Origin of the sequence: Thioclava arctica, assembly GCF_040892615.1 — a bacterium.
In the GTDB taxonomy this organism is placed as follows: domain Bacteria; phylum Pseudomonadota; class Alphaproteobacteria; order Rhodobacterales; family Rhodobacteraceae; genus Thioclava; species Thioclava arctica.
Window position 1 is genome coordinate 108,022 of record NZ_JBFRYC010000001.1, and the last position, 221,858, is coordinate 329,879.

Annotated in this window: 224 protein-coding genes, 2 tRNA genes and 1 riboswitch (2 of these 227 only partly in view); of the genes, 114 read left to right on the forward strand and 112 right to left on the reverse strand. The window is 61.8% G+C overall.

The features are described from left to right. The 9 genes from AB4874_RS00630 to AB4874_RS00670 all read right to left on the reverse strand — a co-directional run. A protein-coding gene (locus AB4874_RS00630; RefSeq protein ID WP_227511976.1) for a Shedu immune nuclease family protein crosses the window boundary here: on the reverse strand, positions 1-102 show its start. The gene continues 1,116 nt to the left of window position 1, outside the view; only the first 102 of its 1,218 coding nucleotides appear in the window; its start codon is at positions 100-102; the stop codon falls past the left edge of the window. 116 nt (positions 103-218) lie between these two features. Next, positions 219-1,961, reverse strand: coding sequence for a UvrD-helicase domain-containing protein (locus AB4874_RS00635; protein WP_065322575.1), 1,743 nt, complete (start codon positions 1,959-1,961; stop codon positions 219-221). After that, positions 1,958-4,006: an ATP-dependent nuclease gene (locus AB4874_RS00640; RefSeq protein ID WP_368390558.1), complete on the reverse strand. Its 2,049-nt coding sequence runs from the start codon at positions 4,004-4,006 to the stop codon at positions 1,958-1,960. Before AB4874_RS00640 ends, AB4874_RS00635 begins: the two co-directional genes overlap by 4 nt. A gap of 300 nt (positions 4,007-4,306) precedes the next feature. After that, entirely contained in the window at positions 4,307-5,461 is a 1,155-nt protein-coding gene (locus tag AB4874_RS00645) for a hypothetical protein (protein ID WP_368390559.1), read from the reverse strand. Between the two features lie 186 nt (positions 5,462-5,647). Then, complete coding sequence (locus tag AB4874_RS00650; RefSeq protein ID WP_368390560.1) at positions 5,648-5,869, reverse strand: hypothetical protein; 222 nt, start codon at positions 5,867-5,869, stop codon at positions 5,648-5,650. A 133-nt stretch (positions 5,870-6,002) separates the two neighbouring features. Continuing rightward, positions 6,003-6,245, reverse strand: coding sequence for a helix-turn-helix domain-containing protein (locus tag AB4874_RS00655; protein WP_438273427.1), 243 nt, complete (start codon positions 6,243-6,245; stop codon positions 6,003-6,005). A 122-nt stretch (positions 6,246-6,367) separates the two neighbouring features. Further along, positions 6,368-7,060: a hypothetical protein gene (locus tag AB4874_RS00660; RefSeq protein ID WP_368390561.1), complete on the reverse strand. Its 693-nt coding sequence runs from the start codon at positions 7,058-7,060 to the stop codon at positions 6,368-6,370. 247 nt (positions 7,061-7,307) lie between these two features. Continuing rightward, positions 7,308-8,495, reverse strand: a complete 1,188-nt coding sequence (locus tag AB4874_RS00665) for a site-specific integrase (protein ID WP_368390562.1) — start codon at positions 8,493-8,495, stop codon at positions 7,308-7,310. Positions 8,496-8,851: 356 nt separating this feature from the next. Continuing rightward, positions 8,852-9,853, reverse strand: coding sequence for a polyprenyl synthetase family protein (locus AB4874_RS00670; protein WP_368390563.1), 1,002 nt, complete (start codon positions 9,851-9,853; stop codon positions 8,852-8,854). A 61-nt stretch (positions 9,854-9,914) separates the two neighbouring features. Here AB4874_RS00670 and AB4874_RS00675 point away from each other — a divergent pair, with 61 nt between their 5' ends. The 3 genes from AB4874_RS00675 (at position 9,915) to AB4874_RS00685 (ending at position 11,174) form a co-directional block, all read left to right on the forward strand. Next, the gene (locus AB4874_RS00675; protein ID WP_295534860.1) at positions 9,915-10,127 is read left to right on the forward strand and encodes a putative signal transducing protein; all 213 of its coding nucleotides are present in this window, start codon (positions 9,915-9,917) and stop codon (positions 10,125-10,127) included. After that, the gene (locus AB4874_RS00680) at positions 10,127-10,888 is read left to right on the forward strand and encodes a tRNA1(Val) (adenine(37)-N6)-methyltransferase (RefSeq protein ID WP_295534858.1); all 762 of its coding nucleotides are present in this window, start codon (positions 10,127-10,129) and stop codon (positions 10,886-10,888) included. The genes AB4874_RS00675 and AB4874_RS00680 overlap by 1 nt, the downstream gene beginning before the upstream one ends. Before the next feature lie 118 nt (positions 10,889-11,006). Then, positions 11,007-11,174, forward strand: a complete 168-nt coding sequence (locus AB4874_RS00685) for a YdcH family protein (protein ID WP_295534855.1) — start codon at positions 11,007-11,009, stop codon at positions 11,172-11,174. A 10-nt stretch (positions 11,175-11,184) separates the two neighbouring features. Here the strand turns inward: AB4874_RS00685 and yddG are convergent, their stop codons facing one another. The 4 genes from yddG to AB4874_RS00705 form a co-directional block, all read right to left on the reverse strand. Next, positions 11,185-12,102 (reverse strand): aromatic amino acid exporter YddG, encoded by a 918-nt coding sequence (gene yddG, locus AB4874_RS00690; protein WP_368390564.1) that lies wholly within the window; start codon positions 12,100-12,102, stop codon positions 11,185-11,187. Positions 12,103-12,165: 63 nt separating this feature from the next. Next, positions 12,166-12,888, reverse strand: a complete 723-nt coding sequence (phbB, locus tag AB4874_RS00695; RefSeq protein WP_295534849.1) for an acetoacetyl-CoA reductase — start codon at positions 12,886-12,888, stop codon at positions 12,166-12,168. Between the two features lie 106 nt (positions 12,889-12,994). Continuing rightward, positions 12,995-14,170, reverse strand: a complete 1,176-nt coding sequence (locus tag AB4874_RS00700; protein ID WP_295534846.1) for an acetyl-CoA C-acetyltransferase — start codon at positions 14,168-14,170, stop codon at positions 12,995-12,997. Between the two features lie 177 nt (positions 14,171-14,347). Beyond that, positions 14,348-15,193: an EAL domain-containing protein gene (locus AB4874_RS00705; protein ID WP_368390565.1), complete on the reverse strand. Its 846-nt coding sequence runs from the start codon at positions 15,191-15,193 to the stop codon at positions 14,348-14,350. Between the two features lie 172 nt (positions 15,194-15,365). Between AB4874_RS00705 and AB4874_RS00710 the strand changes: the two genes are divergently transcribed. After that, positions 15,366-16,604 (forward strand): PAS domain-containing protein, encoded by a 1,239-nt coding sequence (locus tag AB4874_RS00710; protein WP_368390566.1) that lies wholly within the window; start codon positions 15,366-15,368, stop codon positions 16,602-16,604. Positions 16,605-16,776: 172 nt separating this feature from the next. On the opposite strand, the gene AB4874_RS00715 is transcribed toward AB4874_RS00710, so the two are convergent. Then, the gene (locus tag AB4874_RS00715; RefSeq protein WP_295534838.1) at positions 16,777-17,322 is read right to left on the reverse strand and encodes a TlpA family protein disulfide reductase; all 546 of its coding nucleotides are present in this window, start codon (positions 17,320-17,322) and stop codon (positions 16,777-16,779) included. Between the two features lie 26 nt (positions 17,323-17,348). On the opposite strand from AB4874_RS00715, the gene argH reads away from it, so the two are divergent. The 3 genes from argH (at position 17,349) to AB4874_RS00730 (ending at position 22,935) form a co-directional block, all read left to right on the forward strand. Beyond that, positions 17,349-18,755 (forward strand): argininosuccinate lyase, encoded by a 1,407-nt coding sequence (gene argH / locus AB4874_RS00720; RefSeq protein ID WP_368390567.1) that lies wholly within the window; start codon positions 17,349-17,351, stop codon positions 18,753-18,755. A gap of 107 nt (positions 18,756-18,862) precedes the next feature. Beyond that, complete coding sequence (gene lysA / locus AB4874_RS00725; protein ID WP_368390568.1) at positions 18,863-20,128, forward strand: diaminopimelate decarboxylase; 1,266 nt, start codon at positions 18,863-18,865, stop codon at positions 20,126-20,128. Between the two features lie 38 nt (positions 20,129-20,166). Next, entirely contained in the window at positions 20,167-22,935 is a 2,769-nt protein-coding gene (locus AB4874_RS00730) for a DUF4175 domain-containing protein (protein ID WP_368390569.1), read from the forward strand. 73 nt (positions 22,936-23,008) lie between these two features. Here the strand turns inward: AB4874_RS00730 and AB4874_RS00735 are convergent, their stop codons facing one another. Continuing rightward, the gene (locus AB4874_RS00735; protein WP_438273428.1) at positions 23,009-24,268 is read right to left on the reverse strand and encodes a zinc-ribbon domain-containing protein; all 1,260 of its coding nucleotides are present in this window, start codon (positions 24,266-24,268) and stop codon (positions 23,009-23,011) included. A 139-nt stretch (positions 24,269-24,407) separates the two neighbouring features. Between AB4874_RS00735 and AB4874_RS00745 the strand changes: the two genes are divergently transcribed. Genes AB4874_RS00745 through AB4874_RS00755 form a run of 3 tightly spaced genes read left to right on the forward strand, consistent with a single transcriptional unit; the run spans position 24,408 to position 26,751 of the window. Next, entirely contained in the window at positions 24,408-25,079 is a 672-nt protein-coding gene (locus tag AB4874_RS00745; protein ID WP_295534821.1) for a cell division ATP-binding protein FtsE, read from the forward strand. Next, positions 25,079-25,975 carry a cell division protein FtsX gene (locus AB4874_RS00750; protein ID WP_368390570.1) on the forward strand — a complete coding sequence of 299 codons (897 nt, stop codon included), beginning with the start codon at positions 25,079-25,081 and terminating at the stop codon, positions 25,973-25,975. Before AB4874_RS00745 ends, AB4874_RS00750 begins: the two co-directional genes overlap by 1 nt. Next, a complete protein-coding gene (locus AB4874_RS00755; RefSeq protein WP_368390571.1) occupies positions 25,975-26,751 on the forward strand; it encodes a lysophospholipid acyltransferase family protein in 777 nt (258 codons plus the stop codon). The genes AB4874_RS00750 and AB4874_RS00755 overlap by 1 nt, the downstream gene beginning before the upstream one ends. Before the next feature lie 44 nt (positions 26,752-26,795). Here the strand turns inward: AB4874_RS00755 and AB4874_RS00760 are convergent, their stop codons facing one another. Next, positions 26,796-27,755, reverse strand: coding sequence for an acetyl-CoA carboxylase carboxyltransferase subunit alpha (locus AB4874_RS00760; RefSeq protein ID WP_368390572.1), 960 nt, complete (start codon positions 27,753-27,755; stop codon positions 26,796-26,798). 155 nt (positions 27,756-27,910) lie between these two features. On the opposite strand from AB4874_RS00760, the gene AB4874_RS00765 reads away from it, so the two are divergent. Next, positions 27,911-28,378: an AraC family transcriptional regulator gene (locus tag AB4874_RS00765; protein ID WP_368390573.1), complete on the forward strand. Its 468-nt coding sequence runs from the start codon at positions 27,911-27,913 to the stop codon at positions 28,376-28,378. A 162-nt stretch (positions 28,379-28,540) separates the two neighbouring features. Here AB4874_RS00765 and AB4874_RS00770 read toward each other — a convergent pair whose 3' ends face one another. Then, complete coding sequence (locus tag AB4874_RS00770) at positions 28,541-29,497, reverse strand: L-malyl-CoA/beta-methylmalyl-CoA lyase (RefSeq protein ID WP_368390574.1); 957 nt, start codon at positions 29,495-29,497, stop codon at positions 28,541-28,543. A 266-nt stretch (positions 29,498-29,763) separates the two neighbouring features. Between AB4874_RS00770 and dgcN the strand changes: the two genes are divergently transcribed. The 3 genes from dgcN (at position 29,764) to AB4874_RS00785 (ending at position 32,676) form a co-directional block, all read left to right on the forward strand. Then, positions 29,764-30,765, forward strand: a complete 1,002-nt coding sequence (gene dgcN, locus AB4874_RS00775) for an N-acetyltransferase DgcN (protein ID WP_295534890.1) — start codon at positions 29,764-29,766, stop codon at positions 30,763-30,765. A gap of 72 nt (positions 30,766-30,837) precedes the next feature. Next, the gene (gene dgcA, locus AB4874_RS00780; protein WP_368390575.1) at positions 30,838-31,800 is read left to right on the forward strand and encodes an N-acetyl-D-Glu racemase DgcA; all 963 of its coding nucleotides are present in this window, start codon (positions 30,838-30,840) and stop codon (positions 31,798-31,800) included. Positions 31,801-31,815: 15 nt separating this feature from the next. Beyond that, positions 31,816-32,676: a D-amino-acid transaminase gene (locus AB4874_RS00785; RefSeq protein WP_295534800.1), complete on the forward strand. Its 861-nt coding sequence runs from the start codon at positions 31,816-31,818 to the stop codon at positions 32,674-32,676. Between the two features lie 75 nt (positions 32,677-32,751). Here the strand turns inward: AB4874_RS00785 and AB4874_RS00790 are convergent, their stop codons facing one another. From AB4874_RS00790 to AB4874_RS00800, 3 genes are all read right to left on the reverse strand, one after another. Next, the gene (locus AB4874_RS00790; protein WP_368390576.1) at positions 32,752-33,408 is read right to left on the reverse strand and encodes a hypothetical protein; all 657 of its coding nucleotides are present in this window, start codon (positions 33,406-33,408) and stop codon (positions 32,752-32,754) included. A 238-nt stretch (positions 33,409-33,646) separates the two neighbouring features. Next, positions 33,647-34,780: a calcium-binding protein gene (locus tag AB4874_RS00795; RefSeq protein WP_368390577.1), complete on the reverse strand. Its 1,134-nt coding sequence runs from the start codon at positions 34,778-34,780 to the stop codon at positions 33,647-33,649. 248 nt (positions 34,781-35,028) lie between these two features. Continuing rightward, positions 35,029-35,775, reverse strand: coding sequence for an N-formylglutamate amidohydrolase (locus AB4874_RS00800; RefSeq protein WP_368390578.1), 747 nt, complete (start codon positions 35,773-35,775; stop codon positions 35,029-35,031). A gap of 138 nt (positions 35,776-35,913) precedes the next feature. Between AB4874_RS00800 and pyk the strand changes: the two genes are divergently transcribed. From pyk to AB4874_RS00825, 5 genes are all read left to right on the forward strand, one after another. Further along, on the forward strand, positions 35,914-37,359 hold the full coding sequence (pyk, locus tag AB4874_RS00805) for a pyruvate kinase (RefSeq protein WP_368390579.1): 1,446 nt from the start codon (positions 35,914-35,916) through the stop codon (positions 37,357-37,359). 37 nt (positions 37,360-37,396) lie between these two features. After that, positions 37,397-37,636, forward strand: coding sequence for a hypothetical protein (locus AB4874_RS00810; RefSeq protein ID WP_295534784.1), 240 nt, complete (start codon positions 37,397-37,399; stop codon positions 37,634-37,636). A gap of 146 nt (positions 37,637-37,782) precedes the next feature. Continuing rightward, positions 37,783-37,983, forward strand: a complete 201-nt coding sequence (rpmI, locus tag AB4874_RS00815) for a 50S ribosomal protein L35 (protein WP_295534781.1) — start codon at positions 37,783-37,785, stop codon at positions 37,981-37,983. Between the two features lie 16 nt (positions 37,984-37,999). After that, positions 38,000-38,377 carry a 50S ribosomal protein L20 gene (gene rplT, locus AB4874_RS00820; protein WP_295534778.1) on the forward strand — a complete coding sequence of 126 codons (378 nt, stop codon included), beginning with the start codon at positions 38,000-38,002 and terminating at the stop codon, positions 38,375-38,377. Positions 38,378-38,626: 249 nt separating this feature from the next. Continuing rightward, a complete protein-coding gene (locus AB4874_RS00825) occupies positions 38,627-39,673 on the forward strand; it encodes an NAD(P)-dependent alcohol dehydrogenase (protein WP_368390580.1) in 1,047 nt (348 codons plus the stop codon). A gap of 120 nt (positions 39,674-39,793) precedes the next feature. Here the strand turns inward: AB4874_RS00825 and AB4874_RS00830 are convergent, their stop codons facing one another. Both AB4874_RS00830 and AB4874_RS00835 read right to left on the reverse strand, forming a co-directional pair. Next, positions 39,794-40,258 carry a cytochrome c-type biogenesis protein gene (locus AB4874_RS00830; protein WP_295534773.1) on the reverse strand — a complete coding sequence of 155 codons (465 nt, stop codon included), beginning with the start codon at positions 40,256-40,258 and terminating at the stop codon, positions 39,794-39,796. A gap of 3 nt (positions 40,259-40,261) precedes the next feature. Beyond that, positions 40,262-42,229, reverse strand: a complete 1,968-nt coding sequence (locus AB4874_RS00835; protein WP_295534770.1) for a heme lyase CcmF/NrfE family subunit — start codon at positions 42,227-42,229, stop codon at positions 40,262-40,264. A 217-nt stretch (positions 42,230-42,446) separates the two neighbouring features. On the opposite strand from AB4874_RS00835, the gene AB4874_RS00840 reads away from it, so the two are divergent. From AB4874_RS00840 to AB4874_RS00850, 3 genes are all read left to right on the forward strand, one after another. Then, positions 42,447-42,854: an META domain-containing protein gene (locus AB4874_RS00840; RefSeq protein WP_368390581.1), complete on the forward strand. Its 408-nt coding sequence runs from the start codon at positions 42,447-42,449 to the stop codon at positions 42,852-42,854. A 72-nt stretch (positions 42,855-42,926) separates the two neighbouring features. Next, positions 42,927-43,655: a rhomboid family intramembrane serine protease gene (locus AB4874_RS00845; RefSeq protein ID WP_368390582.1), complete on the forward strand. Its 729-nt coding sequence runs from the start codon at positions 42,927-42,929 to the stop codon at positions 43,653-43,655. Further along, positions 43,655-44,041 (forward strand): GFA family protein, encoded by a 387-nt coding sequence (locus AB4874_RS00850; protein WP_368390583.1) that lies wholly within the window; start codon positions 43,655-43,657, stop codon positions 44,039-44,041. Before AB4874_RS00845 ends, AB4874_RS00850 begins: the two co-directional genes overlap by 1 nt. On the opposite strand, the gene AB4874_RS00855 is transcribed toward AB4874_RS00850, so the two are convergent. From AB4874_RS00855 to pheS, 4 genes are all read right to left on the reverse strand, one after another. Beyond that, positions 44,013-45,626: a GMC family oxidoreductase gene (locus AB4874_RS00855; RefSeq protein WP_368390584.1), complete on the reverse strand. Its 1,614-nt coding sequence runs from the start codon at positions 45,624-45,626 to the stop codon at positions 44,013-44,015. The two genes, AB4874_RS00850 and AB4874_RS00855, sit on opposite strands and share 29 nt — an antisense overlap. A gap of 68 nt (positions 45,627-45,694) precedes the next feature. After that, complete coding sequence (gene pheT / locus AB4874_RS00860) at positions 45,695-48,103, reverse strand: phenylalanine--tRNA ligase subunit beta (protein ID WP_368390585.1); 2,409 nt, start codon at positions 48,101-48,103, stop codon at positions 45,695-45,697. Between the two features lie 15 nt (positions 48,104-48,118). Next, positions 48,119-48,406: a YrhK family protein gene (locus AB4874_RS00865; protein WP_368390586.1), complete on the reverse strand. Its 288-nt coding sequence runs from the start codon at positions 48,404-48,406 to the stop codon at positions 48,119-48,121. Between the two features lie 571 nt (positions 48,407-48,977). Continuing rightward, positions 48,978-50,051 carry a phenylalanine--tRNA ligase subunit alpha gene (pheS, locus tag AB4874_RS00870; RefSeq protein WP_368390587.1) on the reverse strand — a complete coding sequence of 358 codons (1,074 nt, stop codon included), beginning with the start codon at positions 50,049-50,051 and terminating at the stop codon, positions 48,978-48,980. A 285-nt stretch (positions 50,052-50,336) separates the two neighbouring features. Here pheS and AB4874_RS00875 point away from each other — a divergent pair, with 285 nt between their 5' ends. The 8 genes from AB4874_RS00875 (at position 50,337) to AB4874_RS00910 (ending at position 58,491) form a co-directional block, all read left to right on the forward strand. Further along, the gene (locus tag AB4874_RS00875; RefSeq protein ID WP_295537339.1) at positions 50,337-51,113 is read left to right on the forward strand and encodes an enoyl-CoA hydratase-related protein; all 777 of its coding nucleotides are present in this window, start codon (positions 50,337-50,339) and stop codon (positions 51,111-51,113) included. A gap of 40 nt (positions 51,114-51,153) precedes the next feature. Next, a tRNA-Leu gene (locus AB4874_RS00880) sits at positions 51,154-51,239 on the forward strand. Between the two features lie 143 nt (positions 51,240-51,382). Next, positions 51,383-53,164 (forward strand): ABC transporter transmembrane domain-containing protein, encoded by a 1,782-nt coding sequence (locus AB4874_RS00885; RefSeq protein ID WP_368390588.1) that lies wholly within the window; start codon positions 51,383-51,385, stop codon positions 53,162-53,164. Between the two features lie 116 nt (positions 53,165-53,280). Continuing rightward, complete coding sequence (gene lysM / locus AB4874_RS00890; protein ID WP_368390589.1) at positions 53,281-53,718, forward strand: peptidoglycan-binding protein LysM; 438 nt, start codon at positions 53,281-53,283, stop codon at positions 53,716-53,718. A 199-nt stretch (positions 53,719-53,917) separates the two neighbouring features. Continuing rightward, on the forward strand, positions 53,918-55,810 hold the full coding sequence (locus AB4874_RS00895) for an acyl-CoA synthetase (protein WP_368390590.1): 1,893 nt from the start codon (positions 53,918-53,920) through the stop codon (positions 55,808-55,810). A 221-nt stretch (positions 55,811-56,031) separates the two neighbouring features. Then, positions 56,032-56,766 (forward strand): PEP-CTERM sorting domain-containing protein, encoded by a 735-nt coding sequence (locus AB4874_RS00900; RefSeq protein ID WP_368390591.1) that lies wholly within the window; start codon positions 56,032-56,034, stop codon positions 56,764-56,766. Between the two features lie 222 nt (positions 56,767-56,988). Then, complete coding sequence (locus AB4874_RS00905; RefSeq protein ID WP_368390592.1) at positions 56,989-57,696, forward strand: PEP-CTERM sorting domain-containing protein; 708 nt, start codon at positions 56,989-56,991, stop codon at positions 57,694-57,696. A 108-nt stretch (positions 57,697-57,804) separates the two neighbouring features. Continuing rightward, the gene (locus tag AB4874_RS00910) at positions 57,805-58,491 is read left to right on the forward strand and encodes a hypothetical protein (protein WP_368390593.1); all 687 of its coding nucleotides are present in this window, start codon (positions 57,805-57,807) and stop codon (positions 58,489-58,491) included. A 315-nt stretch (positions 58,492-58,806) separates the two neighbouring features. Here the strand turns inward: AB4874_RS00910 and AB4874_RS00915 are convergent, their stop codons facing one another. Together AB4874_RS00915 and ettA are read right to left on the reverse strand one after the other, a co-directional pair. Continuing rightward, a complete protein-coding gene (locus AB4874_RS00915; protein ID WP_368390594.1) occupies positions 58,807-59,556 on the reverse strand; it encodes a DUF4145 domain-containing protein in 750 nt (249 codons plus the stop codon). A 103-nt stretch (positions 59,557-59,659) separates the two neighbouring features. Then, positions 59,660-61,315 carry an energy-dependent translational throttle protein EttA gene (ettA, locus tag AB4874_RS00920; RefSeq protein ID WP_295535508.1) on the reverse strand — a complete coding sequence of 552 codons (1,656 nt, stop codon included), beginning with the start codon at positions 61,313-61,315 and terminating at the stop codon, positions 59,660-59,662. Between the two features lie 205 nt (positions 61,316-61,520). Between ettA and AB4874_RS00925 the strand changes: the two genes are divergently transcribed. Beyond that, on the forward strand, positions 61,521-62,282 hold the full coding sequence (locus tag AB4874_RS00925; protein ID WP_368390595.1) for a potassium channel family protein: 762 nt from the start codon (positions 61,521-61,523) through the stop codon (positions 62,280-62,282). On the opposite strand, the gene AB4874_RS00930 is transcribed toward AB4874_RS00925, so the two are convergent. Then, the gene (locus AB4874_RS00930; protein ID WP_368390596.1) at positions 62,283-62,750 is read right to left on the reverse strand and encodes a CAP domain-containing protein; all 468 of its coding nucleotides are present in this window, start codon (positions 62,748-62,750) and stop codon (positions 62,283-62,285) included. Next, complete coding sequence (gene rimO, locus AB4874_RS00935; protein ID WP_368390597.1) at positions 62,747-64,132, reverse strand: 30S ribosomal protein S12 methylthiotransferase RimO; 1,386 nt, start codon at positions 64,130-64,132, stop codon at positions 62,747-62,749. The genes AB4874_RS00930 and rimO overlap by 4 nt, the downstream gene beginning before the upstream one ends. A gap of 195 nt (positions 64,133-64,327) precedes the next feature. Between rimO and AB4874_RS00940 the strand changes: the two genes are divergently transcribed. After that, the gene (locus AB4874_RS00940) at positions 64,328-65,602 is read left to right on the forward strand and encodes an OmpP1/FadL family transporter (RefSeq protein ID WP_368390598.1); all 1,275 of its coding nucleotides are present in this window, start codon (positions 64,328-64,330) and stop codon (positions 65,600-65,602) included. A 100-nt stretch (positions 65,603-65,702) separates the two neighbouring features. Here AB4874_RS00940 and AB4874_RS00945 read toward each other — a convergent pair whose 3' ends face one another. Next, entirely contained in the window at positions 65,703-66,311 is a 609-nt protein-coding gene (locus AB4874_RS00945; RefSeq protein WP_368390599.1) for a GcrA family cell cycle regulator, read from the reverse strand. 198 nt (positions 66,312-66,509) lie between these two features. Here AB4874_RS00945 and AB4874_RS00950 point away from each other — a divergent pair, with 198 nt between their 5' ends. The 4 genes from AB4874_RS00950 to AB4874_RS00965 all read left to right on the forward strand — a co-directional run bounded on the left by AB4874_RS00950 (position 66,510) and on the right by AB4874_RS00965 (position 70,333). Beyond that, positions 66,510-67,304 (forward strand): ABC transporter permease, encoded by a 795-nt coding sequence (locus tag AB4874_RS00950; protein ID WP_295535489.1) that lies wholly within the window; start codon positions 66,510-66,512, stop codon positions 67,302-67,304. A gap of 241 nt (positions 67,305-67,545) precedes the next feature. Continuing rightward, the gene (locus tag AB4874_RS00955; protein ID WP_368390600.1) at positions 67,546-68,718 is read left to right on the forward strand and encodes an aspartate aminotransferase family protein; all 1,173 of its coding nucleotides are present in this window, start codon (positions 67,546-67,548) and stop codon (positions 68,716-68,718) included. 112 nt (positions 68,719-68,830) lie between these two features. Further along, positions 68,831-69,757 (forward strand): ornithine carbamoyltransferase, encoded by a 927-nt coding sequence (gene argF / locus AB4874_RS00960; protein ID WP_368390601.1) that lies wholly within the window; start codon positions 68,831-68,833, stop codon positions 69,755-69,757. A gap of 387 nt (positions 69,758-70,144) precedes the next feature. Further along, the gene (locus AB4874_RS00965; protein ID WP_295535481.1) at positions 70,145-70,333 is read left to right on the forward strand and encodes a hypothetical protein; all 189 of its coding nucleotides are present in this window, start codon (positions 70,145-70,147) and stop codon (positions 70,331-70,333) included. A gap of 166 nt (positions 70,334-70,499) precedes the next feature. Here AB4874_RS00965 and AB4874_RS00970 read toward each other — a convergent pair whose 3' ends face one another. Together AB4874_RS00970 and AB4874_RS00975 are read right to left on the reverse strand one after the other, a co-directional pair. Then, positions 70,500-71,177: a YjbF family lipoprotein gene (locus tag AB4874_RS00970; RefSeq protein WP_368390602.1), complete on the reverse strand. Its 678-nt coding sequence runs from the start codon at positions 71,175-71,177 to the stop codon at positions 70,500-70,502. Further along, the gene (locus AB4874_RS00975; RefSeq protein WP_368390603.1) at positions 71,174-73,267 is read right to left on the reverse strand and encodes a YjbH domain-containing protein; all 2,094 of its coding nucleotides are present in this window, start codon (positions 73,265-73,267) and stop codon (positions 71,174-71,176) included. The genes AB4874_RS00970 and AB4874_RS00975 overlap by 4 nt, the downstream gene beginning before the upstream one ends. A 210-nt stretch (positions 73,268-73,477) precedes the next feature. Between AB4874_RS00975 and AB4874_RS00980 the strand changes: the two genes are divergently transcribed. Next, positions 73,478-73,720, forward strand: a complete 243-nt coding sequence (locus AB4874_RS00980; RefSeq protein ID WP_368390604.1) for a hypothetical protein — start codon at positions 73,478-73,480, stop codon at positions 73,718-73,720. A 50-nt stretch (positions 73,721-73,770) separates the two neighbouring features. Here the strand turns inward: AB4874_RS00980 and AB4874_RS00985 are convergent, their stop codons facing one another. The 7 genes from AB4874_RS00985 to AB4874_RS01015 all read right to left on the reverse strand — a co-directional run bounded on the left by AB4874_RS00985 (position 73,771) and on the right by AB4874_RS01015 (position 81,521). Next, positions 73,771-74,925: an iron-containing alcohol dehydrogenase gene (locus AB4874_RS00985; RefSeq protein WP_368390605.1), complete on the reverse strand. Its 1,155-nt coding sequence runs from the start codon at positions 74,923-74,925 to the stop codon at positions 73,771-73,773. Further along, entirely contained in the window at positions 74,922-76,310 is a 1,389-nt protein-coding gene (locus AB4874_RS00990) for an aldehyde dehydrogenase family protein (protein WP_368390606.1), read from the reverse strand. The genes AB4874_RS00985 and AB4874_RS00990 overlap by 4 nt, the downstream gene beginning before the upstream one ends. 43 nt (positions 76,311-76,353) lie before the next feature. Continuing rightward, entirely contained in the window at positions 76,354-77,715 is a 1,362-nt protein-coding gene (locus tag AB4874_RS00995) for a glutamine synthetase family protein (protein WP_295535465.1), read from the reverse strand. A 124-nt stretch (positions 77,716-77,839) separates the two neighbouring features. Continuing rightward, on the reverse strand, positions 77,840-78,877 hold the full coding sequence (locus AB4874_RS01000) for a TRAP transporter substrate-binding protein (protein WP_295535463.1): 1,038 nt from the start codon (positions 78,875-78,877) through the stop codon (positions 77,840-77,842). Between the two features lie 48 nt (positions 78,878-78,925). Beyond that, entirely contained in the window at positions 78,926-80,251 is a 1,326-nt protein-coding gene (locus AB4874_RS01005) for a TRAP transporter large permease (protein ID WP_295535460.1), read from the reverse strand. Then, positions 80,251-80,757 (reverse strand): TRAP transporter small permease subunit, encoded by a 507-nt coding sequence (locus AB4874_RS01010; RefSeq protein WP_295535458.1) that lies wholly within the window; start codon positions 80,755-80,757, stop codon positions 80,251-80,253. Before AB4874_RS01010 ends, AB4874_RS01005 begins: the two co-directional genes overlap by 1 nt. Further along, positions 80,757-81,521: an N-formylglutamate amidohydrolase gene (locus AB4874_RS01015; protein WP_368390860.1), complete on the reverse strand. Its 765-nt coding sequence runs from the start codon at positions 81,519-81,521 to the stop codon at positions 80,757-80,759. Before AB4874_RS01015 ends, AB4874_RS01010 begins: the two co-directional genes overlap by 1 nt. A gap of 139 nt (positions 81,522-81,660) precedes the next feature. Between AB4874_RS01015 and AB4874_RS01020 the strand changes: the two genes are divergently transcribed. From AB4874_RS01020 to dtd, 3 genes are all read left to right on the forward strand, one after another. Beyond that, positions 81,661-82,533 (forward strand): MurR/RpiR family transcriptional regulator, encoded by an 873-nt coding sequence (locus AB4874_RS01020; protein WP_368390607.1) that lies wholly within the window; start codon positions 81,661-81,663, stop codon positions 82,531-82,533. A 127-nt stretch (positions 82,534-82,660) separates the two neighbouring features. Further along, positions 82,661-83,584, forward strand: coding sequence for a carbohydrate kinase family protein (locus tag AB4874_RS01025; protein ID WP_368390608.1), 924 nt, complete (start codon positions 82,661-82,663; stop codon positions 83,582-83,584). Next, the gene (gene dtd, locus AB4874_RS01030; RefSeq protein ID WP_368390609.1) at positions 83,581-84,030 is read left to right on the forward strand and encodes a D-aminoacyl-tRNA deacylase; all 450 of its coding nucleotides are present in this window, start codon (positions 83,581-83,583) and stop codon (positions 84,028-84,030) included. The genes AB4874_RS01025 and dtd overlap by 4 nt, the downstream gene beginning before the upstream one ends. On the opposite strand, the gene AB4874_RS01035 is transcribed toward dtd, so the two are convergent. Next, positions 84,027-84,488 (reverse strand): hypothetical protein, encoded by a 462-nt coding sequence (locus AB4874_RS01035; RefSeq protein WP_368390610.1) that lies wholly within the window; start codon positions 84,486-84,488, stop codon positions 84,027-84,029. The genes dtd and AB4874_RS01035 overlap by 4 nt on opposite strands. Positions 84,489-84,709: 221 nt before the next feature. Here AB4874_RS01035 and AB4874_RS01040 point away from each other — a divergent pair, with 221 nt between their 5' ends. Next, a complete protein-coding gene (locus AB4874_RS01040; protein WP_295535443.1) occupies positions 84,710-85,294 on the forward strand; it encodes a thymidine kinase in 585 nt (194 codons plus the stop codon). Here the strand turns inward: AB4874_RS01040 and AB4874_RS01045 are convergent. The 5 genes from AB4874_RS01045 to AB4874_RS01065 are packed head-to-tail and all read right to left on the reverse strand — an operon-like array spanning position 85,291 to position 89,076. Further along, positions 85,291-86,409, reverse strand: a complete 1,119-nt coding sequence (locus AB4874_RS01045) for a beta-ketoacyl-ACP synthase III (protein ID WP_368390611.1) — start codon at positions 86,407-86,409, stop codon at positions 85,291-85,293. The two genes, AB4874_RS01040 and AB4874_RS01045, sit on opposite strands and share 4 nt — an antisense overlap. A 42-nt stretch (positions 86,410-86,451) precedes the next feature. Beyond that, positions 86,452-87,402 (reverse strand): 2-hydroxyacid dehydrogenase, encoded by a 951-nt coding sequence (locus AB4874_RS01050; RefSeq protein WP_368390612.1) that lies wholly within the window; start codon positions 87,400-87,402, stop codon positions 86,452-86,454. Further along, positions 87,402-87,737 (reverse strand): tRNA-binding protein, encoded by a 336-nt coding sequence (locus tag AB4874_RS01055; protein ID WP_295535434.1) that lies wholly within the window; start codon positions 87,735-87,737, stop codon positions 87,402-87,404. Before AB4874_RS01055 ends, AB4874_RS01050 begins: the two co-directional genes overlap by 1 nt. Continuing rightward, positions 87,734-88,546: a pyrroline-5-carboxylate reductase gene (gene proC, locus AB4874_RS01060; protein ID WP_368390613.1), complete on the reverse strand. Its 813-nt coding sequence runs from the start codon at positions 88,544-88,546 to the stop codon at positions 87,734-87,736. Before proC ends, AB4874_RS01055 begins: the two co-directional genes overlap by 4 nt. A 26-nt stretch (positions 88,547-88,572) precedes the next feature. Next, the gene (locus AB4874_RS01065) at positions 88,573-89,076 is read right to left on the reverse strand and encodes a type III secretion system chaperone family protein (protein ID WP_368390614.1); all 504 of its coding nucleotides are present in this window, start codon (positions 89,074-89,076) and stop codon (positions 88,573-88,575) included. Positions 89,077-89,475: 399 nt separating this feature from the next. Between AB4874_RS01065 and AB4874_RS01070 the strand changes: the two genes are divergently transcribed. The 3 genes from AB4874_RS01070 to AB4874_RS01080 are packed head-to-tail and all read left to right on the forward strand — an operon-like array spanning position 89,476 to position 92,418. After that, a complete protein-coding gene (locus AB4874_RS01070) occupies positions 89,476-90,519 on the forward strand; it encodes a pyridoxal-phosphate dependent enzyme (RefSeq protein WP_368390615.1) in 1,044 nt (347 codons plus the stop codon). Beyond that, a complete protein-coding gene (locus AB4874_RS01075; RefSeq protein ID WP_368390616.1) occupies positions 90,512-91,678 on the forward strand; it encodes a M24 family metallopeptidase in 1,167 nt (388 codons plus the stop codon). The genes AB4874_RS01070 and AB4874_RS01075 overlap by 8 nt, the downstream gene beginning before the upstream one ends. Beyond that, positions 91,675-92,418 carry a maleate cis-trans isomerase family protein gene (locus tag AB4874_RS01080; RefSeq protein ID WP_368390617.1) on the forward strand — a complete coding sequence of 248 codons (744 nt, stop codon included), beginning with the start codon at positions 91,675-91,677 and terminating at the stop codon, positions 92,416-92,418. The genes AB4874_RS01075 and AB4874_RS01080 overlap by 4 nt, the downstream gene beginning before the upstream one ends. A 65-nt stretch (positions 92,419-92,483) precedes the next feature. Here the strand turns inward: AB4874_RS01080 and AB4874_RS01085 are convergent. The 8 genes from AB4874_RS01085 to AB4874_RS01120 all read right to left on the reverse strand — a co-directional run bounded on the left by AB4874_RS01085 (position 92,484) and on the right by AB4874_RS01120 (position 100,465). Further along, a tRNA-Ala gene (locus AB4874_RS01085) sits at positions 92,484-92,559 on the reverse strand. 72 nt (positions 92,560-92,631) lie between these two features. Further along, the gene (gene trxC / locus AB4874_RS01090; protein ID WP_368390618.1) at positions 92,632-93,075 is read right to left on the reverse strand and encodes a thioredoxin TrxC; all 444 of its coding nucleotides are present in this window, start codon (positions 93,073-93,075) and stop codon (positions 92,632-92,634) included. A 95-nt stretch (positions 93,076-93,170) separates the two neighbouring features. Continuing rightward, complete coding sequence (locus AB4874_RS01095) at positions 93,171-94,301, reverse strand: TFIIB-type zinc ribbon-containing protein (RefSeq protein ID WP_438273429.1); 1,131 nt, start codon at positions 94,299-94,301, stop codon at positions 93,171-93,173. Between the two features lie 4 nt (positions 94,302-94,305). Next, a complete protein-coding gene (locus AB4874_RS01100) occupies positions 94,306-95,427 on the reverse strand; it encodes an SPFH domain-containing protein (protein ID WP_368390619.1) in 1,122 nt (373 codons plus the stop codon). A gap of 15 nt (positions 95,428-95,442) precedes the next feature. Further along, positions 95,443-96,408 (reverse strand): DUF2927 domain-containing protein, encoded by a 966-nt coding sequence (locus AB4874_RS01105; RefSeq protein ID WP_368390620.1) that lies wholly within the window; start codon positions 96,406-96,408, stop codon positions 95,443-95,445. Next, positions 96,408-97,583 carry a toxic anion resistance protein gene (locus AB4874_RS01110; protein ID WP_368390621.1) on the reverse strand — a complete coding sequence of 392 codons (1,176 nt, stop codon included), beginning with the start codon at positions 97,581-97,583 and terminating at the stop codon, positions 96,408-96,410. Before AB4874_RS01110 ends, AB4874_RS01105 begins: the two co-directional genes overlap by 1 nt. Positions 97,584-97,637: 54 nt before the next feature. After that, on the reverse strand, positions 97,638-98,537 hold the full coding sequence (locus tag AB4874_RS01115) for a 5-bromo-4-chloroindolyl phosphate hydrolysis family protein (protein WP_295535407.1): 900 nt from the start codon (positions 98,535-98,537) through the stop codon (positions 97,638-97,640). 233 nt (positions 98,538-98,770) lie between these two features. Further along, entirely contained in the window at positions 98,771-100,465 is a 1,695-nt protein-coding gene (locus tag AB4874_RS01120) for a pseudouridine synthase (RefSeq protein WP_368390622.1), read from the reverse strand. A gap of 124 nt (positions 100,466-100,589) precedes the next feature. Between AB4874_RS01120 and AB4874_RS01125 the strand changes: the two genes are divergently transcribed. The 5 genes from AB4874_RS01125 to AB4874_RS01145 all read left to right on the forward strand — a co-directional run bounded on the left by AB4874_RS01125 (position 100,590) and on the right by AB4874_RS01145 (position 103,739). Beyond that, positions 100,590-101,039, forward strand: a complete 450-nt coding sequence (locus AB4874_RS01125) for a nucleoside deaminase (RefSeq protein ID WP_368390623.1) — start codon at positions 100,590-100,592, stop codon at positions 101,037-101,039. Between the two features lie 104 nt (positions 101,040-101,143). Beyond that, positions 101,144-101,419 (forward strand): peptidase, encoded by a 276-nt coding sequence (locus tag AB4874_RS01130; RefSeq protein ID WP_295535402.1) that lies wholly within the window; start codon positions 101,144-101,146, stop codon positions 101,417-101,419. A gap of 67 nt (positions 101,420-101,486) precedes the next feature. After that, positions 101,487-101,930 carry a PaaI family thioesterase gene (locus tag AB4874_RS01135; protein ID WP_295535399.1) on the forward strand — a complete coding sequence of 148 codons (444 nt, stop codon included), beginning with the start codon at positions 101,487-101,489 and terminating at the stop codon, positions 101,928-101,930. Continuing rightward, complete coding sequence (locus tag AB4874_RS01140) at positions 101,927-102,442, forward strand: PaaI family thioesterase (RefSeq protein ID WP_295535397.1); 516 nt, start codon at positions 101,927-101,929, stop codon at positions 102,440-102,442. The genes AB4874_RS01135 and AB4874_RS01140 overlap by 4 nt, the downstream gene beginning before the upstream one ends. Then, on the forward strand, positions 102,435-103,739 hold the full coding sequence (locus AB4874_RS01145) for an MATE family efflux transporter (RefSeq protein WP_295535392.1): 1,305 nt from the start codon (positions 102,435-102,437) through the stop codon (positions 103,737-103,739). Before AB4874_RS01140 ends, AB4874_RS01145 begins: the two co-directional genes overlap by 8 nt. Positions 103,740-103,763: 24 nt before the next feature. On the opposite strand, the gene trpS is transcribed toward AB4874_RS01145, so the two are convergent. Continuing rightward, positions 103,764-104,804, reverse strand: a complete 1,041-nt coding sequence (trpS, locus tag AB4874_RS01150; RefSeq protein WP_368390624.1) for a tryptophan--tRNA ligase — start codon at positions 104,802-104,804, stop codon at positions 103,764-103,766. Between the two features lie 122 nt (positions 104,805-104,926). Between trpS and AB4874_RS01155 the strand changes: the two genes are divergently transcribed. Beyond that, positions 104,927-105,613, forward strand: coding sequence for a rhomboid family intramembrane serine protease (locus AB4874_RS01155; protein ID WP_295535874.1), 687 nt, complete (start codon positions 104,927-104,929; stop codon positions 105,611-105,613). Here AB4874_RS01155 and murJ read toward each other — a convergent pair. Genes murJ through AB4874_RS01170 form a run of 3 tightly spaced genes read right to left on the reverse strand, consistent with a single transcriptional unit; the run spans position 105,610 to position 111,178 of the window. Continuing rightward, positions 105,610-107,163: a murein biosynthesis integral membrane protein MurJ gene (gene murJ / locus AB4874_RS01160; RefSeq protein ID WP_368390625.1), complete on the reverse strand. Its 1,554-nt coding sequence runs from the start codon at positions 107,161-107,163 to the stop codon at positions 105,610-105,612. The two genes, AB4874_RS01155 and murJ, sit on opposite strands and share 4 nt — an antisense overlap. 1 nt (position 107,164) lies before the next feature. Further along, positions 107,165-109,948, reverse strand: a complete 2,784-nt coding sequence (locus AB4874_RS01165) for a [protein-PII] uridylyltransferase (RefSeq protein ID WP_497029036.1) — start codon at positions 109,946-109,948, stop codon at positions 107,165-107,167. Between the two features lie 48 nt (positions 109,949-109,996). Next, positions 109,997-111,178 (reverse strand): penicillin-binding protein activator, encoded by a 1,182-nt coding sequence (locus AB4874_RS01170; RefSeq protein ID WP_368390626.1) that lies wholly within the window; start codon positions 111,176-111,178, stop codon positions 109,997-109,999. Positions 111,179-111,275: 97 nt separating this feature from the next. Between AB4874_RS01170 and rsmI the strand changes: the two genes are divergently transcribed. The 4 genes from rsmI to AB4874_RS01190 are packed head-to-tail and all read left to right on the forward strand — an operon-like array spanning position 111,276 to position 114,464. Then, positions 111,276-112,190, forward strand: a complete 915-nt coding sequence (gene rsmI / locus AB4874_RS01175) for a 16S rRNA (cytidine(1402)-2'-O)-methyltransferase (RefSeq protein ID WP_295535883.1) — start codon at positions 111,276-111,278, stop codon at positions 112,188-112,190. After that, positions 112,187-112,552: a YraN family protein gene (locus tag AB4874_RS01180; RefSeq protein WP_368390627.1), complete on the forward strand. Its 366-nt coding sequence runs from the start codon at positions 112,187-112,189 to the stop codon at positions 112,550-112,552. Before rsmI ends, AB4874_RS01180 begins: the two co-directional genes overlap by 4 nt. Positions 112,553-112,612: 60 nt before the next feature. After that, entirely contained in the window at positions 112,613-113,554 is a 942-nt protein-coding gene (gshB, locus tag AB4874_RS01185) for a glutathione synthase (RefSeq protein ID WP_368390628.1), read from the forward strand. Between the two features lies 1 nt (position 113,555). Then, positions 113,556-114,464 (forward strand): alpha/beta hydrolase, encoded by a 909-nt coding sequence (locus tag AB4874_RS01190; RefSeq protein WP_368390629.1) that lies wholly within the window; start codon positions 113,556-113,558, stop codon positions 114,462-114,464. Here AB4874_RS01190 and AB4874_RS01195 read toward each other — a convergent pair. Further along, positions 114,445-115,956: a YifB family Mg chelatase-like AAA ATPase gene (locus tag AB4874_RS01195; RefSeq protein ID WP_368390630.1), complete on the reverse strand. Its 1,512-nt coding sequence runs from the start codon at positions 115,954-115,956 to the stop codon at positions 114,445-114,447. The two genes, AB4874_RS01190 and AB4874_RS01195, sit on opposite strands and share 20 nt — an antisense overlap. Before the next feature lie 434 nt (positions 115,957-116,390). On the opposite strand from AB4874_RS01195, the gene AB4874_RS01200 reads away from it, so the two are divergent. The 8 genes from AB4874_RS01200 (at position 116,391) to AB4874_RS01235 (ending at position 124,691) form a co-directional block, all read left to right on the forward strand. Next, positions 116,391-117,269 carry an RNA polymerase factor sigma-32 gene (locus AB4874_RS01200; RefSeq protein WP_295535897.1) on the forward strand — a complete coding sequence of 293 codons (879 nt, stop codon included), beginning with the start codon at positions 116,391-116,393 and terminating at the stop codon, positions 117,267-117,269. Further along, positions 117,266-118,081, forward strand: a complete 816-nt coding sequence (locus AB4874_RS01205; RefSeq protein WP_368390631.1) for a ChaN family lipoprotein — start codon at positions 117,266-117,268, stop codon at positions 118,079-118,081. Before AB4874_RS01200 ends, AB4874_RS01205 begins: the two co-directional genes overlap by 4 nt. Positions 118,082-118,140: 59 nt before the next feature. Beyond that, positions 118,141-119,349, forward strand: a complete 1,209-nt coding sequence (gene coaBC / locus AB4874_RS01210; RefSeq protein WP_368390632.1) for a bifunctional phosphopantothenoylcysteine decarboxylase/phosphopantothenate--cysteine ligase CoaBC — start codon at positions 118,141-118,143, stop codon at positions 119,347-119,349. Between the two features lie 125 nt (positions 119,350-119,474). After that, positions 119,475-119,945, forward strand: a complete 471-nt coding sequence (dut, locus tag AB4874_RS01215; protein WP_368390633.1) for a dUTP diphosphatase — start codon at positions 119,475-119,477, stop codon at positions 119,943-119,945. A 3-nt stretch (positions 119,946-119,948) separates the two neighbouring features. Continuing rightward, entirely contained in the window at positions 119,949-121,004 is a 1,056-nt protein-coding gene (locus AB4874_RS01220) for a HesA/MoeB/ThiF family protein (RefSeq protein ID WP_368390634.1), read from the forward strand. A 33-nt stretch (positions 121,005-121,037) separates the two neighbouring features. After that, positions 121,038-121,820, forward strand: a complete 783-nt coding sequence (locus AB4874_RS01225) for a transporter substrate-binding domain-containing protein (RefSeq protein WP_368390635.1) — start codon at positions 121,038-121,040, stop codon at positions 121,818-121,820. Beyond that, positions 121,762-122,616 carry an amino acid ABC transporter permease gene (locus AB4874_RS01230; RefSeq protein WP_368390636.1) on the forward strand — a complete coding sequence of 285 codons (855 nt, stop codon included), beginning with the start codon at positions 121,762-121,764 and terminating at the stop codon, positions 122,614-122,616. Before AB4874_RS01225 ends, AB4874_RS01230 begins: the two co-directional genes overlap by 59 nt. 53 nt (positions 122,617-122,669) lie before the next feature. Then, positions 122,670-124,691 carry a M3 family metallopeptidase gene (locus AB4874_RS01235; RefSeq protein ID WP_368390637.1) on the forward strand — a complete coding sequence of 674 codons (2,022 nt, stop codon included), beginning with the start codon at positions 122,670-122,672 and terminating at the stop codon, positions 124,689-124,691. Between the two features lie 110 nt (positions 124,692-124,801). On the opposite strand, the gene AB4874_RS01240 is transcribed toward AB4874_RS01235, so the two are convergent. After that, positions 124,802-125,686, reverse strand: coding sequence for a cation diffusion facilitator family transporter (locus AB4874_RS01240; RefSeq protein ID WP_295535918.1), 885 nt, complete (start codon positions 125,684-125,686; stop codon positions 124,802-124,804). A 44-nt stretch (positions 125,687-125,730) separates the two neighbouring features. Beyond that, on the reverse strand, positions 125,731-126,414 hold the full coding sequence (locus AB4874_RS01245) for an SH3 domain-containing protein (RefSeq protein WP_368390638.1): 684 nt from the start codon (positions 126,412-126,414) through the stop codon (positions 125,731-125,733). A gap of 183 nt (positions 126,415-126,597) precedes the next feature. Here AB4874_RS01245 and AB4874_RS01250 point away from each other — a divergent pair, with 183 nt between their 5' ends. Next, positions 126,598-127,584: a 2-hydroxyacid dehydrogenase gene (locus AB4874_RS01250; RefSeq protein ID WP_368390639.1), complete on the forward strand. Its 987-nt coding sequence runs from the start codon at positions 126,598-126,600 to the stop codon at positions 127,582-127,584. A gap of 81 nt (positions 127,585-127,665) precedes the next feature. Here AB4874_RS01250 and AB4874_RS01255 read toward each other — a convergent pair whose 3' ends face one another. Beyond that, on the reverse strand, positions 127,666-128,739 hold the full coding sequence (locus AB4874_RS01255; RefSeq protein WP_368390640.1) for a PRC-barrel domain-containing protein: 1,074 nt from the start codon (positions 128,737-128,739) through the stop codon (positions 127,666-127,668). Between the two features lie 290 nt (positions 128,740-129,029). Here AB4874_RS01255 and AB4874_RS01260 point away from each other — a divergent pair, with 290 nt between their 5' ends. Further along, complete coding sequence (locus tag AB4874_RS01260) at positions 129,030-131,531, forward strand: GcvT family protein (protein ID WP_368390641.1); 2,502 nt, start codon at positions 129,030-129,032, stop codon at positions 131,529-131,531. Between the two features lie 12 nt (positions 131,532-131,543). On the opposite strand, the gene AB4874_RS01265 is transcribed toward AB4874_RS01260, so the two are convergent. Continuing rightward, the gene (locus tag AB4874_RS01265) at positions 131,544-132,689 is read right to left on the reverse strand and encodes an alpha-D-ribose 1-methylphosphonate 5-triphosphate diphosphatase (RefSeq protein ID WP_368390642.1); all 1,146 of its coding nucleotides are present in this window, start codon (positions 132,687-132,689) and stop codon (positions 131,544-131,546) included. Between the two features lie 86 nt (positions 132,690-132,775). Between AB4874_RS01265 and AB4874_RS01270 the strand changes: the two genes are divergently transcribed. Further along, entirely contained in the window at positions 132,776-133,465 is a 690-nt protein-coding gene (locus tag AB4874_RS01270; RefSeq protein WP_368390643.1) for a DUF1045 domain-containing protein, read from the forward strand. On the opposite strand, the gene phnN is transcribed toward AB4874_RS01270, so the two are convergent. Genes phnN through phnG form a run of 7 tightly spaced genes read right to left on the reverse strand, consistent with a single transcriptional unit; the run spans position 133,447 to position 138,424 of the window. Then, complete coding sequence (gene phnN, locus AB4874_RS01275; RefSeq protein WP_368390644.1) at positions 133,447-134,001, reverse strand: phosphonate metabolism protein/1,5-bisphosphokinase (PRPP-forming) PhnN; 555 nt, start codon at positions 133,999-134,001, stop codon at positions 133,447-133,449. The genes AB4874_RS01270 and phnN overlap by 19 nt on opposite strands. Continuing rightward, on the reverse strand, positions 133,998-134,690 hold the full coding sequence (gene phnL, locus AB4874_RS01280; protein WP_368390645.1) for a phosphonate C-P lyase system protein PhnL: 693 nt from the start codon (positions 134,688-134,690) through the stop codon (positions 133,998-134,000). The genes phnN and phnL overlap by 4 nt, the downstream gene beginning before the upstream one ends. Before the next feature lie 5 nt (positions 134,691-134,695). Next, positions 134,696-135,466 carry a phosphonate C-P lyase system protein PhnK gene (gene phnK, locus AB4874_RS01285; protein WP_295535941.1) on the reverse strand — a complete coding sequence of 257 codons (771 nt, stop codon included), beginning with the start codon at positions 135,464-135,466 and terminating at the stop codon, positions 134,696-134,698. Further along, positions 135,463-136,332: an alpha-D-ribose 1-methylphosphonate 5-phosphate C-P-lyase PhnJ gene (locus AB4874_RS01290; RefSeq protein ID WP_295535944.1), complete on the reverse strand. Its 870-nt coding sequence runs from the start codon at positions 136,330-136,332 to the stop codon at positions 135,463-135,465. The genes phnK and AB4874_RS01290 overlap by 4 nt, the downstream gene beginning before the upstream one ends. Continuing rightward, on the reverse strand, positions 136,329-137,417 hold the full coding sequence (locus tag AB4874_RS01295) for a carbon-phosphorus lyase complex subunit (protein ID WP_368390646.1): 1,089 nt from the start codon (positions 137,415-137,417) through the stop codon (positions 136,329-136,331). The genes AB4874_RS01290 and AB4874_RS01295 overlap by 4 nt, the downstream gene beginning before the upstream one ends. Then, positions 137,418-137,984: a phosphonate C-P lyase system protein PhnH gene (phnH, locus tag AB4874_RS01300; protein ID WP_368390647.1), complete on the reverse strand. Its 567-nt coding sequence runs from the start codon at positions 137,982-137,984 to the stop codon at positions 137,418-137,420. Continuing rightward, the gene (gene phnG / locus AB4874_RS01305; protein ID WP_295535954.1) at positions 137,984-138,424 is read right to left on the reverse strand and encodes a phosphonate C-P lyase system protein PhnG; all 441 of its coding nucleotides are present in this window, start codon (positions 138,422-138,424) and stop codon (positions 137,984-137,986) included. Before phnG ends, phnH begins: the two co-directional genes overlap by 1 nt. A 77-nt stretch (positions 138,425-138,501) precedes the next feature. Between phnG and phnF the strand changes: the two genes are divergently transcribed. Next, entirely contained in the window at positions 138,502-139,233 is a 732-nt protein-coding gene (gene phnF, locus AB4874_RS01310; protein ID WP_368390648.1) for a phosphonate metabolism transcriptional regulator PhnF, read from the forward strand. Here the strand turns inward: phnF and AB4874_RS01315 are convergent. Further along, positions 139,230-140,189, reverse strand: a complete 960-nt coding sequence (locus AB4874_RS01315; RefSeq protein WP_368390649.1) for an L-threonylcarbamoyladenylate synthase — start codon at positions 140,187-140,189, stop codon at positions 139,230-139,232. The genes phnF and AB4874_RS01315 overlap by 4 nt on opposite strands. Before the next feature lie 121 nt (positions 140,190-140,310). On the opposite strand from AB4874_RS01315, the gene AB4874_RS01320 reads away from it, so the two are divergent. From AB4874_RS01320 to AB4874_RS01335, 4 genes are all read left to right on the forward strand, one after another. Next, a complete protein-coding gene (locus AB4874_RS01320) occupies positions 140,311-142,002 on the forward strand; it encodes an acyl-CoA dehydrogenase (protein WP_295535968.1) in 1,692 nt (563 codons plus the stop codon). Then, the gene (locus AB4874_RS01325; protein WP_368390650.1) at positions 141,999-143,048 is read left to right on the forward strand and encodes an MBL fold metallo-hydrolase; all 1,050 of its coding nucleotides are present in this window, start codon (positions 141,999-142,001) and stop codon (positions 143,046-143,048) included. Before AB4874_RS01320 ends, AB4874_RS01325 begins: the two co-directional genes overlap by 4 nt. Before the next feature lie 61 nt (positions 143,049-143,109). Beyond that, positions 143,110-143,244 (forward strand): aa3-type cytochrome c oxidase subunit IV, encoded by a 135-nt coding sequence (locus AB4874_RS01330; RefSeq protein WP_295535974.1) that lies wholly within the window; start codon positions 143,110-143,112, stop codon positions 143,242-143,244. A gap of 55 nt (positions 143,245-143,299) precedes the next feature. Continuing rightward, a complete protein-coding gene (locus AB4874_RS01335; RefSeq protein WP_368390651.1) occupies positions 143,300-143,932 on the forward strand; it encodes a hypothetical protein in 633 nt (210 codons plus the stop codon). Between the two features lie 137 nt (positions 143,933-144,069). Here AB4874_RS01335 and AB4874_RS01340 read toward each other — a convergent pair whose 3' ends face one another. The 3 genes from AB4874_RS01340 to AB4874_RS01350 all read right to left on the reverse strand — a co-directional run bounded on the left by AB4874_RS01340 (position 144,070) and on the right by AB4874_RS01350 (position 145,809). After that, positions 144,070-144,579, reverse strand: a complete 510-nt coding sequence (locus tag AB4874_RS01340) for a GNAT family N-acetyltransferase (RefSeq protein ID WP_368390652.1) — start codon at positions 144,577-144,579, stop codon at positions 144,070-144,072. Positions 144,580-144,757: 178 nt separating this feature from the next. Beyond that, positions 144,758-145,090 (reverse strand): AzlD domain-containing protein, encoded by a 333-nt coding sequence (locus AB4874_RS01345; RefSeq protein ID WP_295534896.1) that lies wholly within the window; start codon positions 145,088-145,090, stop codon positions 144,758-144,760. After that, a complete protein-coding gene (locus AB4874_RS01350) occupies positions 145,087-145,809 on the reverse strand; it encodes an AzlC family ABC transporter permease (RefSeq protein ID WP_368390653.1) in 723 nt (240 codons plus the stop codon). Before AB4874_RS01350 ends, AB4874_RS01345 begins: the two co-directional genes overlap by 4 nt. Before the next feature lie 52 nt (positions 145,810-145,861). Here AB4874_RS01350 and mobA point away from each other — a divergent pair, with 52 nt between their 5' ends. Together mobA and AB4874_RS01360 are read left to right on the forward strand one after the other, a co-directional pair. Next, positions 145,862-146,479 carry a molybdenum cofactor guanylyltransferase MobA gene (mobA, locus tag AB4874_RS01355; RefSeq protein ID WP_368390654.1) on the forward strand — a complete coding sequence of 206 codons (618 nt, stop codon included), beginning with the start codon at positions 145,862-145,864 and terminating at the stop codon, positions 146,477-146,479. After that, complete coding sequence (locus tag AB4874_RS01360) at positions 146,476-147,063, forward strand: GNAT family N-acetyltransferase (RefSeq protein ID WP_368390655.1); 588 nt, start codon at positions 146,476-146,478, stop codon at positions 147,061-147,063. The genes mobA and AB4874_RS01360 overlap by 4 nt, the downstream gene beginning before the upstream one ends. Here the strand turns inward: AB4874_RS01360 and AB4874_RS01365 are convergent. Continuing rightward, positions 147,060-148,112, reverse strand: a complete 1,053-nt coding sequence (locus AB4874_RS01365; protein WP_295534907.1) for a hypothetical protein — start codon at positions 148,110-148,112, stop codon at positions 147,060-147,062. The genes AB4874_RS01360 and AB4874_RS01365 overlap by 4 nt on opposite strands. A 25-nt stretch (positions 148,113-148,137) precedes the next feature. Then, on the reverse strand, positions 148,138-148,608 hold the full coding sequence (greA, locus tag AB4874_RS01370) for a transcription elongation factor GreA (protein ID WP_295534909.1): 471 nt from the start codon (positions 148,606-148,608) through the stop codon (positions 148,138-148,140). Between the two features lie 417 nt (positions 148,609-149,025). Here greA and AB4874_RS01375 point away from each other — a divergent pair, with 417 nt between their 5' ends. Next, the gene (locus tag AB4874_RS01375) at positions 149,026-150,672 is read left to right on the forward strand and encodes an electron transfer flavoprotein-ubiquinone oxidoreductase (protein ID WP_295534912.1); all 1,647 of its coding nucleotides are present in this window, start codon (positions 149,026-149,028) and stop codon (positions 150,670-150,672) included. Between the two features lie 105 nt (positions 150,673-150,777). On the opposite strand, the gene AB4874_RS01380 is transcribed toward AB4874_RS01375, so the two are convergent. Further along, positions 150,778-150,927 carry a hypothetical protein gene (locus tag AB4874_RS01380; RefSeq protein ID WP_368390656.1) on the reverse strand — a complete coding sequence of 50 codons (150 nt, stop codon included), beginning with the start codon at positions 150,925-150,927 and terminating at the stop codon, positions 150,778-150,780. A 496-nt stretch (positions 150,928-151,423) separates the two neighbouring features. Between AB4874_RS01380 and AB4874_RS01385 the strand changes: the two genes are divergently transcribed. The 5 genes from AB4874_RS01385 to AB4874_RS01405 all read left to right on the forward strand — a co-directional run bounded on the left by AB4874_RS01385 (position 151,424) and on the right by AB4874_RS01405 (position 155,901). Beyond that, positions 151,424-153,271 carry a tetratricopeptide repeat protein gene (locus AB4874_RS01385; RefSeq protein ID WP_368390657.1) on the forward strand — a complete coding sequence of 616 codons (1,848 nt, stop codon included), beginning with the start codon at positions 151,424-151,426 and terminating at the stop codon, positions 153,269-153,271. Further along, on the forward strand, positions 153,258-154,112 hold the full coding sequence (locus tag AB4874_RS01390) for a 4-(cytidine 5'-diphospho)-2-C-methyl-D-erythritol kinase (RefSeq protein ID WP_368390658.1): 855 nt from the start codon (positions 153,258-153,260) through the stop codon (positions 154,110-154,112). Before AB4874_RS01385 ends, AB4874_RS01390 begins: the two co-directional genes overlap by 14 nt. A 257-nt stretch (positions 154,113-154,369) precedes the next feature. Then, the gene (locus tag AB4874_RS01395) at positions 154,370-154,576 is read left to right on the forward strand and encodes a cold-shock protein (RefSeq protein ID WP_295534922.1); all 207 of its coding nucleotides are present in this window, start codon (positions 154,370-154,372) and stop codon (positions 154,574-154,576) included. A gap of 69 nt (positions 154,577-154,645) precedes the next feature. Beyond that, on the forward strand, positions 154,646-154,843 hold the full coding sequence (locus AB4874_RS01400; RefSeq protein ID WP_368390659.1) for a hypothetical protein: 198 nt from the start codon (positions 154,646-154,648) through the stop codon (positions 154,841-154,843). An 83-nt stretch (positions 154,844-154,926) separates the two neighbouring features. After that, on the forward strand, positions 154,927-155,901 hold the full coding sequence (locus tag AB4874_RS01405) for a type I glyceraldehyde-3-phosphate dehydrogenase (protein WP_368390660.1): 975 nt from the start codon (positions 154,927-154,929) through the stop codon (positions 155,899-155,901). A 52-nt stretch (positions 155,902-155,953) separates the two neighbouring features. On the opposite strand, the gene AB4874_RS01410 is transcribed toward AB4874_RS01405, so the two are convergent. Both AB4874_RS01410 and AB4874_RS01415 read right to left on the reverse strand, forming a co-directional pair. Further along, positions 155,954-156,733, reverse strand: coding sequence for a Bax inhibitor-1/YccA family protein (locus tag AB4874_RS01410; RefSeq protein ID WP_295534931.1), 780 nt, complete (start codon positions 156,731-156,733; stop codon positions 155,954-155,956). 167 nt (positions 156,734-156,900) lie between these two features. Next, positions 156,901-157,875: an NADPH:quinone oxidoreductase family protein gene (locus tag AB4874_RS01415; protein ID WP_368390661.1), complete on the reverse strand. Its 975-nt coding sequence runs from the start codon at positions 157,873-157,875 to the stop codon at positions 156,901-156,903. A gap of 356 nt (positions 157,876-158,231) precedes the next feature. Between AB4874_RS01415 and AB4874_RS01420 the strand changes: the two genes are divergently transcribed. Further along, positions 158,232-158,594 carry a helix-turn-helix domain-containing protein gene (locus AB4874_RS01420; RefSeq protein WP_295534938.1) on the forward strand — a complete coding sequence of 121 codons (363 nt, stop codon included), beginning with the start codon at positions 158,232-158,234 and terminating at the stop codon, positions 158,592-158,594. Between the two features lie 112 nt (positions 158,595-158,706). Then, the gene (locus AB4874_RS01425; RefSeq protein WP_368390662.1) at positions 158,707-159,528 is read left to right on the forward strand and encodes an inositol monophosphatase family protein; all 822 of its coding nucleotides are present in this window, start codon (positions 158,707-158,709) and stop codon (positions 159,526-159,528) included. Here the strand turns inward: AB4874_RS01425 and AB4874_RS01430 are convergent. Then, the gene (locus AB4874_RS01430) at positions 159,525-160,058 is read right to left on the reverse strand and encodes a 5-formyltetrahydrofolate cyclo-ligase (protein WP_368390663.1); all 534 of its coding nucleotides are present in this window, start codon (positions 160,056-160,058) and stop codon (positions 159,525-159,527) included. The genes AB4874_RS01425 and AB4874_RS01430 overlap by 4 nt on opposite strands. Further along, positions 160,055-161,440 (reverse strand): magnesium transporter, encoded by a 1,386-nt coding sequence (gene mgtE / locus AB4874_RS01435; protein ID WP_295534946.1) that lies wholly within the window; start codon positions 161,438-161,440, stop codon positions 160,055-160,057. Before mgtE ends, AB4874_RS01430 begins: the two co-directional genes overlap by 4 nt. Positions 161,441-161,611: 171 nt before the next feature. On the opposite strand from mgtE, the gene guaD reads away from it, so the two are divergent. Then, positions 161,612-162,895 (forward strand): guanine deaminase, encoded by a 1,284-nt coding sequence (gene guaD / locus AB4874_RS01440; protein WP_368390664.1) that lies wholly within the window; start codon positions 161,612-161,614, stop codon positions 162,893-162,895. Here the strand turns inward: guaD and AB4874_RS01445 are convergent. From AB4874_RS01445 to AB4874_RS01470, 6 genes are all read right to left on the reverse strand, one after another. After that, positions 162,892-164,229, reverse strand: a complete 1,338-nt coding sequence (locus tag AB4874_RS01445; protein ID WP_368390665.1) for an 8-oxoguanine deaminase — start codon at positions 164,227-164,229, stop codon at positions 162,892-162,894. The two genes, guaD and AB4874_RS01445, sit on opposite strands and share 4 nt — an antisense overlap. A 226-nt stretch (positions 164,230-164,455) precedes the next feature. After that, on the reverse strand, positions 164,456-165,196 hold the full coding sequence (locus AB4874_RS01450; RefSeq protein ID WP_368390666.1) for a YebC/PmpR family DNA-binding transcriptional regulator: 741 nt from the start codon (positions 165,194-165,196) through the stop codon (positions 164,456-164,458). A gap of 91 nt (positions 165,197-165,287) precedes the next feature. Beyond that, positions 165,288-165,647 (reverse strand): hypothetical protein, encoded by a 360-nt coding sequence (locus tag AB4874_RS01455; RefSeq protein WP_368390667.1) that lies wholly within the window; start codon positions 165,645-165,647, stop codon positions 165,288-165,290. Between the two features lie 11 nt (positions 165,648-165,658). Next, a complete protein-coding gene (locus AB4874_RS01460) occupies positions 165,659-167,437 on the reverse strand; it encodes an SLC13 family permease (protein WP_295534958.1) in 1,779 nt (592 codons plus the stop codon). A 136-nt stretch (positions 167,438-167,573) separates the two neighbouring features. Continuing rightward, a complete protein-coding gene (locus AB4874_RS01465) occupies positions 167,574-168,395 on the reverse strand; it encodes a TIGR00282 family metallophosphoesterase (protein WP_295534960.1) in 822 nt (273 codons plus the stop codon). A 57-nt stretch (positions 168,396-168,452) separates the two neighbouring features. Beyond that, positions 168,453-169,307 carry a LysR family transcriptional regulator ArgP gene (locus AB4874_RS01470; protein WP_368390668.1) on the reverse strand — a complete coding sequence of 285 codons (855 nt, stop codon included), beginning with the start codon at positions 169,305-169,307 and terminating at the stop codon, positions 168,453-168,455. An 88-nt stretch (positions 169,308-169,395) separates the two neighbouring features. Between AB4874_RS01470 and AB4874_RS01475 the strand changes: the two genes are divergently transcribed. Both AB4874_RS01475 and AB4874_RS01480 read left to right on the forward strand, forming a co-directional pair. After that, complete coding sequence (locus AB4874_RS01475) at positions 169,396-169,998, forward strand: LysE/ArgO family amino acid transporter (RefSeq protein ID WP_368390669.1); 603 nt, start codon at positions 169,396-169,398, stop codon at positions 169,996-169,998. Positions 169,999-170,051: 53 nt separating this feature from the next. Beyond that, positions 170,052-170,960, forward strand: coding sequence for a DMT family transporter (locus tag AB4874_RS01480; RefSeq protein WP_295534968.1), 909 nt, complete (start codon positions 170,052-170,054; stop codon positions 170,958-170,960). 109 nt (positions 170,961-171,069) lie between these two features. On the opposite strand, the gene choV is transcribed toward AB4874_RS01480, so the two are convergent. Genes choV through choX form a run of 4 tightly spaced genes read right to left on the reverse strand, consistent with a single transcriptional unit; the run spans position 171,070 to position 174,579 of the window. Further along, positions 171,070-172,131, reverse strand: a complete 1,062-nt coding sequence (gene choV, locus AB4874_RS01485; RefSeq protein WP_368390670.1) for a choline ABC transporter ATP-binding protein — start codon at positions 172,129-172,131, stop codon at positions 171,070-171,072. Further along, on the reverse strand, positions 172,128-172,964 hold the full coding sequence (gene choW / locus AB4874_RS01490) for a choline ABC transporter permease subunit (protein WP_295534974.1): 837 nt from the start codon (positions 172,962-172,964) through the stop codon (positions 172,128-172,130). The genes choV and choW overlap by 4 nt, the downstream gene beginning before the upstream one ends. Then, positions 172,961-173,638, reverse strand: a complete 678-nt coding sequence (locus tag AB4874_RS01495; protein WP_368390671.1) for a hypothetical protein — start codon at positions 173,636-173,638, stop codon at positions 172,961-172,963. Before AB4874_RS01495 ends, choW begins: the two co-directional genes overlap by 4 nt. Continuing rightward, complete coding sequence (choX, locus tag AB4874_RS01500; protein ID WP_368390672.1) at positions 173,635-174,579, reverse strand: choline ABC transporter substrate-binding protein; 945 nt, start codon at positions 174,577-174,579, stop codon at positions 173,635-173,637. Before choX ends, AB4874_RS01495 begins: the two co-directional genes overlap by 4 nt. 113 nt (positions 174,580-174,692) lie before the next feature. Here choX and betI point away from each other — a divergent pair, with 113 nt between their 5' ends. The 5 genes from betI to AB4874_RS01525 all read left to right on the forward strand — a co-directional run bounded on the left by betI (position 174,693) and on the right by AB4874_RS01525 (position 179,477). Then, a complete protein-coding gene (gene betI / locus AB4874_RS01505; RefSeq protein WP_295534983.1) occupies positions 174,693-175,274 on the forward strand; it encodes a transcriptional regulator BetI in 582 nt (193 codons plus the stop codon). Then, positions 175,271-176,722, forward strand: a complete 1,452-nt coding sequence (betB, locus tag AB4874_RS01510) for a betaine-aldehyde dehydrogenase (protein ID WP_368390673.1) — start codon at positions 175,271-175,273, stop codon at positions 176,720-176,722. Before betI ends, betB begins: the two co-directional genes overlap by 4 nt. 73 nt (positions 176,723-176,795) lie before the next feature. Further along, on the forward strand, positions 176,796-178,448 hold the full coding sequence (gene betA, locus AB4874_RS01515) for a choline dehydrogenase (protein WP_368390674.1): 1,653 nt from the start codon (positions 176,796-176,798) through the stop codon (positions 178,446-178,448). A gap of 96 nt (positions 178,449-178,544) precedes the next feature. Continuing rightward, on the forward strand, positions 178,545-179,159 hold the full coding sequence (locus AB4874_RS01520; protein WP_368390863.1) for a thermonuclease family protein: 615 nt from the start codon (positions 178,545-178,547) through the stop codon (positions 179,157-179,159). A 72-nt stretch (positions 179,160-179,231) separates the two neighbouring features. Next, positions 179,232-179,477: an HP1242/YdcH family protein gene (locus AB4874_RS01525; RefSeq protein ID WP_368390675.1), complete on the forward strand. Its 246-nt coding sequence runs from the start codon at positions 179,232-179,234 to the stop codon at positions 179,475-179,477. A 59-nt stretch (positions 179,478-179,536) separates the two neighbouring features. Here AB4874_RS01525 and AB4874_RS01530 read toward each other — a convergent pair whose 3' ends face one another. Then, positions 179,537-180,931 carry a helix-turn-helix domain-containing protein gene (locus AB4874_RS01530; protein WP_368390676.1) on the reverse strand — a complete coding sequence of 465 codons (1,395 nt, stop codon included), beginning with the start codon at positions 180,929-180,931 and terminating at the stop codon, positions 179,537-179,539. A 222-nt stretch (positions 180,932-181,153) separates the two neighbouring features. On the opposite strand from AB4874_RS01530, the gene AB4874_RS01535 reads away from it, so the two are divergent. The 6 genes from AB4874_RS01535 to AB4874_RS01560 all read left to right on the forward strand — a co-directional run bounded on the left by AB4874_RS01535 (position 181,154) and on the right by AB4874_RS01560 (position 186,898). After that, positions 181,154-182,686 carry an acyl-CoA carboxylase subunit beta gene (locus tag AB4874_RS01535; protein WP_368390677.1) on the forward strand — a complete coding sequence of 511 codons (1,533 nt, stop codon included), beginning with the start codon at positions 181,154-181,156 and terminating at the stop codon, positions 182,684-182,686. Positions 182,687-182,695: 9 nt separating this feature from the next. Continuing rightward, complete coding sequence (locus AB4874_RS01540; protein ID WP_368390678.1) at positions 182,696-183,208, forward strand: DUF6497 family protein; 513 nt, start codon at positions 182,696-182,698, stop codon at positions 183,206-183,208. A gap of 364 nt (positions 183,209-183,572) precedes the next feature. Beyond that, positions 183,573-183,968: a hypothetical protein gene (locus AB4874_RS01545; protein WP_295535002.1), complete on the forward strand. Its 396-nt coding sequence runs from the start codon at positions 183,573-183,575 to the stop codon at positions 183,966-183,968. 337 nt (positions 183,969-184,305) lie between these two features. Further along, complete coding sequence (locus tag AB4874_RS01550; RefSeq protein WP_295535005.1) at positions 184,306-184,512, forward strand: YMGG-like glycine zipper-containing protein; 207 nt, start codon at positions 184,306-184,308, stop codon at positions 184,510-184,512. Between the two features lie 156 nt (positions 184,513-184,668). Then, positions 184,669-186,672: an acetyl-CoA carboxylase biotin carboxylase subunit gene (locus AB4874_RS01555; RefSeq protein ID WP_368390679.1), complete on the forward strand. Its 2,004-nt coding sequence runs from the start codon at positions 184,669-184,671 to the stop codon at positions 186,670-186,672. A gap of 1 nt (position 186,673) precedes the next feature. Next, positions 186,674-186,898, forward strand: coding sequence for a hypothetical protein (locus tag AB4874_RS01560; RefSeq protein WP_368390680.1), 225 nt, complete (start codon positions 186,674-186,676; stop codon positions 186,896-186,898). 80 nt (positions 186,899-186,978) lie between these two features. Here the strand turns inward: AB4874_RS01560 and AB4874_RS01565 are convergent, their stop codons facing one another. Then, positions 186,979-187,482 carry a DUF4174 domain-containing protein gene (locus tag AB4874_RS01565; protein WP_368390681.1) on the reverse strand — a complete coding sequence of 168 codons (504 nt, stop codon included), beginning with the start codon at positions 187,480-187,482 and terminating at the stop codon, positions 186,979-186,981. Between the two features lie 136 nt (positions 187,483-187,618). On the opposite strand from AB4874_RS01565, the gene AB4874_RS01570 reads away from it, so the two are divergent. Together AB4874_RS01570 and scpA are read left to right on the forward strand one after the other, a co-directional pair. Next, on the forward strand, positions 187,619-187,966 hold the full coding sequence (locus tag AB4874_RS01570; RefSeq protein WP_368390682.1) for a hypothetical protein: 348 nt from the start codon (positions 187,619-187,621) through the stop codon (positions 187,964-187,966). Next, on the forward strand, positions 187,938-190,067 hold the full coding sequence (gene scpA, locus AB4874_RS01575) for a methylmalonyl-CoA mutase (protein WP_368390683.1): 2,130 nt from the start codon (positions 187,938-187,940) through the stop codon (positions 190,065-190,067). Before AB4874_RS01570 ends, scpA begins: the two co-directional genes overlap by 29 nt. A 52-nt stretch (positions 190,068-190,119) precedes the next feature. On the opposite strand, the gene AB4874_RS01580 is transcribed toward scpA, so the two are convergent. The 3 genes from AB4874_RS01580 to AB4874_RS01590 all read right to left on the reverse strand — a co-directional run bounded on the left by AB4874_RS01580 (position 190,120) and on the right by AB4874_RS01590 (position 191,962). After that, positions 190,120-191,184, reverse strand: a complete 1,065-nt coding sequence (locus AB4874_RS01580; protein ID WP_368390684.1) for a 5-(carboxyamino)imidazole ribonucleotide synthase — start codon at positions 191,182-191,184, stop codon at positions 190,120-190,122. Continuing rightward, complete coding sequence (purE, locus tag AB4874_RS01585; RefSeq protein ID WP_295535020.1) at positions 191,177-191,662, reverse strand: 5-(carboxyamino)imidazole ribonucleotide mutase; 486 nt, start codon at positions 191,660-191,662, stop codon at positions 191,177-191,179. Before purE ends, AB4874_RS01580 begins: the two co-directional genes overlap by 8 nt. Before the next feature lie 81 nt (positions 191,663-191,743). Beyond that, a complete protein-coding gene (locus AB4874_RS01590) occupies positions 191,744-191,962 on the reverse strand; it encodes a YdcH family protein (protein ID WP_295535023.1) in 219 nt (72 codons plus the stop codon). A 218-nt stretch (positions 191,963-192,180) separates the two neighbouring features. Between AB4874_RS01590 and AB4874_RS01595 the strand changes: the two genes are divergently transcribed. Then, positions 192,181-192,594: an Hsp20 family protein gene (locus AB4874_RS01595; RefSeq protein WP_295535025.1), complete on the forward strand. Its 414-nt coding sequence runs from the start codon at positions 192,181-192,183 to the stop codon at positions 192,592-192,594. A 17-nt stretch (positions 192,595-192,611) separates the two neighbouring features. Further along, positions 192,612-192,839, forward strand: coding sequence for a DUF1150 family protein (locus AB4874_RS01600; protein ID WP_295535027.1), 228 nt, complete (start codon positions 192,612-192,614; stop codon positions 192,837-192,839). Here AB4874_RS01600 and AB4874_RS01605 read toward each other — a convergent pair whose 3' ends face one another. After that, positions 192,840-193,286 carry a paraquat-inducible protein A gene (locus AB4874_RS01605; protein WP_368390685.1) on the reverse strand — a complete coding sequence of 149 codons (447 nt, stop codon included), beginning with the start codon at positions 193,284-193,286 and terminating at the stop codon, positions 192,840-192,842. Between the two features lie 244 nt (positions 193,287-193,530). Here AB4874_RS01605 and AB4874_RS01610 point away from each other — a divergent pair, with 244 nt between their 5' ends. Further along, positions 193,531-193,701, forward strand: a complete 171-nt coding sequence (locus tag AB4874_RS01610; protein ID WP_368390686.1) for a hypothetical protein — start codon at positions 193,531-193,533, stop codon at positions 193,699-193,701. Here the strand turns inward: AB4874_RS01610 and AB4874_RS01615 are convergent. From AB4874_RS01615 to AB4874_RS01635, 5 genes are read right to left on the reverse strand one after another with little or no spacing between them, the layout of a single operon-like run. Continuing rightward, positions 193,698-194,444, reverse strand: coding sequence for an ABC transporter ATP-binding protein (locus tag AB4874_RS01615; RefSeq protein WP_368390687.1), 747 nt, complete (start codon positions 194,442-194,444; stop codon positions 193,698-193,700). The genes AB4874_RS01610 and AB4874_RS01615 overlap by 4 nt on opposite strands. Then, positions 194,441-195,232, reverse strand: a complete 792-nt coding sequence (locus AB4874_RS01620; protein WP_368390688.1) for an MlaE family ABC transporter permease — start codon at positions 195,230-195,232, stop codon at positions 194,441-194,443. The genes AB4874_RS01615 and AB4874_RS01620 overlap by 4 nt, the downstream gene beginning before the upstream one ends. Continuing rightward, entirely contained in the window at positions 195,229-196,278 is a 1,050-nt protein-coding gene (gene alr / locus AB4874_RS01625) for an alanine racemase (protein ID WP_368390689.1), read from the reverse strand. Before alr ends, AB4874_RS01620 begins: the two co-directional genes overlap by 4 nt. A gap of 44 nt (positions 196,279-196,322) precedes the next feature. Continuing rightward, the gene (locus AB4874_RS01630; RefSeq protein WP_368390690.1) at positions 196,323-197,024 is read right to left on the reverse strand and encodes a hypothetical protein; all 702 of its coding nucleotides are present in this window, start codon (positions 197,022-197,024) and stop codon (positions 196,323-196,325) included. Positions 197,025-197,075: 51 nt separating this feature from the next. Next, positions 197,076-197,837, reverse strand: a complete 762-nt coding sequence (locus tag AB4874_RS01635; protein ID WP_368390691.1) for an RNA methyltransferase — start codon at positions 197,835-197,837, stop codon at positions 197,076-197,078. Positions 197,838-197,938: 101 nt separating this feature from the next. On the opposite strand from AB4874_RS01635, the gene AB4874_RS01640 reads away from it, so the two are divergent. Then, positions 197,939-198,556: a thiamine phosphate synthase gene (locus tag AB4874_RS01640; protein WP_295534189.1), complete on the forward strand. Its 618-nt coding sequence runs from the start codon at positions 197,939-197,941 to the stop codon at positions 198,554-198,556. A 10-nt stretch (positions 198,557-198,566) separates the two neighbouring features. Further along, complete coding sequence (locus AB4874_RS01645; RefSeq protein ID WP_368390692.1) at positions 198,567-199,241, forward strand: nucleoside/nucleotide kinase family protein; 675 nt, start codon at positions 198,567-198,569, stop codon at positions 199,239-199,241. Between the two features lie 62 nt (positions 199,242-199,303). On the opposite strand, the gene AB4874_RS01650 is transcribed toward AB4874_RS01645, so the two are convergent. After that, the gene (locus tag AB4874_RS01650) at positions 199,304-200,527 is read right to left on the reverse strand and encodes an MFS transporter (protein WP_368390693.1); all 1,224 of its coding nucleotides are present in this window, start codon (positions 200,525-200,527) and stop codon (positions 199,304-199,306) included. Between the two features lie 79 nt (positions 200,528-200,606). Between AB4874_RS01650 and AB4874_RS01655 the strand changes: the two genes are divergently transcribed. The 4 genes from AB4874_RS01655 to AB4874_RS01670 all read left to right on the forward strand — a co-directional run bounded on the left by AB4874_RS01655 (position 200,607) and on the right by AB4874_RS01670 (position 203,849). Continuing rightward, a complete protein-coding gene (locus AB4874_RS01655; RefSeq protein WP_368390694.1) occupies positions 200,607-201,239 on the forward strand; it encodes a DNA-3-methyladenine glycosylase family protein in 633 nt (210 codons plus the stop codon). Next, positions 201,236-201,898 carry an alpha/beta hydrolase gene (locus tag AB4874_RS01660; protein ID WP_368390695.1) on the forward strand — a complete coding sequence of 221 codons (663 nt, stop codon included), beginning with the start codon at positions 201,236-201,238 and terminating at the stop codon, positions 201,896-201,898. The genes AB4874_RS01655 and AB4874_RS01660 overlap by 4 nt, the downstream gene beginning before the upstream one ends. Before the next feature lie 175 nt (positions 201,899-202,073). After that, a complete protein-coding gene (locus AB4874_RS01665) occupies positions 202,074-202,673 on the forward strand; it encodes an HNH endonuclease (protein ID WP_295534199.1) in 600 nt (199 codons plus the stop codon). Positions 202,674-202,829: 156 nt separating this feature from the next. After that, the gene (locus AB4874_RS01670) at positions 202,830-203,849 is read left to right on the forward strand and encodes an aldo/keto reductase (RefSeq protein ID WP_368390696.1); all 1,020 of its coding nucleotides are present in this window, start codon (positions 202,830-202,832) and stop codon (positions 203,847-203,849) included. A gap of 40 nt (positions 203,850-203,889) precedes the next feature. Here AB4874_RS01670 and kdsA read toward each other — a convergent pair whose 3' ends face one another. From kdsA to AB4874_RS01685, 3 genes are read right to left on the reverse strand one after another with little or no spacing between them, the layout of a single operon-like run. Further along, the gene (gene kdsA, locus AB4874_RS01675; RefSeq protein WP_295534203.1) at positions 203,890-204,723 is read right to left on the reverse strand and encodes a 3-deoxy-8-phosphooctulonate synthase; all 834 of its coding nucleotides are present in this window, start codon (positions 204,721-204,723) and stop codon (positions 203,890-203,892) included. Positions 204,724-204,750: 27 nt separating this feature from the next. Then, positions 204,751-206,469 carry a KpsE/RkpR family capsule polysaccharide export protein gene (locus AB4874_RS01680; RefSeq protein WP_368390697.1) on the reverse strand — a complete coding sequence of 573 codons (1,719 nt, stop codon included), beginning with the start codon at positions 206,467-206,469 and terminating at the stop codon, positions 204,751-204,753. Next, entirely contained in the window at positions 206,453-207,106 is a 654-nt protein-coding gene (locus AB4874_RS01685) for an ABC transporter ATP-binding protein (RefSeq protein WP_295534207.1), read from the reverse strand. The genes AB4874_RS01680 and AB4874_RS01685 overlap by 17 nt, the downstream gene beginning before the upstream one ends. Before the next feature lie 148 nt (positions 207,107-207,254). Between AB4874_RS01685 and AB4874_RS01690 the strand changes: the two genes are divergently transcribed. Further along, a complete protein-coding gene (locus AB4874_RS01690; RefSeq protein ID WP_368390698.1) occupies positions 207,255-207,836 on the forward strand; it encodes a uracil-DNA glycosylase family protein in 582 nt (193 codons plus the stop codon). Next, positions 207,833-208,633 (forward strand): SseB family protein, encoded by an 801-nt coding sequence (locus tag AB4874_RS01695; protein WP_368390699.1) that lies wholly within the window; start codon positions 207,833-207,835, stop codon positions 208,631-208,633. The genes AB4874_RS01690 and AB4874_RS01695 overlap by 4 nt, the downstream gene beginning before the upstream one ends. A 3-nt stretch (positions 208,634-208,636) precedes the next feature. Here AB4874_RS01695 and AB4874_RS01700 read toward each other — a convergent pair whose 3' ends face one another. The 5 genes from AB4874_RS01700 to AB4874_RS01720 form a co-directional block, all read right to left on the reverse strand. Next, complete coding sequence (locus tag AB4874_RS01700) at positions 208,637-209,497, reverse strand: formate/nitrite transporter family protein (RefSeq protein ID WP_368390700.1); 861 nt, start codon at positions 209,495-209,497, stop codon at positions 208,637-208,639. Positions 209,498-209,560: 63 nt separating this feature from the next. Then, positions 209,561-210,535 carry a Gfo/Idh/MocA family protein gene (locus tag AB4874_RS01705; protein ID WP_368390701.1) on the reverse strand — a complete coding sequence of 325 codons (975 nt, stop codon included), beginning with the start codon at positions 210,533-210,535 and terminating at the stop codon, positions 209,561-209,563. Between the two features lie 159 nt (positions 210,536-210,694). Next, positions 210,695-211,594, reverse strand: coding sequence for an RNA polymerase sigma factor RpoH (gene rpoH, locus AB4874_RS01710; protein WP_295534220.1), 900 nt, complete (start codon positions 211,592-211,594; stop codon positions 210,695-210,697). A 188-nt stretch (positions 211,595-211,782) separates the two neighbouring features. Beyond that, positions 211,783-213,237: a cardiolipin synthase gene (cls, locus tag AB4874_RS01715; protein WP_368390702.1), complete on the reverse strand. Its 1,455-nt coding sequence runs from the start codon at positions 213,235-213,237 to the stop codon at positions 211,783-211,785. Then, positions 213,237-214,262, reverse strand: a complete 1,026-nt coding sequence (locus AB4874_RS01720) for an RluA family pseudouridine synthase (protein ID WP_368390703.1) — start codon at positions 214,260-214,262, stop codon at positions 213,237-213,239. Before AB4874_RS01720 ends, cls begins: the two co-directional genes overlap by 1 nt. Between AB4874_RS01720 and AB4874_RS01725 the strand changes: the two genes are divergently transcribed. The 7 genes from AB4874_RS01725 to trmB all read left to right on the forward strand — a co-directional run bounded on the left by AB4874_RS01725 (position 214,261) and on the right by trmB (position 220,248). Then, positions 214,261-214,587 carry a DUF6476 family protein gene (locus AB4874_RS01725; RefSeq protein ID WP_368390704.1) on the forward strand — a complete coding sequence of 109 codons (327 nt, stop codon included), beginning with the start codon at positions 214,261-214,263 and terminating at the stop codon, positions 214,585-214,587. The two genes, AB4874_RS01720 and AB4874_RS01725, sit on opposite strands and share 2 nt — an antisense overlap. Beyond that, positions 214,577-215,080 (forward strand): rRNA maturation RNase YbeY, encoded by a 504-nt coding sequence (gene ybeY, locus AB4874_RS01730; RefSeq protein WP_368390705.1) that lies wholly within the window; start codon positions 214,577-214,579, stop codon positions 215,078-215,080. The genes AB4874_RS01725 and ybeY overlap by 11 nt, the downstream gene beginning before the upstream one ends. Positions 215,081-215,112: 32 nt before the next feature. After that, positions 215,113-216,018, forward strand: a complete 906-nt coding sequence (locus AB4874_RS01735) for a hemolysin family protein (protein WP_368390706.1) — start codon at positions 215,113-215,115, stop codon at positions 216,016-216,018. Then, the gene (gene lnt, locus AB4874_RS01740) at positions 216,015-217,580 is read left to right on the forward strand and encodes an apolipoprotein N-acyltransferase (protein ID WP_368390707.1); all 1,566 of its coding nucleotides are present in this window, start codon (positions 216,015-216,017) and stop codon (positions 217,578-217,580) included. Before AB4874_RS01735 ends, lnt begins: the two co-directional genes overlap by 4 nt. A gap of 9 nt (positions 217,581-217,589) precedes the next feature. Further along, a riboswitch (SAM-SAH riboswitch) is annotated at positions 217,590-217,639 on the forward strand. Positions 217,640-217,645: 6 nt separating this feature from the next. Further along, the gene (metK, locus tag AB4874_RS01745; RefSeq protein ID WP_295534239.1) at positions 217,646-218,812 is read left to right on the forward strand and encodes a methionine adenosyltransferase; all 1,167 of its coding nucleotides are present in this window, start codon (positions 217,646-217,648) and stop codon (positions 218,810-218,812) included. A gap of 174 nt (positions 218,813-218,986) precedes the next feature. Further along, the gene (locus AB4874_RS01750; RefSeq protein ID WP_295534241.1) at positions 218,987-219,433 is read left to right on the forward strand and encodes a DMT family transporter; all 447 of its coding nucleotides are present in this window, start codon (positions 218,987-218,989) and stop codon (positions 219,431-219,433) included. A 32-nt stretch (positions 219,434-219,465) separates the two neighbouring features. Further along, positions 219,466-220,248, forward strand: coding sequence for a tRNA (guanine(46)-N(7))-methyltransferase TrmB (gene trmB, locus AB4874_RS01755; protein WP_368390708.1), 783 nt, complete (start codon positions 219,466-219,468; stop codon positions 220,246-220,248). A 31-nt stretch (positions 220,249-220,279) separates the two neighbouring features. Here trmB and AB4874_RS01760 read toward each other — a convergent pair whose 3' ends face one another. Beyond that, positions 220,280-221,858, reverse strand: the 3' portion of a protein-coding gene (locus AB4874_RS01760) for a molybdopterin dinucleotide binding domain-containing protein (protein ID WP_368390709.1). 1,499 nt of this gene lie beyond the right edge of the window; 1,579 of the gene's 3,078 nt are visible here — the last part of the coding sequence; its start codon lies off the right edge, out of view; its stop codon occupies positions 220,280-220,282.

Genomic DNA, 221,858 nt, shown 5'->3' on the forward strand with positions numbered 1-221,858 from the left:
TTCGAAGTGAAAGACCTTGGCGATCCTGACCCGTCCCTCAGTCCGCAGCTTGTTCCGAACCCATCGGGCGTCCCAGCTCTCGGGCTCGTATTCGAGGACCACGCCCCGGCCCCTACGGTCCTTGAACCTTAGTGCCATATCGTCAAAGTTTCGTCAGCATTACATCGCTCATCTGCGTTTTGGATCATCTATCTGCTCTCTTGAGTTCGCTTTTTGCTTCACCCTTGGGGCACTGGTAGCGATAGGACATTATCAGCCCCGAATAGGTGGACCGCGGCCGCAAGCGCCTGTGGTCCGAGCGTCTGAGTTGCCAGAACGGCAAGGCGTTTCTTTGGTCGCGAAATGGCGACATAGAAGAGGTTCCGCCACCGCGCGAAGCTCGCCTCGTCCTTAGCGGGGATGTCCCCCGTCTGAAGGCTTTCAAGAAATTTCGGCCAATTGTAGTGGTTCCACCCGGCGCTCAGGATGACGAGCACGTTTTCGAACTCTGCGCCCTTCACGCTGTGCTGCGTGGCGAACGGTGTGAAGCCGTTGATGAATTCCACGAGCGCGACCAGCTCGCGGTACGCCACATTTCTGAGTTTGCGATGACGCTTGAGGGATTTGGATTCGTCCGGCGTTTCATCGGAGCCAAGCCCCGCGATCTCGGCTTCGCGCTTGGCTACCTGATCCGTGAGGCGCGGTCGTAGGGTGTTTTTTAGAAAATCGATCATTTCGCCGATGGTGCCATTCGCACGAAGCGCAATGAGCTGATCCATCTGCGCTCGCCAGACCGCTTTATCAGTGGATTTGCGGATCGTGGGGAGGCCGCCCATAGATCGGAACATGTCGCCATAATTGCCGCAGATATAAGCTAGGCAAATCGGCTCAACCGTGTCGGCAAGGAAGGAGATGGTCGCGTCTTCCTTCTTGGAGAAGGCTTCCTTGTGTTCGAAAATTTTGGCTAGGTTCGGATAGCCGCGCTCAGCCGCGATGGCGTTATGCGTGAGCATCAGGATTTTGGTTTTTTCCGGAGCCAAGTCCCACCCCTCGGCTTCCAACTGCGCCTTGAGACTGTTGATGAAGCTCACGGATAGCTCAGCGGGCAGGTCTGCCTTTCCGTTTCGTGAGTCCACCCGCTCGCCCGTGTATGCATTACAATGAAAGAACCGCGCCTCGCCCTGCGCGGTTTCGTCATCTACGTGTTGCTCCAGCTCCGGGCGGAGCTTGTTGAGCACGTCCACGATGACAGGGACGGAACGGAAATTGGAACCCTTGTCGATCGGCTCGATGTTAGGGAATTGCGCGAGCTGATAGTCCTTGCGATATATCGTCTGCCAGTGATCTCCGAAGAGGCCAATGATAGGCCCCGTGCCGGTCGCAAAAAACTGGTCCGAGAGCGCGCTCATGACAAGCGGGTCGGTGTCCTGATACTCGTCGATAAACAGCACAGGGTGCAGGCTGCTGAAAATTCTTTGAAACTTCGGATTTGCGAGCAGCGCGGCGAGGTATTTCGGGATATCGTCGTGATGGAGCGTGATCCGCGTATCATCGATGCCGAAAAAGCCGAGATTGTATTCGACCGTTTGGTTGTGAATTCCCCCGGCGGCCTCGATTGCTTCCTGACGGTTCTCCTGAGCGGCGACGAGATCGCGAAGCTGCTTCTGAAACGGTGAGATGAAGGACCAGCCGAACCCATGGATGGTGTTCACGAGAATGGCGGGATGCTGCTCAATCTCTTGTGCGATCTCGTTGCGAGCCACCTCGGTATAGGTAATGCACGCTACTCTCTGCCCTGCATTCATCAAAGCGGTGCCCCGCTCGGCGATTAGCTTCCGGAGTGCCGCGACCAGCGAATAGGTTTTACCCGCGCCTGCGCCAGCTTCCAGACGGAAGTTCTCTCCTGCCTCCAGGCATGCCTCAAGTTTTTCTTGTGCCTGCTTGGCCGCAATTACCGCAGGCGATGGAGGTTGGACCGTCATACTGCTGGCTCCCCAGGCTCGCCATCGTGAACTATGGGCGGCGGGGCGTCAGGCGGTGGCGTCGGTTCGGACAGCCAGATCAGCCCCTCGCGGATATACCGGGGCACGTTCCAATTCTCTTCGCGGACGGCGAATTTGATCGCCTCCTCGGACTTCTTGAAATCCTGTGCGGTTTCCCACGCATTCTTGGCTGCCTCCGCATCATCGGCAATCTCGAAGTCTGCCAGATTGGCGAGAATAAGCGCGTCCTCATAGCTTCTCGCGCAATGCGCTGATCCATCTTCCGGCATCTGAAAGGCGATGCGGCAAAAGCCCTTGGTCTTGTCAGCGGTGGTCTTCGCCATCAGGTCATGGACGGAGATGTGAGGCTCGTCGAACCATGCCCTGAGCGCCGAGTTCGACGTGCGCTCACCTTCTGCGCAAGGGCACTTTCGCCATTTAGAATCCAGGAGCCGCACAGCGTCGAGATCGGATATGACAAGCGTCTTCAGCTCCAGAAATTCAAGAAGCGGATAGAAAACCTGCGCATGCGCGCCTCCAGCCTCAATGGTGGTGATATACTGACGGCTGAGCTTGCTGTCTGCGGGGAGATCAGCGTCCAAAATCTTAGAGATGCGCGGCATCAGAATCCGTTCGGTGGCTCCTTCCACAAGTATGGCCTTGTCCGCGAAATACAGGTCGCACTTCGTGAGCGTCATATACTGTTGAAGAAAGCGACGGTCCTCGGGGCTGATTGCTTCGGCCCCGCGACGGAAATCCTTGACCTTGGTGCGGCGGACGCCGGCATGCGCCGTGGGCTCATTCAGAAAATAGCGGATTGCGTCGAACTGAGCCGCATTGGCGAGGTGTGAGGAATGGGTAGAGACGATAAACTGCACCTGCCAGACCGGTTCGACTGGATATTTCTGTGAAAGAGTGGCGACGGCCGCGTTGAGTTGGCTGATAAAGACCTCCTGCATCTGGGGGTGCAGATGCGCCTCAGGTTCCTCGATAAAAACGAGATGGGTCGCGGGCCGCATCGCGGAGCTACGATAGGCTTTATGCAGAGCTTCCAGCTGGAGGAGGATATAGATAAGATTGCGTGTGCCGAGCCCGTTGTACCCCTCGGGCAGGTGAACGCCGTCTGCCCCAGTATAAAGGATGCGGGTGTTGTCGGTGAGAAGGCTCTCGACATCGATCGTCGTATGCGGTCGCAACTCTGTATCGTTGATGCTGGGGAACCCGAAGGTGTTGAGCGCGGGCAGCAAGTCTTTTAGCCGCTCGTCGAAATCTCCCTGCATCGCCTGTTCGAGATCGGCCACGGATGCCTTTAGCCCTTGGGCGATTTCCTGATCACTGATTGATGCGGTCACGGTGTTGGCAGTCTTGAATAACTTGTTCAGGAGTTTGCCGATCACGTCAGTGTCACCACGCTTGCCGAGATCGAGCGTCCGCTGAGCCTTGACGAAGCCGGTACTGATCAATGCCGAAAGCTCCGTGGTTTTATCAAACGCGCGCCGGTTGGAGTAGTCGGTGGGGTCGATCGCAAAGCAGCGGATGGCGTAGGCTTTGGGGATAGCATCGCGTAGATGTTGGAGAAGGCTCTCGTTCGGATTCGCTTCCTCTTCCAGTTCGGGCAGATCGAGCAACATCGGGACGGTGTTGAGTACGGGCGAATACTCGATCCGGGCGATGGCCGTGACGCAATCAGGATCGAGATCGATGACAAACGGCGACAGCGCACCGAGATCGTCGGCGGTCGGATTGTAGGTAAAGGTCAGCGTAAGCGCGATGACCGGCAACTCCGCCAGCACGGCTTCTGGGGCGGCTGCCCCGCCGTCTCTCAGCCCCTTCGCCGACAGGAATTTAGGCCTGACAACGGCAGCAAAATCTTCAAGGCGGAACTTACCGGCTTGCTCGCCAAGGAACCGATCGAACACTTCTGTGAGCGAGGTCTTGCCGCTGTTGTTGCGGCCGACAACAACCGTCGCGCCAGCTTCCACGGCGATCTCTATATTGTCCAGAAGACGGAAACCCTCAACGCACACATTTGTAAGTCTGATCATGCCGCCCCCTAGGTAGCCATCATTCTACCAGAGGGTTTGCTCTCTCCCAAGTGCCAGTTTGCCTGATCTAAAAATTGATTGCCGCGAAAGGTATTGTCGCACGTTACTAAACGAGTGGGTGGTTTCCCGGCCGTGATGGGCAGAAGGGAGCGACTTGCGCTGCGTGGTGTATGAATGACCGCTATCCCAAGTTCGCTGCGGTTGCCACGTTGCACCGCCGTAAGTCCGCTTCCCGCCCGATCTCACCAAATGCCAATGACGCCAGCTATCGCCAGCGCCATTGCACAGGGATCAACCCTTTCACTCTACAAATCGATACCTATCCCGCGCCTGATCCAGCTTGTTCGCAGCGCGCGCAGGATCGGCCTTGATGGCATCGCGCAGGCGTCCACCCATTCCGGCCATATGATCGGCCAGTTTAGCCTCTGAGGTGCCTTCCAGCGCCGCAAGGGTGATCGCGTTGCCAGCGAGTTGGGCCATGATCAGGCGAATATGTTCGGTGCGGTGGACGTGTTTGATTTGGCTTGGCGGCAAGTGGCTGCGCATTTCCGTCAGATCGCCCTCAGTTTCGGCGCTGACTAAATCCCATAGCGGATGATTGGGCCAGCGGGCGCGGTTGGTGTCTTGCGGATCGGCGGTGCAATAGCGAATTCTTTGCAAGGCTTCGGCCACCACGTCGCCAAATTGCGCATCGAACTCGGCCCAACGCCGGATTTGCCAGCGATCCTTGAGCAGGTCTTTCCCAGCGCGGATTTCAACGCGCCAGACGCGGCTTGCCGTTCGGTCTGTCGGATCGAGCGGGGGCATCCCCTCGGCTGCAAGGTTGGCGTTCCAGATGTCCCACCAGATCGGCTTGTGACGGTCGATCACTTCGCGCCGTTTGTCATAGATGATCACTTGCCGCCCCGGCATCTTGCCAACCGTTACCGAGGTGAACCGCCCCGATTTGCCATTGCTTCGTGTGTCCTCTTCCTCAGAGGTTAAGTGATCGGCGCGGTTGGCGTGGCTGTGGATCACAAAACTTTCAGGCATCAGCTCAAATTCGGGGGCCAGCACATCAACGCAAAAATCGGCGCGGGCAATGCTGACCTGATTGGCGGTGTAGCGAATTCCCAGCCGCGTCAGGGTCTTGTCGATGTAGGCGCGGGCATAGCCCAAGCCTTGCGTTGCAAGCAGTGTCGAGCCGATAGAGAGGCGCACGCCCCACGGGTCGCGGACATTGGGTTTCTTGAAGAACCACGTCACCTCAAGCGGTCCACCTTTGAGAATGAACCGATAGCCGTTGCCACCATGCGGCAAAAGGTCGAATTCTGCCCCGCCATAGCTGACGGGTACTGGGGCGCGGACCTCTTCGGCTCTCTCGCGCTCGGCGTCGAGGTATTCAAAAAGGTCGCGCGGAATGTTGGCTTCAATTGACAAGGTGATGGTGTCAAAGCCTCTGTGAACAACATGCATTTGTGGTCTGTCTCCTGTGGCGGGCGGTATTTCCAGAGGGGGGTGCTACAATCACCCCCCTCTTGCGGCGACGCCGCGCTGTGTGGCTGAGGTGTGAAGAAAGGGCGGGCGCTAACGCGCCGTCAAAGGTGCCTCCGGCGGGGCAGCTTTTGTTTTGGGGCCGGGCGCGGGCGCCCGGCGCTCCAATCAGGTCGTCATTGCGGTCTTGCGGGAAATCCAGTTCTCCGCACGCTCCGAACATTTGGCGACGTTCAACAGATCATTGTGACCAAACGAGGTGGTGGATTTCCACTCGCCCTCGTTGGTCTTGTACGAGCGCGACATTTCGACGGAATAGAAACTGTCATTCTCCCAAATCGTCGCGGTGATCAGACCAATCCTGAACTTGTAGGCGGGTTGGTTGGACATGGGTTTTCCTTTCGTTGCCCTGAACGGCAGACATAGAGAGGGCGCGAAGCGGAAAGCCCCGCGCTCCTTTTGAGCCATCCGGCCCCAAAATCCCGCGCGGTGCTGCCAACCCCAACGCGGGCAAAACTGGTGATTAGGCGGCGTCCTGACTGGTGCTGGAGCGACGGCGCGCCTCTGCCCAGTCGCGCAGATCGCGGCGACGGTAGCGGACCGAACGGCCCGGTTTGTAAAAGGACGGGCCGAAGCCAGTTACGCGCCACTTCTGGAGCGTGCGCACGCTTTGGCACAGGTAGTCGGCGGCTTCGATCTCGGCGATGAAGCCATCCCAGTAATCGGTGGCTTCCATCGGTGGGCTGGTCTTGTGAAAATGCGTCATTTGCTGCGTCCCAGTGCTAATGTCTTCGATGAAGCCAACATGGCGGCGCCAAAGCTCCAAGGCGAGCGAAACCACTGGTAAGAAATTGCTTCAAAAGTGCGGGCTATTTCTTACAAGTAAGGTCAGCGCCGCCCTGCGATATGCTCTTTCATGACTGTCAGAATTCGGGACTGCGGCGCACGGGGTGCGAGGGCTTTGAACGTATCTACGCAGAAGCGGGCAGCTTCCGTGATTGGCTCCCCAGCATCCGTTACGTCGCGGGTGAAGGGACGGCCAAGCAGCTCGGTCCAAATCTCCGCAATGTTCTTCACCCAAATCCGAGTGGCATGATCGCGGCGGCGTCCCGCAGGACGCGAGGATAGCCCTTCTGCGGTGTCCGACACCAAGCTCCCAAAACCGTCGATCAGTTCGCGAAGATCATCCAGTGAGAGAAGGACATTCCCGAAACTGCCATCTGGCGCAGGATAGCCTATAAAGGGATATTTGACCTGATCGCGAAGCTCGTCGAGTATGGCAGGATGCACTGCGTTACTTTCTGCGCGCTGGATTGCTTGTCGGGCGCTTGGCGAGAGGTTCGATAATGCGCTCTGAAGGCGACACATCTGCTTGTGAACATCTTGGAGCTCCTTACGGATTTGGCTTGGTGCCGCGATTGGCGTCGTCATCCTTGTATTGCGATGCCAGATCCAAGCCTCCTCGTTGAGCCGCTTTTTAAGTTCAGCACGCGATCCTTCGGTGAAACCGTACCGATCTGCCAACGCGACAATCGCATCATCTGAATAGGTCGGCGGTCGAGAATCGAAGGCGGAGGACATGCGCGGCGTCTCCTATGTAATGTAAGATAAGGGCTCATTCGGCCCCTTATGTAAGGCGACCAAGGAGACTTCTATTATATTAATATAAAGGCAGGACCATCGGTCAGCTCACCACCCGTAACGTAAAGCGCCGCTCATCGGGTGCCCCGACGAACGTACTCAGCAGAGCAGCGTTATCTTCTGCGGCTTAGGCCTCGGTTTGCTGAGAGCCGTATTCGATGCGCATAAGTGCTGCGATGCTGAGTGCTCACCCGACAATCCGAAACGGCCCCCGCGCTGGCTGAGGCCTTTGAACGCAACCCGCCAGCCGCGCCGCCACTGATCCCGCTGCGCGTTGCACGGCATCGTCGGCAAGGTGCGCATAGCGCAGGGTGGTTTGCAGGTTTCTGTGGCCCATGATCTCTTTAAGCGTGAACGGGTCGATCCCGTCTTTCATTGCTACCGACGCATAGGTGTGACGCAGATCGTGAATGCGCACGTCGTTCAATCCGGCCCGCTCACGGATACGCCGCCAAGGTCGTTCGAGGTCAGTCACGTGGCTTTCGCCGTTGAGGCCTGCGATAACATAGGGGTTCCCATCATAGCGGGGCAAAGCGGTCAAAATGTCATACGCTTCGCGCGGCAGAGGAATGCGCCGCCGCCCGGTTTTGCTGTCGGGCAGGTCGAGGTGGGTGTAATGAATATACTCCCATTTCAGCGTTTGGATTTCTCCGCGACGGCATCCGGTCAAAAGCAAAGCCAGAAAAGCCGATACAACATGAATAGTCTCGGTCCCATCGGCCAAAGCGGCTTGCAGGGCTTGTCCCAACCGCAACTGTTCCTCGTCTGTGAGATAACGTTTCTTTTCCACCTCACGGTTCTTCTTGATCCGACGCACCGGGTTTGAACCTTCGGCGCGCAGCCCCCAATCCTCGGCCACGTTAAACATCTTAGAGAGCATCGCGATGGCGCGGTTCGCCTGATAGGGCGTCTCACGCATTCCATAGTGAAGGGCGATCACGTCTTTTCGGACAACTTCGCCCACACGCATCAGCCCCAACTTCGGGCGGATATGATTGCGGATCAGCGTTGCATAGGCGCGCGCGGTCGTGGGCTTGCAGTGCTCCGCCACATATTCCTGCAAAAAGCGGTCGCACAGCCCCGCAATCGTCGGCGCACGCCTCAAAGTTTGTTTCTCGGTGGATGGGTCCGCGCCGCGCGCAACGTCGCCCAAAAGGCGCTTGGCTTGGTTGCGGGCCTCGTCTGCGGTGAGCGCGCCATGTTGGCCGATGGTGATCCGGCGTGTTCGACGCCCAACCCGATACTGAACGAGGTAGGTCTTTTTGCCCGATGGATAGACGCGCACGCCAAATCCGCGCAGATCGCGATCCCAAACCAGATAGTCTTTCACCTCGGTGCATAGCGCTTCGACACTGCGCTTGGTCAACTTGGACATAGCAAGAACACTCCTTTTCCTTCTATCGCTGCCGGAAGCTATACGGAAGCAACTTGCAGCAAATTCAGGCGTTCTTGATGCGACGCGAGCGCAAAGCGCGTCAACGTAATTCATTGTTTACAATGCATTTTTAGCAATAAGGCGAAGTTCGGAGCAGGCCAGAGAAACGCCCTGATCTTTTCTTCTAATCAGCAGGTTGAGGGTTCGAGTCCTTCAGGGATCGCCAGATTTCAGGTTCTTTGCCTAGTAGCGGGTTCAAACGCCTATCCAAGCCTGCCATGATACAGCGCAATCGGGACCGCACAAACGACGCCTTGGGCAGCGCAGCCCCGGATCGGCGCCGCGCCCCAAGCCGTTTAGCGTAGCCGGGCCACAACGTAATCCGCCAGATCGTCCAGCATGTCGCGCAAATCCCCAGCTGGCAGAATCGCAAGCCGCGCGCGACCTCGATCGGCCCAGCCGATGGCAGCCTGACGGGTTTCTTCCAAGCTGCCATGCGCCTTCATCAGCTCTAACGCATGTTCCAGATCGCCCTCATGCTGATCGCCTTTGTCGATCACACGCACCCAAAAGGCGCGCTCCTCGGGCGTGGCCTTCGCCACGGCCTTGATCACCGGCAGCGTCAGTTTGCGCTCGCGGAAATCGTCGCCGACATTCTTGCCCATCGTCTTGGCATCGCTGAGATAATCCAGCAGATCATCGACCACTTGAAACGCAATCCCGAGGCTTTCGCCATAGTCATGCAGCGCCGAGATTTGCTCTTCGGGGGCTCCTGCCAGCACCGCACCGGCCTCTGCCGAGGCCGAGAATAGCGCCGCGGTCTTGCCGCGCACGACCTTGTAATAGGTGTCCTCGGTGGTCGCGAGGTCTTCGGCGGCGCTGAGTTGCAGCACCTCGCCCTCGGTAATCACGGCGCTCGCATTGGACAGGATCGACAGCACCCGCAAGTTCTGCGTGTCCGTCATCAACTGAAACGAACGCGCGAACAGATAATCGCCCACCAGCACGCTGGATTTATTGTCCCATAGCAGGTTCGCCGTGGGCCGCCCGCGGCGCTGCTTGCTTTCATCGACCACGTCGTCATGCAGCAGAGTTGCGGTGTGAATGAACTCGACCGCCGCCGCCAGATTGTGATGCAGGCTGCCCTGATAGCCGCATAGCCGCGCCGCTGCGATTGTCAGCATCGGGCGCAACCGCTTGCCGCCAGCGCCCACAAGATGCGCGGTCACTTCGGGAATGCGCGGGGCGTTTTCAGACGCCATACGTTGCAAGATCAGCGCATCGGTTGCGCTCAGATCCGCTTCCAGTGCTTTTGCCAGCCGGTCATGCGGTTTTTCGGTCTTGTCATCGAGGCTCATTGTCATCCTTCCGCTCTAGCCCCATCTCGACAGCCCTCGCAAGGGGCCGTATGGGAGGGACATGAAAGAGCTATTGCGTAGCACCGACCCTGTCAAACTCGCTTTTGCGGCATCGCTGCTGAGAGGCGAGGGTATAGAAGCCTTCCAGATGGACGTCCATATGAGCGTTCTCGAAGGGTCCCTGGGCATTTTGCCGCGCCGCCTGATGGTGCGCGATGGCGAGCTGTTCATGGCTCAGGTCGTCTTGCGCGACAATGAGATCGGGCCGGATTGATGTTTGCGCCTGCGGATCTGACCGAGGACGGGTTCTTGGGCGGTCGGTTGCGCATTGCGCAGCCCAAAAGCGGTTACCGCTCGGCAATGGATGCAGTGTTTCTTGCGGCGGCCTGCGATGCGCATGCGGGTCAGTCGGTTCTGGAACTGGGCTGTGGTGCGGGTGTTGCCAGCCTCTGTCTGGGCGCGCGGGTGGCCGGGCTGGTGCAAGCCGGGCTTGAGGTGCAGCCGCGCTATGCAGCCCTTGCGCGCGCCAATGCGCAGGCCAACACGCAAGTGCTTGAGGTGTTTGAGGGCGATCTGGCGCAGATGCCGGCTGATTTGCGCGCGCGCAGCTTTGATCATGTCATCGCCAACCCGCCCTATTTCATCGCCCAAAGCGGCACGCCCGCCAATGATCGCGAACGCGAATATGCGCTGCGAGAGGCGACGCCGCTTGCGCATTGGTTGGATGCCGGGTTGCGGCGACTGCGCCCCGAGGGGGTGATGACGCTGATCCAGCAGGCAGACCGATTGGCCGATATTCTTGAAGGGCTGAAGGGGCGGGCGGGCGCGATCACTGTCTTGCCGATAGCCCCGCGAGTCGGACGCCCCGCACGCCGCGTCATCGTACAGGCCCGCAAGGGCGCGCGCGCACCGTTGGTGCTTCTTGCGCCGCTGATTGTGCATGGCGCGACGCATCATACACAAGATGCGGAAGATTTGTCAGATGTTGCGCGCGAAATTCTGCGCGACGGTCAAAAATTGCTCATATCGCGTTAACGTTTTCGCAAGATTTGGCGAGAAAACTGGGGGTGCACCGACTTTTTGCGACAAACTCGTGACACGACTCAAAACCTGTGGTGCAATCAATAGGCTGACAACCAAAGAGGAGATTGCCATGTCGCTAGGTTCGCACATCACCGAACTTCGCAAGAAACATGAAGCTTTGGCGTCGGAGGTAGAGCGCGCTGCTCGAAGCCCGGGTGCCAACGACCTTGAGATTGCTCGCATGAAGAAGCAAAAGCTCCAACTGAAAGAACAAATTCACCGCCTTGAACAGGCCTGAAGGTCCCCTCTCACGAATTCCGGGTCGCCGCCTGCGGCGGCTCGGTTACAGGCACGGGGGCTGGGCCAATTTTGCGCCGCGCCCCGATCGCCGCAAGCAAAGCCCCGCCCGCAATCAATACCGCTGATATCAGCAATACCGGGCTTGCCGGTGCGATCCCCACCGCCACCAAAACCAAAGTCGAGATCAGTGGGGCTGCGTAGGATGCTGTGCCCAGAAGCTGTATATCGCCGCGCTTAACACCCAAATCCCACGTGTAAAACGCCAATCCAACCGGACCAAGCCCCAGCCCCAGCACTGCGGCCCAACCCAGCGTGTTCTGCGGCCAGATCGTGGGCTCCAACGCCAGATGCGCCGCCCCCGACAATGCCGATGTCGCCAGACAATAGATCGCAACAGCCGCCGTTGGGACATGCCCGAACCGGCGCGAGAGAAGGGAATAGCTTGACCAGGTCAGGGCGCATAATCCAGCAAGCGCATATCCGGGCACGGCACTGCGATCAGCCGCAATCCCTCCGCCCAAAATCAGCGCAGCACCCATAAAGGCGATCAGCGCGCCCGCGATATGCCAAAAGGTCAGCCGCTCCCCCGGCAGCAGCCCGGAAAACAGCACGATCAACAGTGGCCAAAGATAGGCGATCAGCCCGGCCTGCGCAGGGGGCGCCAGACGTAGCGCCGAGAAATACAACAGATGATAGCCAAACAGCCCCGCGGTGCCCGCCACATAGACCGGCCACGCAACCGCGCGCAGTTGATGCAAGCTGCCGGTCGCTATCAGCCAGATCACTCCGATCGCACCACCAATCGCAAAGCACATTGCGTTAAGCTGTAACGGCGGCACCGGGGCCGATCCAACGGTGAACAGCGCCAGCAGCGACCACAACAGCACCGCCGTAAATCCGATGAAACTTGCTTTGCGACGCGTCATGCATCCCCCAATGATAGAGGCCCGCACGCTGCGGGCCTCGGGTTGTCTCGACCAGAGACGAAATTAGACGAAATATTGCCCGCCATTCGCCGTGATCGTGGAGCCGGTGATAAAGCCCGCATCATCGGAGGCCAAGAACACCACGGCGCGCGCGATCTCGGACGGCTCGCCCAGACGACCGACGGGGATCTGACCGATGATAGATTCGCGCACCTTTTCGGGCACGGCCATCACCATTTCGGTCGCGATATAGCCGGGGCAGATCGCATTCACGGTGATATTGGCGCGCGCGCCTTCTTGCGCCAACGCCTTGGTAAAGCCCAGATCGCCCGCCTTCGCCGCCGAGTAATTGGCCTGCGCGAATTGCCCCTTCTGGCCGTTGATCGACGAGATATTAACAATACGACCGAACTTGCGATCGCGCATCCGCGTCCATAGCGGGTGGGTCATGTTGAACACGCCGCTCAGATTGGTGTCGATCACCTCATTCCACTGCTCACGCGTCATTTTGTGAAAGGGTGCATCGCGAGTGATGCCTGCATTGTTGACCAGCACGTCGATCGGGCCGATCTCCTCCTCGATCTTCGCGATCCCGGCCGCGCAGCCGTCGTAATCCGCGACGGACCATTTATAGGCCTTGATTCCAGTTTCTTCGGTGAACTTCGCCGCCGCATCGTCATTGCCGGCATAGTTGGCCACAACAGTGTAGCCTGCCTCGCTTAACGCGGCCGAAATCGCCGCTCCGATACCACGTGTGCCGCCGGTGACCAGTGCAACTCTGGACATGATGGTGCCTCCTCAAATTAACTCCCGTTGAAACGGTGTTACCGAAAAGAATTAAGGCGCGCAACAAAGTTGCGCGCCTCGGGTCGATTTAGGGGGAAGATTTCGCTCACAGGCCTTCGATGCACATCGCAACGCCCATGCCTCCGCCGATGCACAGCGTGGCCAGCCCTTTTTTCGCGCCCGAGCGTTTCATCTCGAACAGGAGCGTATTGAGGATGCGCGCGCCCGAAGCACCAATCGGGTGACCGATGGCGATCGCGCCGCCATTGACGTTCACCTTCGACGTATCCCAGCCCAAATCCTTGTTCACCGCACAGGCCTGCGCAGCAAAGGCCTCGTTGGCCTCGATCAGGTCCAGATCGCCCGGCTTCCAACCCGCTTTTTCCAGCGCCTTGCGCGAGGAGGGGATTGGCCCACAGCCCATGATCGAGGGATCCAGACCGGCCGTCGCATATGACGCGATGCGCGCCAGTGGCGTCAGCCCGCGCTTGGCGGCCTCTTCCTCGGTCATCAGCAGCACCATCGCCGCCCCGTCATTCAACCCCGAAGCGTTACCCGCCGTGACCGAACCGTCCTTGGTAAAGGCCGGGCGCAGCTTTTGCATGCTTTCAAGCGTGGCGCCGTAACGGATATATTCGTCCTGATCCACGACCGTCTCGCCCTTACGGGTCTTGACGGTGAAGGGCGTGATCTCGTCGACGAACTTGCCTGCCTTTTGCGCAGCCTCTGCCTTGTTCTGGCTCGCGAGGGCGAATTCATCCTGCTGCTCGCGCGAGATTTGCCACTGATTTGCGACATTCTCGGCGGTTTGACCCATGTGATAGCCGTTGAACGCATCCCAAAGACCATCTTTGATCATCGAGTCGATCATCTTCATGTCGCCCATTTTCTGGCCCGCGCGCAGATGCGCGACATGGGGGCTCAGCGACATGCTTTCCTGACCGCCTGCGACCACAATCTGCGCATCGCCCAGCATGATATGCTGTGCGCCAAGCGCCACCGTGCGCAACCCAGACCCACAAACCTGGTTGATCGACCAAGCGGCGGATTCGATGGGCAGCCCTGCATTGATATGGGCTTGGCGGGCCGGGTTTTGCCCTTGACCGGCTGTCAGCACCTGCCCCAGGATGGTTTCAGATACCTCAGCTTTGTCAATGCCAGCCCGCGCGATCACGGCTTCGATGGCCGTCGCGCCAAGGTCATGGGCGGGAATATTTGCGAACGAACCGTTAAACGAACCGACGGCTGTGCGCGCGGCCGAGACGATGACGACATTGGTCATGGGATCCTCCTCATCACGAAGTTGGCGGCGTGCAATTGCGCCCGCCTGCTGGCGCGCAGCATGGCGGATGCGCGGGTCAGGTCAAGTCGAAACGCTCGCAGACAACTTGGGTCGCGCAATTTTGTTGCGCGACGAATATCCCTTGGATGGGAGGCCTTTTGGCCCAAACCCGGTCGGTCAGGCCGTCTTGCGCGCAGATGGCACTGCCGTGCTCCAGGGCGGGCGCACCGTGGGGACGCCGAAGTAAAAGCCCTGCAGACAATCGACGCCGATCTGGGCGAGATACTCTGCATCTTGTGAATTCTCGACAGATTCCGCGACCGTGAACATTTCGAAATGACGCGCAATATCGATAAGCGATTTCGTCAGCGCCTGATTATCGGGATCGCGTGCGATACCACGAATGAACTGCCCGTCGATCTTGAGAATGTCGAAATAGAACTCGCGCAGATGGCGAAACGAGGTGTAGCCCGCCCCAAAGTCATCCAAGGCAAAACTGACGCCGCGCGCCTGCAAATCCTCCATGAAGACACTCACCAGTTCAGGCATGAGCATCGCCGAACTTTCGGTGATCTCCAAAATCAGGCGATCGGCGATGGTTTCGTCAATCGCCAGCCCGCGATTGAGGGCCTTCATCCAGGCCGGGTAGCCGATAGATCGCGCTGACATATTGATCGCAAGGCGCAGGCTGTCATTCTCCAAAAGCGCGCCAAGCCCCATCTCGATCGCCAGACAGTCCAGCTTGCGGCCCAATTCCGTTATCTCGACGCTTTCGATGAAATCCTTGGCGGGGATGATGCGACCGGATTCATCAAGCACGCGGATCAGCCCTTCATAAAACGCGGGGCGGTCGGGACGCGTGGTTTGCACGACGGGTTGATAGGCCAGCAAGACGTCGCCGCGCGCAATCGCGTCGCGCACCAAGGCGATGGTCTGGCGGTCTCGTTCTGCCACGGCATAAGCAAGCGGGCTTCTCAGCTCTGCACTTATCGGCTCTTGATCTGGCTTTTCGCGATTCGTCATGTTCCACTCCATCACCAACACCGCCCAATTTGGAATAGAGGCGCTAATAAGCAGTAAAAGAGCCTGCCTCTTTCCCGACGTGGTTAATGGGCGCAACAAATCCGCTTTGGCGTAAATGCTTCGGTAAGTTTCGCGCGCTACCTTCAGGCGAGTCGCAGCAGCCGAGGGTCAGATGAGCCATCAAGTCGAAACCGCAGAACGCCACGCCGGGGAAATGCCCTTCCAGCTTGAAGAGCTATTTTATTCGCGTACCGATACGCGCGGTGTAATTCTTTCGGGCAACGAAGTGTTCCGCCGGGTCTCAGGGTTTGAATGGGGCGATCTTTTGGGGGCGCCACATAAAATCGTACGTCACCCAGATACGCCGCGGGCCGTGTTTCGGATCCTGTGGGATGCGATCCAAAAAGGCTACCCGATGGGCGCCTATGTCAAAAATAGATCAAAATCAGGTGGTTGGTACTGGGTTTTCGCAATAGTCCTGCCGATTGACGGCGGTTTTTTATCGGTGCGGCTAAAGCCGGTCAGTGATCTTTCTGACAAGATGAGACGATCCTACGCGACGTTTTCCGAACGCGAACGCGTTGAGAAAATCGATCCCGAGGAAAGTGCCGGAATGCTGCGTCGGGGCGCTGAGGCGGACGGGTTTTCAAGCTATACCAATTTCATGGCCCATGCCTTGGGCCATGAATTGGCCGCGCGGGACCGCCAATTGCGCCGCACGGTCGATCCGCGCACCCAAGTTTTGGCCGAGATGAACACTGCGATGGTGCGCGCCACAAAGGAACAAGTCGGCTTGCTGCGCAGTTTTGAGGCGCTGCAATCCGTACCCAATAATATGCGCATTGTCGCTTCGCGGCTAGAGCCCTCTGGGGGGCCGGTCTCGGCGATTTCCGAGAATTACAAAGCGTCGTCTGTGGTGATTTCCGATCGTTTGCGCAGCTTCGTTGCCGGAGAAGGCAATATTTGCGATCAAATGTCGCGCGAGGTGGCGCGGGCATTGTTCTTGCTGGGTAGCAGCCGCGTGCTGTCCGAGATGAATGCCAAACTCGAGCAGGTGGTGCCGGTTGAGGGCATTGATTGGGTAAAAGAGCGTGAGTTGTTGAATGAGCTAGAGCAAAAGGCCTCAAATGATGCGCGCGCAGTCATGGGAAAGGCTGCAGCGATTGCCGCTCAACTGACCCAGCAAAGCCGCGAGATTCGGCGCCAGATGCTTGGGCTCGATACGATCCGGGTACTTGGACGGGTCGAGTGTGGCCGGATGCGCGATAATTCTGGCGGGTTGAGCGCGACAATCGATCAACTCGACGGGTTTCATGACGACATCAAAGGGCGCTTGGAATCGATCATGCGCTTGTCCGAAGAGATTGAGCAGGCAATGACCCGATATCTGCGCCAATCCAAGGCTGCCTAGGCGCGTTTCTTGGTCAAAGCACACTGGCACACTTGAATTGCTGAACGGTGTTTGAACTCCACGTCTGCCCGTGCGTGCCAATGAAATCAGGGGCGGCGCGCGGGCGCTTTGAGATTGAGGATCGCTCCGGGGCAGACGCGCCTTGATTGCGCGCTGCCCGTTTACTGACCTCTCAGTCTGTGATCATCGCCTTGATCAGCGCCTTGGCCTCGGGCGAATCCCATTGCGCCCCACCAATCATCCGCCCAACCTCGTGCCCGTCCTTGTCGATCAGCACCGAGACCGGCAGCCCCAAAACCCCCATCGCGCGTGAGGCAAATGCAGCGGGATCGTAAAAGCGCGGGATAGCGTCGAGCTTTTCATCGTCAAAGAAAGCCCCCACTTTCGCTGGCGAGTTTGACCCGCCCGTCGCGATGGCCACCACAGCGAAATCATCCCCGCCCAACTCTTTTTCGAGCGCATTGAGATAGGGCATTTCCTCGCGGCAGGGCGGACACCAGGTTGCCCAGAAATTCACCAACACCACCTTGCCTTTATACTCTGCCAAAGAGTGTTCTTCCCCCGCGTCATCAACGAAAGAAAACGGCGGCACCGGCAAAGGTTTGGAATAGGTGACCAGCGATTCCATCTGCCCTTGCTTGAGAGCATTGAGATCGGCAGCTTGCGCAACATTTGCACCCAGTGCCAGCGCCGTATAAAGGACAAGAAACCGTAACATATCGCCTCCGTAAAAGGGCTCGAACCATGACCTATAGCACCAAAGACAGTCAAGCCTCCAACGCGATGTGGGGCGGGCGTTTCGCCGCTGGGCCAGATGCGATCATGGAGGCGATCAACGCATCCATCGGCTACGACCAGCGGCTCTATGCCCAAGATATCCGTGGCAGCCGGGCCCATGCTGCGATGCTCGCCGCACAAGGCATCATTAGTGATAAGGACGCGCAGGCCATCGGGGAAGGGCTGATCACGGTTTTGTCAGAAATCGAGGCGGGGGATTTCCCGTTTTCGACCGCCCTTGAAGACATTCACATGAATGTCGAGGCGCGGCTCAAGGATCTGATTGGCGAGCCGGCGGGGCGTCTGCATACCGCGCGTTCGCGCAACGATCAGGTCGCGACCGATTTCCGGCTGTGGGTGCGCGAGCAATGCGACGCCGCAATCACCTCGCTCGACGCGCTGATCCGCGTCGCCGTGACGCGCGCCGAGGCGGGCGCCGATTGGGTGATGCCCGGTTTTACCCATTTGCAAACCGCCCAGCCCGTGACCTTTGGTCATCACATGATGGCCTATGTCGAGATGTTCGCGCGCGACAAATCCCGCTTTGAGGATGCACGCAAGCGGATGAACGAATGCCCCTTGGGCGCGGCAGCGCTGGCGGGCACAGGGTTCAATATTGACCGCCATGCGACGGCGCAGGCCTTGGGCTTTGACCGCCCGATGGCCAACAGTCTTGATGCGGTGTCGGATCGTGATTTCGCGCTGGAATTCCTGTCGGCTTCGACGATCTGCGCTGTGCATCTGAGCCGCCTTGCCGAAGAGCTCGTGATCTGGTCCTCGGCGCAGTTCCGCTTTGTGTCGATGTCGGACAAATGGTCGACGGGCTCCTCGATCATGCCGCAAAAGCGCAACCCTGACGCCGCCGAGTTGATCCGCGCCAAGATCGGGCGCATCCTTGGGGCTTCGGTCGCGCTGTTTACCGTGATGAAAGGCCTGCCTCTGGCCTATTCCAAGGACATGCAGGAAGACAAGGAACAGGTCTTTGATGCTGCCGACAACCTGATGCTGGCGCTGGCCGCGATGGCCGGGATGATCGGCGATCTGTCGGTGCATCAGGCCAATCTCGAGGCCGCTGCTTCGGGCGGGTTTTCCACCGCGACCGACTTGGCCGACTGGCTGGTGCGCGAGGCGGGCTTGCCCTTCCGCGACGCCCACCATGTCACCGGCTCGCTGGTCGCGATGGCGGAAAACGCGGGCTGCGATCTGCCCGATCTGACGCTGGAGCAGATGCAATCGGTCCACCCCGCGATCACCGAGGCGGTGTTTGGCGTGCTGGGCGTGCATAATTCCGTGGCCTCGCGCCAATCTTACGGCGGCACCGCGCCCGATCAGGTGCGCGTGCAAGTGGCCCGCTGGAAGGAGATTTTGGGATGAAACTCACGGCCCTTCTGATTGTCTCTCTTTTTGCCCTGACCGCCTGTGGGGTCGACGGTGCGCCTACGCCACCCGATCAGGTCACCACCCAGTAACCGGAAGATATCATGGATCATTTTCTGTATCGCGACGGCGTTCTGCATGCCGAAGATGTGCCTCTGCCCGAAATCGCGGCCAGTGTCGGCACGCCGTTCTACGTTTATTCTGCAGCGACTTTGACGCGCCATTTCAAGCTATTCCAAGAGGCGCTCAACTGGACAGACCACCTGATCTGTTTCGCGATCAAGTCCAATTCCAACCTCGCCGTGCTGAAATTGCTGGGCGATCTCGGGGCAGGGATGGATGTGGTCTCGGGCGGCGAATATCGCCGCGCGCGCGCCGCTGGCGTTCCGGGTGACCGGGTCGTTTTCTCGGGCGTCGGCAAGACCCGCGAAGAAATCACCTATGTGCTGGAAAACGGCATCCGCCAGTTCAATGTCGAAAGCGAACCCGAACTCGAGGCGATCTCGCAAATTGCCTCAAAGATGGGCGTCACTGCCCCGATTGCGCTGCGCGTTAACCCCGATGTGGACGCCAAGACGCATGAGAAAATTGCCACCGGAAAATCGGAAAACAAGTTCGGTATCCCGATTGCCAAGGCCCGCGCGGTCTATGCGCTGGCGGCGAAATTGCCGGGGATCGACGTGGTCGGCGTCGATGTGCATATCGGCAGCCAACTAACGGATCTGGAGCCGTTCGAGGCCGCATTTAACAAGGTGCGCGACCTCACGCTGGCCCTGCGCGAGGATGGCCATAATATCCGTCGTCTCGATCTGGGCGGCGGGCTTGGTATTCCTTACGAGCGGTCGAACTCCGCGCCGCCTCTGCCGATCGAATACGGGCAAGTGATCGAGCGCGCGCTGGGCGATCTGGGCTGCGAGATCGAGATCGAACCGGGCCGGCTGATCGCGGGCAATGCCGGGCTTTTGGTAACCTCGGTGATCTATCTCAAAGAGGGCGAGGGGCGCGATTTCCTGATCCTCGATGCGGCGATGAACGATCTCGTGCGTCCGTCGATGTATGGTGCCCATCACGATATCGTCCCGGTGATCGAACCCAGCCCCGGCACGCCGTCGGCGCCCTATGACATTGTCGGTCCGGTCTGTGAAACCGGCGATACCTTCGCCAAAGCGCGCGACATGACGCCGCTGGCGCCGGGCGATCTGGTCGCGTTTCGCTCGGCCGGGGCCTATGGCGCGGTGATGTCGTCGGAATATAACTCGCGCCCGCTGATCCCCGAAGTTCTGGTGCAGGGCAGCGAATTTGCTCTCATTCGGGCAAGACCGACCTTTGCGGAAATGCTGGCGCGCGATAGCATACCCGAGTGGCTCTGACCCGGTGGGCGGGAATCAGCGGCCCGTGAAAGGGAGACATGCCGGTTAAACGCTGGTTTGCCAAAGCATTGTCGCGCGCACAGCGCGTAGATCGGAGCGAGCAGAGCGCCTTGGCGCGACTGGCCCGCCCGATTGCGCTGACCCATGCCGGGATGGTGTTGGAGCGTGGCTTGCGTGCCTTCTGGCCACTTTTGTCGCTGCTGGCGCTGATTATCACGGCAGTGGCGTTTGCGCTGCCGCTGGAATTGGGGGCGGCGGCGCGCTGGTTCTGGCTTGTCGCGCTGCTCGCAGGGCTGGCAACCCTTGGCTGGGGCGTTTGGGCCATGCGCTGGCCACGCCGCGCCGAAGCGATTGCCCGCCTTGATGCCACGCTGCCCGGCCGCCCGATCTCGGCGTTGACCGATGAGATGGCTTTGGGCGGGGATGACCCGGCGGCGCGCGCGCTTTGGGCCGCGCATTTGCAGCGCATGGCACAGACTGCCGCCGCTGCCCGCGCCCCCCGCCCCGATCCTGATCTGGCGCGCCGCGACCCTTATGCGCTGCGCCTGACTGCGCTGAGTGCGCTGGTGGTAGCGGTGATTTTCGGCGTTCCTCAACGCATTTGGCACCCGAGCGAAGGGATGACCGGCACCCCCGGCACAGCCGAGGCCGCGATGGGCCCAAGCTGGGAGGGCTGGGCCTCGCCGCCGCGCTATACCGGCAAGCCGGGGCTCTATCTCAACAAGGTTGAGGGCGACACGATCAGTGTGCCCGAAGGCACCCGGTTCTCGATCCGTCTTTACGGCGCGACGGGGGCGATCGGGTTTTCGCAAAGCGTGTCCAACCCTGCGGCACTGCCCCAACAGGGGGCGGCACAGGCGGGCGCGGGCATCGAAACCCATGAATTCGAGGCCGAGCGCAACGGCGTGATCTCCCTTAAAGGGCCCGCGGGGCGCGTATTTCATGTCGTCGTCGCGGGCGATAGCGCGCCCACGGTCACGCTGGAAAAGATTGCCGAGCGACGCGCCGATGGCAAACTGTCCCAGCCGTTCCGGGCACAAGACGATTACGCGGTGACCACCGGGCGCGCGGTGATCCAGCTTGATCTGGCCAAGGTGGATCGCCGCTATGGCTTGGCTGTGGCTCCCGAACAACGCCCCGATCTGGTCTATGATCTGCCGATGCCGATCACCGGATCGCGCGCCGATTTCACCGAAAATCTGGTCGAGGATGCGGCCAAACATCCTTGGGCGAACCTGCCCGTCAAGCTCACGCTTGAGGTCGAGGATGGTCGCGGCCAGACTGGCACCACCGGCACGCAGGAAATGGTTCTGCCGGGCAAACGGTTCTTTGATCCGCTGGCGGCGGCGTTGATCGAGGTGCGCCGTGATTTGCTGTGGTCGCGTGCCAATGCGGGCTATGACGCCGATCTGCTGCGCGCGCTGACCAACCGCCATGAAGGCTTCATCAAGCGCGAAGAGGTTTATCTGATGATGCGCCTCGTGATCGGGCGGCTTCAGGACGCCAACCTGACCCCCGAGGTGCGCGACGAGCTTGCCGAGGCGCTGTGGCAAATGGCCGAACTGGTCGAGGATGGCGGTCTGGCCGATGCGCTGGCCGCGATGCAAAAGGCGCAGGAAAAGCTGTCCGAGGCGATCCGCAACGGCGCCAGCCAAGACGAGATCGCCAAGCTCATGCAAGAGCTGAAAGAGGCGACCGACAATTACATCAAGATGCTGGCCGAGCGCGCGCAAGAGAAGGAAGACGGCCCGCAATTTGGCGATCAGAACCAACCCAGCCAGCAGATCACCGGCGACCAGATTCAACAGATGATGGACCAGATCCAGAAGCTGATGGAAGAGGGCCGGATGGCCGAGGCGCAAGAACTGCTCGATCAGCTTGCCCGGATGATGGAGAACCTCAAGGTCACCCAAGGCCAAGGCGGGCAGGGCGATACGCCCGGCGGCAAGGCGATGCGCGACCTGCAAGACACGCTGAAAAAGCAGCAAGACCTGTCGGATCAGGCCTTCCGCGACCTGCAGGACCAGTTCATCAGCCCCGAGGAACGCCAGCGCCAAGCCGAGAACGGTCAGCAGGGAGAGCAGGGCCAAGGCCAGCAGGGCCAGCAAGAAGGACAGGGTCAGCAAGGGCAAGATCAGCAGGGCCAGCAAGGGCAGGGCGACCAACCGGGCTCACAACAGGGCACCGGCCCGGGCGGCCAAGATCAGGCGCAGCGCGATGGGCAAGGCCAAGGCGACCAACCGGGGCTCGAGGGCGGGCAGGGGGGCACGCAGGGTCAAAGCCTTGCGCAACGTCAACGCGATCTGCGCCGCGAGCTGGACCGCCAGAAAGGCCTGTTGCCGGGCTATGGTGGCGAGGCGGGCCAAGAGGCCGAGAAACGCTTGGGCGATGCCGGGCGCGCTATGGATCAGGCCGAACAGGCGTTGCGCGAGGGCGATAACAGCACCGCCATCGACCGTCAGGCCGATGCAATCGAGGCGCTGCGCGACGGCATGCGCGCATTGGGTCAGGCCATGCGCGGCGATCAGGCGCGCCAACAAGGCCAGCCGGGCGAAAGCGGTCAGCAACAGGCGGGCCAGGCCGGTCAGAATGGCAGCCGCGAGATGCCGCGCGATCCGTTGGGCCGCGCGCAGGGCGACGGCTCGCAAGTCGGCACGGATCGCGAGATGCTGCAAGGCGAGGATGTCTATCGCCGCGCGCAAAACCTGCTGGATGAAATCCGCCGGCGCTCAGCTGATCGGTTGCGCCCCGAAGAGGAACTCGACTACCTCAAGCGGTTGCTCGATCAATTCGGCAATGCTGGCTAGGGCACTCAGGAACGGCGAAACCGAAGGGTGATGACGCGCGAAAAACCGTCAGGCCTGATCGGCACGGACGGGATTATTGCGCGCCCGCGCGATCGCCTTGCAGCTTATCGGTGATCGCGCTCATCTGCGCATTCAGCCAAACTCGGCCCTCATCGACCGTCGCGACATAGCGTGCCAAGGGGGCCTCGGTCGCAGGCACGCGCGCGCTGATCTGGGGGGCGAAAATATAGGCCAGCGCCAGAACCGCTGCGATCGCGATCACCAGCGTGAACCCGCGCGAAAACCCGGACCGCCGCCGCGCCGCCATCTCTGGCGAGCTTTCGGCAATCGACTCGCCGGCGCGGTCACTGGTTGCGGTCAACGTGTCATTGATCTCGTCAATATCGGGCAGCCGCCCGCGCCCGCGCGTATACTGCGGATCATCGGGCTCACTGCCATAAAGATCGGCCACGCGATCCTCATCCTCGACATCGACGTCGTTGAGATCGGAGAAATCGGGCACCGCGCGGCGCTGTGCGGCCAACCGGGCGGCGGGTGCAATTGGGGTCTCGTCGACCTCTTGCGCGCCATCAAGCGCCATCTCGTCTTGCACCTGCATCTCGCTCACGCCCTCGGCGCGGCGTTGTGCAGCTTCCCGTGCGGCCTCTTCGCGCAGCACCGAAAGCAGGCTGTCATCAAGCGGCTTGCGCGGGGTCGAACCGGCTTTGGGCGCGGCGCGCATCGCGGCGCTTTCGGCGCTTGCCGCCACAAGTGCGGCGATGGCGGCATCGGTCAGATCGTCGTCTTTTGCGGCGGGCTCGGGATCTGGCGAGTCGCTACTTGCTACGTCGTCTTGGTCGAGATCAGCGTCTAGATCGGTGAGCGCGGGGGCGCTGGACTCCGGGGCAGGCGCTTGGGCGCCCTCGGTGTCCTCCGCCTCATCGGCGTCGAAATCCCAATCGATGGGATCTTCGCCATCCTCAAGGGCGTCTTCCAATTCGGGGGTGTCTTGCGCGACCTCTTCTTGCGCCATGTCAGGCTCGGATGCGAGGTCTTGCTCAGGCTCAGGCTCAGGCTCAGGCTTGGGCGCAGCGTCCAGCGTCCCCTGTGGGGAAGCCGGCGAAGCGATGGGTGACGCTTTAGGCGCGTCAACCGCGCTTTCCCATTCCTCGGCGTCCCAATCTTCTGGCACGGGATCGGGGCTGACCGGATCGGCATCCGCATCAAGCATCGCTTTACTCGGCTGAAACCAGCCATGCGCGCAATTCGAACATTGCACATCGCGACCGTTCGGTGGGATGACCGCATCGTCTACTTCGTACTGAGCGCCGCAATTGGGGCAAACCAAGCGCATCTTATATCCCGTCCCTGCCCATGTTGGCGTTTTGCTGTTCTGGCCAACTGCTTCTTTATGTTGTAGCAAGCGCAAGGCGAAAGTCCAAGCATTTTGGTCACACAGGGCCTTTGAGGCGCACAAAATAGAGGGCTTGGCAGTGATCGAACTGCAACATGTGGCGATGAGCTATGGCGGGGGAGAGCTGTTAAGCGACATGTCGCTTAGCTTGGCGCCCGGATCGTTTCATTTTTTGACGGGCCCGTCGGGGGCAGGCAAGACGACGTTTCTCAAGTTATGCTACGCGGAATTGCTGCCCTCTGCGGGGCAAATGACGCTGTTTGGCAAGGACGCGTTGGCGATGACGCGCGATGATATTGCGGGCATTCGCCAGCGTATTGGCGTGGTGCATCAGGATTGTCAGTTCCTCGAACATCTCTCGGTTGAGGAAAACGTCGCCCTGCCGTTGACGGTCTCGCGCCGTCCGGTGAATGCGCCGGAACTGCGGGAATTGTTGGGCTGGGTCGGGCTGAAACATCGCCGCGAGGCCCGCCCGGCGCAGCTTTCGGGCGGCGAGCGTCAACGCGCCGCACTGGCGCGGGCGATCATCATGTCACCCGATGTGATCTTGGCCGATGAGCCGACGGGAAACCTCGATTGGGAAATGTCGCTGCGCCTTCTGTCGCTTTTGGTGGAACTCAACCGGATGGGCAAAACGGTGGTGATCGCGACCCATGACCTGAACCTGATCCGTCAGGCCAAGGCACAGGTCTCGGCACGGGTTCTGCGGATCGCGAACCGGCGGTTGCAACATGCGGGGGCGGATCTGTGATGCGCGCGCCGCTGTCCTTGCTGAAATCAGAACGTCCCAGCGCAGATCGCGTGGTGCCGCCCACCGGCTTTACCGCGCGCTTGACGCTGCTCACCGCCGCCGCGATGGCGTTTCTGGCGGTCTTCGCGCTGGCCCTGTCGCTGGCCACGGGGCGGCTGGCCAATCGCTGGGCCGATAGTCTGGCGCGTTCGGCCACGATCCGCATTTCCGCCCCGCCCGATCAGATGGAGGCGCAGGTCGCTGCCGTGCTGGCGGTCCTTAAAACGACGCCAGGCGTGGCCAGTGACCGGGTGCTGGGCAATGATGAGATGAAGGCGCTGCTCAAGCCGTGGTTCGGCCCCGATCTGCCCGTTGACGCGCTGCCGCTGCCCAAGCTGATCGCGGTCACCGAGACCAGTGAAGGCGTTGACTCCGAAGGGTTGCGCCTGCGCCTGCAGGGCGAAGCGCCCGGCGCGGTGTTTGATGATCACACCCGCTGGCGTCGCCCGTTGGTGGCGGCGGCGGAACGCATCCGCTTGCTGGGGCTGATGTCGCTGGTGCTGATTTTCGGGGCGATGGCGGGGATGATCACGCTGGCCGCGCAAGCTGCCTTGGCCGCCAATGGGCAGGTGATCGCCACGCTGCGGCTGGTGGGCGCGCGCGATATGTTCATTGCGCGCGCTTTTGTGCGTCGCTTTACGCTGCGCGGGCTCGCAGGGGCTGGGCTGGGTGTGCTATTGGGAATGGTGGCGGTGGCCGCACTCCCCTCGACCAATGAGGCTGGTGGCTTTCTGACCGGCTTGGGCTTTAGCGGTTGGGGCTGGCTCTGGCCGCTGATTATTCCGCCAGTGGCTGCGATTGTCGCCTATGGTGCGACCCGTTTTGCCGCCACACGAATGCTTCGGAGAATTCGCTGATGACAGAGCCTACGACCCCCTATCACCCCGGCAAGATCACGTGGTTCAGCTATGTGCGCGCGGCGGTGTTTTATGTTCATATCTCTTTGGCGACGCTGTTTTTCGGCATCTGGGGGCTGATATTCCAGCTACCCCGAGGTCGCATCGGGGCACATCGGGTGGCCTCGGTCTGGTCGGGACACCTGCTGGCGGCGGCGCGGTTCTATCTGGGTCTGCGCTATGAATTGCGCGGCGAGATGCCCACCGGCGATTGTCTGGTTGGGGCCAAGCATCAAAGTTTCTTTGATATTCTGATCCTCGCCCATCACATGCCGCAGCGCTCTTTCATCATGAAAAAGCAGATCATGAACGTGCCAATCATGGGCTGGTTCGCGTTGCAGGCGGGCTGTATCCCGATTGACCGCTCGCGCGGGTCAGAGGCGATGAAGGTGATGCTTGAGGGCGTGAAAGAGGCGCAAAAGAATGGTTTGGGCCAGTTGATCATCTACCCCGAAGGCACGCGCACCTATCCCGGTGAAAAGCGCCGCTACAAGCAGGGGATCGGGGTGATTTCGAATGCGACGGGCCTGCCGGTCTATCCGATTGCAACCAATGTCGGCGTGTTCTGGAGCAAGCGCGGCTGGCCGATCCATTCCGGAGTGGGCGTGGTCGAATTCATGCCCCCGATTGCGCCCGGCCTGCCTGCGGCCGAGCTGCTGGCCGAGTTGCAACGCCGGGTCGAGGCGGAGTCAGATAAACTGATGGCCGAAGCCGGGTTCATCGCGCCCAAGGGCTAAGCTGGCTGTCTTTATCTAACGGGGTATCGGGGGCCGGGCGCGCGTTACGCCGCCAGCCCCTTCGTGCCGATATCGAGGAATTTCTTGCGCCGCGCCGCGATCAACTCGGCGGGGGCCATCCCGTCCAACTCGGCCAGCATCAGTTCAATCTCAGAGCCGACCGAGGCAATGGCCGCACGCGCATCGCGTTGCGCCCCGCCCATCGGTTCTTTGATGATCCGGTCGATGACACCCACCTTTTTCAGATCTTGCGCGGTCAGGCGCAGCGCCTCGGCGGCTTCGCGCATCTTCTCGGAATCCTTCCACAGGATCGAGGCGCAGCCCTCGGGCGAGATCACCGAATAGACTGAATGTTCCAGCATCGCGACGCGATCCCCGGTGGCAAACGCCACAGCTCCGCCCGAGCCACCTTCACCGATAATCACCGAAATCAGCGGCACGCCGATCTGCAGACATTTCTCGGTCGAACGCGCGATGGCCTCGGATTGGCCGCGCTCTTCGGCGCCCTTGCCGGGATAGGCGCCGGGCGTGTCGATCAGCGCCACCACGGGCAGCCCGAACCGATCTGCCAGATCCATCAAACGGACCGCCTTGCGGTAACCTTCCGGGCGCGCCATGCCGAAATTGCGCTCAATCCGGCTGGTGGTGTCATGCCCTTTTTCATGGCCAATCACCATCACCGGACGGTCATTGAGACGCGCGATCCCGCCCATCACGGCATGGTCATCGGCAAAATTGCGATCGCCTGCGAGGGGGGTGAACTCGGTGAAAAGTTGGTCGATATAAGCACGGCAATGAGGCCGTTCGGGATGGCGCGCGACCTGGCATTTCCGCCAGGCGCTGAGATCTTTATACAGATCGCGCAGCATCGTATCGGCTTTCTTGTCGAGGGCCTTGGCCTCTTTTTCGACATCCATCTGCTCGTTTTTGCGAGCCAGCGCACGCAGCTCTTCGGCTTTGCCTTCGATTTCGGCGAGCGGTTTTTCAAATTCGAGATAGGTCATGGATCACCCCGGTGTCGCAAACTGATCCTTTCTATGAAGCGCGCGTGCTGGAAATGCAACCGGGCGCGCGGGACTATGCCGCAGTTGCGAAGTCGCGTCTGGCTGCTAGGCTTTCTGTGCAAGGACAGACGTGAATCAGCAAGATGGGGGGCGCCATGGCGTTTGAAGTCGAATTGAAGCATCTACCTTCGGTGCGCTTGGCCGGGTTGGCACATCGCGGACCCTATCCCACAATCGGGCCGATCTTTCGAGAATTGGCCGGGCTGATCCCCGAACCCTCATGGGTCGAGGTCGAAGGCGGCGCGATGATCGGGCATGACAATCCGCGCGTCGTGGCGCCCGAAGATCTGCGCTCGCATGCGTGTTTTGTCGTCAGCGAGGGCTTTGCGCTGGTGCCGCCGCTGGAAGAAATCCGTTATCCTTCAGGGCGTAACGCGATTTTGCATGTGCAAGGGCCCTACACCTTATTGCCCGAGGCCTATCGTTGGCTGGTTGAGGAGTGGTTCCCAAATTCGGGCGAACGGCACCGCGATTTGGCCATGTATGAGGTTTATCTCAACGATCCCAGCAATACCGCGCCCGAGGATCTGGTGACGGAAATCCGTTTTCCGCTGAAAGGCTGAGCCGCGTCACACCCTTGTCACATCCGTATGGGACTGGCGGGCGCGAGATACGGAGACGCCCCAGCTTTGGGCCGGGGCGTTCCTATTCCCTCATGCGACCGGGCCTCCCCTCCCTGTCGCTCCGGGATTCCATCACTATACCGCGATTCGTTTTTACGTGGCTTAGTTTTTAATCATTTCAGCCTGTCTGACAATCACTTCTGCCTGTTTTATCGAGGCGATGTCGACAAGGCGCCCTTTGTAAACAGTTGCGCCCTCGCCGCGCGCGGTGGCGTCCTGCATTGCGGCCAAAATTTCGCGCGCTTCGTTCACTGCGGCGTCCGAGGGCGTGAAGACCTCATTGGCCAGCGCGATCTGCTTGGGGTGGATCGCCCATTTGCCGACCATGCCCAAAGTGGCCGAGCGCAAGGCCTGCGCGCGGAAGCCCTCATCATCAGAGAAATCGCCAAACGGCCCATCGACCGGCAGGATGCCATGGGTGCGACAGGCCGCGACGATGGCGGTTTGCGCCCAGTGCCACGGGTCTGACCAGTATTTCGCCCCCTCGCGCAGCATGTAGTAGTTTTCCTGCGTGCCTCCGATCCCGGTGGTTTGCATCCCCATCGAGGCCGCGAAATCCGCAGCCCCCAGGCTCATCGCCTGCAAGCGGGGCGAGGAGGCCGCGATTTCCTCGACATGGGCGATGCCCGCGGCACTTTCGATGATCACCTCAAAGCTGATCTTTTTCTTGCGCCCCTTGGCGGTCTCGATCGCGGTGACCAGCGCGTCCACGGCGTAAACATCCGCCGCACATCCCACTTTCGGGATCATGATCTGGTCGATGCGTTCGCTGCCCTCTTCCAGCAATTCAACCACATCACGATACCAATAAGGCGTATCCAGCCCGTTAATGCGCACCGACAGATATTTGCTGTTCCAGTCGATCTCGTGGCTGGCCGCGATGATATTGCGCCGCGCCTGCGCCTTGTCGTTGGGCGCAACCGAATCCTCAAGATCGAGGTTGATGACATCGGCTGCCGAGGCTGCCATCTTGGGGAAAAGCTTGGTATTGGAGCCAGGGCCAAAGAGCTGGCAGCGGTTCGGACGGGCCGGGGAAGCGGGTTGGACGCGGAAGCTCATGGGAAGGCCTTTCGCAAGTAAGTTACGTTTCTCGTTGCGGTTTGGGTATATTGTTGCGCGCGCCCTTGCAAGGCGATTTTGCGCGTGCAGAATCGTCAGCCGCAATGCAGCATGACCCTTGGGCTGCGTGGGCATTTCGGCGGCAATTTGGGGTGTTGGGCGAAGAATCTCCCGCTAGACCCGCCATGATGCGCACAAATCCCCAAGAAATTTCCCAATCGCGCCCTATCATCACTCTGAATTCGCAACAGGAGACCCAAATGGCACTGATCGACACCCCTTATCTGCTGTTTCTGGGCGATGCGCCCGACCCGCTGGCTGCGAAAGTGGCGCAAGGGATCAAAGATTGGCGCCCCGAATTTGCTATTGGTCAGTTCCGGATGGAGGGCTGTGAGGCCGATATGGGCATTCCCGACATGGACCTTGCGCAAGCCATCGCGGCGGGCTGCAAAACGCTGGTGATCGGGGTTGCCAACCGGGGCGGCGTGATCAGTCAGGCGTGGAAAAAGGTGCTGGTGCAGGCGCTGGAAGAGGGGCTCGACATTGCCTCGGGGCTGCACAACCTGCTGCGCGACGAACCCGAATTGGTTGCCGTGGCCGAAGCTTGCGGGCGGCAGCTGCATGACGTGCGCATTCCGTCGGTGAAATACCCGATCGCCAATGGCGAGAAACGCACCGGCAAGCGCTGTCTGGCGGTGGGCACGGATTGCTCGGTCGGCAAAATGTATACCGCGCTGTGTCTGGAACGCGAGATGCTGGATCGCGGTATGAAAGCCAGCTTCCGCGCGACCGGCCAGACCGGTATTCTGATCACCGGTGACGGCGTGCCGCTGGATGCGGTGATTGCCGATTTCATGGCCGGCTCGATCGAATATCTTACGCCCGATAACGACCCCGATCATTGGGATCTGATCGAGGGGCAGGGCAGCCTGTTCCACATCAGCTATTCGGGTGTGACGATGGCGCTGATCCATGGTGGCGCGCCCGATGCGCTGATCTTGTCGCATGAGCCCACGCGCGCGCATATGCGCGGCTTGCCCGGCTACACTTTGCCCTCGCTTGAGGCGCTGCGCGATATGGCGCTCAGCCTTGCGCATGTGGTCAATCCTGACTGTCAGGTCGTGGGCATTTCGGTGAACACGCAAAAGATGCCCGAGGATGAAGCGCGCGCCTATCTGGCCAAACTCGAGGCCGATATGGGCTTGCCCGCCACCGACCCGTTCCGTTTTGGCGCAGGCAAGCTGGTGGACGCGCTCGCTGCAATCTGATCGGATGCGCAGGTGGCCGGGGGCAGGAGCCTCCGGCGGGAGTATTTTGAGCTAGATGAAAGAGAGGCGCTTATGATCCGCGTTCAGCATGACACCTTCAAATTGGCGCAGGTGTTCACCATCGCGCGCGGGTCTAAAAGCGCGGCCGAGGTATTGACCGCCACGGTGGAACGCGACGGCGTAAAGGGCTGGGGCGAATGTGTGCCCTATGCGCGCTATGGCGAAAGCCTGGACAGTGTCACCGCCCAGATCGAAAGTTTGCCTGCGGGCATCACGCGCGCCGAGTTGCAAGAGGCCTTGCCCGCAGGGGCGGCGCGCAACGCGGTCGATTGCGCCTTGTGGGACTGGGAGGCCAAGCGCGCGGGCAAATCGGTTTGGGAGCTGGCCGGTCTGGCGCGCCCTGAACCGCTGATCACCGCCTACACGCTGTCGCTTGATACGCCCGAGGCGATGCGCGCCTCGGCTGCCGCGCAGGCCCATCGCCCGTTGCTGAAAATCAAGCTGGGCACGCCTGATGATCTGCCGCGTTTGCGCGCGGTGCGTGAGGGGGCCCCCGAGGCCCGCATCATCATCGATGCCAATGAGGGATGGGAGCTGGAGACCTTCCTTGATCTGCAAGCAGAGCTGCACCGTCTTGGCGTTGTGCTGGTCGAGCAGCCCTTGCCGGCGGCGGCGGACGAGGCGCTGTCGGGGGTCGAGCGATTGGTGCCGATCTGCGCCGATGAAAGCTGCCATGACCGCGCCAGTCTGATTGACCTACGCGGCAAATATGATGTCATCAATATCAAGCTCGACAAGACCGGCGGGCTGACCGAGGCGCTGGCCCTGCGTGCGCTGGCGCATTCGGAAGGGTTTGGTGTGATGGTGGGCTGCATGGTTGGCTCGAGCCTCGCGATGGCGCCGGCGGTGCTGGTCGCGCAGGGCGCCGATTTCGTGGACCTTGACGGCCCGTTGCTTCTGGCCGAAGACCGCAGCGTGCCGTTGCATTACAAGGGCAGCAAAATGGACCCGCCCGAGCCAGAGCTTTGGGGCTGAGTGAAGGAGATCGAAATGAGCCGGACTGTCTATCTGAACGGGGCGTATCTGCCCGAGGAAGAGGCCACGGTCTCGATCTTTGACCGGGGCTTCGTGATGGGCGACGCGGTTTATGAGGTCACCTCGATTTTGGGCGGCAAGATCCTCGAATTCGAAGGTCACATGAACCGTCTGGCCCGCTCGCTCAGCGAGTTGGAGATGACCTGCGATCTGAGCCGCGAGCAATGGATCGAGATCCACCGCGAGCTGATCGCGCGCAACAATATTGACGAGGGGCTGGTGTATTTGCAGGTCTCGCGCGGCAATGCGGGGGATCGCGATTTCCATTACCCGCCCGCAGGCACGCCGCCCACCGTTGTGCTGTATACCCAAGCCAAGACGAACCTCGCCAATGATCCCAAAGCAAAGATCGGCATCAAGGTGATCTCGCTGCCCGATCTGCGTTGGCATCGCCGCGACATCAAGACCGTGCAACTGCTCTATCCCTCGATGGCCAAGATGGCCGCCGAAGCGCAGGGCAAGAATGATGCGTGGTTCGTTGAGGACGGGTTTGTCACCGAGGGCAGCTCGAACAACACCTATATCGTCAAGGGCAACAAGATCATCACGCGGCATCTGTCGCATGATATCCTGCACGGGATCACCCGCGTCTCACTGCTGAAATACGCCGCCGAAGCGCAGATGGAGATCGAGGAACGCCCTTATACCATCGCCGAAGCGCAGGCCGCCGATGAGGCGTTTTTCACCTCGGCCTCGGCGTTCGTGATGCCGGTGGTCGAGGTCGATGGCGCGACGATCGGGTCAGGTAAACCCGGCCCCGTGGCGGCGCGTCTGCGTGAAATCTACCTAGAGGAAAGCCTCAAGGCCGCGATCTGATCTGCGTCAAAACGTGCGACATGAAAAAGCCCCGGCCAGCCCAGCCGGGGCTTTTTGCCCATGCGGTGCCTGAGGTCAGGCAACAGCCTGGGCGCGGAAAGACACAACCTCGGGTGTCAACTGCGCAGCCTCGATGTTTTCGATCAGCAAAATCGGCTCATCCGCGATCAGGGCAATCGTGTGCGGTCCCGATTGGGCGGGCGAAAAGCGGATTTCATTGCGATGCGGGGCAGGGCCGTCCATTTCAAGTACGATCTGGTCACCCAGCGTGAACCCCGTGATGCGCGGCAAGTCGGCCTCATCTTCGGCAAGATCGCTTTCTGCTTCGGCGCTGTCCAGCATCGCCGCGATTCGGGCCATGACGGCGGCATCAGCATCGCCCGGCACAGCTGCTGCCCCGCGATCCGGGCGCGTGCGCGCAACATCACTTTTCGCGTCTTCCAGCGCTGTCTCGCGCAATTCACTGAGCGGCACGATCGGAGCTGTCAAATGGCTAAGCGTCTCGTCGCTTTGGCCTTTGGCCGCCCGCTTGAGGACGCGCAGTTTGAACTCGGGTAGTTGAAATCGGGGCAGTTCGTACTTGGTGCGTTTCTTGCGCATGCGTGGGGCGGGCACCGCGTCGCTTGCTGGGGTCTGCGCGCGCGTGTTTTTCACCCCAGCCGGGCGGGGCGAAAGTTCGGCCCAGCCCAGCAGGGCCAGCGCGATTGTCACGGCAAGAAGCAAAGCGAACATAGTTGAAAACTCCCGAATGTGACGGGTAGCATGCGGGCCGCTCGCACAGCGGGCAAGGCGTTTGTGGGGGCGATCGGGTGGGATTGTTCACGTCTGCTTTGCCAATCTCAACCTCTCGGTAGGATTACCCAAAACGCGTGCATCAAAGCCAAAAACGGGGTGACGAAACCAAGATTAAAGCGGGCAAAACCAGTGCTGATTTCACCCGCCAAAGACCGCCGATTCGGGCCTGAACGTGTCAGATTCTGCGTGGCAGATGGAGCTCGGGCGATGCGGTGTTCAGCGTCGAGTCGATCCCCAACACGACCGAGGTCGGCTGCAAATCCGCAAGCTGGGTATTTTGCAGCACCGCCACCGACTGACCCCAAAGCGAGACGGTCACATCCGCGCCGGTTTGCCCGATGGTGAAATCGTCGCTGGCCTTGTAATTGAACACATCGATCAACAGGACCTCGCCGGTATCCCCGTTCTCGGCCGTTCCCGACGGGGTCGGGTTGAAATCGGTGATCGTGGCCGCTTGTCCCACCCCTTTAGAGGGCGAAACCACGAAATTATCCCAGCCCGTGCCGCCGGTGACCTGATCGCCGTCATCAGCGAACAGCACGTCATTGCCTGCACCGCCATCCAAGGTATCGGAATAGCCCGACAGAGTGTCGACGGCGACAAGTTCATCATCGCCATAGCCGCCATTCAGGGAATCGCTGCCCTGATAGTCAAACAGCACGTCATCGCCGGTATTGCCGCGCAACGTGTCGTCTCCATACCCGCCGAGCAGGGAATCATTGCCGCTGCCGCCATCAATGTAGTCGTCGCCAGACCCGCCGGTGCCGCCAAAATAGTCATTGGATTCCAGACGGAAGACCAACGAGTTGATCGAACTGGTCGAGAACACGTACTTGGCTGAGGCCTCATCCAGTGTGTTGCCATCGTCGCCGCCCTCAAGCCACAGCGTGTCATCGCCCGACGAACCGTTCAGCGTATCGCTGTAATCGGTGCCGCGCAGCGTGTCGTTCAACGCCCCGCCTCGCAGATCGACGCCTTCACCGGGGCCCGGGCTGGCGCCGACGATGCTGTCGCCGGCTTCGGGGTCCTTACCCGTCGCAGGCGTATCCGCGCCCGAGATGGTGTCGCTGCCCGCGTCGCCACCCGCGGTGGTATCGCTGCCAGTGTCGGTGCTGCCTTGATCGGTGTTGCCGGTGTCGCTGCCCGCATTCGTGCCTGTGTCGACAGGCGCATCGGTCAGATCGCCATTGCCCGTATCAGCGCTGTGATCGTCTTCACTTTCGGAGGGCGTATCGGTTTCGTCGTCATCGGAGGCGCCACCCATCACGAAGGCCAAGGGAAGAAAGGCTAAAAAAAGTAATGCGAACATCGTGGAAATCCCGGAAAAGGTTAATATCTTGCTTATCCGGGCCGATCACGGCCTAGTCAACGAAAATAACGAATGCGCGAGATCACGTTTTCCACTGCGCAACAATGACGTCAAAATTCCGGACATTGTTCGCGCGTATTGCGCCGCTTGCGCCTGCGCGCCCGGCCAAACCACGCCAAAGACGGCATCAGGCGGCGCTACAATGTCTGTAGCGAAATATAGCCGTGGTTCTTGGTGAAATTACCGCCTTACAGGCCGCTCTCGGTGAGGACCTGTTGCAAAATCGGGGCCAGCCGGAGCGCCCATTGGGCTTGCTGCTCGGGGGTTGCGATCAGATCGTTGCGCAGCTCGATCAGCACGTTGGGGCGGCCGTGTTGCAACGCGTGGCGGTCGATGGAATCGCCCTCGAGATGGCCCAGATAGGGCTCGTTATCGCCCACGCACAGATCGGGCTCTTGGCGCAGTCGCGCGATCAGGGGCAGGGCGAGGCGGCTATCGGAATGGTCATGCAGAACCCCCACTTGCCAAGGACGCTGCGCCCGCCCGCGCAGCCGAGGCGTATAAGAGTGCACCGCACAAATCACGCTATCATCGCGCCGCGCGGCCAAGTCGCGATAGGCCTGATGGTAGGGGCGATACAGCCGCTCCAGCCGCTCTGTGATCTGCGCCGGACTGGCGACGCGATTGGCGGGAATGATCGTGCCATCATAAAGCTGCATCACCAGCGTCGGATCATCCTCGCCCCTGTTCGGATCAATCACGAGCCGCGAGAAATTGCTTGCGATCAGCGGCGCGTCCAGATGCTCGGCCAAGGCCTGGGACAGACCCAGTGCGCCCACGTCATAGGCGATGTGGCGCGCCATATCCGTCGCCGCAATTCCCAGATCGCCCCCGGCCACCCAGTCGGGCACCGTGTTGCGGGCATGATCGCAGGTGACAAGCCAACGCGCAGCGCGCGCCTTGCCGGTAATTGTGTAGGGGGATTGATCTGTCATCATCTCTTCACGCTTGCTCGATATCGCCCCAAATAGACCGAAACTTGACCCAAGGGCCAGTTGCAGCCCGCGACAATTTGCGCCATACCCTTTATTGGCCCACGAAATGACACCAATTTGATCAGGAGACGAGGACGCATGAGACGCCTTCGCAACGTTAAAATCGTGGCCACTTTGGGCCCATCCTCATCGGACTATGAAAGCATCAAGGCGCTGTTTGTCGCCGGTGCCGATGTGTTCCGCCTCAATATGAGCCATGGCACCCATGACGAGCATCGCGCCCGTCACGCTATCATTCGCAAGCTCGAAACCGAGTTTTCGCGCCCGATCGCTATTCTCGCCGACCTTCAGGGGCCAAAGCTGCGCGTGGGCACTTTTGCCGCCGGTGCCGTCGAACTCGAAGAGGGCGATGCGTTCCGCTTTGACCTTGAAGACGTGCCGGGCACCAATCAACGCGCGCGCCTCCCCCATCCCGAGATTTTCGCCGCCCTCGAACCGGGCTCGGAGCTGCTGGTCAATGACGGCAAGATCCGCCTGCGCGTCGAAGATTGCGGTGCTGATTACGCCAATTGCACCGTTACCGTGGGCGGCACGATTTCCGACCGTAAGGGCGTGAACGTGCCCGACGTGGTGCTGCCGGTGGCCGCACTGTCAGACAAGGACCGCAAGGATCTGGAATTCGCCTGCGAAATGGGCGTGGACTGGCTGGCGCTCAGCTTCGTGCAGCGCCCTGAAGACGTGATCGAGGCGCGCGAATTGGCCAAGGGCCGCGCGGCGATCCTCAGCAAGATCGAGAAACCCTCAGCGGTGCGCTGCTTTGATGACATCCTTGCCGTGTCTGACGGGGTGATGGTCGCGCGCGGTGATCTTGGGGTCGAATTGCCGGTGCAGGCCGTGCCGCCGATCCAGAAACAACTGATCCGCAAATGTCGCGCCGCCGCCAAGCCGGTGATCGTCGCGACCCAGATGCTTGAATCGATGATCGAAAGCCCGATGCCGACGCGCGCCGAAGTCTCTGACGTGGCCACCGCGATCTATGAAGGCGCCGATGCGGTCATGCTCAGCGCGGAATCCGCAGCCGGGCGCTATCCGGTCGAGGCGGTCGAGACAATGAACAACGTCGCGATCTCGGTCGAGAAAGATCCGATCTATCGCGAAGTCATCGAAGCCTCGCGCAATGCCGACCGCCAGACCGTCGCCGACGGGATCGTGGCTGCCGCACGCGAGATCGCCGAGACCACGGATATCGCGGCGATTTGCGCCTATACCCAGTCGGGCAAGACGGTGGCACTGACCGCGCGCGAACGTCCGCGCGTGCCGATCATCGCGCTCTCGCCGATCGACGCCACGCTACGCCGTATGACCCTGACCTGGGGCGTGCACGCCGTGCATTGCGGCGAGCTGGAGCGCTTTAAGCAGGCTGTCGTCAACGCCGCCCGCGCGGCGCGCGATTTCGGCTTTGCCGATGAGACGCAGCAGATCATCGTGACCGCCGGTGTGCCCTTTAACGTGCAGGGCACAACCAACATTCTTCGTGTCGCGCCCTGCGATGAAAGATTGATTTATCGCACTGACCCTGAGTAAACTTTCCTGAGGGAGAGCATCACGAAAGGGGCGTGCCATGGATTTGTCCGGGCTTGATACCGATCTGATCCTGACGATTGGTCTGGTGATCGCGATTTTCGCGATCCCGGCCGTCATCTCGGCCTTTTCCGATCAACGTCCGCCGCGCGCTGCAACCTTGGCGGTTCTGGTGTCGGGCGGGCTGATCTTGCTGGCCTTCTACGCCAAACCCGGCGGCTACACGATTGAACGCGTCCCCGACGCGGTGGCACGCACTGTCGCGCGGGTCTTCAACTAGCCAGCGCTTTGCGCTTTGCTCTGTGATTTCGCAAGTTTGGCCTTGCCAAGCGCAGCCCGCGCGTCTATCCAGCGCGCTCGACCCACGCGTGGCCGGCCAAAGTGGCATGCCGAGTCGCGCTTCCACACCCTGAAAAGGAGCTGTAAATGCCCAAGATGAAGACGAAATCCGCTGCGAAAAAGCGGTTCAAGTTCACCGCGACCGGCAAGATCAAAGTCGGTCACGCTGGTAAGCGCCACGGCATGATCAAACGCTCCACGAAATTCATCCGCGACACTGCAGGCACCATGGTGCTGTGCGACGCGGATACGAAAATCGTGAAGAAATACATGCCTTATAATCGCTGATCGGGAGACTTGAACAATGTCACGCGTTAAATCCGGGAAAGTCACCCACGCCGCGCACAAGAAAGTGCTGAAAAAGGCGAAAGGCTATTACTCCGCGCGCTCGCGCAACTTCCGTACTGCTACGCAGGCGGTCGACAAGGCCAACCAATACGCGACCCGTGACCGCAAGGCACGCAAGCGTAACTTCCGCGCGCTCTGGATCCAGCGTATCAACGCCGCCGTGCGTTTGGTCGATGCCGATCTGAGCTACTCGAAGTTCATCCACGGTCTGGCTCTGGCTGGTGTCGAAGTGGACCGCAAGGTTCTCGCCGATCTCGCCGTGCACGAGCCCGAGGCGTTCGCCGCCATCGTGGAGCAGGCCAAAGCTGCCGCTGCAACGGCTGTTGCTGCCTAAGCACTGCCGCTCATCGAAATTCTGAAAGGCCGCCCTCAGGGGCGGCCTTTTTCGTTGCCCCATCACAAGGCGCGGGCGTCGGGGCCGCGCCCCTGCGCAGTGCCGCCGCATCGCACAGGATGACGATCCATACAGCTTTGTGAACGTTGCCTGCGCGTGAGCGACCCTACTCATCAAGCGCAAGCGGGCTACCCTGTGCCTCAAGCCGCGCAATGTCTGCCGCGCGCCCTCCCAAACAAGGACTCGAGCATGACCGTAAACGCCTATGCTGCAACCGCCGCTGACGCCGATCTGACGCCCTTTGCCATCGACCGGCGCGCCCTGCGTCCCGATGACGTGGCGATTGATATCGACTTTTGTGGCGTCTGCCATTCCGACCTGCACACCGCGCGCAACGATTGGGGTCACACGACCTATCCGGTCGTTCCGGGCCATGAAATCATTGGCCGCGTGCGCGCGGTCGGGGCCGATGTAACTGGCTTCAAAACCGGCGATCTTGTCGGTGTCGGCTGTCTGGTGGATAGCTGCCAACATTGTGCCGCCTGCGATCACGACGAAGAGCAATACTGCCTGAACGGCTGGACGGGCACCTATGGGTCTGTCGATAAGGTGGACGGCACGATCACCCATGGCGGCTATGCGCAATCCATTGTCGTCAACGACAAATTCGTCCTGCGCGTGCCGGAGACTCTGGACCCTGCGGGGGCCGCGCCGCTGCTTTGTGCGGGCATCACCACCTGGTCGCCGCTGCGCCATTGGAACGTGGGGAAGGGGTCTAAAGTGGCGGTTGTCGGGCTTGGCGGGCTGGGGCATATGGCGCTGAAACTGGCCAATGCGCTGGGCGCTGAGGTCACGCTGTTTTCGCGCTCGCCCTCAAAGGTCGAAGACGCCAAACGGCTTGGCGCGCATAAGGTCGTGATCTCGACCGATGCCGATGCGATGGCTGAGGTGTCCAATGAGTTCGATCTGATCATCGACACCGTGCCCTATGTCCATGACATCAACCCCTACATGCCGACGCTGGCCTATAATGGCACGCTGGTGCTGGTGGGCTATCTGGGGCCGATTGATCCGGTTCTGAATTCGGTCATGATGGTGCTCGGGCGGCGTTCGGTCGCGGGCTCTTTGATCGGCGGGATCAAGGAAACGCAGGAGATGCTGGAATTCTGCGGCGCGCATGGCATCACCTCGGATGTCGAGGTTATCCGGATCGAGGAGATCAACGCAGCCTATGAGCGGATGCTGAAATCCGATGTCAAATATCGCTTCGTGATCGACAATTCGACGCTGGCCTAAGCCGATCTTCCCCCGTCGGAACCGGCGGGGGAAGACAATCTGACCGCCCAAACATAGCGATGGCGCAGGGTTAAGCGCAGTCTCCAGACAGGGCGGCGTGACGCCCGGTCCCAAAGTGATCTAGTCGGCCATCAATTCCTTGAGCCGCGCCTCTTCATCGCTGGACAGCGCGGGCGACGCTGGGCCCTCGCTCGCATTGCGCCGTGAGCGGACGTAGAAAAAGCCCCCGATCAGCGCCAGCAACAACGCGCCCGGCCCGAGATACCAAAGCAGCAGGTTCGCCCCGGTCTTTTCCGGCTCGAACAGCACATATTCGCCGTAGCGATCAGTGACGTAGTCGATCACCTGCGTGTCCGTGTCGCCCGCCTGCAGACGCTCGCGCACCAGAAGCCGCAGGTCCTTGGACACGGCGGCATTGGAGTCGTCGATATTTTCACCCTGACAGACCGGGCAGCGCAGCACTTTCGAGATCTCGCGCGCACGGGATTCGAGCGCGGGATCCTTTAGCACCTCGCTGGGCTGGACCGCGTAGATTGGCGCGGCCCAGATAAGCAAAACTAAACTGAGAACGAGTTTCTTAAGCATTGCTTATTCCGCCGGAGTTGCATGGGTCGGCGCGGTGCTGGTTTTGCGTGCACCCGCCGCGACGCGGTAGCGCCGATCACTCAGGCTTAGCAAACCGCCCAGCGCCATGATGATCGCACCCGCCCAGATCCAATCCGCGAACGGCTTGATATAGGTGCGCACCGCATAGCCGCCATCCTGCTGGGGATCACCGATCACCAGATAGATATCGCGCAGGAAGGTGGTGTGAATCGCGGCCTCGGTCGTGGGCATGCGCTGCACCGGATAGATCCGCTTTTCGGGATGCATCGTGGCGATCAGCTTGCCGTCCTGTTTGACCACCATCGTGCCGGTGGTGGAGGTGTAGTTCGGACCTTGCACCGCCTCGACCTTTTGCAGCGTGATCTCATAGCCATCCACGGTGAAGGGCTGACCCAACTGCGCCACGCGGATATCCTCGACCGATCCTGCCAGCAACAAGCCGATGCCGATAAAGGTGATGCCAAGGCCGGAATGTGCCGTGGCCTTGCCCCAGTCCGCGCGCGGCAAGCGCCGCAGACGCGCAGGGCTCCCGGCGGCGCGGGTCCACAGCTCGGTTGCAGAGCCCAGGACCAGCCAGCTACCAAGGAAGGTTGCGATCAGCGCCATCAGCGAATTGCCCGTTTCCAGCGACCATGCCAGACCACCAATCGCCAGCGCCAGCACGAAGGCGGGAACAAGACGACGCACGGTGCGCCCAAGGCGCGCGCGCTTCCACGGCATCATCGCACCGATTGGCAATACCAGCGCCAGAATGATCATGAAGGGTGTGAAGGCCTGATCAAAGAACGGTGCCCCGACCGACAGTTTGCGGCCAAAGAACATCTCGGCCACCAGCGGCCAGATCGTGCCGACAAACACCACCAAAGCGGCCACAGCCAGCAGGATATTGTTCACCACCAGCGCCGTTTCGCGGCTCACCATCGAGAACACGCCCTTGGCCTGCATCGAGCCCGCACGGAAGGCAAACAATGTCAGCGCGCCGCCCACGAAGAAGGCCAGAATGCCAAGGATGAAAATCCCGCGTGAGGGATCAGAGGCAAAGCTGTGCACCGAGGTGATCACCCCCGAGCGCACGATGAACGTCCCGATCAGCGAGAAACCAAACGCCATGATCGACAGCAGGATCGTCCAGCTTTTCAGCGACTCGCGCTTTTCAACCACGATTGCGGAATGCAGCAGGGCAGCGGCCAGCAACCACGGCATAAACGAGGCGTTCTCGACCGGGTCCCAGAACCAAAAACCACCCCAGCCAAGTTCGTAATAGGCCCACCACGAGCCGAGCGCGATCCCGATGGTCAGGAAAACCCAGGCCGCCAGCGTCCACGGGCGCACCCAGCGCGCCCAGGTCGCATCGACGCGCCCCTCAAGCAGGGCCGCGACTGCGAAAGAGAACGCCATCGAAAGCCCGACATAGCCGAGATACAGGAACGGCGGGTGAAATGCGAGACCGGGGTCTTGCAGAAGCGGGTTCATCCCCTCGCCATTGAACGGCGCCTCGGTGAGACGCGTGAACGGGTTAGAGGTGAAGATAATGAAGGCAAGGAACGCCACGCCGATCCAGGCTTGAATCGACAGCACGCGCGCGCGCAGACGCGGCGGCAGGGCGCCTCCGAAAAAGGCGGCAGCGGCCCCGAACAGCGCGAGGATCAGCACCCAGAGCAGCATCGAGCCCTCATGGTTGCCCCAAACCCCGGTGACCTTATAGAGCATCGGCTTGTCGGTATGGGAGTTGGCCCAGACCAGTTTCAGCGAGAAATCCGACACCACGAAGGCATGGGTCAAAGCCGCAAAGCTGACCACAAGCAGCAAGAATTGCGCAATTGCGGCAGGGTCGCCCACCGCCATCCAGCCACGCCAGCCTTTATGCGCGCCCACCAGCGGCACCGTTGCCTGCACCAGCGCCACACCAAGTGCCAGTATCAAGGCGAAATGGCCTAGTTCATTGATCATCGGGAATCCTCCTGTCGCTGAATGAGCATAGAGACAACTGAAGCTGCGGCCAAGGAGGATGCGCGCCGATGTCGCAATCCATCACGACTCCGTGAATGGTCGCGCTTGGCGGGGCGCGCTATTGGGGGGGCAACCGCCCTTTTTCCATGTGGCCACAACGCCGTTGCACGGTGGTGCGGGTGCTGCGATCCGGAGGCGTCTGGCAAAAGGAAATGTGATGCGTGCGATCATGATCGGATCGGTTCTGGCATTGGCGGTGTTGGCCGCATGCAAACCCCAAGAGTCCGACCCTTTGGAGGCGCTTGCGCCCAACGTGATCTGGGAGGTGACCGAGATTGCCGGGCAGCCGGTGCCCGCCAATGTCGAGGTGACGCTGACCCATCCCGAAAAAGGGCTGATCGCGGGCAATTCGGGGTGCAATCGCTATAACGGGCGGATCTCGAACCAAGGCGGGCGGGTGCGCGTGGGCGAGTTGGTTGGCACGCGGATGGCATGCCCGGCTGATGTCATGGCGGTGGAGGGCGCGTTTCATTCCAATATCGCGCGCGTCGATGAGGTGAAAATCGAGGACGACCGGTTGCAGCTGATGGTCGATGGCAAGCCGGTGATCATCGCCAAGCGATAAGCGCCAGAGGCACCTTGCGACCTGCGCCAAGTTCCCCTTGACCGAAGCGGCTTGCATGGCACACTCGCGCCCATGTTCCCCTTGCGCGATCATAACCCGTCGGGCTCTGTACCCTATGTCACTTGGGCGCTGATCGCGATCAATTGTGCGGTCTATGTGATGACCGTCGATTGGGGGCTGGATATGCACGGGGCCTGGTTGCGCAACGCGCTGTGGCCGGGGGCCGTGACGCAGGGCGAAATGCTGCACGGGTTGGTAACGCATATGTTCCTGCATGCAGGGATTTTGCATCTGGCCGGGAATATGCTGTTTCTCTGGGTGTTTGGCGACAATCTTGAAGATCAGCTTGGGCATGTGATCTTTGCTGCGTTTTACCTCGCCTGCGGGCTGGCGGCTGCCTTTGCGCAGGTGGCGTCTGATCCGCAATCGATGGTGCCGATGGTGGGGGCCTCGGGGGCGATTGCGGGGGTGATGGGGGGCTATGTGCTGCTTTATCCGCGCGCGCGCATCGACGTGATGTTCTTCTTCGTGCTGATTTACAAGATCTGGCCGGTGCCCGCTTGGGCGGTGCTGGGGGTGTGGTTCGGTATTCAGGTCGGCAATGAAATCATGGCCGGAACAAGCGGCGGCGTCGCGCATCTGGCTCATATCGGCGGCTTTGTGGCGGGGCTTGCACTGTGTGTTCCGCTGTGGTTGGTCTTGGGCGGGCCGAGGTTCTGGTCACGCACCCATGGCCACCCGCCACACCCCGCAAGCCGGTTCGGGCAAACCCCGATCCCCGTTGTCAGGAGAGACCGCTGATGTTGCCCGATATTCAATCCCCCCACCGGCTGAGCTGTCATTGCGGCGCGGTCGAGATGGCGGTCACGCTGAGCGATGGGCTGGCGACGGCGCGGCGCTGCGATTGCTCGTTTTGCAGGCGGCGCGGAGCGGTTGCGGTCAGCGCACCCCTTGATGGCATCCGGATCTTGAAGGGGGCCGAGGCCCTGACGCTCTATCAATTTGGCACGATGACGGCGAAGCATTATTTCTGCAAGATCTGCGGGATTTACACCCATCACCAGCGCCGCTCAAACCCGAATGAATACGGGGTGAATGCGGCCTGCCTAGAGGGTGTGAACCCGCGCGATCTGGACCCGGTGCGTTGGGCGGATGGGGTCAATCACCCAACCGATCGGCGCGCATAAACGCCGCCGCGCGTTCAGCGATCATCACCGTGGGGGCGTTGGTATTGCCCGACACCACTTGCGGCATCACCGAGGCATCCACCACCCGCAGCCCCGCGATCCCCTGCACACGCAGTTGCGGGTCAACCACCGCCATCTCGTCGCGCCCCATCCGGCAGGTGCCCACCGGGTGATAGATCGTATCGGCGCGCGCGCGGATATCGGCCATCAGCGCGGCGTCCGTTCCGTCATGGGGATACAGTTTGCGCCCGCGCCACGGGTCCAACGACGGGGCGTCGGTGATCTGCTCTAGCAGGCGGGCGGCGCGCAGCATCAGGGCTTGGTCGCGCGGATCTTGCAGAAACGCCGGGTCGATCAGCGGCGCGGCGCGCGGATCGGCGCTGGCCAAGCGCAGCGTGCCGCGCGATTTTGGCCGCATTGCGCAGACATGCACCGACCAGCCATCCGCGAGATGGGGTTTGCGCATATGCTGATCGACGATGCCAACCACGAAATGCAGTTGCAGATCGGGCCGATCGAGGCTGGGGTCCGAGCGCAGAAATGCCCCGCCCTCGGCCATCGGCGAGGCAAACAGCCCCTCGCCATGTTTGCGCCAGCCCGCGCCTGCGCGCGCCAGTCGCATCAGCCCGCGCGGATTGAGCCCCACCACATCGCGGCGCGGCGAGGTGTAGCTGATGATGTAGTCAAGATGGTCGTGCAGGTTCGCCCCCACGCCGGGCAGGTCCAGAACCGGTTCGATCCCATGTTCGCGTAAGTGATCGGCAGGTCCGATGCCCGACAGCATCAACAGTTGGGGCGAGCCAAAGGCCCCGGCGCTGAGGATCACCTCGCGCGTGGCCTCAACACTGAACCGCTTGCGCCCTTGGCGGATCAGCGCCCCGGTGGCGCGGGCGTCCGTTGTCAGGATTTTCTCGGCGCGCGCGCGGGTCAGAACGGTCAGGTTGGGCCGTGCCATGACCGGGTGTAAATAGGCCGCCGCGACCGAGCAACGCTCGCCCTTGCGCGGCCCGTCCCAAAACTGCGTGACCTGATACAGTCCCGCGCCCTCTTGGTCGGGGCCGTTGAAATCGGCGTTCGGCGGGCATTGCACTGCCGCGCAAGCCTCAACGAAAGCACGCGAAATCGGGCGCGGGCGGCGTTGATCGCCCACCTGTAGCGGCCCCGCATCGCCATGCCAGTCAGAAGCGCCGCGCATGTTGCGCTCGCTTGCCAGAAACGACGGCTGGCAGCTTTGCCAATCCCAACCTTCGGCCCCCATCTCGGCCCAATCGTCGTAATCTTGCGGCTGGCCGCGCACATAAAGCATCGCGTTGATCGCGGATGAACCGCCAAGCCCGCGGCCACGTGGCTGAAACCCGCGCCGCCCGTTAAGCTCGGCTTGCGGCGTGGTGTGATAGGCCCAGTTGTGGAGTTGCGGCCGCCCCGAAACCATCGCCGCCACCAGCGCGGGCGCACGCACAAGGATGTCGCGCGCCTCTGTGCCCGCCTCAATCAGGCAAACGGTGCAATCGGGGTCTTGCGACAGCCGCGCGGCCAGAACCGCGCCCGCAGAACCGCCCCCCAAGATCAGGTAATCAAAACGCATCAGGCTCCTCCCCGGCTGGGAAGGAGCCTATCGCGTTTTTTTCGTTAGCAAAGGGTGACGCCGCGTCTTTAGCTGCGCAGCGCGCCGCCGGTGGCCTTGGTGACCTTGTCGATGATCTTGGCGCTCACCGCCTCGATTTCCGCATCGGTCAGGGTCGCATCGCGCGGCTGCAAGCGCACGCTGAGCGCGATGGATTTCTTGCCCGCGCCCATCTGCTCTTCGGCCTTTGCGCCGGTGAACTGGTCAAACAGCTGCACGCTATCGATCAGCTTTTTATCCGCGCCAAGGGCGGCGTTGACGGCTGTGATCGCTTCGACCTGGGCATCCACGACAAAGGCGAAATCGCGCTCGACGGCTTGCAGATCAGAGCTATCCAATGCAGCGCGGGTGGACCCTTTCTTCTTCGGGAAGGGCACGTTTTGCAGCCAGATCGTGAAGGCGACAGCGGGGCCTTTGACGCCCATTTCGCGCAACGTCTTGGGATGCACCTCGCCAAAGCTGGCCAGCACATTGGGTCCAAGCGCCAGCGTGCCCGCGCGACCGGGATGCCACCACGTGTCAAGCTTGCGCGTGATCTGCGCGCGCGCCGGGGCACCGATGGCGGAAAGCGCGGCCTCAAGATCGGCCTTGGCGTCATACAGGTCCACCGGACGGCGCGAGCCCCACGGATCGCGCGGACCCGCTTGGCCGATCAGAAGGCCCGCCGCTTGCACCACCTGCTCGCCCGGCTCGCCACCACTGAAGGCGGGGCCGACCTCGAACAGGGCCAGATCGCTGAAACCGCGCGCCTGATTGCGTGCCGCGGCCTGCATCAGACCGGGCAGCAGATCGGGGCGCATATGGGTCATTTCCGAGGAGATCGGGTTTTCCAACTTCGTCGCATCCGCACCGCCACCGAACAGCGCCGCGCTCTCGGCGTCGATGAAGGAATAGGTCACGCATTCATTGTAGCCAAGGCTGGCAATCGTGCGCCGCGCCATGCGTTCACGCACCTGCATCGGCGTCAGGATCGTGCCCGGAACGCCGCTGGTTTCACGCGCCAAAGGCCGGCCCTGCAGCTTGGTAAGCGAGGCGATGCGGGCCACTTCCTCGACCAGATCGGCCTCACCCAGAACATCGGGGCGCCAGCTCGGCGGGCTTGCCATGTCGCCCTGCAGCGTGAAGCCCAAAGCACTCAGCGTTTCGCGCTGCGTGGCCTCGGGGATATCCATGCCGACCAGCGAAATCACCCGCGCGGGGTCGAGGCGATAGGTGCGCGAGGTGTCGGGCACCGCGCCATCCATCGCGATCTCGGAGGCCTCGCCACCGCACAGATCAAGCACCATCTGCGTCGCCAGTTCCAGCCCCGGCAGGGTGAACTCGGGGTCGATCCCGCGTTCAAACCGATAGCGCGCATCGGAGTTGATTTTCAGCGCCCGGCCCGTGGCGGCGATGGTGATCGGCGTCCAATAGGCGGATTCGAGGAACACATCGACGGTGTTTTCATCCGCGCCCGAGGCCTCACCGCCCATGATCCCGGCCAAGCTTTCGACGCCGTTATCATCGCAGATCACCATGTCGCCTGCGCGCATCGTGTAGGTTTTCTCATCCAGCGCGAGGAACTCTTCGCCGCCCTTGGCAGGCTGAATGCGCAGATCGCCCGCAACCTTGGCCATGTCGAACACATGCAGCGGGCGGTTCAGGTCATAGGTGAAATAGTTGGTGATATCGACCAGCGCGGAAATCGGGCGCAAGCCGATCGCGCGCAGGCGTTTTTGCAGCCATTCCGGGCTGGGGCCGTTGGTGACGCCGCGAATGACGCGACCGGCGAATAGCGGACAGCCCTTTTCCTTGAGCGCCGGGTCAATGCTGACCGAAACGGGGCTGGGGAAGCCGCCGGGAACGGGCTCGACCTCAAGCGGTTTGAGCATTCCCAAACCGCGCGCGGCCAGATCGCGGGCAATGCCGCGCACGCCCAACGCATCGGGGCGGTTGGGGGTGATGGCGATGTCGAACACCGGGTCCACGGCCTCGGGGCGGTTGGCGGCCAGCCAGTCGGTGAATTTTTGGCCGACCTCGCCCGAAGGCAGCTCGATGATGCCGTTATGCTCGTCGCTCAGCTCCAGCTCGCGCTCGGACGCCATCATGCCGTGGCTTTCGACGCCGCGAATTTTGCCCACGCTCAGCGTCACGTCGATGCCGGGCACATAATCGCCCGGCTTGCACAGCACGACCGTGATCCCCTCGCGCGCATTGGGCGCACCGCACACGATCTGCTTTTCGCCCTCATCGGTGAGCACGGTGCACACGCGCAACCGGTCGGCATCGGGGTGCTGCTGGGCGGCGGTGACACGGGCCAGCGTAAACGCGGCCAGCTTGGCGGCGGGGTCGATGACCTCTTCGACCTCAAGCCCCAGATCGGTCAGCGCATAGGCGATCTCATCGACGGAGGCCGTGGTATCAAGGTGATCCTTGAGCCAGGAGAGTGTGAATTTCATGGGCTTCCCTCGGGGTTACTTGCGCTGCGCGAGGTCCTTGTAATCGCCCATGCGCAGGAGTTTCAACTCCCGCCATAGCCGGATCGAGGGTTTTGCGGCAAAAAGCAGCGAGCCAATGAGGAAAAGCCACGTCGCGGGGACCGAGAGCGAGGCATAGAAGAACAGGATCGAGCCGACCACGAAACAGGCGGCGGCGCTGAAATCGACGATGGTGTAGGCGATTTCGGTATAGGCGTAGAAGCGGCGCTGTTCGGGGGTTTGCTCGTGGGCGGGGGTGTCGAAGAGGCGGGGTTGGGTGGTCATGGGGGCTTTCAACTTCCGATTAGCTGTATAAGAAGATAAAAAGATCCTATTAATCCAGCGAGCATCAAATAGCCCACAAAAGTGTTAAATATCCAGCCAAATTTTCGATTGACTTGAAATGCAACGTTCTCAGAGAGTGCATCAGGGCAGTTTACTGCTAAAAGTTTAGGGTTGCGCGAATCGATATCGATCATGTCGACAATCAAAAGCTCATGCGGGGCTAAAGAAGGTATTTGAATTACAAAGTTCCCATTCTCTAGAATCTTATGTTTGTGATCTCTAGGCGATCAGAGATTGTAGCTTGTCATATGGGCGCTGAAGACAATTTCGATGTCATGCGCCGCTTTTCTTCCGGTGTTTTGAACAAAAAATTTCTCAGTCCAAATGTTAACATTATTCCCATCCTCGTTAATTTTGAACTGATGGTAATTCGAGCTTGTTGATCCCCAAATTAACTTAACCCTAGACCTAAATGCCCAAATCAGAAAAGAGCTGAGCAGTGTGATTGATACTGCACCGATGAATTCATGAGCAGGTGCTAAAGCACTCCAGATTGAAAAAAGGGCATCACTCACCGGCTCAACCCACCAAACACCGTCGGCAGGTCCAGCGCGCTAAACCCATAGTGCTTCAGCCAGCGCAGGTCGCTCTCAAAGAACGCCCGCAGGTCGGGGATGCCGTATTTCAGCATCGCCAACCGATCGATGCCGATGCCAAAGGCAAAGCCTTGCCATTCGCTCGGGTCGATCCCGGCGGATTGCAGCACTTTGGGGTGCACCATCCCTGAGCCGAGGATTTCCATCCAGTCGTCGCCCTCGCCGATTTTCAGGCTGCCGCCCGCCCAGGAACAGCGGATATCGACCTCGGCGGAGGGCTCGGTGAAGGGGAAATGCGAGGCGCGGAAGCGCAGCTCGACCCCGTCCACCTCAAAGAAGGTCTTGCAGAACTCTTCGAGCACCCATTTCAGGTTCGCCATCGAGATGTCTTTGCCGATCGCCAGCCCCTCGATTTGATGGAACATCGGCGTGTGGGTCTGGTCCATGTCCATGCGGTAGACGCGGCCCGGCGCGATCACGCGGATCGGCGCGCCCTGTTCCAGCATCGCGCGGATCTGCACCGGCGAGGTATGGGTGCGCAGAACATGCGGCGGGCGGTCGTCGCCCTCGGCGCGGTGCATGAAGAACGTGTCATGTTCCTGACGCGCGGGGTGTTCGGGCGCGATGTTGAGCGCGTCGAAATTGTGCCAGTCATCTTCGATCTGCGGGCCTTCGGCCACGGCAAAGCCCATATCGGCGAAGATCGCGGTGACCTCGTCCATCACTTGGCTGACCGGGTGAATGGTGCCCTGACGGCGCGGACGGCCGGGCAGCGTCACATCCAGCCACTCCTCGCGCAGACGCGCATCCAACGCGGCATCGGCGAGCGCGGATTTCTTGGCGCGCAGGGCGGCGTCGATCTCATCCTTGAGGATATTGAGCGCCTTGCCCGTGGTCTGGCGCTCTTCGGGCGTCATTTTGCCCAGCTCGCGCATTTTGAGGCTGATTTCGCCCTTCTTGCCAAGCGCGGTCAGGCGCAACTCTTCGAGGCCGGCCTCGTCGGTCATATCGGCAATGGCGGTGAGGTATTTCTCGCGCAGATCTTGCATGTTCTTCCCCGCAAATTCTTTGGCCTAGGGGTTAGCCGCAGGGCGACAAGTTTGCAACCTTGCCTTTATACGATGGCCTAAACTTAGGGCGCTGACCCGTTGCCGGAGGGCGACAGGCAACAAGCGAGAAGGGGCGCGTGCCGTCGCATTTGTTCTGAAACTCCTCGCTGGAGGCGACGGCAGGCCCCTCAGGCGCGTGCGATTGGGGGGATGTGACGCAGTGTTTTGCTTTTCCTTTCGGGCCTGCTCGGTATCGTGGCGCGGTCAACAAAAGGGAGGCGCGCAATGTCGTATCAGGCGATCAGCTACGCGAATGAAGACGGGGTTGGGATTATCACGCTCAACCGGGCGGAGGTGATGAACGCGCTCAACAGCCAGATGCGTGCAGAGCTTTTGGAAGCCATCAAGCGCGCCGAGGCAGAGGCCCGCGTGATCGTGTTGACCGGGGCCGGGCGGGCGTTTTGTTCGGGTCAGGATCTGGGCGATGGCGCTGCGGCGGCGGGGCTCGATCTGGAGCGGGTGTTGCGCGATGAATACGAACCGTTGCTGCGCGCGATCTATGACTGTCGCGTGCCGGTGATTGCGGCGGTGAACGGGCCTGCGGCGGGGGCGGGGGCGAACCTTGCGCTGGCGGCGGACGTGGTGATTGCGAGCGATGCGGCAGTGTTCTTGCAGGCGTTCACGCGCATCGGGTTGATGCCGGATGCAGGGGGCACCTATTGGCTGCCCCGTCAGGTGGGCTTTGCGCGGGCGATGGGCTTGGCGCTGTTCGCCGAAAAGATCACGGCGCGTCAGGCCGTGGACTGGGGCATGATCTGGGAAGCCGTGGCCGAGGTCGATTTCGATCATCACTGGCGCGCCCGCGCCGCCCATCTGGCCAATGGTCCAACGGCGGCTTACGGCGCGGTCAAGCGTGCGTTGCGCGAGGGCTATGGCAATGATCTGGCGGCGCAACTGGAACTGGAGGCGGAGTTGCAAGGGAGCTTGGGCAAGACCCATGATTTCCGCGAGGGCGTGCTGGCATTTTTGGAAAAACGCCCGCCGCAATTTGAAGGCCGTTGAGGCTTGCCTCCGCGCGCGCGCCGCGCTAGCCAAGGGCAGCGCGGGCGTGGCGGAATGGTAGACGCATGGGACTTAAACTCCCTGGGCCGAAAGGCCGTGCCGGTTCAAGTCCGGCCGCCCGCACCACTAGGGGAGTTGGCACAAACACCACCTGAATGTGAGAGTTTGTGAGGCGATCATGCGCCAAATGCGCGCCCTTGCCGCCCAATCGAGGCTTGCCCCCTAACGGCGCTGCCCCTACACCCAAATGCGGCAAACAGGGGGAATTCATGGCTCGCAGACCCATCGGCCCGGCGGATGACCGGCCCAAGACCAAACAGATCGGTGCGTTGCGCGGACTTGCGCCCTTTGTCGCCCCCTATAAGGGCTATGCGGCGGCGGCGCTGTTGGCGCTGATCGCGACGGCCTCGATCTCGCTGATCCTGCCCTTGGCGGTGCGCCGGGTGATTGACGGGTTTCAGCAAGGGGCTGCGCTGCTGGACAAGTATTTCGCCGCCGCGCTGTTCATTGCGGCGCTGCTCGCGCTGGGGACGGGGGCGCGCTATTACCTTGTGACGCGCTTTGGCGAACGGGTCGTGGCCGATATTCGCAAGGCGGTGTTTGACCGCGTAATGTCGATGAGCCCGGCCTTTTTCGAGCGCATCCTGACCGGCGAGATCATCTCGCGTATCACCACCGATACCACGCTGATCCTCTCGGTGATCGGCTCGTCGGTGTCGGTGGCGCTGCGCAACGTGCTGATCCTGATCGGCGGCATGATCATGTTGCTGTTCACCTCGGCCAAGCTGACGGGGCTGGTGTTGTTGGTGGTGCCGCTGGTGGTGATCCCGATCGTGGTTCTGGGCCGGCGTTTGCGCAATCTGGGGCGCGAAAATCAGGACTGGATCGCGAATTCCTCGGGCTCGGCGTCCGAGGCGTTGCTGGCGGCGCAAACGGTGCAGGCCTTTACCCATGAGGCGATCACGCGGGCCAATTTCGCCCATGTCACGGAACAGGCGTTCCTGTCGGCCAAAAAGCGGATCGGCACGCGCGCGGTGATGACGGTGATCGTGATTTTCCTCGTCTTCGCGGGCGTTGTTGGCGTGCTGTGGGTCGGGGCGCGCGATGTGCGCGCGAGTGAGATGTCGGTCGGCGAATTGGTGCAATTCGTGATCTACGCGGTGATGGTGGCGGGCTCGGTGGGCGCGCTGTCGGAAATCTGGTCGGAATTGCAGCGCGCAGCGGGTGCGACCGAACGTCTGGTCGAGTTGCTGCAAAGCGAGGACACGGTCAAAGACCCCGCCCATCCGGTGCCGCTGCCGATGCCTGCGCAGGGTGCGATCCGCTTTGAGGATGTGTCATTCCACTATCCCTCGCGGCCTCAGACCTCGGCGCTGGATCATGTCGATCTGGTGATCGCGCCGGGCGAGACGGTGGCGCTTGTGGGCCCCTCGGGGGCGGGCAAGACGACCGTGATCCAGTTGATCCAGCGGTTCTGGGACCCGGAAACCGGCCGCGTGACGATTGACGGCTATGACCTGCGCGAAATGGCGCGCCATGATTTCCGTCAGGCCGTAGCGCTGGTGCCCCAAGACCCGGTGGTCTTCGCCGCCTCGGCGCGCGACAACATCCGCTTTGGGCGCCCCGATGCAAGCGATCATGAGGTCGAAGAGGCCGCGCGCGCGGCGCATGCCTATGATTTCCTGAGCGCGCTGCCCGACGGGTTTGACACCTACGTGGGCGAGCGCGGCGTGATGCTGTCGGGCGGGCAAAAGCAGCGCATCGCGATTGCGCGCGCGATCCTGCGCGACGCGCCGATCTTGCTGCTCGACGAGGCGACCTCGGCCCTTGATGCGGCGTCCGAGCGCGAGGTTCAGGCAGCGGTCGATCAATTGGCGCGCACCCGCACCACGGTGATCGTGGCGCACCGCTTGGCGACTGTGAAAAAGGCCGACCGGATCGTGGTCTTTGAGGATGGGCGCATCGTGGCGCAGGGCAGTCATGACAGCCTTGTGGCCGAGGGCGGGCTTTATGCCGAACTGGCGCGGCTGCAATTCACGGATGGGATGTAATCGCGCGGGCGCGTTCTGATGCAAGGACGCGCCATTTTCCCCTGTCCTTGAATCAAGCCTTGGGGCATCCTGTGTGCAAGGCTGGCCTGACCAGTTGTGCAAAATGGGAGAATCCGATGGGTTTGTGGAGTTTCGTAAAGGGTGCGGGCAAGTCTCTGTTTGGCAAAGAGGCCGCGGCGGCTGAGGCCCCCAAGGAAGACGCGCTCAGGGCAGAATTGAAGAATCTGGGGCTCGATGCCTCGGGCGTCAATCTGGCCGTTGACGGCGACAAGGTTGTGGTCAAGGGCAAGGCGATTGACGCTGAGACCAAGGAAAAGATCATCCTGGCCGTGGGCAATGTGGATGGCGTGGCCTCGGTCGAGACCGAGCAAGACGACGACACTGCCGATGCCGTGTTCCACACCGTTGTAAAGGGCGACACGCTATCGGCGATTGCCAAAAAGACGCTGGGCAATGCCAATCTGTATCCCAAGATTTTTGAGGCCAACAAGCCGATGCTGACGCATCCCGACAAGATCTACCCCGGTCAGGTGCTGCGTATTCCCAAGGCCTGATCGCTTTTGGATCACTTAGATGCGACGGGGCGTCTTTCGGGGCGCCCTTTTGCTTGAAAAGACGCCCGCGTTTCCCCACGTCAAAAGACAATGACGTGACGTATCAATCCGCGCTCCCCCTTGCCGTGGGCGCAGATTTTGCCGCATCCTGCACAGGCGGGATCGCAGGAGGCGCGGCACCGCCAAGGGGAGGACTAACATGCAGCAACGATTTGCAACGATCGCCGACCGCGATGCCGTTGAGGCCGAAAAGCCGTGGGAGGCGCGCAAACGCCCAGCCACGCTCTATGGTTTCCTCAGCGAGACCTGCGCGACGCATGGCGACCGGCCTGCGATCACCTTCCAAATCCTCTCGGGGCCCAAGGACAAAGCCGAAACGCTGAGCTGGTCGCAACTGCATGGCCATGTAACGCAAGGCGCCAACCTATTGCGCCATCTGGGCGTGGGGCCAAGTGATACGGTCGCCTACCTGCTGCCCAACGCGCTGGAAACAGCGGTGGTATTGCTGGCAGGGGCCACGGCGGGGATCGTGAACCCGATCAACCCGTTGCTGGATTCCGAGCAGATCGGCGCGATCCTGCGCGAGACCAAGGCCAAGGTTCTGGTGACGCTCAAGGCCTTCCCCAAGACCGATGTTGCGCAAAAGGCTGCCGAGGCGGTGCGTCTGGCCCCCAATGTGCAGGCCGTGCTTGAGATTGATCTCAACCGCTATCTGACCCCGCCCAAAAGCTGGATCGTGCCGCTCATCCGCCCCAAGGTTGAGGTCAAGCACCACGCCAAGGTGATGAATTTCAACGCCGAGGCGGCGAAGCTGCCCGGCGATCGACTGATGTTTGAGGATGTGCAGGAAGACCGCGTGGCGGCCTATTTCCACACCGGCGGCACCACGGGCATGCCGAAAGTGGCGCAGCATAAATATTCCGGCATGATCTATAACGGCTGGCTCGGTGGGCGGCTGTTATTTGACGACACCGATGTGATGATGTGCCCGTTGCCGCTGTTTCATGTCTTTGCCGCCTATCCGATCTTGATGTCGGCGATTGCCAGCGGCGCGCATGTCGTCTTCCCGACGCCTGCGGGCTATCGCGGCGAGGGGGTGTTTGACAATTTCTGGAAGCTGGTTGAGCGCTATAAGGTCACCTTCCTGATCACCGTGCCCACCGCGATCTCTGCGCTGATGCAACGCCCGGTGGATGCCGATATTTCCTCTCTGCGCACCGCGCTGTCGGGGTCGGCCCCGCTGCCGATTGAGCTGTATAACCGCTTCAAAAAGGCCACTGGTGTCGAGATTTCTGAGGGTTACGGTCTGACCGAGGCGACCTGTCTGGTGTCGGTCAATCCGGTGGATGGCGTGAAAAAGGTCGGCTCGGTCGGCATTCCGCTGCCCTACACGCATGTGCGGATCTTGCGCAAACGCAATGGCAGTTTCGATGAATGTGGGATCGATGAGGTGGGCGAGATTTGCGTCGCCAATCCCGGCGTGTTCGAGGGCTCGACCTATACCGAGGCCGACAAGAACCACGATCTGTTCGCTGAAGAGCGGTTCTTGCGCACCGGCGATCTGGGCCGGATCGACCCGGATGGCTATTTGTGGATCACCGGGCGCGCCAAGGATTTGATCATTCGTGGCGGCCATAATATCGACCCTGCCGAGATCGAGGATGCGCTGTTGTCCCATCCTGCGGTGGCCTTTGCGGGCGCGATCGGTCAGCCCGACGCCTTTGCGGGTGAATTACCCTGCGCCTATGTCGAACTGGTCGGCGGGCAGACCGTAAGCGTCGAGGAGTTGCTTGAGCACGCCAAGAAAAACATCCACGAGCGCGCCGCGGTCCCGAAACATCTTGAGATCATGGACGAGCTGCCCAAGACCGCCGTGGGCAAGATTTTCAAACCCGACCTGCGTAAAAGCGCGATCATCCGGGTGCTCAATGAGGTGCTGAAAAGCAAAGGCGTGGCGGCGCATGTGATCTCGGTCACCGAGGATAAAAAGCGCGGACTGGTTGCCCATGTCGCCACCACGGGCAATTGCGACGAGGACAAGCTGGGCCATGTTCTGGGCGAGTTCACGGTGCCGTGGGATTGGGCGCGCTAGTCGCGTTTCCCTGACAAAAAAGACCTGACTCCACAGCGCCGCCCCAAGGGGGTGGCGCTTTTCGTTGTCCTATATCCTTCGCAAAATCGTCGCCTCAGTGACCCGCCCGCGCCCCAATCAAGGCGCAATTGGAGAGCTTAATCATCGTTAACAAAGCCTGAACTGCGCTGGGGGATTCCAGAGCGGAGGGCAGAACGAGACACTATGCAGGACCGCCGATCATGACGTTTTGCCGTTTCATAACCGGAATTTTCGCACTGGCACTGGCCGGAACGCTTAGCGCAGGCGCAGCCCAAGCGCTTAGCGTCGATCTGATCACCAACGGCGATTTCGAGACCGGCAATCTGAGCGGCTGGAACACGACCACGACGGGTTACTCCAACGGGTTCCTGATTAATAATGGGAACGTCAATCCCGCAGGGCCGCAGGGGCGCACCGCGCCGATTTCCGGGAACTATGACGTTTTGAGTTCTCAAACCGGTTACGGTATCGGCACGCTCACGCAGTTTTTCACGGTGCCTGACCAGATCATCAGCGCGACCTTCAGCTTTACCGAGAAGGTGATGAATTACTATGTGCTTGGCTATTCCGATCCCAATCAGGAATTTCGCGTCAACCTGATCAATCAGGCGGGCACCGTGATTTCCAATATCTTCTCGACCGACGCTGGCGACAACACACGTCCCAATAGCCCGACGACGCTGAGCTATGATCTGACGTCTCTGTTGCAGGCCAATCTGGGCAACACGCTGGGCGTGCAGTTCCAGCAGCAAGATAGTTATTATTACATGAATACCTCGCTTGACGATATCAAGATGATGGTTGAGACGCCGGCCGCCGTTTCGCTGCCGCCCACGATCTGGATGATGTTGGCCGCGTTGGGTCTGTTTGGTTTTCTTGCCTGGAAACGGCGCGATGCGGGCAATGCGATGTCGTTCACGGCCATGCCTGCCTGAGAAGCGCCAGCATCCCTCAGACCTGACGATGTGCGTACCATTGAGGTGGGGCGCACATTTTGCATTGACCCAAAACTGACCGCCAAAATGACGCCCCAAAGTCTTGGATGCGCCCAACTCTGAGCGCAATTGGGGAGCTAAATCATCCTTAACAAAGCCTGAACTGCGCTGGGGGTTTCCAGAGCGGAGGGCAGACCAAGATACTGTGCAGGACCGACGATCATGACGTTTCGCCGTTTCATAACCGGAGTTTTCGCGCTGGCACTGGCTGGAACGCTTAGCGCAGGCACCGCCCAAGCGCTCAGCGTCGATCTGATCACCAATGGTGATTTTGAAACCGGTAATCTGTCGGGCTGGAGCACGACCGCGAACAGCCGTGGCGAAAGCTTTGAAAGCGTGCGGGGGCGGCGTACGACTCCGGCCTTGGCGGGCCGATATGACGCGAGCTATGATCCGAAATATGCGGGCGTATCCACGCTGACGCAATATTTCACGGTGCCAGATCGCATCGTGTCCGCTACGTTCAATTTCACGCAACAGATCGATCTGTTCGGCTACTACAGCATCCCCAATCAGCAATTTACGGCGTCGATCATAAACTCTGTGGGCGCCGTGATTTCTCAGGTCTATTCGACGGCGACCTCGGGGCTGCAACTGGGGGCTGGCACCGCCTCGACGCTGAGCTTTGATCTGACCTCGTTGATGCAGGCAAATGTGGGCAATTCGCTGGGCGTGCAGTTCTCGCTTGAGGCGCAGACCTGGTCGATGAGCGCAACGCTCGACGACATCGCGATGATGGTCGAAACGCCGGCCTCGGTGCCGCTGCCGCCTACGATCTGGATGATGCTGGCGGGGCTGGGCTTGTTTGGCTGGCTTGGCTGGAAGCGGCGCGCGGGCGATGCCACCTCGTTTGAGGGCCAGACCGCCTAGCGCCCCGCGCCCATTGATGCTGACTCCAAGCCTGCCTGTGAGGGCAGGCTTTCGCATTTGGCGAAACCGATGGTCTGGGTTACCCTAGGGCAGGATCAGGGGGCGAGCATGCGCAAACTTCTGGTATTGCTGGCTTTGGCGGGCTGCGGCTTTGTCGATTACAAGGCCGCGCCGGTGGGCAAATTCGAAGGCGCGCTGTTCGTGATGTGGGTCGATGAAAGCCAGCGGGGCTTGGGCGACGGCTCGTTCGTTTTTGTGCCCACCGCCGATCCGCTGCGCTTTACGCGCGGGGCCAAGGGCACGGTGCAGGTGATCGAACCTGCGATGATGTATACCGATGGCGGCTCGATTCCGCAGATGGCGCAGGCGATGAACGGGTTCTCGCCTTGGGGCTATGCGCCCGCCTATATGGTGCATGACTGGCTTTTCGTGGCGCGCAAATGTGCGCTGGACGGGCAGGCGACGCCGGAGGAGGCGGTGGTGGCTGAAATGCCCTTTATCGAAAGCGCCGAGATCGCCGCCGAGGCCATCAAATCGCTGATCGCGGCGGGCAAGGTGCAACCCAATGACGTGGCCCCGCAGGCGATCAGCTATGCGGTAGCTGGGCCGGTGTCGCGCCAGTTGTGGAATAAAAAGGGCGGCTGCCAACGCATCAAGCCCGAGCATCTCGCAATGATCCGCCGCGCCCTGCCCAGCGTGCAGCCGGTGATGAAAGCCGCACCGGGAAAGCGCCGCATGGCAACGCCTGTACCACAGGGGCCGGTGGCGAAGGTGGTGCAGGTGGTAGGGTTTTGAGGGGGGTGAACCGGGAGAAAGCGGCCTTCCGGTGGAAGGACGCCCCGGCGAACGCGCCGCCCGTGGCCGCGCAGGGGTGCATGCAATCGCAGGTCGCGGCGTAGGCGCGTGCAATTTGCGCACGTTCGCATAGCGCGATAAGGGCCGCGCCCGACCTCGGGTGGGCGCTCGCTCCGCTCGTGATATGCACTTTATCGTGCCGCATCCCCCTGACGTGTGAACCTGCGGTGGCGTTGCAATGCGCCCTCCCGGGGGGAGGTCGGGCGCGGCCCGTGCTGGTCGCACGGGCTGGGGGGAGGGCCGATAGGAGTAAAGTTACTCGTTCGGGCGCTCGTTAGAAGCTTCTTTCGCGATCAGTTTCGTGGAGTCCTTCGCCTCTTTGATCGCCACAACTTTGCTCAACCGCATGCGCCTCTTTTCACGAGCGATATACCACTCTTCGAAGAGTAGCTCGATCAGTTCGATTAATGTTCTGGCCTCGTCTGCATCTACTTCAATTATTACAGAGATGTCTTTCTCCATATGCGCGCCGATGTTGCCGATGTCTCGAACTGCGTCTATAGCTTCGACGCTTTCCTCGGAAACACCGCGCGGCGCGTTGTCGTCGGCAAGAAGTTTACGAAGGGCGTTCACTTCGTCAATTAGTCGGTTCTTTGAAATGCCGCAAAAATCGCGGATCATACCTTGAAGGCAGCGACGAGCCAGTGTTGCTGATGCTTTCGGGCTTAAGTCACAAATTTTGCAAGCTTCTTCGTAATCGTCGCGCAGAACAGCTGGAATAAAGTCCGGGAGGACCTTAGCAAAACTAGGTGGCAACAGCCTAGAACGGTGAAGAATTTTGGCATTTGTCGGAATATAGTAGTGTCCTGAGCTAAAAGCTGCGCGGACTATCTCGGCGCGAATTTCAAGTCGGTTGCACTCTGGATTCGCGCAACGAATTGCTTGTCCCCTTAATCCGACTTCTCCACTTTCTGGTTTTTCGATCTCGAAGTGCATTTGAATTTGGCTAAAATTCGGTGAAGTAACCGTCTGTCCTTGGCCGCAGTAGGGGCATTCCCAATACATATTTTCGCCCTAAAATAAATTTTTGAGTTAGCTCAAACGAAGAAAGGCTTCGCTCTGTTTTGAGCGAAGCCTTTCTATCTTATCTTGAAAATTCAAGCTCTTTTTACCGCGTGAACTTCTTATACTTCACCCGCTTGGGTTCTGCCGCATCCGCGCCCAAACGACGAATTTTATCCGCCTCGTAATCCTCGAAGTTGCCTTCAAAGAATTCGACATGGGCCTCGCCTTCGAACGCCAGAATATGCGTACACAGGCGGTCGAGGAAGAAGCGGTCGTGCGAGATGATGACCGCGCAGCCGGCGAAATCTTCGATGGCGGCTTCCAGCGCTTGCAGGGTTTCGACGTCAAGGTCGTTGGTCGGTTCATCGAGCAGTAGCACGTTACCGCCCGATTTCAGCAGCTTGGCCATGTGAACGCGGTTACGTTCACCGCCCGACAGCTGGCCGACTTTTTTCTGCTGATCGGCACCCTTGAAGTTGAATGCACCGACATAGGCGCGGCTGGCGACTTGCGCGTCGCCCAACTCGATCATTTCCGCCCCGCCCGAGATTTCCTCCCAGACGTTGTGATCAGCGCCAAGCGCGTCGCGCGACTGATCGACATAGGCGAGCTTGACCGTGTCACCGATGGTGATCGTGCCGCTATCGGGTTTCTCATCGCCGGTGATCATCTTGATCAGCGTGGATTTCCCCGCGCCGTTCGGCCCGATCACGCCCAGAATGCCACCGGGGGGCAGCGAGAAGGAGAGATCCTCGATCAACAGCTTATCGCCCATGTGTTTCGTGAGGTTCTCGACCTCGATCACCTTGCCACCCAGACGTGGGCCGTTGGGGATGATGATCTGCGCCTTGCCGACGCGATCCTTGACCCCCTCATCGGCCATCTTGTCATAGGCCGCGATACGCGCCTTGGATTTCGCCTGACGGGCCTTGGCCCCGGCGCGGATCCATTGGAGTTCCTTTTCAAGGACCTTCTGCTTGGCCTTGTCCTCACGGGCCTCTTGCGCCATCCGCTTGGCTTTCTGTTCGAGCCATGCCGAGTAATTCCCCTCGTAGGGAATACCGCGGCCGCGTTCGAGTTCGAGAATCCACGAGGTGATGTCGTCAAGGAAATAACGGTCGTGCGTGACGCAGAGGATCGTGCCTTTGTACTCGATCAGGTGCTTTTGCAACCAAGCGATGGTTTCGGCGTCGAGGTGGTTGGTCGGTTCGTCCAGCAGCAGCATGTCGGGCGCTTCGAGCAGCAACTGACATAGCGCAACGCGGCGGCGTTCGCCGCCCGAAAGGTTGGCGACATTGGCGTCATCGGGCGGGCAGCGCAGGGCCTCAAGCGCGATATCGACCTGGGAATCGAGATCCCACAGGTTTTCCGCGTCGATCTGGTCTTGCAGCGCGGCCATCTCGTCTGCGGTCTCATCCGAGTAGTTCATCGCCAGCTCGTTATAGCGCTCCAGCTTGGCGGTTTTCGCAGCGACGCCCAGCATGACGTTTTCACGCACGGTTTTGGAGTCGTCCAGCTCGGGTTCCTGCGCGAGATAGCCAACCTTGGCCCCCTTCGCGGCCCAGGCCTCGCCCTGAAAATCCTTGTCCATTCCGGCCATGATTTTCAGCAGCGTGGATTTACCCGCGCCGTTGACGCCGACAACGCCGATCTTGACGCCGGGAAGGAAGTTCAGGTGGATATTTTCAAAGCATTTTTTGCCACCCGGATAGGTCTTGGAGACACCATCCATGTGATAGACATATTGATAGGCCGCCATTGTGCACCTCGTAGGAATAGGGGATTTGGGCGCGTTCTAGTCGGAAACAGGGGATAGGGAAAGGGGGGGGCGGCGATGCTCCGTGATTTGCGCTGCGTCGAGATGCTGTAAAGGGGGATGTGCGCGGGCTTGGGGGTCGTGGGCTTTGCCAGCGCTGCGCAAACCCGCTATCGGTTTTGCACGCACATGCCGACGGAGCTACGCAATGATCGCCAATCTGAAGATGCTTTATGAATCCGATCGCGCGCGCGCGCATCTGTTTCGCTACGCATTGTTGGCCTTTGATTTAACGACGATTGCCTTCGTCATTATTACCTCGTTTTTCCCGCATGTCTTGTGGATCGAGATCACCGATGCGCTGATCGGGGTCGTGATCGTGGCCGATTTTGTCGCGCGCTTTGCGATTTCGGATCGTAAGTGGCGGTTCTGGACGCGGGTCGCGACGATGGCCGATATCGTGGCGATCATCTCGTTTCTGGCGCCGATTGCAGGCGAGGGGTTGGGGTTCCTGCGTATTCTGCGCACGCTGCGTCTGATGCACACCTATCAACTGATGGCGCGTCTGCGGCGCGATTTCGTCTTTTTCCGCCGCCATGAAGAGGTCGTGCTGGCGGGGATCAACCTGACGGTGTTTCTGTTTGTGATGACCGGGCTGATCTATGCCACGCAGGTCAATATCAACCCCCAGATCAACAACTACGCCGATGCGCTGTATTTCACGGTGACGACGCTGACGACGACCGGGTTTGGCGACATTACCCCCAAGGGCGAATGGGGGCGGATGCTGTCGGTGTTGATCATGATCTTTGGCGTGACGTTGTTCTTGCGTCTGGCGCAGGTGCTGTTTCGCCCGACCAAGGTGCGCTACGCGTGCCAGACCTGCGGGTTGAGCCTGCATGATGCCGATGCCATTCACTGCAAGCATTGCGGCGCGGTGGTGCATATCGACACCGAAGGGCTGACGTGATCAGGTGCAGGGCTTGGCCAGCACCATGACATACCACGGGCCTTTGCCGCCCTTTTGGGGCACCACTGCGGTGCCGATGGCGCTGACATCGGGCAGCAGGATGTTGCGGCGATGGCCTGCTGAGTGCATCCAGTCGTCAAAGGCTACGCGCGGATTGCGTTCACCCATCGCGATGTTTTCGGCAATCAGACAGGCGTGATAGCCGACCTGTTTCGCGCGGGTCTTAGGGGTCGATCCGTTCTGACCCTGATGGGCGAAATAGCCCTGCAGCGCCATGTCGCAGGCATGGGCTTTGGCGGCCTTGGTCAGTTTTGCATCCATCGCGACGGGGGGCAGCCCGTTGGATTGGCGCTGCGCCGAGGCGGCCTTGGCCAGCGCGACGCCCAAGCCCTCATTGATATAGCAGCCATTAGCCTGTGCGGCGGCGGGCAGGGCGCAGATCGCGAGGATTGCGAAGAAACGCCTCACACCAATCGCCCCCACAGGTCGTAATCGCTGGCCTCATCGACCTCGACCGTCACGATATCGCCGGGGTTGAGCGCCTCGAACCCCACGTCGATGAACAGGTTGCCGTCGATTTCGGGGGCATCGGCTTTGGTGCGGCAGGTGGCGCCCTCTCCATCAATGCTATCGACGATCACTTGGCAGGTCGTACCGACCTTGGCCTGTAGTTTTGCCTCGGAAATGGCTTGGGCCTTTTGCATGAAGCGGTCCCAGCGGTCTTGCTTGACCTCATCTGGCACATGATCGGGCAGCGCGTTGGAGCGCGCGCCATCGACATTTTCATATTGGAAGCAGCCGATGCGATCGAGCTGCGCCTCGTCCATCCAATCGAGCAGATATTGGAACTCGGCCTCGGTTTCGCCGGGATATCCCACGATAAAGGTCGAGCGCAGGGTGATATCGGGGCAGATGGCGCGCCAAGCGGCGATCTCATCCAGCGTTTTCGCGCTGGCAGCAGGCCGCGCCATGCGTTTGAGCACATCGGGGTGCGCATGTTGGAAGGGAATGTCCAGATAGGGCAGCACGCCGCCGCCATTCGCATGGCTTTCGGCCATCAACGGGATCAGGTCGCGCACATGCGGGTAGGGGTAGACGTAATGCAGCCTCACCCAAGCGCCAAGCGAGCCCAGATCGCGCGCCAGATCGGTGATATGGGCGCGATGACCGCGATCCTCGGCGTGCTTGATATCCACGCCATAAGCCGAGGTATCTTGCGAAATCACTAGCAATTCGCGCACGCCCGCCTCGACCAGTTTCTCGGCCTCGCGGATCACCGCATGGGCGGGGCGCGACACCAGACGGCCGCGCATATCGGGGATGATGCAGAACTTGCACTTGTGGTTACAGCCCTCGGAAATCTTGAGATAGCTGTAATGGCGCGGCGTCAGCGACACGCCGGTCGCGGGCAGCAGGTCAATGAACGGGTGGGGATCGGGCGGCACGGCGACATGCACCGCGTCCAGCACCTGTTCATATTGATGCGGGCCGGTCACCGCCAGCACCGAGGGATGCGCGCCGGTGATATAATCAGGCTCAGCGCCAAGACAGCCGGTCACGATCACGCGGCCATTTTCGGCCAGCGCCTCGCCAATCGCCTCAAGGCTTTCGGCCTTGGCGCTGTCGAGAAAGCCGCAGGTGTTCACGATCACCGCATCGGCGCCCGCGTAATCGGGGCTGATCGCATAGCCCTCGGCGCGCAGCCGGGTCAGGATGCGCTCGCTATCCACCAGCGCCTTGGGACAGCCAAGCGAAACCATCCCGATCACCGGCTGACCGGGGCGGGGGGTGTCGGTGATGCGGGCGCGCGGTGCCAGATCGGGGCGCAGAGTCGGGGGGTTGGTGCTCATGCCCGCGATATAGACTGCGTGAGGGCGCGCGAAAAGCCCCGACACCACTGTGCGCGCAATTTGGCCAGAAAAGGCTTGCCTTAGGTCACATAAGTAAAGTTGAATATCTGAAGACGTGCTTTTTGGGCGTTCGCTGGGGCGGGCCGTGGAGGGAGACCACGACTCTGACATTCTCTGGCGTAAAGGGAGAGTAGAATGACAAGAAAGATGAAAACCCGTTTTGCGGGGATGGCTTCGCTATGCTTGGTAGCAGGGGTTCCGGGGGGGGCGAGCGCGACTGAAGGCTATTTCGCAATGGCCTATGGCACCGCCCAGCGCGGCGTTGCGGGCGCAGGTATCGCCTATTCGCAAGATGCGATGTCGGCGGCGATCAACCCGGCTTCGGTGGCGACAGTGGGGCGTGAGTTGACCTTGGGCACCGAGATATTCTCGCCGCGGCGCGAGTTTACTGTCTCGGGGGGCGCGCCGGGTCTGCTGCCCGATGGCACCACGAAAAGCGGACGGGATTGGTTCATTGTGCCCAATGCCGCGTTTAACATGCCACTGGCCAATGGCGCCGTGGTGAACTTTGCGGCCTATGGCAATGGCGGGATGAACACCGCCTATCGCGATGTGCCCAACGCCAATTGTGGTCCGGCTTCGGGCGTGTTCTGCGGTGGCACGGCGGGCGTTGATCTGACGCAACTGTTCTTGTCGGTCGGCTATGCGCAAAAGACCGGTGCTTTCAGCTGGGGCGTTGCGCCGACAGTCGCCGTGCAGCGGTTCTCGGCCAAGGGGCTTGCGCCGTTTGGGGCCTTATCTGTTGATCCCGCGAACCTGTCTGATCGCGGCCATGATATGAGCTATGGCATCGGTCTGCGCGCGGGTTTCCAATATGAAATCAACCCGCAACTCACCATCGGTGTCTCTGGCCAGACCAAGTTCAAGATGAGCAAATTCAAGAAATATGCTGGCTTGTTCGAAAATGGCGGAGAGTTCGATATCCCCGCCACGCTGGGTGTGGGTCTCGCGTTCAAGCCGCGCAGCGATATCACCTTGATGCTGGATTATCAGCGTATCTTCTACTCCAACGTGCCTGCCGTTGCCAATTCAACCACGGCGACGTCGCCCTTCGGTTCCAAGGGGGGATCGGGCTTTGGCTGGGATGATGTGGACGTGGTGCGCATCGGTGCGGAATGGCAGCAAAGCCCCGATATGACGTGGCGTGCGGGCTATGCGCATGCGACAAACCCTGTCGGCCCCGAGGATGTTACGTTCAACGTGCTCGCGCCGGGGATCGTCAAGCATCACCTGAGCTTTGGCGGCACGAAGCGGCTTAATGATCGCGACAAGCTGGATTTCTCGCTGGCCTATGTCGTGCCTCAAACCGTGAGCGGCCCCGAAATGACGCCGGGCGGGCCGACGGGCAACACGGTCAAGCTGCGTATGGAGCAATTCTCGGTCTCGGTTGGCTGGACGCGGAAATTCTAAGCGCTCGGCGTTACTGTCGTCTTGAAATCAAAAGGGCGCCTCGCGGGGCGCCCTTTTTCTATCGGTGTGATGTGTCTTAGCGGCGACGGTCGCGATTGCCTTAGCGGCGACGATCCCGGCGGGCGCTCATCGGCTGGAAGGCAACCCCGACATGGGCCTCGCAATAGGGCTTGCCTGCTTGGCTGGGCAGGCCGCAGAACCAGAATTCTTCTGTCGCAGGGTCACCGATCGGCCATTTGCAGGTGCGCTCGGTCAGCTCCATCAGGCCCAGTTTCTTGGCGTGTTTTTCCACTTCGCCCACTTTGGCAAGAGCGGCGGGGTCAATTTCATTGGCCGAGGGCTGGGGCGGCAAGGGTTGGCCTGCCGGGATGATCGCCCTGCGCATCGGCGCGGCGGTGGGCTCGGGGCGCGCTGCTGCTGCTGCTGCCGGAGCCGCTGCGGCAGGCGCGGGTGTTGCTACGGCTGGCTTTTCCTCGGCCTTGGATTCGGCGGTAGCCTTGACGGGTTTGGCCTCGGTTTTTTCGGCCTTTGCCTCGGGCTTGGCGGGTTCAGCCGCGCCACCGGCACGGTTGGACAGGCCCAGCCGGTGCACCTTGCCGATCACCGCATTGCGCGTCACGCCGCCCAATTCCTTGGCGATCTGGCTCGCGGATTGGCCCTCGGACCACATCTTCTTGAGCAGATCTACGCGTTCGTCGGTCCAGGACATGGGAAGCCTCTCATTTCGCAGGGGGCCCGAAAAGGGCGGGCGCAGGGATGCGTGCAAGGCGCATTCTAGCGGTAAGGCGCACAGATACAATCGCGCAGGCCGATTTTCAAGGGCGCGTGCCCAAGCCATTTCATGGCAGTCCGCGTTGGACAGCGCCGGTTCGCGTGCTAGGTGAGCCCTGAGATGAGGAGAGCCGAGATGCAAGAATTAGGTGTGCGCCGTTTTGGGGCGGTGAACTGGCTGGGTTTGCAAATGCTGGGGCTGCGCGAGATCCGCCGGTTCATGGCTGTGTGGCAGCAAACGGTGCTTGCCCCGCTGATCACGGCCGGGCTGTTCCTGACGGTGTTCGCGCTGGCCTTTGGCAAGGGGCGCGCGCCGGTGATGGGTGTCGATTTCCTGCATTTCATCGCGCCGGGCATCTTGATGATGACGGTGATCCAGAACGCGTTTGCCAATACCTCAAGCTCGATCGTGATCGCCAAGGTGCAGGGCAATATCGTGGATACCTTGATGCCGCCCTTGGCCCCTTGGGAGATATTGGCGGGCTATCTGGTGGGGGCGGTCGCGCGCGCTCTGCTGGTGGCAGTCGTGATTTGGATCGGGTTGTTTATCGTTTTGGACCAAGGGGTTGCACATCCGCTTTGGGCGTTAACCTGGGTCGTTCTGGGGGCCGTCTTTATGGGAGGCTTGGGGGTTTTGGCCGCCGTGTTCGCCGATAAGTTCGACCAGATGGCCGCGATCACCAACTTCATCATCACGCCGCTGTCGTTCCTGTCGGGGACGTTTTACTCGGCCAAGGCGCTGCCGCCTTCGTTTCAGATCCTCACCCATTACAACCCGGTCTTTTACCTCATTGATGGTGCGCGCTTCGGATTTCTGGGCGTGTCGGATGCGCCGCCATGGCAGGGCTTGTTGGTGGTTGGTCCGGCCTTGGTGTTCGTGCTGGGGCTGGGCTGGTATTGGCTGCGCACGGGCTATCGCATGAAGCCCTGATCGGGGCGAAACGGGGCGCGAATCTGTCTTTACATCCGCCCCGACCCGGCGTAATGCCAGCGCCATGATCACAATGTGCCGCCATATCGCTGCCCGCCGACGTCGCCGCCTTAGCGCCTGACGTCCGATCTGCCGTGGCTGCATGCCACATCCCCAAATCGTTGACCCGAAGGCCATGAGTGTTGACAGCGCTTTATGCCTGATGCACCCCTTGGCCTTCTTTTTCCCGGAGACCAACAGGATGATCCCTTCTGTTTTGCCCACTTACACTCGCGCGCCGCTGGCATTTGTCAAAGGCGCTGGCTCTTGGCTGGAGACGGCAGACGGGCGCCGATATCTGGATATGGGGGCAGGGATCGCGGTGAATGCGCTGGGCCATGCCGCGCCCGAACTGGTGGCCGCATTGACCGAGCAGGCGCAAAACCTGTGGCATGTCTCCAACCTCTATCAGATCCCGCAACAGCAGGCGCTGGCGGATGGGCTGGTCGAGCACAGCTTTGCCGATACCGTGTTTTTCACCAATTCCGGCACCGAGGCTGCGGAACTTGCGATCAAGATGACGCGCAAATACTGGTCCGCGAAGGGGGAGGATCGGGTCGAGATCATCACCTTTGACGGCGCCTTTCATGGCCGCTCGACCGGCGCGATCTCGGCGGTGCCCCATTCCGAAAAAATGGTGAAGGGCTTTGGCCCGCTGCTGCCCGGTTTCACGCAATTGCCTTGGGGCGATCACGACGCGCTCAACGCCGCTGTCAGTGATAAAACCGCCGCCATCCTGATTGAACCGGTGCAGGGCGAGGGCGGCATTCGCCCAGTGCCCGATCAATGCCTCAAAGGGCTGCGCGATCTATGTAACAGCACCGGCGCGCTGCTGATCTTTGACGAGGTGCAATGCGGCATGGGGCGCACGGGGCGGCTATTCGCGCATGAATGGGCGGGCGTGACGCCTGACATCATGATGGTCGCCAAGGGCATCGGCGGGGGCTTTCCGCTGGGCGCGATCTTGGCCACCGAAGAGGCTGCAAGCGGCATGACCGCGGGCACGCATGGCTCGACCTATGGCGGCAATCCGCTAGGCTGTGCAGTGGGCACTAAGGTGATGGAGATCGTCTCGGACCCGGCGTTTCTCGATCAGGTCAACGCCAAAGCGGGCTTCTTGCGCCAAAAACTCGAAGGGCTCGTCGCAAGCCACCCCGATACGTTTGAAAGCGTGCGCGGTGTCGGGTTGATGCTGGGGCTGAAATGCAAGCGCGCTCCGACCGATCTGGTCGCCGCCGCCTATGATCAAAACCTGCTGACAGTGCCTGCAGCCGACAATGTGCTGCGCCTGCTGCCTGCGCTCAATATATCTGAGGCGGATTTGTCAGAGGCGGTCAAACGCCTCGATGCCGCCGCCACGCAACTTGAATCCTGATCTTCCTCTTGATCGAAATATCCTCGGAGTTGTCGATTGGCGCGCCAATGGTTCAAGCTCCAATCGGCGACGGGCAGACAGTCCCCGGCGACCCACCACGAAAGACGAACCCATGACCCATTTTCTCGACATTCACAAAACCGACCCGACCGCGCTGCGCGCAATGATCGATCAGGGCATCGCGATGAAGCAGGCCCGCCAAGACCGCCCCAAGGGCGCGCCCGATGACGAGCAGCCGCTGGCAGGGCGCATGGTGGCGTTGATCTTTGAAAAACCCTCGACGCGCACGCGGGTCAGTTTCGATGTCGGCGTGCGCCAGATGGGCGGGCAGACGATGGTGTTGTCGGGCAGCGATATGCAGCTTGGCCATGGCGAAACGATTGCCGACACGGCGCGCGTTCTCAGCCGCTATGTCGATCTGATCATGATCCGCACGTTTGAGGAAGAAACCCTGCTGGAGATGGCTGAATATGCGAGCGTTCCGGTGATCAACGGGCTGACGGATCGCACCCATCCCTGCCAGATCATGGCCGATGTGATGACCTACGAGGAACATCGCGGTCCGATCAAGGGCAAGAAAGTGGTGTGGTCGGGGGACGGCAACAATGTCTGCGCCTCGTTCCTGCATGCCGCCGGGCAGTTCGGGTTCGATTTCACCTTCACCGGACCGCCGCCGCTGGACCCCGAAGCCGCATGGCTGGAGTTCGCGCGTTCCAAAGGCGTGCAGGCCGTGATCGAGCGCGATCCGGTCAAGGCCGTTGCGGGGGCGGATCTGATCGTGACCGACACCTGGGTGTCGATGCATGACCCGGAATCGGCCAAAGAGCGTCGCCACAACCAGTTGCGGGGTTATCAGGTCAACGAAGAGTTGATGTCGCATGCCAATCCAGACGCTTTGTTCATGCATTGCCTGCCTGCGCATCGCAACGATGAGGTCACCAGCGCGATCATGGACGGCCCGCAATCTGTGATTTTCGACGAGGCGGAAAACCGTCTGCACGCGCAAAAGGCGGTGATGCGCTATTGTTTGGGGCTGTAGCGCGGCGGCGGCGGCGGGTGGGCCATGTTTTTGCCCGCTTGCCGCGAGGTGGGGGCGAATCCGTTGACTGAAAATTGATTCGTTTTGCGGCTTTGTGTTTTGCCCGGGTGATTCTCGCCGCGTAGGGTGCAGATTCGCCAGATTCGAGCAAGGCCGCGAAATTTCTACGAGATTTCGGACTGAGCGGAGGCAGTTTGAGCCCTCCAAAAGGCCGCGAGCGCCCCGGTTTTGCGCTATTAACGCCACATCCGTGCTAAAGTGCAACAGTTAGCCTCTGCCCAGAAGAGAGCCCGGGTTTTATACTTTAAAAGGCCGTGAACCTATGCAAATCTCGCCTACGATGCTGCCATACGGAGGCGGCTCCTATCAGTAATGACGGAGATTACTATGAAAAAAATCGCTACTATCGCCCTGGCCCTCGGCCTCACTGGTTCCGCTGCTTTCGCTGGTGGTTACACCGCGCCGGTCGTCGAGCCCGAGCCCGTTGTGGTTCAGCAGTCGTCCTCTTCGAACGCAGGGATCATCATCCCGGTTCTGCTGCTGGTTGCAGTCGCTGTTGCAGCGTCCAACAACTAAGTTCAGTTTCGACTGAACTAGAAAAGGCCGGAGCGCAAGCTCCGGTCTTTTTTTATCTGCCGTGGCAGCCCGATGGGCAGCGGTGATGCACAGATCAAAATGGCACGAAAAAAGCCCCCGAAATCGGGGGCTTTTGTGTGTTTGGGGCGCTTCGTTCGGGGGCGGGTTAGTTGCGCAACTGTTGGATCGCAACATAGCCCAGTGCCGGGCCAACCCATTGCCGTGAGGCCAAAATCGTGCCCCCCGTAACCAGATAGCTCATATCAAGGCGCACACCCGAGCCCTCACAATGTTCGCCGACCTGCCGGGCGCTCACGGGGCCCTGTTGCACCATACCGCCCGGCGTGATCGTGCAGGAAACGGGCAGGGGGCGTTCCTCGCCATCGCCATCCAGATAGCGATAGACGCGCGGCGCGGTGCCAGCCTTGGCGGCGCGGATCAGCGCGCCTGCGGCAGTCGTATCCGCCGACATCAAGTCGCGCCCAAACCCGCGCGTGCCCGCCAGCAACCCGCCACGCAGCACGAAGGCGCGCTGATCAGGGGTCTGGTAGGTACGCATCGTGCCGTTTTGCCCGCGCATCGCGGCCACGGTCGCGGCTTTGCTGGCCTCGAATGTGACCATGATAACCGGACCTTGCAGCGATTGCAGCGCGGCGGCGGCCAGCGCGTTGGGGTCTTGGGGCGCCGCGGCAGCAGCCTTCTTTTTGCCCGGTAGCACCTGACCCAGCGCCGAGGTGACCATTTTCACCCCGCCCGATTTCTTTTCCTGAATGCCGGCACTGTCATGGCTGCACGCGCCAAGGGCAGCGATCAGCGCGAGCGCGCGCAGGGGAGCTTGGCTCATCGCCAGAACCTCCCCCAGTCGCGATATAGCCCGCCCTGCTGACTGCCATCCAGCGTCTCATACAGACGGCCATCGACATTCACGCGTGCCCCGCCATCGCCGACATAGGGGCGCAGCGTGGTCGAGAAGCTCTTGAGCGAGGGCATGCCCGTCGCATAGCCCAGCGGGATCGTCAGGCGGATGCCCTTGTCGAACTTGCCGGGGCCGAAATCACTGCCCGACATATCGGTCATCGTTGCCCAAGCGCCGACTTTCCAGCCATTGGCCATCTCGCGATCCAGCGAAATCGTCGCGCCGAAATCGCGCGCCAGATAGCGCCCGACATCCAGCTCGCCCGTCAGCCCGTTGCCAAAGTCGTAATAGGCCGAAACGAAGGCCGTCGCGGTGGAGTAGTTGCGGAACGAGAATCGCTGATCGAAATCGCGTTGCTTGACGAGATTGACCTCGGCCCCCAACGCCAGGCGGCTATCGACAGGTTTCCACAGCAATTCGCCCGAAACCCCACCATACATGCGTTCAAGCAGGCCGACCGTGACGCGCGAATAGACGTCATTTGCGGGCCGCCCGTAAGAGGCAATGGTCAGGTAGGGAATCGTGAGATCGCCGTGACGCTGATATTCATAAATATCGCTGCGCACATGTTGCACGGTCGAGGTTGAGGTTTTCGGGTTCGTATCAAGATTGCCGATTGCCTTTTGGCGCAGCGCCCCGGCAATGACCAAACCGGGCGCGAGTTCATAGCGCCCGCTGAGTGTGACGCCCAGATCGGCATGCAGATCGTTGGCCGGATCAAAGGGCGACAGTTCCAGATAGGGCGCAATGCCCCACATCAGGCGCGGATAGACGCCGGGGGTCGTCACGAAGCCTGCGTTGCCGCGCTCGCTTTCCCCGATTTGCGCAACGGCGGCGATCTGCGTCGAGGGGCCGTTTTCCAGCCGCTCGATGTCAGAGCGTTTCAGCACCGTGGTGGAGGCTGGCATGCCGCGCTCCATCAAGGTGACCTTGATCGTCTCGACCGAGGCGGGCAGGGCGCGGCTGGCGATGCGCGCGGCGTGACCGATGGCTTGGGGATTGGCGCGATAGGTCTCGTTCGAGATGCGCAGATCGACGCTGGTGGGCGTGAGCTTCATCGCCTCAAGCACCTGACCGTCTTTTTGCAGCGCATCGCCGATGGATTTCTGGATCGCGGGTTGCGCGGTCGGGTCTTGCGCCCAATCGGTGGCATAGGCTTGCGGATTGCTGGCGCGCGACGGGCGCGGGGCGACCGGAATCGGCGCGCGCTCCAGCCCCGAGGGGGCGGCGGGTTGGCGCGGATCCAGCGCGATATTGAACTGGAAGCCAACCTTGGAGCCATGCAGCAGATAGCCCGACACCGAGGCGATATTGTTGATCTTGTAATCGACGCCGAAATTCAGCGGGGTCTTGTTGTCAAACCCGTTTGCGGCGGTTTCGGCGGCGTAATCATCGTCGCTATATTCGGCCTTGAGCGCGATCTTATCGCTCACCTGCCAGATCACCGAGGCAAAAGGTGCCGAGGGCCCCTTGAACCAAGTGTCACTGTTCAGCCCGCCCGACCGCGACGGGGCAGGGCGCGTGCCGCCCCCCGATCCGCCAGACCCAAGCCGACCCCAGCCCCAGCCAACGCTGGCGCGCAGGCGCGGGGTGATCGTCTTGCTCGCGACGAGATATTCCGAGGCATAAAACCCGTTATCAAACATATCACGCAGACCAACAGCAAAGGCCGGGCGCCAACCCTGCTCTTTGAGCAGTTGCAGATGCAGATCAAAGCTGCGGTCCTTGAGGGTATCGCCGCCAACGCCCAGACCCTTTTCGCGCGAAAAGCGGACGGTGGCGGTCAAGCGCGGGAACATCTGGAATGAGAAATTGGCCCGCTGGCTATCGGAATAGCCCGAAACAGAGGCGACAAGTTCACCATCGCGAAAACTCTCGGCGGTGGGGGTGTCGATGACGCCGGGCGCGCCCAGCGTGCCGATGCTCCAGGCAAGTTGATCCTGCGCATGGGCGGTTTGGGCAAACCCCATCCCCGCCAAAAGCGCAGCACTTGCGATACCACCTGTGATCCGTTTCATGCGTCTTCCCTCAAAACACTGCGTCTCTTGCGTCCTTCCTAGACGAGATCACACAGCTTTGCGAGCGCGGCGGGGACCGGATCGGTGTTTCTTGTGGCAGGGTTGCATCCTTGCCGCGCCTGATGTGGCGCGATCAGGGGCTGCGGTAATCTGTCTAAATGATCTGCGGAAAATGGGTGAAATAAGATAACATTATATAGCGAGGGACCGATGTCTCAGAGAGTGCCCGAACTTGGTCCAAAACGGCGTGGTCACGGTGGGGGCACACAGAAAACATGGGGCAATATCGTGGCCGAGACCCGGTCTGATGACCCGAATGAGGCGATTCTGATCCGCGCGCATGGCGCCGTGGTCAGCGCCTTTGTAAACGGAGGGGCGAAGAAGGTCGCGGCGCAAGGTAGCCCGCTGCCCTCAGCCGATCTCCGTGTGACTGGCGCGTCCCCGGTCGGGTAAGCGACCCGGCGGCTTATTGCGTCTGTGATAGCCGCCGGGTCCGCCCAAACTCACATACAGGCCGCAAATAGCGCGCGGGTGTTTTCGCGTGTCATTTCAACGGGGTTGCCGCCACAAGACGGGTCTTCCAGCGCCATTTCGGTCAGCTCATCCAGACGCGCCGGGTCAACACCCATTGCCGTCAGGTTTTCCGGGATGGACAGCTCGGTGCGCAGCGCAAGAATGCGCGCCTTGAAGCCGTCAAACCCGCCCGCAATGCCTAAGTAAGCAGCGGCGCGGATGATGCGATCTTCGATCTCAGCACGGTTGAAATCAAGCACCATCGGCATCACCACCGCGTTCGTCGTGCCGTGATGGGTGCCATAAACCGCGCCGATCGGATGGCTCAGAGAATGGATCGCGCCCAGCCCCTTTTGGAACGCCACAGCGCCCATGGCAGCAGCCGACATCATCTGCGCGCGCGCGTCCAGATCATTGGGCGTGGCATAGGCGCGGGGCAGGTTTTCAAACACCAGCCGCATCCCTTCAAGGGCGATACCCTGACTCATCGGGTGGTAATGCGGGCTGCAATAGGCCTCAAGGCAATGGGCCAGCGCATCCATTCCGGTGCCTGCGGTGATGAAGGCAGGCATGCCCACGGTCAACTCGGGGTCGCAGATCGTGACGACGGGCAACAGTTTCGGGTGGAAGATAATCTTCTTTTTGTGGGTCTCTGAATTGGTCAGAACGCCTGCGCGCCCAACCTCGGACCCGGTGCCAGCAGTGGTGGGCACCGCAATGATCGGGGCGATGGCATCACTATCCGCACGCGTCCACCAATCGCCGATATCCTCAAGATCCCAGACGCTGAGATCGGGTTTCTGGCCCGCCATCAGTGCAATCATCTTGCCCAGATCAAGCGCCGAGCCGCCGCCGAAACACACCACGCCATCATGCCCGCCCGCTTTGTAAGCAGCGATGCCGTCGGCCATGTTCTTCTCGTTCGGGTTCGGATCGACCTCGCTGAACACGGCGCGGCCCAGACCTGCGGCTGCAAGAATATCAAGGGCTTGCGCGGTGATCGGCAGGGTGGACAGCGCCTTGTCGGTCACCAATAGCGGCTTGGCCATTCCGGCGGATTTGCAGTGATCGGCCAGTTCCGCGATCCGGCCGGGGCCGAATTTGATCGCGGTGGGATAGGACCAGTTCGCAGTGGGAGCGTTCATTTCGTCACCTTCTTGAGATGGTAGGATTTCGGGCGCGTCAGCGCGTGATAGCCCAGCACCGACAGCGAGCCACCCCGGCCCGTTTCCTTGCAGCCCGTCCAGCACAAGGCCGGGTCAAGATAGTCGCAGCGGTTCATAAACACGGTGCCGGTTTGCAGCCGTGCACCAATCGCCTCGGCGCGTGCTGCATCAGCGGTCCAGAGCGAACAGGTCAGCCCATATTGGCAATCATTCATCGCCGCGATCGCCTCTTCGTCATTCTTGACCGACATGATGCCGACCACGGGGCCGAAGCTTTCTTCGCGCATCACCCGCATTTCATGATTGACGTTGATGAGGATTTGCGGCGCGAGATACGCGCCCCCGTCATCGGCGGGGAACATCGCCGGGTCCAGCAGCGGCTGCGCGCCCTCGTTGATCGCATCCGCGACCTGACCGCGCACGACCTCGGCAAAGCGTTTATTGGCCATCGGGCCAAGCGTGGTATCGGCCTCAAACGGGTTGCCGAGTTTCAGCTTGCTCGCCCAGTCAATCGCCTTGCCCACGAAGGCGTCATACAGGCTTTCATGCACGTAAATACGTTCAATCCCGCAGCAACATTGACCGGCGTTGAACAGCGCGCCATCCATCAGCCCATCGACGGCGGCGTCCAGATCGGCGTCTTCGGCGACATAGCCGGGGTCTTTGCCCCCGAGTTCCAGTCCCATGCCGACAAATGTGCCAGCAGCAGCCTTTTCTAGCGCACGACCACCGCCGACAGAGCCGGTGAAGTTGATGAAATCAAAGGCGCGCTCGCCCAGCAGCGTCTCGGTCACGTCATGAGAGAGGAAGACGTTTTGGAACACGTCCTCGGGGATGCCGGCGGCGTGGAAGGCCTCGGCGATACGTTCGCCCACCAGCAGGGTTTGCGTGGCATGTTTCAGCACCACCGTGTTGCCCGCAATCAGCGCCGGCACCAGCGAGTTGATCACCGTCATATAAGGGTAGTTCCACGGCGCGATGATCGCCACGACGCCCATCGGCTCGCGCGCGATCTGGCGCAGGGCGGTGGCGCTGTCTTCGATCACCATCGGCGCAAGCGAGGCTTCGGCAATCGAGATCATGTAGTTCGCACGCTCGTTCATGCCGCCAAATTCGCCGCCGTAACGGGTCGGGCGGCCCATCTGCCAAGCGAGCTCTTCGACGACGACATCTTTCATCTCGTTGAGCGCGGCAATCCCGGCCTGAACCAGCGCGATACGGTCCGCCAGCGGGCGCGCGGCCCAAGAGGGTTGCGCGGCACGTGCGCGCGCGACCATCATTTGCGCATCGGGGTGCGAGAGCGTTTCACGCGTTGCATAGACCTGCCCATCGACGGGCGAGATACATTCGATCACTTTTGACATGGGGTCTCCTTGCGGGCCGAACTGCCCGCGTATTGGCAAAGTCTTAGGCGCGTTCAAAGCCGCGCGCACGTTCCCAATCGGTCACGACGCGGTTTTGTTCGCGAATTTCCCAGCGCGCGGCGTGGGTGTAATGGGCCATCACCTGATCGCCAAAGGCGGCGCGCAGCATGTCGCTGGCCTGTAGCGCATCGGCGGCCTCGGGCAGGGATTTGGGCACATCGACCACATCGCCCGCTTTGTAGAGATCGCCCCCCGCCTCTGGTCCGGGATCGATTTCGCCCTCAATCCCGGCAAGGCCAGCGGCCAGCAGCGCCGCGCAGGCCAGATAGGGGTTCAAGTCCGATCCACCAATGCGGCATTCCACGCGCACGGATTTGGTGCCTTCGCCGCAAATGCGGAAACCTGCCGTGCGGTTGTCAAGCGACCAGACCGCCTTGGTAGGGGCAAACAGCCCCTCGCAGAACCGCTTGTAGCTGTTGGTGTAGGGGGCGAGGAAATAGGTAATGTCGCGGGCGTATTTCAACTGCCCGCCAAGGAAATGGCGCATCAGGTCTGACATGCCATGGGGCGCATCGGCGTCATGAAACGCGTTCTTGCCGCCTTTCCAAAGCGATTGGTGGACGTGGCTCGACGAGCCTGCCTTGTCAGTGTGATATTTCGCCATGAAGGTCGCAGAATAGCCGTGCTGCTGGGCGATCTCTTTGGCGCATTGCTTGACCAGAACATGCATGTCTGCGGTCTCAAGCCCGGCGGCGTATTTCACGTTCAGCTCTTCCTGACCGCGCTCTGCCTCGCCCTTGGAGCATTCCACCGGAATCCCCGCATGATACAGTGCATTGCGCATGTCACGCAGCGCGGGTTCGGTGCGCGCATTGCCAAGGATCGAGTAGTCGATATTGTGGCGCGCGACGGGGGTCGGGTCGGGATAGCCTGCATCAAACAGTTCGGGATAGCTTTCTTCGAACAGGAAGAATTCCAGCTCGGTTGCCATCATCACATCAAACCCCAGCGCCTTGGCGCGCGCGATCTGCGATTTCAGCATCGAGCGGGGCGCGTGGGGCACGGGCGTGCCGTGATGATCAAGCAGATCGCACAACACCAGGGCGGTGCCGGGCACCCACGGGATCAGGCGCAACGTTTCCATATCGGGCTTCATGACATAATCGCCATAGCCGCGTTCCCAGCTAGAGGCCTCATAGCCCGGCACGGTTTCCATCTCGAGATCGGTGGCCAGCAGGTAGTTGCAGCAATGGGTTTCTTCCCAAGCGCTGGCGACGAAATGCGCGGCGTGGAACCGCTTGCCCTGAAGACGGCCCTGCATATCAATCAGGGCGACGATCACGGTGTCGATCTCACTGGCTTTGACAGCCTTTTTGAGCGCATCGAATGAGAACTTGGCGGGCATGGAATCCTCCGGGTGGTCAGCAGGCTGCGCGACAGTGCCGCGCGGCGGCGCGCTCGGCAAGGGCCTGCGGATGGGAAAGAGGGCGCGCCCAGGAAATTTCCCCCGACGCGCCCCCGGTTGTTACTTAGCCATAGCGGTAGGGCGGGCCTGCCTTGCCCATCGTTTCGTTGTATTTCTTAAAGATATCAACGACCTTGGCCTTGAGCGGACTTTCGGCGGCGATTTCATCCCAGAACTTGTGGGCGGCATCTTCGACCTGTTTCCATTCGGCATCAGGAATCGTGGTGAGCTGCATTTCGGTGCCCTCGACGCGCAGCTTGGCCTCGCCCGACCAATACCAGTATTGGCGATGGTAATGGGACTGATCAAAGCAGGTCTTCATCAGCGTCTTGAGCCGGTCCGGCACCGCGTTCCAGCGCTCCATATTGGCAAAGAAATGCCCGATCCACGCGCCCGAGATGTTGTTGGTCAGGAAATAGGGCGCGTTCTTGCCCCAGCCCGAAGTGTAATCCTCGGTGATGCCTGACCATGCCACGCCGTCCAGCTCGCCGGTTTGCAGCGCGACCTCGACATCCTCCCACGGGATGGTCACCGGCACGACGCCGAATTGCGCCAGGAAACGCCCCGCCGTCGGGAAGGTAAACACCCGTTTGCCTTTCAGATCGGCCAGCGCGTTCACCGGTTCCTTCATCGCGAAGTTGCACGGATCCCACGAGCCTGCCGAGATGTGCTTTACACCGACTGCCGAATATTGCTCGTCCCAGATCTCGTTGAGGCCCCATTCGTTAAACAGCGTCGGCACATCCAGCGAATAGCGCAGACCGAACGGGAAATAGCCACCAAACACGGTGACTTCGGTGGGCGAGGCCATCGAGTCATCATCCGATTGCACCGCATCGATCGTGCCCGCTTGCATGGCGCGGAACAACTCGGATGTGGGCACAAGCTGATCGGCGTAATACAGCTCGATCTCCATCTCGCCATCGGCGATTTCGTTGAAGGTCTTGATGGAAGCATCCACGACCTGTTCGGCCAGTGCAGGCCCGGCATAGGTCTGCATGCGCCATTTGATCGGCGTGGTTTGCGCGAGGGCGGGGGCTGCAAGCCCCGCAGCCGCCGCACCCACCGCGCCGGTGGTTAGAAACTTTCTTCTGGTTGTCATCACTTTCTCTCCTTGCTGGTTACAAGGCCCGGTTTCTCCGGGCTCTGGTTATCGTCCAAGAACCACATGCGGCAGCCACAGCGCCAATTGCGGAAAGAGCATCACGAGGATCAGCGTCAGCAGCATCACCCCCACGAAGGGAAAGACCGAGCGGTAAATCACCGGCAGGGTAAATTCGGGGGGCGCCATCGCCTTCATCAGGAACAGATTATAGCCGAAGGGCGGGGTCAGATAGGCAATCTGACAGGTGATCGTATAAAGGATACCATACCAGATCAGATCAAAGCCGAGGTGACGCGCAAGGCTGACATAGACCGGGGCGACGATCACCAGCATCGCGGTGTCATCCAGAAACATCCCCATCACCAGAAAGCTGAGCTGCATCAGGATCAGGATCTGCCACGGACCAAGGCCCAGCCCTTCGGTGAAGAAATCCTCGATTGCGCGTCCCGCACCCAGACCGTCAAACACCGCACCGAACGATAGCGCTGCAGTGATGATAAGCATGAACATCACGGTGATCTGCATCGTCTGGCGCGTGGTGGTCTGGAACACCTGCCACGTAAAGCGGCGCTTGATGACGGCGGCGAGGACGGCGGCCAACGCGCCGATCACTGACGCCTCAGTCAGGCTTGCCCAGCCTTTGAGGAAGGGCACCATCATCGCCACGAATATGAACACCGGCAGTAGCCCCGCACGCAACAGGCGCAGCTTTTCGCGCATCGTGATGGCGGCGCGTTCTTCGGCGTCCATCGGCGGGGCGAGGCTGGGGTTCAACCGGCAGCGGATCACGATATAGACCACGAAGAGCGAGGCCATCAGCAGCCCCGGAATGGCCCCCGCCAGCCACAATTCCGACACCGGCTGACGCGCGATCAGCGAGAACAGCACCAGCACCACCGAGGGCGGAATCAGGATGCCAAGGCTCGATCCGGCCTGAATAACGCCTGAAATCATCAGCTTGTCATAGTTGCGCCGCAGCAGCTCGGGCAGCGCAATGGTCGCACCAATCGCCATGCCCGCCACCGACAGCCCGTTCATCACCGAGATCATCACCATCAGCATGATCGTGCCAATTGCAAGGCCCCCCGGCAGTGGCCCAAACCAGACATGAAACATCCGATACAGGTCTTCAGCGAGGCGGCTTTCAGACATCACATAGCCCATATAAACGAACATCGGCAGCGTCAGCAGCGGCGTCCATTTCATCAGCTTCATCACCGAGCCAAAGCCCATCTGCGTGCCCCCCGGCCCCCAAAGGGCAAAGGCGGCGACAACGGCGACAAAGCCGATCGCGCCGAACACCCGCTGGCCGGTGATCATCATCAGCAGCATCGTCGAAAACATCAAAAGCGCGATGGTGTTGTGATCCATCAGATTTCCTCTCCGCGGATCGTCGCGATGTCGCGGATCAAAAGAACGGTGGCTTGCAGGAACATCAGAAAGAACCCGGCGGTGATGATGGTCTTGATCGGCCACATGAAGGGCCGCCACGCGCTTGGATTTCTCTCGCCGTATTCAAAGGCATAGACGGTGGAATCAAAGGCCGAATAAACCATGATCCCAATGTAGAACATCAGCGCAAACACGGTGAACGCATCCCACCACGCCTGACCCTTGCGCGAAAAGCGTGCATAAAACAGGTCCATGCGCACATTGGTGTCACCCTGCAGCGACCACGGCGCGCCCAGCATGTAATAGGCGACCAGCGTGAACTGCGCCATTTCCAGTGTCCAAAGCGCGGGGATATGGGCGATTTTGGTGAAGGACGAATAAAGCATGATCGCCATGATCACATAGAGCAGATACATCGCGAACTTGCCCATGCGCCGGTTCAGCGTCTCGACAAAGCGCACATAGGTGCGGATCCATGCGGGCATCAGGCGGCCTCCCCGGCTTGGTGCGACAGACGCGCAATCGCGGCACGTAGCACCGGTGCAAGGGTCGCCGCCATTGCACTTTGTGACGCCTCGTCCGCGATCAGATCATTGCGCAGTTCCAACATGACATGAGGCAGGCCCATCGGGGTGGCCTGCAAAGCGAGCGTATGTGTGACGCCATCGGCGGCTGAATAGGGCTCGTTCAGGCGCGTATCCAGCCCGGTCTGTTCCAGCGCCTCTTCCAGCACCGCGCAGGCCAGCGCCGGATCGGCGTCATGAATCACACCCAGTTCGACCGTCCGGCTTTGGCCGAAATAAACCGGGGTAAAGGAATGCACCGTCACCAGAACCGGCACCGTCCCGCGCGCCAGCCTGCGCGCGATCAGGGCGCGCAACTCGGCGTGAAACGGCAGATATATGGCGTCTGTACGCGTGAGGCGATCTTGCGCGCTTAGGTCCTGATTGCCCGGAATGTCAAAGGTTTCGGAGCGCGCGGGCATTGCGCCAGCATGGTGAGGCGGGCGGTTGAGATCATAGATCAGCCGCGATTGGCAGGCTGCCGCGAGGGGCGCATCAAGCTGCGCGGCCAATGCGCGCGCCACACCCAAAGCGCCGGGATCCCACGCGATATGGGCCGCGCGCTGGGCCTCGTTTAGCCCCAGATCGCCCCAGGGCGCAGGCATCGCGTTGGAGGCATGTTCGCACACGAAAACGCACGCGCCGCCGCGCTCGTCCCCTTCGATCTGGATCGGCGTTTGCCCCATCGACACGCAGCCCCCCGTGCGATTCTCGTGGTAAGATGTAATCAGGCTCGCCTCCGAGGGGTAATTCTGTCAAGATATTTTCAGAATTTCGTTTTCTGTTACAATCTGTTCGCACAGCCTTCGCAAAGGAGTGCCCATTTTGACAGCAGCCGTGAAAAGCATCGAAGATCAGATCGCAGGCGCGATTGAAGCCATGACCCGCGCCGAGCGCCAGCTTGCCAGCCATATCCTGCGCCACTACCCGGTGGCGCTGCTGGGCTCGGTGACGGCCTTGGCCAAAGCGGCCGAGGTGTCCTCGCCCACGGTGGTGCGGCTGGCGCAAAAGATGGGCTTTGGCGGCTATCCGGGGCTGCAACAGGCGGTGCGCGACGAGCTAGAAGCGCGTCTGGTCTCGCCACTCGCCAAACATGATCGCTGGGCCGAGGCGGCGCCCGAAACCCATATGCTCAACCGCTTTGCCCATGCGGTGCTGGGCAACTTACAGGCGACATTGGCGCAGATTGATCATGCGCAATTTGATGCCGCTGTTGCGCTACTGGCCGATCCAAAGCGGCGCATCTTTGCCACGGGCGGGCGCATTACCCTGCCGATTGCGCAGTATTTCACCACGCATATGAAGGTGATCCGCCCCGGTGTCGAACTGCTCGAACCGGTATCAAACGCCTGGCCGCCCGCGATGCTGGAAATGCAAGCGGGTGATGTGCTGCTGGTGTTCGACATTCGCCGCTATGAAAACAACGTGCTGCAACTGGTTGAAATGGCGGCAGAGCAGGGGGCCGAGATGATCCTGTTCACCGACCCTTGGGTCAGCCCGGCAGCGGCCCATGCGCGCTATCGTTTCTCGGCCCAGATCGAGGTGCCAAGTGCTTGGGACAGCACGGTTGCCATTCAGGTGCTGGTGGAAACCTTGATGGCGGCCGTGCAATCGCTGACATGGGAGGAAACTGCGGCGCGGATGAAACGGCTTGAGGGGCTCTATGACCGCGCGCGCTTTTTTCGGCGGGGGAAATAGGGGCAGCTGACAAAGCCTTGGCGGTGTCGGCCTTTTCGGGGTTATTTATAGCACTCGCAAGACAGAGGGATTGTCGCATCGCGCGCCTCGGTGTAGCTCTGTTAGCGCAATCAAGAGGAGGTTTTCGATGATCCTTAGCTGTGGAGAAGCCCTGATCGACATGCTGCCCCGTCAAAGCTCGCTGGGCGAAACCGCGTTCGCGCCCTATCCCGGTGGGGCCGTGTTCAACACCGCCATCGCTTTGGGACGGCTTGGCGCGCGCTCGGGGTTCTTCTCGGGTTTGTCGGATGATTTGTTTGGTCAGATGTTGATCAATGCGCTGGCCGAGTCAGGCGTTGATGCGGGGCTTGCGGCGCGCTCTGATCGACCCACGACATTGGCTTTCGTGACGCTGATTGATGGCCATGCGCGCTATGCGTTTTACGATGAAAATACAGCGGGGCGGATGCTGGCGGACACTGATCTGCCCGTCGTGCCAGATAGCGTCAAGGCGCTGTTTTTCGGTGGAATTTCTCTGGTGGTAGAGCCTTGCGGCGCGACTTATGAGGCGTTGATGCTGCGCGAGGCACCCAGCCGTGTTACGATGATCGACCCCAATATCCGCCCCGGTTTCATTCGCGACGAGGCCGCTTATCGTGCGCGACTTGATCGCATGATGGCGGTGGCCGATATCGTGAAACTTTCGGATGAGGATCTGCGCTGGATCGAAGGGCCCGGCACGATCGAAGATCTGGCGCGCAAAGTTTTGGCGCGAGGGGCGAAGCTGGTTTTCGTGACCGAGGGGGCGACCGGAGCGCATGGGTTTAGCGCCGATCACGACGTATTCGCACCGGCCCGCAAGGTTGAGGTGGTCGACACGGTCGGCGCGGGCGATACATTCAACGCGGGCGTTTTGGCCGCACTGGATCGCGCAGACGCGCTGAGCAAAGAGGCGATTTCGCGCGCCGATGAAGACCTGATCCGGGCCTGTCTTGATCTGGGCGTGGCGGCTGCGGCGGTGGTTGTGAGCCGCGCCGGGGCCAATCCGCCTTGGGCCGAGGATCTCGCGTGAGAGCACTTATACAACGAGTTTCGCGGGCGTCCGTGACGGTTTCCGGCGCAAGACTAGCAGAAATTCAACATGGGCTGCTGATTTTGGTCTGTGCGATGGCGGGTGATGATACGACCACGGCCGAGAAACTCGCCGAGCGCGTGGCCAAGCTACGGATCTTCAAGGACGCGGCGGGCAAGATGAATCTCGCCGTGGGCGATATAGGTGGGGCCTGTCTGGTGGTGAGCCAGTTCACCCTTGCCGCCGACACGTCGCGCGGCAATCGCCCCGGGTTTTCCACCGCTGCCCCACCCGATCAGGGCAAGCCACTTTATGAGCATTTCGCCGCCCATCTGGCGCGGCTTGGTCTGCCCGTTCAGACGGGGGAATTCGGTGCAGATATGGCGGTGGACCTGCTTAATGACGGGCCAGTCACGATCTGGATGGACAGCGCCGATCGGGCTTAGCCGACCGCGCCTTCCTCCAGCTTGAGTTTGACCTGCAGCAGGACCTCTTGCAGCGCCTGCGCCTCTTTGAGCATCCGCTTGGCCTCATTCAAGCTGATCGTGCCGTCAGCGATCGAGACGTGATATTCCGCCATCAGCATCGCAAAGCGCTGGCTCAGCGCCACAACGTCGGAATTGATCGAGCCGCTCGAGGCATTGCGCCGCGCTTCATTCCAGCTCAGCGTGACGCCCGCCAGATCGGCCAGCGCGACCGTCACATGCGGATAGCTGGCCTCGGCCTCAAGGCGGGCCGCAACATCAAGCGGCATGAAGCGCTCCGAATTGTCAGGATCGTTCGAGTAATAGCGGCCCAGCGTGGCCTTGGATTTCCCGCAAATCCGGGCCGCAGCCTCGATACCGAGGTCTTTGACCAGCGCTTCGCTGTGTTTCTTCAAATAGCTGCCAATATGTTCGCTCATCTCAATGCCCTGCTGTGGGAAAATTTCCCTGCCATTCCCCTTACCCCGCAGCGCGCGATTTGTCACATCATAAGCCAACGAGAACGCGTTTAACAAAAGCGCGCGACGCGTTTCAGCCTTGGCTCCCCACACGATCCAGGGCTGGCGGGCTCTGCCTGACGGACCCCAAGCCGTAGGGCAGAGCCTTGCCGCGCCAGTTTTGGGACGCTATGCGGTGGTTCATGGCAAAGCTCTATTTTCACTACTCGACGATGAATGCTGGCAAAAGCACATTGCTGTTGCAAGCCTCGTATAATTACATCGAACGCGGCATGGCGACGATGCTGATCACGGCCCGGCTGGACCTGCGGGCAGGCCACAATCAGATCGCAAGCCGGATCGGGATTGGGGCAGAGGCAGAAAGCTTCACGTCCGAGACCGATATGTTCGAAATGGTCAAGAAACGGTTGGATTCAGGCCCCTGTGCGTGCATTTTTGTTGATGAATCACAATTTCTGAACGAGGCCCAAGTCTGGCAATTGGCCCGGGCGGTCGACGATCTGGGCGTGCCGGTGATGTGTTACGGGCTGCGCGTCGATTTCCAAGGCAAGCTGTTTCCCGGCTCGGCGGCCTTGCTGGCGCTCGCTGATGAAATGCGCGAGGTGCGCACGATTTGCCATTGTGGGAAAAAGGCCTCGATGGTGGTGCGGATGGGGCCGGATGGCACCGCCCTGCATGACGGGGATCAAGTGCAGATTGGCGGCAACGAGACCTATGTCAGCCTGTGTCGCCGCCATTGGCGCGCGGCGATGGGCGAGCGCGTCTAGATCCGCTCGACCACAACCGATCCCACCGAATAGCCCGCCCCGAAAGAGCAGATCAACCCCAGATCGCCCGGGGCGAAGTCATTGGAATGTTTCGCAAACGCGATGATCGAGCCTGCCGATGACGTGTTGGCATAGTCTTGCAGGATATTGGGTTGCTCGCCGGGTTCCGGGTCGCGCCCCAGCACCTTGCGGCCCAGAAAATCGTTCATCGTTTTGTTGGCCTGATGCAGCCAGAGGCGGCGCAGATCTTCGGGCTTCACGCCGGTCTCTGCGAGATGCGCAAGAACGTGCTGCGCGACCATCGGCATCACCTCTTTGAACACTTTGCGACCCTCTTGCATGAACTGCATATCACGCCGATCCGCGACGCCATCGGGGCGGGTGCGACGCAGGAAACCGTTATTGTTGCGAATGTTATTGGAAAATTCCGTGGCGCAGCGCGAGGACCGGATCAAAAAGCCCTGCGTATCATCTTCGCGCCGCTCGATCAGGGTTGCGGTGGCGACATCGCCGAAGATGAAATGGCAATCGCGGTCGCGCCATTCGAGATGGCCCGAGGTGATCTCGGGGTTCACTACCAGCGCGCGGCGCACCGACCCGGTGCGGATCATGTCAGCAGCGGCCTGAATCCCGAAGGTCGCGGAGGAGCAGGCGACATTCATATCGAAAGCAAAGCCACCCGCCCCCAGAAGCTTTTGAATTTCAATCGCAATTGCGGGGTAAGCGCGTTCCATATTTGAGGCGGCGCAGATCACGAGATCGATGTCTTCGCCCTTGCGACTGGCCATTTCCAGCGCCTGATTGCAGGCATCGAGCGCGATTTCGGCCATGATGCCGGGCTCATCATCCGAGCGTTGACGCAAGCGCGGATACATCCGCGCGGGGTCCAGAACGCCGTCCTTGTCCATCACATAGCGCTGCTCGATCCCCGAGGCCTTGAGGATGAATTCCACCGAGGAATGATCCTTGGCCGCGACATCGCCTGCGGCAATCGCGGCGGCATTTTCGGCGTTGAAGAGGTCGGCATAGGCGTTAAAGCTCTCGACCAGTTCGGCATTGGTGATGGTTTGCGGCGGGGTGAAAACCCCGGTTCCGGTAATGACGGCTTGCTGCATCGGCTCCTCCTGTCCCAACACTCAGGTGGGGCGCGCAAAAGGTCAAGCGGTGACGCGATTGGGCGGCGCGTTGCCGTCCCGAAACGCGATCAGATTATCCACCGCCATATGCCCCATCGCATCGCGCACCTCCAGCGCAGCGGTGCCCAGATGCGGCAGTAACGTGACGTTATCCAGCGCGCGCAGGGCCGCAGGCACATCGGGTTCGTGTTCATACACGTCCAATCCAGCCCCGGCGATCCCTCCCGCTTGCAGGGCCGCAATCAGCGCGGTTTCCTGCACGATATCGCCGCGTGCGATGTTGATCAGATGCGCATGGGGTTGCAGTTTTGCGATCTCGGGCGCGCCGATGAGGTGATGCGTTGCTGGGCTTGCGGGCACGGCGATGACGACGAAATCGCACATTTTCAACAATTCGTCCTGGCTGACCTGACGGGCGGGCAGGCCGGGATCAGGCAGGGGGGAGCGTTTGGTAAACAGTACCTCCATGCCAAAGCCGTAATGGCAGCGCTTGGCGATTGCGGTACCGATCCGTCCCATGCCGATGATGCCCACGCGTTTGCCCGTCACGTGTTGGCCCAGAAACTGCGTTGGCGTCCAGCCGGTCCAGTCGCCACGCCGCACATAGCGCTCGCCCGCGCCTGCGCGCCGCGCGCTCATCAAGATCAGCGTCATCGCGATATCGGCAGTGGCATCGGTGACCGCGCCGGGCGTGTTGGAGACCGTGACGCCAGCGGCTTGGGCGGCGGCGACATCGATATGGTTATAGCCGACGCCGAAATTGGCGACCATTTTTGCGCGCGGCGGGGCGGCAAAGGTCTGCGCGTTTAGGCGATCCCCGAGCGTGACCAAAAGCGCGTCATAGTCAGCCAGCGCTTGCGCGGCCTCGTCGGCCTCCATCGGGGCTGCACCATTGCGAAAGGTCACGTCAAATTCGCGCGCCACACGGGCCTCGACCTCGGGGGTCAATTCACGGGTTACAAGCAGTTTCATCAAAACATCCTTCCGCCCAAGGGCACGTCTTGGCCAGGTCCAAGCAACACCACCTCGCCCTCGGCATCGGGGATGCCGAGCACCAGCGCCTCGGACATGAACGGGCCGATCTGGCGGGGCGGGAAATTCACCACGCCCAAGACCTGACGGCCGATAAGCTCTTCTGGTGTATAGTGTTTCGTGATCTGGGCAGAGGATTTCTTGACCCCGATCTCATCACCGTAATCGACCCAAAGCTTGATCGCGGGTTTGCGCGCTTCGGGGAAGGGTTCGGCGCGCAGCACGCATCCGACGCGAATATCGACCTTGAGGAAATCGTCAAAGCTGATCGTCATTTTCCCAGCTCCCGATTGCGGGCGATATTGGCGGCTACGGCGCGGCGCATCAGCGGCGCCATGCCGGTATCCGGGTCCATCAGCACCTCAAGCGCGGCTGCCGTAGTGCCGCCCGGAGAGGTGACGTTCTCGCGCAATTTGCCGGGCGTCTCATCGCTGCGCTCGGCCAATTCGCCCGCCCCGCCAACCGTCGCCTTGGCCAGTTGCAGCGCCAGGTCCGGGGCAAGCCCTTCGGCCTCGCCCGCTGCTGCCATTACTTCGATCAGGTGAAACACATAGGCCGGGCCCGAGCCCGAAACCCCGATCACCGCATCCATCTGATCTTCGTATTCCAGCCGCACGACCTGACCTACGCCGGTCATCAACTCTTCAGCCATATCAAGATCTTGGGCGGTGGCTTTCGGGTTGCCAACGATCGCCGTCACACCGCGCCCGATCGCGGCGGGGGTGTTGGGCATGGCGCGCACAAGGCGGGTGTCAGCGCCCAGCATCCGCTCATACCCGGCCATCGTGATGCCCGCCGCCACCGTCAGAAACAGCGTATCGCCCGCCGCCATCGCCGAAAGATGCGGCAAGGCATCGGCCATCATCTGCGGTTTGACCGCGACCAGTACCACGGCAGGATTTGCGGGAAGATCGGTGTTGAGATGTACACCTGCGTTTTGCAGCCAGTCAGCCGGATGCGGGTCAATCACCCAGACTGCGCCCGCAGACAAGCCCCCCTTGAGCAGCCCCTGCAAGATCGCGCCGCCCATTCGGCCGCAGCCCAAAATCACCAGACCACGTTTGGAAATACTGTCAAAACTCATGGTGCCCCCTTTGTGTTGGGGGCAGATTAGGCGCGCCCGTAGGCCTCTGCAATGGCGACCTGCATCGCATTCTCGGGAGTGCGCTCGCCCCAGGTCGCGAGTTGGAAGGCCGGGTAGAATCGCTCTGACGAGGCAACCGCCGCCCCGATCAACCGGTCGATCTGCTCGGGTCCGGGCATCTGACCGCCTGACAAGACCAGACCGTTGCGCCAGACCATCAGCCGTTGATCGGGCCAGAAGGTAAACGCACCTGTCCAAACCCGGTCATTGACGCGGTTCAAAAGGTCATAGAGTGCGGGCTCGCGCGCTGTGGGCGGGTCCATCTCGAAGGTGCAAATCAGGCGCAGGGTTTCATCACTGTCAGACCAGGCCAGCGTGATTGAATAGCTCCGCCATTGCCCCTCAACCGCCATCGCGATCTGGTCGTCGGTCACCCGGTCAAATTGCCAGTCATGCGCCTCCGCCAGCGTTTCCACGATGTCGATCGGGTGCAGTTCTTCGACGTTCAGATAGTCTTCACTCAGTGCCATGCTCGTATCCCCCTGCCTTCTTTGGCGCCCCGAGGTGCAGCTCCCCTAAGGCTTGTCGGCTATACAAGGATCGGCGGTTCACGCGCCTTTCCATACTACATATCGTGTAGGCGAGGAGGCGCTGTGTAAAGCAATTTCTGGTGGATAACCCGGGGCTGCACCACGATATCTGGGGATAGTCTATCCACAGCCTTCGGTGCGTCGATCAAGGAAACTTCGGCAACGCATTGATAAAAATCAGGTAATGCTGTTTTCGCGCAAAAATAGAGCGGCATCTGCGTTTTTGGGCCTTGGCCTGTCGTCTCTGTGGGGTTGGCGGGGCGCGGACCCTGTGAGAGTTTGAACGAACCGGGCGTTGCTTTCGCCACGCGCGCCGCTGCGATCACACAGGAGCCCTGCATGCGAGACAGCCTCATCAACCCGTATCGTGGCACTGGACTTGGGCTGGGCTGCGAGATGCCAATCAGCGATTCGCGCGCAGCGATGGCGTTGATCGCGCGCTGTCCCGCCTATGCCCCGACGCCGCTGCGCGATGTGCCCGCGCTGGCTGCCCTAACCGGCGTGGCGCAGGTTCTCATCAAGGATGAGCGAGACCGGATGGGCTTGGGCAGTTTCAAGGCGCTTGGGGCGGCGCATGCGATAGCGCAGGAGGCGGTTGAGGCGGGGGGCGACACGCCCGCGCAGGCGCTGCAGGGCCGGGTCTATGTCTGCGCAAGCGCTGGCAATCACGGGTTGTCGGTGGCGGCGGGGGCGCGAATTTTCGGGGCGCGCGCGGTGATCTATCTGGCCCAAAGCGTGCCCGAGGCCTTTGAAGAGCGTCTGCGCGCCAAGGGGGCCGAAGTGGTGCGCGCGGGCGAAACCTATGAGCAAAGCATGGCAGCCGCCCAAGCCGAGGCGCAAAGTCAGGGCTGGACGCTGCTGTCTGACAGCACTTGGCCGGGCTATATCACCCCGGCGCTGCGGGTGATGGAGGGCTATCTGGTCCTCGCCCACGAGATGTTGGCACAACTTGAAACCGCCCCGACCCATGTGCTGTTGCAAGCCGGGGTGGGCGGTTTGGCCGCGGCGGTGGCGGCGTTTATCCGCGCGAACTGGGGCGCGGCTCCGCAGATCATTGTCGTTGAACCCGACGCCGCGCCCGCCCTGATCGAAAGCATTCGCGCAGGCCATGTGGTGACGACCAGCGGCCCGGTTTCAATGATGGGGCGGCTGGATTGCAAGACCCCCTCGATGGTTGCGCTGGCAGGGCTGGCGCGCGATGCCGACCGCTTTGTCACGCTGTCAGAATCCGAGGCCGAGGCCGGGGTCGCGCAATTGGCCAAGCTGGGGCTTGCGACCACCGCGTCGGGCGGGGCGGGGCTGTGTGCCCTGATCGCGGGGCTTGATTTGGGCGCAGATGCGCGCGTGCTGGCGATCCTGAGCGAAACCCGCGAAGATGGCTGAGCGTTCGATGATCTTTGCCGCGCCAGAGTTTCGCGCGCGCACCGCGCGGCTGCAACGGGCGATGGCACGCGATGGGTTGGATGCGCTGTTGCTGACCCAGCCTGCCGATATTTTCTATGTCACCGGGTTTCTGACCCGGTTTTGGGAAAGCCCGGCGCGGGCGTGGTTTGTGATCGTGCCGGGCAGTGGCGAACCAGTCGCGGTGATTCCCGCGATCGGAGCTGATCTGATGGGGCGCTGCTGGATCAGCGATATCCGCACTTGGGCGGCGCCGGACCCGCGCGATGACGGCATCAGTTTGCTGGCCGCGAGTTTGCGCGAAACGCTGCCGGGCACGGGGCGTATCGGGGTTGCGATGGCCGCCGAGACCCATCTGCGCATGCCTCTGGCCGATTTCGCCCGCCTGCGTGAGAGGCTTGCGCCGCACCGCTTTGTGGATGGCACCAAAGCGCTGCACTCGGTGCGCGAGATCAAATCCGAGGCCGAGATCGACAAGATCCGCGCCGCCTGCCTATTGGCCGATCGCGCCTTTGCCCGCGTTCCAGAGTTTGTGCGCCCCGGTGCAGCCCTTGGCGATGTGTTTCGCAGCTTTCAGATCGCGCTGCTGCAAGAGGGCGCGGATTGGGTCAGCTATGTCGCGGGCGGGGCCGGGCAGGGCGGATATGGCGATGTGATCTCGCCAGCCGGGCCCGACCCGATCATGCCGGGCGATCTGGTGATGCTTGATACCGGGGCGGTGCGTGATGGCTATTTCTGCGATTTTGACCGGAATTTTTCGATCGGGCCTGCCAGCGATGCGCTGCGCCGGGCGCATGACGTTTTGTTCGCGGCGACCGAGCGCGCGCTGGTGCGTCTGCGCCCCGCGATGACGGCGGCACAGGCCCATGCGGTGATGGCAGAGGCGATTGTGCAAGCGGGCGCTGTGCCTTTGGGCGGGCGGTTGGGCCATGGGTTGGGCGTGACGCTGACCGAGTGGCCCTCGTTCACGCCCCTTGATCACACCGAGCTGCGCGAGGGGATGGTGTTGACACTTGAGCCGGGGTTACAGATCGCACCGGGCAAGATCATGGTGCATGAGGAAAACATCGTTCTGCGCGCAGACGGACCCGAGTTGCTCTCGCCCCGCGCGCCCGCGACATTGCCCGAAATCCGCCTATGACCCCGTTCCCCTATCAACTCACCGGGCCGATAGCAGAGACCGCTCTGGGTCTGATCGTGCTGCAAGCGGATGAAACGATCGAGCAGGATTTTCGCCGTCTTTTCAATGTTAAACAGACCTTGCTTTATGTCAGCCGTGTGCCCTCTGGCGATGCGCTGACGCCCGATACGATTGGCGAAATGGAACATCACCTGCCGCGTGCCGCCGCGCTGCTGCCCGCCTCGGTGCGCTTTGATGCACTGTGTTATGCCTGCACCTCGGGCACTGCGCTGATCGGGGCGGCGCGCGTGGCGCAGTTGATTGCGCGCGATCAGGGCACGGAGCGCGTTACCAACCCGCTGAGCGCGGCGATTGCGGCGCTTAAGGCGTCGGGCGCGCGTCGGGTCGGGATCGTGTCGCCCTATGTCGCCTCGGTCAGCGGCCCCATTCGTGCGGCCTTTCAAGACGCGGGGTTCGACGTTCCCGCCACCCTGTCTTTTGGCGAAGAGATCGAGGCACGCGTGGCGCGTATCGACCCCGATTCGATCAGCGCCGCAGCGCGCGCCTTGGCGCGCCAGACAAAGCTTGATGCGATCTTTCTGTCATGCACCAACCTGCGCACGCTCGACATTATTGATCCGCTTGAGGCCGAACTGGGGCTTGCGGTGCTTAGCAGCAATCAGGCGCTGGCCTGGCACATGGCCCAGATCGCGGGCGCGAAACTGTCACCCGATGCGCCGGGGCAGTTGTGCCGCCCCTGAAATGGCGCGCAACGCGAAATAAGGCGATGAACCACATTGGATTTGATCTGACAGGAAGCACGGTTTGGTGGAGCTGAGGGGGATCGAACCCCTGACCTCGTCATTGCGAACGACGCGCTCTCCCATCTGAGCTACAGCCCCTCACCGTGGCCGAATATTTCTCGCACGGGACGCGGCTTGTCAAGCGCTCGCCCCATGCTTCGACGCATTATTTCAGGCGTTCAGCGGCACATGCGATTTCACGAACTCGACCAGTTGCGCCGCCGGACGTGCCCCTGCGGCGCGCCCGACTTCGCGGCCCTTGGCAAACAGGATAAAGGCCGGGATGCCCTGAATGCGATAGCGCTGCGTGGCGGTCGGGTTGATCTGCGTATTGATCTTGGCAAGGCGCACATGCGGGCTGAGTTGCCCTGCCGCTTGTTGAAATTGCGGCGCCATTGCGCGGCACGGCCCACACCACGGCGCCCAGAAATCCACCAGCAGGGGCAGATCGTCTTTCTCGGCCTTGGCGAGGATCTTGAAATCGACTTCGGTCACTTTGCCTGTGATCAACTGGGCCCCGCAGGTGCCGCATTTTGCGCCCGCGCCCAGCTTGTCGCCCGGCACCCGGTTTGCCTGGCCGCATTCGAGACAGGTCACGCGATAGGATTGGGTCATTGCGCCCCTCCTTGAGACTATATTTGGCACTTATATCGGGGCGCATAGCACAGGTATCAAGGCGCAATCATGCCGCAGGGGGGCAATCCGCGCGCCTAGCGTTTGAGATACATAAACGCTCCGATCACGATCAGCCCGGCGATCACCGCCAGCGTGATTTTCACCGCGGACCATGGGCGATCGCCCCGCACACGGCCGGTCTGAGCGTTGACGATAAAGCGATAGGACCGACCGCGGAATTTATAGGCGGCCGTCCAGATCGGCAGCAGGATATGCTTGAAGGTCTCATCGGCGAAATTCGGGTCCATCGCGGTGATGCGCTGCTCATCGCCCCCGATATCGCGACGAATATCGGTCTGGATCACGCGGATCATCTCGACCTGCGCGGCGTGATGGCCCTCATGCAGCTCGACCGTGTAGCCCTCGGCAGAAAACCCCGCCAGATAGTCGCGCCGATAGACCTGCAAGGCGCTTAGATCCCACGGGCGCAGCGCGTCGATATAGGGCGGCGGGAGCGAGCGCGCGGCATAGATCACCACATCATCAAAGGCGCGCGCGACGTGCCCTGAAACCGCGCTCCAGCGGATGCGGCGCACCTGTTGCGTGCGCGGGCCCTTGTCGGTCTGGACGGTGCGCGATTCGTAATAGGCGTCGCCGCGCTGGCCCGAATAGCGGGTGCGGGTGCTTGCATCAAACGTCCAGAACGGTGCGTAAATGCCCGTCATGCGCCGCCCCTTGCGGGCGTATTGCGACAAGCCGTTGGGCGCAAACCACAGGCTGCCCAGCCATTTTGACAGCGCTGTGCGCGCCTGTTCCTCGGTCAGTTGAAAGGGTAGCACGCCTTGAGGTTTGATCAGGCGGCGCGTGCCGGTATCGGTGACAACGGGCGTGGCACAAAACGGGCATTGCGTGGAATGCTCGCCGTTTTGCAACTCGATCGAGGCGCCGCAATTGGGGCAAGACAGCGTGCGATGCTCTTCCATCTCGGGTTCTGGCAGGCCGCGCGCGAGGGCCTCTTGCAAGGGGATTTCGCGCAAGATCGCCTCGCCGCGCCCGGTGGCGGCGGGGATGTCTTGCACATGGCCGCAATGATCGCAGACCAACCGCGTCTGCCCCGGGGCAAAGCGCAGATCGGCCCCACAGCTTTCGCAGCTATAGTGGCTATCGCCCTGCGGATCTGTCGGAGGCGCTTGCACGCCCCGGCCAACTTTCGGCATCGAAAACATGAGTTTAGCCTGCAGGCGGGGGCGGGGGCGGCGCGATGGTGAATAGCTGCGCCAGCTCAGAAATATCCTCGGCGCGCATCCAGCCATCCTGACCGGGTGTCCACATCAGGCTGTCGCGCGTCAGGCTACCATCGGCAGCCATGCGCCCCAAATGTCCACGCCCAAAAGGCCCTTCGGTCTGACCGTTCACGGCCATGTGCCAGACCTTTTCCACGGGCGGCGGAGGCGGCGGCGGGGCAGCGGCGGCGGGGGCTTGCCCCCAAGGCCCGGCGGCCCCCATCTGATGGCCCATCGCCATGCCCATGCCCGCACCCATTCCAGCCCCCATCGCAGCGCCCATCCCCGCAGAGGCGGCAGAGCCCGGCTGGCCCATCGCCTCAGCGGCGTTGAACTGCATGTATTTGTTCACATCGCCCACGATTCCCATCGAAGTGCGCTTGTCCAGAACCGCCTCGACCGCCTCGGGCAGCGAGATATTCTCGATATAGAACTCGGGCAGGGACAGCCCGTAATTGCCGATGGTGGGTGCAATCGCCGTGGCCACCAGCTTGCCCATATCGGCAGTGTTGGCGGCCATATCCAGCACCGGAATGTTGGAACCCGCAATGGCGCGCGAGAATTCTTGCACGATGACGTTGCGCAGCTGATAGCTGATCTCGTCAGAGGTGAATTCGCCATCCGTGCCCACGATCTCGGTCAGGAACTTGCCCGGATCGGTGACGCGCATCGAATAGGTGCCAAAGGCTCGCAGCCGCACCGGGCCGAATTCAGGATCGCGCGTCATTACCGGGTTCTTGGTGCCCCATTTCAGATCGTTGATCCGGGTGGTGTTGACGAAATAGATCTCGGACTGGAAGGGCGATTTGAAGCCGTGATCCCAATGTTGCAGCGTGGTCAGGATCGGCAAGTTGTTGGTTTCGAGCATGTAAAGGCCGGGGCCGAACACATCGGCCAACTGGCCCTCATGCACGAACACCGCCGATTGCCCCTCGCGCACCGTCAGCTTGGCGCCGTATTTGATCGCATGGCCCTCGCGTTCAAACCGCCAGACCATCGTGTCGCGGGTGTCGTCAGTCCAGCCGATAACGTCGATGAACTCGCCCGAAAGGAAATCCAGAATACCCATGTCGTGTCGGTCCTTTTAGCTATTTGCCGCCATCATCTCGGCGGCGATTGTCTCGATAATCGGGCGCGCTTCGGCCTCGGCCATGCCCGGGCGCAGGCGCGGATCGTAAAGCATTTTGAGCAACATCTCATCATGATGCGTCAAAAGCGAGAATTCCTCGTCATCGTTGAAGATCGAGGGGCGCGCGCGCGGATAGTCATTGGCCAGACCCAGCCCCTGCGCCAGTTCTTCATGGATGCAGCTGGTGCGCAGCGCGGCGGGATGTTCGCCGCGAATGATCGCGACAGCTTGGGCGTAAACGGCACTATTGCCCTCGGAAAAGGCGAAGGCCACGCAATAGGTCGAGAGCGGCAGATCGGTGATCGCCTCGACCGATGCCTCGTCGATGCCCGGCACCAACTGGCGCAGGCGCGGGCCGATCGCGCGCCGCTCATCCTCGTTCAAGAACAGCACATGGAAGTTGCTGCCATGGTTCACGATCTCCACGCGATGGCCCGAGGCGCGCGCCAATTGACTGGCATAGGCGCTGACTTCGGCACGACCCGAGGCGCGATCGGCCATCGGGATCGAGGCGCCGAATTCGACCTGCATCGCCACCGGCGCTTGCCAGCGACGCAACCGCGAAACCGTCTGGCGGGCAACGAATCCACCCCCCGAGGGGGTATATTCATCATACAGCGCGACATGCACAAAATCATCCACCAGCTGGCGCTGACCAAAGGGCGCGTCGCGCGGGGCCACATCGGTGCGCAACTGGCCGCGCGCTTCCATTTCAGAGGTGATCTTGGCGTAATAAGCCATCAACTCGCGCGAAAGTTCGCTGCGCTGCGCAGCCTTGGATGCGCCAGACTGCGCGGGCGCGGGGGTCGGGCGCGGGGTGGTGCGCGGCGCATTGGGAGAGCCTGGCAACCCAACGCAGCCCGAGACCGCGAGACATCCCGCGAGCCCGGTCAGCCAGCGCAAAGCCCGCGCCCATATCATCAGGCGGCCCCGCCGCCCTGAGCCGAGGATTTCGCCGAAGCCAGCGTGTCGCGCAGCTTGTGCTCCATTTCGACCAGCTCGGTTTCGGCATCGGCGCGCTTGCGTTTGCCCTCATCAGCGATGCGCAGGCTGTCCTCGATCGTCGCGATCAGATCGGCATTGGCCGATTTCACCGCCTCGATATCGAACACGCCGCGCTCCATTTCGGTGCGGATCTCGGCATTGGCCTGACGCAGGTTCTTGGCGTTGGCGGTCAGCAATTCGTTGGTCAGATCATTAGCCTCGCGCACAGCACCCGCCGCCTCGCGCGAGCGCTGGATGGTGACCGCCTGCGCCAATTGGGTTTCCCAAAGCGGCACGGTATTCACCAGCGTCGAGTTGATCTTGGTGACCAGCGATTTGTCGTTTTCCTGCACCAGCCGGATCGAAGGCAGCGACTGCATCGTCACTTGGCGCGTCAGTTTGAGGTCATGCACCCGGCGTTCCAGATCGTCGCGCGCGGCACGCAGATCGCGCAATGCCTGCGCCTGCAGCACCTTTTCGTTTTCAGGTGCATCGGCGACCGCCTTTTCCATCGCGGGGATGTCGGTGGTGTCGATCTGGCGCAGCTTTTCGGTGCCCGCCGCGATGTACAGCGCCAATTCGTTATAGAATTTCAACGTCTTGTCATAGAGCATATCGAGCGATTTGATGTCCTTGAGCAGCTTGTGCTCATGGCTCAAAAGGCTGTCGGTGACCTTGTCGATCTGGCCCTGAACCTCTTCGAAGCGCGCCACGAAATTGGCGAACGGGGCGGCGCGTCCCAGCAGTTTTTCCCACCAAGACCGCGTGCGGCGCACATCCAGTTCGGACACCGAGAAGCCGCGGATCGTGGTCACGATCTGGCGCAGGCTGTCGCCCGCAGGCCCCACATCTTTGTTCTTAACACCCGAAAGCATCTCTTGGCTGATCGCCTGCAAATCATTTTGCGCGCGCGAACCAAACTGCACGATCGAGGTCGCATCGGTCATGTCCAATTCGGCCATGCGTTTGCGGATCGCCTCGGCCTCATCCGGGCTGGCCTGATCCAGCGGAATCACCTTTTCGGCGGGGGCGGGGTCGGCCAACAGCGCGCTGGTAACCCCTTCCATTTCAGTCATCAACTCGGCTGCCTTTATACGGGTCGTTTCGGTCATTGCTGGCCTCCTTGCGGCACTTTGGGCGCATCTACCCCTGCGTCAGTATAAGTTTCACCCCTGCTTGGGGGTCGTGGCAAGCCCTTCGCGGGCGAGCCGGTCGCGCAGCACTTCGATTTCAATATCAAGCCCCTCGCGGCCGTCAGCCATCATTTGTTTCGTGCGGGCGGTGAAATTGGTCTCCAGATCGCTCAAAAGCGACTCGTAATCATGGCGCGCATCCGCGTCGCGCGTGTTGCGCCACAGATCGGCGAATTTCACCGTCGCATCGCGCGCACCCTCTAGATAGACGGTCATGTAGCGCCGCGCGGTGGCCAGATCGCCGGGGTCTTCCTGCACCACGCGGAACAGATCGCGCGCGCTGGCCTCAAAGCGCGCGACCCGCTCGATCAGCGTGCGCTCGCCCGTGGGGGCAATCGCGCTGCGCATCGCGGTCAGATAGGTCTCGCCTTCCTTGACGACGCGTTCGACGCGCTCTTGCTGGAACGCATCAACACCGTCCATACCCTTGTTTTTCAACGGATCAAGCCCGAACGCGACCAGCGAGATCACCGTTCCAAGCGCCCCGATCGCGATGGATCCGATCAGTCCGACCTCGGGTGCCTGCGCGCCCACAGCCAGCCCCAGCCCGAACGCGATTGAGCCAAGGATCTTGCGCGGAAAGGCCGGGCGGCGGGCGGCGGCGCGTGCGGTATAGGCGAACTCGGCGCGCAGCCCTTCGCGGATCGTCCAAGCCGCGCCCGCAATCAGCGCAAAGGCCGCCAGTGCGCGGATCAGGGCAAACGGCCCCTCGCCAAACGCGCCCAGCAGAAACGGCGCGGCGGCCAGAGTGATCCAGACGGGGCGATTTTCCTCGGGGTGGCGCGCGACGGGGCGGCGATGGGCCGGGATCGGTCCGGTTTCGGGTGTGGAATGGGGATCGGGCGAATATTTGCCGCCAAAGCGCTGGGCCATCAGACGCTCCCTGTCAGCGCGACCGATAGGGTCAACGCAAGCATCAGCCAGAATGCGATCCGCTTTTGCGCCGTGCGCGACATGGGCCACCCTCCGATTTCAGCGCAGATTTTTCTGCGCCTCACCTTAATTTATAGGTAGCCCGGCGGGTTTGCGCCAGAGGTGGGATGTTAAATTCGCGTAAACCCGCCGAGGGGAATTTTGTGCTCAAATTCCCCTCTGAACAGATGTGATCAGCCGCGCGAGCCGCCGCGCGAGCTATTGCCGCCCGGACGACCGCCCGGTTTGCCAGCGTAACCGCCGCCGGGTTTGCCGCCGCCGGGTCTGCCACTGTAGCCGCCACCGGGTTTGCCACCACCGGGCTTGCCCGCAAAGCCACCACCGGGTTTGCCGCCCGGTTTGCCGCTATAGCTGCCGCCGGGCCTGCCACCGCCGGGCTTGCCACCATAGCCGCCGGGTTTGCCGCCGCGCTGGTCGTCATCGCGGTGCGATTTGAAACCTTCGGAGCGTGACGGACCGCCCGGCTTGCCGCCATGCGATTTGAACCCACCCGAGCGCGGCTTGTCCCCGAAAGCGGGCTTATCCCCACGCGGTTTGCCGTAAGTGGGCTTGTCGCCACGCGGACGCTCATCACGGTCCCCACGCGGTTTGCCGTAAGTGGGCTTGTCGCCACGCGGACGCTCATCACGGTCCCCACGCGGTTTGCCGTAAGTGGGCTTGTCGCCACGCGGGCGATCATCACGGTCCCCACGCGGTTTGCCATAAGCGGGCTTGTCGCCACGCGGGCGATCATCACGATCCCCACGCGGTTTGCCGTAAGTGGGCTTGTCGCCACGCGGACGGTCATCACGGTCCCCACGCGGTTTGCCGTAAGCAGGCTTGTCGCCACGCGGGCGATCATCGCGGTCCCCACGCGGCTTGCCATAGGCAGGCTTATCACCACGCGGGCGATCATCGCGGTCCCCACGCGGTTTGCCATAAGCGGGCTTATCGCCACGCGGGCGATCATCGCGATCCCCACGCGGTTTGCCATAGGCGGGCTTGTCGCCACGCGGACGATCATCGCGGTCCCGTTTGAAATCGGGCTTGTCACCCGTGGGGCGGGGGCCGCGCGGGCGGTCGCCACGGGGGCGGTCGCGATGCGGGCGCTCCTCAGAGTCGCCCCCTGTGTCCATCCCGGTCAGTAGCCGGTCGCCAAGCTGATCGCGCAGCATCCGGCGTTTCACCTCGACCACGTCACCGGGCTGCATGTCGATCAGGCGGAACGGCCCATAGCTCAGCCGGATCAGGCGGTTCACCACCAGACCCACTTCGGACATGGCGCGACGAATTTCGCGGTTCTTGCCCTCGCGGATGCCCACGGTCAGCCACGCATTCGCGCCTTGCTGACGATCAAGGCTGATCTCCATCGGCTGGAAATCTTCGCCATCGATCGTGATCCCACGGCGCAGCGGGTCAAAGGTTGCCTCGGTCGGGCGACCATTCACGCGCACACGATATTTGCGCAGCCAGCCGGTTTCGGGCAATTCCAGACGGCGTTTCAACCCGCCATCATTGGTCAACAGCAACAGCCCCTCGGAGTTGAGGTCAAGCCGCCCCACGTTCAACACGCGCGGCATCCCCTCGGGCATTTCGTCAAACACGGTGCGCCGGCCTTGCTCGTCCTTCTCGGTCGTGACCAGACCGAGCGGCTTGTAATACAGCCACAGCCGGGTTTCTTGCGGCGCATCAATCGGTTTGCCGTCGATGGTGACCTTATCTTTCAGCGAGACATCCAGCGCGGGCGTGTCGATTTTCTTGCCGTTCACCGAGACGCGGCCAGCGAGGATCATCTTCTCAGCGTCACGGCGCGAGGCCACGCCAGAGCGCGCAATCACCTTGGCGATGCGTTCGTTTTGCGACGGTTTGGGGGCGGGGGTGTCATTCATGACGAAAATCCTTCTAAGGGAGGGGGCGCCGGACTCACTCGGGTGCCAAGGCGGGTGATCTACACCTTTGTGCGGCGCTTGCAAAGCACCTTGATTGGCGCGGACGGCTGGGCGATGAAGGGCCATGGAATTTCGGTCTTTCATGCAACAGGCGCTCGATGAGGCACGCGCGGCGGGCGCGCGTGGCGAGGTGCCTGTGGGCGCGGTCGTGGTCTCGCCCGCAGGCGTGGTCGTGGCACGCGCGGGCAATCGCACACGCGAGTTGAACGACCCGACCGCCCATGCCGAGGTGCTTGCACTGCGCGCGGCCTGTGCGCAGGCGGGCTCGGAACGGCTGCCCGGTCATGATCTGTATGTCACGCTGGAACCTTGCCCGATGTGCGCCTCTGCGATTAGCCAAGCCCGCATCGCGCGGCTGTATTACGGCGCGAGTGATCCGAAATCGGGCGGTGTGGCGCAGGGGCCGCGGGTGTTTTCCCATCCGCAGTGCCATCACGTCCCCGAGGTCTATGACGGGATCGCGGGCGGGGCGGCTGAGGCGCTGCTCAAGGACTTCTTTGCGCAACGGCGCTAGGGGGCTCGTCTGGACTTGCAGCGCGATCTCTGACACATAGCGCGCCTAAGGGCAGCAATCTCTGTGCCCCTCATCAAATCAAAATTGACCCAGAAGGAGCGAGGATGCGTTCGCACTTGCGTCTGCGCGTGGGCGGTTTGGCCGCCTATCAACACGAACTGAAATGGATCGCGCTTGCGCTTGGCATCGCCTCTACCATCGCCATCGTGCAGAACTGGTATCCGCTCAACCTATTCCTAAGCCTGCCGTTTTGCATGATCTGGGCCTATCACGCCTGGCTGCATACCGAACGCCAGCTAAAATATATCAACCTGCTGTTTATCGCCTTCTACATCTATGGAATTGCGCGCTATTTCGTAATCGCGCAGGGCGCGGCCTAAGCGGGCCTTGCCTCTGGCGCGCCAAGCAGGAATAGTCGCGACAGCCCAACAAGTGCCGGATACCGCAATGAGCCCTCCCGACGAGACGATCCTCAAACAAGCCCGCCAGTTCATCGAGGCGATCCCGCATTCCCACGCGCTGGGGATGACGCTGGACGAGATCGGGGCGGGCTATGCGGTGCTTTCGATGCCCTATGACGAACGGCTGATCGGCGATCCGCGCACGGGGGTTATTCATGGCGGCGCGGTTTCCGCCCTGATGGATACCTGTTGCGGGGCCGCCGTGATGAGCCATCCGCAGGCCGGGTTTTCGACCGCGACGCTGGATTTGCGCATCGATTATATGCGCCCCGCCACGCCCGGTCATCGCATTACGGCTCGTGCGGAATGCTACCATGTCACGCGCTCGGTTGCGTTCGTGCGCGCATCTGCGCATGACGAGGAAGACGGCATCCCCGTTGCCGCCGCAACCGGCGCCTTCACCGTGAGCCGGCGGGAGGGCGCAGCATGACCCGCCCCAAGCCAGAACCCGTTCAGCAGGTTAAGCAGCGTCGCGACGGCGCGTTGCGTGCGTTGGTTGATGGCGTGCCTTATGCGCGCTTCCTTGGTATCCAGTTTGACCGGCGTGGCGATGAGTTGACCGCCATTCTGCCCTTTAATGACAAGCTGATCGGCAACCCGATGCTGCCCGCGCTGCATGGTGGGGCGACCTCGGCGTTTCTTGAGGTCACGGCGATCATCGAACTCAGTTGGGCCTTCCTCTGGGAGGATATCGAGGCGGGCCGGATCGACCTTGATAAGCTTGCCCCGATGTCGCTGCCGCGCTTGCCGAAAACCATTGATTTCACAGTGGATTACCTGCGCTCTGGCCTGCCGCGCGATGCCTATGCCCGCGCCCGCGTCAATCGCTCGGGGCGGCGTTATGCCAGCGTGCATGTCGAGGCATGGCAGGACAATCGCACCAAGCTGTTTGCGCAGGCCACGGGCCATTTCCTGATGCCCCCGCGCGAGACCGATGGCTGAGATCACCCACGCGCGGGTTCTCAAAATCGCGCTGCCGATCGTTCTGTCCAACGCCACGATCCCGATTCTGGGCGCGGTCGACACCGGCGTTGTCGGCCAGCTCGGCCTGCCTGCGCCAATCGGGGCGGTGGGGATTGGCGCGGTGATCTTGTCGTCGATCTATTGGATTTTCGGCTTTTTGCGGATGGGCACAACGGGGCTTGTCAGCCAAGCCCATGGCACGGGCGACACGGTCGAGGTTTCGGCGGGATTGATGCGCGCGCTGATCATCGCGGCGGCGGCAGGCTTGGCGCTGGTGGCGCTGCAAATTCCGATCTTTTGGGCGGCGTTTCGGCTGGCGCCGGCCAGTGCCGAGGTCGAAAGCCTTGCCCGTGATTACCTGCAAATCCGGATCTGGGGCGCGCCGCTGACGATCTCGCTTTATGCTTTTACCGGCTGGCTGATCGCGCTGGAGCGCACGCGCAGTGTGCTGGTGCTGCAGGTGGCGATGAATGCGCTGAATGTGACGCTGGATCTGTGGTTCGTGCTGGGGCTTGGCTTTGGCGTCAAAGGGGTCGCGGTGGCCACGCTGATTTCGGAACTTGGTGGCGTGGCGCTGGCGCTTTGGCTGACGCGGGCGGCGTTTATGGGCGGTTTATGGCGGGCCCGCGCGATCTTTGATCGGGTCAAGCTGGGCGTGATGGCACGGGTCAATAGCGATATCATGATCCGCTCGGTGCTGCTGCAAGCCAGCTTTACCACGTTCCTGTTTCTGGGCGCGGGGCAGGGCGATGTGACCTTGGCCGCCAATCAGGTGCTGCTGCAATTTCTGGAAATCACGGCATTCGCGCTTGATGGGTTTGCGTTTTCCGCCGAAAGCCTGGTGGGCCAAGCGGTGGGCGCGCGCTCGGTCTCGCGGATGCGGCGCGCGGCCATCGTAGCCGCGCAATGGGGCGTTGGGGGCGCGGCCCTGCTGGGGGTAGTGTTCTTTCTCGCCGGGCCTTGGATCGTGGATGTGATGACCACGGCCCCCGAGGTGCGCTTGGCCGCGCGCAGCTATCTGCCTTGGATCGCTATCGCCCCGGTGATCGGTATCGCAAGCTGGATGTTTGACGGTATTTTCATCGGCGCGACGCTGACGCGCGAGATGCGCAACGCGATGTTTGTCTCGGTGGCGATCTATGTCGTGGCGCTGCTGATCCTGATCCCGGCCTTTGGCAATCACGGGTTATGGGCAGCGTTGATGGTGCTCAATGGCGCGCGTGGATTGGCGATGGCGCGGCTGTATCCGCGCGCCGAGGCAAAAGCCGCGGGGTAGGGGGGCAGCGCCCCCCAACCTGTCTTAGCGCGAGCGCACCATACCCATGATGTCATAGGTCTGCGCAAGGATCGGGCGCGCGATGGCATCGGCTTTATCTGCGCCTTGGCCCAAAATCGCGTCGATCTCGGCAGGGTCGGCCATCAGGCGCGCCATTTCGGTGCTGATCGGGCTGAGCTTGGCAACCGCCAGATCGGCCAGCGCGGGTTTGAACGTCCCGAACCCTTTGCCGCCATATTCGCCCAACACCTGCGCCGGGGTCATATCGGCCAAAGCGGCGTAGATATTCACCAGATTGCGCGCCTCGGGACGGTCTTTGAGCCCCTCGATCTCGGCGGGCAATTCGGCCGGGTCGGTGGTGGCCTTGCGGATTTTCTTGGCGATCGTGTCGGCATCATCGGTCAAGTTGATGCGGCTGGCATCCGACGGGTCGGATTTCGACATTTTCTTCGTGCCATCGCGCAAGCTCATGACGCGGGTGGCGGTGCCCTCGATCAGCGGTTCGGGGGCGGGGAAGAAATCGACCTTGAAGTCATGGTTGAACTTGGCCGCGATATCGCGCGTCAGCTCGACATGTTGCTTCTGATCTTCGCCCACTGGCACCATCGTCGCGTGATAGACCAAAATGTCCGCCGCCATCAGCGCAGGGTAGGCGTATAGCCCCAGCGAGGCTTTCTCGGCATTCTTGCCCGCCTTGTCCTTGAACTGGGTCATCCGGTTCATCCAGCCCAGACGCGCCACGCAATTGAGCGCCCAAGCCAGTTCTGCATGGGCCGAAACCTGGCTTTGGTTGAACAGGATCGAGCGCGCCGGATCGACACCCGAGGCGATAAAGGCTGCCGCCGCCTCGCGAGTCTGGCGGCGCAGCGCTTCGGGGTCTTGCCAGACGGTGATGGCGTGCAGATCGACGAGGCAATAGATCGTCTCGATCCCCTCATCCTGTTTTTGTGCAAAGCGTTTCAACGCGCCAAGGTAGTTGCCCAGCGTCAGCCCGCCCGAGGGCTGGATGCCGGAAAAAACCCGGGGTTTGAAATTGGCGTTGAGGGGGGGGATTTGGTCGCTCATCATCTTGCTCCTGAGGGCGCGCGGGGGTTGGAGGCCCGCACGGGGGTGGAATTCCGCCTTGTGCTCGCTTATCGCTAAAGCGCGCGGGACGTCAACCAAGCCCGCGCCCAAACGGAGCGCCCATGCACGAAGGTTATAACGAGAACCCGATCAACCCTTTGCCGCCCATCGTGTGGCTGCTGGCGCTACCGATCATTGCGACCGAATTGTTCTTTGGCTTGGGTGCGAGCGGTCTGATGAGCGCGGCTGATGCGGCGGGCTGGCGCCTTGATGCGTTGCAGAAATTCGCGTTCTCGCCGCAGGTGTTGCGCGCGATGATCGACACCGGGCAATATCCGCCCCAGCAGATGCTGCGACTGGTGACCTACCCGTTTGTGCATGCCAGCGTGACGCAGGCGATTTTCGTGCTCGTATTCCTGCTGGCGCTGGGCAAAATGGTGGGCGAGTTGTTTTCCAATCTCGCCGTGGCAGTGGTGTTCTTGGGCTCAAGCGTGATCGGGGCGCTGGTTTATGGCTTGCTGCCCTTCACGCAGGTCGGGCTTTATGGCGGCTATCCGGGCGATTACGGGCTGATCGGTGCGTTCACCTGGATCTTGTGGACGCGGTTGGGACAGGAGAATGCCAACCAGATGCGGGCGTTTTCGCTGATCGGGGCCTTGATGGGCATCCAGCTGATCTTTGCGATGATCTTTGGCGCGCGCCCCGATTGGATCGCGGATATTGTGGGCTTTGTGTCCGGTTTCACGCTTAGCTTCTTTGTGGCGCCGGGCGGGATGAAGCGCGCGTTGCAGCGCTTGCGCAAGCGTTAAGCGCCGCCTTTTCCCCGGCGCATCGCGGCGCGGAAGTCGGCGAAATGCACCGCGCCGATGGCGATGGCGGTGCCGAAATAGGCGATCATCCCAACGATCACGAGGCCCAGCATCGCCAGCCCGCGTAGCCCCGGCGCGGTAAAGGCCGCCGGGAACGCCCAGCAGATCGCCCAGACCAGCGCGCCCATGACGGCCGCCGAGACGATGATACGCGGCACGCGGCGCAGAAAACGGGCGTCAAACCGCGCCGCCTCGCCCATCGAACGCGCGCCAAGCCACAGCTGCGCCACCATCGCCCAGCCTGCCAGCGTGGTGCCCACCGCCGCCGAGAGATAGCCGATGAACGGCGCAAGCCCGACCGCGATCACCACATTCACCCCCATCGCCACCAGCGCGTAATTAAACGGCGTGCGGGTGTTCTCGCGCGAAAAATACAGCGGTTGCAGCACTTTTTGCAGCACGAAAGCGGGTAGGCCGAGGCCGTAAATCGCCACAGCCCAAGCGGTCGCGACGCTATCGGCATGGGTGAAACGCCCGCGCTCAAACAGCACCGACACGATGGGCAGCGCAGCCACCAACAGCGCAATCGCCGGGCCGATGGTTAGCAGCAGCGCGAATTCGCCCGCGCGCGAAAACGAATAGCGCCCGCCCGCCACGTCACCCGCGCGCAACCGGCGCGACAGATCGGGCAGCAGCACCACGCCAATCGCGATCCCGACCACGCCAAGGGGCAGTTGATACAGCCGATCCGCGTAGTTGAGCCACGCAATCGCGCCGTCGAACTGCGAGGCGACCTGACGACCCACCAGCAGGTTGATCTGCACCACGCCGCCCGCCAGCATCGCAGGGATTGCGATGCGGATCAGGCGTTTCATATCGGGGCTCAGACGGGGGCGAGCGGGCACGATCTTGAACCCGGCCCGCCACGCTGCGATCCAGACCAGCGTCAGTTGCGCCACGCCCGCGATCGGCACGGCCCAAGCCAGCGCTGGTCCGATCGGCCAGCCAAAGTGATCGGCCAGTATCATCGCCGCAACGAAGGTCACGTTCAGCAAGACAGGCGCGGCGGCAGCGGCCGCGAAATGGCCTGCTGCATTCAGCACACCCGACAGCAGCGCACCGAGCGAGATGAACAGAATATAGGGAAATGCGATGCGGCCATATTGGGTGGCAAGTGCGAAACGCTCATCCGCGGCGAAACCCGAGGCCATCGCCAGCACCAGCCACGGCATCAAGGCAATCGCAACCACACTCAGCGCGATCAGAACGGTTATCAGCCCGCCCATGGCCTCGCGCGCGAAGCCTTGGGCATTCTCGCCGCCCTCAAGTTTCTTCGAGAAGATCGGGATAAAGGCGGTGTTGAACGCGCCCTCGGCAAAGAAGCGGCGAAACAGGTTGGGCAGCGAGAAGGCGATCAAAAACGCCTCGGCCACCGGGCCAGCACCCAGATAGGCCGCGATCATCATGTCGCGCGCAAATCCCAGCACGCGGCTCGCCATTGTCCAGCCGCCCACCGTCAGGAAGCCGCGCACCAGCCGGATCGGTTTCATCCTAGTTGCCCGCCCGTTTCGAGCCAGAGGCGATTGCCTCGCGCAGCCGCTTTTCCAAGGCCTGCTGGCGCGACGTCGAGTGCAACTTGAGCCCAAACATGTCCTTGACGTAGAAACTATCCACCACCTGCGCTCCGTAAGTCGCGATCACCGCGCTGGAGATCGAGATATTATTGGCCGCCAGCGCGCGGGTCAGATCATAGAGCAGGCCGGGGCGGTCGCGAGTATCGACCTCGATGATCGTGTAAATGTCCGATCCCTCATTGTCGAAAACAACATGGGTCGGGAATTTAAACTCGCGCTCGCGTTTCTTGATCTTGTCGCGATCTTTGAGCGCATCGCGCGCGATCACCTCGCCACGCAGCGTCTTGTCGATCATGCCGCGCAGACGACTCAGCTTGGAGGCCTCATAGGGGTGGCCCTCGGCATCCTGAATCCAGAAGACGGCGGTCGCGTAGCCGTCCTTGCTGGTATAGGTGCGCGCATCGACCACGTTCGCCCCCACCAACGCCAACGCGCCCGACAGCCGCGAGAAGATGCCCGGATGATCGGCCAGCGCGAAGCTGGCGCGCGTGGCGTCGTGATCATCATCGGGATGCAGGTCGATGCGAATTTCGCTATTGTCCAACCCGCGCAGCAACCTTGCAAAGATCGTGTGATTGGTGGTGTTGAGCGATTGCCAATAGGGATCGTAATGACGCCCCAATTCGGCGCGAATTTCCTTGCCGTCCCAATCGCCAGTCTGTTCCAGTACAAGGCGCAGGGCGCGCTTGGCCTCAGAACTGCGCTGATCGCGATTGACCGCCTCAAGGCCATGTTCAAGGGCGCGCGCGGTTTCGGTATGCAGCTTGCGCAGCAGGCTTGCTTTCCAGTTGTTCCACACATTGGGCCCAACGCCGCGAATGTCGCACACTGTCAGCACGGTCAGCAGATCCAGCCGTTTGCGCGACTTCACCTGACGGGCGAAATCGCGGATCGTGCGCGGGTCGGACAGGTCGCGTTTCTGCGCCACATCCGACATCAGCAGGTGATTGCGGATCAGCCATTCCACCGTCTCGCATTCCTCGGCATTCAGCCCCAGACGCGGGGCCACCTTGCGCGAGATTTTCGCCCCCAAAATCGAGTGATCCTCGGGGCGGCCCTTGCCGATATCATGCAGCAAAAGCGCGACATACATCACGCGGCGATTGATCCCCTCTTCGAGGATTTTGGACGACAGCGGCAGCTCTTCGATCAGCTCTTCGCGCTCGATCTGGGCCAGCGTCGAGATCACCTGAATCGTGTGCTCGTCCACGGTGTAGCTGTGATACATATTGAATTGCATCATCGCCACGATCGGCCCGAATTCGGGGATGAAGGCGGCCAAAACACCCAACTCATTCATCCGGCGCAGCGCGCGTTCCGGGTTGCCATGTTTGAGCAACAGATCGAGGAACAGCTTTTGCGCCTCGCGGTCGGTGCGGATCGAATCGTCAATCAAATCGAGATTGGCCGAGACCATCCGCATCGCATCGGGATGGATCAACATCCCCGTGCGCAAGGCTTCTTCAAAGATGCGCAGCAGGTTCACCGGATCGGCCAGAAACGCGGCATCATCCGCCACGTTGAGCCGCCCGTTATCCTCGCGGTAAGGCGCCTTGAGCTTGCGGCGACGGCGGAAAATGCGTTGCAGCATCGGCGCGGTCTTGACGTGCTGCGCCTCTAGCTTGGTCAGGAAGATGCGCGTCACATCGCCCACCGCCGTAGCATGGCGGAAATAATCCTGCATGAATACTTCGACCGCGCGCCGACCCGCCAGATCGCGATAGCCCATGCGTTCGGCCACCTCGACTTGCATGTCGAAACTCAGTTGATCGGCCGCGCGCCCTGCGATCAGATGCAGATGGCAGCGCACCGCCCAAAGGTAGTCTTCAGCGGCATAGAAGGTCGCGTATTCCTCGGGGGAAAAGGCCCCGATCTCCATCAACTCGCGCGCGCGCCCGACATGGTGGATATATTTGCCGATCCAATAGAGCGTTTGCAGATCGCGCAACCCGCCCTTGCCCTCTTTGATATTGGGCTCCAGCACGTAGCGCTGCCCGCCCTGACGGCGGTGCCGCTGGGCGCGTTCCTCTAGCTTGGCCTCGATGAATTCGCCCTCGGTGCCTTCAAACAGGTCATGGCGCAGCCGCTTTGACAGCGCTTCCGCCAGCCCGGTATCGCCCCCGACATAGCGGTGCTCCAGCAAGGCGGTGCGGATCGTGATGTCTTCGCGCCCGAGCCGGATGCAATCGTCCAAGGTACGCGAGGAATGCCCCACCTTCAGCTTGAGATCCCACAGCATATAGAGCATCGATTCAATCACGCTCTCGGCCCAAGGCGTGACCTTGTAGGGCGTCAAGAACAACAGATCGACATCGGAATGCGGCGCCATTTCAGACCGGCCATATCCGCCGACCGCGAGAACCGAGAACCGCTCGGCCTCGGTCGGGCTGCCAAGCCGGTGAAGCCGCGTTGTCGCCACCCGCAAGACCGAGCATACGATGCCATCGGTCATCTGCGCATAGGCCTCGACGGTGACGCGCGCGGCCCGCGGATGGGTGGCGAAATCGGCCTCAATTGCCGCACAGGCCTGCTCGCGCTCGTGCGCCAGAAAGGCCACGGTGGCCGAGCGCAGATCGCGCGCCTCCTCAATCCCCTCAAGCGCGATCTCGAGCGCCTCGAAAACCCCGGTCTCCCGAAGAAGGAGCGGGCCCCCAGACTCCTGCGGGGTAAACGACTGCGCAGTGCTCACGGCTTTGGTCACGTCTCGAATAGGCCTTGCTGGAAGGCGAAGGAAATCGGCAGCCGGGTCTTAATACCCGGCCCCACCAAAGCTGCGCGGCGCGGGATCGATGATCACGGCTTGCCCGTTGCTGACCTGCGCAATCGCCAGACCACGCTCATTCGTGCCATCGGGCAGCAGGCGGAATACGCCGTTCACGCCAACAAAGCCCGAGGGCTGGGTCAGCCCCTGCCGGGTCAGCGCATTCGGGTTGCCCGATTTGATCAGCGCCCCGATGGCGGCAATCCCGTCATAGGCGAGCCCGGCAATCGGATGCGGCGCGCTGCCATAAGCGGCCTGATAGCGTTGCACGAATTGCGCCTGCAGATTGGGATCGGGTTCGGCGAACCAGCCACCTTGCACGCCCGGAAGCGACAGGGTCGCGGGCGGAATATCCCAGCGGGTCAGGCCGATGAATTGCGTGCTCTGCGAGTTGACGCCGTTTTCCGGCAAAAGCTGGGACAACAGCGGCAGCGCGCCTGCCGTGTCAGCGGTCAGGAACAGCGCATCCACATCGCCCGACTTCACGCGTTCAGCGATTTTCGGCGCGGCAGAGACCACCCCTTGCTGGGAGAACGGATAATTGGTGACGCCAGCCAGCGTCGCGCCGTTGCGCGCAATCGCGGTCTGGATCGCGGCGGCCCCGACCGAGCCGGCGGCGGTGTCCTCATGCACGACCATGATCCGGCGCTTGCCCTGACGCGCAGCATAGCGCACTAACCGCTCGGCGGTGTTGGGGAAGGTCGGGCCAAGCACGAAAAGGTTGCCCCCCGCGATATCGGTGTTGTTCGAGAAGGCCAGTACATTGACGTTGCGCGGGGCCACGGCCACCGCTACGGCATTGGCCGATTGCGCGAACACCGGACCCAGAATGATCTTGGCGCCGTCATCGACCGCCTTGTTTGCCATCGCAGCGGCCTGACCTGCCTGACCGCCGGTGTTGTAGACGCGCAGATCGATGCGCACCCCTTTCAAATCGGCCACGGCCATGTCGGCTGCGTTCTTCAGTGCGCGTGCCAGCGTTTCATCGCCCGAGTTGCCCGAACCTGCGGGCACCAGCAGCGCTACCGTGACGGGGGCCGAGGTGTCGATGCGTTGTCCGCTATTGCCCCCGATCGGTCCGGTTGGGTTGCAAGCTGCCAGCCAAAGCGCCGAGAAAAGCGCTACGATTTGTGCAGCGCGTGCACGGGTGTTACGGATCAGGGCAAACATGATAGGTCCTTCGGCTCGATGCGCAAAAATGGCTTGACCAAATTCTATGCGGATCGTCGCACGAAGTAAACGATACTCACGCTTCAAGGAGCAGGTGATGCAGCAAGAGAACGAAACCGGCAAGATCGCGCTTGAGGGGGCAGGCGCAGCGGGCGAGGGGCGTTTGGTGCCACTTGCGCCGGGGTTGCATTTTATCGCCACGCCGATTGGGGCCGCGCGCGACATCACCTTGCGCGCCCTCGATATTTTGCGCTCGGCTGATGTTTTGGCCGCTGAGGATACCCGCAGCCTGCGCCATCTGATGGAAATTCACGGCGTGCCGCTGGCGGGGCGCAAGATCGTTGCCTATCACGACCACAACGGAGAGGCGATGCGCCCGCGTTTGCTGCGTGCTTTGCAAGACGGTCAGTCGGTGGCCTATGCCTCTGAGGCGGGCACACCGCTGGTGGCAGATCCCGGCTTTCAACTGGGACGTAGCGTGATTGCCGAAGGGTATCGCGTCTATGCCGCGCCCGGCCCTTCGGCGGTGCTGGCGGCCTTGACGGTCTCGGGCCTGCCCAGCGATCGGTTTCTTTTTGCAGGGTTTGCCCCCAATGCCAGCGCAGCCCGGCAAAAATGGCTAGCCACCTTTCGTGATATCCCGGCAACGCTTGTTTTTTACGAAAGCCCCAAGCGTGTTAACGCGATGTTAAGAGATTGCGTGAAAACATTCGGTGAACATCGAGAGGCGGCGCTGTGTCGTGAATTGACCAAACGCTTTGAAGAAGTGCGGCGCGGCACGCTGCAAGACATCGCGCAAGGGCTCGAAGACTCGCCGGTCAAAGGTGAAATTGTGGTGCTGGTTGATCGGGCGCATGGCCCTGCGGCAGGACCAGAGGAATTGGATAAAATGCTGCGGCTCGCCTTGGCGCGCCAAAGCATGAAGGATGCGGTGTCCGAGGTGGCGCAGGCGCTTGGTCTTCCCCGGAGGGAGGTCTATCAGGCGGCCCTCGAAATGGAGAAGAAGACATGAGCGGTGCACTTTCCTACTATTCCGGGCTTGCGGCCGAACAACAGGTTGCGCGCCGCTACGAGGATGCGGGCCAGCCGATTTCTGAACACCGCTGGCGGGGCCGCTATGGGGGCGAAATTGACCTGATCGCACGCGATGGCGACACGGTGATCTTCGTTGAGGTTAAGAAATCGCGTTCGCATGAACGGGCCGTACAACGACTGTCGGCGCGCCAGATGCAGCGGATCACTGTATCAGTGCAAGAATATCTGATGAAGTTTCCAGCCCCAGCCAATTGCAACCGCAAGGTACGATTCGATTTGGCATTGGTGGACGAGCAGGGGCAGATCAAGATTTTGCAGAACGCTTATTTCGGAATGTGAGTTGCGATTGCATCCCGGCGCACCACATTGCATCAAGGGTTGATTGCAAAGGGGACGCAGATGGGCTTGAAAGTCGCAATTCAGATGGATCCGATCGCGGCGGTCAATATTGACGCCGATAGCACCTTTCGCATCGCCGAAGAGGCGCAGGCGCGCGGTCACGAGTTGTTTTACTACACGCCCGACCGGCTGATGTATCGCGAAGGCCGTATCTTGGCGCGCGGCTGGCCGCTTCATGTGCGCCGCGAACAGGGGAATCATTTTACGCTGGGCGACGAGGTCGAAGTCGATCTTGCCGATTGGGATGTGGTCTGGCTGCGCCAAGATCCGCCGTTCGACATGGGCTATATTACCACCACCCATCTTCTTGAACGAATCCACCCCGCCACTCTTGTCGTCAATGATCCGTTCTGGGTGCGCAACTCGCCGGAAAAGCTTTTGGTGCTGAACTTCCCGGATTTGACCCCCCCGACATTGGTCGCGCGTGATCTGGCTACGATTCGTGCGTTCAAGGCGCAGCATGGCGACATCATTCTCAAACCGCTTTACGGCAATGGTGGCGCGGGAGTGTTCCGCCTTGACCCGAACGATCGCAACCTGTCCTCGCTGCATGAGCTGTTCATGGGAATCAATAACGAGCCCCTGATCGCGCAGAAATTTCTGCCCGCGGTGGCGAAAGGGGACAAGCGCATCATTCTGGTCGATGGCGAGCCAGTGGGCGCAATCAACCGGGTGCCTGCGGCGGGTGAGACTCGGTCCAACATGCATGTCGGTGGGCGGCCCGAGAAGGTGGCGCTGAGTGCGCGCGACCGTGAAATTTGCGCAGCCATTGGTCCTGTCCTGCGCGAAAAGGGGCAGATTTTCGTCGGTATTGACGTGATCGGCGATTGGCTGACGGAAATCAACGTGACCTCGCCCACGGGCATTCAAGAATTGGAACGCTTTGACGGGGTTAATATTGCTGCCCAAATCTGGGAGGCGATCGAGGCGAAACGGAGCTGACGTGTCATTACAACAGAGCTTTCTGAACCTGATTTTGCGCAACATCACGAAACGGCGGATGCGTGCGATAGAGGACCCGGTGCTGGCGCGCCGTGCGATGGAGCGTCTGGCCAGTTGGGTCGTGATAGAGCCCAAGGGGCTGTGTCTGTTGCAGACGCAATATGGTGGGGTGCCCTGTGTGTCGGCGCGCGTTGGCCGGGTCGCGCCGGATGCGGTGATGCTGTATTTGCATGGCGGGGGCTATTTCGCGGGCTCGCCCAGCATGTATCGCGCGATGGCGGGGCGGTTCTCCAAGCTCTCCGGGCTTGATGTGATCATGCCAGACTATCGCCGCGCCCCCGAACACCCGCTGCCTGCTGCGCTTGAGGATGCCGTTGCCGCCTGGCAGGGGTTGATCGAGATGGGCTATGCGCCCGAGCGCATCGTTTTGGCGGGCGATAGTGCGGGGGGCGGTCTGGCTTTGCTGTTGCTGGCGCATCTGTGCCGCGCGGGCACGCGGCCCGCCGGGGTGATCACCTTTTCTCCTTGGACCGATCTAAGCTGTTCGAGCGAAAGTTTTCGCCAGAATGCGAAATCCGAGGTGCTTTTGCCGTCGGAGCGGGTCGAGCAGGCCAGCGTGCAGGCGCGTGGCGCGGTCGCAGGCGATGACCCGTCGGTCTCGCCGTTATTCGCCGATTTCCCGGCGGCTCCGCCGGTTTTGATCCAGCATTCGATGACGGAACTCCTGTGTGACGATTCCCTGCGCATGGCCGAACGGTTGCGCGCGTTTGGTGCCGATGTCACGGTGCAAAGCTGGCCCAAAGCGCCCCATGCCTGGCAGTTTTTCGACGGCCGTCTTCCCGAGGCGCGCGCGGCGCTTGAAGATGCGGGTAAGGCTGCGCGACGTATGCTTAACTTGCCATTGCGCTGATGCGATAGCTGAGCGCCTCGGCAATATGGGGCTGGCGCACATCGGCGTCATGTTCGAGATCGGCAATCGTGCGCGCGACCCGCAACACACGGTGATAGGCGCGCGCCGAGAGCCCGAATCTTTCCGCCATCCGCGTCAGCATCTCGCGCCCTTGCGCATCCGGCGTCGCGATCTTTTCCAGAAGGGCGCCCTCGGCTTCGGCATTGACGCGCACGGATGCATGCCCCTCAAAGCGCGCCGTTTGCACATCGCGCGCGGCCTGAACGCGCTTTGCAATCGCGCCAGAGCTTTCGCCACTGGCGGGCAGATCAAGATCGTTGAAGGCGACGGGGGGGACCTCGATGCGCAGATCAAAGCGGTCCATCAGCGGCCCCGAGACCTTGCCAAGATAATCCTCGCCACAGGTCGGTGCGCGCGAACAGGCCCGTGCCGGATCGCCAAGATAGCCGCATTTACAGGGATTGGCCGCCGCGATTAGCAAGAACCGGCACGGGTAGCGCATATGGGCATTGGCGCGCGCGACCACGACTTCTCCGGTCTCGATCGGCTGGCGCAGGGTTTCCAGAACGGCGCGGGGAAATTCGGGAAACTCGTCCATGAACAGCACGCCATTATGGGCCAGACTGACCTCACCGGGGCGCGCGCCACGCCCGCCCCCGATCATCGCGGCCATCGATGCGGTGTGATGGGGCTCGCGGAAGGGGCGGGCGCGCGAGATCCCACCTTCGCCAAGCAGCCCCGAAAGCGAATGGATCATCGAGGTTTCCAGCGCTTCGGTCGGGGTCAGGGGCGGCAGAATCGAGGGCAGGCGGGCCGCCAGCATCGACTTTCCCGATCCCGGCGCGCCAATCATCATCATGTGATGACGCCCCGCGGCGGCGATTTCCAGCGCGCGCTTGGCACGTTCCTGCCCTTTCACATCGCGCAGATCGCGCGCCAATATGGGCGGGTCGAGCAGACCGGGGCGGGCGGGTTCCAGCGGGGCGCGCCCGCTGAGATGCGCGATCGCCTCGCTAAGCGTGGCCGGGGCAAACACATCGGTCGCCCCGACCCACGCCGCCTCGGCGCCACAGGATTTCGGACAGATCAGATCGCGCCCGTTTTCCGCAGCCGCCAGCGCGGAAGGCAGCGCGCCCGCCACGCCCACCAGCCGTCCATCCAGCGCCAACTCGCCAATCGCCACCACCGACTCGGCGCGTTCCGGGGGCACCAGACCAAGGGCTGCAAGTAGGGCCAGCGCCACGGGCAGATCAAAATGCGAGCCCTCTTTGGGCATGTCGGCGGGCGACAGATTGACCGTGATCTTTTGCATCGGCATCGCAATGGCAAGCGCGCCAAGCGCGGCGCGCACCCGCTCGCGCGCTTCGGACACAGCCTTGTCTGCCAAGCCCACGATGGCAAATCCGGGCAACCCCTCGGACAGGGCGCATTGCACTTCGACGCTGCGCGCCTCAACGCCCTCAAACGCTACGGTGTAGGTCTTGGCGACCATGTTTCCCCATCCTTTGCCCCGCTCATTCAAGGGGTAAAGGCGCATGGTTTATGAAAGGTTAACACGACTGAGGGGCGACTCACATTTCGCCGGTGGGGGCTAATCGCGCCCAAAATCATACCGTAGCCGATCTTTCGTATAGTGCGTGCAAGCAAGACGGCGAGTAAAATGTTGCAAGGGAACGCTCGCGAGTCAAGAAAACGTGAGCAAGCTTATGGTTTCACAGGCGCGCAGCTTTGTGATCTATCACCCTACGCCATTGAAAAGACGCGGATTTAATTGATGAGCCTTCGTCAAGGTGCTGCGGCGCACAAACTTATCCGCAGAAATCAACAATTCCGTGAGGAACCTTTTCATGGCAAGCGCATTGGGTCAGCAATGCAGCCACGCGTTCAAGTGGCGCCGATTGGGCGGGAGACCCGGGGAGACTGGTAATGGCACTCGATGGTATGACAGACGAAACATTGCCGCGCCAAGCGATGCGCGCGGAATTCCTCGACGCCGACACAGAGGCCAATTTGGCCCGCGCGTGGCGCGATCACCGCGACGAACAGGCCCTGCATCGTTTGGTGACCGCTTATATGCGCCTCGCAATTTCGATGGCGTCGAAATTCCGCCGCTACGGCGCCCCGATGAACGACCTGATCCAAGAAGCCTCGCTTGGGCTGATGAAAGCCGCCGACAAGTTTGACCCGGAACGCGGCGTGCGGTTCTCTACCTATGCGGTTTGGTGGATCAAGGCCTCGATCCAGGAATTCGTGATGCGCAACTGGTCGATGGTGCGCACCGGGTCGACCTCGTCGCAGAAATCGCTGTTTTTCAACATGCGCCGGGTGCAGGCCCAGCTTGCCCGCGAGGCACAGCAAGAGGGCATCCAGCTGGATGCGCTGCAATTGCGCCTGCGCGTCGCCGAGGTGATCGGCGTTCCGATCCATGATGTCGAGATGATGGAAGGCCGCCTGTCAGGCTCTGATTTCTCGCTCAACGCCACGCAATCCAGCGATGAAGAAGGCCGCGAATGGGTCGACACGCTGGAAGATGAGAGTGCCAACCCCGAGGAAAGCGTCGCAGAGAGCCATGACGGCTTAACGATGAAAAATTGGCTCGGAGAGGCGATGGAACGCCTGACCGACCGGGAGAAATACATCGTAACGCAGCGCCGCCTGATCGAAGATCCACGCACGCTGGAAAGCCTTGGCGAAGAACTGAGCCTGTCTAAAGAACGCATCCGCCAGCTTGAGGCGCAGGCCTTTGGCAAGATGCGGAAATCTCTTGAATGCCATCAGGGCGAGGTGCAAAGCTTCTTCGTATGAAGACGCTTCTCGCCGCGCTGCTGAGCTTGACGCTGATCTCCCCGGCCCATGCCGAGGAGATTTCTGCTACTGCGCTTGATCATCTTTCCGGCGATATCGTCGTGCTGGGCGAAATCCACGACAACCCGACCCATCACCTCAATCAGGCGCGCGCGATCGCGGCGATCAAACCCAAGGCAGTGGTGTTTGAGATGCTCAGCCCCGCGCAAGCCGCCAAGATCACCCCCGGCCTGTTAAAAGACGAAAAAGCGCTTGAAAAGGCCTTGGACTGGGAGCAGGCAGGCTGGCCAGATTTCGCGATATATTACCCAATTTTCAAAGCCTTGGGTGAAGCGCGCATCTATGGTGCCGCAGAGCCGCGCGACGTGGTGCGCAGTGCCATGACCACGCCCTTGCCCGAGGTTTTTGGCGCGGATGCCGCGCGCTATGGGCTGGATCACCCCTATCCCGACGCCTTGCAAAAACAGCTCGAGGCCGAGGCGATGGCGGATCACTGCAACGCGCTGCCCGCAAAACTACTGCCCGGCATGGTAGCGGCGCAGCGCTATCGCGATGCCGCTTTTGCGCGCACCGTTCAGCAAGCCTATGACGACACCGGCGGCCCGGTTGTGTTGATCACGGGGGCGGGTCATGCCCGCACCGATCGAGCCGTGCCCGCCTTGCTACGCAAACTTGATCCGGCGGCAAAAATCGTGGCGATCGGCCAGATTGAGGCCGCGCCAGACGACCCGGCATCTCCCGATCAGCCCTTTGATCAGTGGATCATCACGCCCCCGACGCCCCGCGACGACCCCTGCGCCGCGTTCAAGTGAACCTTGCGCGGGCGCGCCGTGCCGCTTAGACCTAAGCTCAACCTATTGCGGAGGGGCAAATGCTTGCGGGCAAACGCATCCTGTTGATCATCGGCGGCGGTATCGCGGCCTTTAAAACGCCCGAGCTGATCCGCGCCCTGCGCGCGGCGGGGGCGGCGGTGACGCCTGTTTTGACGCGGGCGGGGGCGCAGTTCGTCACGCCACTCACGATCTCGTCTCTGGCAGGCGAAGCCGCGCATAGCGATCTGTTCGATCTGACCCATGAGGCCGAGATTGGCCATATCCAGCTTAGTCGCGCGGCCGATCTGGTCGTCGTTGTGCCCGCCACCGCCGATCTGATGGCGAAGATGGCGCAAGGATTGGCCAATGATCTGGCCTCGACGCTGCTACTCGCGACAGACAAACGCGTTTTGATCGCGCCTGCGATGAATGTGCGGATGTGGGAGCATGCCGCGACCCAACGCAATATCGCCACACTCAAATCCGATGGCGTGTTGTTTGCAGGACCGACGGATGGTGACATGGCGTGCGGTGAATTCGGCCCAGGGCGGATGGTGGAACCGCTTGAAATCCTGTCTGATATCAAGGCGGCGCTGTCGGATGGCCCGCTCAAGGGCCGCCATATTCTTGTCACCTCTGGCCCGACCCACGAGCCAATTGATCCGGTGCGCTATATCGCCAATCGCTCCTCGGGCGCACAGGGCACGGCGCTGGCCGAGGCGCTGCGCGATCTGGGCGCGCGGGTCAGCTTTATCACTGGCCCGGCCAGCGTGGCGCCCCCCGAAGGCGTGACGGTGACGCGGGTGGAGACCGCCCGTGAAATGCAAGCGGCGGTAGAGGCCGCATTGCCCGCTGATGCCGCCATTTTCGCCGCCGCAGTGGCCGATTGGCGGGTGGAAAACGCCGCGTCCAAAAAGATGAAAAAAGACGGCTCCGGCACGATGCCCACACTCGAATTTGCCCAAAACCCCGATATTCTGGCGCAGGTGTCGCAGATGCCAACGGGGCGCCCTACGCTGGTCGTGGGCTTTGCCGCCGAGACCCATGACGTCGAACGCCACGCCACTGAAAAACGCGCGCGCAAGGGCTGTGACTGGATCGTGGCCAATGATGTCAGCCCCGCAACCGGCATCATGGGCGGAAGCGAGAATGCGGTGACGCTGATTGACGCGCAGGGTGTCGAACACTGGCAGCGCATGAGCAAGACAGACACCGCGCGGCGGTTGGCCGCGCGCATCGCTACCGCCCTCGGGGCCAAGACAAACTGAGGGACGCTCCGCGAGGAGTATTTCTGGCTAGATGAAACGCCGCCCTTTCATCTAGCCTAAAATACTCCCGCCGGAGGCATCCGACCGTGACTTCACGCGCGCCCACTCGGGGCAGGGAGAGCAAGATGACCACACCGACCATCAAGGTTCTGCGCGAGGATTGGGCGGATCCGGCGATTGCGCTGCCCGGCTATGAAAGCGCACAGGCGGCGGGGGCTGATATTCGCGCAAATCTTTTGCCCGAGGATCGAGACAGCGGTTTCACCCTCTATCCGATGCAGCGTTCGATCATCCCGACCGGGCTGCGCGTAGAGATACCGTGCGGATTTGAAATGCAGATCCGTCCGCGCTCGGGGTTGGCGCTGAAGCATGGGATCAGCTTACCCAATACGCCCGGCACGATTGATGCCGATTACCGGGGGCCGCTTGGGGTGTTGCTGATCAATCTGGGCCATGAGCCCTATCGGATCGAACATGGCGCGCGCATCGCTCAGGCGATCATTGCGCCGGTGGTGCAGGCCCAGTTTGAGGTCGCGCAGGATTTGGGCGAGACCGCGCGCGGGCAGGGGGGCTTTGGCTCCACTGGGGTGCGCTAGGCGATGCTGGGTCTTGTTTTGTTGGCCGCGATCCTTGGCTTGGGGGTGGTGATGCGCGCGTCCGCACGTACGATCTGGGCGATGCTTGGGCTGATTTGGCTGGCGTTGGTGATCGCGCATCTTCCGGTGAGGGCGCTGGCGCCGCTTGGGCAGAGCTTGGGCGGATCTCTGGCGGGCTGGTTGGGGCTTGGGGTCGTGGCAGCGCTGGTGTTGGCCTATCGCGCGATGTTGCGCGCCATTCGCGCCCGCGCGCATGATCCCGCCCCCGCACCTGCGAAACCGGGCCAATTCTCGGGCGCGGAGCTGGATCGCTATGCGCGCCATATCATGCTGCGCGAGATCGGTGGGCCGGGGCAGAAAAAACTCAAATCCGCCAAGGTGTTGGTGATTGGCGCGGGGGGGCTTGGCTCTCCGGTGTTGCTTTATCTTGCGGCGGCGGGCGTGGGCCGGATCGGGGTTGTCGATGATGATGTAGTGTCCAATTCCAACTTGCAGCGACAGGTGTTGCATCGCGATCGCGATATTGGTGTGGCGAAAGTGTTTTCGGCACAACGGGCGTTGGCAGCACTCAATCCGCATATCGAAATCTTGCCCTATCAGCGCCGACTGAGCGCGACGGACGCTCCCGATTTGATTGCCGAATATGATCTGGTGATCGACGGCTCGGACAATTTCGAAACCCGATATCTGGTGAATGCCGCCTGTGTGGCAGCAGGCAAGCCGTTGATATCGGGGGCGATCGCGCAATGGGAGGGGCAGGTCTCGCTGTATGATCCGGCCCATGATGCGCCCTGTTATGCCTGTCTTTTCCCACAGGCCCCTGCGCCGGGCCTTGCGCCCTCTTGTGCAGAGGCGGGGGTGGTGGGCGCGCTGCCCGGTGTGGTGGGCGCGATGATGGCGGCCGAGGCGATCAAAGAGATCACCGGCGCGGGACAATCGGCGCGCGGGCGGTTGATGATTTATGACGCGCTTTGGGGGGAAAGCCGCCAGATTTCGGTGCGGCGTAATCGCGATTGCGTGGTCTGCGGAGCGCTGGACAGTTCGCCCGCCCCGTCTTAGCCTTTGGCCAAACCGCTATTGGAGAGTGCTGTCATGAAACGCGTCTTGCTTGCTGCCCTTTTGTCGCTTTTTGCGCTTCCTGCCGTGGCTGCTGATCTGCCCGATCTCAAGGGCAAAGAGGTGGTTGTCGTTTCGGAGAATGCCTATCCGCCGCTGCAATTCATCGACAAAAGCGGCAAGGCGGTTGGCTGGGAATATGACGCGATGAACGAGATCGCCAAGCGCCTGGATATGAAGGTGAGCTATCAAAACTCCAGCTGGGATGCGATGATCCCGGCGGTGTCGTCCGGGCAATATGATATCGGGATGGATGGCATCACCATTCGTGATGATCGCAAGGAGGCGGTGGATTTTTCAGCCCCCTATATGCGCTCGGAGATGCGTATGCTGGTGCGTGGCGATGAAAGCCGCTTTGAGAATGCCAAGGGCTTTGCCGCCGACCCCAAGCTGTTGATGGCCGCCCAGCCCGGCACCACGCCGTTTTATGTCGGTGTGTATGACGTGCTGGATGGAAATGAGGCCAACCCGCGCATCAAGATGTTTGAGACCTTTGGCGCAGGCGTGCAGGCGCTGGAATCGGGCGATGTTGATCTGGTCTTGACCGATTCCACAGCCGCCAACGGGCTGGTTGCGGCCTCGGACGGCAAGCTCAAGGTAGTGGGTGCGCCGCTTGGATCAGAGGATTTCGGGTTCATCTTTCCCAAGGGCTCGGATCTGGTGGCGCCGGTCAATGCTGCGATTGCGGCGATGAGGGCCGATGGCACGCTGGATGCGCTCAATACCAAGTGGTTCCTCGATTACAAAATGGGGAACTAAGCCGCTGCCCCCCACCAAGACCCGCCGTGATTTCCCGTGGTGGCTTGTCGTGCTGGGTGCGGCGGGCGCGGCGGTGTTTTGGCAATTTGGCACTGACCCGGTCTATACCCGCATTCTCGCCACCGTTTCCAAAGGCATCACGATCACGCTGTTTGTGACGGTGGTGGCCTTTGTCGGGGCGATGGCGATGGGGCTGATCTTGGCGCTGGGGGCGCTGTCGCGATATGCGATCCTGCGTCAAATCTCGCGGCTTTACATTGAGGTGATGCGCGGCGTTCCGATCATCGTTTTGCTGCTGTATGTCGCCTTCGCGCTGGTGCCGATGTTAGTGGCGGGGTGGAATGCGCTGGGCCTGCCCGAGGCATCGACGCGCAATGTTTCCCTGCTTTGGCGCGCGATTTTGGCGCTGGTGCTGGCCTATTCCGCCTTCATCGCCGAGGTGTTTCGCGCAGGTCTGGCCTCGGTCGGGCGCGGTCAGGTCGAGGCCGCCGAAGCACTGGGCCTCAGCGGTTGGCTGCGCTTTCGCCTGATCGTGTTCCCGCAGGCCTTCCGCACAATCCTGCCGCCGCTGGGTAATGATTTCGTCGCGATGGTCAAGGACAGCTCGCTGGTTTCGGTGCTGGGCGTCGCCGATATCACCCAGCTTGGCAAAGTCGCGGCCGCCGGGAATTTCCGCTATTTCGAAACCTATAATGTCGTCGCGCTGATCTATCTGGTGATGACGATTTCGCTCTCGCTCGGGCTGCGTCAGATCGAGATGCGTTTGCGCAGGCGCGGGCAGAGCACAGATAGCTGAGCACTGGTTCTTTGGCGCACCAAGCCCTAGCTTAGGGCCAAAGGAGACCTCCCATGACCAACCCGCTTTTGACCGACTGGACCGGCCCTTATCAGTTGCCGCCCTTCGCACAGATCACCGATGATGATTTCGCGCCCGCCTTCGAAGCCGCACTCAGCGATGCGCGCGCCAGAACGGTGCAGATTGCCGAAAATCCGGACGCGCCGACATTTGCCAATACGATTGAGGCGATGGAGCAATCCGATGGTGCCCTCGATAAGGTTTCCGGCGTATTTTACAATCTCGCCGGGGCCGATGCCACGCCCGCGCGCGAAGCCTTGATGCGCGATCTTGCCCCGAAACTGGCGGCGTTTTCGTCTGAGATCACGATGAACAAGGCGCTGTTTGCGCGCATCGACCAGCTTTGGCAAAACCGCGACGCTCTGGGTCTGAGCGCCGAGCAGGCGCGTGTGCTGGAGCTCTATCACCAGATGTTCACCCGCGCCGGGGCCGCGCTTGAGGGCGCGCCCGCGCAGCGGATGAAGGCGATCAAGGAACGCTTTGCCACGATCACCACGCAGTTCAGCCAGAACCTGCTGGCAGACGAGCGCGACTGGTTCCGCCCGATGTCGGATGACGATCTTGCGGGTTTGCCCGATTTCGTTATCGAAACCGCGCGTGCCGCAGGCGAAGAACGCGGCGCGCAGGGCCCGGTTCTGACGCTCTCGCGCTCGCTCATCGTGCCGTTCTTGCAATTCTCGCCCAATCGCGAGCTGCGCCGCCTCGCCTATGAGGCGTGGGTCGCGCGCGGTGCCAATGGCGGGGAAACCGACAATCGCGCCATCGCCGCCGAGATTTTGAAGCTGCGCGCGGAACGCGCCAAGCTGCTCGGCTATGACAGCTTTGCCGCGTATAAGCTTGAGCCCGAAATGGCCAAGACCCCCGCCGCCGTGCGCGACCTGCTGATGTGCGTCTGGGCCCCCGCCAAAGCCGCCGCCGAGGCGGATGCCGAAAAGCTGTCCGAGATGATGCATGCAGACGGTGTGAATGGCGATCTGGAGCCCTGGGACTGGCGCTATTATTCCGAAAAGCGCCGCGTTGCCGAGCATGATTTCGACGAGGGCCAGATCAAACCTTACCTGTCGCTGGATGCGATGATCGGGGCGGCGTTTGACACCGCCAACCGCCTGTTCGGGTTGGAGTTTAAGCCGCTTGAAGGGCCATTCTATCACCCCGATGTGCGCGGCTGGGAAGTTTCGCGCAAAGGCAAAACGATCGCCGTATTCCTCGGGGATTATTTCGCGCGCGGCTCGAAACGCTCGGGGGCGTGGTGTTCGGCGATGCGCAGCCAAAAGAAACTGGGCGGGGAGGTCGTTCCAATCGTGGTGAACGTGTGCAACTTTGCCAAGGGCGATCCCGCATTGCTTAGCCATGACGATGCACGCACGCTGTTTCATGAATTCGGCCATGCACTACACCAGATGCTCTCGGATGTGACCTATTCCTTCATCTCGGGCACCTCCGTGGCGCGCGATTTCGTTGAATTGCCGAGCCAGCTTTACGAACACTGGCTGGATGAGCCCGAAGTTCTGGAACGCCACGCGCGCCATTACGAGACCGGCGAGGTGATGCCCAAGGCGTTGCGCGCCAAGCTGAAAGGCGCGGCCACCTACGATCAGGGATTTTCCACGGTGGAATATCTGGCGTCAGCTTTGGTCGATCTGGCCTTTCACGAGGACGCGGCCCCGGAGGATCCGATGACGAAACAGTCTGAGGTGCTTGCGGGTATCGGTCTGCCCCACGCAATCCGGATGCGCCATGCGACACCGAATTTCGGCCATATCTTCTCCGGTGACGGCTATTCCTCGGGCTATTACAGCTACATGTGGTCTGAGGTGATGGATGCCGATGCGTTCGAGGCCTTTGAGGAGGCGGGCGACGCCTTTGATCCCAAGACCGCGCAAAAGCTGGAGAAATTCATCCTGTCGGCGGGCAATTCGTGTACGCCAGATGCGCTATATACTGCGTTTCGCGGCCGGATGCCGGGCGTTGAACCGCTGCTTAAAGGGCGTGGTCTGCTCGATCCCGCCGCCTGACTTGGAGAGAGCAAAGGTGCCTCCGGCGGGAGTATTTAGGGCTAGATGAAACCGGTAGTCTTTCATCTAGCCTGAAATACTCCGGGGGTTTGGGGGCAGCGCCCCCAGCGCTAGCCCCGCCAGACATCCTTGTGAATGATCACATCGGTCTGGGGATAGGCGGTCAGGATTTCGCGTTTGAGAGCGGCGCCGATGTCATGGGCCTGTTCCAGAGTTTGATCGCCATCCAGCTCAATATGCAGATTGACGAAAATCTGCGCGCCTGCGGTGCGGGTTTTGAGGTCATGAAAGCCACGCACACCGGGATGGGCGCGCGCGATTTTGGCGATGCCGTCGATTACCTCATTGGGGGCGGCGCGATCCATCAGCGCATTCCACGCCCCTGACCCGATATGCACGGCCCCCAAGATCATCCAAGCCGCGGCAATCAGCGCAACCATGCTGTCAATTTGACCCCAACCAAACGCACGCGACACCCATAGCGCGCCAATCGCGCCCAAGGTGGGCAACAGGTCGCCGACATAATGCAGCCGATCCGCGGCCACGACTTTGTTGCCCGTTGCCCGCGCGACCCGGCTTTGCCACCAGATCAGCGCGCCTGTCACCAAGGCCGAGACCACCATCACCACGATTCCGGCGGTTTGTGCACTTAGCGGATGCGGGGTAGGGGCCATCAGGCGGTGGATTGCCGAATAGCCGATCACCCCTGCTGAGGCGAGAATGACCAGCGATTGGCCCAAAGCGGCCAGATCCTCGGCGGAGGAATGGCCAAAGGCGTGATCGTCATCAGCGGGCTTGGCAGCATAGAGGATCGCGGCCAATCCGCCCGCCGAGATGATCAGATCGACCGCGCTATCGGCCAGTGACGCGGCCACCGACAGAGCCCCGGTTTGCCACAAGGCCCACAGTTTGAGCGCCACCAGCACAGCGGCCACGCCAACCGACGCGATCCCCGCCGAGGCGTTCAACTTTGTGTCTGTTTCACTATAAGCCATCAGCTTCGCCGCCGTTGCGCCCCCAAGATGTAGCGCAAAGCGGCTTATTCGTCACCCGGCTCATTGTCATCCACGCCCCAAATTTCGGTTTTTGGCAGCCAGCCTTGGGCCCCGTCAGCGTCGATCTCACACCACGTGCGGTTGCAACTGTCGAGCCGTGCAATTGCGCCCGTTTGCGCTTTGGCCACGACCTCGGCCTTTTCATCGGGGCGGGCGTGCAGCGAGGCCATATCTTGCGTAATCACGACATGGCGCACCCCGGAAATCAGGGTGTAGTGAATCCAGCCACCCTGACCGTCCCGGTCCTCGACCCGGCGCCAATGGCCAAATTCGGCGGTAACTTTCAGCGGCATGCCGGGATGGGTGAACACCCAGTCGATGCGATGCGAGAGCGAGGGGCCGCGCCGCGCATTGCCCTTGGACCCTTTGAGCGAAACAAAGCGCGGCAGCGGCAAATGGGTGACCGGGCCGCGATGATCAAGCGGGTTAAGCATGACCGCATCGGCAGGAATGTCAGAGGCGGCAGTGGGGGCAGGGGCGGCAGCGGTAGTGTTTGAGGCAGGCGGTGCTTTGCTCGCATCGGTCTGTGCGGGCTTTGGCATCGGCTTGGCGGCGGCGCTGACAGAGGCGCCGTCGGAATTGGCATGCGCCGCGCGATGGCCGCTCCACGCCATCAGGCCCAGAATCGCCATGCCGCTTAGCGCTGCCAAAAACGTGCCTTTGGTCATTCTCTGCCTCTTGCCCCTCGGCCTTTGTCCTAGCGCCACCGGTAGTTTTCGGCGGCTGCGCAATAAAATTACGCAATACTGTCGCAATGGGCCATTTTCGCTCGTTCGGGGCCTTGTGCCTGCCCCCGTTGAGCGTCAGTTTGCACCCAAGAGATCCGCTTTGGAAGAGAGGAGAGGCTCAACATGCCCGCAGAGCGCCTAAGTGTTGTCGTGACGCGACGCTTGCCCGATAGCGTCGAGACCCGGATGAAGGAATTGTTCGAGGTCGAACTGAGCGCCGAAGACGCGAAAATGAGCCGTGAGCAACTTGTCGATGCGATGAAACGCGCCGATGTGCTGGTGCCGTGCGTCACCGATCGGATCGACGCAAGCATGCTGGCGCAAGCTGGCGAGCGGCTGAAACTGATCGCAAATTACGGCGCCGGGGTCGATCATATTGACGTGTCCTCGGCGCGCCAACGTGGGGTTTTGGTCGCCAATACGCCCGGTGTTGTCACCGAAGACACCGCCGATATGACGATGGCGCTGATTCTGGCCGTCACCCGGCGCATCCCCGAAGGGTTGGCGCATATGCAAAGCGGCGATTGGCAGGGCTGGGCACCCACGGCGTTCATGGGCCACCGGATTGGTGGCAAGCGGCTGGGCATTCTCGGAATGGGGCGGATCGGGCAGGCCGTGGCGCGGCGTGCGCGCGCTTTCGGCATGCAAATCCACTATCACAACCGCAAAAAACTGCATCCTGATATCGAGGCCGAATTCGAGGCGACCTATTGGGAGAGCCTCGATCAGATGGTGTCGCGGATGGATGTGATCTCGGTGAACTGCCCGCATACGCCCTCGACCTTCCATCTGCTCAACGCGCGCCGCTTGCAAATGATGAAACCCGAGGCGGTGATCGTGAACACCTCGCGCGGCGAGGTGATCGATGAAAACGCGCTGACGCGGGCCTTGCGCGCGGGCGATCTGGGCGGGGCGGGGCTGGATGTGTTCGAACATGGCGCCGAGATCAATCCCCGTCTGCGCGCGCAGAAAAACGTGGTGCTGTTGCCGCATATGGGCTCGGCCACGGTTGAGGGGCGCGTCGAGATGGGCGAGAAAGTTTTGATCAATATCAAGACCTTCGCCGATGGGCATCGCCCGCCGGACTTGGTTGTGCCCGCAATGGTTTAAGGCAGCAAAAGGCCCCGAGATCGCTCTCGGGGCCTTCGCAATTAACGCGTTACACGCTGTTCAAGTCATCGCGAAAGGCGATTACTCCTCGTATTTCGGCAGCGATTTCAACTGCTCTTCGGTCAGGCCAGTGTGCACCGTAATCGAGGTGTCGTTTTTCAGAACGGTCAACTGGCTGGCCTTGATCTCGACCGGTTTCGCGCCGATCCCGATAAAGCCACCGACATCGATCACAACACCGCTCAACTTGCCATCCGAGGATTTCACAAGCTTCGAGATATCGCCGACCTTGTCGTCATTGGGGCCATAGACGCCTTCGCCATGCAGCGAGTCGGCGTCAATCGTTGCGATATCGACAGCCACGCCACTCTTGGCATCTGCCTGACCCGCCATGCCCACCGCAGCGGCGGTCGAATCGACGGCGTTATCAAGCGCCGAACCGGTTTTCGCAGCCGCATCTTTGGTGGCTTCACCCGCTTTATCCGCAGCATTCTTCACGGCTTGCCCGGTGTCGGAGGCCATTTGCTTGGATTTCTCTGCGGCGTTGGTGGCCATTGCCTTGGCATTGTCGCCGGTCTGTTCCATGCCAGCTTTGGCCTTGGATGCAGCCGTCGCGGCCGTGTTTTCCATCGCGGAGGCTTCGGTTTGGCTCGAATCCATCAGCTGTTTGCTCATATTGCCATCAAAGGCAGGCGCATTATCCAACATCGCCTTGTCGCCTTTCACCACGACGAAATACGAATTTTCCGTGTCGCCATCGGGGACCAGGCTCAGCGAATTCATCGAGATTGCGACGGTCTTCTCGCCCATGCCAAGGAACCCGCCGACATCGACAAGAACGGCATTCACGCTGCCATCCATGCCAAGCACGACATCGCTGACTTCACCGATATCATTCCAGTTCTGATCCGCAGCTTTGATCGGCTTGCTCGTGCTCATGTCTTTTTCCGAGACATAAACCCGTTTGCCAATCAGGTCCGAGGCGGTGATCGAATGCGGAATCACCTTAAAGAACATGTCGGAGGTGCTGTTGGCCTGTACGTTGACCTGCGCGGAACCGGTGTTGGCAGTTCCGTTGGTGCTGGTTTGCGCTTGCACGGAAACGGGCAGCGCAAGCATCAGGCCGATTGCGGTGGTTGTGACTAGCTTTTTCATCATCTTCTACCTTAAGAAGTCTGTCGGGCGGTGACGCAATTTGGCGCGCCGTTGCCCTTGGATGTGCTCTCAACACGTGGATCGCTGCACAGTTCCTGTGCGAGGATGTGAAATATTTTCTCTTTTTGAGGGAACTTTTTGCGCCCCACGCCCCATCGCGGCGTGACATCCCAAAGTCGGCGCCATCATACGCCCATGTCGTTTTTGTCGCGCGAATGTCGGCTGCAACGGATTGCGCGCGCGGTGAAACGGGGCATTGTTCGCGTAAGCAACCTGCAGGAGTCACCGCTATGAAAACCCATGTCAAAGCTTTGGTCGTCGGCGGTGGCGCGGTGGGCTGCGGTGTCGCCTATCATCTGGCCAAGGCCGGGTGGGACACGCTTCTGGTCGAGCGTGACGAGCTGACCTCGGGCTCGACATGGCATGCTGCGGGCCTGCTGCCGCTGTTCAACATGAGCTACGCGACGACCCATATCCACAAATACTCGGTCGATTTCTACAAAAGCCTTGAGGCCGAGACGGGGCTGAATGCCGGTTTCGCGGTGGTGGGCAACCTGCGTATGGCGCAAACCGATGCGCGCATGGATGAATACATGCTCTATTCCTCGGTGGCCGAAACCGCCGGGGTTCACCATGAATTCCTGACGCCTGCGCAGATGAAGGATCGTTGGCCGCTCTTGCGCACCGATGACCTCAAAGGCGCGCTGTTTCATCCCCAAGATGGCTATATCAACCCCGCCGATGTGACCCAGGCGATGGCCAAGGGCGCACGCCAGAACGGGGCCGAGATCGCGCGCAAGCTGCAGGTCAACGCTTATCGCTGGACCGGCTCGGAATGGGTCGTGACGCTGGAAAAGATGGTGGAAAAGGGCAACCGTCTGGTGCCCTCGGGTGAAGAGATCGAGATCCACGCCGAGCATGTCGTGACCTGCACGGGCAATCATGCGCAACGCACCGCGCGGCTGCTGGGCATCAAGATCCCCGCAATCCCGGTCGAGCACCAGTTCATCGTCACCGAACCCGATCCCGCGCTGGTGAAATGGCGTGCCGAGGGCAATCCCGAACACCCGGTTCTGCGCGATGCCGATGCGAAATGGTATGTGCGCGAGGAACGCGGCGGCTGGATTTTGGGGCCATATGAGCGGGGCGCCCCCGCGCGGTTCGAATATGACGTGCCCGAAAGCTTCCGCGCCGATCTGTTCCAGCTTGATCTGGAGCGGATCGAAGAAGAATACATGTCGATGATCCATCGCCTGCCCAGCTCGGAAGAGGTCGGCCTGAAGGACGATTTCAACGGCCCGATCTGCTACACGCCCGATGGCAACCCGCTGGTCGGTCGCGCGCCGGGGCTGCGCAATATGTGGCTGGCCGAGGGATTTAGTTTCGGCATCACGGCGGCGGGCGGCACGGGCTATTACCTTGCGCAGCTCATGACGCAGGGCGAAGCCGAGATCGACATGGCGAGCCTCGATCCCAAGCGCTACGGCAGCTGGATGACCACCGAATATGCCGCGCGCAAGAACGAGGAATGCTACGAGCATGTCTTCATCCTGCATCACCCCGACGAAGAGCGCGAAGCCTGCCGCCCCTTGCGCACAGCGCCTAATTACGACCGCCAGATCGCGGCGGGCGCGCAGATGGGGCAGGTCAATGGTTGGGAGCGTCCGAATTATTACGGCCCGCTCAATGCGCCCGCGCATTTCGATCACGACTCGCGGTCTTTCCGCCGCGGCGCGTGGTGGGCGCATGCCAAATCCGAAGCCACAGCGATCCGCGAAACCGCCGGGCTGATCGACGCGACGGCCTTTGCCAAGCACCTCGTGCGCGGCCCCGGCGCAACCGCGTTTCTTGATCGCTTCACCTGCAACAAGTTGCCGAAAGTGGGCCGGATCAACCTCACCTACGCGCTGACCAAGGCGGGCACCACGCGCACCGAATATACCATCGTGCGGCTGGGCGAGGATGAATATTACCTGATCTCCGCCGGGGCTTGGGCTGCTTACGATGGCGATTTCCTGCGCCAGTCCATCGAGGATTTCCGTACCGAGGGCGGCGACTATGTCGAGTGCCACGACATCACCACGCAATGGGGCGTGTTCGCGCTGGCAGGCCCGAATGCGCGCGCCATTTTGGCCGAGATCGTCAAGGATGCGCAGCCCGAAACGGCGCTGTCCAACAAGCGCTTCCCCTGGCTTTCGATGCGCAACATTGAACTTGGCATGTGCCCGGTGCGCGCTGTGCGCGTGGCCTATACGGGCGAACTGGGTTGGGAGCTGCACCACCCCATAGAGATGTCGCGCTACCTCTGGGATCTGCTGCTTAAGGCAGGCGAAAAGCACGGGCTGAAACTGGTCGGTGCGCGGGCGCAAAACTGGTTGCGTCAGGAAAAATCCTATCGCGCCTTTGGCAATGAGTTGGGCCGCGATGCCACCCCGCAAGAGGCCGGTCTGGATCGCTTCATCGATCTGTCCAAGGACTTCACCGGCAAGCAGGCGATGATTGATACCGGTATCCGCTCCAAATGCGTGACGCTGCTGATTGATGGCCCTGATGACAGCGATCCTTGGGGCAAAGAGGCGCTGTTGCTGAACGGCGAAAAGGTCGGGCGGCTGACCTCGGGGGGCTATTCGGTCGCCTTTGGGCAGCAGATCGGCATGGGCTATGTGCGCTCGGATCTGGCGGAACCGGGGACCAAGCTCAAGGTCAAGATGTTCCTCAAGGAATGGGATGCGGTCGTGACCGAGGACAGCCCCTATGACCCCGCCAACGCGCGCATCCGCATCGACGGGTAGGCCCGCGCGGGCTTAGGCCACGCGCTGCCCCTTGACCCAAGTGCCGCGCAGCGCGCCGGTGCCACCGATCCGGCGCACCCGGATCAGATCGGCGCGCTTGCCGATCTCGATGCGCCCGCGATCCGTCAGCCCCACGGCCTCCGCCGGGGCGGACGTGACGGTTGCGATGCCGCGCGCCATATCGCCCCAAAGATCGCCCAGCATCAGCGCGCCCGACAGCAGCGCCGAGGGCACATAATCGGATGACACGATATCGAGCAGATCGGCGCGGGCCAGATCCTGGGCTGCCACATTGCCCGAATGCGAGCCGCCCCGGATCAGGTTCGGCGCGCCCATCATCACCGCGATGCCGTTGTCGCGACAGGCCTGCGCGGCCTCGAAGGTGGTGGGGAATTCCGCGAAATGCACGCCCTGCGCGCGCGATTGCGCAACCTGCTCGGCGGTGGTGTCGTCATGGCTGGCCAGCACCGCGCCATAGCGCGCCGCCGCCGCAATCGCCGCCTTTAGATGACCTGCGCCAAGGCGGTTTTTCAGCGCAATCTGATCGGCGACATGGGCCTCAAATTCCGAGTCCTTCAAGCCATGTTTGCCACAGACATATTCGCGCAGCTTGCTCAGGTCGCGAAACTGGCGCTCGCCGGGTGTGTGATCCATCAGGCTGACGATTCCGACGCGATCCTCGGGGCCAAATTTCGCCAGTTCCTCGATCAGGGTTTCGGAACAGGCCTCGGCGCGCAGGTGCAGGAAATGGCTGATGCGCAACGCCTCGCGCGCGCGCAAATCCAGAATCTCAGTGGCTAAGGGGCGGGCATATTCAAGATAATCCGTGCGCGCGCTTTTGCCCGCAATCGAGCCCACCCGCAGCGCGTCAAACACCGTGGTGATCCCGACCGAGGCCAGCTCGGCGTCATGGGCGATGATCGCCGCGCCATGGGGCCAGTTCACCTTTGGGCGCGGCTCGATATGGCGTTCGAGATTGTCGGTGTGCAGCTCAATCAAGCCGGGCATCACCAGATCGCCGCCGCAATCCATCGCACCGTTGGGCACGCCCGCGCCGGCGTCGATTTGTGCAATCTCACCATCGCGGATCAGCAGTGAACCGATGATCACCTCATCTGGCAGAACAAGCGTGGCATTGGCGAGGATCGTGTCGGTCATCTCGGGCTCCGATGGACGGGGTTGCGTTTGATGGGGGCGTGGGTGAGTGTCATATGCGTGCACCACAAAGCTGGCAGAACAGGCTCATGACGGAATTTCAACGATTTGCAATCTATCATGCGCCCCGCGATCCGGGGTTGGCCAAGGCGGGTGCGCAGTGGTTGGGCTGGGACGCGGTGAATGGTATCGCAAGCCCTCATCCCACGCTCGACGCGCTGCCCCGCCCCTTGGCCGAGCTGACCGAGACGCCGCGCAAATACGGCTTTCACGCCACGATCAAGGCCCCCTTCGCGCTGGCGGCAGGGGTTACGCGCGATGATCTGGCAGCCGCGCTTGCGGGCTTGGCGCAGGATGTGGCCCCGGTCGATTTGGCCGGGCTGGAGGTTGCCGCGTTGGGCAATTTCCTCGCGCTGCGCCCTGTCGGCGATGTCACTGCTTTGCAGGCCATGGCCGCGCGCGTCGTTGAAGGGCTTGAGGGGCTGCGCGCACCGCTGACGCCTGCGCAAATCGCTAAGCGCGATCCGGACAGCCTGAGCGCGCGGCAACGTGATCTGCTGACGCGCTTTGGCTATCCTTATGTTTTTGAACAGTATCAGATGCATATGACGCTGAGCGGCGCGCTGGGTGAGGCGGACCGCGCCACCCTGCTGCCCATCGCGCAGGCCTATTTCGCGCCGCATCTGACGCGCCCCTATCCGATGGACGATCTCTGTCTGTTTGGCGAGGCGCGCGACGGTCGGTTTCACCTGATCCATCGCTACGCCCTCACCGCTTGAAGGGCGGCTTGAAAGCGGCGCAAACCGGTCTCTTGGCTGCCATCATTGCAGACTTGGTGCAGCGGCAGACCGTCGGGGAGCGCGGCGACGCGCCGTGTGATGCGTGCCGCAATCTGCGCCGTGCTTTCGCGCCCGCGCGCCGCCAGCCGTTCGGTGCGCAGCGCATCGGGGGCGGTGATTTCGATCACATGCAACGCGGGATATTGCGCCCAAGCCTCGGCCAATGCGGCGCGTGAGCCGTTGAAAATCACCATCTGCCCGTGATGCAGCGGGGCGAGTTCCGCGTGTGAAACCCCATAGCGCAGGCCATGGGCGTGCCACTGCAACGCGAACGCATCAGCCGCAAGACGCGCGTCAAATTCGGCCTCGCTTAACGGCTCAAACGGCTCACTGCCCGAGGCCGGACGCGTGATCGCGCGGCGCGCCCAATGCAAGGCGGGGTCGTGCTGCATGGCCGCACGGATCAGCGTATCCTTGCCCACGCCCGACGCCCCGACCACCGCCACCAAGCGCCCCGTTTTGCACCCTTGCGTCATGGCGCAACGCCCGCAGGCATCGGCGTAAAGGCGGTGACATCGACCTCGCGATCACAGATTTGCGCCCGCGCGGCCTCGTCGTGGAAAATTCCGACGATCGCGGCCCCGCGCGCCTTGGCGGCTGCAATCAAATCCAGCACCACCGCGCGGTTCGCCCCATCCAGCGAGGCCGTCGGCTCATCAAGCAACAGCGCAGGGTAGGGGTGGGCAAAGCCGCGCGCGATATTCACCCGCTGCTGTTCACCGCCCGAAAACGTGGTCGGGGAAAGTTGCCAAAGGCGCTGCGGGATATTGAGCCGCTCCAGCAGGTCCATTGCGCGCGCCTCGGCCTGCGCCTCGGGCGTGCCAAGCGCCAAAAGCGGCTCGGCCACGACGCGCAAGGTGGGCACGCGCGGCACCACGCGCAGGAACTGGCTGACATAGCCCAAGGTGTCGCGGCGCAGCGCGATGATCTCGCGTGCAGAGGCCTGCGCCACATTCAGATCCCCCACCCGGATCACGCCAGAGGCGGCCAGATAATTGCCCCAGATCATCCGCATCAGAGTGGATTTTCCGGCCCCCGAAGCGCCCGTCAGCGCCACGCATTCCCCCGGAGCGACGCGCAGATGCGCCCCCGTCATAACCGGAATCACCGCGCTGCCTTGGTTGTGCAAAGTGAAGGATTTACAGAGGTTTTCGATCTCGATCATCGGATTTACACCTGCAACACAGAGGACACGAGAAGCTGCGTATAGGGCGCTTGCGGATCGTCCAGAACCTGATCGGTCAGCCCCTGTTCGATCACATGCCCGCCCTGCATCACCATTAACCGATCCGCCAGCAGCCGCGCCACGGCCAGATCATGCGTCACCAAAATCACCGACAGTCCCATGTCACGCACCAACCCGCGCAGCAGGTCCAACAACCGCGCCTGCACGCTGACATCCAGGCCCCCGGTCGGCTCATCCATGAACACCAGTTTGGGCGCAGTCACCAGATTGCGCGCGATCTGTAGGCGTTGCTGCATCCCGCCCGAGAACTGGCGCGGGCGGTCGTCAATGCGCGTGGCGTCAATTTCGACCCGGCCCAGCCAGTCCGTCGCCGCCTCGCGGATCGCGCCGTAATTGCGCGCGCCCACTGCCATCAGCCGCTCGCCCACATTGCCGCCCGCAGACACGCCCATGCGCAGCCCATCGCGCGGGTTTTGATGCACAAAGGCCCAGTCGGTGCGTGCAAGCGTGCGGCGCTGCGGTTCACCCATCTCCAGCGTGTCGTGCCCTTGATACAGCACGCGCCCCGTATCGGGGGCCAGTTGCCCGGCCAGACAGCTCAGCAATGTCGACTTGCCCGACCCGCTTTCGCCCACGATCCCCAGCACCTCGCCGGGCCACAGATCAAAGCTGACATCGACGCAGCCGATGCGCGCGCCGTAGCGTTTGGACAGGTCCTCGACGACCAAAAGCGGGGTGTCGCGCAGATCCTTCATGCTGTTTCCTCCGGCGAGAGCCGCCCGCGATGGCCCGCGTCGCGCCGCGTTTCGCAGAAATCCGTGTCCGAGCAGACAAACATCCGCCCGCCCTGATCGTCGGTGATCACCTCGTCGAGATAGCTCGTGGCACAGCCACACAGATCGCAATCGTGATCGGCCTTGGACGGGGTGAAGGGGTGGTCCTCAAAATCAAGGCTGACCACGTCGCAATAGGGCGGCAGCGCGTAGATGCGCTGTTCGCGTCCGGCGCCAAACAGCTGGATCGCGGGGCAATTGCCCAGCTTGGGGTTGTCGAATTTCGGGATGGGCGAGGGGTCCATCACATAGCGCCCCTCAACGCGCACCGGATAGGCATAGGCGGTCGAAATCTCGCCATGGCGCGCGATATCCTCGTAAAGCTTCACATGCATCAGCCCGTATTCCTCCAGCGCATGCATCTTGCGGGTCTCGCTTTCGCGCGGCTCAAGAAAGCGCAGCGGTTCCGGGATCGGCACCTGATAGACAAGGATTTGCCCTGCGCGCAGTGGCTCTTCTGGAATGCGGTGGCGGGTCTGAATGACGCTGGCCTGCGCGGTCTGCGTGGTGGTCGCCACCCCCGCCGTGCGTTCAAAAAACGTGCGGATCGAGACTGCGTTGGTCGTGTCATCCGCACCCTGATCAATCACCTTGAGCGTATCTTCAGGCGTCAGGCAGGCGGCGGTCACCTGCACGCCACCGGTGCCCCAACCATAGGGCATCGGCATCTCGCGGCTGGCGAAAGGCACCTGATAGCCCGGCACCGCCAACCCCTTGAGAATCGCGCGCCGGATCATGCGTTTCGTGGCCTCGTCGAGATAGGCGAAATTATAGGCCTGATCGCTCATTGCGCGGCCTCCTGCTGGGTGGCTTTGGCGTCGCGGCGCAGGCGGCGGATCAGTTCGAGTTCCGATTGGAAATCGACGTAATGGGGCAGTTTGATATGCTCAAGAAAGCCCGTCGCCTGGATGTTGTCGCAGTGATAGAGCACAAACTCAGCGTCCTGCGCAGGCGCGCCGGTGTCGTCCTCACCCAGCTCCTGCCAACGCAAAGCGCGGTCCACGAGGCTCATCGAGATCGCCTTGCGCTCGTTTTGCCCAAACACCAGCCCGTAACCACGGGTGAATTGCGGTGGTTCGGTTTTCGATCCGGTGAACTGGTTCACGGTCTCACATTCGCTCAGTTCGACCTCGCCAATCTCGACGCTGAATCCCAGTTCGGGGATATCCATTTCCACCGCGCAACGGCCAATGCGCAATTCCCCCACAAAGGCATGGGTGCGCCCATAGCCGCGCTGCGTCGAATAGGCCATCGACAGCACGAACCCCTCATCGCCGCGCGTCAGTGCCTGCAAGCGCAAGGCGCGCTCTGCGGGCATTTCCAACGGCTCGCGGGTCAGATCGGGGGGCGTTGCGTCACTGTGCTCCAGCGGTTCCATCAGCTCATCGCGATCCAGCAGCGCAAGGATATGGGGCGCGGGGTCGGCATCGGCGGGTTTGCATGCTGCCGTGGGCACGGGCGCACCCTCGGCCGCCAGTTTGAAATCGAGCAGACGGTGGGTGTAGTCGAACGTTGGCCCCAAGATCTGCCCACCGGGAATATCCTTGAACGTGGCGGAAACCCGGCGCGTAATCGCCATATCCTCGGTCGCGATGGGCAGGCTTGCGCCGAACCGGGGCAGGGTGGTGCGATAGGCGCGGATCAGGAAAATCGCCTCGATCAGATCGCCGCGCGCCTGCTTGATCGCCAGCGCCGCAAGGTCGGGATCAAACAGCGAGCCCTCCGCCATCACCCGGTTCACTGCCAGGGCCATCTGCTCGCGAATTTGGGCCAGGGACAGTTCGGGCACGGCCGGATCGCCCCGGCGTTCCTCGGCCAGCCAGGCATGCGCCGCCTCAATCGCGCGCTCGCCACCTTTGGTTGCGACATACATCTATAGCGCCTCCACCTTGGTTGAGCGCGGCAGGCCGAACACCTGCGCCCCGCTGCACAGCAGAAAATCCAGCCCCAGCGGAAACCGTGCGTGGTTTTGCTGGATCGCGGGAATCGCGGGCAGGTCCGCCTCTTGCACCGAGGCAATCCCCGGCCCGCTCAGGCGCGCATTGGCCGCGCCAAACTCTGCCATCTCGACAATCAGCGTGGCCGAGCGATCGGGATAGTCCGGCGTGCCAATCGCGAAACGCTCGATCGGGCCAAGCGCCGCCCAAGTGCCAAGTGCGAAATCGGCCTGCTCGGCGTCCACCAGCGGCGCGCCGCAATGAAATGCGACCCAGGCGCGGATGGCGGGCGTGTCATGCGAAGGGGCAAGATGCAGCGTCACGGCCTGATCGACCAGCGTCAACAAAACGGCCCCCGCAGCGGGCGAGAGCGGGGCAGGTGGGGCAGCGCCGCGGATGGCCTGCACCTGGCCCGGACGCGCCATTGCCTCAAGACAGGCGCGAAAGGCCTGTGCCGCCTGTTGCGGGGCCTGCGTAAAACCGCCTGACAGTTCAGACTGCATCAATCTTCCCCCCGCACCATCGTGAAAAATTCGACCTTCGTGGCGGCGGCTTTCTCGGCGCGTTTCTGGCGGCGAGCGATCTCTTCAAGGCGCAGTGTTTCCAGCACCTTAGACGCTTCAGCATCGCCATGTTCCATCCGCGCATCCAGCAACGCCGCGCGCAGCGCATGATCCTTGTCGCGCCCCTGCACATAGGCGTGTCCCACCGTGCCATCCTCTAGCGTCAGCGTGCAGCGCGTCACCGTCATCTCGCCCAGATTGAACGGCGCGCCACTGGCCCCCGTGCGCCCGCGCACCATCACCGCACCCGTCTCGGGCGCGCGCAGGACGTTATGCTTGGGCATCTCTGGCATAATCTGCGCCAGCCGCGCCGGGTTTGCGCGCGCTAAAAGACCCATACGATTGCGTCGCGCATCTTGCTGTGGAGTGAGTTTGGACATCTTGCCGATTTGTCTAGGTTTCTATACAACTAGACAAATATCACGCGATTCTCCTCCAAAGGGCAAGTGAAACTTCGATGACACAACGCAGTCCGATTTGGCGTCAGATTTCAGACACTTTGCGCGGTGAGATTGCGCAGGGTCTGTATCCGGCGGCGTCCAAGCTGCCGACCGAGGCGCAGCTTTCGGCGCGTTTCGGGGTGAACCGCCACACCGTGCGCCACGCGCTTGGCGCGCTGGCCGAGGAAGGGCTGGTGGTCTCGCGGCGCGGCGCGGGGGTGTTCGTGGCCGCGGCCCCGCAAGCCGAGTATCCGATTGGGCGGCGGGTGCGGTTTCAGCAAAATATCATCGCTTCCGGGCGCACCCCCTCGCGCGAGATCAGCCGGATCGAGACCCGCCCCGCGCGCGCTGACGAGGCCGAGGCGCTGGCGCTGGCGCCCGGTTCGATGGTGCATGTCTATGAGGGGATCTCGCTTGGCGACGGCCTGCCCTTGGCGCAGTTTCGTTCGGTCTTTCCCGCCGCGCGCTTTCCCGATCTGGCGCAGGCGCTAGGCCGTCTCACATCGGTCACAGCGGCGCTGCGCGAGCAGGGTCTGGGGGATTACATCCGCGCCTCGACCCGCGTCACGGCATGTTTGGCAACGGGCACGCGCGCAGGGCAAATGAAGCTGCCCGAAGGCGCGCCGCTGTTGCGCACCGAAGCGGTGAATGTCGATCCAGACGGTGCTCCGGTGGAATTCGGCATCAGCTGGTTTGCCGGGGATCGCGTCGCGCTCTCCATGACCCCCGAACAAGGGGGCGCGGATTAATCGCGCGGAGCGCTGGCGCGGCGCAGCCGGTCGTTGATTGCGCGGCCCAGCCCGTGATTGGGGATCGGGGCGATGGCGATGCAGGTCGCGCCGCGTGCTTGGGCCAAATCATCGGCGGCACGCAGGCTGGCAAACAGATTGGCGGCGGCTTCAACCATATCGCCGCTTGGCGACAGCGTCAGATCGGCCTGCTCACTTGGGCCAAAACCGATGTAAACCTCACCCGCCTGCGCCGCGTCCGCGTTCATGCGCACCTGCGCGCCCGGCGCGTAATGCGACACCAACTGTCCCGGTGCATTCGGCTTGGCCGCATCGCCCCCGCTGGCAATCGGCTGCCCCAAAGCCGCCTCGAGCGCCTCGGCGGGCAAGCCTCCGGGGCGCAACAGGCGCGGCGGATCAAGCGACAGGATCGTCGATTCGACCCCGACTTCGCAAGCGCCGCCATCGACCACCGCCGCGATCTTGCCGCCAAGCCCATCCAGCACATGGCGCGCCGTGGTTGGGCTGATCTTGCCCGAGGGGTTGGCCGAAGGCGCGGCAAGCGGGCCGCCAAACGCACTCAGCAATCCGCGCGCCACGGGATGGGCGGGCAGGCGGATCGCCACGCTGTCATTGCCGGCTGTGACCAGATCGCTGATCCCGCAGCCCGCGCGCAGCGGCAGAACCAGCGTCAGCGGTCCGGGCCAAAACGCCTGCGCCAGCGCGCGCGCCGTATCGGAAAATACCGCGATCTGTTCAGCCATCGCCAGATCGGCGACATGCACGATCAGCGGGTTGAACTGAGGCCGCCCCTTGGCCGCAAAGATCGCTGCCACCGCGTGATCATTGCGCGCATCGCCCGCCAGCCCGTAGACCGTCTCGGTCGGCATCGCCACCAGTTCACCGGCCGCCAGCAGCTTGGCCGCCTCGGCATAGCCCGCAGCATCGGGCGTCAGGATTTGGGTTTCATGGCTCATGGCGAAATCGTGACGCAGCGTTGAGGTTGAAGGGATGCGGGGCTCGGGTAGGGTGGTAGCAACGCTGACAGGACATAGACGCGGGCGGGGCCTTTGCCAAGCCGCCCCTCGGAGGAGACCCATGACCTACCGCTCACCCGTTGCCGATATCCGCTTCATTCTTGACCACGTCGTGCCGATCGCGCCGGTGTCTGACACCGAGCTGTTCGCAGAGGCCACGCCCGACATGATCGAGGCGATCCTGACCGAGGCCGGGCGGCTGTGTGACGAGGTGATCGCGCCGACCAATCGCTCGGGCGACCTGCACCCTGCCAAGCTGGAAAACGGTGTCGTGCGGGCGTCACCCGGTTTCAAAGAGGCGCTGGGCGCGCTGGCCGAGGGGGGGTGGGTCGGCATCGCCGCACGCCCGGATCACGGCGGAATGGGCCTGCCGCAAACGCTGAATGTGGGCTTCAACGACATGCTGTCGGGGGCAAACCTGTCGCTGCAACTCTGTCCGCTGCTCACGCAGGGCCAGATTGAGGCGCTGGAACATCACGCTAGCGATGCGATCAAGGATCTGTATCTGCCCAAGCTGATTTCGGGGGAATGGTCGGGCACGATGAACCTGACCGAGCCAAGCGCGGGTTCCGATGTTGGCGCGCTGCGCACCAAGGCAGAACCCAATGGCGATGGCACTTACGCGATCACCGGACAGAAGATTTTCATCACCTGGGGCGACTCGGATGTGTTTGAAAACACTTGCCATCTGGTGCTGGCGCGTCTGCCCGATGCCGCACCCGGCACCAAGGGCATCAGCCTTTTCATGGTGCCGAAATACATACCCGACGACAACGGCAAGCCCGGCGTCGCCAACTCCCTCAAGGTGATTTCGCTGGAACATAAGCTGGGCCTTCACGCCTCGCCCACTTGCGTCATGAGCTATGAGGGCGCGACCGGTTGGCTGGTTGGCGCGGAAAACAAGGGCATGGCGGCGATGTTCACGATGATGAATAACGCCCGTCTGAACGTGGGGGCGCAAGGTATCGGCGTGGCCGAGGCCGCCTATCAGCAGGCGCTTTCCTATGCCAAGGACCGTGTGCAATTCGCGCCGATCATTGAACACGCCGATGTGCGCCGGATGCTGGCCGAGATGAAGGCCGAGATTTTCGCCGCCCGCTCGATCGCGCTGGCCTGCGCGGTGGCGCTTGATATGGGGCGGGCCACGGGCAAGGACGGCTGGGAGGCCCGCGCAGCCTTGCTGACCCCGATTGCCAAGGCTTACGGCACCGATGTGGGCATTCGCGTGGCCGATCGCGGCATTCAGGTGCATGGCGGTATGGGGTTCATCGAGGAAACTGGCGCGGCACAATATGCCCGCGACGTGCGTGTCAGCGCGATTTACGAGGGCACCAACGGCATTCAGGCGATGGATCTGGTGGGGCGCAAGATGATGGATGACGGCGCTGCCGCCTGCCGTCTGCTGCAAGAGGTCGAGGACGAGGCGCAATCCGCGCGTGGCGACTTCCCGGTGCTGGCCGAAGATGTCTGGCAAGCCGCCGAGGCGCTGCGCGAACATACCGAATGGATGCTCAAGCAGGGTATGCAAGACCGCTTTGCGGGGGCGGTGCCCTATCTCGATGCTTTCGCGCGCGTTCTGGGGGGCTATTACCACCTGCGCGCCGCGATGGCCGAGGGGCGCAATTCGGCGCGCGGGCATCTGGCCGCCGTCTATATCCGCCGCTTGATGCCGCTTTACGCCGCAGGTTTGCTGGAGGCGCGTGAAGGGGCCGAGGGGCTCTATGCGCTCTCGGTCGAAGATCTCGGGGCATGAGGGGCGAAAGCGCCGGCATCCGCTATCCTTGGCCCGAGCCCCCCGCGCCCGGTGAGGGGATCGAGGTCGCGCCGGGCGTGATCTGGCTGCGCTTGCCGCTGCCGATGGCGCTGGATCACGTCAACTGCTTTGCGCTGGATGATGGCGATGGCTGGACGCTGGTCGATCCGGGTATCGACACGCGCAAATGCCGCGCCACGCTGCAAGCCGCGCTCGATGGGGTGCTGGCGGGCAAGCCGGTGACGCGCGTGCTGGTCACGCATTACCACCCCGACCACATTGGCCTTGCAGGCTGGCTGCAGGCGCAGGGGGCCGAACTTGTGACCACGCGCACTTCGTGGTTGTTTGCGCGCATGTTGGCGCTGGACCCGCAAGATCGCCCCGCCGCCGAGACGCTGGACTATTATCGCCGCGCCGGAATGGACCCCGACATCTTTGATCTGCGCGCCAATGAGCGCCCGTTCAACTTTGCCGATTGCGTGCATCCGCTGCCGCTGGGCTTTACGCGGATTGTCGAGGGGGATTGCATCACCATCGGCGGGCGCGTTTGGGACGTGTATATGGGCGATGGCCACGCGCCCGAACATGCCACGCTATTTTCGCGTGACGATGATCTGGTGCTGGGGGGCGATCAATTGCTGCCCTCGATTTCTGCGAATCTGGGGGTCTACGCCACCGAACCCGAGGCAGACCCGCTCACCGATTGGCTCTCCTCTTGCGCGCGATTCTCTAAGATCGCCGAAGATCGCCACCTCGTGTTACCCGGCCACAAGCTGCCCTTTACCGGCCTGCCGCTGCGCCTGATCCAGATGGTGGAAAACCACGAGGGCGGGCTGGCGCGGCTGCGCAAACACCTGACGACCCCGCGCGTCGCGGGCGAGTGTTTCGCGCCGCTCTTCAAGCGCAAAATCGACGCGGGCAGCTATGGTCTCGCACTGGTCGAGGCGATGGCCCATCTCAACTACCTTTGGCATCGCGGAGAGATCACCCGCACCCTTCGAGACGATGGCGCATGGGAATGGGCGCTGGCCGATCAAGGGGCGTGACAGCGCGCGCAGGCTCGGCTAGGTTTTGCATCGGGAGATCAGCACCAAAGGGAGATGTGCAATGGCCGAATATAAGCCGGGCGAAATGGATATCCGTGTCCAAGAGAGAACATTCGCCGGATTTACGCGCTTCGTTACCGTTGCCGTAATTGTTATTATTGCGTTTCTGGTGTTTCTCGCTCTGGTGAACGGCTGAGGCGCGTCTGCGCGCTCAGCCAATAAGGAAATCACCAGAAAGGGAGATCGGGCTGATGATGCGCCTGCTTCTCGTCTGCCTGATGCTGACGCTGTTTCTGGCGGGCTGTGGTGCGGACAATATCTACGCCTCCGATGCGGATGTGGCACGCTATCGCTACGTCTCGGATGAGCCGCCTTCGCTGACGCTGTTCACTGTGATCAGCACGCGAACAGGCGCGGGCGGCCATTCGGCTTTGATGATCAACGGGCGTGAGCGGATCATCTTTGATCCTGCAGGCACGTGGAATCATCCATGGGCACCCGAACGCAACGACGTGCATTTCGGCATCACCGAAAAGATGCGCAAATTCTACATCGACTATCACAGCCGCGAAACTTGGTATGTGCGTTCGCAAAAAGTTCCGATCACGATGGCGCAGGCCGATCAGCTGATGACGCGGGTCGAGCGCAACGGATCGGTCAACAAGATGATGTGCGCCGATTCGGTCTCAAGCGCGCTGCGCGACATGCCTTGGCTGCGTGGCGAGATCCCCTTTACCTTCTCGCCGCTCAAGCTGTCCAAGGCGTTCGACAAACTGCCGGGGGAGATCAGCAAAGATCATTATGACGACGATCCCGATGACAATTCCGGCGTGCTGATGATTCAGCAAGAAAAGCCACAAACCGTCGTTCCGAAGGGACGCTGATCCAACAATGAGGCGCGCGAGGGAAACTTCGCGCGTCTTTTTGTTTGGGGGATGGATGTCTAGCGGCAGCGGTGCGGGACGAAGCGGACGTTCGTTTCAACGGTGACGTCCAGTGCGCTATTGATGCTATGCCAGCTTCAGAGAAAGCGAAATGAATAGACGTTGTTGAGATATCTTTCGTCACCAATGCGAAACTGGGTTTCCCCGACATGTTCGAACCCCCGCGAAAGATAAAATGCGATAGCGGCATCATTCTCCGCATTGGTTGTCAGCCAGACAGACTCTGCAGCGCTGTCCCGACAGTGTTGAAATGCGGCTTCGAGGAGCTGTTTGCCGATACCCTTTCCATGGTGGCGCGGCTGCACGTAGAAAGTCGAAATTTCCAATTCTGAACAGCCTTCTACGGGTGGCTTGCTAGGTGAGGAAACCCGTATGAAACCGTCGATCCCTTGTTCATTATCTGAGACAAGAATGAACTGACTGGGGTCGGAAATCAGTTTCTCCACCTTCGCCGGGGTGAACTCATTCAAGGCAAAATCGGCAAAGAAAGCGTTCACGCCACGTTTGAGATAAGTGCCTACCCACACCTCGATCGAGATAGCAGCTATACTTGAGGCATCGGATTTCGTTGGTCTACGCAAGGTCATACGTGACAGATTGCAGATTTCTGGTGGCAGTCAAGGGCAACGCATAGCGTCTGCAAAGGACTCACAGCTGCCACTCACGTCCGCCCTGCGGTTCGAGCAATATTTGCGTCATTTAATGAGCCGGAGTTCTGCGACACGAGTCGCGCTTGCCTGCTTCCTTACAACCCAAGCAAACCGCTTAGCCAATCAGCCACAGCGCCAGATATAGCGCGCTTAGCCCGCCCACAATCGCCCAAAGCGTGTTGCGCGTCGCGATCCCGACGGCCAGCGCGGCGACGGCTGCGATCAGCCGGGCAGGGTCGGGGTGGCCATCGGTCGCTGCGGGCCAGACCACGAGCGGCGCCACCAGCCCCGGTAGCACCGCAACCGGCGTATAGCGCAAATAGCGCAAGGCCCATTCGGGCAGTTGGCGATCGCCCAGAAAGCCCAGAAACGAATAGCGCAGCGCGAATGTGCCGATCCCCAGCGCCACGATGATCCCCCAGATCACGGCATCGGAATAGCCGTTCATAGCAGGGCTCCTTTTCGGCGCGCGACCCAGAGTTCAACCTGTGCGCCCGTCACCATCGCCGCCAGCGCAGCGATCATCAGTCCGACACCCGAGGGCAAAAACGACAGCACCAGCGCACCCACAATCGACACGAGGGCGGCTGCAACATGGGCAAGGCTGCGCAGCGCTGGCCCGATCATCGCAAGGAAGGTGATCGGCACCGCAAAATCCAGCGCGAATTCCGGAGGGATCGCCGCGCCCACCAGCGCCCCGGCCAGCGTCGCAAGATACCAGTTCGGACAGACCGGAGTGCACGCCCCGGCATAATAGGCCAGCTTCTCGGCGCGGCTCATCTCGGGGCGGGTTTCATATTCATTGGCCGACAGCGCATAGACCTGATCGACCATGAAATAGGCCACCAACGCCTTGTGCCAGCCCTTTGACTTGCCCAGATGCGGGGTCAGTGCCGCGGAATACATCGCCATGCGCAGATTGACCGCCAACGAAGCGGCGAGGATCAGCACCACGGGCGCATGATCGCCCATCAGTTGCAGCGCGGTGAACTGCGCCGCCCCGGCAATTACCATCACCGAAAACCCCATGACCTGCGCCAAATCCATCCCGGCGTTGGTGGCGGCGACGCCAAACAGCAAGCCAAACGGCGCAATCACCAGCAAGAACGGCAAGCCATTGCGAAATCCGCGCCAATAGGCGGCTTTGATGGCAGAAGTTTGCGACATCGCGCTTGTCTCCTTGGGGCAGTTGCGTGACAGTTAGAGGACGCGGCGCGAAATGGCAAAGCGCACGATTGTATCGGAGGCAATCAACCCCTTGGCAGAGGTGATTTTTGGGCTGATTTTAGCGGGCGGGCAAGGCCGGCGCATGGGGGGCGTGGACAAGGCGCAGCTTATGCTGGCCGGGCGTCCCTTGATCGCGCATGTCGCAGATCGGCTCGCCGGGCAGGTGGCGCGCCTTGCGGTATCCAGCAATCGCGCGCCCGCGCCGTTTGCACCGCTGCCGGTGCTGCCCGATGCGCCCGAGAGGCTGGGCGAGGGGCCGCTTGCGGGGATATTGGCCGGGCTGGACTGGGCCGCGCGCGAAGGGGCGGATGCGCTGATCTGCGTGCCTGTCGATACCCCGTTCGTGCCGCGCGATCTGGTGGCGCAACTGGCGGGGTCGGGGCCTGCGATTGCGCGCTCTTTCGGGCGTGCACATCCCAGCGTGGGCTATTGGCCGATCTCCTGCCAAGCCGCGCTTGCACAGCTTTTTGCCCGCGGAGAGCGGCGCTTGCGGATCGCTGCGGCGGGTGCGCGCGAGGTGGCGTTCAGCGCCGATCCCGACCCGTTTTGCAATCTCAACAGCCCGCAAGATCTTGCGCAGGCCGAACGCGCCCTGCGCCCGGCATCATGAACGTGATCACCTATCATCACGGGTTGCGCCCCGATCAACGCGCGCGCGCCGCCGGGCTGTATTGGCAAGCCTTTGGCGGCAAGCTGGGCCGCGTGATGGGGCCACAGCCGCGCGCGCTGGATTTCATCGAACGCGTGATCGCACCGCAATTCGCGATTGCGGCATGTGACCCGCACGGCCAAGTGATCGGCGTGATCGGGTTTCGCACGCCGCATGGCTCTTTTGTCGGTGGTGGCTTGCCCGATTTGCGCGCCAGCTACGGGCGCATCGGCGGGCTGTGGCGCGCTGGCTGCCTGCGGTTTCTGGCGCAAGACCTCGAGGCGGGCACGGTGATGGTCGATGGCATCGCCGTCAGTGCCGATCTGCGGGGCCACGGGATTGGCACGGAACTGATCGAAACCCTCTCCAGCTATGCCCAATCGCAGGGCTATCGCGCGCTCTGCCTTGAGGTGGTCGAGGAAAACCTGCGTGCGCGCGCGCTATATCACCGCTTGGGGTTCATGGTGACCGGGCAGCGCCACTCGGCCTTCACCCGGTTTGCGTTCAACTTTCACCGCGTGTATGAAATGCGCCGCGCGCTTTAGTCGAAGCTGCCCGTCACACGGCCGAGCAGCATGAAGGCGCGTGCGGTGCGGGTCTCGGCCAGATCGGCGATTTCCTGATCCGAGGCATTCTTTTCAAACTCGCCGAAGGTGCGGTCAAACTGGCGCAGGAAATGATGCGCCGCATCGCGAAAGATCGTATCGCCGCGCATCCGCCCCGCCGACAGCGCCAGCGACGAGCGGTCGCGAATGCCGCCAAGGCTTGCAATCTCGCGGCCCCTCTCGCCCGCGGCAAACCGGCGCCACAGGGCCGGGCGCGCCCGGTCGGGCGTCAGGTCATCCATGTAGATCCCGTCTTGCGACAACAGGTTCAACACATCTTGCGCCGAGCGCAGCAGCTTGGCCGTCGAGCGATCTTCCAACGCGCGGCGCAGCGCGCGAAAGCCCTCTTTATCCTCGGGGGTGTCGGGGAAATTCAGCGCGCGCACGAAATCGGCAACCGAGATCGGGGCGCGCAACTCTTCGGCCGGGGTGCCAAGGGCCAGCATCGGTTCGGTGTCATCGGGGCGCATCGGGGCAGGCGGCACAAGGGCGGCCTTGCGATCGGCTGAGGGCTGCGTGGCATGGGCATCGCGGCGCGAGGCAAAGGTGGCAATCGTGCTTTCGGCTTGGCGCGTGACGGCGGCGATCTCATCGAGCTTGCGCTCAACCGATTGATCGCTGCGCAAGGCCTGCTGGTTCAGCCACGCCATCCGCATCGCTTCGATCGACTGTTTAAGCGCCTGCGCCTCAGCGCGCATCTCACGTGCCGCCCGGGCCGTGATCGCAGCCACCCAAATCATCGCGATCGGCAGCGTCATGCCCACCATCATGCTGACCGTGTTGAACAACGAGGCGGTCCCCGCAACACCGGGCGCAAAGAACCAAAACGCCAGCACCATCACAAGCCAAAGCAGCGACAGCGCCAGCGCGATCCATTCCACCCGACCGGGTCCGCGTGGCAGCGCCGAGGGACCACCGCGCGCCACAGACGCGCGCATCCCACCCAAAGGGGCGGCGGTTTGCGTGGTCCGATCTGCGGGCGTTTCCATTCAAGGCGTCCCTAAAAGGCGGGTGTCAGGCGAATTTGACGGACAAGATCTCGTAGCTGCGCGTGCCGCCGGGGGTGCGCACATCGACGGTATCCCCCTCTTCCTTGCCGATCAGCGACCGTGCAAGGGGCGATTTCATATTCAAGCGTCCCTGCTCCAGATCGGCCTCTGGCTCTCCCACGATCTGATAAGTCTTTTCCTCGTCGGTATCTTCATCGACGATGGTCACCGTGGCGCCAAACTTCACCGATCCGGTGAATTTGCTGGGGTCAATGACCTCGGCGCGCCCCAACAGACTTTCGATCTCTTTGACGCGACCTTCGATAAAGCCCTGTTTCTCGCGTGCCGAATGGTATTCGGCATTCTCCGACAGATCGCCCAGCTCACGCGCTTCGGCAATCGCCTTGATAATCGCAGGACGTTCCTGAGACTTCAGTTTTTTCAATTCTTGACTAAGCGAGTCATAGCCCGCGCGCGTCAACGGCACTTTTTCCATGGAAGGCTCCTGAATTCGGAGGAAAGCTCCAATTCAGGGCATCTAAATCTTTTCTTGCCCCCTCAAGTCAAGCCTCCTGCCCAATTTTTGCCAAAACCCGTCGAAGTTTTGAGCGTCATGCTGCCGGCGCAGCCATACGGGTCGCGCCAGCTTTGCCCGCCAACTCTGCCCTCCGGGGCCTTTCAAACACGGGTGCGAATTTTGTCGGATATCGGGGTGAGGGGATGCGCACCTCGTTCACGCGCCCCATTTGGCGGATCGCTTGCGATATCTGGTCCGTCGAGGGGGGCAACACCACGCAAACCCCCGCCGCGGACGCAATAATGTTGCGCGCCATCGCAGCGTAACAATTGCCTCGATGCGCCCACTAGGCTAGGCAGAACCCAACCTGTAGCGGCAAGCCAGAGGATTTGGGATATGGCCGAGATCGAACGCGAGTCGATGGAATATGATGTTGTGATCGTGGGCGCGGGGCCGGCAGGCCTGTCCGCGGCGATCCGATTGAAGCAGATCAACCCTGAGCTTGAGGTCGTAGTGATCGAAAAGGGCTCGGAAGTGGGGGCGCATATCCTGTCAGGGGCGGTGCTCGATACCGCCGGTCTGGATAAACTGCTGCCCGATTGGAAAGAGCGCGGCGCGCCAATCAAAGTGGGCGTCAAGAAAGACAATTTCTTCATGCTTGGCCCGCATGGCCATCTGCGCATCCCGAACTGGCCGATGCCCAAGCTGATGAGCAATCACGGCAAATACATCGTCTCGATGGCCAATGTCTGCCGCTGGATGGCCGAACAGGCCGAGGCGCTGGGCGTCGAGGTGTTCCCCGGCATGGCCGCGAGTGAAATCGTCTGGGACGGGGACCGGGTCGCAGGCGTCGTCGCGGGCGAATTTGGCAAGAATCCCGATGGCTCGCAGGGGCCGGGCTATGAGCCGGGCATGGAGCTGCGCGGCAAATACGTCATGCTGGGCGAGGGTGTGCGCGGCTCGCTGGCCAAGGTGGTGATGGAGAAGTTCAACCTCTCCAAAGATCACTGCCCGCAGAAATTCGGCCTCGGCATGAAGGAAATCTGGGAGATCGACCCCGCCAAGCACCACGAGGGCACCGTCACGCACACGATGGGCTGGCCGCTGGGCAAGAATGCAGGCGGTGGGTCGTTCGTCTATCACCTTGAGAACAATCAAGTTTACGTTGGTTTCGTGGTCCATCTGAACTACGAAAACCCGCATCTCTACCCCTATATGGAATTCCAGCGCTTCAAACATCACCCGATGATGGCCGAGCTGCTGGAAGGCGGAAAACGCGTGGCTTACGGGGCGCGCGCGATCTCTGAAGGCGGCTGGCAGTCGATCCCGAAACTCACCGCTCCGGGCGTGGTGCTGATGGGCTGCGCGGCGGGTCTGGTGAACGTGCCCCGCATCAAGGGCAACCATAACGCGATGCTCTCGGGCATTGCCGCCGCCGAGGCCGCCGCCGCCGCGATCAAGGCCGGGCGCGCGGGCGATGATTTGGTGGAATACGAGACCGATCTGCGCTCGGGTCCGATTGCCAAAGATCTCAAGCCGGTGCGCAACGTCAAGCCGATGTGGTCGAAATGGGGGATGCTCCCGTCGCTGGTCTTTGGTGGTCTGGATATGTGGACCAATTCGCTGTTCGGGATTTCGCTGTTCGGCACGCTCAAACATGGCAAGTCCGATGCTGCGGCGACGGGCGAGGCGAAGAATTTCAAGCCGATCGACTATCCCAAGCCCGATGGCAAGCTGTCCTTCGACCGTCTGACCAATGTGTCCTTCAGCTTTACCAATCACGAGGAAAGCCAGCCCTGCCATCTGAAGCTGAAAGACCCGTCGATCCCGATCGCGGTCAATCTGCCCAAATATGACGAACCCGCGCAGCGTTATTGCCCGGCAGGCGTCTATGAGGTGATCGGCGAAGGGGCGAATGCCAAGTTCCAGATCAATTTCCAGAACTGCGTGCATTGCAAGACCTGTGATATCAAGGACCCAAGCCAGAATATCAACTGGACCACGCCGCAGGGCGGGGACGGGCCGAACTATCCCAATATGTAAGGCGCTCAAACGCCCCTAAAATGCAGAAAGCGGGAGGCCAGGCCCCCCGCTTTTTCAATGTCCCCGATGGGGTGGGCGCGCAAACGCACCCGAATTGGCCCGATATCAGGCCGAAGTGGAAAACAGCGTATGGCGCGTGTCGGCCCAATTGGCCTCATGCGGCTTGACCGAATCGCTATGCTTCACGTCGCGCTTGATGTCTTCGCTGCGCAGGGCGTGGGCGGTGACGGCATTTTCAATGGTTTTCTTGGTCATATCATATCTCCATTCTACGGCGGTTCCGCGCAAGCCGTTTGCTCGGCACGGTGCGGTGTAGATCGCACCGCATTGCCAAGGCGAACCCGGCAGCGCGGCAAACAAGCGATCAGCATCATGTGACTTCCCGGCACAATGCGCTGGCATCTACGTTCACGCTGACCCTGCGCATTCGCAGCCGGTCCGGCGGGTATGTCGAAGATGCCGCATATGCAGCGGCCTGACAGCTCTGCCCGATGGTGGAGCCGCAAGGGAATACAATCTCAAACTAAGATTACGGCCTTATATGTGCTATTGCGCACGAAACGCAAGAGAAAAGTGTGTCGTATTTGATTAACGCACCGTCATCACGGCGGCGTCATCTGCTGTAACCCTTGGCGAGGCGGTCAAAACGGCGTGTTTTCGCCAAGCGCGGCGGGCCCGCGCGCGCGGGCCGCATTGCTATGCACTGACTGCGCCGTTACGCTCTGGCCAAACTCAATGAGAGGACTGTTTCGTGTCGAGTAATTCCTCTGCTTTTCGCATAGCTTTTATCGCATTGCTGATGGGCTCTGTCGCTATCTCCCCCGCGCTTGCGCAAGACAAAAAGGCCCCCGTCGGGCAAAGTGCGCAAGACGCCGCTGCCGCCGCGGATGCCGAGGCCGCCAAGAACGATGCAGACGTGGCCAATGATCCCAGCCCCGAAGAGGCCGGGGCCTATCTGGCGGCGCGCATCGCCTCGCAGCAATTGGATTTCGAACAGGCGGCCACCTATTACCGCAAGCTGATGGCCTCGGGCGATGTCAGCGCAGAAACCGCAGAGGCCACGCTGGTAGCCGAGATCGCGATTGCCGATTTCGACCGCGCCGTGCCCTTGGCGCGCCAGATGCTTGAGGCGAAAACCGGCAGCCAGATCGCTGCGATGACGGTTCTGGCGGCTGATGCCAAGGAAGGCAAATGGGGCGACGCGATCAAACTCAGCCAAGATGAAAGTTCCGATCCCGGCCCGCTTCTGGGCGGGCTGACGCGGGCTTGGGCGCTGGTGGGCGAAGGCAAAATGACCGATGCCGCCGCCGCCTTTGACGCGGTGGGCAGCGAAAAGGGCCTTGGCGCGTTCGCGGCGTTTCACAAGGCGTTGTCGCTAGCCTTGGTGGGCGATTATGAGGGCGCCGACAAGATATTGTCGGGCGAACATGGCGCGATGATCACCGCCACGCGGCGCGGCGTGATTGCCCATGCCGAGATCCTGTCGCAGCTTGAGCGCGACAAAGATGCGTTGGCGCTGATCGAGGACCGCTTTGGCACCGATCTGGACCCCCAGCTTGAAGCCATGCATGCCAAGCTGGCGGCGGGCGAGACGCTGCCCTTCACGATGGTGCGCAGCGCAACCGATGGCGTGGCCGAGGTCTATTACTCCGTAGCCCAGGCCCTCATTAGCGATGCGCCTGATACCTTCACGCTGATGCACACACGGCTGGCCAATCTCGTAGAGCCCGACATGGCCGATGCGACGCTGCTGACGGCCTCGCTGCTGGATAAGATGAAGCAACATGATCTCGCGATTGCGGCCTATGCCGAGGTCTCGCCCAAAAGCCCGATCTATCACGCTGCCGAAATCGGGCGCGCTGAGGCGATGGTGCGCGCGGGGCGCAATGATGCCGCCATCGAGGTGCTCGAAAACCTCGCGCGCATTCAGCCCAAGCTGGTGGGCGTGTGGACCGCGCTTGGCGATACGTTGCGGCGCGAAAAGCGCTTTGGCGAGGCGGCAAAAGCCTATGATAAGGCGATTGCGCTGATGGGCGCGCCCAAGCCTCAGGATTGGTTCGTCTATTATTCGCGCGCGATTGCGCAGGAACGCTCGGGCGATTGGGCCTCGGCGGAGAAGGGGTTTCGCGAGGCGCTGAAACTCTCGCCTGATCAGCCTTCGGTGCTGAATTATCTGGGCTATTCCTATGTTGATAAGGGTGAAAACCTTGATGAGGCGCTGGCGATGATCCGCAAGGCAGTCAAGGAACGCCCCGATGCGGGCTTCATCATCGACAGCCTTGGCTGGGCGCTTTACAAAACCGGGCACTATCAGGAAGCGGCCACGCAGATGGAGCGCGCGGTCGAACTTGAGCCCCGCGATCCGCTGCTGAATGACCATCTGGGCGATGTGCTTTGGGCGGTCGGTCGTCAGCGCGAGGCCCGGTTCCAGTGGCGCCGCGCCCTCAGCTTTGGCACGACCGAAGAGCCGACGGACAGCTCTGAGGATCTCGATCTTGACCGGGTGCGCCTGAAACTGTCGGTCGGGCTGGATCAGGTGCTCAAGGATGAGGGCAAGCCGCCTCTCAAAGCGGCCCCGGCAAGCGATGCCAACAACTAGCGTTTTCGCGCCTGCCAAGATCAATCTCAGCCTGCATGTCATCGGCCAGCGCACCGATGGCTATCACCTGCTTGACAGTCTGGTGGCCTTTGCGCCGGTGGGCGATATGGTGTCGTTCGCGCCGGGGCGGGGGCTGTCGCTGCGCGTAAGCGGACCCGAGGCGGCAGGCGTGCCGGTGGATCGCTCCAATCTGGTGCTGCGGGCGGCGGAACTGGCCGGGGGCTCTGATCTGGCCTTTCATTTGCACAAGGCGCTGCCGGCGGCCTCTGGCATTGGCGGGGGCTCGTCAGATGCGGCTGCGGTGTTGCGCGGGCTGGGCGCGGCGCTGGACCCCGAGGCATTGACCCGCCTTGGAGCCGATATCGCGATGTGCCTGACGCCCCATTCCCAGCGCGTGCAAGGCATCGGCGAGCACTGCGCGCGTGTCCAACTGCCACCGTTGCCCGCGCTGCTCGTCAATCCCCGCATCGAGGTCGCAACCCCCGCCATCTTCAAGGCGCTGAGCCAGAAAACCAACGCCCCAATGCCCGCGCAGCTTCCGCAGTTCAACGAGGCCCGCGCCTGCATCGACTGGCTCGCCACCCAGCGCAACGATCTGCAAGCGCCCGCCATCGCGCAGGCCCCACAAATCGGCGCGTTGCTCGACGTTCTTGCCGCGCTGCCCGGCTGTCATCTGGCCCGCATGTCGGGCTCTGGGGCGACCTGTTTCGCGCTGTTTTCAACCCAGTCCGATCTGCAAAGCGCCGAGGCCAAATTGCGCGCGACCCACCCGCAATGCTGGATCGCCTCGGGCGTGCTGGGCGATCAAACCGAACTGGCGCGCCCAAGCGCCTGCCACTAGGCAGCACCTCCCCTCAGTCCCGAACCGCACCCGCAGACCCCTGTAAATCATACGAAAATGCACCAATCTGGCTCGGCCAGTTTTGCGGCGTGCAAAAATGCAGGATTGCAAAATTGCCAATCTTTCCCTATGTTAAGCGTGCTACGTTGTTTCTACTGCACCCTGTCTCCGTCAACGGCTTCAGTTTGCGACTACGATCTGACTATGCCGATACTGCTGCATGTTGCAGGCAGAATAACTTGATAGGAGATCTCACGATGGCTTCAGGCACCGTGAAATGGTTCAACCCCACCAAAGGTTTTGGCTTCATCGCACCTGCGGATGGCGGCAAAGATATCTTCGTGCACATCTCGGCCGTTGAGCGCGCCGGCATTGCACGTCTCGACGACGGCCAGGCCGTGACGTTCGAGCTTGAGACCGGCCGTGATGGACGTCAGTCCGCACGCGATCTGGCGCTCGCTTAATTTCTGGTTCTGAACCAGTGGCCCGGCCGGTTTTCGGCCGGGCTTTTCTTTTGTCGAAAGCAGGATGTGATGTCACAGACCAAAGCGATGCTTGACGTGTTTGCGACCAGCGCGGCTAAGCGCCCCGCAACCCCGCATGACAAAACCGCAGCCGCCGCGCGCCAGATCACCGATGATGCGCGCGACGAACGCGATGCGCAAAGCGCGCGGCTCAAAGCGCACCGTCTGGCGCGCGACGCAAATGACGATCCCCAACTGCCGCAGTAATCACCACTTTCGTATCGGTGACAATCGCAGGCTTTCCCTTGACCGCGCGGCGCAGTAAGCCCGAGGTCTCAGGAGGTGCGGCCATGCGGGTTTTCATCAACGGCTTCGGTCGAATTGGGCGGTCGGTGCTGCGGGCTTGGGCGCAAAACCCTGACGCTTGGCCGGGGCTTGAGATTGTCGCGATCAACGATATCGCAGCGCCCGATATGCTGGCCTATCTGTTTGAATATGACAGCGTGTTCGGGCCGTGGCGCGGCACGATTGTGCAGGAACCCGACGCGCTGGTGATCAACGGGGCGCGCATTGCGCTGCACCGGGCGGGGGATATTTCCACGCTCGATCTTGCGGGCATTGATCTGGTGATGGAATGCACCGGGCGCGCCGATAGTTCGGCCATCGCGGGGCAGGGGCTGGCGGGCGGGGCTGCGCGGGTGCTGATCTCGGGGCCCTCGAAAGCCGCCGACATTACCGTCGTTCTGGGCGCCAATGACGGCGATCTGAACGGTCAGCGGATCGTCTCGAATGCCAGTTGCACCACCAACGCGTTTGCCCCGCTGGCGCGGCTGCTGGATGGGGCCTTTGGCATTGTGACGGGCTCGATGACGACCGTGCATTGCTACACTGCCAGCCAACCCACCGTCGATCAGCCGCGCGACGCGATGGAACGCTCGCGCGCGGCCAGTCTGTCGATGGTGCCCACTTCCACCTCGGCGGGGCGCTTGATGGAGCAGGTCTTGCCCGATCTCAGCGGTCGCTTGATTGCGCAGGCGGTGCGCGTGCCCACGGCCTCTGTGTCGGCGGTGGATCTGGCAGTCGCCGTGCAGCGCCCGGCCAGCGTCGAGCAGATCAACGCCACGCTCAGCACGGCGGGGGGCGTGATCGGGGTGACGGATCGCCCGCTTGTGTCGACCGATCTGCGCGCGCGTCCCGAAAGCGTGGTGATGGCGCTACGCGAAACCAAGGTGACCGATTACGGGCTGATCCGGGTGTTTGGCTGGTATGACAACGAATGGGGCTTTTCCAACCGGATGCTGGATATGGCGCTGCGCATGGCATGAAAAAAGCCCCGGCACTGGGCCGGGGCTTTGATTTTACCTCAAGGGATGCGCCTTAGCGGCGATCGCCCATGAACTGCAGCAGGAACATGAACAGGTTGATGAAGTCGAGATACAGCTTGAGCGCGCCGATGATCGCGGCTTTGCCCATAAAATCCTGACCACCGCTGGCCGCCAGTTGCAGATACATGTTCTTGATGTTCTGCGTGTCATAGGCCGTCAGGCCCGCAAAGATCAGCACGCCGATCAACGAGATCGCAAAGGCAAGCGCCGACGAGGCGAGGAAGATGTTCACGATCGAGGCCACGATCAACCCGATCAGGCCCATCATCAGGAACGAGCCCATCCCCGACAGGTTGCGCTTGGTGGTGTAACCATAGAGCGACAGGCCCGCAAACGAGATCGCGGTCACCAGGAAGGTCTGCGCAATCGACACCCCGGTAAACACCAGGAAGATCGACGAAAGCGAGGCCCCCATCAGCGCCGCGAAGACCCAAAACACGATCTGGGCGGTGCTTGTGCTCATTTTATTCAGCGTTGCGCTAAAGGCAAAGACGACGCCCAGCGGGGCAAGCATCAAGACCCATTTCAGCGGGCTGGTATAGATCAGCGATCCAAGCTGCGTCAGGTAGATGCCACCACGCAACTGTCCAGCCGCTGCGGCAGGATCGCTTGTCACGGCCATATTCGCCAACGCCCAAGCCACCGCACCGGTGATCAGCATTGCCACTGACATCAGCCCGTAAACCCGGTTCATATGCGTACGCAGACCTTCGTCTATCGCCGCTTGACGCGTGCCCGCATGGGGCGTCCGCATCGTTTCGAAATCAGCCATCTCGATACCTCCAACAAGTCTTGTCCGGCCATCCCTCGTACCGGTGTCGGTTCCGATATTGGCAGAGAGGGACGCAAATTCAAGATTTCATCGGTGCAGAAAACGCATTGTTTCAAACAAGTTTAAGGCATTGCGCGCGAAAACGGCGTTTTGTGGCCGTATCGGCCCTAGTCTGAGGGCGGATCCCCCATCGTGATCACCAATTTTCCCGTTGAGCGACGCGCGCGCAAATCGCCAAGCGCTTCGGTCACGGCATCAAGCGGATAGCGCGCCCCGATATGGGGATGCAGCGCGCCCGCATTGAACCAGTCAAACAGCTGGCGCATCGAGGCCTTCAGCACCGCGGGATCAAGGCTTTGATAGCCGCCCCAATACAGCCCGTGAATCGCGATATTCTTGACCAGCGCATGATTGAGCGGCAGCACCGGCGGTTTGCCACTGGCAAATCCGATCACCAAATAGCGCCCGCCGGGTCTGAGCGCGCGAAACGCCGCCTCGCCCGCCGCGCCGCCCACCGCGTCATAAATCACATCCGCGCCGCCCAAGGCCCGCAGCGCGCCCTTCAGATCAGGCGTTTCGATATCCACCACCTCATCGGCCCCGGCAGCGCGCGCAATCTCCAGCTTGGCCGCGCCCCGCGCACAGGCAATCACCCGCGCCCCCAACGCCTTGCCAATCTCAACCGCCGTAAGCCCCACGCCGCCAGCAGCACCCAGCACAACCAAGGTTTCGCCCGCGCGCAGCCCCGCGCGCGTGTCCAGCGCCACATGTGAGGTGCCATAGGCGATCTGAAACGCCGCCGCCTGCTCGAAACTCATCGCATCGGGCATCACCGTGCAACGCGTTTGCGCGAAATTGCCCGCCTCGGCCAGCCCGCCTTGCCCGGCAAACACCGCCACCCGCGTGCCCGGCGCAAGTGTGCACCCCGGTCCCGCCGCGATCACCTCGCCCGCCAATTCCATGCCCAGCGTGAACGGCGCGTCCGGAGTGTCCTGATACGTCCCTTCGGTCATCAGCAGATCGGCGAAATTGAGACCACAGGCGCGGATCGCGACCTGCACCTCACCCGCAACCGGGGCGTGCAGCGTGATATCTTGCAGCTTCGGTGCACTGCCCGGTGTTTGAATTTGAAATGCGCGCATTGCGGTCTCCGTTCTTGTCGTCCTAGCTATCTTATCTTTGCACGCCCGACAGGACCAGCGCCAAGCCGAAGGAGAAACGCCCCCCAGAACCCGCTGCACCAGAGCGCGAAAACGAATCAAATTTGGCCAACGCAGGGTTGCGAAATGAGAAGATTTACCTAACGGAAGGCTCGGGACAGTTCGCGAATTGCAAAAACACGCCAAGGGAGAGCGTGGTTTTCCTCAATCACCTCACGGGTTCGTTATCCATTAACGCCTAACAGCCTGTCTTTTAGGATAGGTTTGCACTTTTGAGGCTTTGGACCGCCTCGCGGCATGTTAGCTTCTAATCAGGAAATTGAAGTGAAGGGCAAAAAATGAAACACCCGGTAGATGTGCATGTAGGGAAACGGATCCGCCATCGTCGTTGGATGATCGGCATGACCCAGCAACAACTTGCTGATCATGTAGGCATCAAATTTCAACAAATCCAGAAATATGAAACAGGCATGAACCGTGTCTCGGCATCGCGACTATGGGACATTGCCGACGCGGTCGAAGTGCCGATCTCGTTCTTCTTCGAAGGTCTCTCCGAAGGCAGTGTTGCGCAACCGCAGGTTGAAGGCGACATCTTGTCGGACAAAGAGGCACTGGCGCTCGTGCGGTCCTATTACGCTATGCCTGAGGCGCAGCGTCGCCGACTGTTCGATCTGGCGAAAGTGCTTTCAGACGCGGCGTGATTGCGCCCTGTCTATCGGCTGTTCCGTGCAAAGCGGTCCGGACGGCTTGACCTGATAAAAGGGGGCGTTTACCGCTCCCTTTATTCATTTCGCCCGTCATAAGGAGCGCGCCATGCACGTGCAAGACCCCGCCGAACAGATTGCACTGATCGCCTTGGCCCAAGAGCTCGCCGATTGCGCGCGCAAGATCAGCTTGCAACATTTCCGCCCCATCGGCGGAATCGGCGCGGCCAATAAGCACGCGACTGGCTTTGATCCGGTGACCGAGGCCGACCGCGCCGCCGAAGCCGCGATGCGCGCGATCTTGCAGGAACGCCGCCCGCAAGACGGCATTTACGGCGAGGAACACGGCGTCACCCAGGGCAGCAGCGGGCTGACCTGGGTGCTGGACCCGATTGACGGCACGCGCGGCTATATGTCGGGCACGCCGACTTGGGGGGTGCTGATCGCGCTGTGCGCGCAAGAGGCCGACGGCCCCGGCGCGCCGCTGATGGGGGTGATCGACCAGCCCTATATCGGCGAGCGGTTCATCGGCGGCTTCGGGCGCGCAGATGTGTCCGGCCCGCAGGGCACCGCCAAGCTGGCCACGCGCGCAGCTCAAGGCGGGCTCGAAAGCGCCACGCTGTTCTCGACCTTCCCCGAGATCGGCACCGCGCAAGAAAAATCTGCCTTTGATCGGGTAGTATCGCAAGTGCAGCTGACGCGCTACGGGATGGATTGCTACGCTTATGCGCTACTGGCTGCGGGCCAGATTGATCTGGTGGTCGAGGCGGGCCTGTTTCCCTATGACGTCGCCGCGCCCATCGCCGTGATTGAGGCAGCAGGCGGCATCGTCACCAATTGGCAGGGCGGTCCGGCCTATCGCGGCGGGCAGGTGCTCGCAGCGGCCAATCCCGACATTCACGCCGCCGCACTGGCAGCACTGGCGGGCTAAAACGCCCTGATGCCGGCCTCTGTCACGATGAAATCGAGCGGCTGATCGGTTGCGTCGGTGGGCACCTCGGTGCGCTCTTGCGCGCCATAGGTGAACCCAATCGCGATCACCGGGCCAGCGGCGCGCAGCGCCTGCAAGGTCCGGTCGTAAAACCCGCCGCCATAGCCCAGCCGATAGCCGCGCGCATCAAAGGCTAGCAGCGGCACGATCAGGATCTGCGGCGTGATCTCGGTTTTATCCTGCGGGATCGGGGCCCCAAAGGCGCCCGGCTCCATCGCAGCCCCCGGATGCCAGCGCCGAAACACCAGCGGCTGGCCCGGAACCACCACCACCGGCAGGCAAAGCGGCCCGTGATGCGCAGTCATAGCGGGGCGGGGGTCGGGCTCGGTGCGGATCGGCCAATAGCCCGCCAAGGGCTGATCGGGGTAGGCGGCCAGCGCCTGTGTCAACGCGCTGCTCGCGGCCCCCTCATCGCGCGCATGGGCCAGCTTGCGCGTCGCAAAGGCTGCCTGACGCGCGGCCTCCTTCATAGCAGCATCACCGAGGCCAAGCCGAGGAAGGAAAAGAACCCCACCACATCCGTCATCGTCGTCACGAACGTCCCCGAGGCCAGCGCCGGGTCCGCCCCCAGTTTTTCCAGCATCAGCGGGATCAGGATGCCCGACAGCGCCGCCACGACGAGGTTAATCACCATCGCCAACGCGATCACGATGCCCAGATGCGGCCCCGAGAACCAAAACGAGGCCACCACCCCCATCACCACCGCAAACGCCAGCCCGTTCAGCAGCCCGACAATCGCCTCACGTCGCACAACCCGCCAGACGTTGCTTTCGGTCAGGCTTTTGGTGGCCATCGCGCGCACCGCCACAGTCAGCGTCTGCGTGCCGGCATTGCCTCCCATCGAGGCCACAATCGGCATCAACACGGCCAGCGCCACCAGCTTTTGAATCGTGCCCTCAAAGATCGAAATCACCCCCGAGGCCAGGATCGCGGTCAGCAGGTTCACCATTAGCCAGGGCAGGCGCTGGCGCACCGTTTCCATCACCGTATCCGAGAGCGACGATTCATCGCCAACACCGGCCAAGCGCAGGATGTCTTCCTCGTGTTCCTCGTCCAACACCGCCATCGCGTCATCAATCGTGATCACGCCCACAAGCCGGTCATCATCATCGACCACAGCGGCGGAAATCAGGTGGTACTGGTTGAACGCATAGGCCACGTCGCCCTCGTCCTGATAGACCGAGATCGTGCGGAATTCTTCCTCGGCGATATCGCTCAGCGGCGAGGCGCGCGGCGCCGACAGAATACGTCCCAGCGTGACATTGCCCTGCGGGTGATGGGCGGGGTCGACCAGAATGACATGGTAAAACTGATCGGGCAGCCATTTCGCACGCCGCAGATAATCAATCGTTTCGCCCACGGTCCAATGGGCGGGCGCGGTTACCACCTCGCGCTGCATCAAACGCCCGGCCGAGTAATCCGGATAGGACAGCGATTTCTCGACCGCCATCCGATCTGGCTCGTCCAGCGCGCCCAGAATCTGTTCTTGCTGGGGCTCTTCGAGGTCTTCGATGAGGTCCACGACGTCATCGGAATCCAGCTCACGCACCGCGTCTGCCAGCACTTCTGGCGGCAGGCTTGCGATCACCTCTTCGCGGATCGATTCGTCAATTTCGGTCAGGATTTCGCCGTCGATCTCGCGGCCCCAAAGGCGCAGGATCGCACGGCGCTCATGGCCGGAAATCTGTTCCAGAAGGTCAGCGATATCGGCCGCGTGCAGCGGCTCCATCAGCTGTGCCAGCAGCGTCGCATCGTTGTTATTGGTGGCTTCAAGGATCGAGTCGACCAGATCACCGTCCAGCCGGTAATCTTCTTCCTCGCGCTCGTGCTCTTCCAACTCAGCTTCGGCCATACTACCCCCGATTTTCCGCCCGGATTCGAGGTCGGGCCCGCTTGCGCCCGAAACATAGCGGGTTTCTGTAAGATGCACAGGGGGCGGGGATGAAAAAACCGTGCCCTCACGGCAGAGATTTACCTTGGCGCGCGGGGCTTCTAGCATGGGCCAACACAAACGGAGTGCACAATGGCAGAGCTACATCTGGGCCAGTTGATGGCGTATCGCGGCGATCCGCTGGTCGAGGGGCCAGAGGCGGTTCTCCCGATCCGCCACGGCGCGCTTTTGATCGCCAATGGCATGATCGTCGACATCGGTGAGGCTGCGGATCTTTGCGCCGCCCATCCCGGTGCGACGCTGGTGGATCACGGCGATCATCTGCTCTCGCCCGGCTTCATCGACGCCCATGTCCACTATCCCCAAACCGCGATCATCGCGAGCTGGGGCAAGCGGCTGATCGACTGGCTCAACAGCTACACCTTCCCCGAAGAGATGCGCTTTGGCGACCCGGCCTATGCCGCTGATGTCGCTGGGCGTTATCTGGATCTGGCACTCTCTAATGGCACCACGACCGCCTGTTCCTATTGTACGATTCACCCGCAAAGCGTGGATGCGATCTTTCAGGCGGCTCAGGCGCGCGGCATGCGGATGCTGGCGGGCAAGACCTGCATGGATCGCAACGCCCCCGAGGGGCTGCGTGACACCGCCCAAACCGCCTATGATCAAAGCGCCGCACTGCTGGCGCGTTGGCATGGCGTGGATCGGCTGAGCTATGTCATCACGCCGCGCTTTTCGCCCACCTCTTCGCGCGAACAACTCAGCGCGCTGGGGGCACTTTGGGCCGAGCATCCCGATTGCCTGATGCAAACCCATCTGTCCGAGCAGGTCGATGAGATCGCTTGGGTGAAATCGCTTTATCCCGAGGCGCGCGACTATCTCGATACCTATGAATCCCACGGGCTTTTGGGGGAAAACGCGCTTTATGGCCACGCGATCCACCTGACCCCGCGCGAATCTGCCCGCATTGCCGAGGTTGGCGCGGCGCTGATTCATTGCCCGACCTCGAACAGTTTTATCGGCTCGGGGCTGTTTGACTGGCCCGCGCGCATGGCCGAGGGGCAGCGCATCGGGCTGGCCACCGATACCGGGGGCGGGTCGAACTTTTCGATGCTACGCACGATGGCCGCCGCCTATGAGGTCGGCCAGCTCACGCATCAACCGCTCCATCCTGCGCAGCTTTGGTGGCTGGCCACTCAAGGCTCGGCGCGGGCCTTGCGCATCGGCGATAAGGTCGGCGCGCTGGCACCTGGGATGGAGGCCGATTTCATCGCCGTCGACCTTGCCTCAACCCCGGTGATCGCGCAACGTGCCACCCGCGCCAATGATTTCTGGGAGGCGCTGTTCCCAACGATCATGATGGGCGATGACCGTGCGATTGCGGGCGTCTGGATCGGTGGCAAAAAGCGCGCCTAAGCCATCAAGGCGCGCGCCAGCCGGTTTTGATGCGCGATCACACGGGGCATATCAAGCGTGGTGATCTGGCCATCGCGCACGATCTGGCGACCCTCGACGAACAGATCGCGCACCTTGCTGGGACCACACAGCACCAGTGCCGCGACCGGGTCCCACGCGCCCGCCGCCTCCAGCCCCGACACATCCCAAATCGCGATATCGGCGCGTTTGCCCGGCGCGATCACACCACAATCGGGCCGCCCCAAGACCTGCGCACCGCCCAGCGTCGCAATCTCCAGCGCCTCGCGCGCCGCCATCGCATCGGCGCCGTTCTGCACGCGCTGTAACAGCATCGCCTGACGTGCCTCGCCAATCAGCGATCCGGCATCATTAGACGCCGAGCCATCCACCCCCAGCGCCACCCGCACCCCCGCATCGCGCATCGCACGCACCGGCGCGATCCCCGATCCCAACCGACAGTTGGAACAGGGACAATGCGACACGCCGGTTTTCGTGGCGGCAAACAGATCAATTTCGACCCCGTCCAGCTTGACGCAATGGGCGTGCCAAACGTCCTCACCGACCCAGCCCAGATCGCGCGCATAATCACCCGGACGACAGCCAAACTGCGCCAACGAATAGGCCACATCCTCGTCATTCTCCGCCAGATGAGTGTGCATCATCACCCCCTTGTCGCGCGCCAACAGGGCCGCATCGCGCATCAATCCGCGCGAGACCGAAAACGGCGAACACGGCGCCACACCGACCCGACACATCGAACCCTCACCGGCATCGTGAAACGCGTCGATTACGCGGATGCAATCGTTGAGAATCGCGCTCTCGTCCTCGACCAGACTGTCGGGCGGCAAGCCCCCAGCACTTTGCCCGATGCTCATCGCCCCGCGCGTCGGGTGAAAGCGCAGCCCCAATTCCGCCGCCGCGTGAATCGTATCCTCCAGCCGCGCGCCACCGGGATACATATAGAGATGATCGGAACTCAGCGTGCAGCCGCTCAATGCCAGTTCCGCCAAACCCACCTGCGCCGAAACCCGGATCTCCTCGGGCCCCATCCGCGCCCAGATCGGATACAGCGTCTTGAGCCAGCCAAACAACAACGCATCCTGCCCGCCCGGCACCGCGCGCGTCAGCGTCTGATACAGATGATGATGGGTGTTCACCAAGCCCGGCGTCACCACACAGCCCTGCGCATGAACGATTTCGCCCGAACTGTGCAAATCCGCCCCGATGGCCGCGATCACCCCGTCGCGCAGCACCAGATCCGCGCCCGCCAATTCGCGCCGCGCCCCGTCCATCGTGACGATGACCTCTGCGCCCATGATCAAGACCTCGCCCATGCGGCCCCCTTCGCATTTGTTCAAATATCCCGGGGGGAATGGAGCGTCAGGCCAAGAGGGGCCGCGCCCCGAACCAAGCCCATGCGATCCGCGCCCCGGGCCGCGCCCCCGGCCGCGACGCTGAAAGGCTAGTCGCGCGCCCGCGCAAAGACAATGCGCGCAAACACGTGGCGCAGACATGCAAAAGACGCCCCGAGGGGCGCCTTTTCGTCTCTGAACCCAGCGTTTACAGCTGCGCGGCGACGTCCTCGGGGACGTCGAAATTGGCGGTGACGGATTGCACATCATCGTCATCTTCCAGCGTGTCGATCAAACGCATCAGCTTTTGCGCGGTCTCAAGATCAACCTCGGTGCGGTTTTGCGGCTTCCAGATCAGCTTGGCCTCGGTGGCCTCGCCCAGCTCGGATTCAAGCGCGTCCGACACTTCCGACAGGTTCTCCATCGGGCAGTAAATCCAGTGGCCCTCATCGTCGCTTTCGACATCCTCGGCCCCGGCCTCGATAGCGGCCATCATCACCGTGTCCGCATCGCCCGCCTCAGCGGAATAGGTGATCTCACCAACATGATCGAACATGAAGCTCACCGAGCCCGTCGTGCCCAGATTGCCGCCGCATTTCGTGAAGGTCGAGCGCACGTTGGACGCTGTGCGATTGAGGTTATCCGTCAGCGCCTCAACGATGATCGCGATGCCGTTGGGGCCATAGCCCTCATAGCGGATCTCGGTATATTCATCGCCTTCGCCCGCCTGCGATTTCTTGATCGCGCGGTCGATCACGTCCTTGGGCATCGACTGCGATTTCGCCGCTTTCACCGCCAGACGCAGGCGCGGGTTTTTCTCGGGGTCGGGGTCGCCCATCTTGGCGGCGACGGTGATTTCCTTCGCCAGCTTGGAAAACATCTTGGAACGTGCCGCATCCTGCTTGCCCTTACGGTGCTGGATATTGGCCCATTTGGAATGGCCTGCCATGGGAGTCTCCGTCAGAAATTCGAGAATTTGGCCCGATATAAAGCGGATCGGGGCGCAGGGGCAAGGCCCCGGCGGTTCAGGGCCGGCTTAGCTAGCCGTCGCCCCGCGCGTTTGTCGGTGCCGGATCGGGCGTTTCAAAGCGCCAGCTTTGCCCCGAAGGCGCGCTCAGCTCGATCTTGGCATAGGACTGGAACCATTGGCCAATCCCGGGCACGCCCGCCAGATAGCTGGGACGATAGCCGCTAACGTCATAGTGCATCGGCCAGCGGCAACCCTGCAAATTGCCGCTGGGCGCATCCGCAATCTGGGCACGGCACACCGTTCCGTCACTGAAGGACACGCGCATTTGCGTGCCATGCAGTGTCACGTGATCGGGCCAAGCGGGCGCGCGCGACATCTCGGCACAGCCCGCCAATCCGATTGCCAGTGGCAAAATCATCAAAACACGCATCGCAACCCTCCTCATAGGGGCCAGATCAACGGGATCAGGAAACACGCCGTCAGCCCGGTCACGATATCCATCGGAATCCCAAGACGCAGGAAATCGGTGAACTTATAGCCGCCGGGGCCGTAAACCATCATATGGGTCTGATAGCCGATCGGCGTGGCAAAGGCGACCGAGGCGGAAAACATCACCGCCACCGCAAACGGGCGCGGATCGAGCCCCAGCGCCAACGCCAGCGACATCGCAATCGGCGTATAGATCACCGCCACCGCGTTGTTGGACAGCAATTCGGTCATCACAAGGCCAAGGAAATACACCACGATCAGCGCCATTTGCGGGTGCAAGGTCTTCAGCCACGGCGCAACCCCGTCCACGATCAGCTTGACCGCGCCCGAATGCTCCAGCCCGACACCGACAACCAGCATCGCAAAGATCAGCGCCAGCAAGCGGCCTTCGACAAAGGAAAACGCCTCATCTGTATCGATGCAGCGCGACACCAGAATGCCTGCCACCGCTACCATCGCCAGCGCAAGGATCGGCGCCACACCAATAGCAGACAGGATCACCACCGCCGCCAGCGCGCCCGCCGCAATCGGCAGATGGCTGCGCCGATAGGCCCGCGCGGTGGGCTTGGACACATCGACCAGATCCATATCGGCGGCCAGACGGGCAATATCCTCGCCTGCGCCTTCCAGCAGCAGCGTATCACCGACCACCACGACCAGATCATCCAACTGCCGCCCGATATTCTGATTGCGCCGATGCGCGGCCAGCACATAAACGCCATAGCGCCTGCGCAGCCGCATATCGCCCAGCTGCTGCCCGATCATCCGACAGCCCGGCGAGATCAGCACCTCAACCGTCTCGGTCTGCACTGAAGACAGCTTGTCCACCATGCGCAGATCGCGGTTCTTCTGCATCCCCAGCAGTTCTTCCATCTCAGAGCGCAGCACCACCCGGTCGCCCGCCGCCAGATTCACCGTCGAGAGATCCCGGCGCAAAGATGCATCGCCGCGCAGCACGTCGATCACCCGCACGCCGTCGCGCGAAAAACTGTCCGCCTCCATCACGTTCTGCCCGATCAGGCTGCTTTCTTCGGGGATCGCGACCTCGGTGAAATATTTCATCTTCGGGCGATCGCCCAGCAGGTAAGACAGCGACTGGCGCTCGGGGATCAGGCGGCGCGCAAACAGCGCCATAAAGACCGAGCCGACCGCACAGACCGCCAAGCCCAAGGGCGCGATCTCAAAAATCGAAAACGGCTCAAGCCCGCGTGCGCGCACCACACCATCGACGAGAATGTTGGTCGAGGTGCCGATCAGCGTAATCATTCCGCCCATCACCGTGAAATAGCTCAGCGGCATCAGGAACCGCGAGGGCGAGATGCGCAGCTTGCGCGCGATCTGAATGAACACCGGAATCATCACCGCGACCACGGGCGTGTTGTTCATCACCCCGCTCGCCAGCATGGTGACGAGAAACATCAGCGCGACGGTCATTTTCGGACGCTCGTCGATGCGCGCCTCGGCATAGCGCGTCATTGCATCCAGCGCACCCGTGCGCACCAACGCCCCCATGATGAGAAACATGAACGCGATGGTCCAGGGGGCAGGGTTGGCCAGCACCGCTACCGAGTTTTCATAGGGCGCAAGATTGAAGATCACCATCAAGGCAGCCCCCGCAATCGCAGTGACCTCGGGGGGCCAGCGCTCGCGCAGGAACATCGCAAACATCCAAACCACGATCAGCAAGGCGATGACGGCGGTGCTGGTTTGGGAAATTGGCAGGTTAATCATAAAATTGTCTCATGCAGACGCATCGAAGCGATACTAGCGGCGCGCAGCCCAGCCGCAAGCGCGCCCTGCGCCTGCCTGCCCGGTTTCGCCAGTTTTTGCCGAAATGCCAGATTTTGACGCACCCAAGTCGGGTGTGTCACGATAGCAGCGGGGCCGCCTGCGCCAGTTTACCGCCAATGCGCACGGGTTCGGCGCGCGTCGCACGCCCGGTGCGGTCATCGGTCTCGACGTAAAAGCCGCACAGGGTCGCCTCGCCGCGCGCAGGGCTAAAGCGCTCTTTGGCCATGCCGGTCACGAAACGGCGCATCGGCTCGGCCTTGGACATGCCGATGACGGAATCATAATCGCCACACATCCCCGCATCGCTGAGATAGGCGGTGCCCTTGTCGAGAATCTGCGCATCGCTCGTAGGCACATGGGTATGGGTGCCCACCACGATACTAGCGCGCCCGTTGCACCAATGGCCCATCGCCATTTTCTCGCTTGTCGCCTCGCAATGCATATCCACCAGACAGGCCTGCACCGCGCCCCCCAGCGGGTAGCGTTTCAGTTCAGCCTCAATGGTGGAGAACGGGTCGTCAAAGGCGCGTTTCATGAACACATTGCCCAACACCTGCGCCACCAACACCTTGCGCCCGCGCGTGTCGGAAAATACCCGCGCGCCGCGCCCCGGTGCGTCCTTGGCATAGTTCAGCGGGCGGATGATGCGCGGCTCGCCATCGATGAACCGCAGCATGTCCTTTTGATCAAAGGCATGATCGCCCAGCGTAACCACATCGGCGCCCGCATCAAGCAGCAGCTTGGCATGCTCGCCCGTCAGACCCATCCCGCCCGAGGCGTTCTCGCCATTGACCACGACAAAATCGAGCCGCCAATCCGCGCGCAGCTTCGGGAGTTTTTCGGTGATCGCAGCACGCCCCGCGCGCCCCATCACATCGCCTAAAAATAACAGCTTCATAAAATGCAGCAATAGGGCGGGCGCGGATCAAGGGCAATGGGGATCGGCGCGAATAGGCTATAAAAGCACGCCTTTGGCGGCTTTTCGTACTGCCTTGCTCAGCGGGGCCAGCGGGCCTTTCAGCCTGCGCTGGCTTTGCCAATGCAGGGGCACGTCCAGCGGCGCAGGCCCCAGCGCCACCAGCGTGCCGCGCGCCAATGCGTCGCGCACCAACGGCTCGGGGTTCATCCCCCAACCCAGCCCGCACAGGGCTGCGTCCACAAACCCCTCGCTCGAGGCGATGCGATGCGCGCGCAGGCTGACAGGCCTCCCGCAGATCATCGCCGCCCAATGCTCTTGCAAGCGATCCTTGGCGTTGAATTGCAGCGCTGGGGCGGCGCGCAGGGCCGCGCAATTCACCCCGTCCGGGAAATGGCGCGCGATAAACGCAGGCGAGGCTGTCGCGATATAGCGCAGCCGCCCCAGCGCTACCGAGTCACAGCCCGCAATCGGCCCCGGATCGGCGGTGATCGCGCCCACCACCTCGCCCCGGCGCAGCCAGTGATGCGCGTGGTCCTGATCGTCGATCACCAGATCGAACATCACATCCTCAACCTGCGCCAGCGCCGCGATCACCCAAGTCGCAAGGCTGTCCGCATTCACCGCGATGCGCAGCACCGGCGCAACCGCGTCGGGCGCAAGCTGCGCCTCGAGCAGCGCGACCTCGCGCAGATGGGAAATCAGTCGCGCCCCGTCCTCGGTCGCGCGACAGGGCTGGGTGCGGATCACCAACACCGCGCCCATGCGTTCTTCCAGCGCCTTGATGCGCTGCGAGATCGCGGGTGGTGTCACGCCAAGGCGCGCTGCCGCCCCCTCAAACGAGCCGGTTTCCACCACGGCGGCCAGCGCCTCGAGCGTTGCATAGTCAAACATAAGCAAAACTTATTTCAGCTTAGGTAAATTAACTGGAACTTATCCGAGCGCCGCCTCAGAAGGAAGCCGCAATGAAAAGGGGCGGGCAATGGCATTTTGGGCGGGGCTGAAATTGGGGCTGGGGCTGATCGTGGCGATCGGTGCGCAAAACGCCTTCGTGCTGCGCCAAGGGCTGCGGCGCGAACATGTCTTTGCGGTCGCGCTGTTCTGTGCGCTTTCAGATGCGCTGCTGATCGCGCTGGGCGTGTCGGGATTTGCTGCCGCCAGCACAGCGCTGCCTTGGCTGCCCGAGATCCTGCGCTGGGGCGGCGTGGCCTTCCTGACATGGTATGCGATCCGTGCGCTGATCGCGGCAATCCGGGGTGGCGAACATCTTGAGGCCGGGCAGGGCAAGGCGCCCAGCTTGCGTGCGGTGCTGGTGACGGTGGCGGCATTCACCTGGGCCAATCCGCATGTCTGGCTGGATACGGTGGTGCTGCTGGGTGCGGTGTCGGCGCAATTTGCGGGCCATCTGGTTGCGTTCGCGATGGGCGCAATCACCGCCTCATTTTTGTTTTTCTTTTCGTTGGCTTATGGCGCAAGACTGCTGGCGCCCCTGTTTGCCAAACCCGCCGCATGGCGTGTGTTTGATCTGCTGATCGCGCTGGTGATGGGCTCAATCGCGTGGCGGCTCGCGATGGGCGGGCTGTAACGGATACAAATCTGGCCCTTGCGGATGCGTGCGTTTCAGAGTCCAACAGGCGCATGATCGCGAACCCCAAAGCCAACCGCCCGATGATCGGCATCCTGTGGATGCTTGCGACGACACTGTGTTTCGTCATCGTGAATATCATCGTGCATTGGCTGGGCAGTTCGGTGCCCGTGGCGCAATCGGCCTTTGTGCGCTTTGCCTGGGGACTGATCTTTTTCGCCCCCGCGCTGAATCGGATTTTGCGGCGCAGCTTCGCGCGCGAGGTCTGGGTGCTGTTTGGTCTGCGCGGAGTGCTGCACGCGGTGGCGGTGGTGCTGTGGTTTTACGCCATGACCCATATCCCGATCGCCGATGTCACTGCGATCAATTACCTCAACCCGATCGTGGTGACGGTGGGCGGCGCATTGCTGCTGGGCGAGGGGCTGGCGTGGCGGCGACTCAGCGCCATCGGCGTGGCGTTGATCGGGGCGCTGATCATCCTGCGCCCCGGAGTGCGCGCGATTGAGCCCGGTCATATCGCCCAGCTCGGCGCGGCGCTGTTCTTTGGCGCGGCCTATCTGTCGGCCAAGCGGCTGACCGATTTTGTGCCCGCCAGCACAGTGGTGGCAATGATGACGCTGGTGGTGACGCTGGCGCTTGCACCGCTGGCGCTATGGGAGTGGCAGCCAATCTCGCTATCGGCCACGCTTTGGCTGGGCGCAGTGGCGCTGTTCGCGACCGCGGGCCATTACACGATGACGCGCGCCTTCGCCGCCGCCCCGGTGAGCGTGACACAGCCGGTGATCTTCCTGCAACTGGTCTGGGCCGCGCTGGCGGGGTGGAGCATTTTCGGCGAAGTCCCAGACCCTTACGTCATTTTGGGTGGGGCGATTATCATCGTGGCGGTCAGCTATATGACGTGGCGGGAATCCCAGATCAAAAAGCGCCCGATCACCCCGCCAGCGCCTGCGACCAAACTCTAGGCGCGCGCTGGCTGCCCTCTCGGATGCCTCCGGCGGGAGTATTTTTCGCTAGATGAAAAGGCAAAACCTGGATTTCATCTAGCCAGAAATACTCATTCCGACCCCGCCCTCACGCGCTGCCCTTGGGGTCGATCAGCGCCCCGATGACGCCCTCGCGGGTGATCAGGCGGCCATCGCTGAGCGCGACGGCTGGCTCATCGCGCAGCCGTTCCATCACCTCTTTCACCGGCGTATCCAGCGCGACGCGCGCGCCCGAGACGGTTGCGCGTGTTGCGTCATCAGCGGCCTGCGCCAGATCGGCGGCGCGCAGTACGCCCAGCGGGTTCATATGGGCCACGAAATCGGCGACATAGTCATTCGCCGGGTGGGCGATGATGTCGCGCGCGGTGCCACATTGCACGATCCGTCCGCCTTCCATCAGCGCGATCCTGTTGCCGATCTTGAACGCTTCGTCGAGGTCGTGGCTGACGAAGATGATCGTGCGTTTGAGCGAGGCTTGCAGGTCCAGCAATTCGTCTTGCAGGCGGGCGCGGATGAGCGGGTCGAGTGCGGAAAACGGCTCGTCCATCAGCAGGATCGGGGCCTCGGTCGCGAAGGCGCGCGCCAGCCCCACGCGTTGTTGCATGCCGCCTGAAAGTTCCGCGACTTGCCGATCCGCCCATTGTGAAAGGCCTACCAGTGCGAGTTGGGTTTCGACGCGCTCGCGACGCTCGGATTTCGACATGCCGCCAAGTTCAAGGCCAAGGCCCACATTCTCGCGCACGCTGCGCCATGGCAGCAGGCCAAATTGCTGAAACACCATGGCGACCCGGTGCAATCGAATCCGGCGCAGGGTGGCGGCATTGGCTTGGGTGACATTGACCATAGCGTTGCCGTCACAGACCAGCACAGAGCCGCGCGCCACCGGGTTAAGCCCGTTCACCGCGCGCAGCAGCGTAGATTTGCCCGAGCCCGAGAGGCCCATAAGCACGAGAATCTCGCCCTCGGCGACATCGAGCGAGCAATCATGCACGCCGAGAATCTGGCCGGTGCGGTCCTGAATATCGGGGCGCGACAGGCCCTCATCCATCAGCGGCAAAGCGGCTTGTGGATCATCGCCAAAGACGATCGAGACATTGTCGAAACGCACCGCAAGGCCCGCGGTTTTGCTGGGATCGGTCAGATCGCTCATTTCTTGGCCTCCCGGCGCAGCATGCGATCCAGAATGATGGCGAGCACCACGATCACGAATCCCGATTCAAAGCCAAGCGCGGTGTTAACGGTGTTGAGGGCGCGCACCACCGGCACGCCCAGCCCATCCGCGCCCACCAGCGCTGCGATCACCACCATCGAGAGCGATAGCATGATCGTCTGGTTTAGCCCGGCCATGATTTGTGGGCTGGCATAGGGCAGCTCGACCTTCCAGAGCAGCTGGCGTTTGGTGGCGCCAAAGGCTTGGGCGGCCTCGATCAAGGTGTCAGGGGTCGAGGACACGCCCAGATGCGTCAGGCGGATCGGCGCGGGCAGCACGAAGATCACGGTGGCGATCAGGCCGGGCACCATGCCGATGCCAAAGAACACGATGGCGGGGATCAGGTAGACGAAACCGGGCAGGGTTTGCATCAGGTCGAGCACTGGTTGCAGCACCGCATAGAGGCGCGGGCGATGCGCGGTGGCGATGCCGATGGGCACGCCCACCCCCATGCACACGACGCAGGCCGACAGCACCAGTGTGAGGCTTTCGGTGGTTTCCACCCAATAGCCCTGATTAACGATGAAGGCGAAACCCAGCCCCACCAGCAGGGTCAGAATCCAGCTGCGTTGCAACCACCACGCCAGCGCCATGAACACCGCGATCACCACCAGCGGCGGGGGCGTTCCAAACACCCATAAGATCGCGTCGATCAGCCCTTGCATCAGCGTCGAGAGCGCGTCGAAAAACGGGCTGGCATGGGTTTGCAGCCAGTCGATCACCGCCTTGGCGGTTTGGCCCACGGGGATCTTGGTGTCGGTCAGCCAGGTCATTCCTGTCCTTTGTCGGTTGATTTTTTCTTGCGCACGGTGATGGCGTCAAACGCGACCTGCGACAGGGCTTTGCTGGTTTTCGGGTCCAGCTTGGTCGAGCGTATGACGATGCCGGGATCGGGAGCGAATTCCTTGAGGAAGGACGAGTGCAGATCGCCCAAGTCGACGCGCTCGAGCACTTGCCAGACGGGGTAGCTGCAGGTGCCAATCTGCACCGAGCCGGGGCCGCGATAGGTATAGACGATCGTGCCTTGCCGCTCTGGCTTGCCATCCACGATCAGCGCGACCGGGCTGGACCATCTGCCTTTTTGCGACAGCGTGCTTAGCGCGGCGGGGTCCTCGGTGTAGCGCAGGGTGAATTCGTGTCCGGCGGATTGCCGCGTGGCGATGGCCAGCGGATGGGCGAAGAGTTCGCGTTGCGGCGGGCGGCCAAGGTCGGGGTCGTCGGCGCGATAGCCGATGAGCTGGCCGTTTTCATAGCGAAACGCCTCGCTCATGCGGGGTGTGGTGCGCGACAGGATGATGCCCTCGGCGTGCAGATCGGCGCGGGTCGGGCAGGGGGCCTGCGGTTCGCCGGCTTGGGCGGGCACAGCAAGCAGGGCCAGCGCCACGCCCAAGACAAGGCGCGCGCAGATTGCGCCGCGCGCGCCCTTGTTTTGTTCGCCTCGGATCACTTGCCAAGCGCCTGTTCGACCGCCGCGCGGGCATCGCCGCCGTCTTTGGTCGTCACGCCCTCAAGCCAGTTCTGCCAGACCTCGGGATGGGCCGCGAGCCAGTCCTTGGCGGCTTTTTCGGGCGCTTCACCATTGTCCAAAATCTTGCCCATGATCTCGTTTTCCATCGGCAGGGTGAATTGCAGATTGGACACGAGCTTGCCGACATTGGGGCAGTCTTGCACAAAGCCCTTGCGCACGTTGGTCATCACCTCGGCACCGCCATAGTTCGGGCCGAACACGTCATCACCGCCCGACAGGTAGGTGATGTCGAAATTGGCGTTCATCGGATGGGGTTCCCACGCGAGGAAGATGATCGGTTTGCCCGCCTTATCGGCCCGCGCGACCTGCGCCAGCATACCTTGTTCCGAGCTTTCCTTAAGCTTGAAGCCGCCCAGATCGAATTCGTTCTTGTCAATCATGCCAAGGATCAGCGTATTGCCGTCATTGCCCGGCTCGATGCCGTAGATATTGCCGTCGAGCGCGTCTTTATGCTTGGCGATATCGGCGAAATCCTTGATCCCGAGCTTGGCGCCGGCGGGATTGGTGGCCAGCGTGTATTTCGCGCCCGTCAGGTTTACGCCCAGCGTCTCGACCGTGCCATCGTTGGTGTAGGGATCGACATTGGCCGCCATCGACGGCATCCAGTTGCCCAGAAACACATCGACATCGCCCTTCGACAGCGCCTCGTAGGTGACGGGAACCGACAGCACTTTGACATCGGTTTCATAGCCCAAGGCGTTGAGAACCGTGGTCGCGGCGGCGGTGGTCGAGGTGATATCGGTCCAGCCGACATCCGAGAAGGTCACGCTAGAGCAATCGGCGGCCTGCACCGGCGCACTGGCGGCAAAGCCCAGCGTCAGCGCGGCACCAAGCGCGATTAGGGTGGAACGGACAGTCATATTTTTTCTCCCTGTCACTGCGTCAAACCGCAAGTTTGCGGTTGTTGATTGACGAGTCAATAAACATATTCTAGCCCGGAACGATCAGGTAACCGTCAGAAACGAGAGACATGATGCCCAAGCTTGGAGCAGAGCCTATACGGCGCGCGGCGCTGGTGAAAGCCACGATTGAGACTGTGGGCGATGCGGGGTCGCTGGACGTGACGGTGGCGCAGATTGCGCGCCGCGCGGGGATGTCGTCGGCGCTGGCGCATCATTATTTCGGGTCGAAAGAGCAGATATTTCTCGCCGCGATGCGCTCGATCCTGACGCTATACGGGGCCGAGGTGCGCGGCGCTTTGGCCACGGCGCGCCGCCCGCGCGACCGGGTGCGCGCGGTGGTGATCGGGTCTTTCGCCGCCGGGTCGTTTCGTGGTGAGGCGATTTCGGCTTGGCTGAATTTCTACGTTTTGGCGCAGTCGAGCGAGCCTGCGCGGCGCTTGCTGCGCGTCTATCAATCGCGGCTACGCTCGAACCTGCTGTGTGGGTTGCGGCCCATCGTGGGTGGGCGCGCGGAGGCGGTGGCCGAGGGTTTGGGCGCACTGATCGACGGGGTCTATATTCGTGCCGCGTTGGCGGGGGGCGCGTTGGACCGGCAGCGCGCCTGCAACATGGTGCTGGCGCATCTGGAGAAAGAATTGGAGGGCGTGCAATGAAGGCGCAACCGAAAGCGAGCCATTTCGTTAATGGCGACTGGATGGAAGATGCTGCAGGCGAGGTGATCGAGGTCACTTATCCCGGCACGGGCGAGGTGATCGCGCGGCTACATGCGGCCACGCCTGCGGTGATCGAGGCGGCGATTTCGGGCGCGGTTGGCGCGCAAAAGGATTGGGCGGCGCGCAAGCCGGTGGAGCGTGCGCGCGTGTTGACCCGTGCCGTGGCGATCATCCGCGAGCGGGCCGAGGAATTGGCGCAGTTGGAAACGCTTGATACCGGTAAGCCCATTCAGGAAACGCGCGAGGCGGATTGGCCCTCGGGGGCGGATGCGCTGGAATATTTCGCGGGGCTTGCGCCGACTCTGACGGGTGAGGTGATGCCGCTTGGGGGCGATTTTGCCTATACTCTGCGCGAACCTTTGGGCGTTTGTGCGGGGATCGGGGCGTGGAATTACCCCAGTCAAATTGCCTGCTGGAAGGCCGCGCCCGCGCTATCGACCGGCAATGCGATGGTGTTCAAACCCTCGGAGATGACGCCTTTGGGCGCGTTGCAACTGGCCGCGATTTTCATCGAAGCCGGGATGCCTGCGGGACTGTTCAATGTGATTCAGGGCTTTGGCGCGGTGGGCGCGGCGCTGGCCACTGATCCGCGGATTGCCAAGGTGTCGCTGACCGGATCGGTGCCCACGGGAGCCAAGGTTTACACAGCGGCCGCGGCGGGGATGAAACATGTCACGATGGAGCTGGGCGGGAAATCTCCGCTGATCGTGTTCGAGGATGCCGATCTGGACAGCGCCGTTGGCGCGGCGATGCTGGCGAATTTCTACTCCTCGGGGCAGATATGTTCCAACGGCACGCGGGTGTTTGTGCAAAAGGACATCAAGGACGCGTTTCTGACGCGTCTGGCCGAGCGCACGGGGCGCATCCTGGCAGGCGATCCGCAAGACGAGGCCACTCAGTTCGGGCCGCTGATTTCGGCGGCACAGCGCGACAAGGTGCTGTCCTATATCGAGAGCGCGAAATCCGAGGGGGCGCGGCTGATCTGTGGTGGTGCGCAGGGCAATGAGGGGCCGCTTTTCGTGCAGCCCACGGTGTTTGCCGATGTGATCGACACCATGACCATCGCGCGCGAAGAGATTTTCGGTCCCGTCATGTCGGTGCTGGATTTCGACACCGAAGATGAGGTGATCGCGCGGGCCAATGACACGCAATTCGGGCTCGCGGCGGGGGTGTTCACCGGGGATCTGACGCGCGGGCATCGGGTGATTGGCCAGCTGCAGGCGGGCACTTGCTGGATCAACGCCTATAACCTGACGCCGGTGGAAATGCCCTTTGGCGCGGTGAAAGGCTCGGGCTTTGGGCGTGAGAATTCGCGCGCGGCAATCGAGCATTATACGCAAGTGAAGTCGGTCTATGTCGGCATGGGGCCGGTCGAAAGCCCGTATTGAGGCAATCTTGGCGAGGCTGGGGGGCTGTCTGCCCCCCAGACCCCCCGAGGATATTTTCGTCAAGAGGAAGATGATGGCGCAATCTGCGGAATTCGTGATCGTGGGCGCGGGGTCGGGGGGCTCGGCCTTGGCCTATCGGCTGGTCGAGGCGGGGCGTGACGTCTTGGTGATCGAGCATGGTGGGTCCGATGCCGGGCCGTTCATTCAGATGCCCGGTGCGTTGTCTTATCCGATGAATATGGCGATTTACGATTGGGGGTTTGCCAGTCAGCCAGAGCCGGGGTTGGGCGGGCGGCGCTTGGCCACGCCGCGCGGCAAGGTGTTGGGCGGATCGTCGAGCGTCAACGGGATGGTTTATGTGCGCGGCCATGCGCGCGATTTCGATCATTGGGAAGCGATGGGTGCGCAGGGCTGGGGCTTTGCCGATGTGCTGCCCTATTTCAAGCGGATGGAGCATTGGCATGGCGGCGCCTCCGAATGGCGCGGGGCGTCGGGGCCGTTGCATGTGACGCGTGGGCCGCGCAGAAACCCGCTATTTGATGCGTTTATCGCGGCGGGCCAGCAGGCGGGTTACCCGGTGAGCGAGGATTACAACGGCGCGCGCCAAGAGGGCTTTGGGCCGATGGAGGCCACGATTTACAAGGGGCGGCGCTGGTCGGCGGCGAATGCTTATTTGCGCCCGGCGCTCAAGACCGGGCGGTTGCGGATCGTGCGGGCCTTGGCGCGGCGGGTGGTCTTTGAGGGCAAGCGCGCGGTGGGTGTTGAGGTGGAGCGCAAGGGACGCATCGAGGTGATCGCTGCGGGGCGCGAGGTGGTGCTGGCGGCCAGTTCGATCAATACGCCCAAGCTGTTGATGCTTTCGGGAATTGGTCCGGCGGATCATCTGCGCGAACACGGGATTGAAGTCTTGGCGGATCGTGCGGGTGTGGGAGAGAACCTGCAGGATCACCTTGAAATATATATGCAATTTGCCGCGCTCAAGCCGATCACGCTGTATCGGTATTGGAACCTTTTTGGCAAGGCTTGGGTGGGCGCGCAATGGCTGATGAGCGGCACGGGGCTGGGGGCGTCGAACCAGTTTGAGGCCTGCGGGTTTATTCGATCTGATGCCGGGATCGACTACCCTGATATCCAGTATCACTTCCTTCCGATTGCGGTGCGCTATGATGGTAAAGCCGCCGCCGAGGGACATGGGTTTCAGGTGCATACCGGCCCGATGCGGTCGAAATCGCGCGGCTCGGTGCGGCTAGCGAGTAGTGATCCGGCGGTGGCACCCGAAATTCGGTTCAACTACATGAGCCATCCCGACGATTGGGCAGAGTTTCGCAAATGCATCCGGCTGACGCGTGAGATTTTTGAGCAGCCCGCGATGGCGGCGCATGTGAAGCATGAGATCCAGCCGGGCGATGCGGTGCAAAGCGATGCGGAGATTGACGCGTTCATCCGTGAGCATGCCGAAAGCGCCTATCATCCCTGCGGCACGGCGCGGATGGGCGCGGCGGATGATCCGGGCGCGGTGGTGGACCCCGAGGGGCGCGTGATCGGGGTGGAGGGGCTGCGGGTGGCCGATAGCTCGGTCTTTCCGCGCATCACCAATGGCAATCTGAACGCGCCCTCGATCATGGTGGGTGAGAAGGTCGCCGATCATCTGCTGGGGCGCGATCCGCTGGCGCGCGAAAATCTGGTGCCGGAGGGTGCGAGCAACTGGCAAGTGACGCAGCGCTGAGGGGCGAATTAACCTCTCACCACGAAATAGGTTGATCTTGCTCGGCGCTCCTACCATATCTTGCGGATGTTCAGGATTTGTTTTCTTTTGTTAACGATGCTCTCGCCCGCGATGGCGGCCACCGTTTCGGGGGTGCCTCGGGTCGTGGATGGCGACACTTTGGTGGTTGAGAACACGCGTGTGCGCCTGTTTGGCATTGATGCGCCGGAATCGAAGCAGACCTGCCAGCGCGCTTCGGGCGGGGCGTGGTCTTGCGGGGCGGCGGCGACCGCTGCGCTGCGGGCCTTGGCGGCGCAAGAGGTGCGGTGTTCGGGCGATGAAGAGGATCGCTATGGCCGGTTGATTGCGGTGTGCCGTGCCGGTGGGCGCGATCTGAACGCAGCGATGGTGGCGCGCGGGGCGGCATTCGCCTATCGCAAGTATTCCATGGCCTATGTGCGCCAAGAGGCCGAGGCGAAATCGGCACGGCGCGGGGTTTGGCAAGGCAACGCCGAGCGGCCCGATTTGATGCGGGCGCAAACGCGGGCAGGGACGCCCCCACCGCAATCGGGCTGTGCGATTAAAGGCAATATCTCGGGGCGCGGGCATCTCTATCACGTGCCGGGGATGCGGTCTTACGAAGCGACCCGGATCAACACGCGCAAGGGCGAACGTTGGTTTTGCTCGGAGGCGCAGGCAAAAGCCGCGGGATGGCGGCGCGCGGGGGGCTGACTTGATGCGCATCAAGGTCACAGGCTAATCGCTGCGGTAGAATCACTCAAACTTGATGGAAAGGGAGACGATATGTCCAATACGCCGCATACGCTGCAAGAAGAATTCCCCCAACAGCTAGAGCAACTGCACGATTTGAAAATTTCAAACGCGCATTTTGCAAAGCTGCTTGAGGAATATGATACGATTAACGTTCAGGTGCATCGCGCCGAGACCAATGTCGATCCGGTCGATTCGTTGGTTGAGACCGAGTTGCGCAAGAAACGCGCAGCGGTGAAAGACGAAATCGCACGGATGCTGAGCGCCGCTGCGGTCTGATCGCGACGTTTGATACCAGATTGAAATGCGCCTCGGGGGAGACCTCGGGGCGCGTTTTTTTAGGCGATATCATAGGGCAAAAGGCCACGATGGTCGGGATCGACCAGCAGCTGGCGTTCCAGCGGCGGGACCGAGCGCTGATGGCAGTTTTTGCGCTCGCAGATGCGGCAGGAAATCCCGATCGGTTCGTAGGCCTTGGGATTGCCCAGCTCCATATCATCGGCATAAATCAGTCCCTGCGCGTGGCTGACCTCACAGCCCAGACAAATCGCGTAGCGCCGCACCGGGGCGGTGAAGCTTCCGCCGGGTTTGGAGACATCTCGCGCAAGGCAGAGATAGCGCATCCCGTCGGGAGTCTCAGCCAATTGGCGCAGAAAACGTGTTGGCGTTTCAAAGGCTTGGTGGACATTCCACAGCGGGCAGGCGCCACCGAACCGGGCAAATTGCAGCCGGGTGGCGGAATGGCGTTTGGTGATCGTTCCGGCCTGATCGACGCGCACGAAGAAGAACGGGATGCCCTTGGCGCCGGGGCGCTGCAGGGTGGAGAGGCGGTGGGCGATCTGCTCGATTGAGGCCGAGAAGATGTCGCTGAGGCGTTCAAGGTCGTGGCGGGTGTCTTGGGCCGCGCTCAGGAAGGGGCGATAGGGCAGCAGCGCCGCGCCCGCGAAATAATTCGCCAAGCCGATTTTTGCGATGGCGCGCGCGGTGTCGGATTGAAAGCGCGCGAGGTCCAGTGTGGCCTCAAGCAGGTCGTTTTGGGTGAGCAGCGCCACCTGATGGAGCAGTTGAAACGCCTGCGTCGGCTTGCCCACATGGGCGTTGATCGCAAGCCGGTCGCCATCAAGGGCGCGCAGCGGCCCGATGTCGGAAAACTGCACTTTTATGCCCCGTTTGGCGAGGGTTTCAATCGCATGAGGAATGGGGTCCAAGCGTTTGCCATTGGGGCAAGAAAACCGTTCGGCCGCGCGATCCACCGCGTCGATGTAATTGTCGCAATAGTGAAAGAAGTCGCGCACCTCTTCCCAAGGGCTCATGACCATATGCGCGCCGTCGCGGCCCAATGCCTCGTCCAGCGACGCGAGGCGTTCATGGGTCTGGCGATAGGCGCGGTGCATTTCCAAGAAAGCGCGCGCAAGGGCAGGGGCATTGGAGGCGGCAAGGCGCAGATCGGCCAGTGGTGGGGTCGCATCAGAGAAGATCGGATCGGCCAGCGCCTCGCGCATGTCGCTGACGAGACGCTCGGCATCGCCTGCCGACAGTTCGGTCACATCAAGGCCAAATTCCGAGGCCAGCGCCAACACCACCTGCGCCGAAACGGGGCGGTGGTTGTTTTCCATCTGGTTGAGATAGGGCAACGACACGCCGAGTCGTTCGGCAAAGGCCTTTTGCGTCAGGCCCAGACGGGTGCGAGTTTCGCGCAGTTTGACCCCGGCATAGAGTTTCTGAATCGCCATCACACCCTCCCTTTGCAAATCATTTTGTAGCTTTGCAAATCAACCACGTCAAATTCTATGCACGGGTGGGGTGGCAGTGTTTGTAAGCGGTTTCGAGGTGGGGTCTTTGCAACGTTGCAATTAGCTAAACGCATCCTGCCAATGTTTTGCAAATTTTCTGAAATCCCCTTTGTAAGAGCGTTGCGCTTGTATACTGTGCCTGAAAATAGTCGGAGGATCCCCATGAGAGACATCCTGGAAGAGCTGGAAGATCGGCGCACACAAGCGCGGCTCGGTGGTGGCGAAAAGCGCATCGCAGCGCAGCACAGCAAGGGTAAACTGACCGCGCGCGAGCGGGTGGAATTGCTGCTGGATGAGGGCTCGTTCGAAGAGTTCGACATGTTCAAAACCCATCGCTGCACCGATTTCGGCATGGAAGAGAGCAAGCCTTATGGCGATGGCGTGGTCACCGGCTGGGGCACGGTGAACGGGCGCATGGTCTATGTGTTCTCGCAGGATTTCACGGTGTTTGGCGGCTCGCTGAGCGAGACCCATGCCGAAAAGATTTGCAAAATCATGGATATGGCGGTGCAAAATGGCGCGCCGGTGATCGGGATCAACGATTCGGGTGGCGCGCGCATTCAAGAGGGCGTGGCCTCGCTTGCCGGATATGCCGATGTGTTCCAGCGCAACATCATGGCCAGCGGCGTTGTCCCCCAGATCAGCCTGATCATGGGGCCATGCGCGGGGGGCGCGGTGTATAGCCCGGCGATGACCGATTTCATCTTTATGGTGAAGGACAGTTCCTACATGTTCGTCACCGGTCCGGACGTGGTAAAAACCGTTACCAATGAAGTGGTTACGGCTGAAGAGCTGGGCGGGGCGAGTACGCATACCAAGAAGTCTTCGGTCGCGGATGGCGCGTATGAGAACGATGTCGAAGCGCTGATTGAGACCCGTCGCCTGATCGATTTCCTGCCGCTTTCCAACCGCGAAAAGGCCCCTGTGCGGCCGTTCTTTGATGACGTGGATCGCATCGAGGCCTCGCTGGATACGCTGATCCCGAGCAACCCGAACACGCCTTACGATATGAAAGAGTTGATCCAGAAAATCGCCGATGAGGGCGATTTCTTTGAGATTCAAAAGGATTTCGCGGGCAATATCATCACCGGCTTTATCCGGCTTGAGGGCCAGACCGTCGGGGTGGTGGCTAACCAGCCGATGGTGCTGGCGGGCTGCCTAGATATCGATTCCAGCCGCAAGGCCGCGCGCTTTGTGCGCTTTTGCGATGCATTTGAAATTCCGATCCTGACGCTGGTCGATGTGCCGGGTTTCTTGCCGGGCACGGGGCAGGAATATGGCGGCGTGATCAAGCATGGCGCGAAGCTGTTGTTTGCTTATGGCGAGGCGACGGTGCCGAAGGTCACGGTGATCACGCGCAAGGCCTATGGCGGCGCGTATGACGTGATGGCGTCCAAGCATCTGCGCGGCGATTTCAACTACGCTTGGCCCACCGCAGAGATCGCGGTGATGGGGGCCAAGGGCGCGGTCGAGATCCTGTATCGCTCGGAATTGGGCGATAAGGACAAGATCGCGCAGCGCACCGCCGATTATGAGCACCGCTTTGCCAACCCCTTTGTGGCGGCGGAAAAGGGCTTTATCGACGAGGTGATCCAACCGCGTTCGACCCGGCGGCGCGTGGCGCGGGCGTTTGCGTCCTTGCGCTCGAAGAAGCTGACCAACCCTTGGAAGAAACACGATAATATTCCACTGTAAGGGGATGTGATGGGGCGGATCGAGTTCGGTTTCAGGGCGCTTGTCCCCGGTCTGTTGGCCGGGGCGCTGTTGGGCTGTCCGGTCTTGGCCCAAGATCTGCGCGAGGTCAGCCCTGTGCCCGATTACGGGGTGGTGATGCATCCCGATGATCTGGAGCCCGGCGATGGGCCAGAGGGCACGCATGGCAAGGCGATTGCGGTGCCATCGGGGCAAAAGGTCTGGTGGGTCGATGTGATCCACACGGCGCAGGGGCCGCTAGGGTTGACCTATCGGTTTCGCTTTCTCGCGCCCCAGATTGGCGGGCCCAGTCCGTTGAGCCCAGAGATCGCCTTGGCCGATATCGAGGCCCTGTGTAATTCTTGGGTCGCTCCGCGCATCGCGCGCCCCGCGCCAGAACCTTCGGAGGTGGTGGTCAGCCTGTCGGATCGGATCGTGCCGTTCGGCGAGGTCGATCACGCCGCGATACAATATTTCGACACGTTTTTGGTCGATAAAGGAAAATGTGAATGGCAGTTCTACTAAGGTCGAAAGAGCAGGGCGTGGCGATCACGCACAAATCGCGCTTTCGTGAATACGCTTTGCGGGCTAACCTTACCTTTGGGAAAGAGAATCTTCTTTCCCTTACGAAACCGGATGCGGCTGAAGCTGCCCGTTGGGGTCAGACCGTGTCCTTGGACAGGAGAACGCCATGTCGAAACTTCTCATTGCACTGTCGTTGGTTGGCTTTGTCGCGGCTTGCGCACCCAAACCCGAGCCGATGGCTGCACCGGTCACCGAAGAACCGGTCTATACCGGTAAATACAAGTAAGACCGTCCTGGGGCGGGGTTTCGGCCCCGTCCCGGTCGCGGCCCGCGGTTCGGTCGCCCTGCAATCGGGGGGCGTGGCATGCTGAAACATCGCGGTTTTCCGGGGCGTTTGCCCTCGACCGATTATCAATTCACGATTCGGCGCGCCAACAAGAAGGGCGCGACAAAGATCATCAAGCGTGAGCGCTTTGCGGATCGCGCAAGCAATGATCGCAAGGCGGATGCTGGTTTCATGGCGGCGCTTTGGGCGCAGTTTGGCGAGGAACCGTTTGAGCGGGGCAATCTGGATGCCGGGCGCATCAGTTGGCTGTTTGGCCGCGAGGTGGTGGCGGCCGAGGACCCGTTTGATCCCGAAAGCTATGAGGCGTTGCTGCGTATTGACGTCAAGCGCGCCGAGGCGGCCTTTCCCGAAGTGTTTGCCAATCCTGCGAGTTTTGTCTTTGACGAGGATGATGACGACGAGGATTGGGCATGATTTCGCCGTCCCGAACCGGCAGTTGGCAGCAAGCCGCCGAACCTACGGGGGTGTGCAATTTCCCCTTTGCAATCGGGGCGTGCGCAGGTCAGGTTAGCGATGTGGCTCGCTTAGTCCCCAACCCCTGCGGGTCACGACTTACTATCCCTACCCCTTCCCTTTCTCTGCGGCCTGATCCTTGGGTCAGGTCGCAGCTTTCTTTTTCCAGAAAGGGTTTGGCGGAAGCGAATCGGCGACGCTTTGCCGATCGCGGAACACGCGCAAGATTTGCATTGGCTTTTCACGACTTTGCGATAAATTCGTGTGCAATAATAACCGCTCACGGAGGCAGTGTCCTATGCGCAAGACCCCTATCCTTATCCTCATCGCAGGCCTTGCGCTTGCAGGTTGCATGCAGACCGACGGTCAGCGCGCGCTGGCAGGCGCCGCAGGCGGTGCCGTCATTGCCGATGCGACCGATAACAACATCGTCGCGGGCGCGGCCCTTGGCGCACTCGCAGGCACCTATTGCGACGACGCGGGCGTGTGCTCGCGCAGCTACTAAAACAGACGAGAGCGCGCCTTCGGGCCCGCAGGATTTCGTTAAAGCCGTCATCGGGGCCGCGTGCCTTGGTGGCGGTTTTTCTTATTGCTCACCTCAAGATCACGACAGGCGGGGCCGCACGCGTAACGCGTGGGCACCCGAGGGGAAGGACCGGATATGTTCAAGAAAATCCTGATTGCGAACCGCGGCGAGATCGCTTGCCGGGTCATCAAATCGGCGCAGAAAATGGGCATCAAGACGGTCGCCGTCTATTCCGATGCCGATGCGCAGGCGCTGCATGTGCAGATGGCCGATGAGGCGGTGCATATTGGTCCCGCGCCTGCCAACCAATCCTATATCGTGATCGACAAGATCATGGACGCGATCCGCCAGACCGGCGCCGAGGCCGTGCATCCGGGCTATGGGTTCTTGTCCGAGAACATGAAATTCGCCGAGGCGCTTGAGAAAGAGGGCGTGGTCTTTATCGGGCCGCCCTCGGGCGCGATTGAGAAGATGGGCGACAAGATCACCTCGAAAAAGCTGGCCAAAGAGGCGGGCGTGTCCACTGTGCCCGGCTATATGGGGCTGATCGGGGATGCCGATGAGGCGGTGAAAATCAGCCGCGAGGTTGGCTATCCCGTGATGCTCAAGGCCAGTGCCGGGGGCGGGGGCAAGGGCATGCGCATCGCGTGGAATGACGAAGAGGCGCGCGAGGGGTTTCAGTCGTCCAAGAACGAGGCGGCGAACTCTTTTGGCGATGACCGGATTTTCATCGAGAAATTCGTCACCCAACCGCGCCATATCGAGATTCAGGTGCTCGCCGACAAACACGGCAACTGCGTTTATCTGAACGAGCGCGAATGCTCGATCCAGCGGCGCAACCAGAAGGTCATCGAAGAAGCGCCGAGCCCGTTCCTTGATGAGGCGACGCGCAAGGCGATGGGAGAGCAATCGGTCGCGCTGGCCAAGGCGGTGAATTACACCAGCGCTGGCACGGTCGAATTCATCGTGGATGGCGACCGGAATTTCTATTTCCTCGAGATGAACACCCGTCTTCAGGTGGAACACCCGGTCACCGAGCTAATCACCGGCATTGATCTGGTCGAGCAGATGATCCGCGTTGCTGACGGTGAAAAACTGCCGATGAAACAAAGCGATATCGGTATCAACGGTTGGGCGATTGAAAGTCGTCTTTACGCCGAAGACCCCTATCGCGGCTTTTTGCCCTCGATCGGGCGTCTGACCCGCTACCGTCCGCCTGTTGAGGGCAAGACGCAGGCAGGGGGCATCGTGCGCAACGATACTGGCGTTTATGAGGGCGGCGAAATCTCGATGTTTTACGACCCGATGATCGCCAAGCTGTGTACTTGGGCACCGACGCGCGCCGAGGCGATTGAGGAGATGCGTCTGGCGCTCGATACGTTCGAGGTTGAGGGCATCGGTCACAATCTGCCGTTCTGTGCCGCCGTGATGGATCATGAGCGGTTCGAGAGCGGCAATATTACCACCGCCTTTATCGAAGAGGAATATCCAGAGGGCTTTGAGGGGGTTACCCTGTCCGACGATATTCTGTGTCGCGTGGCGGCGGCAACGGCGGCGATGGAACGGGTGGCGGAAATTCGGCGCACGAAGATATCGGGGACGCTGGGCAATCACGAACGCAAGGTCGGCAAGGACTGGGTTGTTTCGCTGCAGGATCAGGATTTCAAACTGGTGATCCAGGCCGACAAGCAGGGCTCGACCGTCGTGTTCGAGGACGGCACCGAGATGCGCATCGAAAGCGATTGGACGCCGGGCGATCCGCTGGCGAAACTGACGGTTGATGGCGCGCCGCTGGTGCTCAAGGTCGGTAAAATTCCGATGGGGTTCCGCATTCGGCTGCGCGGGGCAGATTTGAAGGCGCATGTGCGCACCCCGCGTCAGGCCGAATTGGCGCAGTTGATGCCGGTGAAACTGCCGCCCGACACGTCGAAATTCCTGCTGTGCCCGATGCCGGGTCTGGTGGTGAAGATCAACGTCTCCGAGGGCGACGAGGTGCAAGACGGTCAGGCGCTGGCCACAGTCGAGGCGATGAAGATGGAAAACATCCTGCGCGCCGAACGCAAGGGCCGAGTGAAGTCGATCAAGGCCGAGGCGGGCGCCAGCCTTGCGGTGGACGAAATCATCATGGAGTTCGAATAAGATGGCGCGCGTTTCGAAACTTCAAGAACGGGAGCAAGGCCGCACCAGTGTCCATCAGGATGTTGACGCTACCTATCATGTATTTGAAATAGCTGGTGAGATTTACCTGCAAATCGACACCTATGGCAGTCCGGAACGCGCGTTTCCCGCTAAAGTGAGCCAATCATTGCAATTTGGACCGGAGGGCATCGATGCTCTCCGGAAAATACTAAGTAAGTTACCGTGATTAGCCTGCTCGCATATGTGGCGGCGCGCATTTTGATGGCGCGCAGCGTTGGAGGCGCCAATGCGATCAGCTAGCCCCGTCTATTGCTGTGCGCCGCTGCGGATTTCCTCGCGCCGGATCGGCATTTTGTCGATCGAGCGGATGATCTCGCGCGCGTCCCAAGGGCGGGGTTTGCGCAAATTCACGGTGCCGTCCTTGGCGATGATCACCAGCGAAAAGCCGCGTGGGCGTAGTTTCAGGCGCACTGCTGAGGGCGGGTTCGGAGTGGTATCAGCAATCACCACCACATCGCGCGCCGCCAGTTCGGGCCAGCGCACCTCGAGCAGGCGCATCTGGTCCTTGAAGGCGGGGTCAAACGGGCTGTCGGCAAAAACCACGACGGGGCGCTTTTGCCAGATCAGGGACTCAAGCGAGGCATCGGCCCCCGCAACCGGGGCAAAGCCGTTCGCATCAAGGGCGGTCTCTGGTGCGGTCGTTTGCGGCGTGGTGGGCGCATCGGGCAGAGGGGTCGTTTGCGCAACGGCCGCAAAGCCAAGGCACAGCGCCGCAAGGGCCGTGAGTGCAAGAAGTCGTGGTGATGCCATGATATGTTCTCCTGCCCAAGATATAGGTGCGCGGGCGCGGCCAAACCACGCCCTATCGCGTCAATTTTCGCAAAATACGCCTTTTAGACGCCTCTCAAGACGTTTCTGCGCACACTCGTCGTTGGGTGAAGCGGGTTTGCTCCGTCGCATCGGCACGACGGCGATGCAGGCGAGGATGTTGCAAAATACCGGTGCTTTGGCGGTCAGCGGCACGGCCTATTGGGGGCCGGACCGCACGCGCGCGGGGCTGGCGGGGGCAGGGCAGGGGTTTATGCGCCCCGATCACGCGCGCTGGATGCCCTTAGACGGTGCACCGCGCGTCGCGATGGTGGCGCAATATCGTGAGGATATCGCTTGGCTGCGCGTGGCGCTGCCGGGCATCGACTGGATGGACGTTTCAGCCGAAAGGACGGGGGCCAACCCCGGCGCGGCGACAGAGGAAGAAGGACATGACCATGACCGACAAGCAAGCCGATTGGCGTAAGCTCGCCGAGAAGGAATTGCGCGGGCGCGCGCTTGAGGATCTCAACTGGCAGACGCTGGAGGGGATCGAGGTGAAGCCGCTTTACACCGAGGCGGATGTGGCGGGGCTGGAGCATCTGGGCGGCGTGCCCGGGATTGCGCCGTTTACCCGTGGCCCGCGCGCAACGATGTATGCTGGCCGCCCGTGGACGATCCGCCAATATGCCGGCTTCTCGACCGCCGAGGAAAGCAACGCATTTTACCGCAAGGCGCTGGCGGCGGGGCAGCAGGGGGTGTCGGTGGCCTTCGATCTGGCAACCCATCGCGGCTATGATAGCGACCATTCCCGCGTTGAGGGCGATGTCGGCAAGGCCGGTGTGGCGATTGACAGCGTCGAGGATATGAAGATCCTGTTTGACGGTATCCCGCTGGATAAAGTCAGCGTTTCCATGACGATGAACGGTGCTGTGATTCCGATTCTGGCGAACTTTATCGTCACGGGCGAAGAGCAGGGCGTGGATCGCTCGGTCCTGTCGGGCACGATTCAGAACGATATTCTCAAAGAGTTCATGGTGCGCAACACCTATATCTACCCGCCCGAGCCGAGCATCCGCATCATCGCCGATATCATCGAATATACCGCCAATGAGATGCCGAAATTCAACTCGATCTCGATCTCGGGCTATCACATGCAAGAGGCAGGCGCGAACCTTGTGCAAGAGCTGGCCTTCACGCTGGCCGATGGGCGCGAATATGTGCGCACGGCGATCAACGCGGGCATGGATGTCGATAAATTCGCCGGGCGGCTCAGCTTCTTCTTTGCGATCGGGATGAACTTCTTCATGGAGGCGGCGAAACTGCGTGCGGCGCGTCTGCTGTGGAGCCGCGTGATGAGCGAGTTCAACCCGCAAAAGCCGGGATCAAGCATGCTGCGCACCCATTGCCAGACCTCGGGCGTCAGTTTGGCCGAGCAGGACCCCTATAACAACGTGGTGCGCACCGCTTATGAGGCGATGGCGGCGGCGCTGGGGGGCACGCAAAGCTTGCACACCAATGCCTTGGACGAGGCCATTGCGCTGCCCACCGATTTCAGCGCCCGGATTGCGCGCAACACCCAGCTGATCTTGCAGGAAGAGACCGGAATCACCCATGTCGTCGACCCGCTCGCGGGGAGCTATTACGTCGAAAGCCTCACGGCGGAACTGGCCGATAAGGCTTGGGCGCTGATGGAGGAAGTCGAGGAAATGGGCGGCATGACCAAGGCGGTTGCCAGCGGTATGCCCAAGCTGCGCATCGAGGAATCGGCGGCCAAGCGCCAAGCCATGATCGACCGGGGTGAAGAGGTGATCGTGGGTGTGAACAAGTATCGTCTGGAAAAAGAAGACGATCTGGACATCCTTGATATCGACAACGTCAAGGTGCGCGACGGCCAGATTGCGCGGCTTGAAAAGATGCGGGCGACCCGCGACGAAGCGGCCTGTCAGGCGGCTTTGGACGAGATCACGCGGCGCGCGAAAGAGGGTGGCAACCTGCTGGAAGCGGCGGTGGATGCGGCGCGCGCGCGTGCCAGCGTAGGAGAGATTTCGATGGCGATGGAGAAAGAATTCGGCCGCCACCGCGCCGAGGTCAAAACGCTTTCGGGCGTCTATGGCGCGGCCTATGACGGCGATGAGGGCTTTGCCCAGATCCAGGCGGATGTCGAGGCATTCGCCGAGGAAGAGGGTCGTCGCCCGCGCATGCTGGTGGTCAAGATGGGCCAGGACGGGCATGATCGCGGCGCCAAGGTGATCGCGACCGCCTTCGCCGATATCGGCTTTGACGTCGATGTGGGGCCGCTGTTCCAGACACCGGATGAGGCCGCGCAGGACGCGATCGACAATGACGTGCATGTGGTGGGGATTTCCTCGCAAGCGGCGGGTCACAAGACGCTTGCACCCAAGCTGATCGAGGCGCTGCGGGCCAAGGGCGCAGACGATATCATCGTGATCTGCGGCGGGGTGATCCCGCAGCAGGACTATGATTTCTTGAAAAAAGCTGGGGTGAAGGCGATCTTCGGGCCGGGCACGAATATCCCCTCGGCTGCGCGCGAAATTCTGGAAATCCTGCGCAAAACGCGCAGCTAAACAAAATTGCGGGTCGGGGGCGGGTGCCCCCGGCCTTGCGTATCAGGGCGCGTTACAGGATGCGGTTTATATGGCCCATCTTACGACCCGGCTTGACCTCGGCCTTGCCATACAGATGGATCTGCGTGCGCGGCTTGTTCGCCAGTTCCGGCACGCGGTCCATATCATCGCCAATCAGGTTTTCCATCTCGACATCGACATGGCGCGACCCGTCGCCCAGCGGCCAGCCGGTGATCGCGCGGATATGCTGTTCGAACTGATCCACGGCGCAGCCCGCCTGCGTCCAATGGCCGGAATTATGCACGCGCGGGGCGAATTCGTTGACGATCAGCGCGTCTTTGGTGACGAAGAGCTCAACCCCGATCACGCCGACATAATCCAGCTTGTTCAATATCTTGGCAGCAATCAGCACGGCATCGGTGCGCTGGCTGGGCGAGATCGCGGCGGGCACGGTCGTGGTGTGCAAGATGCCGTTTGTATGTACGTTCTGGCCCGGATCGAAACAGGCAATCGCGCCATCCAACCCGCGCGCGCCGATTACCGAGATTTCGGTCTGGAAGTCAACGAAGCCCTCATAAACTGCGGGCGCTCCGGCCAGCGAAGCCAGCGCGGCCTCGCCCTGTTCGGGGGCGCGGATTACGGCTTGGCCCTTGCCGTCATAGCCGAAACGACGGGTTTTGAGGATCGCGGGGCAGCCGATTTCCGCGATCGCTTCGGCCAGATCGATACTGTCATCGACGGCGCCAAAAGGCGCGGTGCTCAGACCCAGCTCGCTGAGAAAGGACTTTTCGAGCAGCCGATCCTGAGAGACCGCCAGCGCACGGCGATTGGGGCGGATCGGTTTGAGCGTTTCGAGCAGATTGAGCGCCGAGGTCGGGACGTTTTCAAACTCATAGGTGATCACATCGACGCTGGCGGCAAAGGCGCGCAGCGCGGCCTCGTCATCGTAAGCGGCGGTGGTCACGGCATGTGCGACATCCGCGGCGGGCGGGTTCGCACCGGGTTCAAAAATATGGGTTTTAAAGCCAAGCCGTGAGGCCGCGACGGACAGCATCCGCCCCAACTGCCCACCGCCCAAAATGCCGATGACGGACCCAGTTGCCAGCGCTTCAGTCATCTTGCGGCTCCTGCGGGATTGAGGCCGAGAGGGCCGTGCGCCACGCATCGAGCCGCTGCGCCAGATCGGGGTCGTTCAGCGCCAAGATACCCGCCGCCATCAGCCCGGCATTGGCCGCGCCCGCAGCGCCAATCGCCATAGTGGCAACCGGGAAACCCTTGGGCATTTGCACGATGGAATAAAGGCTGTCGACACCCGAAAGCGCGCGGGTCTGAATCGGCACGCCGATCACCGGCACGCGGGTTTTTGACGCCATCATGCCGGGCAGATGCGCCGCCCCGCCAGCGCCTGCGATGATCACATGCAAGCCGCGATCCACGGCGGTTTTGCCGTACTCCCACAGCCGGTCTGGCGTACGATGGGCCGAGACGATGCGGCTCTCATAGGCCACGCCGAGTTCATCGAGAACAGTTGCCGCCTCTTTCATCGTGGGCCAGTCGGACTGGCTCCCCATGATGATTCCCACTTTCACGCTCATAAAACGCCCTCTCGCAGATCAAGGGCGCACTATAGAAAGCTGTGGCGTGGCGGCAAGCCCTGCGCCGGGCGTTTCGGGGGCTTAGGCGATGATGTCGGGGGTCAGCTGGTCTTCGATCCGCGCGATCTTATCTTTCAGCGCCAGCTTTTGCTTTTTCAGCCGCACAAGGCGCAACTGATCGGAATGCACCGCCTCGGTGAGGGCGTGAATCGCCTCGTCAAGATCGCGGTGTTCGCGTTTGAGAACCTCGAGTTCCACGCGCAGCACCTCATCGTGCTCCATCTCGATACGAGCGTTCATATGCGCAAATCCGCTTGTGATGACAAAAAGCCCGACTCAGCAAGGGCGGACAGGGAACTCTTATACCAAATTCTTACCTCTGCGGGAAAAAATCAACATTAACGATGGCGGCTTGGCACTTGCAGTGACGTGCCCGGCTGCCCATATTTTCATCAGAACGGGTTGCCGACGCGCGGGATCCGGATTTTTGCAATGTCGCTTGGATAAGGGCATGCCTGATGACGAAACTAAGCTTTGGAGCGCATCCCTATCTGTTAGGGTTTGACCAGTTGGAGCGCCTAGTTGAGCGCACCGCAAAGGCGGGGTCTGATACCTATCCGCCCTATAATATTGAACAAAGCGGTGAGGATCGCTTTCGGATCACGCTGGCGGTGGCCGGTTTTGGCGAAGACGATCTGGCGATCACGCTGGAAGATCGGGCCTTGGTGATCCGTGGACGCCAATCCGAAGAGGCGGGCGAAAAACTGTATCTGCATCGCGGCATTGCCGCACGGGCCTTTCAGCGCAGCTTCGTGCTGGCCGATGGGGTCGATGTGGCAGGGGCGGCGATGGAAAACGGTTTGCTGCACATTGATCTGATGCGCTCTGCGCCAGATCGGATCGTGCAAAGTATTCCGATCAAACGCGAATGAGGCAGGAGGACGCAGCTATGGAAACGAAATATGATTTTGGGGGCGAGCGCGACGATCGCATCGTCTATATCCGCGAAGTGGCGGTCGTGGATTTGCCCCAAGAGATGCAAGATGAACTGGCAGGGATCGACCATTTGTATGCCGTTCACGACGAGAATGGCGAGCGCTTGGCCTTAGTCAAGGATCGCGCGGTGGCCTTTATGGTCGCGCGTGAGAATGATCTGGCGCCGGTCTCGGTGCACTGATCACGATGAGCTTGGGCGTGCGCTGCGGCGCGCGTCCAAAATTGAGATCGCAAGCGATGCGGCGACGCAAAAGGTGAACAGATAAAGACCCCATCCGGTCTCGATCCGACCCAATCCCATCCCCTTGGCCAGCACGATATAGAGCGCGATCAAAAAGATGTCGGCCATCGCCAGCTTACCAAGCATCCCCAGCGCCGGGCGCAGCCGATCTGAGGCAAGTCCGAACTGCACCAAAGCCAGCCCGATCACCTTCAAATAGGGTGCAAACAGCGCCAGAAACGTGACCGTCACGGCCAAGAACACATCGGTGCCCCACAGGCTTTGCAAGCCCGACAGCACCGAGATCGTGTCGAGGTCGAAAAACGGCAGCCAGCCGGCGCGCAGGATCGGCGCGGCCCAAGCGATGGGAAACAAAATCAGCAGCGCCAGATTGGCGAATTTCAACATCGGGTGCGCCGGGTCCTGAGGCCGTCCTGAGGGCCGTGAGTTTGGACGCAAAAGCGCCGCTATTTCTTGGGCATCGGCACCAGATTGGGCTGCGTGCCACCATCTTCCAACTCGTAGCCGAGCGTGGGCGGAATGTCACGCAGATCGCGTTCGAGCAGCGTGTCGGCCTTTTGTTGGCGCTGCTCCAGAAAGGTCGTGGCGCGCTTGATTTTGTCGTCGCAATAGATCCACGCAGATCGCGGCTTTGCAGGCTCATCTGCGCGGTGAACTCCAGCAATTCGGGTTCCAGCCCGCCCAGATCGGGGTGGCGGCGCAAATGGGTGATCTGCTCGCGCATCGCGTCAAATTCGCCAGACAGCGCGAAAACGCCGCCGCGATCAATCTTATGGGCGGCGCGATAGGCGCGTGCGATTAGCGCAACGTCTCGATCGGGCCTTCGGCGCGTCCGTGGATGAATTGCTGGACGTAAGGGTCTGAAGTTGTGTCCAACTCTGCGATCGGCCCTTCCCAGCGGATTTTGCCCGCATGGATCATCGCCACCCGGTCGGCAATCGCGCGCACCGAGGTCATATCATGGGTGATGGTGATCGCAGTCGCCCCCATCTCGGTCACGATTTCACGGATCAGTTCATTGATGACGCCCGCCATGATCGGGTCGAGCCCAGTGGTCGGTTCGTCGAAAAAGATGATCTCGGGCTCGGCGGCGATGGCGCGCGCAAGGCCGACGCGCTTTTGCATCCCGCCCGAGAGTTCTGCGGGGTAAAGATCGGCCACATCCGCATCCAGCCCGACGCGGCGCAGCTTTTCGATGGCGATGGCGCGGGCCTGGTCCTTGGGACGCGCAAGCGAGCCGCGCAGCAACCGGAAGGCCACGTTTTGCCAGACCGGCAGGCTGTCAAACAGTGCGCCACCCTGAAACAGCATCCCGAAACGGGTCAGGAAGGCCTCGCGTTCGCCCTGCGCCACGTCCTTACCATCCAGCTTGATGGTGCCGCCATCGGGATGCACCAGCCCAAGGATGCATTTCAGCAGCACCGATTTACCCGTGCCCGAACCGCCGATGATGACGGTGGATTGCCCCGAAGGCACGACCAGATCGACGCCGCGCAGCACCTGCTTGGCGCCGAAGGATTTGGTGAGGGCGGAGAGCTCGATCATGCCGAAAAGAACGCTTCGGTGAGAAGGTAATTCACGGTCAGGATCGCGACCGAGGCCGCGACCACGGCCGATTTCGTGGCCCGCCCCACGCCTTGCGCGCCGCGCTGCGAATTCATCCCGTAATAGCAGCCCATGATCGCGACGATAAAGCCAAAGGCCGCGCCCTTGACCAGCCCCGAGCCGACATCCCAAAACTCCAGGAAATCCCAAGTATTCTTGAGATAGGTGGTCGAATTAAACCCCAGCCGCGAGGTGCCCAGCATCCAGCCACCCATGATCCCGATCACATCGCCCACGCCCACCAGAACGGGCACGCACAGCGTCGCGGCCAGCATCCGAGGCACGGTGAGATATTTCATCGGATGGGTCGACAGCGTGGTGAGCGCATCGATTTGCTCGGTGACTTTCATCGTGCCGATTTCAGCCGCGATAGAGCTGGTGACGCGCGCCGCCACCATCAGCCCGCCCAGCACCGGCCCCAGCTCGCGCACCATGCCGATCGCGGTGATCGAGGGCACGACCTGTTCCGCCGAGAACCGGGCGCTGCCTGCGTAGATTTGCAGCGCCAGCGCGGCCCCGGTGAACAGCGCGGTCAGCCCGACCACGGGCAGTGACAGCCAGCCGATATTGAGGCACGCGCGCCAGAACTCCGCGATGTAGAAGGGCGGACGGAACAGGTGGCTGATCGCTGATCCGGCGAACATCGCCAGACGTCCTGCTGCGGCCATCAATCCCAAAGTGGCGCGTCCCAGCGCGGCTAGCGGGGTGGTCAGGCTTGCGCTTCTCATGTGCCGCGCTCGGTATAAAAGCGCGTGTAGCGCGGCCCCAGCGCGGTCAGGATTTCATAGCCAATAGTGCCCGCGATATCGGCCAGCGCGTCAATTCCCTGAGCGGCGCAAATCAGATCGAGCGTGTCGGGCACCTCGTCGAGATCTGTGACATCGGCAGTGATCAGATCCATCGACACCCGCCCGCGCACCGGACAGGGTGCATCGCCCGCCCAGAGGTCGGAGATATTGGACAAGACGCGGTGGATACCATCGGCATAGCCCGCCGCGACCGTGGCGATACGCGTCACACGCTCGGCCTGCCAGAGGTTGCCATAGCCCACGGTCTCGCCCGGCTGGACCTCGCGGGTCTGGATCACGGGCAGTGACAGTGTGGCGACCGGCAGTGCGGCCTCGAACGGGCGCCCGCCGTACAGACCGATACCGGGCCGCGTGAGGTCAAAATGATAATCCGGCCCCAGCAGGATGCCCCCGGTGGCCGAGAGCGAACGCGCCACGCCCGTGCCATCGCTCATGCGGTGAAATTCAGCCAGTTGTTGCGCATTCATCGCATGGTCGGGCTCATCGGCGCAGGCCAGATGGCTCATGATCAGGGCAGGGTCTTTGGCCAGCAGCGCCGGGGCAGCTTGCGCCCAATCCTCTGCCTCAAGACCAAGCCGGTTCATCCCCGTGTCCAGCTGCACGCCAAAGGGCGCATCGGGCAGGGTCTCAAACTGGCGGGTGATTTGGTCAAGCGAGTTGAGCACGGGCGTCAGATTGGCATCGCGCAGGGTTTCAAAATCTCCCGCCATATGGCCGGAAAGCACAAATATCTGCGCATCCGGCGCAAGGTAGGGACGAATTTTGGCGCCTTCTTCGGCGACTGCGACAAAGAATGTGCGCGCGCCCGCCGCGTAAAGCGTCTGCGCTACACGCGCGGCCCCCAGCCCGTAGCTGTCGGCCTTAACCACGGCGGCGGTGCGTGTGCCTGCGCCAGAGCGCGCATCAAGCGCAGTCCAATTCGCAACCAAAGCGTCGAGGTCGATATTCAATGATGCACTAGCCATGGGTTCTTTTTCTGCGCGCGCGGCCCGAGGTCAAGCCCAAAGCATCACGGAAAGCGCGCGCCTGTCTCCAAACGCACCTTGATGGCGTCCGTCCCACCCTTATGCGCGGCCCAAATCAGCACCGCGCAGGCGGCTTGCGCGTAAAGCCCGTTGTCGCGCCCCGCGCGTGGTGCCCACTTAAAAGGCGAGGCGGGCAGGTCGGGCTGCGGCAACGCCTTGCAGCGCTCCATCCCGGCGCGCCCGGGGTTGAGATAGCGCGGATCGTCAGACACCAGCACCGACAGCCCCTCATCGAACCAGGCTGGCATCTGGCCCCGGATCTGGCCAAGCGCGCCCAGACGGGCATGGGTCTCGGTATGGGTCAATTCATGCGCGAGGATCGTCTTGCTCAGCCCACGCGGGGCAAGTCGCACAATCGCCAAAGGCCCCAGCGAATAGGTCACCGCCGCAGCCCCGCGCCCGCCTAGGCGGCGATTGCAGGCACTGGTGACGCACGCCAGCATAAGGCTATGGGCGCGGCGGTCGGGATAAAAGGTGGCGACCTGCGCGCGCGCAGATTTTGTCAGCGCAATCAAGGTGCTGCGATCGGCTGCGGGCATGCTCGCCTCGACATACAGATCGGGCGCTGCGCGTTGCAATCCAAAGCAGCGCGGACAAATCCCCGCCGCCAGCACCGGATAAAACCACATCAGCGCGGCTGCACCCAGCGCGGCGCCCGCAACAATCGCCAGTAAGGATACGCGCATCACTCGCCACATGGCGCGTATGATGGGCCAAGGCGCGCGCTTGGCAAAGCCCTAGTCGCGGGCGCGGAAAATTTGTCGCAGCGCACCGTGCAGCATCTGCACCTCCGAACGCGTCATCGCAAAGCGCGTCCACATATTGCGCAGGTTGCGCTTCATCATCGGGACTTTCTCGGGCGGATGGAAAAACCCGACCTCTTCAAGGCGGCTCTCGAAATGATCGCCCAGTTTCTCGACATCCTGCGCGGTGGCGGGGATATGGGCGGCCAGCCCCGGATCGCGCGGCGTGGCCTGCAAGCTGTGGCGCGAATATTCATAGGCGCTCAGCAGCACGGCCTGCGCCAGATTGAGCGAGAAGAATTCCGGGTTCACCGGCACCGTGATGATCGCATTGGCACGCGTGATGTCGTCATTTTCCAGCCCCGTGCGCTCGGGGCCGAACAGAATGGCGACCTTTTGGCCCGCCAGAATACGCTGGCGCGCTTCAAGCATCGCGGCCTCAGGGGTGTAAATCGGCTTGGCCAGTTCACGCCCGCGGGCGGTGGTGGCAAAGACGAAATCGCAATCGGCTACGGCTCCGGCCACATCGTCAAATACGCCCGCGAAATCCAGAACCTGTCCCGCCGCGCCCGAGGCCATCGCCACCGCTTTGGGGTTGGGCCAGCCATCGCGCGGTTCCACCAGCCGCATCCGCGACAGCGAGAAGTTCAGCATCGCGCGCGCCGCTGCCCCGATATTCTCGCCCATCTGCGGGCGCACGAGGACAAAAACGGGTTGGGAGGGCTCGGCAGGGCTGGGATCGGGCAGATCGGGCATGGTCTCTCCTTGTCTGGCGGCTCAATAGGGGGGCGCGTGGCCTCTGGCAAGGGCGCGGCGCTTGCGTTATGAGGCGTGCAAGCCGTTAAAGGAGCCACGCCATGGCCGAAGATCGTCCGCAGATTTACCTGATCACCCCGCCCGCGTTTGATGCGGCGGAGTTCGCCCCCAAACTCGCCTCGGTGCTCGACGCCCATGAGGTCGCCTGCATCCGCCTGTCGATCGCGCTCAAGGATGAGCTTGAGATCGGGCGCGCCGCCGATGCGCTGCGCGAGGTGGCCCATGCGCGCGACGTGGCGCTGGTGATCGAAAGCCATGTGCAACTGGCGCAACGCCATGGGCTGGATGGGGTGCATCTGCTCGATGGCGCGCGCCAGATCCGCTATGCGCGCAAGACCTTGGGCGAAGAGGCCATCGTGGGCAGCTATTGCAGCGCCTCGCGCCATGAGGGGCTGAACGCAGGCGAGGCGGGGGCCGATTACGTCTGCTTTGGCCCGATCGGGGAAACCGCACTGGGCACAGCCGAGCGCGCCGAATTCGACCTGTTCGCCTGGTGGTCCGAAGTGATCGAAGTGCCTGTGGTGGCCGAAGGGGCGCTGAGTGAAGAGCTGATCGCGCAATTCACCCCCGTCACCGATTGGTTCGCGCTGGGCGAGGAAATCTGGCGCGAAGACGATCCGGCCACAGCGCTGGGCCGCTACATCGCCGCGATGAGCTAAGGGAAAGCAGATGATCGACTGGCTGGGCGATAGCGACGGGCCAATGGGCGATCACGGGGCGTTCATGCATCCCGAGCTTTGCGTGCCTCGCGCCGATCTGGCCGCCCATATCCGCCAATTGGAGGGGAATCGTCTGCTGATCGCGCTGGTCGGCGCGCCCGGTTCTGGCAAATCCCATCTCGCGCAGGAATTGGCGGCCGCACTTGGCCCCGAGGCGGCGATTGTCGCAATGGATGGGTTTCACCGCGACAATGACTGGCTGGATGCCCAGGGCCTGCGCGCCGTCAAAGGCGCACCGCAAACCTTTGACATCGAAGGCTTCGCAACCCTGCTTGCCCGCATGAAGACGGCGCAAACCGATTGCCCTGTGCCGATCTTTGATCGCGATATCGACGGCGTTGTCGAGGGCGGCGCGACCGTGCCCGCAACTGCGCGCATCGTGCTGGTCGAGGGCAATTACCTGCTGCTTACCCAACCCGGCTGGCGCGATCTCTACCCGTTGTTTGATCTCTCGATCCGCATCGACACCCCCGAGGCCGAATTGTGCGACCGCCTTGTCCAGCGCTGGCGTGCGCAAAATCTGGATGCGGCTGAAATCACTCGCCGGGTTGAGGAAAACGATCTGCCCAATGGCCGCGTAATCACCCGCGAGGGCCGCCCCGCCGATCTCGTGATCCGCGACTGAATTTCCAAATTCCTGAAATATCCCGGGGTGAATGGCCGCAGGCCAGAGGGGCAGCGCCCCCTCTAGCGCGTCTCTTTCGGCCGCATCACCAGCCAGATCAGCGCCGCCCCCGCCAGCGTCAGGAAGGGCAGCATCGCTAGGTTCACCGCCTGCCAGCCCGCTTGCGTATTGCCCGCCCCCGAACAATTCATCAGCCCGCCCGAGGATAGCGAGGCCAGAAACACCCCGCCAAAGACCACGAAATCATTCATCCCTTGGACATGACCGCGCTCAGACGGAGTATGCGCCGAAGCCAGCATCGCCGTCGATCCGATGAAGCCGAAATTCCAGCCCACTCCCAGCAGCATCAGCGCCAGATAGAACTTGTCCAGCTCCACCCCAGTCAGCGCAACCGCCCCCGAGCACGCCAGAATCACCAACCCGACGCCGACGATCACCTCTTTGCCAAAGCGCGAGATCAGGAAACCGGTGAAGAAGCTCGGCAGATACATCGCCAGCACATGGGCGGACACGATATTGGCGGCGTCTCCCTGCTCAAAGCCGCAGCCCACCACGGCCAAAGGCGTCGAGGTCATCACCAGATTCATCAGCGCATACGACACCATGGCGCAAATCATCGCCACCACGATCACCGGATCGCGTAGCAATTCACGCCGCGTGCGGCCCTCGTGATGTTCGTGTTTCTTGCGACGACCGGGGGGGGGAATGTCGAGGAAGGCGAATAGAAACGGCCCCAGCGCGTTGATCGCAATGATCACCAGATAGGTCGCCATGAACGGCACCAGCATCGCCTGACTGGTGGCCTTGACCAGTTGCGGGCCGATGATCGCGGCCACCAGACCGCCCGCCATGACGTAGGAGATCGCCTTGGGCTGGAATTCCGGCGTCGCGGTATCGGTCGCGGCAAAGCGGTAAAACCCCTGCGCCGACATATAGATACCCGTCAGGAACGACCCCATCATGAAGACCGGAAACGACCCGATATACAGCGCATAGGCCGCCACCGCCGCGCCCGCAGCCCCCGCCGCATTGGCCAGAATGAACCCCGCGCGCCGCCCATAAGCGGCCATGAATTCCGACATCGGCTGCGCGCTCAGCACCGAGCCCAGCACGATCAGCGACAGCGGCAGCGTCGCGAAACAGGGATTCGAGGCCAGCATCTGCCCCGCCAGCCCGCCGATCGTAAAGATCATCGGCATCTGCGCGCCCAAAAGCGCCTGCGCCAGAACCAGCACGATCGTGTTGCGCTTTTGGCGCGAGGCGGGGGGAGAGGTGATATCGCTCATATCCGCTTGCTAGCGCGGCGTGAGAGGATGAGCAAGCGGGGGGCTGGCAAGCGGGGCCGTGATCGGGCAGGGTGCGGAAATGGTTGGACGTATCATCACCTGTGACGACGATATCGCGGAGGGCACCGCATGGCTCTGCGCCACCGAGCCACGCTTTGCGCAGGTCTGCGCGCAGACCGGGCCTTGGCCGCTGCGCCGACGCGAGGACGGGTTCGCCGCGCTGCGCGATGCGATTATCGGCCAGCAGGTCTCCGTCGCGGCGGCCAATGCCATTAAGAGCCGGGTGATCGAGGCGGGCTTTGGCGCGCCGGATGCGATTGCAGGCGGCACGGAAGACGCTTTGCGCGCCTGTGGTCTGTCACGCCAAAAGGTGCGTTACTTGCAGGCGCTGGCGGGTTCGGGCGTGGATTTCGACGCCCTGCGCAGCCTGCCCGATGAAGAAGTGATCGCGCAGCTTTTGCCGATCCCGGGCATCGGGCGCTGGACGGTCGAGATGTATCTGATGTTCGCGCTGGGCCGGGCTGATGTCTTCGCGGTCGACGATCTCGCGCTGGCGGAAGCGGCTCGCTTGCTTTTCGATCTGGCCGAACGCCCCAAGCGCAAGGAATTCAACGCTTTGTCTGCCGCTTGGTCGCCGTGGCGCGCGGTTGCGGCGCGCGGGCTTTGGGCCTATTACGCAGCGTGCAAAAATCGCGAAGGAGTGGCGCCATGACACGCAAACTGCAAGCCGGCCGCAAGGCGCCGCAATCGGACAATGTAAAATCCATCATCGTGCTGTTGCACGGCTATGGCGCGGATGGCGCGGACCTGTTGGGGCTGGCCGATCCGCTGGGGCCGCACCTGCCCGACACGTTGTTCGTGGCCCCCGACGCGCCCGAACCCTGTAAAGGCAGCCCGATGGGGCGGCAGTGGTTTCCGATCCCGTGGATCGACAATTCAACCGAGGAAGCCGCCGCGCAGGGGCTGCAAATGGCGGCCGCAGATGTGAACACGTTTCTCGATGATCTGCTGGAAGAACATGGGCTTGGCGCAAAGAACCTTGCCGTGATCGGGTTCTCGCAAGGCACGATGTTGTCGCTTGAAGTGCTGCCGCGTCGCGCCGAACCGGTGGCTGCGCTGGTGGCGTTTTCGGGCCGGTTGCTGCGTCCCGAGGCGCTGGAAGCCGAGGCGGTCTCGAAGCCGCCCGTTTTGTTGGTGCATGGCGATCAGGATCCGGTTGTGCCGTTTGAAGATATGTCCAAGGCGGGCAATGCGCTGGTCGCCGCCGGGTTTGAAACCTATGGCCATATCATGGAGGGCACGGGCCACGGCATCGCGCCTGATGGCTTGCAAGTGGCACTGGCGTTTCTGCGCGACAAGCTGGCGGGCTAAGCCGCGCGGCGCGTCACACCCCTGTCACCTTTCTCTGCCATCCATGCCGCAGGGCAGAAATTCGCGACATCAAGAGGCTTGCCAGATCGCGAACGCCATATATAGTCGATGTTAAGGCAGGGGCGGACCCCGCCCCTGGGCCAAACGCGGCAACAGGGCGAGGACGGTTGAACCCATGCTGGACCATAGCGACAGCACCGATTTTCGAACGCAATTCACGCGTGATCCGGCAGCATTGCGCCGTCATCCCGCACTTGTGCTCAACGCGGATTTCAGGCCGCTTTCCTATTATCCGCTGTCGCTTTGGCCCTGGCAGGAGGCGATCAAGGCGGTTTGCCTCGACCGGGTCACGATATTGGCCGAATATGATACGGTGGTGCATTCGCAGCGGCAGGCCATAAAAATCCCCTCCGTCGTTGTTCTCAAAGATTATGTTCGACCCCAGAAGCGCGTGGCATTCACGCGCTTTAATCTTTTTCTGCGCGACGAATTCAAATGCCAATATTGCGGGGCCAAGGGCGATCTGACCTTTGATCATGTGATTCCGCGCTCGCGCGGGGGGGTGACGAGCTGGGAGAATGTCGTCGCCGCTTGCTCGCCCTGCAATCTGCGCAAGGCCAACAAGCCGCTGGCGCGTTCGGGGTTGAAATTGCTCAAACCCGCGCGCCAACCCAGCCCCGAGGAAATGCAGCGCACGGGGCGGCGCTTTCCGCCCGGGCATTTGCACGAAAGCTGGATGGATTTCCTCTATTGGGACACCGAACTGGAGGCCTGAGGCCTCTTTTGTGTGCCCCATCCGCGTCTGTCGGCGATAAAATAATTGTGCGAGGGGCTGACGGGGAAACCGCTGGCGAAAGCGTCGATGCGCCCCATCTAAGGGGCACACCCGGCGCTTGCCTGCCGGGCTCTGACACAGAAAAAGGACAGTTTCATGCGCTATAAACGTCTTGGCCCAAGCGGGCTGTTCGTCTCTGAGCTTTGCCTTGGCACAATGACCTTCGGGGGTAGCGACGGCATCTGGGGCCAGATCGGGCAACTGGGCCAGAAAGAGGCCGATGATCTGGTGAAAACCGCGCTGGATGCGGGCATTAACTTTATCGACACCGCCAATGTCTATGCGGGCGGAGAGAGCGAGCGCATCCTTGGCCAGTCTCTGAAAAACCTTGGTGTGGCGCGCGAGGATGTCGTGATCGCCACCAAGGTTCTGGGGCCGATGGGCGAGGGCGTGAATGCGCGCGGTGCCTCGCGCTATCACATCATGGATCAGTGCAAGGCGAGCCTTGAGCGGCTCCAGCTTGATCATATCGACCTCTATCAAATCCACGGGTTTGACCCTCATACGCCGATCGAAGAAACGCTGGAGGCGCTTGATACGCTCGTGCGTCACGGGCATGTGCGCTATATCGGGCTGTCCAATTGGGCGGCGTGGCAGATCGTGAAAGCGGTCGGGATCGCGCAGGCCCGCCAGCTCGCCCCGATCCTGTCTTTGCAGGCCTATTACACGCTGGCCGGGCGCGATCTGGAGCGCGACATCGTGCCGATGCTGAAGGATACCGGGATCGGCTTGATGGTCTGGAGCCCGCTGGCTGGTGGTTTCCTGTCGGGCAAATATGACCGCGAGGGCAAGGGCAGCGACGGGCGGCGCGCCAATTTCGACTTCCCGCCGATCAACAAGGATCGCGCCTATGACGTGATTGAGGCGATGCGTCCGATTGCCGATGCGAAGGGCGTGTCGGTGGCGCAGATCGCGCTGGCTTGGCTGCTCCATCAAGACGCGGTGACCAGCGTGATCGTGGGGGCCAAACGCGTCGATCAGCTGCGCGACAATATCGCGGCGAGCGAGGTGAAGCTGAGTGAGGACGATCTGAAAACCTTGAACGCAGTCAGTGCGCTGCCGGCGGAATATCCGGGCTGGATGCTGGAGCGTCAGGGCGCTTATCGCGCGCAATGATCTGTGAGGGCAGGCCGGTTCGCCCGGCCTGCCGCTTGGCTTACAGCCGGATCGGGTCGTCCTTGGCCAGACGGTCGAATTGCATCAGCACCTCGACCAGTTTCGGCATTTGATCGAGCGGGATCATATTGGGACCGTCCGAGGGTGCGGTGTCGGGCGCCTCATGGGTCTCGATGAACACGCCCGCAATCCCAAGGCTGACAGCGGCGCGCGCCATCACCGGGGCGAATTCGCGCTGCCCGCCGCTCGATCCGCCTTGCCCGCCGGGCTGTTGCACCGAATGGGTGGCGTCCATGATCACCGGATAGCCCGTGCGCGCCATCTCGGGCAGGGCGCGCATATCGGCCACCAGCGTGTTATAGCCAAACGAGGTGCCCCGCTCGGTCAGCATGATTTTTTCATTGCCGGTCGAGGCCACTTTCGCGGCCACATTGGGCATGTCCCAAGGCGCAAGGAATTGCCCCTTCTTGATATTCACCACGCAGCCGGTTTCCCCCGCCGCGATCAGCAGATCGGTCTGGCGGCACAGGAAGGCCGGGATCTGGATCACATCGACCACCGCGCCTGCGATCCGGGCTTGTTCGGCGTCGTGGATGTCGGTCAAAACCGGGCAGCCAAGTTCGTCGCGCACGTCCGAGAGAATTTTGAGCCCCTCGTCAATGCCAAGACCGCGCACACCTTTCAGGCTGGTGCGGTTGGCCTTGTCATAGCTGGCCTTGAAGATGAATTGCGCGCCTGCCTCGTCGCAGGCCCGCGCCATCGCCTGAGCGATCATCAGTGCATGATCGCGGCTTTCCAACTGGCAAGGCCCGGCAATCACCGTCAGCGGGCGATCGTTGGAGACGGTCAAACCGCCGATCTTTACGTCTTTCATTGGTCTTCTCCGCAGCTTTGGGGCGGCTCAGCTTGAGACCTGTTCGCGCAGGATCGAAGCAGTGAGCGACAGCATCAGATAGATGCCCGAGAAGATCAGGAAAGCCAACACTGTGTTCGAAAATGAGCGCGGGTAGGTCGCCTCATCGGGGGCCACGGGGCGCACGCCCATCTCAAGGTAGCGCACCTGTTTATTGGCCTCGATCCGCGCGGTTTCCATCTGTTGGGCGGCGGCGGAAAGCAGCATCTGGCGGGTCTGCAATTCGCCCTGCGCGATTTGCAACTGGCCCGTCACAGCGGCGAGGGATTCGCCGGATCCCTTGGCTTGCGTCAACTGGTTGCGCAGCTTTTCGATGACGCCTTTCAGACGCGCAATGTCGCCCTTGACCCCTTCGACGCGGGCTTGGTTCGGGCGCGGGTTGTCCAGCAATTGCCCCAGCTCGAGGTTCTTCCTTTGCAGCTCGGTCTCAAAGCTGGACACCTGCGCCATCACCATCGAATTTTCGCTGACCGGATCCAGAATTCCGACCTTTTCCTGCAGTTTTTGCACCTTGGCTTGCGCGGCAAAGACCTTGGCTTCGGCATCTTCATAGCTTTCGCGCGCGCCCTTCATCTGATCGCCGCGCAGCCGCGAGGTCAGCTGGTCAACCTGCTGTTCCGCATAAGAAATTAGGGCTTCCGAGAATTTCTGGGACTCGGAGGGATTGGGCGCGACCACCTCCATCTTGACGATGCCTTCAGAGGGGTCATAGCCGATTTTCACCATCTTTTCATACAGCCTGTAGGCTTGCTCATCGCTGGAGCCTTTGGGCAGGCGCTGCAGCGGGTCAATCGAGGGGTTTTCAAACACCGTCTTAAAGCCGAGATCCTTGTCGAGACGCTGCATCGCATCGCGCGACTGCAGGTAGGATTGCACGGTGACTGAATCCTGATTGGTCGCAAGCTGCGTGCCCGAGAACAGGCTGCCCAGCCCCGATTGGCCCAGACCTTCGGCCTTCTGGATCACGAAGGCGGATTTCGTCGCATACATCGGCGTGGCCATGACGTAGTAGTAATAGCCCGCGATGAGCGTCGGCAAGAAGACGAAAAACATCAGACGGGCCGTCAAAAGGGCCAGTTTGCGGCGGCGACGTTTCGAGATATCGCTTTGAATTTTAAAGATTTGTGCGGCGCGATGATCGGATGAGGTCACATCGGTCGAGGGCAGCTGCCCGGGTTGGGTCGTTTGCGGCAGTTGCACGCGCGTATCGGCCCCTGCGCCATCGGTGCGCGCCAGCGCGCGCGAGGTTGCTTCTTCCACCTCATGGGGCTTGATGAGCGCCACGATATTGGAGCGATCAAACGGGTCGATCCCGCGCCGCCGCAGCAGCAGCACCGCCTCAAAATCAGAGGTCGCCTGAATGCCGTGTTTCTGCGCCATCCGGCGCGCCAGACGCAATTGGCGCCCCGTCAGCCCCTCGTTGCGCACGCGCGCGATCTCTTCTTCAAGCGTCAATTCGCCCGCAGCGATTACATCGGTCCCGCCAGCGGCGCTTGGAAATTTCTGATCGCCAAAGCCATCATCCTGAGGTTCAAAAATCGATGCAGGATCATCGGTTTGTGCATTTTTGGGTGGCGTGTTCGGGGTGGCTGCCTTGGGCGAAGGGGGGGCTGCGGGCGCAGGCGCTTTGGGCGCAGATTTGCCATCGGCCAACACGGGTGCGTCGCGACGGATGCGGTATTTCTGAGCCTTAGGATTGGTAGTCATACATCCGCTTCGCTTCTTCCAGAGTGTCAAACATATATAGCTGGCCATCGCGCAGAACGGCCGCCGAGCGGCAGAATTTTTCGAGCGTAGCGGGCTGGTGTGAGACCACGACAACGGTGGTGTCGCGCAGCCGCTCGCGCAAGATTGAGCCCGCCTTGCGGTTGAATTCGACATCGGTGGTGGACGGCATCCCCTCGTCGATCAGGTAGATGTCGAATTCCAGTGCCAAAAGCAACGAAAACGTGAACCGCGAGCGCATTCCCGAACTATAGGTGCCCACGGGCATGTCGAAATATTCGTCGATTCCGGTGAGCCAGCGGCAGAACGCCTCGACATAGTCGGGATCCAGCCCGTAAAGGCGTGCGATAAAGCGGGCGTTTTCGCGCGCGGTATGCTTGGTCACGACGCCGCCCATGAACCCAAGTGGAAATGAGACGCGGCAGGATTTGCGAATCTCTCCCTCATCGGGTTTTTCCAGGCCCGCCATCATGTTGATGATTGTCGTCTTGCCCGTGCCATTGGGGGCCAAAATGCCAAGCGAATTGCCCAATTCCACGCGAAAGCTGGCGCGATCAAGGATCACCTTGCGCTGCTTACCCGTCCAAAAGGACTTTGAGACGTTTTCGAATTCGAGCATGGCTTTGTGGGTCCGGCACTTTCTGTGCGCTAAAACAGCATGAGATGAGTTGGTTAATAAAGTAACCTAAGCGTGGAATTGGGCATCATTATGTCTATTTACGAGCAGGTAAGGCAATGGAGAACGGTTTGTTTCGGGTTCAGAGACGATGAGCGCCACAATTCACGATGAGATCCGCGCTTGCCGTATCTGTGCTCAGCGATTCCGGGCGAGCCAGACGCACCATGAGCCGCGCCCGGTGGTGTGGTTTGAACGCGGCGCGAAGGTGCTGATTGTCGGGCAAGCGCCGGGGCTGCGGGTGCATGAAACGGGGCGGCCCTTTACTGATCGGTCCGGCGATCGGCTGCGCGACTGGATGGGGCTGGACGAGGCGACGTTTTACGACCGCGCGCGCATCGCCATCGTGCCGATGGCGTTTTGCTTTCCGGGCTATGACGCAAAGGGCGCGGACCTGCCGCCGCCTGCGATTTGTGCGCAGACGTGGCGGGCCGGTGTGATGGCCGAGCTGGGCACGCCCGATCTGACGCTGTTGGTGGGGGGCGCGGCGCAACGCTGGCATCTGGGCACGCGCAATGTGACCGCCACCGTGGCAGGCTGGCGCGATCATGCGCCGCGCGTCTTTCCCTTGCCTCATCCGTCGTGGCGCAATACGGGATGGCTCAAACGCAATGCGTGGTTTGAAACCGATCTGATCCCGGCGTTGCGTGCGAAGGTGAAGGAGCTGACATGACCCCCTATGACCGCGCCCATGCGTTGATGCAGGCCGAACCCGAGAACGAAGCCAAGCGTCTGGCTGTGTATGACCGTCTCGCCGATGCCGAGCTGTTCTTGTTGCTCGAAGAAGAGCCAGAGGATGAAAACATCAAGCCGCAGGTTTTTGCCGCAGATGAGGGCGATTTCGTGCTGGTGTTTGACACCGAAGAGCGCATGGCCGAGTTCGCCGATGCCGCCCAGCCCTATGCCGCGCTCCCCGGTCGCGTGATCGCGCAGCATCTGGTGGGCGAGGGGATCGGCCTTGGGGTCAATCTGGGTGTGGCGGAATCTGCGATGCTGCTGCCGCCCGAGGCGCTGGATTGGTTGACCGAGACGCTGGCCAACACGCCCGCGCAGGCGCAGGGCCGCCCGGTCTCGTTCAGCGCGCCTGCGCTGTCGCCTGCGGTGCTGGCGCTGTTGATGCCCGCCTATCAGGTCAAGCTGGATCAGCTTGCCGGTATCGCGCAGGCGGCGGTGCTGGGGGGCGTGACCTATGATGATGGGCATCGCGGCCATGTGCTGGCCGTGATCGGCGCGCATGAGCATTTCCGCCCCGGCATTGCCAAGGCGATGGGCGAGGCGCTGACATTCTCGGGTCTTGATGCGGGCGAACTGGATGTGACCTTTCTTGAGCCAAACGACGCGTCGGCGAAAATTTTGCTTGATCAAGGTCTTGTGCTGTATATCCCCGAGCCGGTCGAGGAAGAGGTGCAAGAAATTACCCCCGGCGCGGCCCCCGGCATGGACCCGACCAAGCCGCCGATCTTGCGCTAGGGGTTAGTCGCTTTCGACCTCGTTCTTGACCTGACCCCAGGTGAGCAGGGTGAACACGGCCGTGCCCCCCGCCACATTGCCCGCCAGCACCGGCAAAAAGAACCGCCCCAGCGCCTCGGAGATCGTCAGATCACCGTTCCAGATCAGCAGCCCCGCCTCGACCGAGCCCGCAATGACATGCGCCGATCCCGAGGCCGATAGCAGCCATGTCATCCCGAGGATCACGAAAAACGCATTGCCTTGCGCGGCGGGGATGATCCAGACCACGGCGGCGATGATGATCCCGGCGGGGATGGCGCGGTAGAAATTCGCGCTCGCCGTGCCTTCGGTGGCGTGGCGCGCCACGGCTAGCAAGCTGTCGCCCATTTGCTGGCTCAACACATTTGGCAGGCTGAGAAAACCCGAGGCAATCGCGCAGCCCACCACATTGGCAAGCAGCACGATCCCCCAGAGCCATAACATCTTGCGCAGACATGACACCGAGCGATCGGCCACGACGGGCAAGACCGTGGTGATCGTATTTTCGGTAAACAGTTGCATGCGGCCGAAAATGATCACCAGAAAGCCCACGGAATAGCCCAGAGATTCCACCAAGATCGCCCAATCGGCGTTGGGCAGATGGGCGTGCAGGGTGGCTTGTGCGAGCACCGAAAGGCTGATGAGCACCCCCGCCGCCAGCCCCGACCAGATCAGCGAGACGGTGGGGCGGTTGAGCTCTTCTTCGCCATCGCGGCGGATGACCTCATAGACCAGCCGGGCCGAAAGCCGCGAGGCGTGAAAGACCGATTTTTCCTCGGCGGGTTCACGGATGGCTTCGCGGGAGGCGGAATTTTCGGCGCGGGGGGAGGGGGTGTCGCTGTTCATGCGATCTGAACAGGCGAGGCGCGAAATTGTTCCCTACCCTGTGTAATCCCCCGTGGCGCGCGCCTAGATCTCGCTTGCGCGCACCAGATCAATCATCGCCTGCGTGCCGCGCGCGTCCTCTAGCGTCCAGGGGTAGGGCGCGCCCTCGCGGATATGGCGCACGAAACTCTCGACCTGCAAGACATAGTGGTTCACGCCGGGAAAGCGCTGCACGCAGTCGGGCTTGCCCGCGCGGATCAGCGTCACCTCGGCTTGGTCGAACACATTGGGGTTGAACGGGCAGCTCAGGCGGATCAGCCCGTCGCTGCCTTGAAACGTCACCTCTTGGCGCGGATGCAGCCGGGTCGAGGTGATCGCGGAATAGGTAAACGCGCCCTTGGCGTTTTCCATCGCGCCGGTGACTTGGGTGAAGGTGTCGACCGCGTTCTCGCGATGGATGATCGCGCGCAGATCGCGCGGCTCGGCGCGCGCGGAGTAGCGTACCGATGAATAGGCGTAAACGCCTATATCAGGGATCGAGCCCCCGCCGGTTTCGGGCTTGTTGCGGATGTTTTCAGGGTCGGAATTATTGAAGCTGAACACCACATCGGCATGGCGCAACTCACCGATCTGGCCCTCGTCGAGCCACTGACGCGCGAGCTGCCATTGCGGGTGATGCACGATCATATAGGCCTCGGTCGCGAATTTGCCCGACGCATCGCGCGCTGCGATCAGGGTGTCGATCTCCTCCGCCTGCATCGCGATCGGCTTTTCGCACAGCACATGCTTGCCCGCCGCCAGCGCCTTGGCCGTCCACTCGACATGCAGCGTGTTGGGAAGCGGGATATAGACCGCCTCGATTTCGGGGTCCGCCAGCAGCGCGTCATAGCTGTCATGCACTTTAAGATCGGGCGCGAAGTTGATGAAATGCTGCGCTTTCTCGGCGCTGGAGGTGGCAAGGGCCGCCAATCTAGCACCACGCGCGGCGTGGATTGCGGGGCCCATATGCTGGCGGGCGAAATTTGCCGCCCCAAGTATTCCCCAGTTCATAACATCCATAGCGGTCCCCTTGCGTTGCTCGGGTCATGCTAGCGCAAACAGCGCCGGGTGCAACATAGCTGTGGCGCGTTGCGGGCATAGGCGCGGCGCGACGAAAAAACGCCGCCCCCGGTCGGGAGCGGCGCGAATACTCGTTACGATACAGCAAGAAACAGGGTTTTAGGCGGGCACGCTCATGCCTTTTTCGCGCGCCAATTCGGTCATGCGCTTTTGCAGCTTTTCAAACGCGCGCACTTCGATCTGGCGGATACGTTCGCGCGAAACGTCATATTGGCCCGATAGCTCTTCAAGCGTGAGGGGATCATCGCGCAGGCGGCGCTGCATCAAGATGTCTTTCTCGCGCTCGTTGAGAACATCCATCGACGCCATCAGCATCGCGCGCCGGGTTTCCAGCTCTTCGTTCTCGGCATAGGCCTCGGCTTGATCGGCATCCTGATCTTCCAGCCAATCCTGCCATTGCGCCGAACCGCCGTCATCGCCCGCCCCGACCTGCGCATTCAGCGAGGCATCCGCGCCCGACATCCGCCGGTTCATCGAGATCACCTCGGCTTCGGTCACGTTCAGATCATGCGCGATCCGGGCCACGTTTTCGGGGCGCATATCGCCGTCTTCATAAGCCCCGATCTTGGATTTCGCCTTGCGCAGGTTGAAAAAAAGCTTCTTCTGCGCACTGGTCGTGCCCAGTTTCACAAGGCTCCACGAGCGCAGGATATATTCCTGAATCGCCGCGCGGATCCACCACATCGCATAGGTCGCAAGGCGGAACCCCTTTTCAGGGTCAAACCGCTTGACCGCCTGCATCAGACCGACATTGGCCTCAGAAATCACCTCGGCTTGCGGCAGACCGTAGCCACGATAGCCCATCGCGATCTTGGCGGCCAAGCGCAGGTGGCTGGTCACCATCTGGTGGGCCGCTTCGGTGTCTTGATGATCGGCCCAGCGTTTGGCCAACATATATTCCTGCTCTGGCTCCAGGAGGGGGAATTTCCGGATCTCTTGCAGGTAACGATTCAACCCCTGTTCGGGGCTGGGGGCCGGAAGGTTGGTGTAACTGGTCATCTCTGTTCCATGTCTCCCTGTGTCGGCCGCTCAATATGAAGACCGTGAGCGGACGTTTCAAGGTCAACGCATTACGGAGCATATTGGTTCAATTTGGCACTGCGGCGCGGTGTCGCATATTTAGATGAACGGGAGATGAAGCGGCTTCCGTCGTCTAATGTGCGATTATCACGCCCTTGTGAGGTATACTACAGCACCGGCGCAAGGATCGACACAAGGTTATTGGCCAGTCGGCGCGCGAGCGACCATTGCGCAAGGCTATCACTATCAATGCGCACCGAGTGCTCAAGCCAGCCGTCCTGCGCAGCGGCCAGATCGCGCGCCAGAGCCGGGTCGCTCATCAGCACGCAGGCCTCGTAATTCAGCTCATAGCTGCGCCGATCCAGATTGGCCGAACCCAGGATCAGCGCGTGATCATCGGCCAGCAAGGTCTTGGCGTGCAATATCCCCGGTCCGTGTTCGTAAATCTGCACGCCCGCGGCGATCAGGGCGGGATAATAGCTGCGCGAGGCAAGCGCGACAAAGCGGCTGTCATTGCGGCGCGGCACGATCAGGCGCACCACCACCCCGCGCCGCGCGGCGGCCCGCAAGGCGGCGTCCAAGCCCTCGCCGGGCACGAAATAGGGGGTTGTCAGCGTCAGGCTGTCACGTGCGGCCCCGATGGCTGCGTCAAACACATCCGGGATCGCGCGCGCATCCAGCATCGGCCCGCTGGCAAAGCAAATCGCGGGTGCGCCGAGGGCGGGTATGGGGGAGGGTGTGACGTGCGTCTCGGGCGCGTCGGACTCGGCCGCAAGCGCGCGGCCGGTATGGGTCATCCAATCGGTGGCGAAGATATGGGCATGTTGGGCGACGATCGGCCCCTCAAGGCGCAGCAAGATATCGGTCCAAGGGGCAAAGCGGGCTTTGATCTTGAACTCGGGGGCCGCGATATTGCGACTGCCGATATAGGCGATGCGTGCGTCGATCACCGCCAGTTTGCGGTGGTTGCGCAGGTCAATCCGGCTGGTGGCGAGTTTGAACAGCGCCCAATGAAACGGAAAAGCCACGCTGGTTTGCACCCCGGCGGCCCGCATCGCTTGCCAATGGGGGGCCCGCAAGAAGGTGCGCGCGCCCAGGCCATCGACCAGCAGGCAGACCTCAACTCCGCGCTTGGCGGCCCGAATCAGCGCCTCGGCCAAGGCGCGCCCGACGGGATCGTCCAGCCAGATATAGCTGATGATGTGAACCGAGTCGGACGCCGCCTCGATATCCTCGATAAGGGAGGCGATCTGGTCTTGGGCGGGCACCAGAAGACGCGGGGCGCAGGCGTGGCTGATGGCATAACCGTTCACGCTGGCGGCACGCGCGAAGGCTGCGCGCCACGCCTCGGGCGGGGGATCAAAGCGGTGCCGCGCGCGCGGCGGGGGCAGGGCGGCCAGCGTCTTGCGTTGCCGTTGCGCGATGCGAAAGTTCAGCCGTGTCTCGCCCACCAGAAGATATAAAACCACCCCCGCCACAGGCACGGAGAAGATCAACACCAGCCAGCCTGCGCGCACCGCCGGGGGCTTGTCAGGGCGGGCCAGCACGCGGATCGCCGCCCCGATCTGCGCCAAAAGATGCAGCGCGACCGCAAGGTTGAGCGTGCCGAGCGCCTCGATCATCACGCCCCCCTGCGCAGGCTTTCGATCAGGGCCTGCATATCGGCGGGTAGCGGGGCCTCGAAGGAGAGCTCTTCTTCGGTCACCGGATGGACAAAGCCCAAGGTTGCGGCATGCAGCGCCTGACGCGGGAAGGCGCGCGCAGCCTCGGCCCCGTGTGCGCCAACGGCCTTTTCGCTGAGCTTGCGCTTGCCGCCATAGGTCGGATCGCCCAGCAAACCGTGCCCGGCATACGACATATGTACCCGGATTTGATGCGTGCGCCCGGTCTCCAGCCAGCAATCGATCAGCGCGGCGGCCCCATGAAAGCCCTCAACCACATGGGTGCGCGTCACCGCATGTCGCCCGCCATTGGCCACGACCGCCTGTTTCTGACGGTCAGTCTTGTGGCGCGCAAGCTGGGTCGCGATTTTCAAAATGCCGCCATGTTCAAAGCTGACGCCCCGCGTGCCGCGCAGACGCGGATCGGCGGCGTCGGGGATGCCGTGACAGACGGCTAGATAGTGGCGATGCACGGTGTGGGCCTCAAATTGCGCGGCCAGCCCGTGATGGGCGCGATCTGATTTGGCGACCACCAGCAGCCCAGATGTGTCCTTGTCGATGCGGTGCACGATGCCGGGGCGGGCCTGCCCGCCGACCCCCGACAGATTGCCGCCGAAATGGTGCAGCAGCGCGTTCACCAGCGTGCCCTCGGGCGTGCCCGGCGCGGGATGGGTGACCATGCCCGCAGGCTTGTTGACCACGATCAGATCGGCGTCTTCCCACAGCACCTCAAGCGGGATATCTTGGGCCAGCGTCTCGACCGCTTTGGGCGGCTCCAGCGCGATGGCGTAGATCTCGCCCTCGGTGACCTTGGCCTTCTGATCGGTGACCGGCGTGCCCTCACGGCTCACCGCGCCCTCTGCGATCAGCCGTGCGAGGCGCGAACGCGACAGCGCCGCTTCCTCTGGCACAGCGGCGGCCAGTGCCTTATCAAGGCGCGGACCCATGCCCGGCCCGATCTCGACGTTGAGGATATCTTTTACCATGTCCGACCTGCCTGACGATGATGTCCCTGCCACGCTGCCCCCTGATCTGCGCTTTCTCAAGCTGCTGGTCACGGTGCTGGCGGGCGTGATGATTTTGGGGCTTGTAGCGATTGTGACGCTGCTTGTCATCCGTCTGCAAACACCGAGCCCCTTGCCGCAAATTCCAAGCCAGATCACGCTGCCCGCAGGCGCCCATCCCGAGGCCGTGACATTTGCGCGCGGCTACACGGTTGTGGTGACCGATCAGGGCGATGTGCTGGTTTATAGCGCGACAGGGGCGCAACTGGCGCAGGTGGTGATCACGGGGTTGCAGGATGGACATTGATATCGAAATCGAGGCTCCGGCTTGGGAGGCGCTGGGCCTGCCGGCCTTGGTTGCGCATGTCGCGCCCTTGGTGCTGCGCGATCGCGGGCTTGACCCTGACATATGCACGCTGTCGATTCTGGCCTGTGATGATGCCCGTATCGCCGAGTTGAACGCTGATTTTCGCGCCAAGCCTCAGGCGACCAACGTGCTAAGCTGGCCTGCGCAGGAACGTGGGGCGGATCAGCCCGGGGCCGAGCCCGACCGCCCCGCTGCCGATGTCTTTGGCGAGATCGCGCTGGGCGATGTCGCGATTGCCTATGAAACCTGTCAGCGCGAGGCGGCCGATCAGGGCAAACCCATTGAAAATCATGTGACGCATTTGATCATTCACGCTATTCTGCATTTGCTTGGTTACGATCATATTCGTGAGCAAGATGCGCAGTTGATGGAACAAATCGAAGTTCGCCTGCTTGAAAACGAAGGGATAGTTAACCCATATGGACAAGACTAAGCCCAAACGGGTCAAGATTTTGGAAAGGGACGATGGAACAGGTCACTGACGCAGCGCAGCAGTCCGCCGACACTGAGGACGCGACTGAGGGTTCAGACAACGCTGAACCGGGACAGTCTTTTGAGCCCGCCGCGCGCGGGCTATTGAGCCGATGGTTCGGGGGACGCTCCTCTGCTGATGAGCCCCAGATCGAACAGTCCCATCCCCCAGCCCCCGTGCCGCCGCCGGGGCTGGGTAACCTGCGCCGGATGCGTGTTGGCGATGTTGCGATCCCCAAAGTCGAGATCGAGGCCGTGCCGGTCACTATCTCGCGCGACGAATTGGTGCAGAAATTCCGCGAGCATGGCTATTCGCGCCTGCCGGTCTTCAAAGAAACCTTGGATACGCCTTTGGGGCTTGTTCACCTTAAGGACTTGGCGCTGGAATACGGCTTTGGCTCGGGCAATGGGCGGTTCAATCTGCGCAAGCTGATCCGTCCGTTGCTGTATGTGCCCCCGTCCATGCCAATCGGTGTGCTGCTGCAAAAGATGCAGGTGCAGCGCATCCATATGGCCTTGGTGATTGACGAATATGGCGGGGTAGATGGTCTGCTGACACTTGAGGATTTGATCGAACAGGTGATCGGTGAGATCGAGGATGAGCATGACGAGACCGACGACGGTTACTGGCGTGAGGAAAAGCCCGGCCAGTGGATCGTGCAGGCGCGCGCGCCCGTGCATGAATTCGAAAGCGTGACGGGCATTCGACTGGCCGATGCCGAGGCTGATGACGAGATCGATTCAATGGGTGGGCTGTTGTTCATGCAATTGGGCCGGGTGCCCGCGCGCGGTGAGGTCGTGGTGACCGAAAACGGCGTCGAGTATGAAGTGATTGATGCCGATCCGCGCCGCATCAAGCGGCTGCGGGTGCGCCTGCCCGGCGTGGCAGCCGCCGAATGATCGCAGCGATGCGGGCCGGATTTCGCGCGCCATTGCGCCCGCGCTGGCAAGGCCTGCTTGGCGCGCTTGTGCTGGGCGCCTTGGTGGCGGCGGGGCAAGCGCCGCTGGGCCTGTGGTGGATCGCACTGCCCGCATTGGCTGGCGTGGTCTGGCTTGGCTCGGGGCAGCGTTGGGCGGCTTCGGTCGCATGGATCGGATTCGCGGCGGGATTTGGCTATGCGCTTGCGGCGATGTTCTGGATCGTCGAACCCTTCATGGTCGAGGCCGAGGTTTACGGCTGGATGGCCCCCTTCGCGCTGATCCTGATGTCGGCGGGGATGGGCGTGTTTTGGGCGCTTGGGTTTGGCCTTGGCGCGCAAATCGGGCCGGGGCCGGGGGCGCGTGCCTTGGGGATCGCGCTGGGCATGGCGGCGTCGGATGCGTTGCGCTCGTATGTGTTTACCGGATTTCCTTGGGTGCTGGTCGGGCATATCTGGATCGGCACGCCCGTGGCGCAGGCGGCGGCTTTTGTCGGGCCTCTGGGGCTGAGCCTGCTCACGATGGGGATTGCGGCCGCCCCGGCGATAGCGGCAAGCCTGCGCGGTGGGCGCGGGGGGGCGCTGCTTGGCGTGGCGCTGCTCAGTTTGGGGGCGATCTGGTTTGCTGGCGCGGCACGTCTGGACGCGCCGACACCGGCGCGCACGCCCCCCGTCCATCTGCGTCTGGTGCAGCCCAATGCGGCGCAAGACCTCAAATGGTTGCCGCAATATCGGATGAAATTCTTTGATCGGTTGCTGCGCCTGACCAGCACGCCGCCCGAACCCGGCACGCCTAAGCCCGATCTGATCGTCTGGCCGGAAACCGCAGTGCCGTTCCTGTTGGATCGCCCCGGTCAGGGCCTTGAGCTATCGGTGCAGGCGGCAGGGGGCGTGCCGATTGCGATGGGTATTCAGCGCAGCCAAGGATCGCGCTATTACAACTCGCTTGCGGTGATTGGGCCGGACGCTGTGGTGCGCGATATTTACGATAAATCCCACCTCGTGCCCTTTGGCGAATACATGCCCTTTGGCGATTTTCTGGCGCGCTTTGGAATGACGGCCTTTGCGGCGCAGGTGGGCAATGGCTATTCTGCGGGCACGGGAGAGAAGCTGCTGGACCTTGGCACTTTGGGCAAGGTTGCCCCGCTGATCTGCTACGAGGCGATTTTCCCCCAGGATTTGATGCATTTCCCGTCGCGTCCCGACTGGATTTTGCAAGTCACCAATGATGCGTGGTTTGGCACGTTGAGCGGCCCCTACCAGCATCTCGCCCAAGCCCGGCTGCGCGCGATCGAACAGGGCCTGCCGCTGGCGCGCGACGCCAATACCGGGGTGAGCGCGCTGATCGACGCCAAGGGGCGCATCGTGGCCAGTCTGGGGATGGACCATGCAGGGGTGCTCGATGTGACCTTGCCAGCTTCGCTACCCAAGACGCTGTATGCCAAGCTGGGCGATGGGCCGATCATTGCGCTGATTGCAGCGTTATTCATCGTTTCCTTACTGATTGCGCGCATTTTCATTGACCGCAGCGTCAAGCGGCACTAGCTAATCCGCTACCCGCTCCAACGGCTTCCTGACGGTGCGGGGTAATTCACAACGGAGCACGTCCCATGACACGCGAAAGCTATATTTTCACTTCCGAGTCTGTCTCGGAAGGCCATCCTGATAAGGTCTGTGACCGGATATCGGATGCAGTTCTTGATACATTTCTGGCTGAAGAGCCCAATGCCCGCGTCGCCTGCGAGACGTTTGCCACCACCAATCAGGTTGTTGTCGGCGGCGAGGTTGGCCTGTCGGACAAAGAAAAACTGGCCGAATATATGGGCCGGATCGACGGTATCGTGCGCGAATGCGTGAAAGATATCGGCTATGAGCAGGATGAGTTTCACTGGGCTACGCTGAACGTCTCGAACTTCTTGCACGCGCAATCGGCCCATATTTCGCAAGGCGTCGATAAGGACGGGGCGGGCGATCAGGGCATCATGTTTGGCTTTGCCACCGATGAGACGCCCGAGCTGATGCCCGCGCCGATCCATTACAGCCACGCGATTTTGCGCCGCTTGGCAGAGGCGCGCAAATCGGGGGCCGAACCCACGCTGCGCCCCGATGCCAAGTCGCAGCTTTCGGTACGCTATGAGGGCGGCAAACCGGTCGGGGTCAGCTCGATCGTGCTGTCGACCCAGCATTCCGATGCCAACCAGACCTCGGAAGATATCCGCGCGATTGTCGAACCCTATATCCGCGAAGTGCTGCCCGAGGGCTGGATTTCGCCCGACACCGAATGGTGGGTGAACCCGACGGGCACGTTTGTGATCGGTGGGCCGGATGGCGATGCGGGCCTGACGGGGCGCAAGATCATCGTGGATACCTATGGCGGTGCCGCGCCCCATGGCGGCGGTGCGTTTTCGGGCAAAGACCCGACCAAGGTGGACCGCTCGGCCGCCTATGCCGCGCGCTATCTGGCGAAAAACGTGGTCGCCGCCGGGCTGGCCAAGAAATGCGTCATTCAGGTCAGCTATGCGATTGGTGTGGCCAAGCCGTTGTCGATCTATGCCGATACGTTTGGCACCGGCGTGGTGCCCGATGAGCAGATCGAAAAGGCGGTTGGCGCGGTGATGGACCTCACGCCCAAGGGCATTCGCGACGCGCTGGATCTGTGCCGCCCGATTTATTCGCGCACCGCAGCTTATGGCCATTTCGGTCGTGCGCCGGAGGCCGATGGTGGCTTTAGCTGGGAAAAGACCGATCTGATCGAGGCGCTCAAAAAGGTAATCTGAGCGGTTGCAATGGATGTGGCGCAGGCGGGGCAATGCTCCGCCTGTTGTCGTTTCGAGGGGGCGCTGCCCCCACTGGCCTGCGGCCAGCCCCCCGGGATATTTCGATCAAGAGGAAGGGGGCTTGAGGCGCGCCTCGTTCCGCGTCACTTTCAACGGCAATTGGAGGAGAGAACGATGCCTGATTATCTGCGTTACGCCACCATCATGCTGTCTGCGGGTTTGGGAATTCCGGTTCTCGCTGCGCTGAATGCGCAACTGGGCGCGCGCATCGGATCGCCGGCCGTAGCGGCGGTGGTTTTATTTTGCGTGGCGCTGTCTGGCGCGGTGGCGGTCATGTCGGTGACAACCGGGCCCTCCGCGATTGCGCGCCTGCCGAGTCAACCGTGGTATTTGTTTCTCGCAGGGCTGTTGGTGGCGTTTTATGTGCTGTCCGTCACGTTCATTGCGCCGCGCTTTGGCGTTGGCAATGCGGTGTTTTTCGTGCTGCTGGGGCAGATGATCTCGGCGGCGGCGATTGATCAATTCGGGCTGTTCGGGGCCTTGGTGCGCCCGCTTACCCTGGCGCGGGGGGCAGGGATCGGCGCGATGTGTTTCGGGCTTTGGCTGATACAGAAGGCTTGAGTTTTGCGCCCCCTCTCGTTAGAGGCCCGGCCATGACACAGCATGATGACACCGCCCCGCGCGGCGAGACCTCTCACTCCGACCCCAACACCGCCCCGTGGCGCAATTTCTACGGGCGGCGCAATGGCAAGACGCTGAACAAGGCGCAACGGGCCTATCTGCGCGAAGATTTGGCGCAACTGTCGCCCGGTGCCGTGAGTTGGGCCGAAAACCCCGACCGCGTGCCCCTTGATATGGCCACGCGGTTTCATGGCAAACCGGTCTGGCTGGAGGTCGGCTTTGGCGGGGGCGAGCATATCGTGCATATGGCCTCGACCTATCCGGGGGTCGAGATCATCGGCTGTGAGCCCTATGTCAACGGCGTGGCGATGCTGTTGGGTAAGCTGCGGCGCACGCAACTGCGCTCGATTGCGGTGCATCCCGGCGATGCGCGCGATCTGATGGATGTGCTGCCTGAGGGCAGTATCGACAAGGCGTTTTTGCTCTATCCCGACCCTTGGCCGAAATCGAAACATCACCGGCGTCGCTTTGTGACCCAGGAACATCTGGAGCCGCTGCACCGCGCGCTCAAACCCGGTGCGGAATTTCGCGTGGCCACCGATATTCCCGACTACGTCCGTCAGGCGGTCGAGGAAATCCCCAAAGCCGGGTTCGCGCCGCAGTTCGAAGTGCCGCCCGCGTTTGATTTTGACGACCCCCAGCCGACCCATGGCGATTGGGATACGCCTTGGGGGGATTGGCTGTCGACGCGCTATGAACAAAAGGCGCTGCGCGAGGGCCGCAAGCCCCATTACCTGACCTATCGGCGGGTTTGAGGGGGGCAGGTGACCTGCGCGGCGCGCGCCGTTAAGCGATGCGCCAGATTTTCGCAGGCAGGCCTTGGCGCACGGCGGTGCCCGAGACCGGATCGACCCAGACACCGGCTTTGTCGCGCGTCGGATCGATCAGCCCGAGATCATTGAGCAACACGCCCGCCGCCAGTCGCGGATCGCCCGGTTTCGTCTCGCCGTCGATGGTGATGTCATGCGCACCAAAGCCACGATGACCAAAGCCGTGCTCGATTGCGACCGTGTCGGGCGCGATGCCTTCGCGCACCACCGCGACGCTTTCCAGCATGCCCCCCGGCGTTGTCAGGCGCACCATATCGCCGGTGCGGATGCCATGGGCGCGCGCCAATACGCTGCCCACGATCACCGGGTTGGAGGCGACGATGCGCAACAGCACTTCGGCCCCGACAGAATACGAGTTCTGCAGCGGGGATTTGTAGCTGAAGACCCGGATCGGCCAGTCCTCTTTGGAATAGTGATCGGAGACTTTCGATCCATCGGCGAATTCCGCCTCGCGCCAGGACGGGGTGCCGGGCACGCGGGTGCCGGTAGTTGCGCGGCGGAAGCTGCCGAGTTCCTCGTTCCAGATCATCATTGGTTTGTCGAACGCATAGGTCGCGCGCGCGCCGTCATAGCTGCGCTCGATATTTTCATAGCGCCCGCCCTTGGCATAGATCGTCGCGGCGCGCCGCCATTCGTCGGGCTTGAGCACGGCTTGCAGGTCTTCCGCGATCCGCGCGACGTTGGACAGCGCGATATCTTCGTCGCTGGCGGGCGCTACCGGGGTCTTGCCCAGCATCGCGACATTGGCCGCCCCGCGCAAATACCAATCCTCGGCTCGGTTGAGCGGATGCAGCACGCCCTGTGCATCGGGAATCGCCTTTTCGCCGAAACCGGGTAGGCCCATGCGCTTGGCCGTCGCGATCAGGAAGGTCTCCATCCCGACGCGGTCTCCTTGCGCATTCTTCTCCATCCTTGGTTCGATCACCGGCCAGCGCGCGCAGGTCGCTTTCGTCGCAACGCCACCCCAAGGCTTGGTGAAGCCCCACGTTTCATACATCACCGAATCCGGCACGATATAGTCCGAGATCCCCGTGCTTTCATTGATGAAGGGATCAATCGAGATGATCAGCGGCACGACCTTGGGATCTTTCAGTTTTTCGACCAACGGCGCGACGCCGGGGATGCCATAGACCGGGTTGGTGTTGCGAAAGATCAGCGCCTCGGCCCCGTAGGGATAGTGGTTGACCATCGAGGAAATCCACTCGGTCGCAAGGCCCGGCGCGTTGGGATACCAAGGGCCATCGGCGGGGTAGGGATTGCCCGCCGCTTTCTTGCGTTTGAATTCGCTCGTCTTTTCATAAGGCACGTTGCGCCCCGCAGGCAGGCCTTTGGCTTTCACCGCGCCGGGGAAGCTGGCGAGGTCATAGGCCGGGCCCTTGTTTTCGGGGAACCCGCCGCCCGCGATCATTGCGCCGCCTTTCCAGTTCAGGTTGCCGATCAGCGTGTTGAGCATGCTGAGCGCATAGGCATTGGCAAAGCCCGACCCGCCCATCATCCCGCCATGGCTATCAACGGCGGCGCGGCGTCCATGGCTG

Excerpts from the sequence above, each read along its gene's own strand:
- AB4874_RS00970 (WP_368390602.1), bottom strand. The coding sequence starts at position 71,177 with ATGAGCCAAGCTCCCCTGCGCGCGCTCGCGCTGATCGCTGCCCTTGGC.
- AB4874_RS00730 (WP_368390569.1), top strand. The coding sequence starts at position 20,167 with ATGCCGGTTAAACGCTGGTTTGCCAAAGCATTGTCGCGCGCACAGCGC.
- AB4874_RS01750 (WP_295534241.1), top strand. The coding sequence starts at position 218,987 with ATGCCTGATTATCTGCGTTACGCCACCATCATGCTGTCTGCGGGTTTG.
- AB4874_RS01420 (WP_295534938.1), top strand. The coding sequence starts at position 158,232 with ATGAAACACCCGGTAGATGTGCATGTAGGGAAACGGATCCGCCATCGT.
- AB4874_RS00995 (WP_295535465.1), bottom strand. The coding sequence starts at position 77,715 with ATGCCCGCCAAGTTCTCATTCGATGCGCTCAAAAAGGCTGTCAAAGCC.
- AB4874_RS00940 (WP_368390598.1), top strand. The coding sequence starts at position 64,328 with ATGACAAGAAAGATGAAAACCCGTTTTGCGGGGATGGCTTCGCTATGC.
- AB4874_RS01265 (WP_368390642.1), bottom strand. The coding sequence starts at position 132,689 with ATGACCGACACGATCCTCGCCAATGCCACGCTTGTTCTGCCAGATGAG.
- AB4874_RS00875 (WP_295537339.1), top strand. The coding sequence starts at position 50,337 with ATGTCGTATCAGGCGATCAGCTACGCGAATGAAGACGGGGTTGGGATT.
- AB4874_RS01335 (WP_368390651.1), top strand. The coding sequence starts at position 143,300 with ATGATGCGCCTGCTTCTCGTCTGCCTGATGCTGACGCTGTTTCTGGCG.
- AB4874_RS01010 (WP_295535458.1), bottom strand. The coding sequence starts at position 80,757 with ATGCCCGCATGGATCCGCACCTATGTGCGCTTTGTCGAGACGCTGAAC.
- AB4874_RS00650 (WP_368390560.1), bottom strand. The coding sequence starts at position 5,869 with ATGTCCAACCAACCCGCCTACAAGTTCAGGATTGGTCTGATCACCGCG.
- AB4874_RS01155 (WP_295535874.1), top strand. The coding sequence starts at position 104,927 with ATGCACGAAGGTTATAACGAGAACCCGATCAACCCTTTGCCGCCCATC.
- AB4874_RS01040 (WP_295535443.1), top strand. The coding sequence starts at position 84,710 with ATGGCAAAGCTCTATTTTCACTACTCGACGATGAATGCTGGCAAAAGC.
- AB4874_RS01695 (WP_368390699.1), top strand. The coding sequence starts at position 207,833 with ATGACCCCCTATGACCGCGCCCATGCGTTGATGCAGGCCGAACCCGAG.
- AB4874_RS01605 (WP_368390685.1), bottom strand. The coding sequence starts at position 193,286 with ATGTTGAAATTCGCCAATCTGGCGCTGCTGATTTTGTTTCCCATCGCT.
- AB4874_RS01365 (WP_295534907.1), bottom strand. The coding sequence starts at position 148,112 with ATGGAAACGCCCGCAGATCGGACCACGCAAACCGCCGCCCCTTTGGGT.
- choX (WP_368390672.1), bottom strand. The coding sequence starts at position 174,579 with ATGACTGTCCGTTCCACCCTAATCGCGCTTGGTGCCGCGCTGACGCTG.
- AB4874_RS00670 (WP_368390563.1), bottom strand. The coding sequence starts at position 9,853 with ATGAGCCTCGATGACAAGACCGAAAAACCGCATGACCGGCTGGCAAAA.
- trmB (WP_368390708.1), top strand. The coding sequence starts at position 219,466 with ATGACACAGCATGATGACACCGCCCCGCGCGGCGAGACCTCTCACTCC.
- AB4874_RS01465 (WP_295534960.1), bottom strand. The coding sequence starts at position 168,395 with ATGAAGCTGTTATTTTTAGGCGATGTGATGGGGCGCGCGGGGCGTGCT.
- AB4874_RS01640 (WP_295534189.1), top strand. The coding sequence starts at position 197,939 with ATGGCCGAAGATCGTCCGCAGATTTACCTGATCACCCCGCCCGCGTTT.
- AB4874_RS00895 (WP_368390590.1), top strand. The coding sequence starts at position 53,918 with ATGCAGCAACGATTTGCAACGATCGCCGACCGCGATGCCGTTGAGGCC.
- AB4874_RS00800 (WP_368390578.1), bottom strand. The coding sequence starts at position 35,775 with ATGACAGATCAATCCCCCTACACAATTACCGGCAAGGCGCGCGCTGCG.
- AB4874_RS01080 (WP_368390617.1), top strand. The coding sequence starts at position 91,675 with ATGACCCCGTTCCCCTATCAACTCACCGGGCCGATAGCAGAGACCGCT.
- AB4874_RS01645 (WP_368390692.1), top strand. The coding sequence starts at position 198,567 with ATGATCGACTGGCTGGGCGATAGCGACGGGCCAATGGGCGATCACGGG.
- AB4874_RS01250 (WP_368390639.1), top strand. The coding sequence starts at position 126,598 with ATGCCCGCAGAGCGCCTAAGTGTTGTCGTGACGCGACGCTTGCCCGAT.
- AB4874_RS01075 (WP_368390616.1), top strand. The coding sequence starts at position 90,512 with ATGGCTGAGCGTTCGATGATCTTTGCCGCGCCAGAGTTTCGCGCGCGC.
- AB4874_RS00905 (WP_368390592.1), top strand. The coding sequence starts at position 56,989 with ATGACGTTTCGCCGTTTCATAACCGGAGTTTTCGCGCTGGCACTGGCT.
- scpA (WP_368390683.1), top strand. The coding sequence starts at position 187,938 with ATGACCGACAAGCAAGCCGATTGGCGTAAGCTCGCCGAGAAGGAATTG.
- AB4874_RS00975 (WP_368390603.1), bottom strand. The coding sequence starts at position 73,267 with ATGAAACGGATCACAGGTGGTATCGCAAGTGCTGCGCTTTTGGCGGGG.
- AB4874_RS00865 (WP_368390586.1), bottom strand. The coding sequence starts at position 48,406 with ATGACCACCCAACCCCGCCTCTTCGACACCCCCGCCCACGAGCAAACC.
- pheS (WP_368390587.1), bottom strand. The coding sequence starts at position 50,051 with ATGCAAGATCTGCGCGAGAAATACCTCACCGCCATTGCCGATATGACC.
- AB4874_RS01180 (WP_368390627.1), top strand. The coding sequence starts at position 112,187 with ATGAGCGGTGCACTTTCCTACTATTCCGGGCTTGCGGCCGAACAACAG.
- AB4874_RS00945 (WP_368390599.1), bottom strand. The coding sequence starts at position 66,311 with ATGTCCTGGACCGACGAACGCGTAGATCTGCTCAAGAAGATGTGGTCC.
- AB4874_RS01340 (WP_368390652.1), bottom strand. The coding sequence starts at position 144,579 with ATGACCTTGCGTAGACCAACGAAATCCGATGCCTCAAGTATAGCTGCT.
- rimO (WP_368390597.1), bottom strand. The coding sequence starts at position 64,132 with ATGAGCACCAACCCCCCGACTCTGCGCCCCGATCTGGCACCGCGCGCC.
- AB4874_RS00765 (WP_368390573.1), top strand. The coding sequence starts at position 27,911 with ATGGCGTTTGAAGTCGAATTGAAGCATCTACCTTCGGTGCGCTTGGCC.
- AB4874_RS01120 (WP_368390622.1), bottom strand. The coding sequence starts at position 100,465 with ATGAATGACACCCCCGCCCCCAAACCGTCGCAAAACGAACGCATCGCC.
- AB4874_RS01375 (WP_295534912.1), top strand. The coding sequence starts at position 149,026 with ATGGCCGAGATCGAACGCGAGTCGATGGAATATGATGTTGTGATCGTG.
- AB4874_RS00985 (WP_368390605.1), bottom strand. The coding sequence starts at position 74,925 with ATGAACGCTCCCACTGCGAACTGGTCCTATCCCACCGCGATCAAATTC.
- AB4874_RS01735 (WP_368390706.1), top strand. The coding sequence starts at position 215,113 with ATGGAACAGGTCACTGACGCAGCGCAGCAGTCCGCCGACACTGAGGAC.
- AB4874_RS01055 (WP_295535434.1), bottom strand. The coding sequence starts at position 87,737 with ATGACGATCAGCTTTGACGATTTCCTCAAGGTCGATATTCGCGTCGGA.
- AB4874_RS00645 (WP_368390559.1), bottom strand. The coding sequence starts at position 5,461 with ATGCATGTTGTTCACAGAGGCTTTGACACCATCACCTTGTCAATTGAA.
- AB4874_RS01480 (WP_295534968.1), top strand. The coding sequence starts at position 170,052 with ATGATCGCGAACCCCAAAGCCAACCGCCCGATGATCGGCATCCTGTGG.
- AB4874_RS00950 (WP_295535489.1), top strand. The coding sequence starts at position 66,510 with ATGCAAGAATTAGGTGTGCGCCGTTTTGGGGCGGTGAACTGGCTGGGT.
- AB4874_RS00755 (WP_368390571.1), top strand. The coding sequence starts at position 25,975 with ATGACAGAGCCTACGACCCCCTATCACCCCGGCAAGATCACGTGGTTC.
- AB4874_RS01245 (WP_368390638.1), bottom strand. The coding sequence starts at position 126,414 with ATGACCAAAGGCACGTTTTTGGCAGCGCTAAGCGGCATGGCGATTCTG.
- AB4874_RS01360 (WP_368390655.1), top strand. The coding sequence starts at position 146,476 with ATGAACGTGATCACCTATCATCACGGGTTGCGCCCCGATCAACGCGCG.
- phnH (WP_368390647.1), bottom strand. The coding sequence starts at position 137,984 with ATGCAGTCTGAACTGTCAGGCGGTTTTACGCAGGCCCCGCAACAGGCG.
- betA (WP_368390674.1), top strand. The coding sequence starts at position 176,796 with ATGGCGCAATCTGCGGAATTCGTGATCGTGGGCGCGGGGTCGGGGGGC.
- murJ (WP_368390625.1), bottom strand. The coding sequence starts at position 107,163 with ATGAAACCGATCCGGCTGGTGCGCGGCTTCCTGACGGTGGGCGGCTGG.
- AB4874_RS01130 (WP_295535402.1), top strand. The coding sequence starts at position 101,144 with ATGCGTTCGCACTTGCGTCTGCGCGTGGGCGGTTTGGCCGCCTATCAA.
- phnF (WP_368390648.1), top strand. The coding sequence starts at position 138,502 with ATGACACAACGCAGTCCGATTTGGCGTCAGATTTCAGACACTTTGCGC.
- AB4874_RS01705 (WP_368390701.1), bottom strand. The coding sequence starts at position 210,535 with ATGGATGTTATGAACTGGGGAATACTTGGGGCGGCAAATTTCGCCCGC.
- AB4874_RS01410 (WP_295534931.1), bottom strand. The coding sequence starts at position 156,733 with ATGGCTGATTTCGAAACGATGCGGACGCCCCATGCGGGCACGCGTCAA.
- AB4874_RS00915 (WP_368390594.1), bottom strand. The coding sequence starts at position 59,556 with ATGTATTGGGAATGCCCCTACTGCGGCCAAGGACAGACGGTTACTTCA.
- AB4874_RS01445 (WP_368390665.1), bottom strand. The coding sequence starts at position 164,229 with ATGGGCGAGGTCTTGATCATGGGCGCAGAGGTCATCGTCACGATGGAC.
- AB4874_RS01255 (WP_368390640.1), bottom strand. The coding sequence starts at position 128,739 with ATGAAAAAGCTAGTCACAACCACCGCAATCGGCCTGATGCTTGCGCTG.
- AB4874_RS01295 (WP_368390646.1), bottom strand. The coding sequence starts at position 137,417 with ATGTATGTCGCAACCAAAGGTGGCGAGCGCGCGATTGAGGCGGCGCAT.
- AB4874_RS01700 (WP_368390700.1), bottom strand. The coding sequence starts at position 209,497 with ATGAACAGCGACACCCCCTCCCCCCGCGCCGAAAATTCCGCCTCCCGC.
- AB4874_RS01070 (WP_368390615.1), top strand. The coding sequence starts at position 89,476 with ATGCGAGACAGCCTCATCAACCCGTATCGTGGCACTGGACTTGGGCTG.
- AB4874_RS01235 (WP_368390637.1), top strand. The coding sequence starts at position 122,670 with ATGACCAACCCGCTTTTGACCGACTGGACCGGCCCTTATCAGTTGCCG.
- AB4874_RS01230 (WP_368390636.1), top strand. The coding sequence starts at position 121,762 with ATGGCACGCTGGATGCGCTCAATACCAAGTGGTTCCTCGATTACAAAA.
- AB4874_RS01390 (WP_368390658.1), top strand. The coding sequence starts at position 153,258 with ATGCCAACAACTAGCGTTTTCGCGCCTGCCAAGATCAATCTCAGCCTG.
- AB4874_RS01050 (WP_368390612.1), bottom strand. The coding sequence starts at position 87,402 with ATGAAACTGCTTGTAACCCGTGAATTGACCCCCGAGGTCGAGGCCCGT.
- AB4874_RS00925 (WP_368390595.1), top strand. The coding sequence starts at position 61,521 with ATGATCGCCAATCTGAAGATGCTTTATGAATCCGATCGCGCGCGCGCG.
- AB4874_RS00990 (WP_368390606.1), bottom strand. The coding sequence starts at position 76,310 with ATGTCAAAAGTGATCGAATGTATCTCGCCCGTCGATGGGCAGGTCTAT.
- AB4874_RS01005 (WP_295535460.1), bottom strand. The coding sequence starts at position 80,251 with ATGGATCACAACACCATCGCGCTTTTGATGTTTTCGACGATGCTGCTG.
- rplT (WP_295534778.1), top strand. The coding sequence starts at position 38,000 with ATGTCACGCGTTAAATCCGGGAAAGTCACCCACGCCGCGCACAAGAAA.
- AB4874_RS01015 (WP_368390860.1), bottom strand. The coding sequence starts at position 81,521 with ATGGGGCAAACGCCGATCCAGATCGAAGGGGACGAGCGCGGCGGCGCG.
- AB4874_RS01135 (WP_295535399.1), top strand. The coding sequence starts at position 101,487 with ATGAGCCCTCCCGACGAGACGATCCTCAAACAAGCCCGCCAGTTCATC.
- AB4874_RS00770 (WP_368390574.1), bottom strand. The coding sequence starts at position 29,497 with ATGAGCTTCCGCGTCCAACCCGCTTCCCCGGCCCGTCCGAACCGCTGC.
- AB4874_RS00715 (WP_295534838.1), bottom strand. The coding sequence starts at position 17,322 with ATGTTACGGTTTCTTGTCCTTTATACGGCGCTGGCACTGGGTGCAAAT.
- AB4874_RS01320 (WP_295535968.1), top strand. The coding sequence starts at position 140,311 with ATGACCTACCGCTCACCCGTTGCCGATATCCGCTTCATTCTTGACCAC.
- AB4874_RS01535 (WP_368390677.1), top strand. The coding sequence starts at position 181,154 with ATGAGAGACATCCTGGAAGAGCTGGAAGATCGGCGCACACAAGCGCGG.
- AB4874_RS01325 (WP_368390650.1), top strand. The coding sequence starts at position 141,999 with ATGAGGGGCGAAAGCGCCGGCATCCGCTATCCTTGGCCCGAGCCCCCC.
- phnG (WP_295535954.1), bottom strand. The coding sequence starts at position 138,424 with ATGTCCAAACTCACTCCACAGCAAGATGCGCGACGCAATCGTATGGGT.
- rsmI (WP_295535883.1), top strand. The coding sequence starts at position 111,276 with ATGCAGCAAGAGAACGAAACCGGCAAGATCGCGCTTGAGGGGGCAGGC.
- AB4874_RS01200 (WP_295535897.1), top strand. The coding sequence starts at position 116,391 with ATGGCACTCGATGGTATGACAGACGAAACATTGCCGCGCCAAGCGATG.
- cls (WP_368390702.1), bottom strand. The coding sequence starts at position 213,237 with ATGATCGAGGCGCTCGGCACGCTCAACCTTGCGGTCGCGCTGCATCTT.
- gshB (WP_368390628.1), top strand. The coding sequence starts at position 112,613 with ATGGGCTTGAAAGTCGCAATTCAGATGGATCCGATCGCGGCGGTCAAT.
- ettA (WP_295535508.1), bottom strand. The coding sequence starts at position 61,315 with ATGGCGGCCTATCAATATGTCTATCACATGGATGGTGTCTCCAAGACC.
- AB4874_RS00855 (WP_368390584.1), bottom strand. The coding sequence starts at position 45,626 with ATGCGTTTTGATTACCTGATCTTGGGGGGCGGTTCTGCGGGCGCGGTT.
- trxC (WP_368390618.1), bottom strand. The coding sequence starts at position 93,075 with ATGACCCAATCCTATCGCGTGACCTGTCTCGAATGCGGCCAGGCAAAC.
- AB4874_RS00830 (WP_295534773.1), bottom strand. The coding sequence starts at position 40,258 with ATGCTTAAGAAACTCGTTCTCAGTTTAGTTTTGCTTATCTGGGCCGCG.
- AB4874_RS01665 (WP_295534199.1), top strand. The coding sequence starts at position 202,074 with ATGCTGGACCATAGCGACAGCACCGATTTTCGAACGCAATTCACGCGT.
- greA (WP_295534909.1), bottom strand. The coding sequence starts at position 148,608 with ATGGAAAAAGTGCCGTTGACGCGCGCGGGCTATGACTCGCTTAGTCAA.
- AB4874_RS01170 (WP_368390626.1), bottom strand. The coding sequence starts at position 111,178 with ATGTTTGCCCTGATCCGTAACACCCGTGCACGCGCTGCACAAATCGTA.
- AB4874_RS00980 (WP_368390604.1), top strand. The coding sequence starts at position 73,478 with ATGTCTCAGAGAGTGCCCGAACTTGGTCCAAAACGGCGTGGTCACGGT.
- AB4874_RS00965 (WP_295535481.1), top strand. The coding sequence starts at position 70,145 with ATGAAAAAAATCGCTACTATCGCCCTGGCCCTCGGCCTCACTGGTTCC.
- AB4874_RS00835 (WP_295534770.1), bottom strand. The coding sequence starts at position 42,229 with ATGATCAATGAACTAGGCCATTTCGCCTTGATACTGGCACTTGGTGTG.
- AB4874_RS00910 (WP_368390593.1), top strand. The coding sequence starts at position 57,805 with ATGCGCAAACTTCTGGTATTGCTGGCTTTGGCGGGCTGCGGCTTTGTC.
- AB4874_RS00825 (WP_368390580.1), top strand. The coding sequence starts at position 38,627 with ATGACCGTAAACGCCTATGCTGCAACCGCCGCTGACGCCGATCTGACG.
- AB4874_RS00685 (WP_295534855.1), top strand. The coding sequence starts at position 11,007 with ATGTCGCTAGGTTCGCACATCACCGAACTTCGCAAGAAACATGAAGCT.
- AB4874_RS00640 (WP_368390558.1), bottom strand. The coding sequence starts at position 4,006 with ATGATCAGACTTACAAATGTGTGCGTTGAGGGTTTCCGTCTTCTGGAC.
- argF (WP_368390601.1), top strand. The coding sequence starts at position 68,831 with ATGACCCATTTTCTCGACATTCACAAAACCGACCCGACCGCGCTGCGC.
- AB4874_RS00705 (WP_368390565.1), bottom strand. The coding sequence starts at position 15,193 with ATGACGAATCGCGAAAAGCCAGATCAAGAGCCGATAAGTGCAGAGCTG.
- AB4874_RS01100 (WP_368390619.1), bottom strand. The coding sequence starts at position 95,427 with ATGGGTATTCTGGATTTCCTTTCGGGCGAGTTCATCGACGTTATCGGC.
- metK (WP_295534239.1), top strand. The coding sequence starts at position 217,646 with ATGACACGCGAAAGCTATATTTTCACTTCCGAGTCTGTCTCGGAAGGC.
- ybeY (WP_368390705.1), top strand. The coding sequence starts at position 214,577 with ATGGACATTGATATCGAAATCGAGGCTCCGGCTTGGGAGGCGCTGGGC.
- alr (WP_368390689.1), bottom strand. The coding sequence starts at position 196,278 with ATGGCTAGTGCATCATTGAATATCGACCTCGACGCTTTGGTTGCGAAT.
- pyk (WP_368390579.1), top strand. The coding sequence starts at position 35,914 with ATGAGACGCCTTCGCAACGTTAAAATCGTGGCCACTTTGGGCCCATCC.
- AB4874_RS00700 (WP_295534846.1), bottom strand. The coding sequence starts at position 14,170 with ATGACCAATGTCGTCATCGTCTCGGCCGCGCGCACAGCCGTCGGTTCG.
- lysM (WP_368390589.1), top strand. The coding sequence starts at position 53,281 with ATGGGTTTGTGGAGTTTCGTAAAGGGTGCGGGCAAGTCTCTGTTTGGC.
- AB4874_RS01110 (WP_368390621.1), bottom strand. The coding sequence starts at position 97,583 with ATGACCGAAACGACCCGTATAAAGGCAGCCGAGTTGATGACTGAAATG.
- AB4874_RS00845 (WP_368390582.1), top strand. The coding sequence starts at position 42,927 with ATGTTCCCCTTGCGCGATCATAACCCGTCGGGCTCTGTACCCTATGTC.
- dut (WP_368390633.1), top strand. The coding sequence starts at position 119,475 with ATGACCACACCGACCATCAAGGTTCTGCGCGAGGATTGGGCGGATCCG.
- AB4874_RS01330 (WP_295535974.1), top strand. The coding sequence starts at position 143,110 with ATGGCCGAATATAAGCCGGGCGAAATGGATATCCGTGTCCAAGAGAGA.
- rpmI (WP_295534781.1), top strand. The coding sequence starts at position 37,783 with ATGCCCAAGATGAAGACGAAATCCGCTGCGAAAAAGCGGTTCAAGTTC.
- AB4874_RS01145 (WP_295535392.1), top strand. The coding sequence starts at position 102,435 with ATGGCTGAGATCACCCACGCGCGGGTTCTCAAAATCGCGCTGCCGATC.
- AB4874_RS01350 (WP_368390653.1), bottom strand. The coding sequence starts at position 145,809 with ATGTCGCAAACTTCTGCCATCAAAGCCGCCTATTGGCGCGGATTTCGC.
- AB4874_RS01630 (WP_368390690.1), bottom strand. The coding sequence starts at position 197,024 with ATGCGCGTATCCTTACTGGCGATTGTTGCGGGCGCCGCGCTGGGTGCA.
- AB4874_RS00810 (WP_295534784.1), top strand. The coding sequence starts at position 37,397 with ATGGATTTGTCCGGGCTTGATACCGATCTGATCCTGACGATTGGTCTG.
- AB4874_RS01545 (WP_295535002.1), top strand. The coding sequence starts at position 183,573 with ATGCTGAAACATCGCGGTTTTCCGGGGCGTTTGCCCTCGACCGATTAT.
- AB4874_RS01195 (WP_368390630.1), bottom strand. The coding sequence starts at position 115,956 with ATGGTCGCCAAGACCTACACCGTAGCGTTTGAGGGCGTTGAGGCGCGC.
- AB4874_RS00665 (WP_368390562.1), bottom strand. The coding sequence starts at position 8,495 with ATGTCCAAGTTGACCAAGCGCAGTGTCGAAGCGCTATGCACCGAGGTG.
- rpoH (WP_295534220.1), bottom strand. The coding sequence starts at position 211,594 with ATGACCAGTTACACCAACCTTCCGGCCCCCAGCCCCGAACAGGGGTTG.
- AB4874_RS00790 (WP_368390576.1), bottom strand. The coding sequence starts at position 33,408 with ATGTTCGCTTTGCTTCTTGCCGTGACAATCGCGCTGGCCCTGCTGGGC.
- AB4874_RS01530 (WP_368390676.1), bottom strand. The coding sequence starts at position 180,931 with ATGGCGATTCAGAAACTCTATGCCGGGGTCAAACTGCGCGAAACTCGC.
- AB4874_RS01095 (WP_438273429.1), bottom strand. The coding sequence starts at position 94,301 with ATGTTTTCGATGCCGAAAGTTGGCCGGGGCGTGCAAGCGCCTCCGACA.
- AB4874_RS01655 (WP_368390694.1), top strand. The coding sequence starts at position 200,607 with ATGGTTGGACGTATCATCACCTGTGACGACGATATCGCGGAGGGCACC.
- AB4874_RS01105 (WP_368390620.1), bottom strand. The coding sequence starts at position 96,408 with ATGATATGGGCGCGGGCTTTGCGCTGGCTGACCGGGCTCGCGGGATGT.
- AB4874_RS00900 (WP_368390591.1), top strand. The coding sequence starts at position 56,032 with ATGACGTTTTGCCGTTTCATAACCGGAATTTTCGCACTGGCACTGGCC.
- AB4874_RS00885 (WP_368390588.1), top strand. The coding sequence starts at position 51,383 with ATGGCTCGCAGACCCATCGGCCCGGCGGATGACCGGCCCAAGACCAAA.
- AB4874_RS01115 (WP_295535407.1), bottom strand. The coding sequence starts at position 98,537 with ATGGCCCAGCGCTTTGGCGGCAAATATTCGCCCGATCCCCATTCCACA.
- AB4874_RS01475 (WP_368390669.1), top strand. The coding sequence starts at position 169,396 with ATGGCATTTTGGGCGGGGCTGAAATTGGGGCTGGGGCTGATCGTGGCG.
- AB4874_RS01540 (WP_368390678.1), top strand. The coding sequence starts at position 182,696 with ATGGGGCGGATCGAGTTCGGTTTCAGGGCGCTTGTCCCCGGTCTGTTG.
- AB4874_RS01525 (WP_368390675.1), top strand. The coding sequence starts at position 179,232 with ATGTCCAATACGCCGCATACGCTGCAAGAAGAATTCCCCCAACAGCTA.
- lysA (WP_368390568.1), top strand. The coding sequence starts at position 18,863 with ATGGATCATTTTCTGTATCGCGACGGCGTTCTGCATGCCGAAGATGTG.
- AB4874_RS01205 (WP_368390631.1), top strand. The coding sequence starts at position 117,266 with ATGAAGACGCTTCTCGCCGCGCTGCTGAGCTTGACGCTGATCTCCCCG.
- AB4874_RS01035 (WP_368390610.1), bottom strand. The coding sequence starts at position 84,488 with ATGAGCGAACATATTGGCAGCTATTTGAAGAAACACAGCGAAGCGCTG.
- AB4874_RS01620 (WP_368390688.1), bottom strand. The coding sequence starts at position 195,232 with ATGAGAAGCGCAAGCCTGACCACCCCGCTAGCCGCGCTGGGACGCGCC.
- AB4874_RS01550 (WP_295535005.1), top strand. The coding sequence starts at position 184,306 with ATGCGCAAGACCCCTATCCTTATCCTCATCGCAGGCCTTGCGCTTGCA.
- AB4874_RS00655 (WP_438273427.1), bottom strand. The coding sequence starts at position 6,245 with ATGACGCATTTTCACAAGACCAGCCCACCGATGGAAGCCACCGATTAC.
- AB4874_RS00735 (WP_438273428.1), bottom strand. The coding sequence starts at position 24,268 with ATGCGCTTGGTTTGCCCCAATTGCGGCGCTCAGTACGAAGTAGACGAT.
- AB4874_RS01635 (WP_368390691.1), bottom strand. The coding sequence starts at position 197,837 with ATGCCCGATCTGCCCGATCCCAGCCCTGCCGAGCCCTCCCAACCCGTT.
- AB4874_RS01140 (WP_295535397.1), top strand. The coding sequence starts at position 101,927 with ATGACCCGCCCCAAGCCAGAACCCGTTCAGCAGGTTAAGCAGCGTCGC.
- AB4874_RS00760 (WP_368390572.1), bottom strand. The coding sequence starts at position 27,755 with ATGACCTATCTCGAATTTGAAAAACCGCTCGCCGAAATCGAAGGCAAA.
- AB4874_RS00850 (WP_368390583.1), top strand. The coding sequence starts at position 43,655 with ATGTTGCCCGATATTCAATCCCCCCACCGGCTGAGCTGTCATTGCGGC.
- purE (WP_295535020.1), bottom strand. The coding sequence starts at position 191,662 with ATGAGCGTGAAAGTGGGAATCATCATGGGGAGCCAGTCCGACTGGCCC.
- AB4874_RS01400 (WP_368390659.1), top strand. The coding sequence starts at position 154,646 with ATGTCACAGACCAAAGCGATGCTTGACGTGTTTGCGACCAGCGCGGCT.
- AB4874_RS01460 (WP_295534958.1), bottom strand. The coding sequence starts at position 167,437 with ATGATTAACCTGCCAATTTCCCAAACCAGCACCGCCGTCATCGCCTTG.
- mobA (WP_368390654.1), top strand. The coding sequence starts at position 145,862 with ATGGCAAAGCGCACGATTGTATCGGAGGCAATCAACCCCTTGGCAGAG.
- AB4874_RS01650 (WP_368390693.1), bottom strand. The coding sequence starts at position 200,527 with ATGAGCGATATCACCTCTCCCCCCGCCTCGCGCCAAAAGCGCAACACG.
- yddG (WP_368390564.1), bottom strand. The coding sequence starts at position 12,102 with ATGACGCGTCGCAAAGCAAGTTTCATCGGATTTACGGCGGTGCTGTTG.
- AB4874_RS01270 (WP_368390643.1), top strand. The coding sequence starts at position 132,776 with ATGACGGAATTTCAACGATTTGCAATCTATCATGCGCCCCGCGATCCG.
- AB4874_RS01590 (WP_295535023.1), bottom strand. The coding sequence starts at position 191,962 with ATGAACGCTCGTATCGAGATGGAGCACGATGAGGTGCTGCGCGTGGAA.
- AB4874_RS00785 (WP_295534800.1), top strand. The coding sequence starts at position 31,816 with ATGAGCCGGACTGTCTATCTGAACGGGGCGTATCTGCCCGAGGAAGAG.
- AB4874_RS01555 (WP_368390679.1), top strand. The coding sequence starts at position 184,669 with ATGTTCAAGAAAATCCTGATTGCGAACCGCGGCGAGATCGCTTGCCGG.
- AB4874_RS01725 (WP_368390704.1), top strand. The coding sequence starts at position 214,261 with ATGTCCGACCTGCCTGACGATGATGTCCCTGCCACGCTGCCCCCTGAT.
- AB4874_RS01520 (WP_368390863.1), top strand. The coding sequence starts at position 178,545 with ATGCTCTCGCCCGCGATGGCGGCCACCGTTTCGGGGGTGCCTCGGGTC.
- AB4874_RS01580 (WP_368390684.1), bottom strand. The coding sequence starts at position 191,184 with ATGACTGAAGCGCTGGCAACTGGGTCCGTCATCGGCATTTTGGGCGGT.
- AB4874_RS00840 (WP_368390581.1), top strand. The coding sequence starts at position 42,447 with ATGCGTGCGATCATGATCGGATCGGTTCTGGCATTGGCGGTGTTGGCC.
- AB4874_RS01395 (WP_295534922.1), top strand. The coding sequence starts at position 154,370 with ATGGCTTCAGGCACCGTGAAATGGTTCAACCCCACCAAAGGTTTTGGC.
- AB4874_RS01720 (WP_368390703.1), bottom strand. The coding sequence starts at position 214,262 with ATGGTAAAAGATATCCTCAACGTCGAGATCGGGCCGGGCATGGGTCCG.
- kdsA (WP_295534203.1), bottom strand. The coding sequence starts at position 204,723 with ATGAAAGACGTAAAGATCGGCGGTTTGACCGTCTCCAACGATCGCCCG.
- AB4874_RS01560 (WP_368390680.1), top strand. The coding sequence starts at position 186,674 with ATGGCGCGCGTTTCGAAACTTCAAGAACGGGAGCAAGGCCGCACCAGT.
- AB4874_RS01025 (WP_368390608.1), top strand. The coding sequence starts at position 82,661 with ATGATCCTTAGCTGTGGAGAAGCCCTGATCGACATGCTGCCCCGTCAA.
- AB4874_RS01425 (WP_368390662.1), top strand. The coding sequence starts at position 158,707 with ATGCACGTGCAAGACCCCGCCGAACAGATTGCACTGATCGCCTTGGCC.
- AB4874_RS01125 (WP_368390623.1), top strand. The coding sequence starts at position 100,590 with ATGGAATTTCGGTCTTTCATGCAACAGGCGCTCGATGAGGCACGCGCG.
- AB4874_RS01345 (WP_295534896.1), bottom strand. The coding sequence starts at position 145,090 with ATGAACGGCTATTCCGATGCCGTGATCTGGGGGATCATCGTGGCGCTG.
- AB4874_RS01470 (WP_368390668.1), bottom strand. The coding sequence starts at position 169,307 with ATGTTTGACTATGCAACGCTCGAGGCGCTGGCCGCCGTGGTGGAAACC.
- AB4874_RS01595 (WP_295535025.1), top strand. The coding sequence starts at position 192,181 with ATGACGAAACTAAGCTTTGGAGCGCATCCCTATCTGTTAGGGTTTGAC.
- AB4874_RS01315 (WP_368390649.1), bottom strand. The coding sequence starts at position 140,189 with ATGAGCCATGAAACCCAAATCCTGACGCCCGATGCTGCGGGCTATGCC.
- trpS (WP_368390624.1), bottom strand. The coding sequence starts at position 104,804 with ATGAGCGACCAAATCCCCCCCCTCAACGCCAATTTCAAACCCCGGGTT.
- AB4874_RS01220 (WP_368390634.1), top strand. The coding sequence starts at position 119,949 with ATGCTGGGTCTTGTTTTGTTGGCCGCGATCCTTGGCTTGGGGGTGGTG.
- phnK (WP_295535941.1), bottom strand. The coding sequence starts at position 135,466 with ATGAAGGATCTGCGCGACACCCCGCTTTTGGTCGTCGAGGACCTGTCC.
- AB4874_RS01065 (WP_368390614.1), bottom strand. The coding sequence starts at position 89,076 with ATGGCACTGAGTGAAGACTATCTGAACGTCGAAGAACTGCACCCGATC.
- AB4874_RS00675 (WP_295534860.1), top strand. The coding sequence starts at position 9,915 with ATGAAAGAGCTATTGCGTAGCACCGACCCTGTCAAACTCGCTTTTGCG.
- AB4874_RS00710 (WP_368390566.1), top strand. The coding sequence starts at position 15,366 with ATGAGCCATCAAGTCGAAACCGCAGAACGCCACGCCGGGGAAATGCCC.
- AB4874_RS01260 (WP_368390641.1), top strand. The coding sequence starts at position 129,030 with ATGAAAACCCATGTCAAAGCTTTGGTCGTCGGCGGTGGCGCGGTGGGC.
- AB4874_RS01380 (WP_368390656.1), bottom strand. The coding sequence starts at position 150,927 with ATGACCAAGAAAACCATTGAAAATGCCGTCACCGCCCACGCCCTGCGC.
- AB4874_RS01045 (WP_368390611.1), bottom strand. The coding sequence starts at position 86,409 with ATGCAGCAAGCCGTCATTACCGGAACCGGGGTTTTCACCCCGCCGCAA.
- phnL (WP_368390645.1), bottom strand. The coding sequence starts at position 134,690 with ATGATCGAGATCGAAAACCTCTGTAAATCCTTCACTTTGCACAACCAA.
- AB4874_RS01225 (WP_368390635.1), top strand. The coding sequence starts at position 121,038 with ATGAAACGCGTCTTGCTTGCTGCCCTTTTGTCGCTTTTTGCGCTTCCT.
- AB4874_RS01690 (WP_368390698.1), top strand. The coding sequence starts at position 207,255 with ATGAGCGCCACAATTCACGATGAGATCCGCGCTTGCCGTATCTGTGCT.
- AB4874_RS00660 (WP_368390561.1), bottom strand. The coding sequence starts at position 7,060 with ATGTCCTCCGCCTTCGATTCTCGACCGCCGACCTATTCAGATGATGCG.
- AB4874_RS01415 (WP_368390661.1), bottom strand. The coding sequence starts at position 157,875 with ATGCGCGCATTTCAAATTCAAACACCGGGCAGTGCACCGAAGCTGCAA.
- AB4874_RS00750 (WP_368390570.1), top strand. The coding sequence starts at position 25,079 with ATGCGCGCGCCGCTGTCCTTGCTGAAATCAGAACGTCCCAGCGCAGAT.
- mgtE (WP_295534946.1), bottom strand. The coding sequence starts at position 161,440 with ATGGCCGAAGCTGAGTTGGAAGAGCACGAGCGCGAGGAAGAAGATTAC.
- AB4874_RS00635 (WP_065322575.1), bottom strand. The coding sequence starts at position 1,961 with ATGACGGTCCAACCTCCATCGCCTGCGGTAATTGCGGCCAAGCAGGCA.
- AB4874_RS01000 (WP_295535463.1), bottom strand. The coding sequence starts at position 78,877 with ATGACAACCAGAAGAAAGTTTCTAACCACCGGCGCGGTGGGTGCGGCG.
- AB4874_RS01670 (WP_368390696.1), top strand. The coding sequence starts at position 202,830 with ATGCGCTATAAACGTCTTGGCCCAAGCGGGCTGTTCGTCTCTGAGCTT.
- AB4874_RS01455 (WP_368390667.1), bottom strand. The coding sequence starts at position 165,647 with ATGCGTGTTTTGATGATTTTGCCACTGGCAATCGGATTGGCGGGCTGT.
- AB4874_RS01660 (WP_368390695.1), top strand. The coding sequence starts at position 201,236 with ATGACACGCAAACTGCAAGCCGGCCGCAAGGCGCCGCAATCGGACAAT.
- coaBC (WP_368390632.1), top strand. The coding sequence starts at position 118,141 with ATGCTTGCGGGCAAACGCATCCTGTTGATCATCGGCGGCGGTATCGCG.
- AB4874_RS01290 (WP_295535944.1), bottom strand. The coding sequence starts at position 136,332 with ATGAGCGATCAGGCCTATAATTTCGCCTATCTCGACGAGGCCACGAAA.
- guaD (WP_368390664.1), top strand. The coding sequence starts at position 161,612 with ATGGCAGAGCTACATCTGGGCCAGTTGATGGCGTATCGCGGCGATCCG.
- AB4874_RS01430 (WP_368390663.1), bottom strand. The coding sequence starts at position 160,058 with ATGAAGGAGGCCGCGCGTCAGGCAGCCTTTGCGACGCGCAAGCTGGCC.
- argH (WP_368390567.1), top strand. The coding sequence starts at position 17,349 with ATGACCTATAGCACCAAAGACAGTCAAGCCTCCAACGCGATGTGGGGC.
- dgcA (WP_368390575.1), top strand. The coding sequence starts at position 30,838 with ATGATCCGCGTTCAGCATGACACCTTCAAATTGGCGCAGGTGTTCACC.
- betI (WP_295534983.1), top strand. The coding sequence starts at position 174,693 with ATGCCCAAGCTTGGAGCAGAGCCTATACGGCGCGCGGCGCTGGTGAAA.
- AB4874_RS01240 (WP_295535918.1), bottom strand. The coding sequence starts at position 125,686 with ATGGCTTATAGTGAAACAGACACAAAGTTGAACGCCTCGGCGGGGATC.
- AB4874_RS01685 (WP_295534207.1), bottom strand. The coding sequence starts at position 207,106 with ATGCTCGAATTCGAAAACGTCTCAAAGTCCTTTTGGACGGGTAAGCAG.
- AB4874_RS01615 (WP_368390687.1), bottom strand. The coding sequence starts at position 194,444 with ATGATCGAGCTCTCCGCCCTCACCAAATCCTTCGGCGCCAAGCAGGTG.
- AB4874_RS01600 (WP_295535027.1), top strand. The coding sequence starts at position 192,612 with ATGGAAACGAAATATGATTTTGGGGGCGAGCGCGACGATCGCATCGTC.
- AB4874_RS01405 (WP_368390660.1), top strand. The coding sequence starts at position 154,927 with ATGCGGGTTTTCATCAACGGCTTCGGTCGAATTGGGCGGTCGGTGCTG.
- AB4874_RS00680 (WP_295534858.1), top strand. The coding sequence starts at position 10,127 with ATGTTTGCGCCTGCGGATCTGACCGAGGACGGGTTCTTGGGCGGTCGG.
- proC (WP_368390613.1), bottom strand. The coding sequence starts at position 88,546 with ATGAGTTTTGACAGTATTTCCAAACGTGGTCTGGTGATTTTGGGCTGC.
- AB4874_RS01680 (WP_368390697.1), bottom strand. The coding sequence starts at position 206,469 with ATGACTACCAATCCTAAGGCTCAGAAATACCGCATCCGTCGCGACGCA.
- phbB (WP_295534849.1), bottom strand. The coding sequence starts at position 12,888 with ATGTCCAGAGTTGCACTGGTCACCGGCGGCACACGTGGTATCGGAGCG.
- AB4874_RS00955 (WP_368390600.1), top strand. The coding sequence starts at position 67,546 with ATGATCCCTTCTGTTTTGCCCACTTACACTCGCGCGCCGCTGGCATTT.
- phnN (WP_368390644.1), bottom strand. The coding sequence starts at position 134,001 with ATGACGCAAGGGTGCAAAACGGGGCGCTTGGTGGCGGTGGTCGGGGCG.
- choV (WP_368390670.1), bottom strand. The coding sequence starts at position 172,131 with ATGAGCGATCTGACCGATCCCAGCAAAACCGCGGGCCTTGCGGTGCGT.
- AB4874_RS01565 (WP_368390681.1), bottom strand. The coding sequence starts at position 187,482 with ATGGCATCACCACGACTTCTTGCACTCACGGCCCTTGCGGCGCTGTGC.
- lnt (WP_368390707.1), top strand. The coding sequence starts at position 216,015 with ATGATCGCAGCGATGCGGGCCGGATTTCGCGCGCCATTGCGCCCGCGC.
- AB4874_RS00795 (WP_368390577.1), bottom strand. The coding sequence starts at position 34,780 with ATGTTCGCATTACTTTTTTTAGCCTTTCTTCCCTTGGCCTTCGTGATG.
- betB (WP_368390673.1), top strand. The coding sequence starts at position 175,271 with ATGAAGGCGCAACCGAAAGCGAGCCATTTCGTTAATGGCGACTGGATG.
- AB4874_RS01450 (WP_368390666.1), bottom strand. The coding sequence starts at position 165,196 with ATGGCAGGCCATTCCAAATGGGCCAATATCCAGCACCGTAAGGGCAAG.
- pheT (WP_368390585.1), bottom strand. The coding sequence starts at position 48,103 with ATGAAATTCACACTCTCCTGGCTCAAGGATCACCTTGATACCACGGCC.
- choW (WP_295534974.1), bottom strand. The coding sequence starts at position 172,964 with ATGACCTGGCTGACCGACACCAAGATCCCCGTGGGCCAAACCGCCAAG.